A 221,425-nucleotide genomic window follows, 5' to 3' on the forward strand; every position below is an offset into this window, starting at 1 on the left:
GAAAACTTCAATACTTGCGCTGCCACTGGCCAACCGATCGCAACATGCTTGCGTCGCCGGTTGCGCCGCTTCAGGGACTGCCATCCAACCCGGCATCCCATCAATCGGACTTCCCGCCCACGGCGGAGGAATCCACAGACCGTCCGCCGGCAATCGTGCCGGTCATGGCGGCAATGCAATCTGAACCGGGACTGGTGGCGCCCCATCTCCGCACGCACCAGCCCATATTGTTTTCCATCGCCGGGAAGTGGCGTGCTGCGCGCTTTTCGGTTTCGGAAAAGGGGAGAATATGTCAAAGCAACCGGCACGGGCATTCGCCTGGGCAGGACTGACGCTTGCCGCGCTGGCCGCATTGGTGGCATGGATCGGCGTCGATGTGATCCGCCAGTACCAGGAGCGCCTGCTCTACGACGTGGCCGACCACCTGCGCCTGGTGGTGCTGTCCATGACGCTGGCGCTGGCCACCGGCGTCCCGGCCGGCATCGCGCTGAGCCGCCCGTGCATGCGCCGCTGGGCCGACCGCCTGATGCAGGTCTTCAACGTGGGCAATACCGTGCCGTCGCTGGCGGTGCTGGCGCTGGCCCTGGCCGTGCTCGGCATCGGCGAGCGGCCCGCCATCCTGGCGCTGTGGCTGGCCTCGCTGCTGCCGATCGTGCGCAACACCTACGAGGGCCTGCGCAATGTCTCGCCCACGCTGCTGGAAGCGGCGCGTGGCATCGGCATGACGCCGGTGCAGCGCCTGGTGCGCGTGGAACTGCCCAACGCCTTGCCGGTAATGCTGGCGGGCATCCGCATCGCCCTGGTCATCAACGTGGGCACGGTGCCGCTGTCGTTCCTGATCGGCGCCAACAGCCTGGGCGAGCTGATCTTCCCGGGCATCTACCTGAACAACCAGCCGCTGCTGCTGCTGGGCGCGGCCGCCACGGCGCTGCTGGCGCTGGCCCTGGACGCGCTCTTTGCCGCCGCCGGCCAGCTGTACCTGCGCCGCCGCGGCCTGGCACGCTGAACATGGGGACCGAAATGGAAAACCAGATGCAATTCATCCGCCGCCGTGCCCGGCGTGTCGCCCTGGTGGTGGCTGCCGTCACCGCTTTTGCGGCGGGCCTGGCGCTGGCCACGGCGCCTGAGGCGCATGCCGAGGCCACGCCGATCCGCGTGGGCGGCAAGAACTTCACCGAGCAGCTGCTGCTGTCGTCGATGACTTCGAAGTACTTGCGCGCCAAGGGCCTCACCACCGAACTGACCGCCGGCCTGGGCAGCACGCTGATGCGCCAAGCGATGGAGAGCAACCAGCTCGACGTGGTGTGGGACTACACCGGCACCGCGCTGATCGTGTTCAACAAGGTCCAGGAAAAACTGGGCGCCAGGGAAAGCTACGAGCGCGTCAAGCAGATGGACGGCGCGCGCGGGCTGGTGTGGCTCGATGCCTCAAACATCAACAACACCTATGCGCTGGCGATGCCGAAGGAACGCGCGGCCAGCGGCGTGACCACGCTGTCAGGCTTTGCCGAGCAGATGCGCAAGGCCGGCCCTGACACCAGCCATCCGTTCGCGGTCGACATGGAATTCGCTGCGCGCCCGGACGGCCTGGAGCCGCTCAAGGCGCTGTACAAGCTGCCGTTCTCGCGCCGCGACGTGATCCAGCTCGACCCGGGCCTGGTCTATACGGCGCTGAAGAACAACCAGGTGGAACTGGGCCTGGTCTATGCCACCGACGGCCGCGTCAAGGGTTTCGACCTGGTGCTGCTGGAAGACGACCTGCACTTCTTCCCGCCTTACAACGCCGTGCCAGTGGTGCGCAAGCCGGTGCTGGACCAGCACCCGGAGCTCGCGGGCCTGCTCAACGCGCTGGCGGCCAAGCTCGACAACGAGAGCATGACCGACATGAACTACAAGGTGGACATCGGCCAGCAGCCGGTGGACAAGGTCGCGGAGGACTTCCTGCGCAGCCGCGGACTGATCTGAGGAGGGCCGCATGGACTTGTTCTCTTACCTGCAGCACAGCTGGCCCACGCTGCTGAAAATGACCGGCGAGCACCTGGCGCTGGTGGGCTCGGCGGTGGGGCTGGCGATCCTGATCGGGGTGCCGCTGGGCATCGTGATCACGCGCTTCCGAGCGCTGGCCACGCCGCTGCTGGCGCTGGCGACGATCGTGCTGACGCTGCCGTCGATCGCGCTGTTCGGGCTGATGATCCCGATTTTCGCGCGCTTTGGCCATGCGCTGGGCTACGTGCCCGCGGTGACGGCGGTGTTCCTGTACTCGCTGCTGCCGATCATGCGCAACACCTACACCGCGCTGGCCAATGTCGATCCCGGCATCCAGGAAGCGGGGCGCGGCATCGGCATGACCACCTGGCAGCGCATGCGGCTGGTGGACCTGCCGCTGGCGGTGCCGGTGATCCTTGGCGGGGTGCGTACCGCCGTGGTGATGAATATCGGGGTTGCCACCATTGCCGCCATCATCGGCGCGGGTGGCCTTGGGGTGCTGATCCTGCAGGCGATCAGCCAGAGCAACATGAGCAAGCTGGCCGTGGGCGCGGTCCTGGTCAGCCTGCTCGCCATCGTGGCGGACGCCTTCCTGCAGTGGCTGCAGCGCGCGCTGACGCCGAAAGGAATCCGGCTATGATCGAACTCGACCAACTCACCAAGTCCTTCCCGCAGAAAGACGGCACTGAAACGAGCGCCGTCGACGCCGTGTCGCTGACGGTGCCGCGCGGCGAGATCTGCGTCTTCCTTGGCCCCTCGGGCTGCGGCAAGACCACTACGCTGAAGATGATCAACCGGCTGATCGAGCCGACCTCGGGCACGGTGCGCATCGAGGGCGAGGATACGCGCGGCCTTGACGGCGTGACCCTGCGCCGCAAGATCGGCTACGTGATCCAGCAGATCGGCCTGTTCCCCAACATGACCATCGAAGAGAACATCATGGTGGTGCCGCGCCTGCTGGGCTGGGACAAGAAGCAATGCCGCGAGCGCGCGCGCGAGCTGATGGCGATGGTGCAGCTCGACCCCAACCGGCTGCTGACGCGCTATCCGCGCGAGCTCTCCGGCGGCCAGCAGCAGCGCATCGGCGTGATCCGCGCGCTGGCGGCCGACGCGCCGCTGCTGCTGATGGACGAGCCCTTCGGCGCGGTCGACCCGATCAACCGCGAGAGCATCCAGAACGAATTCCTGCAGATGCAGCGCCAGCTCGGCAAGACCGTGATCATGGTTTCGCACGACATCGACGAGGCCATCAAGCTGGCCGACAAGGTGGCGGTGTTCCGCCGCGGCAAGCTGGTGCAGTTCGACCACCCCGACGCACTGCTGGCACATCCGGCCGATGAGTTCGTGCAGGCCTTCGTCGGCCATGACAACACCCTCAAGCGCCTGCTGCTGGTGCGCGCCGGCGACGCCGCCACCATGCCGCCGAGTTGCCGCCCCGACATGCCGCTGGCCGAGGCGCTGGCCGTGATGGACGATGCCGACGTGCGCCACCTGCCGGTGGTGGACGACGCGCAGGTCGCGCTGGGCTACGTCACGCGCCGCGATGCGCGCTCGGGCCAGGGCCAGTGCAGCGACGTGATGCGCCCGTTCGCCGTTACCGCGGCCTTCGACGAGCACCTGCGCATCGTGCTGTCGCGCATGTACCAGCACAACACCAGCTGGCTGCCGGTGATGGGCGCTGACGGTGCCTACCTGGGCGAGGTCACGCAGGAATCGATCGCGGGGTACCTGAGTTCGGGACGTTCGCGCGGGCAGACCGGGGCGCTGGCCGCCTCCGCTCCCGCGCCGCTGCGAGCGGCGGCCTGAGCCAGCAGCAGGGCGGCGGCTTCCGCGCTATGCTAGGTGCATGCTCCGCTATTGCCGCTCGCCCCTGTGCCTGCTCGTCGAAACCCGCTGGCTGGTCCCGCGCGGGTTTGACGGCTTCACGCCCGGTCCGCTGATCCTGCTGCGCCCCGGCGCCAGCCAGGCGCTGATCGAGCATGAGAAGGTGCATGTGCGCCAGTTCTGGCGCAGCTGGGGCCTGATGGGCGTGCTCTACCTGGCCAGCCGGCGCTGGCGCCTGCGCTATGAAGTGGAGGCCTACCGCGCGCAGCTGCGCCACAGCCCGCCGGGCGCGGCGCATGGCCTGGCGCGCGTGCTGGCGTGCAAGTACCGGCTCAGGATTTCAGAAGCCGAGGCGTACCGGCTGCTGACGCAAGACCTGCACGGCGATGCCGAATGAAAACGGCCCGCACCAGTCACTGGCGCGGGCCGTTTCCCTTGTCTGGCGGAAGCGGTGAGATTCGAACTCACGGATGGGTCACCCCATCGGCAGTTTTCAAGACTGCTGCCTTAAACCACTCGGCCACGCTTCCTGGAAAGTGCGGGCATTGTAGCGCGAAAGGGCATGGGCCCCGCGCGCTGCCGCCTGCAGACATGACGGTCAGGCCGCGCATTATACAAGGCCCGCGTGGATCGATGGTGGTCTTGTGCTGCGGCACGCAAGCGCGCGTAAACTTCCTGCCACATCCACTGCCGCGGATGTCGGCGTCTGTCTGACAATACGGAACCTTCACACGCCGGCATCGCTCATATTGTCGTGCCGGGTGGCGCGGTGTGTGCCGCATCCCCGGCTTTCGCCTGGCAACAGAGGAGAACTCAAAATGCGAATCCATAGCAAGAAATGGCTGATCGTTCCGGTGGCTGCAGCGGCTGTGCTGGCCGGTTGTGCAGCGCCGTATGACAGCGGCTACAACACCGGCTACAACGCCCCGCCTCCGGGGTACCAGACTCCCAACACCTCGCAGGCCACGGCTGGCGCGGTGTACTACGGCCGTGTGGAATCGATTGAACCGATCACCAACACGCAAAACAGCTCGGGCCTGCTAGGCACCGTGATCGGCGGTGCGGCCGGCGGCCTGCTGGGCCACCAGATCGGCGGCGGGCGCGGGCAGACCGCGGCGACCATCGGCGGTGCCGTGGTCGGCGCCGTGGCCGGCAACCAGATCGAGAAGCGCGCGGGCAGCAACACGCAGACCGCGTACCGCGTCAACGTGCGCCTGGATGATGGCCGCATGGCCACGGTGACCCAGTCGAACCTGGGCAACCTGCAGGTGGGTATGCGGGCGCGCGTGGCCAACGACATGGCAACGCCGTACTGATATGCCAGCCTGACGTTTGCCAGCATGTAAAAGGCCACGCATTGCGTGGCCTTTTTTTGTTGCCGGTGCACGGCGGCGCTCAGTCCTTCAGGAACATCTCCTGCAGGTCGTTGAGGAAGCGCCGGCCCAGCTCGGTGGGGCGGATGGTGGTCAGGTCCGCTTCCAGCAGCCCTTTCTTTTCCGCCTCGGCCAGCTGCTTGCTGATGGTATGCAGCGGCAGCCCGGTGTAGTCGTGGAAGCTCGATGCCGGCACGCCATCGGTCAGGCGCAGCGCGTTGAGCATGAACTCGAACGGCAATTCGTCGGCGCCGACATCGCGTGCTTCCTGCACGGCATTGCCGGCCAGCGCCCGCTCCATGTAGGTGGCCGGATGCTTGTGCCGCATCTGGCGCAGTATCCGATGCGGGAACGACAGCTTGCCGTGCGCGCCGGCGCCGATGCCGAGGTAGTCGCCGAAGCGCCAGTAGTTCAGGTTGTGGCGCGCCTCGCGATGCGGCTTTGCGTACGCCGAGGTTTCGTAGTGCCGGTAGCCGGCCTCGGCCGTGCGCGCTTCAATCCAGTCCTGCATCTCGTACGCGCTGTCGTCGTCCGGCAGCGCGGGCGGGAACCTGGCGAACAGCGTGTTGGGCTCCAGCGTCAGGTGGTACAGCGACAGGTGCGTGGTGCCGTACGACAGCGCGGTTTCCACATCCTGCCGGCATTCGTCGAGGGTCTGGCCGGGCAGGGCGTACATCAGGTCCAGGTTGATGTTGTCGAAGCTGGCCTGGGCGATGTCGATCGCCTTGCGCGCCTCGGCACTGCCGTGGATGCGGCCGAGCGCCTGCAGGTGCCGGTCGTTGAAGCTCTGGATGCCGATCGACAACCGGTTGATGCCGCTGGCGCGGTAGCTCGCGAACTTGTCGGCCTCGAAGGTGCCGGGGTTGGCCTCCATCGTGATTTCGGCGTCGGCATCCAGCGGCAGCAGCGCGCGGATATCCGACAGCAGCCGGTCCATGCCTGCCGCCGACAGCAGGCTGGGCGTGCCGCCGCCGATAAAGACCGTATGCACCGGCCGGCCCCACACCAGCGGCAGCGATTGCTCCAGGTCCGCGCGCAGCGCGTCCAGGTAGATGTCTTCCGGGATCTCGTGGTTGTCGGCGCCGGGTGCGGCGTGCGAGTTGAAATCGCAATACGGGCACTTGCGCACGCACCACGGGATATGCACGTACAGCGACAGCGGGGGCGAGCCGGGCAGGCTGATCTGCCCGGGCTTGAGCCAGAGCTGCTTGCTGTCCACGGGCATGGACGCGGAGACCGGTACGATCGGGATCATCGGGTGGCGCTTTCCGCGGCATCGGCCTGCAGCCGTGCCACCAGCGCGCGCAGCGCCTGGGCCCGGTGGCTGACCGTGTTCTTCTCTTCGGGCGACAGCTCGGCGGCGGTCTTGCACAGGCGCGGCAGCAGGAAGTGCGGGTCGTAGCCAAAGCCGCCCGCGCCGCGCGGCGCGTCGACGACCTCGCCGTGCCAGAGGCCTTCGGCGATGATCGGGCAGGGGTCTTCGGCGTGGCGCACGAACACCAGCACGCAGTAGTAGTGCGCGTGGCGGTTCAGCTTGCCGGCCAGTTGCGAGACCAGGTGCGCATTGTTGGCCGCATCCGACCTGGCCTGCCCGGCCATCTGCGCATAGCGCGCGGAATAGACACCGGGCGCGCCCTCCAGTGCCTGCACGCAGATGCCGGAATCGTCCGCCAGCGCGGGCAGCCCCGCCAGTCGGCTGGCGTGGCGGGCCTTGGCCAGCGCGTTCTCGACGAAGGTGGCAAACGGTTCTTCGGCCTCGGGAATGCCCAGTTCGCCCTGGGGCACCACGTCAAAGCCAAGCGGAGCCAGCAGCGCGCCGAATTCGCGCAGCTTGCCGGCGTTGTTGGAAGCCAGTACCAGGCGTTGCATCGCGGGTTCCGCTGCTCAGGCCAGGCCGAGCGCTTCGCGCTGGTGCTGCACCAGGCGGGCGATGCCGGCTTCGGCCAGGCGCGTCATGGCGTCCAGGTCGGCGCGGCTGAAGGGCACGCCTTCGGCGGTGCCCTGCACCTCGACAAAGCCGCCGCTGCCGGTCATGACCACGTTCATGTCGGTGTCGCAGTTGCTGTCCTCGGCGTAGTCCAGGTCCAGTACCGGCACGCCGTCGACCATGCCGACCGAGACCGCGGCAACATGGTCGCGGATCGGGCTGGCGGCGATCAGGCCGTCGCGCAGCATGGTCGAAACCGCGTCATGGGCGGCGACGAAGGCGCCGGTAATGGCCGCGGTGCGGGTGCCGCCGTCGGCCTGCAGCACGTCGCAGTCCAGGTGGATGGTGTATTCGCCCAGCGCCGCCAGGTCGAACACCGAGCGCATGGCGCGGCCGATCAGGCGCTGGATTTCCTGGGTGCGGCCGGTCTGCTTGCCGCGCGCGGCCTCGCGGTCCGAGCGGGTGTGCGTGGCGCGCGGCAGCATGCCGTATTCGGCCGTGACCCAGCCCTCGCCGCTGCCTTTCTTGTGCGGCGGCACCTTGGCCAGCACGCTGGCGGTGCAAAGCACCTTGGTGTCGCCAAAGGCACACAGGACGGAGCCTTCGGCGTGGCGGGTGTAGTGGCGGGTAAGGCTGATGGAACGCAGCGCATCGGCTGCGCGGCCGCTGGGTCGCATGGGATGGTTTGTCCGAATCGGGGAGAGACCGCGATTCTAACGCCGCCGGCCCTTGAACGCTGCATAGCGCCCGAGGAGTGCATTACCGCATCAGGTTGCTGGTCTTGTCGATCGCGGCGCGGATCTCGGCGATCGAACGCTCGATCTCCTCTTCGGACAGCAGGTCGCTTTCAGCGCCGGTGCGCTCCAGGATCGAGGTGGTGAAGGCGTTCAGCGGCAGGGTGTCGGTCATGACCGAATCCTGTCCCGCCGCATTGCTGTCCAGTTCCCACATCATGGCGATGCCGGTGGTGTTGTCGGCACCTTCGCCGGCGTTCTGCAGCGCCTGCTCGATCAGCGCCGGCACCGCCTGCACCACCGACAGGCGCGACAGCTTGTCCACCAGCGCAGGCTCTTCCAGCGCGCCCCACAGGCCATCGGAGCAGAGCAGGGCCACGTCGCCCGGCTCCAGCCGCACCGGTCCGCCCAGGTCGATCAGCGGCAGGTTGGGCGAGCCCAGGCAGTTGTAGAGCTTGTTGCGCTCCGGGTGGTTGGCCACGTGCATCGGCAGCACGCGCTCCTGCTGCAGCAGGTTCTCGATCTTGGAGTGGTCGCGCGTGCGCGTCAGCAGCCGGCCCTTGCGCAGCAGGTAATAGCGCGAGTCGCCGGCATGGGCCCAGTAGATCTGGCCCTGCTGCACCAGGCAGCAGACCACCGTGGTGCGCGGCACGTCCGCCATCTGGTTGGCTTCGGCATAGCGGTGGATCTCGCGGTGGGCCAGCATGATGGTGTCCTGCAGGAACTCGGCCGGGTTGCGCACCGTGGGCCGCGCCTGCACCTGGAACTGGCGCGCCAGCGTCTGCAGCGCCTGCTGCGCGGCGACTTCGCCGTGCGCATGGCCGCCCAGGCCGTCGGCCAGCACCATCAGCAGCGCGTCGCGCGTGAAGCAATAGCCCATGCGGTCCTGGTTGACGCGGCGGCCGCCTTTCCTGCTTTCCTGGTAGACAGAGAATCGCATGTTGGCTTTCAGGGAATTCAGTGGACTGGCCGCAACCGGGGCGCCAGATTTGTGATTCAGTCGACGCTCGCGCCAGGGACGGGTTCGTCGCGCCGGCGCAGCAGGGTCAGGAAGCGCGATGTCGCCGCGGGCCGCTCCGCCGGCGCCAGGGCCGGGGCTTGCGTCTGCGGCGCCAGCGTCTGCTCGCCCAGGGCGTTGGTCTGCTCGCGCAACTCCTTCTGCAGCCGGAACACGCTCTGCGGGCGCTCGGCCGGCGTCAGCCGCAGGCACCATTCGACGAGGTCCACCAGCCCGTTGGTGTAGCTGCTGCGCAGCCGCGCCAGGGCTTCGCCCATGCGGTCTTCCTTTTCGCGCAGGTTGGCTTCCTGCGGCGGCATGCCGGCCATGCAAGCATAGAGCGTGGCGCCCAGGCTGTAGACATCGGTCCACGGGCCCAGGTCGGAATGCTTGCCATAGAGCTCGGGCGCGGCAAAGCCGGGGGTGTACATCGGCTGGAAGCGGGCCGCTTCCATCGTCAGGGTCTGCCGCGCGGCGCCGAAATCCAGCAGGATCGGGGATTCGTCCTCGCGCAGGTAGATGTTGCCGGGCTTGATGTCCAGGTGCAGCAGCTTGTGGATATGGACCTCGCGCAGGCCGCTCATCAGGTCGTGGAAGACCTTGCGCATGAAATGCTCGCGCAGCACCTTGGGGCCGCCTTGCTGCCGGGCGGCCAGCACGTGCTCCTGCAGCGTCTTGCCCAGCTCGTAGTTCATCACCATGTAGACGGTGGAATTCTCGCGGAAGAAATTCACCACGCGCACCACGCTGGGATGGGAGATGCGGGCCAGCGAGCGGCCCTCTTCAAAGAAGTATTTCAGGCCCAGCCGGAACGCGGCGGCGTTTTCCTCGGGCACCACGGGGATGAGTTCGCCCGGGTTGCGCCGCGCCAGCGACGCCGGCAGGTATTCCTTGATGGCAACCGGTGCGCCGGTATCGTCGGTGGCCAGGTAGACGAAACTGAACCCCCCGCTGGCCAACTTCTTTACAATACGATAGTTGGACAACAGCGTGCCGACGGGCAGCGGTGCACTCTTCGGTTGTGTCGTGCCCTTTGGCTCTGTCATGGGAATAGGGACCTGATTTGCCTCCGGATTGTCCGGGCTAATCGGTCACTTGTAAAGAACACAAATAAGGGCATTGTTGCCCTCCTTTCAACGTATTGAGAGCGTCCCCGGGATCCCATGCAGGGCGCTCGAGGCGGCGGCCCCGGGCCGCCAGCAGCCCGGGGCCGCCGCCATTCACGAGAACATCCAATGATCCACAGCATGACAGGCTATGGCCTGGCGACGCGCCAGGCGCCATTGACCAACGCGCAAGGCGAGCCCAGCGGGCGCTCCGCGTCCGTTTCGGTGGAATTCCGCACTGTCAATTCGCGTTTCCTCGACCTGTTGTTCCGGGCTCCGGAAGAGTGCCGCGCCTTCGAGCCGGCCCTGCGCGAGATGCTGATGGCGGAGCTGTCGCGCGGCAAGCTGGAATGCCGCATCAACCTGCAGCGCACCGACGCCGGCGGCGCCACCCTGGCCCTCAATGAAGGGCTGCTGGCGCAGATCCGCGCGCTGGAAACCACTGTCGCCGCCACCTTCGCCAGCGCCGGCACCCTGCGCATGGGCGAGATCCTGCGCTGGCCGGGCGTGCTGGTCGAGCCGGAACTGTCGCAGGAGGCACTGCGCGAGGCGGTGCTGGGCGCCGCGCGCGAGGCGCTGGACCAGCTGCTGGAAGCCCGCCGCCGCGAAGGCGACGCGCTCAAGGCGACGCTGGTGGAGCGCATCGACGCCATGCTGGCGATCGTCGAGCGCCTGACGCCGACCATCCCGCAGCTGATCGCCCATCACCAGGACAAGCTGACCGAGCGCCTCCAGGAGGCCTTCAATCTGGCCGCGCCCACCGGCATGCCGTCGATGAGCCGCGACGAGATCGCCGAGCGCATCCGCCAGGAAGCCACCGTCTACGGCATCCGCATCGACATCGCCGAAGAGCTGTCGCGGCTGCAGGCGCACCTGAACGAGACCCGGCATATCCTGAAGAAGGGCGGCCAGGCCGGCAAGCGCCTGGACTTCATGATGCAGGAGCTCAACCGCGAGGCCAACACGCTTGGCTCCAAGGCCGCCGCCAAGGAGCTTGCCGACGCCTCGATGGAGCTCAAGCTGCTGATCGAGCAGATGCGCGAACAGGTCCAGAATCTCGAATAAAGACAGCCCCAGGAATCACCAAAGAATCATCATGAGCCCAACGCCTCAATCCGCGCCTCACACTGCCATCGATACCGTCTACCCCGGCAACCTCTTCATGGTGGTGGCGCCGTCCGGAGCCGGCAAGTCGACGCTGGTCAACAAGCTGCTGTCGCAGGACCCGGCCATCCGCCTGTCGATCTCGCACACCACGCGCGCGCCGCGCCCGGGCGAGCAGGACGGGCGCGAATACCACTTCGTCACGGTCGACGCATTCCGCACTGCGCGCGACCGCGGCGACTTCCTGGAATGGGCCGAGGTCCACGGCAACTACTACGCGACCTCGCGCGTGTGGATCGAGCAGCAGATGGCGCAGGGCAACGACGTGCTGCTCGAGATCGACTGGCAGGGCGCGCAGCAGGTGCACCAGCGCTTTTCCAACGCGGTCGAGATCTTCATCCTGCCGCCCTCGCTGACCGCGCTGGAAGAGCGCCTGAAGAAGCGCGGCCAGGACGAGCCCAATGTGATCGTGCGCCGGCTGCTGGCGGCGGGCAGTGAAATGGCCCACGCCTCGGAGTCGGACTACGTCATCATCAACGAGGTCTTCGACGATGCTTTGGAGCAGTTGCGCAACGTGATCAGCGCCACGCGGCTGCGGTTTTCCTCGCAGAAAGCGCGGCATACGGAGCTGTTTATCGAGCTGGGCATCCACTGAGCCGATGCCTGCCGATGACAGCCGCGCGGGGCGCCGCCGGCGTTTTCCGCCGCGTGCTGTAAAATAGCAACCCAACGTAAGGTTTTGTCCCAAGGTGGATTTGATATGGCGCGTATTACCGTCGAAGATTGTCTGAAACACATTCCGAATCGCTTCGAGCTCGCGCTGGCGGCCACGTATCGTGCCCGTCAGCTGGTGCAGGGCCACACGCCCAAAGTCGAAGCAAAGGACAAGCCGACCGTGGTGGCACTGCGCGAGATCGCGTCGGGCCAGGTCGGCATCGAGATGCTGAAGAAGGTCCCGACCTGATTGGTCAGGCGGCCCATGGCTTATCCTCGCATCGTGCCAGCACGTATCCAGCCGGATTCCAGGGGCCGCCGCCATGCCTTCGCCGCATTCGCCCTCCAAGCCTCCCTCCCAGCCGTCGCCGACTGCCGTGGCGCCGGCGCTTGGCGATGCGGCCCCGCCTACGGCGCGTAAGCGCACCATTCCGGGCCAGCCCTCCGTGAACGCGCGCACTGGCGCTCCCAATCTTCCCGATCCGCTCGGCGGCGATGTCGTCGGCGAGCGTGCCGTCGCGCCCGCGCTGGCGCCGGGCAAGGCCAGGGGCGCGGCGCTGCAGGACGAGCTGGCCGCGATGCAGGATGTGGCGCCGGCGGCTGACAGCCTGTTTATCGACGCAGTGCTGGCGCAGTCATACCGGCACTTCTTCGGCCCGACCTCGCAGCCGGCGGTACCGCCGCGCCAGCAGGTCATCTCCATCACCCGGCTGATGGAGAAACTCGCGTATCTGAAGGTGCCCGACCTGGCGCGCGTGCGTGAGGCCTTCCAGTTTTCCGACGAAGCCCACCTGGGCCAGTACCGCCAGAGCGGTGAGCCCTACATCACCCATCCGGTGGCGGTGGCCGAGTTGTGCGCGGACTGGAAGCTCGATGTGCAGTCCATCATGGCGGCGCTGCTGCACGACGTGATGGAAGACCAGGGCATCACCAAGAGCGAGCTGGCCGAGAAATTCGGCCCCAAGGTCGCTGAACTGGTCGATGGCCTGACCAAGCTGGACAAGCTCGAATTCCAGAGCCGCGAGCAGGCGCAGGCGGAGAGCTTCCGCAAGATGCTGCTGGCGATGGCGCGCGACGTGCGCGTGATCCTGGTGAAGCTGGCCGACCGTACGCACAACATGCGCACGCTCGACTTCGTGCCGCCGGAGAAGCGCCGCCGCATCGCGCTGGAGACCATGGAGATCTATGCGCCGATCGCGCACCGTCTCGGTCTGAACACGATCTACCGCGAGCTGCAGGAGTTGTCCTTCAAGGTCGGCTCGCCGTTCCGCTACGCCACGCTGGAGAAAGCGGTCAAGGCCGCGCGCGGCAACCGCCGCGAGGTGGTCAAGCGTATCCTGGAAGCCGCGCAGAAGGGGCTGGCCGACGCCGGCATCGTGGCCGAACTGTCCGGGCGCGAGAAAACGCTCTACAGCATCTACCGCAAGATGCACGACAAGCAGCTGTCGTTCTCGCAGGTGCTGGACGTATATGGCTTCCGCGTGGTGGTGGAAACACAGATGCACTGCTACATGGCGATGGGCGCGCTGCACGGGCTGTACAAGCCCATGCCCGGCAAGTTCAAGGACTATATCGCCATTCCCAAGATCAACGGCTACCAGTCGCTGCACACCACGCTGGTGGGCCCGTTCGGCACGCCGGTGGAGTTCCAGATCCGCACGCGCGACATGCACCAGATCGCCGAGGCGGGCGTGGCCGCGCACTGGATGTATAAGCACCAGGCCGACCACGCCAACGATATCCAGCAGCAGGCGCACCAGTGGCTGCAGTCGCTGCTGGATATCCAGAGCCAGACCGGCGATTCACAGGAATTCCTCGAGCACGTCAAGATCGACCTGTTCCCGGATGCGGTCTACGTGTTCACGCCCAAGGGCCATATCCGCGCGCTGCCGCGCGGCGCCACCGCGCTGGACTTTGCCTACGCGGTGCACAGCGACCTGGGCAACCAGTGCGTGGCGGTCAAGATCAACAACGAGCTGCTGCCGCTGCGCACCGAGCTCAAGAGCGGCGATATCGTCGAGGTGGTGACGGCGCCGTACTCCAAGCCCAATCCGGCGTGGCTGTCGTTCGTGCGCACCGGCAAGGCGCGCGCAGCGATCCGCCACTACCTGAAGACCACCAAGCTCGACGAAGCCATCCAGCTCGGCGAGCGCCTGCTGGAACAGTCGGCGCGCCAGCTCGGCTTCGAGCTCAAGGCGGTGCCGCAGTCGGTGTGGGACCGCATGGTCCAGTGGACCGGCAACAAGCAGCGCGAAGACATCTTTGCCGACCTGGCACTGGGCCGGCGCGTGCCGGCGGTGGTGGCCAAGCGCATGGAGATCCTGCTGCAGGAGCTGTCCGGCGATGTCGACAGCGCGCTGCTGGCGGCGGTGCAGACCTTTGCTGGCGAAGAAGCGCCCGCGGTGCCGATCACCGGCGACGAAGGCATGTCGATGATCTTCTCGGCATGCTGCCGCCCGATCCCCGGCGATTCGATCGTTGGCTACCTGGGCAAGGGCGAAGGGCTGCAGATCCACGTGCAGGATTGCAAGATCGCCAAGCGCCTGCACAGCAAGGATCCTGAGCACTGGATCGACGTGATGTGGGCCAAGAAGACCACGCGCGCCTTCGATGTATCGATCAAGGTGATGGTGCGCAACGTCAAGGGCATCGTCGCGCGCGTGGCGGCCGACCTGACCGCCGCCGACGCCAACGTCGCGCACGTGGCCATGGAGCAGCAGGACGCCGGCCACCAGGAAGCCACCTATATGCAGTTCATCATCCAGGTGCAGAACCGCCTGCACCTGGCCAACGTGATGCGCGGGCTGCGCCGCAACCCCGACGTCATCCGTATCTTCCGCGACCGCAACGACGGTTAGGAGGCCGTTTCAGGACGGCCCTGGCGTCGTTGTGCGGCCTTGCCGTACTACTTGTACTGTCTGCGGCCGCGCGCCTAGCCAGGGCCGCCCTGAAACGGTCTCCCGGCTATTGTTTCCGCAACGGGTAGCGGACTTCCAGGATATCGATCTGCTCGACCCCGGCCGGCGTGCGCAATGCCACGGTGTCGCCCTCGCGCGCCTTGATCAACGCCTTGGCGATCGGCGAGATCCAGCTCACGTGGTTGCTGTCCAGGTCGACTTCATCCATGCCGACGATGGTGATGGTGGTTTCTTCGCCGGCGCGATTGGCGTAGGTGACGGTGGCGCCGAAGAAGATCTGGTCGTTGTCGCCCTGCAGGGACGCGTCGACCACTTCCGCCTTGTCGAGGCGGCGCGTCAGGAAGCGGATGCGGCGGTCGATCTCGCGCAGCCGCTTCTTGCCATAGAGATAGTCGCCATTCTCCGAGCGGTCGCCATTGGAGGCCGCCCACGACACGATCTGCACCACATCCGGCCGGTCGACGTCGATCAGCTGCATAAGCTCATTGCGCAGGCGGTTGTAGCCTTCGGCGGTGATGTAGTTCTTGGTGCCGGGAGGTAGCGGCGTTGCGCCTTCGGGGAGGTCGTCGTCCTCGTCGCCGGACGATTCTTTGACAAATGCCTTGTTCATGTTCCGGATCACTTCTTGGGTCTGTCATTATAGGAAAACGCCACAGGCGAACCTCGCCGGCGGGCATCTGCTGCGCCCCTTCCAAAGAAAGATCACAAAAAAGTTGCGAAGGGGCTTCCCAAAAATAAAAACTGGGTTATAATCTTTTTCTCGCGTGCGGCTGTAGCTCAGTTGGATAGAGTACTTGGCTACGAACCAAGGGGTCGTGGGTTCGAATCCTGCCAGCCGCGCCACCTATGCAGAAAGAAAAAGGGCTTCCGGAAACGGAAGCCCTTTTTCGTTTCCATCCTCTCGCCGTCGTGCCGTTCGACCTGTGCGCTGAGGCTGCCGTTCCCGCTTTCCACCTGCACCCACGCATCGCCTGCGATGGCTGCGTCACGCCTTGCGGTCGCGCCTGCGGCCTCCTAGTCTCGAATCAGGCACAACCTCGACCCTGGGAGCTGAGCGCATGGAAAACGCAGAGTGGCGCGTTGAAGAGTACCGCGGCATGGATGTCTATGTCCTGGTATCGCCGCAAGGGCAGGACAGCATCGGCCGTTGGGGCTATGAAGTCCGCGTGTCGCAGGAAGGCGCCGACCCGGCCGACGCGGGCGATACCGAGTTGCTTGCCAGCGGCCCGCAGCAGTTCGCCACGCGCCATGCGGCAGAGGTGGCTGCCTTCGGCGCGGGCTATGCCCTGGTGGACCGACTGCTGGGGCCAGCCGAATAAGGGCTGCGCGTCATTGTGGTTGGCGCAACGGCTTATATCATGCCGTGATCTATTGCTATTGACGCGGATCATTTTTGATCCGGCCCGGCACTCCTACGCTGGAAATGAAGCGAGCGAAGTCTCGCTCGCCATTGCAGCAGTAAGGAGTGCCCCCGCCATGCCGGAATATTCAGGCTACAAGATTGTCTATGAAGTGATTGCGCTGCCCAAGAGCAAGTGGGCCATCCTGATCGAGATCATGCGCCGCGCCGACGGCGAGATTCTCGCTGGGCGGCGCAATCCGTTTCCCAGCCAGCCGTTCGACACCAAGCTCGAGGCGCTTGAACACGTCAACCGCTATGTCGAAGCCGTGCTTGCAAGGCATGAACCGGACGGCAAGGCCAGGCGCATTGCATGACGGCGCGCGGCACCAACGAACGATTTCACGCGCACGGCAAAATAGCGCTTGCCATGCGCGGGTGAATCACCCATAATTCGTCTCCTTCAGACGCGGGGTGGAGCAGTTGGCAGCTCGTCGGGCTCATAACCCGAAGGTCGCAGGTTCAAGTCCTGCCCCCGCAACCAACGCCTTATCTCAGTATCCAGCGGCATTCTCCGCAGTCCTTCAAGGCGTTGTTCTCAAGGCCGTCCGGCCTGACTCATTCACTGCTCCGATGTGATTCCGCGAAACGCAAAGGCATGACCTTGCAGCGTTCGTACGCCTGCTTGCTATGTGCGCACCAGTTCCGCCGCACGCCTGAACGTATCGCGCACCAGCGGCTGGTCTTCACGCTCCGCAGCGTCGGCATGCTCACGCAGCCGCGTGGCCAGCACCGTCAGTGTGCCTTGCGCCTGCGGCCCGCCCGCGGCCTGGCATTTGGTTACCGCTTCGCGCATCACCGCATCGAGCTCGCCGCTGACATCGGCACCATCGAAGGCACTCACCGAGAGAGCCGAGATGCGTTCCAGGTAGAGATTGACCAGCGCTTCATCGTGTAGCGGTTCGGACATGTCGGCTCCTTGTCGGTGACGGGGGATACAAGACCCATTGTAGTGAAGCCGGCCGCCTGCACAGGATCAAACGGTAATGATTCTTGTTCTGGTCCTTTCGGCGTTTCCCATACAATGTGCACCCTTTGCCAATCACGTCGACAACGCGATCCGCTACCTGCGCGGCACCAGCTTTCGCATCCGCAGCGACCTGTCGGCGACACTGTTCCTGACCGAGCCGGAGGAATACAACGGCGGCGAACTGGTGATCGAGGACACCTACGGCCAGCAGCGCGTGAAGCTGCCGGCCGGGCATATGGTGCTGTGCCCGGCCACCTGCATCCACCACGTGACGCCGGTCACGCGCGGGGCGCGGGTGTCATCGTTCTTCTGGATCCAGAGCATGGTGCGCGACGATGGCCAGCGCGCGCTGCTGTTCGAGCTGGACGCGCGTATCCGCCAGGTGGCGCAGGAGCTCGGCCAGGCGCATGAATCGGCGATCGGCCTGACCGGGGCCTATCACAACCTGCTGCGGCGCTGGGCGGACGCCTGAACGCCGGCGGCGCCCTCTTGAGGGCGCTGCATCACGTCAGCCAGCAAGCAGGCGCGGCTATTCGTCGCGCCGTCGCTGCATCTGCAACAGTTCGATCGGAGAGGGCTGGATACGCCGCCGCGCCGGACGCAGCGCGCGGTTGGGCCACAGCACGTAGTTGGTGTGCGGATCCAGCGGCTTGCCGAAGTACGAGACCCAGACCTGTACGCCTTGCTCGGTTTCGGCAATGATGGCCGCGACGGCGCGCGCCGCGGCGGAAGGGGACTTGAGCAGTTCTGCCAGGGCTTCGACGCCCTGCACGACATGGTGCTTCACCCCGGCAAACCATGCGTACTGACGCATGGCGGACAACAAACGCTTGGTCATGAACGCGACTCTGGTTGTGTGGAAAGTGCGAATGAGACCCGCACGCTTCCGATTTGTTCACGGCAGTTTGCGAAATACCAGCATGACTGCGGCGCCATCTCGCTGGGATGGCATGCGCGCGGCATGGTCACCTGGTATCGCTCCTGTGCCGCCCGCATCACGTGGCATGCGGCGGCTCAGGTACCAGTGCAGAGAGTACCATTGCCAGCCGGTCCAGGGCAGGATCGATATCCAGCAGGTCGATGGCGCCGAAGCCCAGCAGCAGCCCCGCGCAGGTAGCGGGAGGCGTGGCATAGCAGGGATCGAGCGTGGCAAGTTCCAGGTCGGCCAGGCGCGCCATCGAGACCAGCGCCTCGGACGCCACCGGCACGCGCAGCCGCGCCGCCAGGTGGAAGCCCGCCATCGCCGGCAGCGGCTCCAGCCACGGCGACAGGTCGCCCTGCAGCCGCGCCAGCAGGCGGGCGCGGCGCTGGGCGTGGCGCGCGTGCGAGCGCCGGATATGGCGCAGCAGGTGCCCCTCGGACAGGAAGCGCGCCAGCGCCTGCTGGATCAGCGTCGGTGTGTACCAGTCCATCAGGTGCTTGACCTTGCGCGCGGCCGGCATCAGCCAGGGCGGCACCACCAGGTAGCCGCCGCGCAGGTTTGCCACCAGCGTCTTCGAGAATGTGCCGAGGTAGACCACGCGGCCATGCCGGTCCAGCGTCTGCAGCGCATCCAGCGCCTGGCCGCCGTAGCGGAATTCGCTGTCGTAGTCGTCTTCCAGGATCACCGCATGGCGGCGTGCTGCCCAGTCCAGCAGCGCCTGGCGCCGCGCCAGGCTCATCGGCACGCCCAGCGGCGACTGGTGCGACGGGGTGACATAAACCAGCGTGGCATCGTTCGGCAGCGCCGCCACCACCATCCCTTCGCCATCGACCGGCACTGGCACCACCCGTGCGCCCAGCCCCTGGAACAAGGAACGCGCCATCGGGTAGCCGGGATCCTCCATCGCCACCACGGCGCCGGGCCCGAGCACCAGCCGGGCCAGCAGGTCGATGCCCTGTTGCGCGCCGCCCGTGACCAGGATGTCAGTCGGCATGCTCTGCACGCCGCGCGTGAATGCGATATGGCGGGCAATGGCCTGGCGCAGCACCATCTCGCCGGCCGGATCGGCGGCGCCGGGCGGACGCTGGCGCTCGGCGGCCAGCGCCGCGCGCACGCAGCGCGACCAGGCTTCATGCGGAAAGCGCGTGGTATCGGCCTGCCCCGGCTGGAACGCATAGCGCGCGCCGCCGGCGGAGTCCAGGAAGGGCGTCGGCACCGCCATCCAGCGCTGCACCGCGGGCGGCAGCACCGCCGCCGCCGCCATGCGCACGGCCGGGCGGGCCAGCCCCTCGGCCACATAGGTGCCGTCGCCGACGCGCGCGTGCAGCCAGCCTTCGGCCACCAGCCGTTCATACGCCGTGGTCACCGTCTTGCGCGCCACGCCCAGCTGCGTGCCAAGCAGGCGCGTAGGCGGCATGCGCGCGCCGGCCTCGAGCCGTCCGCCCTGGATCGCGTCGCGGATCTGGTGGACGATCTGCGCGGTCAGGTCGCTGGCTTGGTCCAGCGCGAGATGCAGTTCCATGAGGGTACGCGTCGATCCAAAAAATTGGTCTACTGATTCTGCAGGAAATTGGCAGTGTACGGGGCCAATCGATGCGTCTATCTTTCATCCCAACGGGCGCGACACCAGTGCCCGCCGAATCCAACCTGTCAAATCGGAGATCGATCATGGAAGAACGGATGAACTGGCAAGACGCGGCCCCTGACGCATACAAGGCAATGATCGGCCTGGAGGTCTACCTGGCGCGCTGCTCACTGGAGACCACGCTGAAGGAACTGGTGAAGATCCGCGCCTCGCAGATCAACGGCTGCGCGTTCTGCCTGGACATGCACGTCACCGATGCGCGCAAGCATGGCGAAAGCGAGCGCCGCCTGAACCTGCTGCCGGCCTGGCGTGAAGTGAGCTGGTTCACCCCGCGCGAGCGCGCCGCGCTGGCATGGACCGAGGCGCTGACGCTGCTGCCGCAAAGCCAGGCGCCGGATGCGGACTACCAGGACTTGCGCGAGCAATTCTCGGAAAAGGAAATGGCCGACCTGACGCTGCTGATCTCGGCCATCAATGCATGGAACCGCTTTGGCGTCGGTTTCCGGCGCCAGCCGCCGGCGCTCTGAGCCACGGCGCACATTCGCCTGACCCCAGCCTGACCCTGCCGCGGCCTGCCGATTGACAAGCCGCGGCGCAGTGCATTAGCTTCTGTTGCAGATGCTGCACAAATGGCAACCGCCGGCGGCGCCGGCATTGGGGGCATGGTGGCGATACGTCAGCAGGGCGGGGAAGCCGGGGCCGAGGGTACGGTCGAGGCCCGGCGCGAGCGCGGCAGAGCCGCACGCCAGAGGGTGCCGCGCGGTGCGCATGAAGCCATCGGCAACGTCGACCGCGACCCCGTCGACCTGCTGGAAATCAGCAGCCACGGCCGGGTGGAGCGGCTGGTGCCGCTGCGCTATGGCCGCATGATCCTGTCGCCGTTCGCCTTCTACCGCGGCAGCGCCATCATCCAGGCGCACGACCTGGCCGGCACCGCGGATTCCGGGCTGCATATGCAGATCTGCGGCGACTGCCACCTGGCCAACTTCGGCGGCTTTGCCACGCCCGAGCGCGCGCTGCTGTTCGACCTCAACGATTTCGACGAATCCAGCCCCGGTCCGTGGGAATGGGACCTCAAGCGCCTGTGCGCAAGCTTCGTCGTGGCGGCACGCCACCTGCGGCACAAGGCCGGTGTGGCCGAAGCCGTGGTGCGCGAGGCGGTGGGCAGCTACCAGCGCCGCATGCTTGCCTATGCCGACATGGGCATGCTCGACACCTGGTACGACCGCATCACCTTCGAGCGGCTGCTCGAAGAAGAAACCTTGCCCGAAGTCCAGAAACGCATCCGGCGCGGCATGGAGCGCGCCGCCGACCGCACCCACGAGTCGCTGCTGCCCAAGCTGGCCGAGCGCATCGGCGACCGCTGGTCAATCCTCGATGCGCCGCCGGCCATCTTCCACGTGCGCGGAGAGCGGACGCTGTTCGGGCCGGGCGACGACTGGCTGGCCGCCAGCGACGCGGACCTGGCGCTGGACCAGGCCTACAAGGACTACCTGTCCACGCTGGCCCCCGACCGGCGCCGGCTGCTCGGCCATTTCACGCGCCATGACGTGGCCTTCAAGGTGGTCGGCGTGGGCAGCGTGGGCACGCGCTGCCTGGTGCAGCTGATGGTGGACCAGCATGACAAGCCGCTGTTCCTGCAGGTCAAGGAGGCCACCAGGTCGGTGGTGGCGCGTTACTTCAAGAGCGCGCCGAGCGCGCACGAGGGCCGCCGCGTGGTCGAGGGCCAGCGCCTGATGCAGGCCGCGAGCGACTTGTTCCTCGGCTGGACCAAGGGGCCGTTCGGGCGGCACTTCTATATGCGGCAGCTGCGCGACATGAAGCTGTCGGCACAGATCGAACTGATGGATGGCGACCTGCTCGGCCGCTATGCCTCGCTGTGCGGCTGGGTGCTGGCGCGGGCGCACGCCAAGGCCAGCGGCCTGGCCGCCGAGGTCAGCGGCTACCTGGGCCGCAGCGACCGCATGGCCGACGTGATGGTAGGCTATGCCAATGGCTATGCCGACCAGGTCGAGCGCGACTACGATCAGTTTGTCGCCGCGTGCCGCTCGGGGCGCCTCGAGGCGCGCACCGATGCCGACATGGCTGCTGATTTCCGCGTGTAGTCCACGCATCTTGCCTGGCCAGGAGTCTGCCCATGACAGAAGACACCCTGCTGCAACTGATGACGGAAGTCGAGAAGGAAGACCCCATCGACTACGCCGACCTGCCGTTCGACGACGCCGCGCTGCGCCGGCTGGCGTGCCGGCTGATCGCCGAGCGCTCCAGCGAGATGGAGGCGTCCGGCCTGCCGGTGGAAGCGCTGCTGGCCACGATGTGGGCTTCGACCGCCAAGCTGGTGCTGGAAAACCTGGTGCTCAACGCGCGCCTGCTGACGCTGCAGGGCCTGCCCGACGACGCCCAGGCACTGATCGAGCGCATCGCGCGCCTGTCGCGCGGCGGGGCCTGAACGCGCCAGCCTGACTGCGCGGCCCGCACCCCGGGCCATGTGCCGCAATCGTCTCAAGCTGCGGCGGCTCTGCCATTTCGCTAAAATACGCGTTTTCACCCAGCCGGTCCGCGCTGTGACTGACACGCGGCGGAGGCGGCTGACCAGGGAGGATTTCGGTGATCAAGTGGATAATCGTCGCGGGCTACCTCGGTGCCATCCTGTATGTGCACTTCCGCGGCAAGGTGCGCCTGCGCATCTGGCGCCAGCTGCTGGACCATTCGGCCCTGGTGGCGCCGATCAACTGCTTCATGTACGCGTTTTCCGGCGTGCCCCGCACGCCCTACATCCCGGTCGGCAATTTCCCCGACCTGGAAAAGCTGCGCGCCGCGTGGCCCGAGATCCGCGACGAAGGTCTGGCTCTGGCCGCGATGCGCAAGATCAAGGCTGCGGACAAGAACGACGACGCCGGCTTCAACTCCTTCTTTAAATACGGCTGGAAGCGCTTTTACCTGAAGTGGTACGAGGCCCAGCACCCGTCGGCCGAGCAGTTCTGCCCCAAGACCGTGGCGCTGCTGCGCGAACTGCCCACGGTCAAGGCGGCGATGTTTGCCGAGCTGCCGCCGGGCGGCAAGCTCAATCCGCACCGCGACCCGTTTGCCGGCTCGTTGCGCTATCACCTGGGCCTGGCCACGCCGAACGACGACCGCTGCTTTATCGAAGTCGACGGCGAGCGCCACAGCTGGCGCGATGGCGAGGGCGTGGTGTTCGACGAAACCTACCTGCATTGGGCCGAGAACCGCAGCGACGCCAACCGGCTGATCCTGTTCTGCGATATCGAGCGTCCGATGCGCTATGGCTGGGCGGCCAAGTTCAACCATTGGATGGGCCGCAAGGTCATGACCGCGGCCAGTTCGCCCAATGACGAGCATGACCAGACCGGCATGATCAACCGGCTGTTTCGTTTTGTCTGGCTGGGCGGCCAGTACCGCCGCCGCTTCAAGGCCTGGAACCGCCAGCTTTACTATGTCACCAAGTTTGGCCTGATCGTGCTGGGCGTGGGGCTGATCGTCTTCCTGTAAGCAGCAAGAGAGCCGGCGCAAGCCGGCTCTTTGCCTTGGGCGGGCAGCGACCGCCATTCACATCCCGCTTAGCGACCCGATTCCGGAGATCCCGATGCGCGTCCGCTCCGCACTGTGGCTGGCCGCCGCCCTTGGCGCCGCCGCATGCACCGCGACACCAGCAGAACGTGCCGCCAGCAGCGCCGCTGCCGTCGGCAAGCCCAACCCCGCCTCCGTCAACTGCACGCAGCGCGGCGGCAAGCTGGAGATCGTGTCGACACCCGCCGGCCAGTCCGGCATCTGCACCTTCCCGTCCGGCAAGCAATGCGAGGAGTGGGCGCTGATGCGCGGCCAATGCACGCCGGGCTGAGCCGCTAGGCTTCAATCGCGGCGGCGTTCGCTGGCCAGCGTGGTGTAGTAGTCGCGCTTGGCCTGATACATGCGGCTGTCGGCCAGCTTGACGATCTCATTCAGCCGGTCGTTTTGCAGGCAGGTAGCCTGGCCGATGGAAAGGCTCAGGCGTGCTCCCGGGTAGAACTGGTTGTTCAGCTCCACCACCTTGCCGATCTGCTCGACCACCGTGGCGGCGCCGCGCTCGTCGCGCCCGGGCAGCAGGATCATGAACTCGTCGCCGCCGATGCGCGCCACGCAGGCCTGCTCGCCCACCGCCTTCTTCAACACCTCGCCGGTGCGGCGCAGCAGCCCGTCGCCGTCGGCATGGCCGAACTGGTCGTTGACCACCTTGAGGCCGTTCAGGTCCACCGCCACCACGCTGACCGGCCACGGGCCCTTGCGGCCCAGCCGCGCCAGCTCGTCTTCATAGTAGGCACGGTTGTAGAGCTTGGTCAGCACGTCGTGCTTGCCCAGGAACTCGACATAGGCCTCGGCCTTCTTGCGTGCCGTGATATCGGTCAGCGACACCAGCACCTGGTCCCAGTCCGCTTCCCGCCCGGGGAACACGGACCACTGCATGAAGACGTCCACGGCGCGGCCATCGAGCGCGTAGTTGATGACTTCGCGCTGCTGCCACAGCTTCTCGTGCCAGAGGTCGATCAGCTGCTCGGAGAAATGGATGCGCATGTCGTCGCGGAACACATCGCCCAGCCGCGACAGCAGGACTTGCTTGCTGTCCGCGCCGAACATCTGCAGCGTCTGCTGGTTGACATCGAGCACGCGGATCTCCTGCATGCAGCGCGAGACAAAGTCCGGATGCACGTTGAGGAAGGTGCGGAAGTCGGTAATGCCGGCACCGCGGACCTCATCGAGCAGCACCTTGACCGCGCTGAAGTCCTCCACCCACAGCGACACCGGCGAATGCTCGAACAGTCCCAGCGCATACTGCTCGCTGCGGCGCAGTTCGCGCTCGGTGCGCATGCGCGCGGTGATGTCCTTGATCGACAGCAGCACGCGCTCCCAGCTGCCTTCGTGGCCCGGCATCACCATGGCCTCCAGCTGGATATCGAGCCGCTCGCCATCCAGCGTGTAGTTGACGGTCTGGCTGGCGAAGCGATTGCCGCCGTCCCACAGCTGGCCGAGTTCCTCGACGTGCTGGTCGAGCATGTCGTCGCGGAAGACGGTGTCGAGGTTGGCCACCAGGTCGTCGAGATCGGCCGCGCGGAACAGCTCCAGCGTGCGCCGGTTAACGTCGATCACGCGGATCAGCGCCGAGCACTGCGCCGCCTGCTGCGGGTTCGCGCGCAGGTGGGCGCGCAGGTCGGTGACACCTTCCTTGCGCAGTTGCGCAAAATACTCGCGCACGGCGCTGAAGTCTTCCAGCCACAGCGAGACGGGTGCCAGTTGGAACAGGGTTTGATAATCGTCCAGGTTGTTGCCGGCAGAGGTGCCGGCACCCTTGCCGACGGACGGTGCCGCGGATGCACTGCTCAAGGCTTTTCTCCTTTTTCTTTTTCCCGTGGTGCACGGCGCCCGTGGTCGGTCTTCGCCCCCCGAGACCAGCCGGGCAGCCCCTGCGCACCAGCGCATTAGAACCCATTTCATAATGAAGAAGGGGCGCGAAGGCTGCTGCCGGGCCGCAACAACGCCATGCGGCCCGGCAGCAGCCTTCCCTTCGCGTTCAAGCCAGGCGCGGCGCATGCGTCGTTACGGGCCTTGACCTTGGAATGACCAAGGCCGGCGGCCCGCGCCTAGCCTGCGCCGCGCCTGGCTTGAACGCGTCCCCTTCTTCATTATGAAATGGGTTCTTAGGATAGGCGAGGTGCCGGCAAAAGGGGAGGGATATTGCTGGCAGGCGCCAGGGCTAGCCTGCCAGCCGCTGCACGATGGCGGCCAGCGTGCCCAGCGCCCGCTCGATCTGCGCCGAGCGCGGCGTGCCGCAGTTGACGCGCAGGCAGTGGTCGAAGCGTCCGGCGTTGGAGAACATCACGCCCGGCATCACGCGGATGCCGGCCTGCAGCGCCTGGTCGAATACCGCTTCGGACGATACCTGAGCGGGCAGCTCTACCCACAGGTGCATGCCGCCGCGCGGCGAGCCCAGCCGCGTGCCGGCGGGAAAGCTGGCGGCGATGGCCTGCGCGAACCATTCGCGCTGCGCGCGCAGCCGGGTGCGCAGCCGGCGCAGGTGGCGGTCATGCGCGCCGGAAGCCAGGAAGTCAGCGGCCGCCATCTGCGACAGCATCTCGTTGGGCCGCGACAGGCCGAACTTGAGCATCTCCACCCGCGCCTGCCATTTGCCGGCGGCGATCCAGCCCAGGCGCATGCCGGGCGCCAGCACCTTGTGCAGCGAGGCGCAGTGGATCACGTTGCCGCTGCCATCCCAGGCCTTGGCCGCGGCCGGCGGCGCATCGCTGTCGGCGGTGGCCGAGAAGCAGTCGTCCTCGATCAGCGCGATGCCGCGCGCTTCGCACCACTGCACCAGCCGCGCCTTGTGTGCGTCCGGCATGATGCAGCCGAGCGGGTTCTGCAGGTTGGGCACCACCGCCACCGCGCGGATATTGTCGTAGTGCTGCGCGGCCAGCTCCAGCGCCTCCAGCGAGATGCCGGTCTGGGGGCTGCACGGGATCTCCAGCGCGCGCATGCCCAGGCTTTCCAGAATCTGCAGCAGGCCGTAGTAGGTCGGGGACTCCACCGCGATCACGTCGCCCGGGCCTGCCACCGCGCGCAGCGCGAGGTTGAGCGCCTCGGTGCAGCCGTTGGTGATAACGATTTCTTCCGGCGCGAGCTGCACGCGCGCCCGCAACGCCTGGCGCGCCAGCGCGGCGCGCAGCGGCTGGTAGCCTTCGGGCTCGACCGCTTCGCCGAACAGCATCGGATGCCGGCGCAGCGCACGGGTCGCGGCGCTGCGCAGCGCCTCGGTCGGATACAGTGACGGCGCGCAATAGGCGCCGCCAAGGTTGGTATGCACATGCTGGTGCTGGCCACGCGCCAGCAAGCCGGAAATGCGCTGGTGGATGCCGACATACTGCGCCGGATCAGGCAAGGCCGCGGCCGGCTCGGCCAGCGCCACCAGCGGCGAACGCAGCGGTGCCGCGACGAAATAGCCCGAGCGCGGCCGCGCTTCCAGCAAGCCGTCGCTCTCGAGCTGCCTGCATGCCTGCAGCGCGGTGGACAGGCTCACGCTGTGCAACGCCATCAGCGCGCGCACCGACGGCATGCGGTCGCCGGCGGCGAGCGTGCCGGATTCAATGGCGCGGCGGTAGTGGCTGGCAACCTGGCGGTAGAGCGGGGTGGTGTCCATGGGGGGATCGTGGCGTGGTCGGCCGCATCGGTACAGATACAGAAGCGGGGCCCCTGTATCGTAACAGCCCGAAATCCTGGTTGCTGTTCCGGTCCAGGCAGTACACCGGTGTGCCTGCCGCACGCGCTGGCCGGTCGATAGGCTGGAGTCCTGTGCCTGTTACCGGAGTCCTGTCATGCAAAGCGATCTCAACGACACTTCAACCGTGATGCCGCTGGCGGCCGGCCAGAGCCTGCGCATGCGCGTGGCGGCGGGCACCGTGCTGCATGCCGGCGTGGGGGAACTGGAGGTGGCCGGGCCGCCGCAATGGCTGGCCGATTCCTGCTACGTACCGCGGCGGCGCCTGCGCGCGGGCGACACGTGGATCGTGCCCGCGCGCGGCTGGCTGGCGGTGTCGGCAAGCCGTGCCGGCGCGCTCTCGGTCACGGCCCCGCCGGGGTGGCTGCCCCGGCTGCAAGCCTGGCTGGCGTTGTCCTGGCGCCGCACCGGCCCGGCTCGCCAGCCCGTATCCCGCCCGATTCCCGACTCCGCGCCCGAAAGACTATAAAATTGCGCTCCGGCCGGCCTGGCACATTGGTGTGCCCAACCCCCCGGCCGCAGTTCTCGGGTTCCCCATGCTACGTCTAAGTGAAGTCAAACTCCCGCTCGACCATACCGAAAGCGACCTGGACGCCGCCGTGCGCACCAGCGCCGCGCAGATCGGCGTCAAGGGAGACGGCCTGATCGGCTATACCGTGTTCCGCCGTGCCCACGATGCGCGCAAGCGCTCGGATATCAAGCTGACCTACATCATCGATATCGAGGTGCGGGATGAGGCCGCCGCCATCCAGCGCATGGCCGGCAAGCCGCACTGGAGCGTGACGCCCGACATGGCGTACCACTTCGTAGCGCGCGCCGAGGCGGGCAGCGCGCATCCGCGCCCGGTGGTGATCGGCATGGGCCCGTGCGGCCTGCTGGCCGGGCTGATCCTGGCGCAGTCGGGCTTCCGCCCCATTATCCTGGAGCGCGGCAAGGCAGTGCGCGAGCGCACCAGGGACACCTTCGGCCTGTGGCGCAAGAGCGTGCTCAATCCGGAGTCGAACGTGCAGTTTGGCGAAGGCGGTGCGGGCACGTTCTCGGACGGCAAGTTGTACAGCCAGATCAAGGACCCGAAGCACTATGGCCGCAAGGTGCTCAACGAGTTCGTGCGCGCCGGCGCGCCGGAAGACATCCTGTACAAGGCACGCCCGCATATCGGCACCTTCCGGCTCGTGAGCATGGTCGAGAAGATGCGCGCCGAGATCACCGAGCTGGGTGGCGAGATCCGCTTCGAGACGCGCGTGGACGATATCGACATCGACGGCGGCAAGGTGCGCGGCCTGAAGCTGTCCACCGGCGAATACCTGGAAGCCGACCACGTCATCATGGCGGTGGGCCACAGCGCGCGCGACACCTTCGAGATGCTGCATGAGCGTGGCGTGTTCATGGAGGCCAAGCCGTTCTCGCTGGGTTTCCGCATCGAGCATCCGCAGGGGCTGATCAACCGCAGCCGCTTCGGCAAGTTCGCCGGCAACAAGCTGCTGGGCGCGGCCGACTACAAGGTCGTGCATCACTGCAGCAACGGGCGTTCGGTGTACAGCTTCTGCATGTGCCCGGGCGGCACGGTGGTGGCGGCTGCTTCCGAGCCGGGCCGCGTGGTGACCAATGGCATGAGCCAGTACAAGCGTGCCGAGCGCAACGCCAATGCCGGCATCGTGGTCGGCATCACGCCCGAGGACTACCCCGGCGGCCCGCTCGCCGGCATCGAATTCCAGCGCAAGTGGGAAGCGCGCGCGTTCGAGCTGGGCGGCAGCAACTACTGCGCGCCGGGCCAGCTGGTGGGCGATTTCATCGCGGGCCGGGCATCGACCGCGCTGGGTTCGGTCGAGCCCTCGTACAAGCCCGGCGTGACACCGACCGACCTGAGCACGTCGCTGCCTGACTACGTGATCGCGGCGATCCGCGAGGGCATTCCCGAGATCGACAAGAAGCTGCCTGGCTTTGCCCTGCATGATGCCGTGCTGACCGGGGTGGAGACGCGCACCTCGTCGCCGCTGCGCATCCGCCGCAACAACGATGACTACCAGAGCATCAATGTGAAGGGCCTGTACCCGGCGGGCGAAGGCGCGGGCTATGCCGGCGGCATCTACTCCGCGGCGATCGACGGCATTGAAGTGGCCGAGGCCGTGGCGCTCAGCATCGTCGGCGGCAAGGCCGCCTAAGCCTGCTGCAGGTAAGCCGCGGCCCCAAGCGCCGCGGTGCGCCCGCTGGCAAAGCACGCCGTCAGCAGGTAGCCGCCGGTGGGCGCTTCCCAGTCCAGCATCTCGCCCGCGCAGAACACGCCCGGCAGCGCGCGCAGCATCAACCCTTCATCCATCGCTTCGAAGCGCACGCCGCCAGCGCTGCTGATCACTTCGTCGATGGGCCGCGGGCGCAGCAGGCGCAGCGGCAGCGCCTTGATCGATGCGGCCAGCGTGTCGGCGTCGTGCATCGCTTCCTTCGACAGGCATTCACGCAGCAGCCCGGCCTTGACGCCGGTGAGGCCGAGCCGGCTTTGCAGGTGGCTCGACAGCGAGCGCGCGCCGCGCGGATGTCTTACCTGCGCGCTGACGTGCTCGGCGCTGTGCGCCGGCAGCAGGTCCAGGTGGATGGTGGCGTCGCCATCGGCTTCGATGCGGTCGCGGATTGGTGCGGACAGCGCGTAGACCAGGCTGCCTTCGATGCCGGTTGCGCTGATGACGAACTCGCCCTGGCGATAGTGCGCGTGTTCATCGCGGTCGGCCAGGGCGATGGCGACGGGCTTGACCGGCTCACCGGCAAAGCGCTCGGCAAATGCCTCGCTCCACGCTACATCGAAGCCGCAGTTGGCGGGCCGCAGCGGCGCAATCTCGACGCCGCGCTCGGCCAGCCGCGGCACCCATGTGCCATCCGATCCCAGTCTTGCCCAGCTGGCGCCGCCCAGCGCCAGCACCACTGCGCGTGCCTGCACGACCGTTTCACCGTGCGGCGTGGCAAAGCGCAGCGCATGCGGCACGCCCTCGTCCCAACCCAGCCAGCGGTGACGCATATGGAACTGCACGCCGGACTCGCGCAGGCGGTGCAGCCACGCGCGCAGCATCGGCGCGGCCTTCATGTCGGTCGGGAAGACGCGGCCGGAACTGCCGATGAAGGTTTCGATGCCAAGCCCGTGCACCCAGTCGCGCAGGGCCTGCGGGCCGAAGCCCGCCAGCATTGGTGCAATCTGCGCCGTGCGGGCGCCATAGCGACCCAGGAAGGCCGGCTCCGGCTCCGCATGGGTCAGGTTCATGCCGCCCTTGCCGGCCATCAGGAACTTGCGCCCGACCGACGGCATGGCGTCGTAGACGGCCACGCTGGCCCCCTGCGCCGCCAGCACTTCGGCCGCCATCAGCCCGGCCGGACCGCCGCCGATGACGGCAACGTCTAGGCTGGCTTGAGAAGGGGAGGAAGTGGCGGAAGAGGGCATCAGGAGGCTCGGCAGGGGGCGGGGTGTTTCCGCCGCGGATTATAGAGCCTGCGGCAGCGCTAGAATGACGGTTTGCCGCGCCTTGCCATCATGACCTCCGCCACTCACTCCGCAGACTCCGTCATCGCCGCCACCCGCCACTGGCTGGAGCGCGCCGTGATCGGGCTCAACCTGTGCCCGTTCGCCAAGAGCGTGTATGTGAAGGAGCAGGTGCGCTACGTGGTCAGCACCGTCACCGAGGCGCCGGACGTGATGGACGAGCTGGAGCGCGAACTGCGCCTGCTGGCAGACGCCGACCCCGATCAGATCGACACCACGCTGCTGATCCTGCCCGATACGGTGGCGGACTTCCTCGACTTCAACGACCTGCTGTACTTCGCCGAGCGCCTGCTCGGCAGCCTCGGGCTGGAAGGCACGCTGCAGATCGCCAGCTTCCATCCGCAGTACCAGTTTGCCGGGACCGAGCCGGACGATATCGAGAACTACACCAACCGCGCGCCGTATCCGATCCTGCACCTGCTGCGCGAGGATTCCATCGCCCGCGCGGCGGCGGCGTTTCCGGATGCGGCCGACATCTACGAGCGCAACCAGGCCACCATGCGCCGTCTGGGCCACGAGGGCTGGCGGCGCTGGATGGCGGGCGAGGACGAGCCCGAGAAAGGCTGATTACGCAGCCGGCACCGGCGCGGTAAAGAAGCGTTCGCGCATCTCTTCCAGCCCCAGCCTTTCCAGCACCTCTTCCAGCCGCTCGGCCGGGCGGCGGCGCGGCAGGTCCTTGTACTGCGCGATGATCAGCTCGTTCTTCATCGAGTGTTCCCAGCCCACCAGTTCGGTCACGCTGACCTGGTAGCCGTGCGCCTCCAGCTGCAGGCAACGCAGCACATTGGTCACCTGGCTGCCGAACTCGCGCGTGTGCAGCGGATGGCGCCAGATCTCCGTCAGCGGATTGCCCGCCAGCAGCTTGCCCTTGTGCTTGCGCAGCACGCTGGCCACCTCGGCCTGGCAGCAGGGCACCAGCACGATATGGCGGGCCTGCTTGGCCAGCGCAAAGCGGATCGCGTCGTCGGTCGCGGTATTGCACGCATGCAGCGCGGTGACGACGTCGACGGTGGGCGGCAGCTGCGGCGACGTGATCGAATCCGCCACCGACAGGTTCAGGAACGACATCCCCGGAAAACCCAGCCGCGCGGCCAGCGCCTGCGAGGTCTTCACCAGTTCTTCACGGGTTTCGATGCCGAAGATGTGCGAATCGTCCTGCAGCGCCTTGAAGAACAGGTCGTACAGGATAAAGCCCAGGTACGACTTGCCGGCACCGTGGTCCACCAGCGTGACGCGGCCGTGCTCGGCCTTGACCTCTTGCAGCAGCGGTTCGATGAACTGAAACAGGTGGTAGACCTGCTTGAGCTTGCGCCGGCTGTCCTGGTTCATCTTGCCGTCGCGCGTCAGGATATGGAGTTCCTTGAGCAGTTCGATGGACTGGCCGGGGCGAATTTCGTGGGTATTTGACATGAGGGGGACTGCACAGGCTGCGGGACGCGGCGCGTCCCGGAATGGCGACAGTTTACCGAAAAGTTCTGAAGGGCCCCTGAGTGACGTGGACCTCACCGGCTCGGGCGTGGTGCGGCGGGGTCGTCGGCGCCGCCAGCACAGGCGGGCTTGAGCGAGATTGGGAGCCGGCGCCGGATTAAATGGTAAAAATATTAAAAATGCTTGATTGCTGCCCATTCCGGAATGATTGCGTTCCACCAGCCCTCCGGCCGCTGGGCTTCGGCCAAAAAGGTGGCAAAAAGCAGTAATCGATTGCATTTCCCGTCAGCGGCCGTGTGTTGCACATGGGCCAAGGCTGATTTCCGAACTCTGCAATGATCCCGAAACAACATAATTGACACGATTTGTGTCATGAGCTCGTAACGCGCAAATTTGGCAGAGGCGGATGGCGGGCTGACGTGCCGGGTTGGATGCGGTGACGCGGTGGAGCGGTACGCCCGGCGCCGCGCCGCCGGGACGTTGCCCTTACTGCAAGGAAGCGCATTTCCCGCCGAGAAATGCGAGGACTGAGGAAATGCCTTCGGAGGTGGCGGAGTAAATCATAAACCGGCCTTGCTGCCGGCTTTTAACCAATCCCGTCCTGACCAGTTCCTTCAAATGGAATGTTACGGAGGATGGGGTTAAATCGGAGGACGCGGAGATAATACCCGCCGGTATTCCTGCCGGTCCCGAATCGGCGAGCAGCAAAAATATCCTGAGCCGATTTTCCTGCGCTAACGCCCCGAGTATTTCCACTGCGTTCTTTATATCCAGTTCTGCCATTTTTTTGCTTCTTTATTTTATGCCGCGGGCAGCTGGCAGGGGCGGTATGACTGCCCCGGTTCGCCTTGAAGTCCAGCAGGCAGGCCGCATGCGGCCTGCCGCCCGTGGCGCGGCTTGTCATCCGTAAATCAACACTCAATAGCACCCCATTGCTGGCAATGTGCCGGTTCCGAGAATAGTTCTTAGCATGCTGGCCGCGGCGTTCAGGTCCTTCTTTCAGGCGTACAGCTTTTCCCTGTCACTTCCCTGACGCATTGCCACCGGGCGGCGTCTGGCCACTGCAAGCACATTCATGCTGAAGAAAATCAAGATTCGTTCAATCATCGGGAATCCCTGGGTCGTCCTTGTCATCGCCGTGCTGGTCGCCGGCCTGCTGACACTGTGGATCTACCGCTTCCTGAGCGGGCGCGAAGCGGTGCTGAAAGAGCAGTTGGCCGCGCAGCTGAACGAGGGCCGCCGCGTGGCCGTCATGGTGCCGGTGCGCAACGCCGCGCCGGGCACGATGATCGACGGCAATGGCTTCGCGGCGCGGGAGATTCCGGCCGACCTGGTCTACGAAGACATGATCCTGGCGAGCAGCTTCGACAAGGTGGCGAACCTGCGCCTGGTGCGCCAGGTGCGGCAGGGCCAGCCGGTGCGGCGCGCGGACGTGGAAGCGCTGCAGTCGCGCGATTTCTCCGACCTGCTCAAGCCCGGCAAGCGCGCCTTCACCATCGAGGTCGACATGGTCAACTCGACGGCCAAGATGCTCAAGCCGGGCAACCATGTCGACCTGTTCCTGATCAGCTCTACCTCGCCCACCGCGGCTGGCACCGACAAGCAGACCGCGCGCCTGCTGATGTCGGACATGCTGGTGCTGGCCACCGGCCAGGACGTGCGCCCGCGCGACTATGGCGAAGCCATGGCGGCGCAGGCCGCGGAGGGCGGGGAAGGCATGGAGACCAACCCTGACTACGACAGCCTCACGCTGATGGTGTCGCCCGAACAGGCGGCGCGGCTGGCGCTGGCGCAGAAGGTCGGCAGCCTGCGCGCGGTGCTGCGCAATGCGGCCGACAAGACCGCGACCCCGCAGATCGCGGTCAGCGAGCACGCGCTCTTTGCCGGTGGCGACGAAGCGGCCATCGAATACATCGTCGGTGGCCGTTCCGCGGGCGCCAACATGATCTCCAAGCTGCCCACCGCGCAGGACATCGGCAACGCCATTTCTTCGGCGCTGGCCAATGGGGGCTCCATGGGCGGCTCCGCGGGCGGCATCGCCCAGGCCCAGCAGGGCGCGGTTGCCAACGCCGCCAACGCCATGGCGGGCCGGCCGGCCTCGCGTTGAGCGTGGCCGCAGCACGACATCAAATTATCCAGAACACCAACTGACGGAACACGCAATGGATGGGTCTTTCGCGCAGCCCGGCGGCAACGCCGCGTGCCTGCAGGCGGTCACGGTACACAGAGCACCGGACGGGAAAACGGGTAAGGGGGCGTGCCGCGCGGCGCGCGAGGGGATGGCTGCACTGGTGGCAGCCGCGTTGGCCTCGGGGGCCTGGGCCGCCGAGCTCGTGACCACCGCGGCCCGCACTGGCGCGCAGCCGCCGTCGTACGAGGTGCCGGCGCGCTTTGGCGCGATCGAGCTGTTCAAGGGCGAGGTGCGCGCGCTCGAGGTGCCGGGCACCATCAAGCGCGTGGCCATCGGCAACGGCGCGCTGGTCAGCAGCACGGTGGTCGACGGCCGCCTGCTGCTGCTGGCCGAGGAAATCGGCACCACCGGCCTGATTGTCTGGAACGAGCGCGGCGTGGCGCTGCAGGGCAAGCTGCGCGTGGCGCCGGCCGATACCGCCGACGTGGCCCAGCGCCTGCGGGCGTCGCTGGGCAGCGTGCGCGGCCTGAAGGTCGAGGTGGTGGGTCCCAGCGTGGTGCTGTCGGGCATCGTCGATCCGCAGATGGTGCCGCTGATCAAGACCGCCACCTCGGGCCTGGACAGCGTGGTCAACCTGGTGCGCGCCGACGAGGGCGATGCCCTGAAGAAGACCGTGCACTTCAAGGTGCACATCATGGAGATCACCCGGCGCGGCATGGAGAAGCTGGGCATCGCCTGGCAGCAGAGCTTCAACGGGCCGCAGATTGCGTTCGCGGGCAATCCTGTGCACACCGGGCGCTATCGGACGCTGCCGTCCACCGATGCGGCCACCTTCACCGATACCCCGAGCCAGGTGGCCGGCGCCGCCAGCGGTTTCTATCTCGGCATTGCCACGACCATCTTCTCGCGCATCAACCTGGCCATCTCCGACGGCGATGCCTACGTGCTCGCCGCGCCGGAGCTCAACAGCAAGAGCGGCGGGCTGGCCACCTTCCTGGCCGGCGGCGAAGTGCCGATTCCCAAGGCCGGCGCGTTCGGCACCACCGACGTGGACTACAAGCCGTACGGCATCAAGCTCAACATCCGCCCGGCGGTGAACGTCGACAACGTCATCTCCACCACGCTGGAAACCGAGATCAGCCAGATCGATCCGTCGGTGTCGTTCGGCGGCTTCCCGGCCTTCCTGACGCGCCGCACCACCTCCGAGACTTCGATCCGCGCGGGCGAAACGCTGGCGATCTCGGGGCTGGTCAATGCCGATGCATCCAAGGCCGTCGACAAGGTGCCGCTGCTGGGCAGCATCCCCATCCTCGGGCGATTGTTCCGTTCCGACGAATTCCGCAACAACAAGAGCGACCTGGTCATCTTTGTCACCCCCGTGGTCTATGACCCGGCCAGCCCGGAAAACGCCGCGCTGCTGCAGCGTGGTGCGGATGTCGATGCCAACTACCGCCACCGCTTCGGCGAGCCGAGCCCGCTGCCTGCGGCGAATGCCGTGCGCGAGCAGGAAGTGATGGAGCAGAAGCGGCCGCCGCTGCCGCCGCCCGGCGTCGACCCGATGAACGGGGGCTGACCCAGCCATGCTCAATATCCGCCTGCAGCAGCGCAATGGCAGCGCCGAGGTGATCCATGTCAAGGGGCCTGGCTGCACCATCGGCAAGGATCCCGGCTGCGACATCGTCCTCAAGGGCCTGCTGATCGGCAAGGTCCACGCCCGCATCGAAGGACACAACGGCGGCTGGTATATCGAGGATCAGGGCGGCATTGCCTCGACGCTGATCAACGGCAACCCGATCACGCGCTATGGCCCGCTGGCGGCGGCCGACCAGATCGAGATCGGCGGGTTCGTGCTGTCGGTCGTAGCCGAGCCGGGGCGTGCGGGAACGGGCGCGGCGGCGCAGCCATCGCCGCCGCAGCAGAACCACACTCAACCGCAGCAGGATGCTCCGGCGCCTCAGGCGGCGGTGTCGGTGCCCATGCCTGTGCCGCCTCCGTCGCCGCCACGGGAGGCGGTGACCCTGGCGCCATCGCCCCAGGCAAGCGTGCCGGTGCTGCGCGACGCCGTGCCCGCACCCAGGCCGCCGGCGCCTGCGCCGATACCAGCGCCGGTGGCCGCCAGACCTGCGCTGGTGCCGCCGGCCGACGAGGCATTGCGCGCGCCCATCAACTCGCTGCGCGGCGTGGAACTGCGCAAGCAGGCGCACCAGCGCCTGATCGCGGCACTCGACCTGCGCCGCGTGAATGTCGCGCGCATGGACGAGGACGAACTGCGCGAACTGGTGGGCTCGCTGCTGGATGACATCCTGAAGGAGAGCGTGTTCCGCAGCCAGGAGATCCCGCTGGACGCGCTCAAGCAGAGCGTCTTCGACGAAGTGATCGGGCTGGGTCCGCTCGAAGAGCTGCTGGACGATGACGCAGTCTCGGAAATCATGGTCAACTGCCATGACGAGATCTTTGTCGAGCGCGCCGGCAGGCTGACGCGTTCACCAGTGATCTTTACCGACGACCGCGCCGTGCTGGGCGCCATCGAGCGCATCGTCGCGCCGCTGGGCCGGCGCATCGATGAAAGCTCGCCGATGGTCGATGCGCGCCTGCCCGATGGCTCGCGCGTGAACGCGGTGATCCCGCCGCTCGCCCTCAAGGGACCGAACATCACCATCCGGAAGTTCTCGCGCAAGAAGCTCAGGGGCGAAGACCTGGTCGCCTTCGGCTCGCTGTCGCCCGAGATGCTGGAGTTCCTGCGCACCGCCGTGGAGCGGCGCGCGAATATCGTGATCTCCGGCGGCACGGGCTCGGGCAAGACCACGCTGCTGAACGTGCTGTCGAGCTTTATCCCGGACGACGAACGCATCGTCACGGTCGAGGATGCGGCCGAGCTGCAGCTGTCGCAGCCCAACCTGGTGTCGCTGGAGGCGCGGCCCCCCAATATGGAAGGCAAGGGCGCGGTGACAATCCGCGACCTGGTCAAGAACTGCCTGCGCATGCGCCCGGACCGCATCGTCGTCGGCGAATGCCGGGGCGGGGAAGCGCTGGACATGCTGCAGGCCATGAACACCGGCCATGACGGCTCGCTGACCACGGCCCACGCCAACTCGCCGCGGGACTGCCTGTCGCGTCTTGAAGTGATGACGCTGATGGCGGGCCTGGACCTGCCGGTGCAGGCCATTCGCGAGCAGGTCTGCTCGGCGGTCGACGTGATCGTGCAGCAGACCCGCTTTTCCTGCGGCTCGCGGCGCGTGACGCATATCACCGAGGTCAGCGGCATGGAAACGGGCGTGGTGCAGCTGCAGGACGTGTTCATGTTCCGCGAGGAAGGCTACGGTGCCGACGGCAAGGTCAAGGGGCGCTATGTCGCCACCTCGTACATCCCGGATTTCTACCAGGACCTGATCCGCCGCGGCATCCAGGTCAATACGGGCATCTTCACCGCCCGCGACGAGTAAGGAGGCGATATGAACCTTGCCCTGGTGCTGTGCGGCGCCTTCCTGATGACCGTGCTGATTGCGTGGGCCGTGCTGTCGCAGGGCAAGCGCTGGTTCGTGCGGCACACGCAGACGCTGGCGACCGAGGTCGAGGCCTCGCTGGCCGATCTCTTTATCTTCATCAATATGCGGCAGGTGGCCGGCATCTCGGTGGTGGCGGTTTTCGCGCTGCCGCTGCTGACCTGGCTGGTTTCGCAGAACGTGTTCTTCGCGGTGCTCAGCATTCCGGTGAGCCTGCTGCTGCCGCGCGCGCTGGTGAAGAAGATGCAGCGCAAGCGCCTGATGGCCGTCGAAGACCAGATGCCCGATGCGCTGCTGATGATGTCGAGCGCGCTGCGCGCCGGCGCCAGCTTCCCGATGGCGCTGGAAAGCGTGGTGGCCGAGTCGCGGCCGCCGATCTCGCAGGAGTTCGACCTGCTGATGCGCGAAGTCCGGCTTGGCGTGGACCTGATGGACGCGCTGCGCAATATGGAAAAGCGCATCCCGGTGCCCGACTTCCTGATGGTGACCGCAGCCATCACGATCTCGCGCGAGGTGGGCGGCAACCTGGCCGAGACGCTGGAGTCGGTGGCGCGCACGCTGCGCGAGAAGCACCAGATGGAAGGCAAGATCCGCGCGCTGACCGCGCAGGGCAAGATGCAGGGCCTGGTGATGACGGGCTTGCCGCTGTTCCTGATCGTGGTGCTGAACCACATGGAGCCGGTGGCGATGGCGCCGCTGTTCAATTCGCCGATCGGCTGGGGCACGCTGTCCGTGATCGCGGTGATGGAGCTGCTTGGCTACAAGGCGATCAGCAAGATCACCCATATCGATGTCTGACCGGGGCCGACCATGATGCTCGTTGTTGCCTTCGCCCTTGCCGCCGGCCTGGTCGGCGTGCTGGCCGCCACCACCATGGCCATGCGCCGCCTCACCGTGGCCGTGCCCGACGAGGCGCGCGACTATCTCGACCCGCTGCCGCCGTCGCTGCGCGCGGTCTGGCCGGTGGTGCGCTTCTTCGACCACCATTTCGTCTGGATCACGCCGAAGTCGCTGCGCGCCGCGGTGGACGAGCAGCTGCGCCTGACGGGCATGTCGTTCCTGATGACGGCGCGCCAGTTTCTGTCACTGTCGATCGTTTCGGCGCTGGCGTTCTGCCTGCTGGCGGGCATTGCCATGCTGGGGCTGGGCGCGTTCTCGCCGCTGCTGCTGCTTGCCGCCGGTGCGCTGGGCTTCTTCTATCCACGCATCTGGCTGCGCGACGTGCGCAAGCGCAACCTGCTGCAGATCACGCGCCACCTGCCGGTGTTTCTGGATTTCCTGACACTGAGCGTGGAGGCGGGCCTGAACATCAACGGCGCCCTGCTGCAGGCGGTTGAGAAGGGGCCGGAGGGCCCGCTGCGGCGCGAGTTCGAGCACGTGCTGCGCGACCTGAAGTCCGGCCTGAGCCGCGCCGATGCGCTGCGCCGCATGGATGACCGCCTGCGCGTGAAGGAGGTCACCAATTTCGTCGGTGCCGTGATCCAGGCGGAACGCATGGGCTCGGGGCTGGCCGCCACGCTGCGCTTCCAGTCGGAGCAGCGGCGCACCGAGCGCTTCCAGCGCGCCGAGAAGCAGGCCATGGAAGCGCCGGTCAAGCTGATCTTTCCGCTGGTGGTGTTCATCTTCCCGGTCACCTTCATCGTGCTCGGCTTCCCGATCGTGATGAAGTTCATGCAGGAAGGGCTGCTGTGAGGCAGGCGCGCCTCTACCTGCGGGCCAGCCACGGAACGCTCGACACCGGCGTGCGCGTCTCGGTGGCCGCCACCGCGCGCGAGCGCATGGCGGGACTGCTCGGCCGCGAATCCGTGGCGCCGGATGAGGCCCTGTTGCTGTCCCCGTGTGGCGCGGTACACACCTTTGGCATGCGCATGTCGATCGACGTGGTCTTTCTCGACAAGCGGCAGCGCGTGCTGGCGGTGCACCCATGGGTCGGGCGCCAGCGTGTGCGCGCCCACTGGCGCGCGCGCCACACGCTCGAGCTTGGCGCGGGGCGCGCGGCGGCGCTGGGGATTGCGCCGGGCCAGACCCTGGAGATGCGGGAGGAGGGACCATGATCCACAAGCCGATGCATGCGGCGCGGCGCGGGGCACGGGGACAGTCCGCGGTGGAATTCCTGATCATCGCGCCGGCGCTGCTGTTGCTGTGCCTGGGCGTGATCCAGTTCGGGCTGCTGTACCAGGCCAAGGCCACGCTCGACCACGCCGCCTTGCAAGCCGCGCGGGAAGGCGCCGTCGACCACGGGCGGCTGGCGAGCATGCGCAAGGGGCTGGCACTGGGGCTGACGCCGCTGTTCGTGCGCTCCGCCGACCGTACCGCGCATGCCACCGGCTATGCCAAGGCCCAGTTCGAAGCCCGCACCCAGGCCAAGATCGACGTGCTGAACCCGACGCCGGCGGCGCTGCAGGATTTCGGACGAAGCGGCTATTACGCCGGCAAGACCACGCGGGAGATCCCCAACGACAGCCTGATGTACCGCGCCACCAGCGCGGGGCCGTCCTCGGGCCTCAATATCCAGGACGCCAACCTGCTGAAGATCCGGGTCACGTACTGCTATGAAATGTTCGTGCCATTTGCCGACCGCACCATCTACTCGCTGGTCAACGGTATCCGCAATTTCGTTGCAACCGGTTCGTACGGTGGCATGGAGGTCCCGACCACGCCCAATTTCTGCACCGGACGGGCCACGCTGGCGTCGGAATGGCGCATCCCGCTCGAGTCCGAGGCGATCGTGCGGATGCAATCGCCGTATCGCGGCAACTGACGGATCCGCAGCCGCCATTTTTGTAAGTATTTGTGAAAATTTGCCGGGATAAGCCCGAAGACACCGATGCCAGAATCGACAAGGTCGACAAAATTGCCGAAGCGGGGTTGTTTGGCGTTGCTGTTGTTGTGTAACCTCGGGTTCGTGCCGCAGCAGGCGCTGGCGGCGATGGAGGTGTCGCGCTCCGAAGGCGTGCAGATCATCACCACGCGGCGAGCGCAGCCGGCCGCAGGCAGCGCCGTGCCGGCGTCCGCGCCGCAGGCGTCGGCGCCGTCCGGACGCGGTAACGCGCCGGACCTGGCGCAGGCCGCCGTTGCGGGCGCCGCGCAAGCGGCGATTCCGAGCGTGGCGGCCAGCGATGAGCGCGAGCTGGTCAAGCGTGCGCTGGCCGAAGAGCAGCGCGGCATGAACGAGGCGATCGCAAACTACGCGCGCGCCAGCAAGGCCGGCGCCAGCCCGGAAACGCTGGCGCCGCTGGAGCGCGAAGTCCGCGCGCGGCTGCAGAAGATCGACATGCTGATGCGCGCCCCGCATTGAGGCGCGCACCGTACAGGCCGGCATTACAAAAAGAAGAAGGGGAAGTACCTTGAAGGGAATGACGTTTGGACTGACGACCCGCAAGGCCGCCATCGGCCTGGGCGTCGTGGCCTTGCTGGCCATGGCCGGCTGCAAGAAGAAGCCCGAGGACAGCGCCGCTGCGCAAGGCGACGCGCAGTCCGCGCCTGCGGCGGCATCGGCCCAGCCCGCGGCATCGGCGCCGGCAACGCCTGCGCAAACCAATGTTGCCGGCCTGTGGTCCGGCGCGTTCGTGGTCAACCGCGACAAGGAAGACCGCTCGTGGTATCCGCTGCTCAATGAGATTCCGGACCATGCCGGCTTTATGCGCAACGGCAGCCGGCAGGAGCTGGTGATTGCGCTGGCGCAGGCCTCCTCCGTCGACGTGCTGCGCTTCCGCGGCCTGTCCGATGCCGGGGCGCGCAGCAATGCGCGCCATGCCCGCGTCGAAGCCTCCACCGGCGGCACGCAAGGCCCCTGGACCGTGATCTACGATGCGGACCTGCCGGGGCAGGACGGCTACGATACCCGCGTGCCGCTGGCCCAGCCCGTCAAGGCCGGGGCCCTGCGCCTGACGCTTACCGGCAACCGCTGGTCGGGCGACCAGGACGAGGGCCAGATCGGCCTGCAGCAGTTCATGGCCTACGGCAAGCCCGAGGCCGCGGCCGACAAGGTGCGCCAGGTGGGCGGCATCTACCAGTTCCCGGTGGAGTTCGGTTCGTCCGGCTACGTGCTGCTTCACCAGGACGGCGCGGCGGTGGAAGGTTGCTATGTGGAAGGCGACTACAGCAACAAGCAGATGAAGATCACGCAGGTGCTGGGAACGATTTCCGGCGGGCTGGAAAACGGAGCCCTGCTGGCCTTCCGGCGCACCACCGAGGGCGCGCCGGAGAAGGGCGCCATGGCATTCAGCCCGGACGGCAGCCATGCCTACGCCGCGCTGGTGAAGGGCGATGCCCGCACCTTCGACAGCGTGCGCGAAGCCGGCGGCTGGCGCCTGGCGGACCAGGCGCCGCCGTGCTTCCCGAAGGCCGAGGCCACCCCTGATCCCATCGGCCAGGCGCTGGAAGGCGCGGGCCGCGTGCAACTCTACGGCGTCAACTTCGAAACCGATTCCGACGTGCTGAGCGCGGCGGCCCGGCCCCTGCTGGACCGTGCCGCCAAGGCGGTGCTGGCGCATCCGGACTGGCGCCTGCGCGTCGAGGGGCATACCGACAGCACCGGTGGCGACGCGCGCAACCATCCGCTGTCCGAACGCCGCGCCACCGCCGTCAGGCGCTACCTGGAAAGCGCCGGCGTTCCCGCCGACCGGCTCGATGCCAAGGGCTATGGCGCCACCCATCCGCTGATGCCCAACGACACGCCGTTCGGCCGCGCGCAGAACCGCCGCGTGGAGCTGGCCAAGCAGTGATGCCAGCGCTTGTGGCCGCGCCGGCGCGCGGTGTGGTGGCGGCAATGCTGCTGGCGGGCGCGGTGCCGGCCGGCGCCGAGATCGTCATGCATGCCGACCGCGGCAGCGGCGTGACCTTCCTTACGTCGCGCAGCGCCGGGACGGCAGAAGTGGCGCCTGCTGCGGCGCTCGCCGCGTTGCCGGCCCGGGCGTTTATCGGGCTGCCAACGCAGCCGGTGGCAAAGGCTGCGGTCGTCACGGCCAAGTCCCCACCCTCTGAGCTGGTTGCCCTCGCGCACAGCGCTGCGCAGGCCGCGGCAGTGGACCCACATCTGCTGATGGCCATGGTGGAGGTGGAGTCAGGCTGGAACCCGCAAGCCACCTCCGTCAAGGGTGCCATCGGCCTGACGCAGCTGATGCCGGCCACGGCACGCATGCTGGGCGTGACCGATGCCTATGATCCGGCCCAGAACCTGCAGGCCGGTGCGTCCTACCTTGGCGGCCTGCTGTCGCGCTTCAACGGCGACACCAGCCTGGCCCTGGCGGCCTACAACGCGGGCGAAGCCGCGGTGCTGCGCCACGGGTCGCGCATCCCTCCGTTTGCCGAGACCCAGGCCTACGTGCCACAGGTGCTGGGCCGCTACGCGCGCTTGCGCGGCGGCCAGGACGACAGCGCCGCGGCGCCCTTGCGCCAGCCGGCGGTGCCGGTGCAGCGAGGCGGCCTGGTCATTGTCTCGTTCCAGAAAACCCCCGCCTCCGTGGTGAAGAAAAAGGAGAAGTCATGAAGTCGTACTGCATTCCGCGTGCCTGCCTGCCGGTCATGCTGGCGCTGGCCGTTGCCGGCTGTGGCAAGGAAGACGGGCGCTCCGCCGCCGCCAGCGATGCCTTGCCGAAAGCCTGCCAGGAAGCCGAAGCCGCGCAACGCGCCTGCACCGAGAACATGGCGGCCAAGCTCGAGAAGTCGGGGCAGGCCGCGGCCGCCCAGACCCTGCGCGACGGGCTGCCCGGCGAGCTGGAATCTATCCGCACGCGCTGGGCCGGCGTTTCCGACAAGGATGGCCTGGCGCAGTCCTGTGCGACGGTGCGCGACAGCTTCCGCGACATGCCGCAATGCAAGGACTGACGCCGGCCCGCCGCAACGACAGCGTGACGGTGCTTTGCTGAACTGACTAATGGAGAGGCGACAGATGCCGAAGAATTCCGACCGCGCCACCGCGCGTCAATCCCTGGACCGCCGCACGGCGCTTGGCGCAAGCCTGGCCCTGGCTGCCCTGCTGCTGCCGGCAGCCGCTGCGGCCGGCGTCTGCGATGCGCCGTGGATGCATGACGGCGGCGAGATCCGCATGACCATGCAGGGCGGTGCGCCGGGCACGGCGACCATGTCCGTGTCCGGCGTGCGCAAGTCGGGCAAGGGCCAGTGCAATGCCAATATCAGCGTGGTGTCGAATGTGGCCGCGGCCGGCTCGGCCAACGAGACGCGGCTGGACTACACCATGGCGGTGATCGAAGACCGCCTGAGCATCTCGCGCGGCGGCGCGCCGGGCAAGGTCGAGGGCAAGAGCGCCGCCGGCACGGTATCGGGCATGCTCGACAGCAGCGCGGTCGGCACTCTGGCCTACGGCGGCGTCATTGAAGCGGAAGGGCAGCGGCTGCCGGGCGAGTCGCAGACCGTGCGCATGGACCTGCAGATGACCGCCGCCGGCCAGAGCGCCGGCCAGGCCAAGATCCCGTCCGCCAAGGTCACCATCGGCGGCAAGGTCGTCGGCAAGCGCGCGACCATCCCCACCCGCCTTGGCCAGAAATCCTGCTGGCCGGTCCGCTACGAGCGCAGCACGGCCATGGCGCCGGTCACGGTGGCGGGCCACACCGTGTCGGTGCCGCCGGCGACCGCCAGCGTCACGGACTGGTACTGCCCCGACATGGGCCTGGTCATGAAGCAGGAGGTTGTGCAGAACGGCCAGACCGGCACCATCGAGGTGGTTTCGGTCAGATAACCCGGGCATCGTCCGGATCGTCCCCCAGGCTTGTCCGCGAAGGCGATGGCAGCCCCACCGACGCGGGGTGCTGTGCGCTAAAGTTCTCCGCGCGGCTGCCGTTGGTTATGGATCGATAACAAGCGGAGCGCCGGCACCCGCCGCGCGGCTCCACAAGACGATTCAGGGGACGCATGACGCATGAGTCGGGTTTGCGCCTGGAACTGGCCGAGCCAGGCGAGCAGGTGCATGCGCGCTACACGCCGCAGCCAGGCAGGCTGCCGCCGGACCAGGCCAGCCTGCGCCAATGCCTGGACAGCCTGGGCTGGGCCGGGGCGCGGCTGGATGCGCGCGCGGTGGCGCAGTTCCTGGCGCAATGCCAGCGGGCCGAGCATGAGATCGATGCCACCATCGGTGCGCTGATCGACGGCGCCTTCGAGCTCGACATCACCGCCGACGGCCTGGCCGTGCGGCTGACGCTGCTGCCAGCCGAAGGCGGCCGCCCGGTCAGCGCGGAGGACATCCGCCGCGCCGTGGCCGAACGCGGCGTGGTGGCGCCGATCCAGACCCTGGCACTGGACGCCGCGCTGGCCGAAGGCAGTTGCGAGCTGCGCACCATTGCCGCCGGCGCCGCGCCGCGCCAGGGTGAGCCGGCGCGCTTCATCAACCTGCTCGAACCGCGCAAGCCGGCGCAGCCTGATGACGAGGCCGGCAAGGTCGACCTGCGCGACCTGGGCAACCTGCTCCTGGTCAGCCCCGGCACGCCGCTGATGCGGCGCGTCCCGGCGGTGCATGGCAATGATGGCATCGACGTATTCGGCAAGCCCGTCGCCGCCGATCCGGTCGATGATCCGCTCTTTGCCGAAGGCCTGACCGGCGCTGCCGCCGATGCCGACGATCCGGAGCTGCTGCGCGCGGTGATTGCAGGATCGCCGGTGGTTGGCGTGCACGGCATCTCGGTCAGCCCCGTGGTGCAGGTGGAATCGGTCGACCTGCACTCAGGCAACGTGGCGTTCGACGGCACGCTGCGCGTGTCGGGCGATATCCGCACCGGCATGTCGGTCAACGTCAGCGGCGACGTGGTGGTCGAGGGCACCATCGAAGCCGCCAGTGTCGAGGCCGGCGGCAATGTCATCGTCAAGGGCGGCATCATCGGCAAGGCCGACACCGGCCGTGCCGAAGGCGGCATCAGCCGCGCCAGCGTGCGCTGCAAGGGCGCGGTGAAGGCGCGCTTTATCGAGAACGCCGTGGTCGAGGCCGGCACCGACGTCAACGTCGAAAGCGGCATCCGGCAGAGCGACGTTGCTGCCGGCGAGCGCATCGTGGTGGGCGGCACGGGCGCGCAGGGCAGCATCAGCGGCGGCCGCAGCCGTGCCTTGCTGGCGGTGCGCGCCGCGGTGCTGGGCGCACCGGCCGGCACCGCCACCAGCATCCAGGTCGGCCTGAATCCTTTTGCCGACGCACAGCGCGCCGCGCTGGAAGCCGAGCGCCGCCGCATGCTGGCAGAGCAGAACAAGGTCAAGCAGCTGGTGGACTTCTTTGCCAAGCATCCCGAGAAAGCCGTGGGCGACCTGCGCGAGAAGGCGCGCGCGACACTGTTCAAGCTGTCGCGCGATCTGTTCGAGCTGGAGGCACGCCTGACCGAGCTGGGGCAGCAGATGCAGCCGGCCGCCGATGCCGTGATCGACGCCGCGCGCCGCATCCATGGCGGCGTCACGCTGCAGGTAGGCAGCCGCGTGCTCAAAGTGATGGAAGACAAGCCTGGCGGCCAGATCCGCCTGGTCGACGACCGCATTGTCGTCAGCTGAGCGCGCGCTGTTATCCGCGGGGATTTGTACTATGCTGCAGTTATGTCCTGGGGTGCCGCAGGATGGGCGAGAGAGCTAGAGTCGGGCAGTGAATGAAGAAGCGGATCAGCACTCTGCGGAAGCGTTACACGGAACCAACTCACGTGGCACTGGAATAACCGGAAGGCCAGCCATCAAGGCTGGCCTTTCTGCTTTCTGTGACGGCTGCCAGGCGAACTACACTGAAGGTGCAACCATTACCCAAAGGAGGTTGCTATGGCTGCCACCTTGATTACCGCGCTGGTCCTGATCGCCCTTGTTGCGTGCGCCGCATTTGTCATCTGGATGTTGCGGGAAAAGAATCCGACGCTGCTGCAGCAGCAGGAGCAGTCGGTGCGTACATGGTTTGACCACATGATCCATCGCCACTGACGCCTGGCGAATCGCTTTCATGCAGCCCGCCGCAACGGCGGGCGTTTTTTTGTGGACTGGGGCTCATGCCGCCCACAAACGCAGTTCATGCAAGCCGCTGCGCTCCACCCGGGTGCCGAGTGCCCGTCCCTCGTCTTCAAACATGGCCTGCAGCCACGCCATATCCACTTCGCGCGCATAGGCCAGCCGGAAATGGCTGCGCCGCAACGGCACCAGCCGCAGGTCGGCACTGCCGCCGGCATCGAAGCTGACGAAGGCCATCAGCGCCAGGTCCGGCCGGTAAGCGTCGTAGCCACCGATGCCTTCGTAGTCGTTGATGAAATCGCCGCAGCCATACAGGATCGGCTTGCCGGCATGCAGCTCAATTCCCAGCGGATGATGCGAGGAATGCCCGTGCACGATGTCGATTTCGCCGCTTTCCACCAACGCGCGGGCGAAGGCGCGTTGCGCGGGGTCGATGTGGTAGCCCCAGTTCGGGCCCCAGTGGATCGATACCACCACGACGTCGCCGGCACGCCTGAATTTGCGCACCTGTGCGGCAATGCGTTCGCGCGAGGCAACGGACCAGTCTTCCAGCAGGTTCACGCCGGAATGCCCGGCGCTGGCACGCCAGGCCGCCGGGGTGCCGGCATTTTCCATGGCGAGGGCCAGCACCACCACGCGGCCGCCGCCGGGCAGCGGCAGCAGTGCGGCGTGCGCTGCGCTCGCCTCGTCGGGGCCGGCGCCGGCATGCGCGATATGCGCGCCGTCGAGCGCTGCCAGCGTATCCGTCAGGCCCGCGCGGCCCCAGTCCATCACATGGTTGTTGGCCAGCACCGCGCAGTCGATGCCGGCGGCCTGCAGGCAGGCGACATTGCCCGGATGCATGCGATAGTGCACCGCCTTGCCGGGCCAGGCGTCGTCGCTGGTGGTGACGGCGGTTTCCAGGTTGACGATGCGCGGCCGCGCAGCGCGGCTTTCCAGTTCCGCCAGGGCATCGCCCCAGGGATATTCCGGCGCGGCGGGGCGCGCGATCGGGCCGGCCTTGTGCTCGGCCAGGCGCACGTAGTCGAGCGCGGAATGCACATACGATTCATGCAGCAGCGGCTGGCTGGGATGCGCGAGGATCTGGTCGATGCCGCGCCCGGTCATCACGTCGCCGCACAGGAACAGGGGAGGGTGGCTGGCTGTGTTCATGGCGCAGACGGACGGCGCGAGGGCGCCGTGCGCTGTTCATTCATGATAGGCCGGCAGGGTGGCGGGGCGGCATGATCGCGTCGCGGCACTTGCCAGGGAGATTGTGCGCGTGGGGCCAGAGCCCCATTTACATTCGGGTGGTGCCTGCCTTAAATGATGTAGTCATCGGTCCTCGTGGCCATTTCCCTGCACCCAGACGCCGCGCGCCGTCCGATGTTTCCAACCCATCGGGAGGCACACTATGGCCCAGCCATCGCAGGAACACATTGAGGCACTCAAGGCGCAGTTGCGCGGGCGCCTGCTGCAGCCGGACGACAGCGACTACGACGAAGCGCGCCGCATCTGGAACGCGATGATCGACCGCCGTCCGCCACTGATCGTGCAGGCCGCGGGCGCTGCCGACGTGATCGCCGCGGTCAACTTCGCGCGCGACCATGGCGTGCTGCTGTCGATACGCGGCGGCGGCCACAATATCGGCGGGCTGGCGATCTGCGAGGACGGCATGGTGCTGGACCTGTCGCAGATGAAATCCGTGCGGATCGATCCCCGCGCGCAACGTGGCTTCGTGGAGCCTGGCGCCACGCTGCGCGATTTCGACCATGAGGCGCAGGCCTTTGGCCTCGCCACGCCGCTGGGCATCAACTCCACCACCGGCGTGGCCGGGCTGACGCTCGGCGGCGGCTTCGGCTGGCTCAGCCGCAAGTTCGGCACCACCGTTGACAACCTGGTGTCGGCACAGGTAGTGACTGCCGACGGCAAGCTGGTGCGCGCCAGCGCCGACGAGAACGCCGACCTGTTCTGGGCGCTGCGCGGCGGCGGCGGCAACTTCGGCGTGGTGACGATGTTCGAGTTCCGGCTGCACCCGGTCGGCCCCGAGGTCTATGGCGGGCTGATCGTCTATCCGCTGGAGCAGGCCGCCGCGGTGCTGCCGGCCTACCGTGAACTGTTCAAGTCGATGCCGGACGAGCTGACCGTCTGGGTGGTGCTGCGCCAGGCGCCGCCGCTGCCGTTCCTGCCGCCCGAGGCGCACGGCAAGCCGATCGCGGCACTGGCGATCTGCTATATCGGCCCGCCTGACAAAGGCCCCGAACTGGTCGAGCCGTTGCGCAAGCTCGGCACGCCCTATGGCGAGCATGTCGGTCCCATGCCGCTTACGGCATGGCAGCAGGCGTTCGATCCATTGCTGACGCCGGGCGCTCGCAACTACTGGAAATCGCACAACTTCGCCGGCCTGGACGATGGCCTGATCACGATGCTGATCGAGCAGATCGGCAAGCTGCCCTCGCCCCAATGCGAGGTCTTTATCGGCGCCATGGGCGGGCAGACCAACCGCGTCGCGCCCGATGCCACCGCCTACGCCAGCCGCGATGCCAACTTCATCATGAACCTGCACGGGCGCTGGGACGCGCCCGCTGACGACGACAAGTGCATCAGCTGGGCCCGTGAAGTGTTCCGCGCGGCAGCGCCCTTCGCGCTGGGCAGCGTCTATGTGAACTTCCTGACGCAGGAAGAAACCGACCGCATTGGCGCGGCCTACGGGCCCAACTACGACCGGCTGGTCGAGGTGAAGCGGCGCTACGATCCGGGCAACCTGTTCCGCCACAACCACAACATCAATCCAGCGGCGTAACTGGCGTAACCTGCAGGGACAGTCAGGAAAACGGGGCAGGGCGGGTGGCCTGCCCCGTTTTCACGCGGCTGCAATGCTGGCATGCGAGTATCGCCGCGACCGCGTTGTATCCACAGGGAGAGCAGATCAGATGAGACCGGGCGAAGCAGAATTGGTGCGGCGCATCCACAACGAGGTGGCCGACTACTACGACGAAGAGATCGAACTGGAACTGGACGACCGCGAAGCCAGCGAGGCCTTCGGCGATCCGGTGCACCTGGACGACGAGGCCGGGCAGGACAGCCGCCGGCACTATTTCCGCGAGCTGTTCCGCCTGCAGGGCGAACTGGTGCGGCTGCAGAGCTGGGTGGCCGCCACCGGGCACAAGATCGTCATCATCTTCGAAGGACGCGACGCCGCTGGCAAGGGCGGCGTGATCAAGCGCATCACGCAGCGCCTGAACCCGCGCGTCTGCCGCGTGGCGGCGCTGCCCGCGCCCAACGACCGCGAACGCACCCAGTGGTACTTCCAGCGCTACGTGGCGCACTTGCCCGCCGCCGGCGAGATCGTGCTGTTCGACCGCAGCTGGTACAACCGCGCCGGCGTCGAGCGCGTGATGGGCTTCTGCTCCGACGACCAGTACGAAGAGTTCTTCCGCTCCGTGCCCGAGTTCGAAAAGATGCTGGTGCGCTCCGGCATCCAGGTGATCAAGTACTGGTTCTCGATCACGCACGACGAACAGCGTCTGCGCTTCCTGAGCCGCATCCACGATCCGCTCAAGCAGTGGAAGCTGAGCCCGATGGACCTGGAATCGCAGCGCCGCTGGGAGGACTACACCAAGGCCAAGGAAATCATGCTCGAGCGCACGCATATTGCCGAGGCGCCATGGTGGGTGGTGCAGGCCGACGATAAGAAGCGTGCGCGGCTGAACTGCATCCATCACCTGCTGAGCCAGGTCCCGTATGCGGAGGTGGAGGTGCCCAGCGTGGTGCTGCCGGGGCGCGAACGGCATGAGGACTATGTGCGGCAACCGGTGCCGAAGGAGATGATCGTGCCGGATGTGTATTGAGGGAACAGACCCTAGGGTTTGCACGGGGTGCGCCATCGTCCCCCTGCGGTAGACGGCTACCTATAATGAAAACAGCCACCTGTAAATCCAAGGGTGGCCGTTATCGTGGAACTGTTAGTTTTTTGGGCGGCCATGCTTGCTGCCTACCTCCTGATGAAGCGTGCCGGCTGCTTCAGCCAGCCGGTGCTTTATCCCGACTTCGATCATCCCTTCCGCTACTGGTGGGCGCAACGGTTGGGGCGCCCGCTGCCACCGCCGGCTTTGCCGGATCACAGACAACAAAAAACCCGGAGAGCGTGACGCTGTCCGGGTTTGTTTGTGTGGGCGATGCCCTGGAATTCTAAGAGGGGAATTGGAAACAAGCTGTAGAAGCGCATGATGTGGCAATTTTCGGCTGGCTGACGCCGATTCATACGCCCACTCATACCCCAAAATTCTCACGTGCCCCATTTTTCCACAGGCAGGGTGTCGTCGCACCAGCCGCAGGCCGGCGAAGAAAAGCCCCTGGCCGGGGTGGTCAGAGGCCTGAGCCTGAAGTTGTAGAGGCTGGCTCGCGGTTCCACCCAGTCGCAGTATTGGCCACGGTCCAGCGGCGCACATCCCTGCTATCGGAGGGCGGGCGGCCCGCCCCCCATCGCGATCCCTACGGCAAGTGCCCTGCAATCCAGCGCGCCACAAAGAACACGCATCCACCGAACAGCGCGAAGCCAATGCCGTAGGAGGCGAAGATGCGCCAGCGGGCAGCGGATCGCCGAACAATCGCCACGATCACCAGGACCAGCCCAGTCAGCAGCAGTAAGGCGGCCAAAAGAAGCGCCACGGCGGCATAGACAACGATGGCCCCCGTGGTCACCTGCTGGCGGGTTATCGGTGTCAGCATGGTAGCGACGGCAAAGGCGAGCCCATCCAGAGCGAGAAGCACGGTTAGGCCGTCAACGATCCGCACCAGTGTGCTTGTGCGCGCCGTCATCGAAGCCCTTCCCCCGCGACATGCTCGGCGAGGGTGACCCATCGCTTCGGGCTGTCTCGCGCCACGTGGGCATAGTAGAAATGCCCCTCCCCCTTTCCTGCAAGCATTTGCCGTCCCAGTAACGGCGCCGACTCCACCAGCTCACGCCAGGGCATTCCCGCGTAAATCGGTTCTCCGAACTGCGTCAGGTTGATGACAATGGTATTTCGGATGTTCTTGTGCCCGCGCAGGTCGGTGAGGAATGCCGCCTCAATGGGCGAGCCCACCATTACCAGGTGGTCGATTACATGGCCAGCGCGCGCATATGACCAGGCGGTTTGCGCTGCCAGCAGCGAGCCGTAGCTATAGCCGATCAGATTGAACTGTGGCGCCTCCGCTGCCATGCCGCTTGCGATCGTCCATTCACTACCGGAACTCTGCTCGATGCCATCCGCTCCGGAATGCTCGTCCGCTCGCGCGATGTTTGGCCCTGGCGGGCAAAGCATCCAATGTCAGTTCAACTATCAGGCGGGGGCTGCGCTCGGAGAGTGCATCCGGGACAACGGCATCAAATATATGCTGACGACCAACCCGCCGGCGCAACCAACGGAAAAGAAATGATGCGCGCTATCTTGCTGGCGGTAGCCGCTGCCGTATTGAGCGGCTGCGCGATTGTTGACTATGAGAAGTTCGAGGGGGCCAACCAGGCGCAGGTAGGGAGCGGCGGAACCAAGACGGTTGTCGAGGGCGTCGATATATGGAACTACGGCGCACCGCCCCGCCCGTACCGCATCCTCGGGATGGCTACCGCGACGATTGCCAACGGCCCAGCCGGCCCCAGCATGATTAGGTCCAGCATTGCCAACAAGGTCAAGGAAGCCGGCGGCAATGCGGCTATCAACGTTGACAACATCGACTCCGGTGGTGGCGCAGCTATCGGCCAATCCTTCGGCGCTGGTGGCGGATATGCAACGAGCACGGCAGTCTTGATTGGACGAATAACAGCCCGATACCTCATTGTTAGGTACGAAGACTGACCACCGCACCATGTCACCAGCCCGCCCTTCGCGGTGCCCCAATTCTGAATAACAATGGAGGTTGAAATGCGGGCTCTTGCGTGTGCAGCGTTGATACTTTGCGTATGTTCGCTCCCAACTCAAGCAGCCGAGAATTTTGGCGATAGGGTTGCACGATGCCTAGCGGGGAAAGGCGTTGCGCCCAACACATCGGCATTTGATGGGGCGGTCTCCGCCTGTGAAAAGGAAGTTCGCAGCGACGAACTGGCTAATGCATGGGTGCGTTGCCTCATTCGTGACATTTCCGCGATAGATGATGGCGTGTCCCCCGCATCCGACATTGCTACTGCATTTCAGTTTTCTTGCCAAGCGGAGCAGGCTGCGATGTCCCGAATAGCAGGCAGTGGGTACGAGGACAAGCAGAAAGTCACTCGTGAGGTGGCGATGCGAATAGTGCTCGAATTGCGAGCAGCAAGAAACAACTCAAGAAAGTCGAACAGTAAGTAAGGCCGTCGCAGCAATCGCCAAGCCCACCCTTCGCCGTGATTCAAGTACGCCTGTCCCAAAGGCTGAGCGAAATCAGTCCTCGTGCCCGTGCCGCCCGTGCCGCCTGTGCTCGCGGTGGTCGTGCCTGCGCCATCGCCGCTCGCCTTGGTCGTCGTCATCGTCATAGTCCCGCCCACGCCAACGAGGCGCATAAACGGGCGCGGGAGCCACGACAACCGGGCGAGGGACATACACTGGTTGCGGCGCTACATAGACCGGCTGGGGCGCAACGTAGACGGGCGCAGGTTCGGCGTAGACGACGCCGGGAATTCCGATGCCAATGTCAACATTTACGTGCGCCTGGGCGGCGGGGGCCATTGCGAGCAGTGCGCCGCTGAGCCCTGCAATGAATGCGAAATGCTTCATTTCTTCCTCAACTCTGAACGGCAGTAACTGTACTGGTTCACAGCGGGCACCTTGAAGCTAATTCTGTAATGATTGGTAACCATTGCGCTCGCACGCCGAGTATGGACGTGCTGTGGCACTGGCCTGCTGTTGACGCAATCCGCTTACAAGGCGGTTACATGGAAGCCAGAAAGCAAAAAGCCCAGTACGTTGACTGGGCTAAGTGCTTGATTCTTTTGGTGCCGAAGAGAGGAATCGAACCCCCGACCTTCTCATTACGAATGAGCTGCTCTACCGACTGAGCTACTTCGGCAACATGTTCCGGTGAACTGGAACAGCCCGCAATAGTAGCAGCGTTTTTCCGCCTTGTGAACCCCTTTTGTGTCGCCCGTGCCATCCGGCCGGGGCCAAAAGGAAACGGGGCGCCACCTGGGCGCCCCGTCTTATTGCCGCACGGCCGGAATCAGGCCTTGCCTTCGGCTTCCAGGTGGTAGCGGGTGACGCGTTCCACTTCGTTCTTGGAGCCCAGGATCACGGAGACGCGCTGGTGCAGTTTTTCGGGCTGCACGTCCATGATGCGCTGGTGGCCGTTGGTGGCGGAGCCGCCGGCCTGTTCGACCAGCATGGCCATCGGGTTGGCTTCGTACATCAGGCGCAGCTTGCCGGGTTTTTCCGGCTCGCGCTTGTCCCACGGGTACATGAAGACGCCGCCGCGGGTCAGGATGCGGTGCACGTCGGCGACCATCGAGGCGACCCAGCGCATGTTGAAGTTCTTGCCGCGCGGGCCTTCTTCGCCGGCCAGGCATTCGTCGATATAGCGGCGCACGGGCGGGGCCCAGTGGCGCATGTTCGACATGTTGATGGCGAATTCCTTGGTGTCGTCCGGGATCGTCACGTTGGAGTGCGTCAGCACGAAGCTGCCGGCCTCGCGGTCCAGCGTGAACATGTGCACGCCGTTGCCGACGGTCAGCACCAGGGTGGTCTGCGGGCCGTAGACGGCGTAGCCGGCGGCGACCTGGTGGGTGCCAGGCTGCATGAAGTCGGCCTCGGTCACGGTCTGGCCCGGCTTGGGCATGTGCAGCACCGAGAAGATGGTGCCGATCGAGACGTTGACGTCAATGTTCGACGAGCCGTCCAGCGGGTCGAACATCAGCAGGTATTCGCCCTTCGGGTAGCGGTTGGGAATCTCGTAGAACGATTCCATTTCTTCCGACGCCATGGCGGCGAGGTGGCCGCCCCATTCGTTGGCGTCGAGCAGCACTTCATTGGCGATCACGTCCAGCTTCTGCTGGGTTTCGCCCTGGACGTTGCCGGTGCCGGCCGAGCCCAGCACGCCGGCGAGCGCGCCCTTGCTGACGGCGTTGGAAATGGCCTTGCAGGCGCGCGCGACCACTTCGATCAGCAGCCGCAGTTCGGGCTGGATCGTGTTGTGCTTGCGCTGCTCCTCGACCAGGTAGCGGGTGAGGCTGATGCGAGTCATGGTTGGTTCTCCTTGGATGGCCGCAATTCTACATGCCCGGCCGCGCTTGGCCGGGCAAAGGGGGCGTTGGCGGGCCTCCTTGTGTCGTTCCAGCCGCTCAGGCGGCCAGCGCCTTGCCGACGATCTCGCGCACGTCGCGCGACAGCGTGCTGCTGGCGGCGACGCGTTCCAGTTCGGCGCGCATGCGGTCGCGCAGCGCCAGTTCGTACTTCTGCCAGCGGTCCATCACCCGCGCCAGGCGCGCCGCCACCTGCGGGTTGATGGCGTCGAGCGCCAGCACCTGGTCGGCCCAGAAGCGGTAGCCCGAGCCGTCCTGGGCGTGGAACTGCGCCGGGTTGCCGGAGCAGAAGCTGAAGATCAGCGAACGCGCGCGGTTGGGGTTGCGCAGGTTGAAGGCGGGGTGCTCCATCAGCGCGCGCACGGTGTCGATGGTGCGCTTGCCGGCGTGCGGGCCGACTTCACCGCGCTGCATGCCTTGCAGCGAGAACCATTTGTCGATCACCAGCGGGTCGTCCTCGAAGCGCTCGTAGAAGTCCGCCAGCGCATGCTCGCGCCCGGGGGCGAAGCTGTTGACCAGCGCCGACAGCGCGGCGAAGCGGTCGGTCATGTTGTCGGCGTTCTGGTACTGCTGCTCGGCCAGCGCCTGCATCGCGGCATCGCCGCTGTCGGCCAGGTAGCTGAGCGCCAGGTTGCGCAGTGCGCGCCTGGCGGCGGATGTGGCATCGGGCGAGTAGTTGCCCGGCGTGGCGTTGCCCTCGTAGGCGGCGAGCCAGTCAGCCTGCAGTGCGCGGGCCAGGCCTTCGCGCATGAACTGGCGGGCGCGGTGGATGGCGGCGGGATCGGCCACGCCCATGCGCTCGGCCAGATAGGCCTCGGCGGGCAGCACCAGCGCCTGTTCGCGGAAGGCGGGGTTGAGCGTGTCGTCGGTCAGCACGGCGCGCATGGCCTGCACCAGCGCGGGCTCGAGCTTGAGCTCGCGCCCGGCCTGGACGTCGGCCACCATCTGCAGCAGCGCGCGCGTGGCCAGGCGCTGGCCGGCTTCCCAGCGGTTGAAGGCATCGCTGTCGTGCGACAGCTGGAAGGTCAGCTGCGCGTCGGTGTACTCGGCATCGACGATCACCGGCGCTGAGAAGTTGCGCAGCAGCGAGGGCAGCGGGGCACTGGCGCCGCGCGGCAGGTTGATGAAGCGGAAGCGCTGCTCGGCCTGCGTGAAGTCGAGCACGCGGGTGGTCGCTCCCGGAGTGCTTTCACCTTCGAGCTGCAGCGGCAGGTCCTTGCCGTCGGCGCCAAGCAGGCCGAGCGCGAACGGGATATGGAAGGGCTGTTTCTCGGGCGTGCCGGCGCGGGTCTCGATGCCGACCTTGGGGCAGCGCTGCGACAGCGTCAGCGTCAGGCTGCCGTCGTCGCCGTTCCAGTCCGTGCGCGCCGTCACCACCGGGGTGCCGGCCTGGCTGTACCACAGGCCGAACTGGCTCAGGTCGCGGCCGTTGGCATCGGCCATCGCCGTGCGGAAGTCGTCGCAGGTGACGGCCTGGCCGTCATGGCGCTGGAAGTACAGGTCCATGCCCTTGCGGAAGCCGTCGCGGCCGAGCAGGGTCTGGTACATGCGCACGACTTCGGCGCCTTTCTCGTACACGGTGACCGTGTAGAAGTTGTTGATCTCTTCGTAGCTGTCGGGGCGCACCGGGTGCGCCATCGGGCCGGCGTCCTCGGGGAACTGCACCTGGCGCAGCACGCGCACGTCCTCGATACGCTTGACCGCGCGGCCGGATTCCGAGCCCATCATGTCGGCCGAGAACTCCTGGTCGCGGAACACCGTCAGGCCTTCCTTGAGCGAAAGCTGGAACCAGTCGCGGCAGGTCACGCGGTTGCCGGTCCAGTTGTGGAAGTACTCATGGCCGACCACCGCCTCGATATTGGCGAAGTCCGTGTCGGTGGCGGTCTGCGCATTGGCCAGCACGTACTTGGTGTTGAAGATGTTCAGGCCCTTGTTCTCCATCGCGCCCATGTTGAAGTCGCCCACGGCAACGATCATGAAGCGGTCCAGGTCCAGTTCCAGCCCGAAGCGGCGCTCGTCCCAGCGGATCGAATGGATCAGCGAATCGATGGCGTGGCGGGTCTTGTCGAGGTCGCGCGCCTCGACCCAGACCTGCAGCAGCTTGTCCTTGCCGGAGGCGGACTGGATCCGTTCCTCGATGCATTCGAGCTTGCCCGCGACCAGAGCGAACAGGTAGGCCGGCTTGCGGAACGGGTCTTCCCACACGGCTTCGTGGCGGCCGTCGGGCAGTTCGCGCTGGCCCACCAGGTTGCCGTTGGACAGCAGCACCGGGTAGGCGGCTCGGTCGGCGCGCAGCGTGACGCGGTAGGTCGCCATCACGTCGGGGCGATCCAGGAAGTAGGTGATGCGGCGAAAGCCCTCGGCTTCGCACTGGGTGAAGAAGTTGCCGTTGGACACGTACAGGCCCGACAGCGTGGTATTGGCCGCGGGCTGGCACGCGGTGGTGATCTCCAGCGTGCCCTGCGCCGGCAGGCCGGGGATGGTCAGCGTGCCGGAATCCTGGGTCGCGTTGGCGACCGGCTTGCCGTCCAGGCTGACGCCGATCAGTTCGAGTTCCTCGCCGGCCAGCACCAGCGCTGCATCGGGCGTGCCGGCCTGGCGCGCGAAGCGCAGCGTGCTGGTGACCACGGTGCGCTGGGGATCGAGGTCCAGCACCAGCTCGGCGTGGTCGATGGCGAACGGCGGCGGAGTATAGTCCTTGCGATAGACGGTAACGGGCGTGTCGGTGCGCAGCATGGAAAGATCCTGTCTTCGGAAGACCGTTAGGAAAGGGGGCGGGCCATGCGCGCGGCAGCGAAGCATGGCGCTGAAGTCCTCATTGTAGCCAAGGGGTCGGGGCGCGGCCCGGCACTGCACGGCATCGGCATGCTGCGGGGAATTCCGCGCCGGCGGCGTGGTCTCAGAGACACGTGGATATTCAGAGGAAAGCGAGGTAGCACTATGTGGCAGCGCGCTGGCGGTGTCGGCAATGCAGGAGCGGCGGGGCCGCGCAGGTGGTGGGGGGCGATGGCGTTGCTGGCTGCGCTGGCGGCGCTGTTGCTGTCAGGGTGCGCCAGCACGGTGGTGACCGATGTCACGGCGTTCCGCCAGCCCGGCTGGCAGAACGATGCGCCGCGCACCTACAGCTTCGAGCGCAGCGCCGAGCAGGCGGCGCAGCTGGACCGCCAGACCTATGAGCAGTGGCTGGCCGCGGCGCTGGCGGGGATCGGCTTCGAGCAGGTGCCGGCGAAACAGGCGCGCTATCGCGTCAGCATGGACTTCGATGCCGCGCCCGGCATCGTGCGCGTGGCCGAGACCGTCTACCCGGACCCGTGGTACGGCCCGTGGGGCCCGTACTGGGGGCCTGGCTACTACCGCCCGTACGGGCCCTGGGGTCCGTGGGGCCCATGGGGGCCGGGCTACTGGCCGCCGCAGACCGTGGTGCGTGACGTGCCGGTGACGTTCTCCAGCCTGCGGGTGTATTTCAGGGATGCGGCCAGCGGCAAGCGGATTTACCAGGTCACCGCGCAGAACCAGACCGAGAACGGCAGCCTGCCGGCGGTCATGCCCTACCTGATCCGCAGCGCCTTTACCGACTTCCCGGCCGAGAGCGGCCGTCCGCGCCGGGTGACGCTGGAGGTCGAGAAAAACGCAAAATAGGGCGGCCGGGGCCTGGCCGCGCCGTCCCGGCCAGGCGATGCGTGCGAATGCATGCAGGGGCATGCGTCTGCACCTGCATTGCATACGCAATGGTAAAAGCTGTTTAACTGGAATAATCCACTCAAAAAATGGCCTGCAGGCGGGCTCTGGTGGTACTTTGCGCGGACACGTGGGCTAGAATGGTTGCTCGATTTTTCCGGCCTGTCTGCCGGAATCGCCAGTTTCGCTGCCAGGCGTTGTCCTTCGCTGCCGGCCCGTATCCTGAGATTTCTCGATCGGGGCCGAGCCGGATCTTGGCGGGAGAGGGGCGCTTCCGGTCCGGGCCATTTTCCGGACGAGCCAATGAGCAGCAAGAACAGCGGTGATGCACCGCAACATGCCCCGAACAGTCCTGAAGCGCAACTGCGCCTCGCTGCGCTGGAATACCACCGCAGCCCCACCAAGGGAAAGATCCAGGTAACCGCGACCAAGGCGCTGTCCAACCAGCGCGACCTGTCGCTGGCCTACTCGCCGGGCGTGGCCTATGCCTGCGAGGAAATCGCCAAGGATCCCGCCACCGCCGCCGAGTACACCTCGCGCGCCAACCTGGTGGCTGTCGTCACCAACGGCACTGCCGTGCTGGGCCTGGGCGATATCGGCCCGCTGGCCGGCAAGCCGGTGATGGAGGGCAAGGGCTGCCTGTTCAAGAAGTTCGCCGGCATCGACGTGTTCGACATCGAGCTCGACGCGCGCGACCCGGACAAGATCGTAGAGATCGTTGCCGCGCTCGAGCCCACGCTGGGCGGCGTGAACCTGGAAGACATCAAGGCGCCGGAATGCTTCTACATCGAGCAGAAGCTGCGCGAGCGCATGAACATCCCCGTCTTCCACGACGACCAGCACGGCACCGCCATTATTTCGACCGCGGCGCTGCTCAATGGCCTGAAGGTGGTCGGCAAGGACGTCGGCAAGGTGAAGCTGGCCGTGTCCGGCGCCGGCGCGGCTGCCATTGCCTGCCTGGACACCATGGTCAGCCTCGGCGTGAAGCGCGAGAACATCTCGGTGGTGGACTCCAAGGGCGTGATCTACGTTGGCCGCGACGCCAACATGGAAGCCAACAAGGCGCGCTACGCACAGGACACCTCGGCGCGCACGCTGGCTGACATCGTCAAGGACGCCGACGTCTTCCTGGGTTGCTCGACCGCCGGCGTGCTGACCGCCGAGATGGTCAAGACCATGGCCGACAAGCCCATCATCCTGGCGCTGGCCAACCCCGAGCCGGAAATCCGCCCGGAAGTGGCCAAGGCCGCGCGCCCGGACTGCATCATCGCCACCGGCCGTTCGGACTACCCGAACCAGGTCAACAACGTGCTGTGCTTCCCGTACATCTTCCGCGGCGCACTGGATTGCGGCGCGACCAAGATCACGGAAGCGATGAAGCTGGCCTGCGTCAAGGCCATCGCCGAGCTGGCCGAGGCCGAGCTGAACGACGCCGTTGCCGCCGCCTACGGCGGCCGTGAGCTGAAGTTCGGCCCGGACTACATCATCCCGACACCGTTCGACCAGCGCCTGATCGAGAAGATCGCGCCGGCGGTGGCCAAGGCCGCGGAGGAATCCGGCGTGGCCACGCGCCCGATCAAGGACCTCGAAGCGTATCGCCAGCAGCTGTCCACCTATGTCTATCACACCGGCCTGATCATGAAGCCGGTGTTCTCGGCCGCCAAGGCCGCGCCCAAGCGCGTGGCCTACGCCGAGGGCGAGGAAGAGCGCGTGCTGCGTGCCGTCCAGACCGTGGTGGACGAAGGTCTGGCCCGTCCCACCTTGATCGGCCGCCCGCACGTGATCCAGATGCGCATCGAGAAGGCCGGCCTGCGCCTCAAGGCCGGGGTGGACTTCGATCTGGTCAATCCGGAAGAAGACCCGCGCTATCGCGCCTACCACGAGGCCTACCAGGCCCTGCGCGGCCGCGACGGCGTGACGCCGGACATGGCCAAGGTGGCACTGCGCCGCTCCAACACGCTGATCGGCACGATGCTGATGCACATGGGCGATGCCGATGCGCTGCTGTGCGGCACGGTGGGCCGCTTCGAGGCACACCTCGAGCACGTGCGCGACGTGATCGGCCTGGCGCCGGGCGCCAAGGTATTCGCCGCGATGAATGCGCTGATGCTGGAAAAGCATACGCTGTTCATCACCGACACCTTCGTCAATGATGATCCCACCGCCGACGAACTGGCCGCGATCACGCAGCTGGCCGCTGAGGAAATCGCGCGTTTCGGCCTCGTTCCCAAGGTCGCGCTGATGTCGCACTCGATGTTCGGCTCCTCTACCCGTCCGTCGGCGCGCAAGATGCGCGAGGCAGCGGGGATCCTGGCCAAGCTGGCACCGCACCTGGAAGTGGAAGGCGAGATGCAGGGCGACGCTGCCCTGGACGAAGACGTGCGCCGCCACTTCCTGCCGTCGACCAAGCTGGCCGGCAGCGCCAACCTGCTGGTGATGCCGACGCTGGACGCCGCCAATATCGCCTTCAACCTGCTCAAGATCACGGGCGGGCAGGGCGTCACGGTGGGCCCGATCCTGCTGGGAGCGGCCAAGCCGGTGCATATCCTGAACCCGCAGGCCACTACGCGCCGGATCGTCAACATGACGGCCGTGGCGGTGGCGGAGAGCAACGCGGTGCGCTGATGCGCTGACAGGTGTGCGCCAATGTAAAAAGCCGGGTCTGATGATCCGGCTTTTTCTTTGATGCTGCCCCGCGGCAAGCGCGCAGGGCACGCTGTGGGTTCGGTGGCTATTGCAGCACGTTGTACTGCTCGCGCATCACGACAATGATCGACTTGGCCGCGGCGAGATGCGTGCCCAGGTTGTCGACGGATTCTTGGGGGAAATCGACCTCGGCGCTCCAGTTGCATCCGGTATGGTCAGGCTGGTGCATTCGCACCGCGTGCAGTTCGCATTCGCCGCACTCGGGGTTGTTGTCGAGGCACTGGTTCAGGATGGCCATCAGTTCGGAACGGGTCTTGGGGTATCGCCGCATGAATCACCTCTCTCAGTCGTTTTTGAGGTCCGGATCACCAATCTAGGAAGCGTGAAGGAGGGCTTCCAATTGAATCCACCTATGAAATAGCGGCTTTCGATCCGTATTGCCTGACGGCATGCGATGGCGCGGCGCAGCATTGCGGCGGCAGATTTCCGCGCGATGTGATGCGAACGCGGCAATGAAAAAGCCCGCCGGAAGGGCGGGCTCAAGGACTGCCGGTGAGGCGGTTACGTCATCAGAACTTGTGACGCACGCCCACGCCGAAGGTATCGCCGTGCTCGATGCCGGTGATCTTGTCGTAGTAGTAGGCAGCGTAGACGTCGGTGCGCTTGGACAGGTTGTAGTCGTAGGCGACGGCAAACGTGTTGCGCTTGAAGTCACCGATCGCGTTCTCGGTCTTGCCATAGGCGTAGGACGCCAGCACGTTGCCGGCACCGATCGGCACCGAGGCGCCGACCTGACCGTTGGTGTGCTTGATGTCGCCGCTGGCGGCCGTGCTGGCCTTGGTCTTGATGTACTGGCCCTGGGCGAACAGCTTGACCACCTTGAAGTCGTACGTGATGCCGCCCAGGACGGCGTCCTGGCGGCTGAAGCCCGCGCTCGACAGGTCGTCGGGAACCGCGTTGAAGCGGACCTGCTGGTACGCGACGGTCGCGGCGAACGGCCCGTTGAAGTACATCAGGTTGCCGCCCCACTTGTTCTGGCCCGCGGCACCTGCCTTCTCGCCTGCCGAGTAGATCAGGTTCGCGCTCAGGCCGCCGAAGTTCGGGGTGGAGTACAGCACCGAGTTGTTCCAGCCCGAGTCGCCGATGATGCCCGGATCCACCACGCCATTGCTGGCGGCACCGAAGTAGGTGTGGAAGATGGTCGGCGAGAACACGTACGAGTCGACCAGCGGGTTGAACAGGATGGTCGAGATGAAGTACGGGGTCGTGTTGCGGCCCAGCTTCAACGTACCCAGCTTGTCATTCTGCAGGCCGACGTACGCATTGCGGCTGAACATCGAGTCGCCGTTGAAGCGGCCGCTGTTGCCGCTGTCCGTGCGGAAGAACCCGTTCAGGTCGAAGATGGCCTTGGTGCCGCCGCCCAGGTCTTCGGTGCCCTTGATGCCCCAGTAGGACGTCTGCATACCGCCCGAGTTGGCCACCCATGCGCGCTCGCCCGAACCCGGGCTCTTGACGCCGCCGACGAACATGTCAGCCTGACCGTACAGCGTGACGCTGGACTGGGCCATGGCCGCGCCGGAAAAAAGGGTAGCCGCTACCGCCGCCAGCTTTAGTGCCGGCTTGTACTGCTTCTGCATTGTTAGACCTCCGTGGTTTGATCGATCCTGCTTGGAACGTTGTGTACTGGGTCCCTGTCGGGTTCTTCTAATGTCTTGGTGCTTTTATTCGTGCCGCCTGGCCTGGCTCGGTGATGGGTGGTGCATGGGGTGCCGGCGGCATCGGGTACAGCGTTTTTTGTTATACAGGTGACGCTTTTTTGCTCAGGCGGATACTAAGTCGTCAAGCCGAAACTGCGCAATGCGATGGATCTGGTTGATGCAAGTTTGCAACTCTTGCTGCGGCGTGTTTTCCAGGCGGCGCGCGAACTCCGCGATGATCCCGTGGCGGTCGTAGCCGCGCACGGCCAGGATGAACGGGAAGCCGAATTTCTGGTTGTAGGCCGCGTTGAGCGACTGCAGGCGGTCGAACTCATCGGGTGTGCACAGGTTCAGGCCGGCGCCGCTTTGCTCGCGCGTGGATTCGGCGGTCAGCTCGCCGCGCACGGAGGCTTTGCCGGCCAGTTCCGGGTGGGCGCGCACCAGCTTGAGCTGGGCCGCCTCGCCGGCTTCATCGACGGCCTTGCGCAGTGCCTGCGCCAGCGCGGCGCCGTCGGCGAAGGGCCGTTGCGCGGCAGCGGTCTCGGCAAACCACGGCGAATGTTCGTAGATGCCGCCCAGCACCTGCACGAACTCCGCGACAGGCATGGTGTTGAGTTGGGCGATGGTGTAGGTCTGGCTCATGCTTGGTTCCGGGGGGTGTAGGGGTGGGTATCGGCCCAATGCCGGGCGATGTCGACACGGCGGCAGATCCACACCTTGTCGTGTCCCTGCACATAGTCGAGGAAGCGCTGCAGCGCGCGGAAGCGGCCCGGGCGGCCGAGCAGGCGGCAGTGCATGCCGATCGACAGCATCTTGGGGCTGTCCTGTCCGCTCGGGTCGCCTTCCTCGTACAGCACGTCGAACGCGTCCTTCAGGTACTGGAAGAACTGTTCGCCGGTATTGAAGCCCTGCGGCGTGGCAAAGCGCATGTCGTTGGAGTCGAGCGTGTACGGCACCACCAGGTGCGGCTTCTTCTCGCCGCCGGTGACTTCGACTTCGGTCCAGAAGGGCAGGTCGTCGCCGTAGTAGTCCGAGTCGTACAGCAAGCCGCCGTGCTCCACCACCAGGCGGCGCGTGTTGGGGCTGTCGCGGCCGGTGTACCAGCCCAGCGGCAACTCGCCGGTCAGGTCCTTGATGATCTGCATGCCGATGCGCATGTGCTCGCGCTCGGTGGCTTCGTCGATGCCCTGGTAGTGGATCCAGCGCCAGCCGTGGCAGGCGATCTCATGGCCCAGCTCGACAAAGGCGCGCGTTAGTTCCGGGTGGCGCTGCAGCGCCATCGATACGCCGAAGATGGTCAGCGGCAGGCCGCGCTTCTCGAACTCGCGCAGCAGGCGCCAGACCCCGGCACGCGAGCCGTATTCGTAGATGCCCTCCATGCTCATGTGGCGGTCGGGGTAGGCCGCGGCGCCGACGATCTCGGAGAGGAACTGCTCGGAGGCGGCGTCGCCGTGCAGCACGCAGTTTTCGCCGCCTTCTTCGTAGTTGAGGACGAACTGCAGCGCAACGCGCGCGCCGCCCGGCCAGCGGGCGTGCGGCGGCCGGGCACCGTAACCGATGAGATCGCGTGGATAGTTATCGTTTGTCATGTGTCTTTGCTTGCTTCAGGAAAACTTCCGGCACCGCCGCGCCGCCCGCAAGCGCCGACCATCACGCAACGAACGTGCCAGTCGTGCCGGCGGCGGTGCCGGATACTTCGATACCGTTGCTTCGGTTACTCGGTGCCGTGCGAGTTGGCGGCGGCGTTGCGCATGGCCTCTTCGCGCGACTGGATGCCGTTGTAGAACAGATTCAGCGCCACGGCCACGATCGTGCCCAGCACGATGCCGCTGTGGGTGAACGGACCGGTCCACTTCGGCAGGTACTGGAAGAAGGTCGGTGCCAGCGTCGGGATCATGCCGGCGCCGATCGAGATGGCGACGATGAACAGGTTGTGGCGGTTGCGGTTGAAATCGCACGAGCCCAGGATGCGGATGCCGGTGGCGGCCACCATGCCGAACATCACGATGCCGGCGCCGCCCAGCACGAACTGCGGCACCGAGGCCACCACGTGGGCCATCTTGGGGAACAGGCCGAAGGCGACCAGGATGATGCCGCCGGCCGCCGCCACATAGCGCGAGCGCACGCCGGTCACGGTCACCAGGCCCACGTTCTGCGAGAACGAGGTGTACGGGAAGGTGTTGAAGACGCCGCCGATCACGGTGCCCAGGCCGTCGGCGCGCAGGCCGCGGGTCAGGTCCTCGTTGCTCAGCTTCTTGCCGGTGATGTCCGACAGCGCCAGGAACATGCCGGTGGATTCCACCAGCGTGATCAGCATGACGATGCACATCGACAGGATGGCGGTCACTTCGAAGGTCGGGATGCCGAAGTGCAGCGGCGTGATGACAGCGACGAAGCTGGCTTCATCCAGGCCTTCGAACGACACCTTGCCCATGGCCATCGCCACCAGCGTGCCGGCGATGATGCCCAGCAGCACTGCGCAGTTGGCCACCAGGCCGCGGCCGTACTTGGTCAGCAGCAGGATGATCAGCAGCGTCAGGCCGGCAATGCCGAGGTTGGCCAGGTCGCCGTAGGCGAGGTTGGGCACCTCCTTGACCACGCCGTCGATCACGGCGCGGGTGGTGGGCTGGCCGCCGGCCGCCCAGTTGATGCCCACACGCATCAGCGACACGCCGATCAGCGTGATCACCGTGCCGGTCACCACCGGCGGGAACAGCCCCAGCATGCGCCCCATCATCGGCGCGATCAGGATGCCGAATATCCCCGACGCGATCACCGCGCCATAGATGCCGAGCAGGCCGACATTGGGATCGGTGCCGATGGCGATCATCGGCGCCACCGAGGCGAAGGTCACGCCCATCATCACCGGCAGGCGGATGCCGAACTTCCAGAAACCAAAGGCCTGGATCAGCGTGGCCAGGCCCGCGGCGAACAGGTCGGCGTTGATCAGGAACGCCAGCTGGTCCTTGGGCAGCTTGAGCGCGCCACCTACGATCAGGGGCACGGCAACCGTGCCGGCGTACATCACCAGAACGTGCTGCAACCCGAGCGCGAGCAGGCGCCCGGAAGGCAAACGCTCGTTGGTGAGGTCCGTCGGGACCGTGGTGCTTGCGGAATTCATTGGTGCGTCTCCTCTCCTTTGGTTTGATGGGAACACCACTGCCATGGCCCTGGTCCTGGATGCAGGAAGGTCTCCGGACCGTTATCTGCCGGTCGTCTCAGCACTCTCGTCGGTGAGCTGGGTGCTGTTTGCCGACCGGGTCTGGCCTTGTATTTGGGGGGCAGGGGCGGGAACACCGTGCTAGGTGGAGCGGCCTAGCACGCTGCGAAGATCAAAGTTGCCTGGCTCGTCCGGCTGCACGCGGTCGGCGCAGGCGCCAAGGTGGTGCGCCATGCGCGACTGGGCCAGCGCGGCATTGCCCTGTTCGAGTGCGTCGAGGATCTCTTCGTGTTCATCGAACGAGCAGGCGTTGTTGCCCGGGGCTTCCACGCTGGCGATCATCAGCGTGGTGCGCGACACCAGCCGGCGCATCATGTTGACCAGCAGCGCGTTGCCCGACAGTTCCGCCAGCGCCGTATGGAACTCGGCGGACAGGCGGATCCATTTGGGCCGGTCATGCGTGAGGAAGGCCTGGCGCTCGCTGGCCACCATCTGGCGCAGCGGCGCGATCACGGTCTTGACGTCGGGCATGCCGGCAAGCTTTTCCAGCACCGCGCGTTCCAGCATCTGGCGCAGCTCGAACATGTCGTGCGCTTCGTCGGTGGAGGGGCTGGCGATAAAGGCGCCGCGGTTGGGTTCGAGATCGACCATGCCGTCGGCGGCCAGGTGCGACAGCACCTTGCGCACCGTGTGCCGCGCGGTGGCATAGATCTCGCAAAGGGAATGCTCGGTCAGCTTGGTGCGCGGCGGCAGCCGGTGCTCCATGATCGCGTCGTAGATCTCGTGATACATGCGCTCTTCGACCGAGCCCTTGCGTGCGGGCTTGGCGGGCTTGCCCGCCTGGATTTCGGTCAACTCGGCGTCGGCCTTGGTTTCGGCGTTGGCGGCAATCAGCTTCAGGCTCTTGGACATCGTGGCACCAGCAGTCAGACGGGGCACCGCAAATCCTGGACATCAGGCAGCGGTGATCCAAAAATTGTTGACAATTATTCGTTTACTGCTTCAATATTGTCAACAAAACCGACTCAGGTTTTCGACAACTCAGGGAAATCCCTGAATTGCCAACCGGGTAGTGCAGGCGCAATGTCGCCACGCACCACCCAGCGCCGGGATGCGTTACCAGACGTACCGAGCGGGCACCATTCCCACAAATGGTGCTAGTGAAGGCAGCGGCGCCCCTCACAACCCAATCGCCTAAGGAAAAACACGATGGGACGCTTGACCACACACGTACTCGACACCGCTGCCGGCACGCCCGGCAAGGGCATGTCGGTTACTCTTCATAAGATTGTCGACAATCGTCGCGAAACCCTGAAGACAGTCGTGACGAACCACGACGGCCGTTGCGACCAGCCGCTGCTGGAAGGCGCGGACTTCGCCGTTGGCGTGTATGAGCTGGAATTCGCTGCGGGCGACTACTTCCGCGCGCAAGGCACGCAGCTGCCCGAGCCGGCTTTCCTGGACGTGGTGCCCCTGCGCTTCGGTATTGCCGATGTCAACGCGCACTACCACGTGCCCCTCCTGGTTTCGCCCTGGTCGTACTCGACCTACCGCGGCAGCTGAAGCGGTGGCATAGGGAAACAGGAGACAAGACATGGAAGGCTACATTCTCGACTGGGCCAATCTGCTGCTGCGCTGGGTGCACGTCATCACGGCGATCGCGTGGATCGGCTCCTCGTTCTATTTCGTCTGGCTCGATAACAGCCTGACCCGTCCCACCGATCCTGATCTGCAGGAGAAGGGTGTCGGCGGCGAGCTGTGGGCCGTGCACGGCGGCGGTTTCTACAACCCGCAGAAATACCTGACCGCGCCCAAGACGCTGCCTGAGAACCTGCACTGGTTCTACTGGGAGTCGTATTCCACGTGGATGACCGGCTTCGGCCTGCTGGTGGTGCTGTACCTGTTCAACGCCAGCACGTTCCTGATCGACAAGAACGTCTACGACATGTCGCCCGGCGCGGCGGTCGGCCTAGCGCTGTCCTACCTGGCCGCGGGCTGGGTGGTCTATGACGTGATCTGCCGCGTGTTCGGCAAGAGCGACAAGACCGTGGGCGTGCTGGTGGCGATCTACGTGGCCGTGGCTGCCTACGTGGCGTGCCACCTGTTCTCGGGCCGTGCGGCGTTCCTGCTGACCGGTGCGATGATCGCCACCATCATGAGCGCGAACGTGCTGGTGTGGATCATCCCGGGCCAGCGCAAGGTGGTTGCCGCGCTGCGGGCAGGCCAGCCGGTCGATCCGGTCCATGGCAAGAACGCCAAGCAGCGCAGCGTGCACAACACGTACTTCACGCTGCCGGTGCTGTTCGCGATGCTGTCGAACCACTACAGCATGACCTACAGCTACAAGTACAACTGGGCCGCGCTGATCCTGATCATGCTGGCCGGTGTGCTGATCCGCCAGTTCTTCATCCTGAAGCACAAGGGCAAGATCAACGTGGCCTGGCCCGCAGCCGGCGTTGCCGTGCTGGCCGTGGTCGCCGTGCTGATCGCGCCGCAACCGCGCACGGCCGTGGCCAAGGCAGAAGGCGGTGACGCCGCCGCCGCCGTCAGCTTTGCCAAGGTGCAGGAAGTGATGAACGCCCGCTGCGTGCAGTGCCACGCCGCGCAGCCGAAGATGATGCCGACCGCAGCCAAGGGCATCAAGCTCGACACCGCGGAAGACATCAAGGCCCACGCCCAGCTGATCTACCAGCAGGCCGTGCAGCAGAAGGCGATGCCGCTGGGCAACGTGACGCAGATCACCGACGACGAACGCGCCCTGCTGGGGCAGTGGTTCGAAGGCGGTGCCAAGACTACCAACTAGTCCGCTGAATCATTGACATGGCAGGCACCGACCAATTTCAGTGATTCAGTGGACCAGGGGTGGCTTGATCTGAAAAGCATCAGGGCCGGCGCGTGCAGATGGCCCGCGAAATCCGAGCATCGGTGATCGACGGTCCGGAGGGTTGTGCGGTTGGCAACCGTCAGTACCGGACCGGCGAGGGTTTGAACGGGGCCTTGTGCCCCGTTTTTTTTGGGCGACTTATCCGCCGATATTCAGCAACGCGAGCACCCCCAGCACCAGGAAGATCCCCGCCGCGATCTTGTGCACCAGCCCGATCGGCATCTTGTTGGCAAACTTGTCGCCAAGCAGGACCGCCGGTGCATTGGCGACCATCATGCCGAAGGTGGTGCCGGCCACCACGGGAATCACCGCATCGCTGAAGCGCGCGGCCAGCGCCACGGTGGCGATCTGGGTCTTGTCGCCCATCTCGGCAAAAAAAAAGGCCACGATGGTGGTGCCGAGGATGCCGAGGGCGCCCTTGACTGGCTTGGCCTGTTCGGCGTCGTCGAGTTTGTCGGGGATCAGCATCCATCCCGCCATCGCGATAAAGCCCAGGCCCAGGATCCAGCGCAGCAGGCTTTCGCCCAGCACATGCGTGATCCAGCCGCCGAGCGCGCCGGCGAAGCCATGGTTGAACAGCGTGGCGATCAGGATGCCAAGGATGATGGGAACGGGCTTGCGGTAGCGCGCGGCCAGCACCAGCGACAGCAATTGCGTCTTGTCGCCCATTTCAGCGAGGGCGACGATGCCTGTGGAGACGAGGAAGGCTTCCATATTGGTCTTGTGGGGTAACCGGGCCGCAATGCATCGCGAGATGCCAATGACGCACACCTTTCCCGGCCCGGCCAGAAAGGTATGGTCATCGGTCTCGCCAGGCTGGACGCTGCCGGTCCGTATCAGTACACGGCCGGGCGGGTCCGGAGCTGCGCACGCCATAACCGCAAGCGGTCAAGTCTGTTGACGTACGCCCCTGTCTCCTGGAATCCGCATTGCGCGGCGCGGTGAGAGCAGGGCGGCTACTCCCCAATGGAAGCAATAATTATAACGGCAGCGGGGGCAGGCGTCCACCTGCCCCCGCCACGTGGCCTGCACTCTCAGGCGGGTACAGGCGCGTTGTCGCTGGTCTGGCGGCCGCGGAAATCAGTCCAGCACAGGGCCTTGAAGTCATAGAGCTTGCAGCGGCGCGCGGTGTCGAAATACCAGCGCCAGGAGAAGTTCTCGACAATGATGCGGCCCGGCAGCGCGTGCTCAAGCAGTGCCTGGGCGCGCTTGAGGCGGTACAGCGGCACGCTCATGTCGACGTGGTGCGCGGTGTGTTCCATGATGTGGTGCAGCGCCGCGCCGATGCCGTGGCGGAAGCGCAGGTGCACGGTGGTCGAGACAAAGGGCTGCGCCTTGGCCCACATGGCCTTGGTGTCGTACCAGGCGACGCTGGTGTGGGTGTGGTGCACATACAGCACGAAGCCGACGGTGACGTTCCAAACCAGGAAGGGCAGCACGAAGCCGGCACCGATGAGCATCCAGACGGTCTGGTCCGTGGCCAGTGCCAGGCCAGCCAGCGCGCCGATCCAGGCCAGCCCGAAGGCGGCTACCAGCACACAGTCGCCGGTGAAGATCGGGCGGCGCGTGGCCATCTGGCGCTTGCTGGGGAAGAACATCTTGCACCACCAGATTTCCACCAGGTAGTACAGGCCCGGGCCGAAGCCGGTGCGGTAGATGCGCTCCATCACGCGGCGCCAGCGCGGCAGCGCGTTGAATTCTTCCAGCGAGAAGGGCGCCCAGACGAAGTCGAAGCCCTTCAGGTTGGTGTAGCCGTGGTGCACCACGTTGTGGCCGACTTCCCACAGGCTGTACGGCGTCAGTGAGGGCAGGAAGGTGAGCCGGCCCAGCCACTTGTTCAGGCCGCGGCGCGGGGTCAGGCTCTGGTGGCAGGCATCGTGGCCGATGATAAACAGGCGCGCGATGATCAGGCCGGCCAGCACGCCCAGCGCCAGCTTGGCGGCCCAGTGCTGCGCCAGCACCACGCCGGCCAGCACGGCGCCGAACAGCAGGTAGTCGAAGCCGAACAGCAGCAGTGCGCGCGGGGTGCTGCGCTGGCCCAGCGGGATCAGCCAGCCGCGGATGATCTTGCGCGAGGGCAGCGGGGCGTCCGGTGCGATTGGCTCCGGCAGCGGGGCATGGCTGGGCGCGCCCTTGCGCGCGGCATGGGGCACGTCATGCGGGCCATGGGCGCGCTCAGGGGCGTGAGCGGCGGATTGGGAAGCGGTCATGCAGAACCTTCTGATTGCGGTCGGATGGGTATGGGCGCACGGCACGCAGAACGCCGCGGCGGAACCGCAAGGTTAGAAGGCTTTGTCGAAGACGGTCTTGACGGTCGTCAAGCCGGAGGCAGGGGCGAAGCGGTAAAAGCGCGCCCGCCGCATGGCGGCGGGCGGCTGCTGGCCAGGTGACGGATCAGGCGGTCGGCACGTGGGCGGCCTCGCCCATCACATAGACGCTGTCGATGACGCGGTCGTCGCCCAGCATGGCAAAGGCGAACAGTTCTTCTTCCAGCGTTTCCGAGCGGTTGCTGCGGCGGGCGATCAGCGGCGTGGCCTTGGGGTCCAGCACGATGAAGTCGGCCTCGCAGCCTTCGCTGAAGCTGCCGACGCGGTCGGTCCAGCCCAGTGCCTCGGCTGCGGCGCGGGTGGCCAGGTAGAACATGCGCAGCGCGGTCAGGTAGTAGCCGCCCATGCGTGCCACCTTGTGTGCGGCGTTCATGGTGCGGAACATCGAGAACGAGGTGCCGCCGCCGACGTCGGTGGCCAGCGTCACATTCAGGCGGTTGGCGTCGGACTGGTGGAAGTCATAGAAGCCGCTGCCCAGGAACAGGTTGGAGGTGGGGCAATGCGCCACCGCGGCGCCGCTGTCGGCCAGGCGCCGGCGGTCGTCCTGGTCCAGGTAGATGGCGTGGCCGTACATCGCGCCCGGGCGCAGCAGGCCGTAGCGGTCGTACACGTCCAGGTAGCTGCGCGCGTCCGGGAACAGCTCGGCCACCCATTTGACCTCGTCGCGGTTCTCGGCCACGTGGGTCTGGATAAAGGCGTCCGGGTAGGCGCGCGCCAGTTCGCCGCAGGCGGCCAGCTGCGCCTCGGTCGAGGTCGGGGCAAAGCGCGGCGTGATGGCGTAGGCCAGGCGTCCCTTGTTATGCCAGCGCGACAGCAGGTCGGCGGAGTCCTGCGCGCCGGTCTCGGCCGTATCGCGCAGGAATTCCGGGCAGTTGCGGTCCATCATCACCTTGCCCGTGACCATGCGCAGGTTGCGCGCCTCGCTTTCGGCAAAGAGGGCTTCGGCCGAGGCCTTGTGCACCGTGCTCCAGACCACCGCGCTGGTGGTGCCGTTGCGCAGCAGTTCCTCGGTGAAGAAGCCGGCCACGCTGCGCGCGTAGTCGGGGTCGGCAAAGCGGCGCTCTTCGGGGAAGGTGTAGGTCTCGAGCCAGTGCAGCAGGCCCGGCGACGGCGACGCGATCATGTCGGTCTGCGGGTAGTGCACGTGGGTGTCGATAAAGCCGGGCACGATCAGCTTGCCGCGGTGGTCGACGATCTCGGCGTCGGCCGGAATGCGCGCGGCCAGCTGCGTGTAGTCGCCGGCGGCGGCGATGCGCCCGTTGGTGACGATCAGCACCCCGTCGTCCCAATACTGATACGCGTCCTCATGGAATTGCGGATCGCGCAGGAAATGCAGCACGCGGCCGCGAATGGCACGGGTGAGGGAGTCAGTCTTGGGGTTGGTCGTCATGGTTTGTCTCTTGTGGCCGGCCCGCGCGGAAGCGCATGGTTCAAGCAGCGGGCCGGGCTATTGGCATGCGCCGCGCTCAGGCCGCTGGGGCCGTTGCGGGCGGGGACTTGGGCGGGCTCGACCAGAAGTGGTCGACTTCCGCCAGGAATTCGGCCTTCTGCATGGCAGGCAGGAAGGCCGCTTCAAAACTGTTGCGGGCAAGCTTGTGGGCATCGGCCGCGTCCAGCGGCAGCGCGTCGAAGGTGGCTTCCCAGTTGGCGTTCATATAGCCGCCGAAGTAGGCCGGATCGTCCGAATGCAGCGTGATCACCACGCCGGCATCGAGCATGCGCTTGAGCGGGTGGTCGCGCAGGTCCGGGTATACCTTGAGCTTGACGTTCGACAGCGGGCACACGGTCAGCGCCACGCGCTCGCGCGCCAGGCGTGCCACCAGCGCCGGATCGTCGATGGCGCGCACGCCGTGGTCGATGCGCTGCGCCTTGAGGATGTCGAGGGCGTCGGTGACGTATTGCGCCGGACCTTCCTCGCCCGCGTGGGCCACCAGGTGCAGGCCCAGCTCGCGCGCCTTGGCGAATACGCGCGCGAACTTCTCGGGCGGGTTGCCTTGCTCGGACGAATCCAGGCCCACGCCGACAAAGCGGTCGCGGTAGGGCAGCGCCGCTTCCAGCGTGGCGAAGGCGTCTTCCTCCGGCAGATGGCGCAGGAAGCACAGGATCAGGCTGCTGGAGAAGTCATATTCGGTGCGCGCCTGGGCCAGGGCATCGGCGATGCCGTCGATCACCACGCCGATGGGCACGCCGCGCGCGGTATGGGTCTGTGGATCGAAAAAGATCTCGGCGTGGCGGACGTTGTCGGCGACTGCGCGCTTGACATAGTCCATGGTCATGTCGAAGAAATCTTCCTCGGTCAGCAGCACGCTGGCGCCGGCGTAGTAGATGTCCAGGAACGACTGCAGGTCGGTGAAGGCGTAGGCGGCGCGCAGCGCCTCGACGCTGGGGTAGGGCAGCGCAACCTGGTTGCGCTGCGCCAGCCGGAAGATCAGTTCCGGCTCAAGCGTGCCTTCAATATGCACATGCAGTTCGGCCTTGGGAGTGCGGCGGATCTGTTCCGCGAGCGCGGCATCGATGGTCATGGGGGCCTCGTTTCTGGGCATTTCTGTGCCTGCCGGCGGGGCCGGGGCGGCACGGGTTCAGGGATGCACCGCCTCCGGGCGGCCCAGACGCAGCGCGGCAAGGCGCTGTTCGCGGACCTGGAGCAGCTGGGCGACGATGGCTACCGCAATCATAGCCGGAGCCTTGTCGGTAATCCCGGGAACCCCCATGGGGCATGTCATTTCCGCAAACCGGGCCGGGTCGATGCCGTGCTCGGCCATGCGGTGTTCAAAGCGCGCGCGCTTGGTCTTGGAACCGATCAGCCCGAAGTAGGCGAAGTCGGTGCGCTTGAGGATTTCCTCGCACAGGGTCTGGTCCAGCGCATGGCTGTGCGTCATGACCAGAAAGTAGCTGCCCGCGGGCGCCTGCGCCACTACCGCCTCGGGCGTGTCGCTGGCCTCGGCCTCGACATTGTCCGGCAGCCCGCCGGGAAAGAGCGTGTCGCGCTCGTCGACCCAGTGCACGCGGCACGGCAGCGTGGCCAGCACCTTGACCAGCGCATGGCCGACATGGCCGGCGCCGAACAGCACTACGTGCATGGTGTCGGGCACCAGCGTGTCGGTCCAGCTGCCGTCGGCGTGCAGCGTTACGCCGGGGATCACGGCATGGCTGTCGCCATGGGTGATGGGGCCGCTGGCCGGCACTTGCCGCTGCAGTGCCTTGCCGGCGGTGAAATTGCGTTCGACCGCGTCAAGCCAGTGCAGGTCGGTTTTGCCAAGGACCTCGAACGCCAGCTGCACCACGCCGCCGCAGCACTGGCCCAGCGCCGGCCCGAGCGGAATGCGCTCGATCCGGCGTTGTTCACCACACGCCAGCATCGCGCGCGCGATATCCATGCCGCGCCACTCCAGGTGGCCGCCGCCGATGGTGCCGACCAGGTCGTCGGCGCTGACCAGCATGCGGATGCCGGCCTCGCGCGGGGCCGAGCCCTTGACCTCGACGATGGTGACCATCGCCACCGGCACGCCGGCGCGCACCATGCGGGCGGCGTCGGCGAAGCGGAAGGGTTTGAGCGGTGCGTCCTGCATGTCGGGGGCCTTGTCGGTGTTGCCTGGTTGTTGCTTGATGCTGTGGTGCTGCCTGCGCCATGTCACCGCAAGGGTGGCGCGCGCCTGCTTCTTCCACCGGCCCCTTGCCCGTCAACGCGGCCAAGGGGGGAAAGTCCGGGGGCGCCCGCAGGCGCGCGCTTCCTGCGATCGTTCAGCCAGTTCAGGCTGGCTGTGCTGCGGCTTCGCGCACGGCGTCGACGGCGTCCAGGATCGCCTCGCTGGTGGCCGGGGCCTTCAGCGGCGGGTTGATGCGGTAGTCGCCAACGGCAGCCACGGCGTCGCGGATCGCGAAGAACACCGAGAACGGCAGCAGCAGCGGCGGCTCGCCCACGGCCTTGGAACGGTGGATGCTGTCCTCGACGTTGCGGTTCTGGAACAGGCGCACGTTGAATTCCTCGGGGCAGTCGTTGACCGTCGGGATCTTGTACGTGGACGGGGCATGCGTCATCAGCTTGCCGTCCTTGTTCCACCACAGTTCCTCGGTGGTCAGCCAGCCCATGCCCTGGATAAAGGCGCCTTCGACCTGGCCGATGTCGATCGCCGGGTTCAGCGAGCGGCCGGCGTCGTGCAGCGCGTCGGCGCGCAGCAGTTTCCATTCGCCGGTAAGCGTGTCGACCAGCACCTCGGAGCACGCGGCACCGTAGGCGAAGTAGTAGAACGGGCGACCCTGCAGCTTGCTCTGGTCCCAGTGCAGCTTGGGCGTGGTGTAGAAGCCGTCGGACCACAGCTGCACGCGCGCCACGTAGGCTTCGCGCGCCAGCTCGCCGAACGACAGGCGCAGTTCGCCGGCGCTGACCAGGTCATCGTTGAAGCGCACCTCGGACGGCTCCACGCCGGCCTTGCGCGCGGCAAACACGGCCAGGCGCTCGCGGATCTGGCGCGCGGCGTCCTGCGCGGCCTTGCCGTTCAGGTCGGCACCGGTGGAAGCGGCGGTGGCCGAGGTATTGGCCACCTTGCTGGTATCGGTCGCGGTCACGCGCACGCGTTCCATGCGGATGCCCAGCTCATGCGCCACCACCATCGCCACCTTGGTGTTCAGGCCCTGGCCCATCTCGGTGCCACCGTGGTTCACCAGCACCGAGCCGTCGTTGTAGACGTGCACCAGCGCGCCGGCCTGGTTGAAGTGGGCCACGTTGAACGAGATGCCGAACTTCACCGGGGTGATGGCGATGCCCTTCTTCAGCACCGGGCTGGCGGCGTTGAAGGCGCGCGTGGCCTCGCGGCGGGCGCGGTATTCGCTGCTGGCCACCAGTTCGTCGATCAGCTCGTGGATGACATTGTCTTCCACGGTCTGGCCGTAGGGCGTGACGTTGTTCTCGGTCTTGCCGTAGAAGTTGGCGCGGCGCACGTCCAGCGAATCCTTGCCGACCGCGCGGGCAACGTTGTCCAGGATGTATTCGACCGCGAACGCGCCCTGCGGGCCGCCGAAGCCGCGGAAGGCGGTATTGCTCTGCGTGTTGGTCTTGCCGCAGTAGCCGTCGATCTGCACGTTCGGCAGCCAGTAGGCATTGTCGAAGTGGCAGATGGCGCGGGTCATCACCGGGCCCGACAGGTCGGCCGAGAAGCCGGCGCGCGACACCATCTCGACCTTCACGCCCTCGATGTGGCCTTCGTCGTCGTGGCCCACGGTGTAGTCGAACACGAAGTCATGGCGCTTGCCGGTGATCATCATGTCGTCGTCGCGGTCCGGGCGCAGCTTGACCGGGCACATCAGCTTCCAGGCAGCCAGCGCGGCGCAGCAGGCGAACAGCGCCGACTGCGATTCCTTGCCGCCGAAGCCGCCGCCCATGCGGCGGCATTCGACCAGCACTTGGTGCGCTTGCCAGCCGAGCATATGGCACACCGCGTGCTGCATCTCGGTCGGATGCTGGGTCGAGCACCACACTTGCATGCCGTCGTTCTCGCGCGGTGCGGCGTACGAGATCTGGCCTTCCAGGTAGAACTGCTCCTGGCCGCCCAGGTGGATCTTGCCGCTGTCCTGGTGGGCCGCGCCGGCAATGCGCGCGGCGGGCTCGCCGCGCGTCAGGTGCATCGGCGGCAGCACATAGCTGCCGGCCTCATGCGCGGCCTGCGGCGACAGCACCGGGGGCAGGTCTTCGTAGTCAATCGTGCCCAGGCGGGCGGCGCGGCGGGCGGCGTCATGCGAGGTCGCCACCACGATAAAGATCGGCTGGCCGATGAACTGGACCACGTCGCGCGCCAGGATCGGGTCGTCGTGGATGATCGGGCCGCAGTCGTTGGTGCCGGGGATGTCGTCCACCGTCAGCACGTCGACCACGCCGGGCGCGGCGCGCACCTTGTCGAGCGAGACCGACTTGATGCGGGCGTGTGCGCGGGTGCTCATGCCGAGCGCGGCGTGCAGCGTGCCGGCCAGCTCGGGGATGTCATCCGTGTAGGTGGCGGTGCCGGCCACGTGCAGGTGGGCGGATTCATGCGGACGCGAGATGCCGACCTGCGGGACCTGTTCGGCGGTGGCGTCGAGCAGGAAGGGTTCGGTTTGCTTGTTCATGCCGATGCTTTCCTTTTTCTCTGGCTCAGGCCGTGGCGGTTTCAGTGGCGCCGGCGCCGATGGCGCGGACGTTGACGGCTGCCGCGGGCAGCGCTTCGGCGCGGGTCTCCAGCCAGAAGCGGTACAGCAGGTTGGCGGCACCGCGGCTGCGGTACGACGCGGTCGCGCGCATGTCGGACAGCGGCGTGTAGTCCTGCCCCAGCGCGGCCATGCCGGCGCGGGCGGTGGCTTCATTCCACGGCTGGCCAGTCAGGGCCGCCTCGGTGGCGGCCGCGCGCTTGGGCGTGGCGGCCATCCCGCCGAAGGCGATGCGGGCCTGCGTCACGATGCCGTCCTGCACGGTGATGCCGAATGCAGCACACACGGCGGAAATGTCCTCATCAAAGCGTTTGGACAGCTTGTAGGTGCGGAAGTGCTGCGGGCCGGCCACCGGCACGCGCAGCGCGGCGACGAATTCGCCCGACTGCATCGCGGTCTTCTGGTAGGCCAGGTACAGGTCTTCCAGCGGCAGCGTGCGGCGCGTCTCGCCGTGCTGCAGCACCACTTCCGTACCCAGCGCGATCAGCGCCGGCATCGAGTCGCCGATCGGCGAACCGTTGGCGATATTGCCGCCCAGCGTGCCGGCATTGCGGATTGGCAGCGAGGCAAAGCGCTTCCACATCTCTTCCAGCTCGGGGTGAGCGGTGTTGAGTGCGGCGTAGGCCTTTTCCAGCGTCACGGCGGCGCCGATCTCGACCATGCCGTCGCGCTCCTCAATGTGGTTCAGGTCTTCCACCTGGCCCACGTAGAGCAGGTTGCCCAACTCGCGGAACTGCTTGGTGACCCACAGGCCCACGTCGGTGCTGCCGGCCAGGATGCGGATATCGGGCTGTGCCGCCTTGATCGCGCCGAACTCGGCCGCGGTGCGTGGGGCGAAGAACTCCTGGCCTTGGGCGCGGTAGCGGAAGGTCTCGCCGCGCTTGAGGTTGCGCAGGGTGTCGGCGATCTGCTTCGGGTTGAGCTTGTCCGCGGTGGGGGCGGGCAGGGCCATCATGCGCTCGCCGGCGTCGATAATCGGGCGGTAGCCGGTGCAGCGGCACAGGTTGCCGGTCAGCGTGTCGCAGATGGTCTGGCGCGAGGGGGCTTCGCCGCCCGGGGTGTGCTGCTGGTACAGCGCCCACAGTGACATCACGAAGCCGGGGGTGCAGAAGCCGCACTGCGAGCCGTGGCACTCGACCATGGCTTCCTGCACCGGGTGCAGGTTGCCGTCGGCCTGGCGCAGATCCTCGACCGTGATCAGGGCCTTGCCGTCGAGCGTGGGCAGGAACTGGATGCAGGCGTTGACCGCCTTGAATTCGACATCGCCGCCGTCCTGCAGCTCGCCGACCACGACGGTGCAGGCGCCACAGTCGCCTTCGGCGCAGCCTTCCTTGGTGCCGGTGCAGCGCGCGTCTTCACGCAGGTACTGCAGCACGGTGCGGGTAATGGGGGCGTCGGATACTTCCTTGACCTGGCCGCGGTGGAAAAAGCGGATGGTTTGCGTCTCCATGGTCTTCTCTCTTTTGGTGATGGCGGAAACATAGCACCCTGGGCTTTCATGCAATATTCGGCCCAGGTGATATGCCCCATCAGCGCGCGGCCCCGATTGGTGCCCCGCCGCACCGGCGGGCGCCCCCTGGAGGAGGTGATTTGACCGTTTGTGGGGCGCCTGTCATACACTATGCGCCGTTCCCATCCCCCACGCCACCCATCCGGCCCCCGCCGGAGGGCCGCCATCGCCATGCACGGACGCGACCATCTCGATACATATTTGCTGCGGGTGCTTCACACCCTGCTGACCGAGCAGAGCGTGACCCGCACGGCCGTGCGCCTGGGCCAGTCCCAGCCCGCCATCAGCAATACCCTGAAGCGCCTGCGGGAGATCACCGGCGATGCCATTTTGGTGCGGGGCAAAAACGGCATGGTGCCGACCGAGCGCGGCCGCGAACTGCTGGCGCTGGCCGAGCAGAGCCTGGCGGCGATGGACCGCATCGCGCGCCCGCCGCAGCAGTTCGATCCGGCCACCACCACGCGCACCTTCCACCTGGGCGCGCCGGACTACCTGGATGCCTTCTTCCTGCCCAATATCGTCGAGCGCGTGCGCCGGCTGGCGCCGGGCGCCAAGCTGTTCGTGCATCCGATGACGTCGTCGTCGGACTTCCTGGACGACCTGGAACAGGGGCAGCTGGATATCGTGGTCGGCAACTGGCTGTCGCCGCCGGAGCACCTGCATATCTCGCCGCTGTTCGACGACGAGGTGGTGTGCATGCTGGGTGCCCAGCATCCGCTGGCGCGCAAGGGGCTGACGCTCAAGCACTACCTGGAGATGCCGCACCTGGCCCCGGCGCCCTATGCGTCGATGCAGCGCAGCATGATCGACCAGGCGCTGGCCGAGCAGGGCTACAAGCGCAATATCCAGGTCACGCTGCCGTATTTCGGCCTGGTGCCATATGTGCTGATGAAGACCGATATGGTCTTTACCACCGGCCGCCAGTTTGCCGCGCACTACGCGCAGTACCTGCCGATCCGCATGGTGCCCTCGCCGGTGTCCTTTCCGCGCATGCGCTTCTACCAGCTGTGGCACGAGCGCTGCCACGCGGCGCCGGATGTGATGTGGATCCGGCGGATGATCGCCGAGGTGGCGGCGGATCTGCCGCAGCTGCCGCGGCTGGAGGCCGAGGGGGGCTGAGCAGGCGCTGCAGAGGGGGAGGGGCTTACCTGGCCTTGTAGTCCGGGAAGAACAGCTGTTCCCCTTCCACCTTGTATCCCGCAATCGCATCCTGTCCTTCCTTGGACGTGATCCACTCCACCAGCTTCATCGCATCCGTATGGTTGATGCCCGGATGCCTGGCGGGATTGACCGCGATGATCCCATACGGGTTGAACATCTTCGGATCGCCTTCGATGGCGATGGTCAGGCCGGTCTTGGCGCGATAGGCGCCGTAAGTGGCGCGGTCCGACAGTGTATAGGCCGGCATCTGCGCGGCCATGGTCAGCACCTCGCCCATGCCCAGGCCGGCGTTGACGTACCACGGCTGGCCCTTGGGCTCGATGCCCAGCTGCTTCCAGTAGTCCTTCTCCATCACATCGGTGCCGGAGTTGTCGCCGCGCGAAATGAACTTGCTGCCGCTGCCGGCAAGCTTGCGGAACCCCGCCAGCACGTCCTTGCCGCCTTTGACACCTGCCGGGTCGCTGGCCGGGCCGACCACGATGAAGTCGTTGTACATCACGTCGCGGCGGTTCACGCCGTAGCCGGCCGCGACAAAGGCGTCTTCCATCTTGCGCGCGTGCACCAGCAGCACGTCGACGTCGCCCATCTCGCCCATCTTCATGGCCTTGCCCGAGCCGACAGCGATCACCTTCACGGTGACGCCCGCCTTTTGCTCGAAGCGCGGCAGCAGGTACTTCAGCAGGCCGGAGTTCTCGGTGCTGGTGGTGGTGGCCAGCTTCAGTTCCCCGGCATGGGCCGCCGACAGCAGGCCTACGCAGGCAATCGCGACGAGATGGCGCACAGGGCGGCGCAGGCGTTGGGCAAGGCGAGGCGACATGCGGTGGGCTCCTTTGTATTATGTTCTGGCGGACATAATTGCTTTTGCCTTTGGATCTCATGGAGAATGCGGCAAAAGAACATAAGAATGGGGTATTCATTGTGGTCCAGCCGAGATCGACAAGTAAATATGCTGCGGAGGACATATGACCTTCCGCTTTGACGTGTTTCCGGTGATTGCGCCAGACGACAATCCGCGCGCGAATGGCAAGGTGTTCCAGCTGCTCAAGGCCGTGCGCGAAACCGGGTCGCTGCACCGCGCCGCGCGCGAGATCGGCTTGTCGTACCGCCATGCCTGGGGCGTGATGCGGACCTGGGAGGAAATGCTCGGGCGCAGCATGCTCGATATGGAGCGCGGCCGCGGTGCCTCGCTGACGCGCTTTGGCGAACGCCTGCTGCGCGCCGAACTGCGCCTGCGCGAATCGGTCGACCCGGTGGTGCAGAAGGCCATGGCCGACTTCATTGCCGAGCTGGACGATGCCCAGCAGCCGCAGTCGCAAGTGCATTTCACCGGCAGCCATGACCCCGCGGTGGAGGTGCTGGCCGCCGTGCTGGGCGTGGCAAGAACCCCGCTGCAGCTCGATACGGTGTTCTGCGGCAGCGTGGAGGGGCTGATCTGCCTGCAGGAGCGGCAGTCGGAACTGGCCGGCTTCTATGTCTCGCCGGTGCAGACCGCGGGCTCGGTCGCGCATGTGACGCTGCGCAAGTGGCTGCGGCCGGCCGCGGTGCGGCTGCTGCGGCTGGCCTGGCGCGAGCAGGGGCTGATCCTGGCGCCGGAGGTGGCGCGCGAGGTGCATGACCTGCGCGACTTGGCGCGCACCCAGGCACGCTTCGTCAACCGGCAGCGCAGTTCGGGCACGCGCATGCTGTTCGACCAACTGCTGGCCGCGCAGGGCCTGTACCCGGACCAGATCGCCGGCTACGACGAGACCGAGTTCAGCAACGAGAAGGTGGCCGAGGCCGTGCACGGCGGCCGCGCGCAGGTGGGCTTCGGGCTGCGCATGAATGCCGAAGCGCACGGGCTGGCCTTTGTGCCGCTGACGCGCGAGGCCTATTACCTGGCGCTGCGCAAGAACGACCAGACCGCCGGCTGGATGGCAGCCCTGCTGGCCCTGCTGGCCGACCCGGCCTTTGCCCGGCGGATCGAGGCGCTGCCCGGCTACACCATGGCCGAGCCGGCCGGCATCCTGACGCCGCAGGAGGCGTTGCCGTGGTTCGGGCCGGACGGCAAGGAAGACAACTGAGGGCGAGCCGGGCGGCATGACGCCGACGGGCGCGCGGCTGCGCGGCCCGGTCCGTATTACACTCCCTGCCAGGCGCGCCGTGGTTTGCATCGGCCTGCGCCGGACCCTTGCAAGGAGCGCCATGCTGGAAACCGCCGCGCTGGCCGCGGGCATGTCCTGGGCCAGTGGATTTCGCCTCTACCTTGCGGTGCTGGCCGCCGGCGTACTGGCGCGCCTGGGCTGGCTGGACCTGCCGCCCGGGCTGCAGCCGCTGGAATCCTGGTGGGTCATCGGCGTGGCCGCCGTGCTGGCCGTGGCCGAATTCGTCGCCGACAAGGTGCCCGCGTTCGATACCGTCTGGGACGGCATCCATACCTTCATCCGCATCCCCGCCGGCGCAATCCTGGCCGCCGCCGCCTTCGGCCAGCTGGATCCGCAGTGGATGGTGGCGGCAGGGCTGATCGGCGGCACGCTGGCCGGCACCGCGCATGCGGTCAAGGCTGGCACGCGCGCGCTGATCAATATCTCGCCGGAACCGTTCTCCAACTGGACGGCCTCATTCACGGAAGACGTGACCGCGACCGGCAGCCTGCTGCTGGCGTTTTTCCTGCCGGTGGTGTTCCTGGTGCTGCTAGTGGTCTTCCTGCTGGTGTCGGTGTGGCTGCTGCCGAAATTGTGGCGCGGCGTGCGCCGGCTGCATGAAAGCCTGCGCGGCAGGACTGAGCGGCCTGGCACACCCCGCTAGCTTCCCGGCCATTCCCGCTATTTCTTCGACTGACCCGAGGCGCGCTGTCGCCAGAAACCAAGAACCAAACCAACCGATGCCTCCCGAGTCCGCCATCGAAGCCCCGGCCACGGCCGCCAGCCCCGCCGGCACGCGCCCCGCGCATGGCGGCCGCTTCTCCGCCTGGCGCCAGGCGTTGCGCATGGCGCGGCGCGACTGGCTGGCCGGCGAGCTCTACCTGCTGCTGTTTGCGCTGGTGCTGGCCGTGGCCGCGCTGACCAGCGTGGGCTTCATGGCCGACCGCATGCGGCTGGGCCTGGAGCGCGACGCGCGCCAGATGATCGCGTCCGACGTGCTGCTGGTGGCTGACCAGCCCTTCGATACCGCCTTCGCGCAGCGTGCGCAAGCGGCCGGGCTGGCCGTGGCGCAGACCGTCACCTTCCCGAGCATGGCTACCGCCAATGGCAAGGCGCCGGCCCGCGGTGATGCCCCCAGCCAGCTGGCCGCGCTCAAGGCCGTGACCGACGGCTACCCGCTGCGGGGCAAGCTCAAGGTGGCCAGTGCGGCGGGAGCGCCGGATGCGCCCGCCGAGGGCATTCCCGCGCCGGGCACCGTATGGGTCGACGAGGCGCTGCTGGGCGCCCTGGGCGTTGCCGTGGGCGACACCCTGCAACTGGGCAGCCGCAGCTTCCGCATCGACCGCATCATCACGCAGGAGCTTGATCGCGGCACCGGCTTCATGAACTTCGCGCCGCGCGTGCTGATGCCGCTGTCGGACCTGGACAGCACCGGGCTGATCGGCTGGGGCAGCCGCGTGACCTACCGGCTGCTGGTGGCCGGCCCCGACGCCGCCGGCGCTGCCTTCCAGAAATGGGCGCAGGACGAGATCGGACGCCGCAAGCTGCGCAATACCCGGGTCGAGTCGCTGGAATCGGGCCAGCCGCAGATGCGCGCCACGCTGGACCGCGCCGAGCGCTTCCTGTCGCTGGTGGCGGTGCTGTCTTCGATGATCGCCGCAGTGGCCATTGCCATGTCGGCGCGCCGCTATATGCAGCGCCACACCGATGCCTGCGCGGTCTACAAGTGCCTGGGGCTGTCGCGCGGGCAGATCCTGCGCACCTTCGGCCTGGAGTTCCTGGTGGTGGGGGCGGCGGGCGCGCTCGCCGGGGTGCTGCTCGGGTACCTGGCGCACTATGGCCTGCTGCTGTCGCTGGGCGGGCTGCTACGGGTGTCGCTGCCGCAGCCGTCACTGCTGCCGGCACTGGTGGGCGTGCTGGCCGGGCTGGTGCTGCTGGCCGGGTTTGCGCTGCCGCCGCTGCTGGCGCTGACACGGGTGGCGCCGCTGCGGGTGCTGCGCCGCGATATCGGGCCACCGCCGGTGTCGGCCTGGGTGGCCTATGCGCTCGGCCTGGGCGCTTTTGTCGCGCTGCTGCTGGTGGCGGCGCGCGACCTGCGGCTGGGGCTGACCACGGCGGGCGGCTTTGTCGCAGCGGGCGTGGTCTTCGCGGTGCTGGCGCTGGGGCTGCTGACGCTGCTGTCGCGCCTGCTGCGGGGGCGCCTGCGCGGGCGCGCGGCGATGGGCTGGCGCTTTGCGCTGGCGGTGCTGGAACGCCGCCGCGCGGTCACGGTGCTGCAGACCGTGGCGCTGGCGGTGGGGCTGATGGCGCTGCTGCTGCTCGGCATGACCCGTAACGACCTGGTCGATTCGTGGCGCAAAGCCACGCCGGCCGACGCGCCCAACCGCTTCATCATCAACATCCAGCCGGACCAGCGCGAACCGCTGCGCCAGATGCTGGCCGGCGCCGGCATCAACGACTTGCTCTACCCGATGGTGCGCGGGCGCCTGACCCATATCGGCGAGCGCGCCATCCGCGGCGACAGCTTCGAGGACGGGCGCGCGCGCAACCTGGTCGAGCGCGAATTCAACCTGTCATATACCGATGCGCTGCCCGAGGGCAACCGCGTGATTGCCGGACGCTGGTCCAACGGCTCGGACGCCGGCGCCTCGGTGGAAGAGGGCATCGCCAAGACGCTGGGCATCCGGCTTGGCGACACGCTGCGCTTTGACGTGGCCGGCCAGGCGGTGCAGGCCCGCGTGACCTCGCTGCGCAAGCTGGACTGGGGTTCGATGCGCGTCAATTTCTTCGTGATCCTGCCGCCGCAGGCGATGCAGGGGCTGCCCGAGACCTATATCACGTCGTTCCACCTGCCGCCCGCCAGCGCGGCGCTGGGCAACCGGCTGATCGCGGCCTTCCCCAACATCACCGTGGTCAATACCGACCTGATCCTGCGCCAGATCCAGGACATCCTGGACCAGGTGATCGCGGCGGTGGAGTTCCTCTTTGTGTTCACGCTGGCCGCCGGCGTGACCGTGCTGTACGCGGCGCTGTCCGGCGCGCGCGACGAGCGCATGCGCGACGCGGGCCTGCTCAAGGCGCTGGGTGCCTCGGCCGCGCTGGTGCGCCAGACCCAGTACGCCGAGTTCCTGGTGGTGGGCGGCCTGGCCGGATTCCTGGCCAGCCTGGGCGCGATCGCGGTGGGCTGGGGCCTGTCGCAGTTCGTCTTCGATTTCCCGTACAGCTTCAATGGCTGGATCGTGCCGGTGGGCGTGGTTTCTGGCATGCTGTGCGCTTTTGCCGGCGGCTGGCTGGGCCTGCGCGAAGTGCTGCGCCAGCCCGCGCTGGCGACCTTGCGTGATGCCTGAGGCAGGTACCTGTCCCTGGCGGCGCGGACCGAGTGTGTGATGAGTACTGAATCCAACGACAAGCCCGGCACGGCCGAGGTGACTGCATTTGAACTGGTGGGCGGCGAAGCGCGCGTGCGCGAGCTGGTCGACCGCTTCTACGACCTGATGGACCTTGAGACCCAGTTCGCCGGGCTGCGCGCGCTGCACCCGCCCTCGCTGGAGGGCTCGCGCGACAAGCTGTTCTGGTTCCTGTGCGGCTGGCTGGGCGGCCCCAACCACTTTATCGAGCGCTTCGGCCATCCGCGCCTGCGCGCGCGCCATATGCCGTTCGAGATCGGCGTGAGCGAGCGCGACCAGTGGATGCGCTGCATGGCGCTGGCGATGCAGGATATCGGCCTGTCCGAAGACCTGCAGCTGCGCCTGATGCAGGCCTTCTTCCAGACCGCCGACTGGATGCGCAACGTGGCGCGCTGAGGTGCCACCGCTCCCTTCCTTCCACCGAAAGGTTTCCCAGCCCATGACAGACCAACTGCCTGAAGGCGCCCTGCGTCTGGTCGATTTCTGGTTCGGCCAGCCCGGTTCGGCCGCCTGGAATACCGAGCGCCCGCAATGGTTCACCAAGTCGGACGCCTTCGATGCGCAGATCCGCACGAACTTCCTGTCCGACTGGCAGGTCGCCTGCGACGGGGCCCCTGACGACTGGTCGGTCACGCCCGAGGGCGCCTGCGCGCGCGTGGTGCTTCTGGACCAGTTCCCGCGCAACATGTTCCGCAACGACCCGCGCAGCTTTGGCAGCGATGCGCAGGCGCTGCCACTGGCCAGGCGCATCGTCGCCACCGGCATGGACCGCAAGCTGCCGACGGACTACCACCGCATGTTCTGCTACATGCCGTTCGAGCATTCGGAGGCGCTGGAGGACCAGGACGAGGCGGTGCGCCTGATGACGCAGCTGCGCGAGTCCAGCGGCGGGGTGGTGGATGTGGTGGAGTGGGCCGAGAAGCACCGCGCGATCATCACGCGCTTTGGCCGCTTCCCGCACCGCAATGCGGTGCTGGGCAGGCAGAGCACTGAGCAGGAACTGGCGTTCCTGCGGCAGCCGGGCTCGTCGTTCTGAACCAAGCCGGCAGCAGGGGCGCGCTCAGGTCTTGTCGCGCGCCTCTTGCCACTTGTCGACGCGCACGCGCGGCGCGGCCGCCAGCTGGCCCAGCAGGCCGGCGGGCGTGTCTGCCACATGCAGCAGGTCGGCATGCACCTGCTTCATGAAGCCTTCCTGCACCGCGTGCCTGAGGAAACCCAGCAGGCCGTCGTAGAACCCGGCGACATTCAGCAGGCCCACCGGCTTGTCGTGGTAGCCCAGCTGCAGCCAGGTGAAGGTCTCGAACAGCTCTTCGAAGGTGCCCACGCCGCCCGGCATGGCGATAAAGGCATCGGCGCGGTCGGCCATCATCTGCTTGCGCTCGTGCATGTTGCGCACCACGTGCAGCTCGGTCAGGCCGCGGTGGCCGACTTCCTTCTGCATCAGCGCGTCGGGGATGATGCCGATGGCGCTGCCGCCATGTTCCATCACGGCGTCGGCGACGATGCCCATCAGGCCCACCTTGCCACCGCCGTACACCAGCGCCAGGCCGCTTTCGGCCAGGGTGCGGCCGAGCAGGCGCGCGCCTTCGGCGTATTCAGGACGGTTGCCGGGGCTGGACCCGCAATACACGCAGACGGATTTCACTTTGCTTCCTTTGCCGCGTCGGCTGCGGCCTTGGCTGCCGCGTAGTCGCGCGCCAGCTGGTCGAATGCATCCCGGGCCCGGCCGCGCAGGTAGGGCGCCAGGATCGAGAAGATGTGGTAGCTCGATCCGTGCAGGTAGCCGCGGATCTGCTCGGGGTCGTTGTACTGGCGCGGATGCTGCACGAACTGGAACGACAGCCAGTAGGTGGCGATCACCACCATGTTGGTGCAGATGGCTTCGACCTGCTCGGGCGTGGCTTCCATCTCGCCGTCTTCCAGGAACTGCCGGCAGATCTCGTGCGCGAAGCGCTGCTTCTGCTCGACGATGCGCTTGAAGTTGGTTTCCAGCATCCGGTTGCGCGCCAGCAGGTCGTTGATGTCGCGATACAGGAAGCGGTAGTTCCACAGGAACTCGGACATGTACTGCAGGTAGCCCCAGCTTTCGTCCAGGGTCGCCTTGTGATCGTCCGGCATCTTCAGGCGGCGCTCCATCTCCTGCTCGAAGCGCACGAAGATGGAGTTGATGATGTCGTCCTTGTTGCGGAAGTGGTAGTAGAGATTGCCGGGGCTGATCTCCATCGCTTCCGCGATCGTCGTGGTGGTGACGTTCGGTTCGCCGACTTCGTTGAACAGGCGCAGCGAGACGTCGAGGATGCGGTCCCTGGTGCGGCGGGGGCCGGTTTGCGGTTTCGGTTCCATGGGCGTCCGGGCGATCGGTGCGATCAGTGAGTCGGGGGGCAGGGTTGCGATTATAAGCAATCGGCCCGGCCACCCCATCCGGCATCCCCGGCGACTGACGGATCAGCCCGCCAGCGTCCGCACCCAGCGCACCACGTGCGGCCCGGCGATGGCGACCCAGGTGCCGCCGCACAGCACCAGCGCCAGCATCACCGCGGCGCTGCCGAAATCCTTGGCACGCTTGGACAGGCTGTGCCGCTCCAGCGAAATGCGGTCGATCGCCGCCTCGACGCTGGAGTTGAGCAGCTCCACGATCAGCACCACCAGCAGCGTGGCCAGCAACAGGATGCGCTCGACCACTCCCACCGGCAGCAGGAACGCCCACGGCGCCAGGATTGCCACCAGCGTCAGCTCCTGGCGGAATGCGCTTTCCTCGAGCACCGCATAGCGCAGGCCCGACAGCGAGTTGATGGCCGCATGCCAGGCGCGCGTCAGGCCGCGATTTCCCTTGTGGGGATTCTGTTCGATCGAATATTCAGCGCTCTGGACTGCCTGCGGCGGCCTCTGCAGAGGCGGGTCGGACGGCTGTTCCGGATGGGGTTTGGACATGGTTTTGCGGGGCGGGTTGGGCCGCTGCGCTGTCCCGGCCTGGATTGCCGGGAGCGAACGGCCGAAGATGGGCCAGGAACTGCTCGGAGGCGGCGCGCCAGGAGAACCGCTCGGCGTGGGCACGGGCCGTGGCGCGGTCGATGCGCAGCGCTTCCAGGCAGGCTTCGCGCAGGTCTTCGTGCATCACGCCGGCGGGGCTGTCGCCCAGCACATCGATCGGGCCGGTGACCGGATAGGCTGCCACGGGCAGCCCGCTGGCCAGCGCTTCCAGCAGCACCAGCCCGAAGGTGTCGGTGCGGCTCGGGAACACGAACACATCAGCCGAAGCATACACCCGGGCCAGCTCGGGCTGGCTCAGCACGCCCAGGTAGTTGGCGCCCGGATAGCGCGCGCGCAGCCCCGACAGCGCCGGGCCGTCGCCGACCACCCACTTGGAGCCGGGCAGGTCCAGCGCCAGGAAGGCCTCGACGTTCTTTTCCACCGCCACGCGGCCCACGTAAAGGAAGATCGGGTGGGCGGTGTTGAGCACATTGGGACGCTGCAGCGTGAACACGTCCAGGTCCACGCCGCGCGTCCACAGCACGGCGTTGGTGATGCCATAGTGCCGCAGGTCGTCCAGCACCACCGGGGTGGGCGCCATCACCGCCCGGGCCGGGCCGTGGAACCAGCGCAGGAAGCGGTACGTCCATGCCAGCGGGATGCCGAAGCGTGCCTGCACGTATTCCGGAAAGCGCGTGTGGTAGGCCGTGGTGAAGGGCAGCCGGCGGCGGATCGCGTGGCGCCGCGCGGCCAGGCCCAGCGGCCCTTCGGTGGCGATATGCAGGGCGTCCGGAGCGAAGGCCTCGATGCGGCGCTGCACGCGCGCCGCCGGGAACAGCGACAGGCGGATCTCGGGGTAGGTCGGGCACGGCACGGTGCGGAATTCCAGCGGCGTGATCATGTCGACCGTGTGGCCCATGGCCTCCAGTTCGCGGCGGGTGGACTTGAGCGTGCGCACCACGCCGTTGACCTGCGGTTCCCAGGCATCGGTGACGATCAGGATCTTCATGCAGCCTCCTCGGGCGCGGTGGAAGGGCAATGCGGATGGGGCAAAGGGTGGCAGGCCGGGATCAGCCCGCCACGGCGGCGCGGCGACGGCGGCGCGTGGCCGGGGCCGGCGCGTCCAGCAGCGTGGTCCAGTAGACGATCTTCAGTTCGCCTTCGATGGTCTCGACCAGCGCTGACAGGCTTTCGACCCAGTCGCCGTCGTTGCAGTAGAGCTGGCCGTTGACCTCGCGGATCTCGGCCTTGTGGATATGGCCGCAGACCACGCCGTCGCAGCCGCGGCGGCGCGCCTCATCGACCATCGCGCTCTCGAAGGCGCCGATGTAGTTGACCGCGTTCTTGACCTGGTGCTTGAGGAACTGCGACAGCGACCAGTACGGGAAGCCCAGGCGCGCGCGCAGCCGGTTGAAGTGGCGGTTCAGCGCCAGGATCACCGTGTACAGCGAATCGCCCAGGTAGGCCAGCCAGCGCGCGTGCTGCACCACGCCGTCGAACAGGTCGCCGTGCACCACCCACAGCCGGCGTCCGGTGGCGGTGACGTGCACGGCCTCTTCGCGCACGGTGATGTCGCCGAAGGCCATACCGTCGAACTGGCGCGCGGCCTCGTCGTGGTTGCCGGGCACGTAGATCACTTCAGTGCCCTTGCGCGCCTTGCGCAGCAGCTTCTGCACCACGTCATTGTGGCTTTGCGGCCAGTACCAGCCGCGGCGCAGCTGCCAGCCGTCGATGATGTCGCCGACCAGGTAGAGCTGCTCGGACTCGTTGTGCTTGAGGAAGTCCAGCAGGTAGTTGGCCTGGCAGCCGGGCGTGCCCAGGTGGATGTCCGACAGCCAGATGGCGCGGTAGCGCTGGATCGGGTGCGGCTCGGGCGGGTGGGTCTCCTGCTGTTCGCGCTGGGGCGCCAGCGCTGCGGCATCCAGGGCCGGCGCCATGAAGGCGGTCAGCGGCGCGGCGCTGCCGGGGCCGCTGGCCCAGTTGCTCTCAGGGCTGCGGCGCAGCCATTGCGTCAGTTGCGCGGCCTTCGACAGATACCCGCGGGCAGATCGGATTGCTTGCACCATGGCAGTCCCGGTTGCGGCGATGGCTGCATTCAGCCAGCCCGCGATGACGGTGCCGTGACGGAAACATGACTGACATATGAATCGTGGCGGAAGTGGAACAGCCCGGGCTGGCGCAGGTGTCAGTGCCCGCGGGCGGACAGCTCTGCGAGGGCGTCTAGTACCGCACGCACGGCGGCGGGATGGCGCAGCAGCGTGACGTGGCCGATGCCGGCCAGCGGGATATGCCCGGCGCCGTCGAGCCAGCCGGTGCAGGGCGGCCCGGCGATCGAGTCATGCCAGCTGAAGATCGAGATCATGCGCGCGCGGCGGCGCGGGGTTTCCGCGGCGGCCAGCGCGCGCAGCCAGGGGCTGCCGCAACGCATCTGGCGCGCATTGGGGCCGCCGCCAAAGCGCGCCAGCGCGCTGCCGTGGTGGGGGCTGCCCAGCGTCACCACGCCGGCGCAGGCGTCTTCGTCGCCTGCCAGCTGCAGCGCGGCGCGCGCGGCCAGGCCGCCCATGCTGTGGCAGACCAGCAGCGGCGGGCGCCCGGCTTCGGCTGTGATGCGCCGCATGGCGGCCAGCAGTGCGTGCGCGTAGTCGTCGATGTCGCCGAACACCGGCTTGAGTTCGATCCCTTCGCAGTGGTAGCCGGCGGCGGCCAGCGCCGGCTGCATGTCGAGCCAGATGGCCTGCCCGCAGGCGTAGCCATGCACTAGCAGCACCGGCGGGGCGTCGCGGCCGGGCAGGGCGTCAAGCGGTGCGGCGAAAGGCGCGTGCGCGCGGAATGGCTGCAGCCAGTCGAACATGCGCAGCACGGCCACGCACTCGGCCGCAAAGCAGCGCAACGCCTCAGGCGGGCGCAGCGGCCGGCGCGTGGCGGCGAGTTCAACGGGTGGTGCGGGCGGGTGATTGCCGCGCCCGACCCACAGGCCGCGCCCGCTCAGGGCGAAAGCGAAGGCAATGCCGCTGGCGAAGCTGCCGAGGATGGTCGCCACGCCCGCGGCGACCGCGCCGGGCCATGGCCAGCCGCCCAGCCGCACCAGCCCGGCGGCGATGCCGAGCGCCGCGGCCGCCTGCAAGGTCACCGCAAGGCGGCGGATGCCGGCAGCCGACAGGCTCATGGCTTGGGCGGGCGCAGGTCGGTCAGCCGCGTGCCGGCCAGGCGGTCGTGCAGGAACTGGCGGCGCGGATCCAGCCACGCTAGCAGGACCCAGATCAGCAGGCCGGCGCACAGCACCCCTACGAACGGCCCCTTGACCAGCCCCAGCATATGGCCGACCGCCGCCGATGGCGGCAACCACAGCCATGCCAGCACGTAGCGCAGCGCCGCCTGCGGCCAGCGCGGCGGCACGCCGGCGGCGTTCTCGACGCGCATGCGCCAGGTCTGCATGGCCAGGGTCTGGCCGTTGCGTTGCCAGAACCAGGTGAAATACAGGCCCATCACCAGGAAGCTCCACACCTGGATCACGAACGGCCCGTCCACGCCAAGCTTCTGCAGCAGCGGCCGCACCAGCAGGTAGGCCGCGGTCGAGGCGCTCAGCACGCCGAACAGCAGCACGCCTTCATAGAGCATGCAGGCGATGCGGCGGCGCAAGGGCGGGGCGGCGGGGCGGGTGGCTGCGGCGGGCTTGGGATCGAGGGTGGCAACGGGCATGGAAGGCGAAGAAAGCTATGCCGGCGCGCGGGGGGCATGTTGGTGCCGGCGCGGGTCAGTCGGGGCCGGCCTTGCTTCGGTGGCCGGCGTGAGACGGCCATTATGCCAAATGACTTGGGGATTACTGGCGCACGGTGGGGTCAGAAGCCGCGGCCGCGGCTTCGGTGGCGACCTCGGCCGCGGAGGCCGGCACGCCGAGCGCTGCAGGCGCCGAGGCGGCCGGCGCTGGGGTGGCGGTCACGGCAGCGGGCGCAGAGGCAGGTTGAGCCTGGGCTTCGCTGGCAGGCTTGCCGGCAGTGTGGCCACTGTGGCCCGCTGCGGCGCTGGCCGTTTTCGGCTCGCGGTGGAGCTGGCGGCTGGTGTCGCCGGGCAGGCGCTTGCCGCTGGGCAGCGCGCTGACAGCGCCGGGTCGGCGCGGCACGTGGTCGGTGGCGGCCAGCTTCTTTTTCTGCTCTTCAGGCAGCTGCTGATACTTGTCCCAGGCCTCGGCCTTTTTCTCGGCCGGCAGCGAGCGGGTGATCTGGTAGTTCTCGCGCGCCAGCCGGCGTTGCTGCGGGGTCATCTTGACCCATTCCGCCATGCGCGCTTGCAGCCGGGCCTGCTCGGCCGGGGAGAACTTCGGGTAGCGCTCGGCGATGCGCAGCCATTTGTGGCGGTTCAGTTCCGGCAGGCTGTCCCACAGCGGCTGCAGCGGGGCCAGGATGCGCTGGTTGACCGGACTCAGGTCGGCCCAGGCCGGCCGGGCATTGGTTGCCTGCGCGGCAGCAGGCGCTGTCACCGCGGAAGCCCCTTGCGCATGCGCCGCGGGCGGCAGCAGGCCCCAGCAGGCGGCTGCGCCGGCGCCGGCCAGCAGCGCGGCCAACCGGCGGCGCAAGGCGTCGGGGTGGAACATTGCGCGCGCCATGCTATTGCCCGCGCTTCAGGAATACGTGGAAGCCCTCGTCGGCGTAGGCCGTGGGCGGCAGGTCGTCGAGCAGCATGGCGGCGTCTATATCGGCCAGTTCCTCGATGCGCTTCTGCTCCTGCCAGTGATAGATGCCCATCAGGCCGGCGGCCAGCGCCACCAGCGTCCAGATCAGGCCAAGGCGGCGCAGCCAGGCGCCGGCACGGTGCAGCGGCGAGCTGTCTTCATCAAACAGCGGGGCATGCATGCCAGGCATGGCCAGCTGCGGGACCAGCACGGGTGCCTCGGCCTTCTTGCGGGCGACCGCCATCCGGCGCGCAGCGGCGAGCCGTTCGGTGATGTCGGCAGGCAGGTCATCGGTGCCGGCATCAAGTGCCGCCCGAATCGCATGGGCAAACCGGCGTTCGTGGATTTCTTTGTCGTTTCTGCTCATAGTCGGACCCCCCGTGCGCGCAGGGCCTGCGCAAGGGTATGCGTGGCACGGGAACAGTGCGTCTTGACGCTGCCTTCGGAGCAGCCCATTACGGCGGCGGTTTCGGCGACGTCCATATCTTCCCAGTAACGCATCAGGAACGCCTCGCGTTGACGCGTCGGCAGGCGCTGGATTTCCTGCTCGATGATGTGCATGACCTGGGCGCGCTCGACCTTGTCGGCGCTGCTTTCGGCCGATTCAGAGCCGGCCTGTGCCTCCAGCGTCTCCAGCAGGTCATTGTCGTCGCCGTCGCGGTCGGTGCGCAGGCTGGAAAACAGCGAGACCCAGGTGTTGCGCACCTTCTGGCGGCGGAACCAGTCGTGGATGGTGTTCTGCAGGATGCGCTGGAACAGCGGCGCCAGCTCGGCGGCGCCTTTGTCGCCGTACTTCTCGGCCAGCTTGATCATGGCGTCCTGGACAATATCCAGCGCGGCCTCGTCGTCGCGGACCGCAAATACGGCCTGCTTGAAGGCGCGGCGCTCGACGCTGGTAAGAAAATCGGACAGTTCCTGGTCGGTGGCCATGCAGGCGGTTGCGGCTCGTTGCTGCGGGACAAATGCCCGGTCTGGTGAATGTGCTGCGTACGGCCCGTGGCACATTCAAGGTGCTGCGATGCTAGCAAAAAAACGATCCCCTGTACCACTTTGTATTGCTGCAAATACATTGAGGCGCACAAAAGACCCGCCGCAACTCCGGAAAATCCCTTACGCTCAGGTCAAAAACAACCGTAGACCGCGCTGGTGCATTGCAGTATCATCGCCGGTTCACACGACATCAGTGGTTGTCTCATCCGGCCGCTTATGAGGCGGTCTTCCATGCAGACGCGCAACGCTTGAACCCGTGCCACAAGCCCGGCAGAGAGCATCCAAACAATTTTTTGCCGAAAATTGCAAAGGACTGAAATGAACATGCCCAGCGCGGAATTCTCCCACGCAGACAGCAATTCATCTGCCGCACCCGAAATGATCGGGGCGGAGATTCTCGTTCACGCACTTGCCGAAGAAGGCGTCGAGTACGTCTGGGGCTACCCCGGCGGCGCAGTGCTGTATATCTACGACGAGCTCCACAAGCAAACCAAGTTCGAGCACATCCTGGTGCGCCACGAGCAGGCCGCGGTCCATGCCGCAGACGGCTATGCACGGGCAACCGGCAAGGTGGGCGTGGCGCTGGTGACCTCCGGTCCCGGCGTGACCAATGCCGTCACCGGCATTGCCACCGCGTACCTTGACTCGATCCCGATGGTGGTGATCACCGGCAACGTGCCGACCCACGCCATTGGCCAGGACGCCTTCCAGGAGTGCGACACCGTCGGCATTACCCGCCCGATCGTCAAGCACAACTTCCTGGTGAAGGACGTGCGCGATCTCGCAGCGACCATCAAGAAGGCGTTCTTCATTGCCTCGACCGGCCGACCGGGCCCGGTGGTGGTGGACATCCCCAAGGATGTCTCGCGCAATGCTTGCAAGTACGAGTACCCCAAGTCGATCGACATGCGCTCGTACAACCCGGTGAACAAGGGTCACTCGGGCCAGATCCGCAAGGCCGTGGCGCTGCTGCAGGGCGCCGAGCGTCCGTACATCTACAGCGGCGGCGGCGTGGTGCTGGCCAATGCCAGCGACGAGCTGCGCCAGCTGGCGGCGCTGACCGGCCACCCGGTGACCAACACGCTGATGGGCCTGGGCGCGTTCCCCGGCACCAGCAAGCAGTTCGTCGGCATGCTCGGCATGCACGGCACGTATGAAGCCAACATGGCCATGCAGAACTGCGATGTGCTGATCGCCATCGGTGCCCGCTTCGACGACCGCGTGATCGGCAACCCGGCGCACTTCACCTCGCAGGCGCGCAAGATCATCCATATCGACATCGATCCGTCGTCGATTTCCAAGCGCGTCAAGGTCGACATCCCCATCGTCGGCAACGTCAAGGACGTGCTGCAGGAACTGATCGCCCAGATCAAGGCCAGCGACATCAAGCCCAAGCGCGAGGCGCTCGCCAAGTGGTGGGAACAGATCGAGCAATGGCGTTCGGTGGACTGCCTGAAGTACGACCGCAGCTCCGAGATCATCAAGCCGCAGTACGTGGTGGAAAAGATCTGGGAACTGACCCACGGCGATGCCTTCATCTGCTCCGACGTCGGCCAGCACCAGATGTGGGCCGCGCAGTTCTACAAGTTCGACGAGCCGCGCCGCTGGATCAACTCCGGTGGCCTGGGCACGATGGGCGTGGGCCTGCCGTACGCAATGGGCATCAAGAAGGCGTTCCCGGAGAAGGAAGTCGTCACCATCACCGGTGAAGGCTCGATCCAGATGTGCATCCAGGAACTGTCGACCTGCCTGCAGTACGACACCCCGGTGAAGATCTGCTCGCTGAACAATGGCTACCTGGGCATGGTGCGCCAGTGGCAGGAGATCGAGTACGACAACCGCTACTCGCACTCCTACATGGACGCGCTGCCCGATTTCGTCAAGCTGGCCGAGGCCTACGGGCACATCGGCATGCGCGTCGAGAAGACGTCGGACGTCGAGCCGGCGCTGCGCGAGGCGTTCCGCCTGAAGGACCGTACCGTGTTCCTGGACTTCCAGACCGATCCCACCGAAAACGTCTGGCCGATGGTCCAGGCGGGCAAGGGCATTTCTGAAATGCTGCTTGGCGCGGAGGACCTGTAATGCGACACATCATTTCGGTCCTGCTGGAAAACGAACCGGGCGCGCTGTCGCGCGTGGTGGGCCTGTTCTCGGCCCGCGGCTATAACATCGAGACGCTGACCGTCGCGCCGACGGAGGATTCCTCGCTGTCGCGCATGACGATTGTCACGACCGGTTCGGATGACATCATCGAACAGATCACCAAGCACCTGAACCGCCTGGTGGAAGTGGTCAAGGTGGTCGACCTGACCGAAGGCGCGCACATCGAGCGCGAGCTGATGCTCGTCAAGGTGCGCGCGGTCGGCAAGGAGCGCGAGGAAATGAAGCGCACCGCCGACATCTTTCGCGGCCGCATCATCGATGTCACCGAGAAGACCTACACCATCGAGCTGACCGGCAACGGCGTGAAGCTCGATGCGTTCCTGGACGCGATCGACCGTACCGCCATCCTGGAGACCGTCCGTACCGGCGGCTCGGGCATTGGCCGCGGCGAGCGCATCCTGAAGGTCTGACCGGGCCCCGGCTCACCCACACGGCTTCACGCAGTATCCCCGGGGCGGCGCGATCCGGGCGCACACGATGCGTCCGAGGATGCCGCCCCCCTCATACAAAAGACAGAGATTGAAGGAATCATCATGAAAGTGTTTTACGACAAGGACGCCGACCTCTCCCTGATCAAGGGCAAGAACGTCACCATCATCGGCTATGGCTCGCAGGGCCATGCCCACGCGCTGAACCTGAAGGATTCGGGCGTCAATGTGACGGTCGGCCTGCGCAAGAGCGGCGCGTCGTGGAACAAGGCCGCCAACGCCGGCCTGCAAGTCAAGGAAGTGGCCGAAGCCGTCAAGGGCGCCGACGTGGTCATGATCCTGCTGCCGGACGAGCAGATCGCAGACGTGTACAAGAACGAAGTGCACGCCAACATCAAGGAAGGCGCCGCGCTGGCCTTCGCCCACGGCTTCAACGTGCACTACGGTGCCGTGATCCCGCGCGCCGACCTGGACGTGATCATGATCGCGCCGAAGGCCCCGGGCCACACCGTGCGCGCCACGTACACGCAAGGTGGCGGCGTGCCGCACCTGATCGCCGTGCACCAGAACAAGTCCGGCGCCGCCCGTGACATCGCCCTGTCGTACGCCACCGCCAACGGCGGCGGCCGTGCCGGCATCATCGAGACCAACTTCCGCGAAGAAACCGAAACCGACCTGTTCGGCGAGCAGGCCGTGCTGTGCGGCGGTACCGTCGAGCTGATCAAGGCTGGCTTCGAGACCCTGGTGGAAGCCGGCTACGCGCCGGAAATGGCCTACTTCGAGTGCCTGCACGAACTGAAGCTGATCGTCGACCTGATCTACGAAGGCGGCATCGCCAACATGAACTACTCGATCTCCAACAACGCGGAATATGGTGAATACGTCACCGGCCCGCGCGTGGTGACCGAAGAGACCAAGAAGGCGATGAAGCAGTGCCTGACCGACATTCAGACCGGCGAGTACGCCAAGAGCTTCCTGCTGGAGAACAAGGCCGGCGCCCCGACGCTGATCTCGCGCCGCCGCCTGACGGCCGAGCACCAGATCGAGGAAGTGGGTGCCAAGCTGCGCGCGATGATGCCGTGGATCGCCAAGAACAAGATGGTCGACCAGTCGAAGAACTAAGCTGCATCGCTGTCTGATGGCCCGCGCCGCACGGCGGCGGGCCGAAGCCGTTCAGCGTTCCGTGCCACGCCCTTCTATCATCAGAGGGGAGTCGCGGGACCTGAACGGCTTTTTGTTATGCTTGTCAGCCTTTGGGCAAGGCGTGCATTATCCTGCTCCGCGACCACGGGGCGCCGCCCGATGGTGGCTATCGCCGCCGTGCGCCGCCTTGCCATGGTCTTGTATCCACCGACACCTGTACTGCATGAACTATCCTCATCCGCTGATCGCCCGTGAAGGCTGGCCGTTCCTGGCCGGCGCCTTTGTCATCTCGCTGCTGGTGCACGCCAGCGCGGGCTTCTGGTGGGCGTTGCCGTTGTGGATCATCACGGTATTCGTGCTCCAGTTCTTCCGCGATCCGCCGCGCCCGATCCCGTCGCAGCCCAACGCGGTGCTGGCCCCCGCAGACGGCCGCATCGTCGTGGTCGAGAAGACCCAGGATCCGTACGCCGGCCGCGAGGCGCTGAAGATCAGCGTCTTCATGAACGTCTTCAACGTGCACTCGAACCGTGTCTCGGTCGATGGCGCGGTCGAGAAGGTCGAATACTTTCCCGGCAAGTTCGTCAACGCCGACCTGGACAAGGCCTCGGTCGAGAACGAGCGCAACGCCGTGCTGATCCGGCGCGCTGCGGACGGCCAGCTGGTGACGCTGGTGCAGGTGGCCGGCCTGGTGGCCCGCCGCATCCTGTGCTACACCAAGGTGGGCGACAACCTCTCGCGCGGCCAGCGCTACGGCTTTATCCGCTTCGGCTCGCGCGTGGACGTCTACCTGCCGCTCGATGCGCGCCCGCGCGTGACCATCGGCGAGAAGGTATCGGCCTCGTCGACCATCCTCGCCGAACTCGACGTGAAGTGAGCGACAGCCTGACCGGAGGACTGTGATGGTTGCCTTCCATCGACGTAACAAGCGCAGCAGCAACGGCAACGTGACCAACCTGCGGCCGTTCCGCCATAACCAGCTGCGCGGCGCCGACGACGACTTCGACGACGAAGCCGCCGACGACCACGACATCGTCTACCAGCGTCCGCGCCGGCGCGGCATCTACCTGCTGCCCAACGCGTTCACCACCGCGGCGCTGTTCGCGGGTTTCTTCGCCATCGTCCAGGCCATGAACATGCGCTTCGATGCGGCGGCCATCGCCATCTTCGCGGCGATGGTGCTGGACGGCATGGACGGGCGCGTGGCGCGTATTACCAATACGCAGAGTGCGTTTGGCGAGCAGTATGACTCGCTCTCTGACATGACCTCGTTTGGCGTTGCGCCGGCGCTGGTGATGTATGAGTGGATCCTGCATGACCTGGGCAAGTGGGGCTGGATAGCAGCCTTTGTCTACTGCACCTGCGCGGCGCTGCGCCTGGCGCGCTTCAACGCCAATATCGGCGTGGTAGACAAACGCTTCTTCCAGGGCCTGCCCAGCCCGGCCGCCGCCGCGTTGGTCGCAGGCTTCGTCTGGCTGGTGATCGACAACAAGCTGCCGGTCAAGGAGTTGTGGATGCCATGGGTGGCGTTCGGGATTACGCTGTACGCCGGCCTGTCGATGGTGTCCAACGCGCCGTTCTACAGCGGCAAGGCGCTGGACGTGCGCTACCGCGTGCCGTTCGGCATGATGGTGCTGGTCCTGGTGCTGTTCGTGGTGGTGTCCACCGATCCGCCGGTGGCGCTGTTCGGGCTGTTCGTGGCCTATGCGATCTCGGGCTATGTGCTATGGGCCTGGCGGGCGATGCACGGCAAGCCGGCCATCGAGAAGAAGCAGCGCGAGAACGGCGGCAAGGCTTCGTAGACGTTTCAGGCAGAAGGGCGCTCAGGCGCCCTTCATGCTTTTCCGGATTCACAATTGTTTTCATGCCGCGGCCATCAAGCCGTGGCACTCTGCAGTGTTTTCCACTCACCGTCAGGAGGATGTCATGGGCATGTTCGACTTCATCAAGGAAGCGGGAGAAAAGCTGTTCGGCACTGGCGAGGCCAAGGCCGCGCAAGAGGCCGCCGCGGCGGATGCGTCGGCGGAGAAGGTCGATGCCGCCAATCGCGCCGCGGGCGATGCGATCGAGGGCTACATCAGGAAGATGGGCCTGGATGCCACCGGCCTGATGGTGCAGGTGGACGGCTCGCAGGGGCTGGTCACGGTGTTCGGCGTGGCGCCGGACCAGGCCACGCGCGAGAAGATCATCCTGTGCGCCGGCAACGTCGAGGGCGTGGACAAGGTCGAGGACAAGATGTCCGTCAACGTCGAGTCCGCGGAATCGAGCTGGCATACCGTGGTCAAGGGCGACACGCTGTGGGCGATCTCCCAGGCTGCTTATGGCAACGGCGCCGAATACAACAAGATCTTCGAGGCCAACAAGCCGATGCTGAGCCACCCGGACAAGATCTACCCGGGCCAGAAGCTGCGCATTCCGCCCAAGGGCTGAATTGCCGCTGGCGCGTCCGGGCAAAATGGGCTAAACCCTGTATTGCATGGGCGCGCCAACTCGGCTATAGTCGGTGCCATGATTTCGCGCCAAGTCCTAATCGCCAGCACCACCCTAGGTGGCCTACTAGGCCATCAGGTCGGGACGCGCGCGCGCTAAGGACGGACTCACCCCTTAGCGCGAAATCCGCAAGGAATTTTTCCAACGCCCCGGCCTGCTCCATGCACGCCGGGGCGTTTTGCATTCCACAGCCGTGGAGCGCGGAACAGGCGGTAGGCCCCGAACGCAGCATGCCGGGGACAGCACACGATAAGCAATCAGGAGCTCCACAAAATGTCTGACAAACTCATCATTTTCGACACCACCTTGCGTGACGGCGAGCAGTCGCCCGGCGCCTCGATGACCCGCGAGGAAAAGATCCGCATCGCGCGCCAGCTGGAACGCCTGAAGGTCGATGTGATCGAGGCCGGTTTCGCGGCGAGCTCCAACGGCGACTTCGAGGCGATCCGCTCGATCGCGCAGGTGGTCAAGGACTCGACCATCTGCTCGCTGGCTCGTGCCAATGACAAGGACATTGCCCGCGCCGCCGAGGCGCTCAAGCCCGCCAATTCGTTCCGCATCCACACCTTCATCGCCACGTCCGCGCTGCACATGGAGAAGAAGCTGCGCATGACGCCGGACGAGGTGTATCAGCAGGCCCGCCTGGCGGTGCGCTTTGCGCGCCAGTTCACCGACGATATCGAGTTCTCGCCGGAAGACGGCAGCCGCTCGGACATGGACTTCCTGTGCCGCGTGCTGGAAGGCGTGATTGCCGAGGGTGCGACCACCATCAACCTGCCGGATACCGTGGGCTATGCGGTGCCGGAAGGCTACGCCGCGCTGATCCGCTCGGTGCGCGAGCGCATTCCCAACTCGGACAAGGCGATCTGGTCGGTGCACTGCCACAACGACCTGGGCATGGCCGTGGCCAACTCGCTCGCCGCCGTCAAGATGGCCGGCGCGCGCCAGATCGAATGCACCATCAATGGCCTGGGCGAGCGCGCCGGCAACACCAGCCTGGAAGAAGTGGTGATGGCGGTGAAGACCCGCCGCGACTATTTCGACCTGGATGTCGGCGTGGATACCACCCAGATCGTGCCGGCCTCGAAGCTGGTGTCGCAGATCACCGGTTTCGTGGTGCAGCCGAACAAGGCCGTGGTGGGCGCCAACGCCTTCGCACATGCCTCGGGCATCCACCAGGATGGCGTGCTCAAGGCGCGCGACACCTACGAGATCATGCGTGCGGAAGATGTGGGCTGGAGCGCCAACAAGATCGTGCTGGGCAAGCTGTCGGGCCGCAATGCCTTCAAGCAGCGCCTGCAGGAACTGGGCATCGAGCTCGAGAGCGAGACCGAAGTCAATGCCGCCTTCACCCGCTTCAAGGAGCTGGCGGACCAGAAGGCCGAGATCTTTGACGAGGACATCGTCGCCATCGTCTCGAACGAAGCCCAGCACGATGCCAACGAGCACTTCCGCTTTATCTCGCTGTCGCAGCGCTCCGAGACCGGCGAGCGCCCGCACGCGCGCGTGGTGTTCAGCATGGACGGCCAGGAGCAGAGCGGCGAGGGCGAGGGCAACGGCCCGGTCGACGCCACCCTGCATGCGATTGAATCGCGCGTGTCCAGCGGCGCCGAGATGGTGCTCTATTCGGTGAACGCCATCACCGGCGGCACCGAGGCCCAGGGCGAAGTCACCGTGCGCCTGTCCAAGGCCGGCCGCATCGTCAACGGCGTGGGCACCGACCCGGATATCGTCGCCGCGTCGGCCAAGGCCTACCTGGCCGCGCTGAACAAGCTGCACGACAAGGCCGTGCAAAAGATCAATCCGCAGATCTGACCCAGGCCTCTGCGTAGACGGCGGAAGGCTTACCCGGCCTGAGCGTACGGACCAAGCCCGCCACTCCCGACCCGGGGATGGCGGGCTTTTTCATGGCTCAGCGGCGGCGATCGTCGGGATCGTACATCGGGTCGGGCGTGATCTGGGTCTGGCGCAGGATGCCGGCGTCGTCGAAATAGAAGTTGTACAGCGATGGCCACACGTCTTCATGGCGGAAGCGGTAGGACCAGACCTCGCGCCGCATCCGCGGGTAGTACTCGACCGGCAGGCGCGTCCTGCCGAAATGCTCGGCCACATCCTGCCTGGTCCAGGTGCCGACCTGCGCCTTGTACAGTTCCGGCGTAGACAGCACATTGCTGAAGCGGGTCAGGTTGCCGTTGCGGTCGAAGTCGGCGCCATAGGCATACTGGCCCAGCGGCTGCTGGGTGTAGATCCAGCGCGAGGTCCCGTCGCGCAGCTGGAACACATCGGTGGGCGGACCGAACGCGGCCTGCACCGCGGCCTGCGGCTGCCCCACCAGCTTGGTGCCTTCCTGTACCGGCCTCAGCGTGGTGCAGGCAGACAGCATGGCGACGCCCAGCGCCAGCATGAGCCGGCGCGCGCCGTTGGCGATGACGGAATTCATGGCAAACCTCGGTCGATGCGTGGATAGTGGATACCGCAAGTTTAGTGCGGCCTCCTGTCTTGTGTGCGCCGGGCGCTGCTTATTGACGGGTCTTCCCGCAACCTGGCGGTTTCCTCGCGGAACTGGCGGCCAATGATCGTGCCCCGGTGGCATTTGCCCGCAACCGGTCGCTGCCGTACTATCCAGCGCTTTCCGGGGAGAGAACATGAAGGTTGCGGCACGGTGGCGTGGATGGCTGGGCGGGTTGTTGCTGGCGGCAGCGGCGGGCGCGTCGGCACAAGAGCCGATCCGGCTGGGCATGATCGACGGGCTGTCCGGCCCGTTTGCCAACGCGGGCGAAGCCGTGACGCGCAACCTGCGCCTGGCGATCGAGCGCATCAACGCGCGCGGCGGCGTGAAGACCGCAGAGGGCGCACGGCCCATGGAGCTGGTGACCTTCGACAGCAAGGGCAATGTCGACGAGAGCCTGATCCAGTTGCGGGCCCTGACCGACAAGCACATTCCCTTTGTCCTGCAGGGCAACAGTTCGGCCGTGGCCGGCGCGCTGGTGTCGGCCATCAACCGCCACAACGCGCGCCAGCCCGGCGCGCGCGTGCTGTTCCTGAACTACTCGGCGGTCGATCCCAGCCTGACCAACGAGAACTGCAGCTTCTGGCATTTCCGCTTCGACGCCAGCGCCGACATGCGCATGCAGGCGCTGACCGAGGTGATCCGTCAGGACCAGGCCGTGCGCCGCGTCTACCTGATCGACCAGGACTACAGCTTCGGCCACCAGGTGTCGCGCTCGGCGCGCGAGATGCTGGCGGCGCGCCGGCCGGATATCCAGATCGTGGGCGACGAGTTCCACCCGATCGGCAAGATCAAGGACTTTGCGCCCTATATCGCCAAGATCAAGGCGAGCGGGGCGGACGCGGTCATCACCGGCAATTGGGGCAACGACCTGACGCTGATGGTCAAGGCCGCGCGCGAAGGCGGGCTGCAGGCCAAGTTCTACACCTTCTACGGCAATGGCCTGGGCGCGCCCGCGGCGATGGGCGATGCCGGCGTGGGCCGCGTGCTGGCGGTGGCCGAGTGGCACCCGAACGTGGGCGGGGCGGCATCGGACGCCTTCTACCAGCAGTTCCGCGCGCGCTATCCGGAGCCGAAGGACGACTACGTGCACCTGCGCATGCAGATGATGGTGGAAATGCTGGCGCGCGCGATCGAGCAGGCCGGTTCCACCGATGCGGTCAAGGTGGCGCGCGCGCTGGAGAACATGCGCTACGTCAACCAGTTCCATGAGGCCACCGTACGTGCCGACGACCACCAGGTGCTGCAGCCGCTGTACGTGTCGGTGATGGAGCGCCAGGGCGGGGCAGTGCGCTTCGACAACGAGGGCTCGGGTTATGGCTTCCGCACCGTGCGCAGGCTCAAGGCCGCGCAGACCGCGCTGCCGACCACGTGCCGGATGGAGCGCCCCTGAGCGCCAGCGCGCTCGCTCAGGCCCCGCGGTACTCCTGCTGCAGCTTTTCGGCTATAATCCGCGGCTGTCGTTGCCTGGCCGTTGGCCGGGCGGCGGCAGTAGCCAGTCAAAACATGGCACGACGCATGCGGCGCATCCCGCGCTGTAGCGTTCGCAAGTGAAAGGAAATCATCATGGCAGTTGCCGATATCAACAAGTCCGAAGTCATCAAGCAGTTCGCACGTGGCGCCAACGATACTGGCAGCCCCGAAGTGCAAGTGGCCCTGCTGACCACCCGCATCAACGAACTGACCCCGCACTTCAAGGCCAACATGAAGGATCACCACAGCCGCCGCGGTCTGCTGCGCATGGTGAGCCGCCGTCGTCGCCTGCTGGACTACCTCAAGTCCAACGACGCCGACCGTTACCGCGCCCTGATCGAAAAGCTGGGCCTGCGCAAGTAAGATTGCGCCCGATGGCAGCGCGATTCCAGGGTTTGCACGGTTTCGCGTGAGGCCTCGATGCCTGCTTCAGCAATGCTGGGGCAGGCATTTTGCATTTCTGGCGGGGTGAATCCGCCTTGCCCAGGGATGCAGGCAGTTGATGGAGTGATTTTCGCTTCACGCCGCCCGGCGGGCATTCTGATTCCCCGGGCGCCCGTTGCAGCAAGCTGCGCAACGGAGTAAGTTGTTCTTTTTTCTGTTTTCAATACCCCGGACCGGCCAAGGAAACAGGGCTTTGTGTCATTCCAGCGCGGCATCGGCAACGCCAGTGCCGCGCTGGAATGGCATAGCACTTCCCTGCGACTGCGACCGGCAACCCGGCAGTTTGCCTGCGGCTGAGAACGCAGGCGTCGCAGGCCGTGCGCGTGTTATTGCGTGATTGCGCGGCCTGCACGCAAGCCAAGGAATGCACATGTCCATGTTCAACAAGATCGTCAAGGAATTCCAGTGGGGCCAGCACACGGTCCGCATGGAAACCGGCGAAATCGCCCGCCAGGCCGGCGGTGCCGTGCTGGTCGATGTGGAAGACACCGTGGTGCTGGCGACCGTGGTCGCCGCCAAGAGCCCGAAGCCGGGCCAGGATTTCTTCCCGCTGACCGTCGACTACATCGAGAAGACCTACGCGGCCGGCAAGATCCCCGGCGGCTTCTTCAAGCGTGAAGGCCGTCCGTCGGAAAACGAGACCCTGACCTCGCGCCTGATCGACCGTCCGCTGCGCCCGCTGTTCCCGGAAGGCTTCTACAACGACGTCCAGGTGGTGATCCACGTGGTGTCGCTGAACCCGGAAGTGCCCGCTGACATTCCCGCGCTGATCGGCGCGTCGGCCGCGCTGGCCGTGTCGGGCATCCCGTTCAACGGTCCGGTTGGCGCCGCGCGCGTGGGCTACAAGGACGGCCAGTACCTGCTGAACCCGACCCGCTCGCAGCTCGCCACCTCGGATCTGGACCTGGTGGTCGCCGGCACCGAACGCGCCGTGCTGATGGTGGAATCGGAAGCCAACCAGCTGTCCGAAGACGTGATGCTGGGCGCCGTGGTCTATGGCCACGAGCAAATGCAGATCGCGATCAACGCCATCCATGAACTGGTGCGCGAAGGCGGCAAGCCCGAGTGGGACTGGGCTCCGGCCGCCAAGAACGAGCCGCTGATCGCCAAGGTCACCGAAGTGGCACTGCCGCTGCTGCAGGAAGCGTACCAGCTGCGCCAGAAGTCGGCCCGCAGCCAGAAGCTGAAGGAAGTGAACGCCAACGTGGCGGCCGCACTGGCAGCCGCCGGCGTGGAAGCCGACAAGGTGGAAGTCGGCAACATCATGTTCGACCTGGAAGCCAAGATCGTGCGCGGCCAGGTGCTGGCTGGCGAGCCGCGTATCGACGGCCGCGACACCCGCACGGTGCGCCCGATCGAGATCCGTTCGTCGGTGCTGCCGCGCGCGCACGGCTCGGCGCTGTTCACCCGTGGTGAAACGCAGGCGCTGGTGGTGGCTACGCTCGGCACCAAGAGCGACGAGCAGATCATCGACGCGCTGGCCGGCGAATACCGCGACCGCTTCATGCTCCACTACAACATGCCCCCGTTCGCCACCGGTGAAACCGGCCGCGTGGGCAGCCCGAAGCGCCGCGAAATCGGCCACGGCCGCCTGGCCAAGCGCGCACTGATCCCGGTGCTGCCGAAGGACGATGAATTCGCCTACACCATCCGCCTGGTTTCGGAAATCACCGAGTCCAACGGCTCGTCGTCGATGGCTTCGGTCTGCGGCGGCTGCCTGGCACTGATGGACGCCGGCGTTCCGGTCAAGGCGCACGTGGCCGGCGTGGCCATGGGCCTGATCCTGGAAGGCAACAAGTTCGCCGTGCTGACCGACATCCTGGGCGATGAAGATCACCTGGGCGACATGGACTTCAAGGTGGCGGGTACCGACAACGGCATCACCGCGCTGCAGATGGACATCAAGGTCCAGGGCATCACCAAGGAGATCATGCAGGTCGCGCTGGCGCAGGCCCGTGAAGGCCGCCTGCACATCCTGCACAAGATGCAGGAAGCGATGGGCCACGCCCGCACCGAGCTGTCGGCGCACGCACCGCGCATGATCACCATGAAGATCCATCCGGACAAGATCCGCGAAGTGATCGGCAAGGGCGGCTCGACCATTCAGGCGCTGACCAAGGAAACCGGCACCACCATCGACATCCAGGAAGACGGCACGATCACGATCGCGTCGACCTCGACCGACGGCATGGCCGAAGCCAAGCGCCGCATCGAGGGCATCACCGCGGAAGCCGAAGTGGGCAAGATCTACGCCGGTACCGTGCTGAAGCTGCTGGACTTCGGCGCCATCGTCAACATCCTGCCGGGCAAGGATGGCCTGCTGCACATCTCGGAAATCGTCAACGAGCGTGTCAAGGACATCAAGGACTGGCTGAAGGAAGGCCAGCATGTCCGCGTCAAGCTGATCCAGGCTGACGAGAAGGGCCGCCTGCGCCTGTCGCTGAAGGCCGCGCTGGCCGAAGAGGGCGGCAGCATCAGCCCGATCAACGCTGGCGAAGCCGCCGCGCCGGCAGCTCCGGCCGAAGGCTCGGAACAGCAGTAAAGTCAGCGGGGCAGGGTTGCCCGCAGGTGCCGCCGCAAGGTGGCGCCGCCGAAAAAACGGCTGGACGATGTCCAGCCGTTTTTTTGTTTACACTGCCGGCAACCCTATCGAGCCACGGCTCACACCGACCCTGGCGCGACGCATCGTCGAGCCGCGCCAAGACAAGTACAAGGAGCAGAGCAGCATGCAAGCCATCGAGATCCGCGAATATGGTGCCCCCGAAGTCCTCCAACTGACCGAGCGCCCCGACCCGGTGGCGGGTGCGGGCGAGGTCCTGATCCGCGTGGCTGCCGCCGGCGTCAACCGTCCGGACGTCTTCCAGCGCACCGGCAACTACCCGGTGCCGCCGGGCGCTTCGGACCTGCCCGGCCTGGAAGTGGCGGGCGTGGTGGTGGGCGGCGACCTGTCGCATGCCGACAACCGCTTCGGCCTGAAGGTGGGCGACCGCGTCTGCGCGCTGGTGCAGGGTGGCGGCTACGCACAGCTGTGCACGGCGCCGCTGGCGCAGGTCCTGCCCGCGCCGCATGGCCTGAGCGATATCGAGGCCGCCGCGCTGCCGGAGACCTTCTTCACCGTCTGGAGCAATGTGTTCGACCGCGGCTACCTGGGCCAGGGCCCGCGCGGCAAGGATGAGACCCTGCTGATCCAGGGCGGCTCCAGCGGCATCGGCACGACCGCGATCCAGATCGCCAAGGCGCTCGGCTACAAGGTGTTCGTCACCGCCGGCACCGATGAGAAATGCAAGGCCTGCGAAGACCTGGGCGCCGATCGCGCGATCAACTACAAGACGCAGGACTTCGTCGCCGAGGTGGCCGCGCTGACCGGCGGCAAGGGTGTCGACGTGATTCTCGACATGGTTGCCGGCCCGTACCTGGCGCGCGAGCTGAAGTGCATCGCCGACGATGGCCGGATCGTCATCATTGCGCTGCTGGGCGGCGCCAAGGCCGAGATCCCGCTGGGCGATATCCTGCGCCGGCGCATCACCGTGACCGGTTCCACGCTGCGTCCGCGCCCGGCATCGTTCAAGGGCAAGATCGCCGCGGCACTGCATGAGCAGGTGTGGCCGCTGCTGGCCGCCGGCAAGATCAAGCCGGTAATCCATGAGGTGTTCCCGGCCGCGCAGGCGGCCGATGCGCATCGCCTGATGGAGTCGAGCGAGCATATCGGCAAGATCGTGCTGACCTGGTAAGGCACATCGACCGTTGCATGTGGCCAATGCTGCCGCCCCCCGCCATCGGGCGGCGGTAGCGCCGTGCCCCCGCCACAAGCTACAATAGCGGGTTTGATTTGGGAGGGGCACTTCGTGAGACAAAAGCTCGTCATCGGCAATTGGAAGATGCACGGCAGCCTGGCCGCAAACGCGGCGCTGCTGGAGGGCATCAAGGCTGGCGCGGCCAAGGCGACGCTGGCGGTCTGCGCGCCGTTCCCCTATCTTGCACAATGCCAGGCGTTGCTGGATGGCTCGCAGGTGGCCTGGGGTGCACAAGATGTGTCGGCGGAGGCGCGCGGCGCCTTCACCGGTGAAGTCGCGGCATCGATGGTGGGTGAGTTTTGCTGCACTTACGTGCTGGTCGGCCACTCGGAGCGCCGCACCTATCATGGCGAAACCGACCAGACTGTCGCGGCCAAGGCGCTGCGCGCGCTGGAATTCGGCATCGTCCCGGTGGTCTGCGTGGGTGAAACACTGGCCCAGCGCGAGGCGGGCGAAACCGAGGCGGTGGTCGGCAGGCAACTGCAGGCCGTGCTGGACGCGCTGACGGTGGAGCAGCTGAGCCGCGTGGTGCTGGCCTATGAGCCGGTCTGGGCGATCGGCACCGGCAAGACCGCCACCAGCGAACAGGCGCAGGCGGTGCACGCGTTCCTGCGCGGCCAGGTTGTTGCGCGCGATGCGGGCGTGGCCGAGCGCATGGCCATCCTGTACGGCGGCAGCGTCAAGCCGGACAATGCGGCCGAACTGTTTTCCATGACCGATATCGACGGGGGCCTGATTGGCGGCGCCTCGCTGAAGTCGGAAGATTTTCTCGCGATCGGCAACGCCTGAATGCCGGCCGTTCCGATCGACCGATCAGGCAAGTAACCAGCCAGTAAGGCTTATTTAAATCAAATGGCAATCTTCAAGACTTTGTTGGTGGTGCTGCAGGTGTTGTCGGCGCTGGGCGTGATTGGCCTGGTGCTGATCCAGCATGGCAAGGGCGCCGATGTCGGCGCGGCATTCGGTTCGGGCGCCTCGGGCAGCCTGTTCGGTGCCACTGGCTCGGCAAACTTCCTGTCGCGCACCACCGCCGTGCTGGCCACGCTGTTCTTCGTCTGCACGCTGGCACTGACGCTGCTGGGCAACTACAAGCCGGCTGCGTCGCTGGGCGTGATGGGCGCGGCGCCGGCTTCGGCGCCCGCAGTGGCAGGTGCTTCGGCTCCCGCTGCAGCCGCGGCCGCTGACGCGTCGGCGCCGGCAGCCCCCGCTGTTCCGAAATAATCCGTAAGCCTTGCGGCGGATTCCTGAGTTTTTTTGCAGTTGTGCGTTGAACAAAGCAAGAAATCTAGGTTAGAATGCAAGGCTTGAAACGATTCCCCAGCGATGGGTTCCGAGCAAAGACGAAAGCCTCTGCAACGGACCTGAAGGGCCTGAAAACCCGGCGCCAGGCAATATTGTTTCTCCCCCAGCCGACGTGGTGAAATTGGTAGACACGCTATCTTGAGGGGGTAGTGGCGAAAGCTGTGCGAGTTCGAGTCTCGCCGTCGGCACCAAACAACTTGATCGGAGTCCCTGGCCGGGCAATGCACCCGAGCGTGGGGCTCCGGCAGTCCGCAAGGCGGCGCGCCATGAGGCTTATGGCTTAGCGCCTGGGGTGGGCAACAGGACGCCGCTTCAGCTGGTGCTGTTGACAACATTCCAGATAAGGCTGGCCGTACCTTGAATCTCGAAGCCTACTTCCCCGTTCTCATCTTCATCATCTTCGGTGTCGTGCTTGGCGTGGCGCTGATGTCGATCGGTCGGATCCTCGGTCCGAACAAGCCCGATCCCGCGAAGCTGTCGCCGTACGAGTGCGGCTTCGAAGCGTTCGAGGACGCGCGCATGAAGTTCGATGTGCGCTACTACCTCATCGCCATCCTGTTTATCCTGTTCGATCTCGAAACCGCCTTCCTGTTTCCGTGGGGTGTCGCCCTGCGGGATATCGGCTGGCCGGGGTTCATCGCCATGGGCGTGTTTCTGCTGGAATTCATCGTGGGCTTCGTCTACATCTGGAAAAAGGGCGCGCTCGATTGGGAGTGATGTGAAATGGCAATCGAAGGCGTTCTCAATGAAGGCTTCGTCACGACTACCGCTGACAAGCTGATCAACTGGACCCGCACCGGGTCGCTGTGGCCGATGACTTTCGGCCTGGCCTGCTGTGCCGTGGAAATGATGCATGCCGGCGCCGCGCGCTACGACATGGACCGCTTCGGCGTGATTTTCCGCCCGTCGCCGCGCCAGTCGGACGTGATGATCGTGGCCGGCACGCTGTGCAACAAGATGGCCCCCGCGCTGCGCAAGGTCTACGACCAGATGGCGGAACCGCGCTGGGTGATCTCGATGGGCTCGTGCGCCAATGGCGGCGGCTACTACCACTACTCGTATTCGGTGGTGCGTGGCTGCGACCGCATCGTGCCGGTGGATATCTACGTGCCGGGCTGCCCGCCGACGGCCGAAGCGCTGATCTACGGCGTGATCCAGCTGCAGAACAAGATCAAGCGTACCAACACCATCGCGCGCAAGGGCTGAAATGGCGAAGCTCGACATCCTCAAGGCCGCGCTCGAGAAAGCTCTCGGCAAGCGCGTGCAGAACCTGATCGAGGCGACCGGCGAACTGACGCTGATCGTCAAGGCCGACGACTACCTCGAAGTTGCCCGCATCCTGCGCGACGATCCGTCGCTGCGCTTCGAGCAGCTGATCGACCTGTGCGGCGTGGACTATTCCGAGTACGGCGACGGTGCCTGGGACGGCCTGCGCTTTGCCGCGGTTTCGCAACTGCTGTCGATTACCCACAACTGGCGCCTGCGCGTGCGCGTGTTCGCCCCGGACGATGATTTCCCGGTGCTGCCGTCGGTGATCGACGTGTGGAACGGCGTCAACTGGTTCGAGCGCGAAGCCTTCGACTTCTACGGCATCGTCTTCGACGGCCATCCGGACCTGCGCCGCATCCTGACCGACTACGGTTTCGTCGGCCATCCGTTCCGCAAGGATTTCCCGGTTTCGGGCTTCGTCGAGATGCGCTATGACCCGGAACAGAAGCGGGTCATCTACCAGCCGGTCACGATCGAGCCGCGCGAAATCACCCCGCGCGTGATCCGCGAGGACAACTACGGCGGCTTGCACTGATAACGCGCCATGGCAGACATCAAGAACTACACCCTGAACTTCGGCCCGCAACACCCGGCAGCGCACGGCGTGCTGCGTCTGGTGCTGGAGCTGGACGGCGAAGTCATCCAGCGCGCCGACCCCCATATCGGCCTGCTGCACCGTGCCACTGAAAAGCTGGCCGAGCAGAAGACCTGGATCCAGAACGTGCCGTACATGGACCGCCTCGACTATGTGTCGATGATGGTCAACGAGCACGCCTACGTGATGGCAATCGAGCGCCTGCTGGGCCTGGAAGTGCCGGTGCGCGCGCAGTACATCCGCGTGATGTTCGACGAGATCACCCGCCTGCTGAACCACCTGATGTGGATCGGCTCGCACGCGCTGGACGTTGGCGCGATGGCGGTGTTCCTGTACGCCTTCCGCGAGCGCGAGGACATGTTCGACATGTACGAGGCGGTGTCGGGCGCGCGCATGCACGCAGCCTACTATCGTCCGGGCGGCGTGTATCGCGACCTGCCTGACACGATGCCGCAATATCGTGCGTCCAAGGTACACAACGAGCGCGCCATCAAGGCCATGAACGAGGCGCGTTCGGGCTCGCTGCTGGACTTCATCGAGGACTTTACCAACCGCTTCCCGAAGCACGTCGACGAATACGAGACGCTGCTGACCGACAACCGGATCTGGAAGCAGCGGCTGGTGGACATCGGCGTGGTCAGCCCGGAACGTGCGCTGCAGATGGGCTTTACCGGCCCGATGCTGCGCGGCTCCGGCATCGAGTGGGACCTGCGCAAAAAGCAGCCGTACGAGGTGTACGACAAGCTGGACTTCGACATCCCGGTGGGCGTGGGCGGCGACTGCTACGCGCGCTACCTGGTGCGCGTGGAAGAGATGCGCCAGTCCAACCGCATCATCAGGCAGTGCGTGGAATGGCTGCGCCGCAACCCGGGCCCGGTGATCACCGAGAACCACAAGGTGGCGCCGCCCTCGCGCGTGGACATGAAGTCCAACATGGAAGAACTGATCCACCACTTCAAGCTCTTCACCGAAGGCATCCACGTGCCCGAAGGCGAAGCGTATGCAGCGGTGGAACACCCGAAGGGCGAGTTCGGCATCTACGCGATCTCGGACGGCGCGAACAAGCCGTACCGCCTGAAGATCCGTGCACCTGGCTTCCCCCACCTGGCCGCGCTCGACGAAATGGCCAAGGGACACATGATTGCTGACGCGGTAACGATCATCGGCACGCAAGACATCGTCTTCGGCGAGATCGACCGTTAATCACGGACCGCCGGCCCGGACGACGATCCGGGCGCTTTCCGCGGTGCTCCCCAGGGGAGCGGGCGGAAGACCCGCGGCGGACCGGTAGGGCCTCAGGCCTGCCGGCGGAACGGGCAGCGACGGCTGCAAACCTGCGGAAGGGAACGCCAAGTGGCGCTGCCTGACGCCGTTTTACTGCAATGACCATGCTATCAGCAGAAGCTCTCAAGGAAATCGATCGCGCGATCGCGAAGTATCCGGCCGACCAGAAGCAGTCGGCCGTGATGGCGGCGCTTGCCGTGGCGCAGGGCGAGGTGGGCTGGGTTTCACCCGAAGTCATGCAGTTCGTCGCCAATTACCTCGAGATGCCGCCCGTGTGGGTGGAAGAGGTGGCGACCTTCTACAACATGTATGACACCAAGCCGGTGGGCAAATTCAAGCTCGCCGTCTGCACCAACCTGCCGTGCGCCCTGTCGGGCGGCGAGCGGGCCGGCGACTACCTGAAGCGCAAGCTCGGGATCGACTACAACGAGACCACCGCTGACGGCTGCTTCACCCTGAAAGAGGGCGAGTGCATGGGCGCCTGCGGCGACGCGCCGGTGATGATCGTCAACAACACCCGCATGTGCAGCTTCATGAGCGACGACAAGCTCGACGCGCTCGTGGACGAGCTGAAAGCCGAAGCTGCCAAGGGGGGCAAGTAACATGACCAGTCTGCACGACCGCCATATCCAGCCGCTGATCCTGGCCGGCCTGGACGGCAAGAATTGGCACCTGGAAGACTACGTCAAGCGTGGCGGCTACCAGCAACTCAAGCGCATCCTGACCGAGAAGATCCCGCCCGAGCAGGTGATCGCCGACGTCAAGGCCTCCGGCCTGCGCGGCCGTGGCGGTGCGGGCTTCCCGACCGGCCTGAAGTGGAGCTTCATGCCGCGCACGTTCCCGGGTCAGAAATACCTGGTCTGCAACACCGATGAAGGCGAGCCCGGCACGTTCAAGGACCGCGACATCATCCGCTACAACCCGCATTCGCTGATCGAGGGCATGGCCATCGGTGCGTATGCGATGGGCATCACCGTGGGCTACAACTACATCCACGGCGAGATCTGGAACGAATACAAGATCTTCGAGGAAGCCCTCGAAGAGGCACGTGCTGCCGGCTTCCTGGGTGACAACATCCTGGGTTCGGGCTTTGATTTCCAGCTGCACGCCCACCACGGCTACGGCGCCTACATCTGCGGCGAGGAAACCGCGCTGCTCGAATCGCTGGAAGGCAAGAAAGGCCAGCCGCGCTTCAAGCCGCCGTTCCCGGCCAGCTTCGGCCTGTACGGCAAGCCGACCACCATCAACAACACCGAGACCTTCGCCGCGGTGCCGTTCCTGCTGGCCGTCGGCCCCGAGAACTACCTGAAGCTGGGCAAGCCGAACAACGGCGGCACCAAGATCTTCTCGATCTCGGGCGACGTCGAGCGTCCCGGCAACTACGAGATCCCGCTGGGCACGCCGTTCGCCAAGCTGCTGGAGCTCGCCGGCGGCATGCGCGGCGGCAAGCGCATCAAGGCGGTGATCCCGGGCGGCTCGTCCGCGCCGGTGGTGCCGGGCGACCTGATGATGGCGTCCGACATGGACTACGACTCGATCGCCAAGGCCGGCTCGATGCTGGGCTCGGGCGCGGTGATCGTGATGGACGAGACGCGCTGCATGGTCCGCTCGCTGCTGCGCCTGTCGTACTTCTATTTTGAGGAATCGTGCGGCCAGTGCACGCCGTGCCGCGAAGGCACCGGCTGGCTCTACCGCATGGTCAATCGCATCGAACACGGAGAGGGGCGCCAGGAAGACCTGGACCTGCTCAACAACGTCGCGGAAAACATCATGGGCCGCACCATCTGCGCGCTCGGCGATGCCGCGGCGATGCCGGTCCGCGGCATGCTCAAGCACTACTGGAAAGAGTTCGAATATCACGTCGAACACAAGCAGTGCATGGTTCCGGCCTACATCTAAGCGTGGCAGAACATGGTTGAACTAGAGATCGACGGCAAGAAGGTTGAGGTTGCTGAAGGCAGCCTGGTGATGGAAGCAGCCCGCAAGCTGGGCACCTACATCCCGCACTTCTGCTACCACCGCAAACTGTCCATCGCGGCCAACTGCCGCATGTGCCTGGTCGAGGTCGAGAAGGCGCCCAAGGCGCTGCCCGCCTGCGCCACGCCGGTGACCCCTGGCATGAAGGTCTTCACCAATTCGGAGAAGGCGGTCAAGGCGCAGAAGTCCGTGATGGAATTCCTGCTGATCAACCACCCGCTCGACTGCCCGATCTGCGATCAGGGCGGCGAATGCCAGCTGCAGGATCTGGCCGTGGGCTACGGTGCCTCGGAGTCGCGCTACAAGGAAGAGAAGCGCGTGGTGTTCCACAAGAACGTGGGCCCGCTGATCTCCATGGAGGAGATGACCCGCTGCATCCATTGCACCCGCTGCGTGCGCTTCGGCCAGGAAGTGGCCGGCGTGATGGAGCTGGGCATGCTGGGCCGCGGCGAGCATTCGGAAATCACCACCTTCGTCGGCAAGACCGTCGATTCGGAACTGTCGGGCAACATGATCGACCTGTGCCCGGTCGGCGCGCTGACCAGCAAGCCGTTCCGCTACTCGGCCCGTACCTGGGAACTAGCCCGCCGCAAGTCGGTGTCGCCGCACGACGGCCTGGGCGCGAACCTGGTGGTGCAGACCAAGAACCAGCGCGTGATGCGCGTGCTGCCGCTGGAAAACGAAGACATCAACGAGTGCTGGATCTCCGACAAGGACCGCTTCTCGTATGAAGGCCTGAACAGCGCCGACCGCCTGACCCGCCCGCTGCTGAAGCAGGGCGGCGAATGGATGGAAACCGACTGGCAGACCGCGCTGGAATACGTGGCCAACGGCCTCGCCAGCATCAAGCGCGATCATGGCGCCGACCAGATCGCCGCGCTGGCCAGCCCGCACAGCACGCTGGAAGAGCTGTTCCTGCTGGGCAAGCTGATGCGCGGCCTGGGCAGCGACAACGTCGACTTCCGCCTGCGCCAGACCGATTTCTCGGCCGCACTGAAGGGCGCGCCGTGGCTGGGCATGCCGGTGGCCGACGTGACCACGCTGCAACGCGTGCTGGTGATCGGCTCGTCGCTGCGCAAGGATCATCCGCTGCTGGCCTCGCGCCTGCGCCAGGCCACCAAGAAGGGGGCCCGCGTGGCCGTGCTGGGTGCCGGCGGTGAAGACCTGCTGATGCCGCTGGCCGCCCGCATCGACGTGGCGCCGTCCGGCTGGACCGCGGCGCTCGCCGGCGTGGCTCGTGCCGTGGCTGCCGCCAAGGGCGTTGCTGCCCCGGCCGGCACTGAAGGATTCGATGGCGGCGAAGCCGCTGGCAAGGTGGCCGAAGCGCTGCTGTCGGGCGAGCGCCGTGCGGTGTTCCTCGGCAACGAGGCGGTGCGCCATCCGCAGTTCTCGGCGCTGCACGCGCTGGCACAGTGGATCGCCACCGAAACCGGTGCGACGCTGGGCTTCCTGACCGAAGCCGCCAACACCGTCGGCGGTTATGTCGCCGGCGCGCTGCCCAAGCAGGGCGGCGCCAATGCGCAGGCGATGCTGGACACGCCGCGCAAGGCCTACATCCTGCTGAACACCGAACCCGAGTTCGACGCCGCCGACCCGCGCAAGGCGCTGGCCGCGCTGGCCCAGGCCGGCACGGTGGTGGTGCTGTCGCCGTTCCGTTCGGAAGCGGCCATGCAGTACGCCGACGTGATCCTGCCGGTGACGCCGTTCACGGAAACCTCTGGCACCTTCGTCAACTGCGAAGGCAAGCCGCAGACCTTCAATGGCGTGGTGCGCGCGCTGGGCGAATCGCGTCCGGGCTGGAAGGTGCTGCGCGTGCTGGGCAACCTGCTGGAGGTGGCCGGCTTCGACTACGAGACCGCCGAGTCGGTGCGTGTCGAAGTGCTGTCGGCCCCGGTCGACGCGCAGCTGGACAACGCCACCGATGCGCCGATCCGCGTGGCCGCCGCTGCCGCCAACGGCATCGAACGCATTGCCGATGTGCCGATCTACCACGCCGACCCGATCGTGCGCCGCGCCGAGTCGCTGCAGCTGAGCGCTGCCGCGCGCCGCGCCATGCAGATCGCGCTGCCGGCCGACCTGTTCGCCAGCCTTGGCATCCAGTCCGGCGATCCGGTGCGTGTCACGCAAGGGCAGGGCAGCGTGGTGCTGCCGGCCGTGCTCGAAGCCACGCTCCCGGCCAACACCGTGCGCGTGCCGGCGGCAACGCCGGCGGCCATGAGCCTGGGCGCGATGTTCGGCACGGTCACCGTAGAGAAGGCCATTGACTTGGCGCCGGCCACCGGCACCGTGGCCACGGCGTAAGAACAACAGCGAGAACAAGACATGATTGACTGGATTACCTCGCAAGGACAGGGCCTGCTGGGTGCCTACTGGACACCGCTGTGGATCCTGATTCGCGCCGTGATCATCGTGGTGCCGCTGCTGCTGTGCGTGGCTTACCTGATCCTGTGGGAGCGCAAGCTGATCGGCTGGATGCACGTCCGTATCGGCCCGAACCGCGTGGGCCCGCTGGGCCTGCTGCAGCCGATCGCCGACGTGCTGAAGCTGCTGCTCAAGGAAGTCATGATGCCCACGCAGGTCAGCCGGGGCATGTACCTGATTGCCCCGCTGATGGTGCTGATGCCCGCCGTGGCGGTCTGGGCCGTGATTCCGTTCCAGGCCGAAGTGGTGCTGGCGGATGTGAACGCCGGCCTGCTGTACGTGATGGCGATCAGCTCGGTTGGCGTGTACGGCGTGATCCTGGCCGGCTGGGCCTCGAACTCCAAGTACGCCTTCATCGGCGCCATGCGTGCCGCGGCCCAGATGGTGTCGTATGAAATCGCCATGGGTTTTGCGCTGGTGACGGTGCTGATGGTTGCCGGCAGCCTGAACCTGTCGGCCATCGTCAACGGCCAGAACACCGGCTACTTTGCCGACATGGGCATCAACATCCTGTCGTGGAACTGGCTGCCGCTGCTGCCGATGTTTGCCGTCTACTTCATCTCGGGCGTGGCCGAAACCAACCGCCACCCGTTCGACGTGGTGGAAGGCGAGTCGGAGATCGTGGCCGGCCACATGATCGAGTATTCGGGCATGGGCTTCGCGCTGTTCTTCCTGGCCGAGTACATCAACATGATCATCATCTCGACGATGACCGCGCTGATGTTCCTGGGGGGCTGGGCGCCCCCGGTCGATAGCGTGCTGACCAACGCGATCCCGGGCTTCTTCTGGCTGGTGATCAAGGTATTCCTGCTGCTGTCCGTCTTCATCTGGATCCGTGCCTCGTTCCCGCGCTACCGCTATGACCAGATCATGCGCCTGGGCTGGAAGGTGTTCATCCCCCTGACGGTGGCGTGGCTGATCATCGTGGCGATCTGGATCAAGTCGCCCTGGAACATCTGGCACTGAACGGCCAAACGACGGTGCGCGCCGTGGCGCGCACCGTGTGGAAATACTAGGAAGCATCATGCTGCTCGCCATCAAGGACTTCTTCAACAGCCTGCTCCTGAAGGAACTCTTCAAGGGCATGGCCCTGACCGGCCGCTATCTCTTCGCGCGCAAGATCACCGTCCAGTTCCCGGAAGAGAAAACGCCGATCTCGCCGCGCTTCCGTGGCCTGCACGCGCTGCGCCGCTACCCGAACGGGGAAGAGCGCTGCATCGCCTGCAAGCTGTGCGAGGCGGTGTGCCCGGCGCTGGCCATCACGATCGAGTCCGACGCGCGCGCCGACGGCACGCGCCGCACGACCCGCTATGACATCGACCTGACCAAGTGCATCTTCTGCGGTTTCTGCGAAGAGGCCTGCCCGGTCGACGCCATCGTGGAAACGCAGATCCTGGAGTACCACGGCGAGAAGCGCGGCGACCTGTACTTCACCAAGGACATGCTGCTGGCAGTGGGTGACCGCTACGAGCCGCAGATCGCCGCAGCCAAGGCCGCCGACGCGAAGTATCGCTAAGCCGAATCACCGGCCGGAAGTCTCGGCCAGAAGTACCGCCGGTTGGCGGCTGCCGCAAGCAGCAGACCTGGCAGCCGCCGCCACCGAATTTGAATGCGGTCCCTGCAATGCAAGGGGCCAATGCAAGGATGCCGCAGGAGCGGGCCACCCGAGGGGATGGCTTGTGCCGGACGGCCCAGAGAGGATCCGATAGGGACCATGGAACTCACGACCACCATCTTCTACGTCTTTGCGCTGGTGCTGGTGCTCTCCGCACTGAAAGTCATCACTGCGAAGAACCCGGTGCATTCCGCACTGTTCCTCGTGCTGTCGTTCTTCACGGCCGCGGCGATCTGGATGCTGCTCAAGGCGGAATTCCTCGCCATCCTGCTGGTGCTGGTCTATGTCGGCGCGGTGATGGTGCTATTCCTGTTCGTGGTGATGATGATCGATATCGACATCGAGCACCTGCGGCGGGACTTCTGGACCTATGTGCCGATGGCCTCGGTGGTGGGCGCGCTGATCATCGCCGAGATGGCAATCGTGCTGGTGCGCAACTTCATCGGCACCACCACGCCGGTGGTTGCCAGCGGTTCGCAGGATCCGGGCTACTCGAACTCCGCCGCGCTCGGCAAGGTGATCTACACCGATTACATCTACGCCTTTGAAGTGGCCGGCATCATCCTGCTGGTGGCGATCATCGCCGCCGTGGCGCTGACCATGCGCCGCCGCAAGGACGTCAAGGCCCAGAACGTGTCGGCGCAGCTGCGCACCCGCCGCGACGACCGCGTGCGCCTGGTGCCGATGCAGTCCGAAGGCCAGACCCAGCAGACGGAAGCCGCGGCTGCCGCCAATAAGAACTAAAGCCCGGAGAAACGCTGTGCTCTCTCTCGCTCACTACCTCGTCCTCGCTGCGATCCTGTTCGCGATCAGCATCGTCGGCATCTTCCTGAACCGCAAGAACGTGATCGTGCTGCTGATGGCGATCGAACTGATGCTGCTTGCGGTGAACATCAACTTCGTCGCCTTCTCGCATTACCTGGGCGACCTGGCTGGTCAGGTTTTCGTTTTCTTCATCCTCACGGTGGCCGCCGCCGAGTCGGCAATCGGTCTCGCCATCCTGGTTGTGCTGTTCCGCAACCTGGATACGATCAACGTGGACGACATGGATACCCTCAAGGGCTGATCCGTGGCGCACTACGTAGATACCCAAGACTCACCGACCGCACACCACTAAGCGTCCTATGGCAACCACGCTCAACCCCAACCTGCTGCTTGCGATTGCGCTGGCGCCGCTAGTCGGCTCCGCGATCGCCGGCCTGTTCGGTACCAAGTTCTTCGACCTGTTTTCCTCGGAGTCGCGCGGCGGCCGGATGGTGGCGCATACCGCCACGATCCTGGGCGTTGCCATTTCCTTCGTGCTGTCGGTGATGGTGCTGCTCGACGTGATGAACGGCGCTGGCTACAACGGCACCGTCTACGAGTGGATGGCCATCGGCAGCCTGAAGATGGAGGTCGGCTTCCTGGTCGACTCGCTGACCGCGATGATGATGGTCGTGGTGACCTTCGTCTCGCTGATGGTGCACATCTACACCGTCGGCTACATGGACGGGGACCCCGGCTACAACCGCTTCTTCGCCTACATCTCGCTGTTCACCTTCTCGATGCTGATGCTGGTGATGAGCAACAACTTCCTGCAGCTGTTCTTCGGCTGGGAAGCGGTGGGCCTGGTGTCGTACCTGCTGATCGGCTTCTGGTACACCCGCCCGACGGCCATCTTCGCCAACCTGAAGGCGTTCCTGGTCAACCGCGTCGGCGACTTCGGCTTTATCCTGGGCATCGGCCTGCTGCTGGCCTACGCCGGCAGCATGAACTACACCGAAGTGTTCGCCGCGCGCGACCAGCTGGCGACCGTGATCTTCCCGGGCACCGACTGGCTGATGATCACCGTGGCCTGCATCTGCCTGTTCATCGGCGCGATGGGCAAGTCGGCGCAGTTCCCGCTGCACGTCTGGCTGCCTGACTCGATGGAAGGCCCGACCCCGATCTCGGCACTGATCCACGCGGCAACCATGGTGACCGCCGGCATCTTCATGGTCGCGCGCATGTCGCCGCTGTTCGAGCTGTCGGATACGGCACTGTCCTTCGTGCTGGTGATCGGTGCCATCACGGCGCTGTTCATGGGCTTCCTGGGCATCATCCAGAACGACATCAAGCGCGTGGTCGCTTACTCGACCCTGTCGCAGCTGGGCTACATGACCGTGGCGCTGGGCGCTTCGGCCTACTCGGTGGCCGTGTTCCACCTGATGACGCACGCATTCTTCAAGGCACTGCTGTTCCTGGGCGCCGGTTCGGTCATCATCGGCATGCACCACGACCAGGACATCCGCAACATGGGCGGCCTCCGCAAGTACATGCCGATCACCTGGATCACTTCGCTGGTGGGTTCACTGGCGCTGATCGGCACGCCGTTCTTCGCGGGCTTCTACTCCAAGGACTCGATCATCGAGGCTGTGGCCGAATCGCATATCGCCGGTTCGAGCTTTGCCTACTACGCCGTGCTGGCCGGCGTGTTCGTCACCGCGTTCTACTCGTTCCGGATGTACTTCCTGGTCTTCCACGGCAAGGAGCGCTGGGGCCAGAACCATGCCCACCAGCACCATGAGGGCGACCATGAGGACGAGGAAGTCACGCTCGACCACCACCATGGCCTGGCCGCGGGCGAGAAGCCGCATGAGTCGCCGTGGGTGGTGACCCTGCCGCTGGTGCTGCTGGCGATCCCGTCGGTGATCATTGGCGCGCTCGCGATCGAGCCGATGCTGTTCGGCGACTTCTTCAAGCAAGGCATCGCCTTCAAGGACGTGATCTTCGTCGGCGAGAACCACCACGCCATGGCCGAGCTGACGGAAGCCTTCCACGGCTGGGTGCCGATGGCGCTGCACTCGCTGACCACGCCCGTGCTGTGGCTGGCCATCGCCGGTGTCGTGCTGTCGTGGTTCTTCTACATGAAGCGCCCGGACATCCCCGAGGCCATCAAGAACCGCTTCTCGGGCCTGTACACGCTGCTCGACAACAAGTACTACATGGACGCCATCAACCAGGCCGTGTTCGCCCGCGGCGCACGCCTGCTCGGTACCGGCCTGTGGAAGGGCGGCGACCAGAGCCTGATCGACGGCCTGTTCGTCAACGGCGCGGCGCGCGTGGTGGCTTCGTTCGCTTCGGCAAGCCGCTACCTGCAGTCGGGCTATATCTACCACTACGCATTCGCGATGATCGTCGGCATGCTGGTGCTGCTGACGCTGACGGTCACGGGCGTGATCGGCACCAAGTGATAGGCACCAAGTAAGGAAAACATAGAAATGGTTCTGTCTTTCTCAATCTGGCTGCCTATCCTTTTCGGCCTGCTGATCCTCGCCTTCGGCTCGGACCGGAGTCCGGGCTTCGTGCGGTGGATGTCGCTGTTCGGCTCGATCGCAAGCTTCGTCGTCACGCTGCCGCTGGTCTTCCACTTCGACCGCACCACCGCGTCGATGCAGTTCGTCGAGAAGGCGAACTGGATCGAGCGCTTCAATATCAACTACCTGCTTGGGGTTGACGGCATCTCGATGTGGTTCGTGGTGCTGACCGCCTTCATCACGGTGATCGTGGTGATCTCGGCCTGGGAAGTGATCACCGAGCGTGTGGCCGAATACATGGCCTCGTTCCTGATCCTGTCGGGCCTGATGGTCGGCGTGTTCTGCACGTTGGACGGCATGCTGTTCTACGTGTTCTTCGAAGCCACGCTGATCCCGATGTACATCATCATCGGTGTCTGGGGCGGCCCGAACCGCGTCTATGCCGCGTTCAAGTTCTTCCTGTACACGCTGGCGGGCTCGCTGCTGACGCTGATCGCGCTGCTGTACCTGTACAACAAGACCGGTACCTTCGACATCCTGCAATGGCACCAGGCCAAGCTGTCGCTGAACGAGCAGATCGCGCTGTTTATCGCCTTCTTCGTCGCCTTCGCGGTCAAGGTGCCGATGTGGCCGGTGCACACCTGGCTGCCCGATGCCCACGTGGAAGCGCCGACCGGCGGTTCGGTGGTGCTGGCCGCCATCATGCTGAAGCTGGGCGCCTACGGCTTCCTGCGGTTCTCGCTGCCGATCGCGCCTGACGCGAGCCACTACCTGGCCCCGTTCATCATCACGATCTCGCTGATCGCCGTGATCTACATCGGCCTGGTGGCGCTGGTGCAGGCCGACATGAAGAAGCTGGTGGCGTACTCGTCGATCGCCCACATGGGCTTCGTCACGCTGGGTTTCTTCATCTTCAGCGACATCGGCGTGGAAGGCGGCATCGTGCAGATGATCTCGCACGGCTTTATCTCCGGCGCGATGTTCCTGTGCATCGGCGTGCTGTACGACCGCGTGCATTCGCGTCAGATCGCCGACTACGGCGGCGTGGTCAACACCATGCCCAAGTTCGCCGCGCTGGCAGTGTTCTTTGCCATGGCCAACTGCGGCCTGCCGGCCACCTCGGGCTTCGTCGGCGAATTCATGGTGATCCTGGGCGCGGTCAAGTTCGACTTCTGGATCGGCCTGCTGGCCGCCACCGCGCTGATCTTCGGCGCCGCCTACTCGCTGTGGATGGTCAAGCGCGTGATCTTCGGCGACATCGTCCACCAGCACGTGCGCGAGCTGGTCGACCTGAACAAGCGTGAGTTCGTCATGCTCGGCTTGCTGGCCATCATGACGCTGTACATGGGCCTGCACCCGAAGCCCTTTACCGACGTGATGCACGCGTCCGTGGTGAACCTGCTGTCCCACGCGGCACAGTCCAAGCTGTAATCGGGGAGAGAAATCAATATGCAAACGTCCTCGACACTCGGCCCCGTGGCGCCGATTATTTTCCTGGCGATCGCCATCGGCGCGGTCAACTGGATCGACCTTGCGCGTGGCAAGGGCAAGCAAAGCGTGGCCTATCCGCTGTCGCTGCTGGCCACGCTGGTGCTGACCGTCTGGTTTGGCCTGAATGCGGCCGCCGGCGAGACGCACTACGCGTTCGCCAACCTGGTCGTGATCGATCCGATGGCAAACGTGCTGTCCGCGTTCTGCTCTGCCGGCCTGTTCGTGACGCTGGTCTACACGCGCCGCTATCTGGCGGATCGTGACATGTTTGCCGGCGAGTTCTACCAGCTCGCGCTGTTCACGCTGGGCGGCCAGATCGTGATGATCACCGGCAACAACTTCCTGACCCTGTACCTGGGCCTGGAACTGCTGTCGCTGTCGTCGTACGCACTGGTGGCACTGCGCCGCGAATCGCGCGTGACCTCGGAATCGGCGATGAAGTACTTCGTGCTGGGCGCTCTGGCTTCGGGCTTCCTGCTGTACGGCATCTCGATGATGTACGGCGCCACCGGTTCGCTGAACCTGGGCGAAGTGTTCCGCGTGGTCGAGTCGGGCCGCGTCAACACCACCATGCTGGCCTTTGGCGTGGTCTTTATCGTTGCCGGCCTGTCGTTCAAGCTGGGCGCTGCGCCGTTCCATATGTGGATTCCGGACATCTACCAGGGTTCGCCGACCGCGGTGACGCTGCTGATCGCAGGCGGCCCGAAGGTTGCCGCCTTCGCGCTGTTCATCCGCGTACTGGTGGAAGGCCTGCTGCCGTTGGCAAGCGACTGGCAGATGATGCTGGTGGTGCTGTCGATCATCTCGCTGGCCATCGGCAATCTGACCGCCATCGTGCAGAGCAACCTGAAGCGGATGCTGGCGTACTCGACCATCTCGCACATGGGCTTCGTGCTGCTGGGCCTGCTGTCGGGCGTGGTGGCCAACAAGGCTGACGGCGCCGCCGATGCCTACAGCGCGGCGATGTTCTACTCGGTGACCTACCTGCTGACCACGCTGGGCACCTTCGGCATCATCCTGCTGCGCACCAGCAAGGGCTTCGAGGCCGAAACCCTGGAAGACCTGAAGGGCATGTCGCGCCGCAACCCGTGGTTTGCCTTCCTGATGCTGGTGATGATGTTCTCGCTGGCCGGGATTCCGCCGACAGTGGGCTTCTACGCCAAGCTGGCCGTGCTGGATGCGGTGATCAAGGCCGGCATGACCTGGCTGGCGGTGGTGGCTGTGCTGTTCTCGCTGATCGGCGCGTTCTACTACCTGCGCATCGTCAAGCTGATGTACTTCGACCAGCCTGCCGGCGAAGAGCAACTGGAAGCGACTTTCGGCCTGCGCTCGATGCTGAGCGTGAACGGTGCCGCAGTGATCCTGCTGGGTATTTTCCCGGCCGCGCTGATGAACCTGTGCTACCAGGCCATCCGCTCGACCCTGGGTTCCTGATCCGCCACACGCCATGAGCGCATCCGCAAGCGGCTGGTTTGTCATCCTGCTGGCACTGATCAGTGCGAACCTGCCGTTTGTGAACCAGCGCCTGTTCGCGGTGATCCCGCTGCGGCAGGCGCGCAAGCCGCTGTGGCTGCGCCTGCTGGAACTGATCGTATGGTTCGCGGTGGCGGGCGCCGCCGGATTTGCGGTAGAGGCCAGCCTTGGCAATGCCTTCCCGCAGGGCTGGCAGTTCTACGCCATCACCGCCTGCATGATGCTGGTGTTTGCCTTCCCGGGCTTCACCTGGCAATACCTCGTCAAACACCGCACGGCCTGAAGCCGGTCTTGTCGGCGCCGGGCCCTGCCTGATCCGGAGCGTCCATGACCGACAAGATCCAACGCGGCACCCCGCCTACCGATAAACCCACCGGGAACGACGACGCACTGAAGGAAGTATGCGTCGCCTCGGCCACGGTCCATCGCGGCAAGTTCCTTACCCTCAAGCAAGATATCGTCAGGCTGCCGGACGGCAAGCAGACCGGGCGCGAGTACGTGGTCCATCCGGGCGCGGTGATGATGATCCCGCTGTTCAATGACGGCACCGTGCTGATGGAGCGCCAGTTCCGCTATCCGATCGGCGAAGTGATGCTTGAATTCCCCGCCGGCAAGCTCGATCCGGAAGAGGGCGCGCAGCGCTGCGGCGAGCGCGAGCTGCTGGAGGAGACCGGCTACAGCGCGGCGCGCTGGGACTACCTGACGCGCATCCACCCGGTCATCTCGTATTCCACCGAGTTCATCGACGTCTTCCTGGCGCGCGACCTGACGCACGGCGAGGCGAAGCTCGATGACGGCGAGTTCCTGGAAACCTTCATCACGCCGGTGGGGCAGGTGATCGACTGGGTCCGCAGCGGCCGCATCACCGACGTAAAAACCATCATCGGCGCGTTCTGGCTGGAAAAAGTGATCTCGGGTGCCTGGCAACCGGGCGAACAGCCACTGCCGCATTACGCCGTATAGTGGGTAGTGAGCCGCGTGGATTCTGCGCCATGCGGTTGCTCCCGAACGGTCGTTCTAAAAAATTTAGCACGACCGTTCACAAAATTTCGATTCGCGGATAATATAGCTTTTGACGGGCTGGAAAGATCATGAAGGTGCTCGACCTGCGCTGCGCGCATGACCATGGTTTCGAGGGCTGGTTTGCCTCGGAGGAAGATGCGCAGTCGCAAATCTCGCGTGACCTCGTCCAATGCCCGGTCTGTGGCGACCATGCCGTGACGCGGCTGCCCAGCGCGCCGCGCCTGAACCTGTCGGGCGCGACCGCGCGCGAAGGCAGCGCCAGGCCGGCGCAGCCGGCTGCCGCACCGGTGACACTGCAAGCGCTCTATATGAAGGCAGTGAAGCAGGTGCTGGCACAGACCGAGGACGTTGGCGAGCGCTTTGCCGAAGAGGCAAGGCGCATGCACTATGACGAGGCGCCGGAACGCGGCATTCGCGGTTCGGCCTCGGCGGAGGAGGTGCAGGCGCTGGCCGAAGAGGGCATCGAGACTTTCCCGCTCGTGGTGCCGGATGCGCTGAAGCAGACGGCTCACTGAATTGCGTCTTGTGCCCGTTGCTGTCGGCGCTTGACGTGCAGGCAGAACAACCGCCGGCGGCCCCACGCCAAACCGGCACCACTGGAGACGGGCATGGATCTCAACTACTCGGCGTCCGACAACGCCTTCCGCGAGGAAGTGCGTAGCTGGCTCGAAGCCAACTTGCCGGCGGACATCCGCAGCAAGATTCTCAACCACCGCCGTCCGAGCCGCGACGACCTGGTGCGCTGGCACAAGACCCTGGCCGGCAAGGGCTGGTCGGCACCGCACTGGCCCGTCCAGTATGGCGGCACCGGCTGGAACGCCACCCAGCGCCATATCTGGGATGAAGAGAATGCCCGCGTCGGCGCGCCCGGCGTGCTGCCGTTCGGCGTGGCGATGGTCGCGCCGGTGATCATGAAGTACGGCAGCGAGGCGCAAAAGTCGTACTACCTGCCGCGCATCCTGGACTGCACCGACTGGTGGTGCCAGGGCTATTCGGAGCCGGGCTCGGGTTCGGACCTGGCCTCGGTGAAGACCCGTGCCGAGCTGACTTCGGACGGCAAGCACTACATCGTCAACGGCCAGAAGACCTGGACCACGCTCGGCCAGCACGCCGACATGATCTTCTGCCTGGTGCGCACCGATCCCGAAGCCAAGAAGCAAGAGGGCATTTCGTTCCTGCTGATCGACATGAAGACCCCGGGCATCACCGTGCGCCCGATCATCATGCTCGACGAAGAACATGAAGTGAACGAAGTCTTCTTCGACAACGTCAAGGTGCCGGTCGAGAACCGCGTCGGCGACGAGAACCGCGGCTGGACCTACGCCAAGTACCTGCTGGGCCACGAGCGCACCGGCATTGCCCGCGTGGGCAACTCCAAGCGCGAGCTGGGCTTCCTCAAGCGCGTGGCGCGCCAGCAGCAGAAGAACGGCAAACCGCTGCTGGAAGACCCGGTGTTCGGCGCCAAGGTGGCCGCGCTGGAAATCGAACTGATGGCGCTGGAGATCACCGTGCTGCGCGTGGTCTCGAGCGAAGCCGCCGGCAAGGGCCCCGGCCCCGAGGCGTCGATGCTCAAGATCAAGGGCACCGAGATCCAGCAGCTGCTGACCGAGCTGATGGTCGAGGCCGTCGGCCCGTACGCCCAGCCGTTCGACACCGCCTACCTGGAGTGCGAGACCGAGCACGCCGTCACCGGCTACGACGACGCCGCGCCGCTGGCCGCGTACTACTTCAACTATCGCAAGACCTCCATCTATGGCGGGTCCAACGAAATTCAGAAGAACATCATCAGCCAGATGATTCTGGGGCTGTGAGGAGACACGCATCATGAACTTCAATCTCAGCGACGAACAGAAGCAGCTGGCCGACGCCGTCCGCCGTTTCATCGACAAGGACTACGGCTTCGAGTCCCGCAAGAAGAACTACGAAAGCGCTGCCGGCTACAGCGACGCCGCCTGGGGCTCGCTGGCCGAGCTCGGCCTGACCGCGCTGCCGGTGCCGGAAGCGCAGGGCGGGTTCGCGGGCAAGGCCCTGGACATGATGGTGGTGCAGCAGGAACTGGGGCGCGGCCTGATCGTGGAGCCGTACCTGGCCACGGTGGTCGGCGCCTACGCCCTAGGCCTGGCCGGTGGCCAGGACGCACTGCTGGAACAGGTCGCCGGCGGCGAGCTGAAGCTGGCCGTGGCCTTCAACGAGCCGCAGGCGCGCTATGAGCTGAACAACGTGCGCGTCACCGCCCGCGACGGCAAGCTCAGCGGCCGCAAGGTCGTGGTGGTGCATGGCGGCCAGGCCGACAAGCTGATCGTGTCGGCCCGCAGCAGCGGTGCCGAAGCCGAGCGGGACGGCATCTCGCTGTTCCTGGTGGATGCCAGGGGCGCCGGCGTCAGCATCAAGGACTACCGCACCATCGACAACCTGCGCGCGGCCGACATCACCTTCCAGGATGCCCCCGCGCAACTGCTGGGCGAAGCCGGCAAGGCCTTCCCGGTGATCGAGCAAGTGGCCGACTACGCTGCCGTGCTGCTGTGCGCCGAGGCCGTGGGCGTGATGGATACGCTCAACGCCGCCACGCTGGAATACGCCAAGACGCGCCAGCAGTTCGGCCAGCCGATCGCGCGCTTCCAGGCGCTGCAGCACCGAATGGTCGAGATGTTCATCCATGCCGAGCAGTCGCGCTCGATCACGCTGCTGGCCGCTGCCCGCTTCGAGGAAGCGTCGCCGGAAGAGCGCCGCCGCTATGTCTCCGCCGCCAAGGCGCGCGTGGGGCAGGCAGCGCGCACGGTCGGCCAGGAGGCAGTGCAGATCCACGGCGGCATGGGCGTGACCAACGAACTGCCGGCCGCGCACATGTTCAAGCGGCTGACGCTGATCAACACCACCTTCGGTGACGTGGATCACCACCTGGGCAGGTTTGCTGCCCAGCCCGGGTTCCAGGAAGCTGCCTGATCCTGCCCGTCCAGTCAAAACCGCGCTGTAGTCCAGGCGCGGTTTTTTTCTTTGGAGACCGTTAGGGGCGGGTTCGGCAAATACGGACGCCAGCCCCCGGCGGCCATGCGATCATTGCCTGGACAGACCTGGTGCCCTGGCGCCAATCACTACAGAGAGACAACCGATGCTGTATTTCGAGGACTTTGAAGTCGGCAGCCGCCGCGAACTGGGTTCGTACCTCGTCACCGAGGAAGAGATCCTGGCTTTTGCGCGCCAGTACGATCCGCAGCCGTTCCATATCGACAAGGAGGCCGCTGCCAAGAGCATCTATGGCGGCGTGATCTCGAGCGGCTGGATGACGTGCTCGATCATGATGCGGCTGCTGGTGCTGAGCAGCACCGGCAAGTCAGCCAGCATGGGCTCGCCTGGCGTGGATGAGATCCGCTGGCTCAAGCCCGTCTATGCCGGCGACACGCTCAGCGTCGTGCTGAATGTGCTCGATAGCCGCCCGTCGCAGTCCAAGCCGGACCGCGGCGTGATCCACACCCAGTGGGAAGCCACCAACCAGCGCGGCGAACTGGTCTGCACCGTCAAGGGCATGGGCATGTACGGCCGCCGGCCCGCCTGAGAACACTCAACCCACCATCGAGGAGACAACCGACATGCGCACCATCGCATCGCTTGAAGAACTGGAAAGCCTGCAGGGCCAGGAGGTCGCGGTCAGCGACTGGATCGAGGTGACCCAGCAGCAGGTCAACCAGTTTGCCGATGCCACCGGCGACCACCAGTGGATCCACATCGACGTGGAGCGCGCGAAGAAGGAGTCGCCCTATGGCGGCCCGATCGCCCACGGCTTCCTGACGCTGTCGCTGCTGCCCAAGTTCATGCACAACGCGCTGCACATGCCGTCGAAGATCGGCGTCAACTACGGTCTGAACCGCGTGCGCTTCACGGCGCCTGTGCCGGTAGGCAGCAAACTGCGGGCACGAATCAAGCTGCTCAAGGTCGATCGGCTCGATCCGCTGCCGAAGTCTCCTGAACTGGTGGGCGCTCAATCCACCTGGGAAGTGACGATCGAGCGCGAGGGCAGCGACCGTCCGGTGTGCGTGGCGGAGTCGATTTCGCGCCGATATGGATGAACTGCGGCTTGGTCCGCGCCAAGGGTTCTGACGCAGTGCGACAATATGCCACATAGTGTTGTCGCACCCCGAAAAGCCGCGCATGCGCGGCTTTCTGCATATTCATGGCCGAATTTGTGCGCTTGACGCCGGTCAATGCACGGAAAGCCATTTTCGAGGTCGATTGTCCGATAAAACGGACACTGTGTTTTGTGGCGTTGGGTTTACCCCTAATGTTGCATTGCGGTACAGTCGCGCCCACGATGTTTTACGTGTTGCGCTCCCCGGCCGAAAACCGCGCTTGCCCTCAGGGCCAGTCCGTCGGGAAGTGCAAAAACCTCGTATTCCAACGCTACCCGGCCGCTGTACTGAGCCGGGACCGTTCGCGGTTTCGGCCACCAGGTGCCGCAGCGCCGGCAAGGTCCCACAGGGCCTGCAGCGCGCGCAGTCAGTTGTCCTTCCGTGTTCACGGCGTTGCAAGGCCGCATGGTCCTCCGGCGTTAGATCCGCCGCCAGACCGCAACGCCAGCTAAGGACACGTCCTTCCGGTTTTCCCTCAGCCCCACGCCTCTTGCGCGAGCATCAGGCGGTTTAGCCACGCTTTTGCCCGAAGCGCGGTGTAACCAAACCAGTCGTGACATGAAGAAACCCATACTGCCGCGTTGGACGCGGTTCCTGCCTTGCCTTGGCCTGCTCCTGCTCGCCGGCTGCAACATGACGCTGCTCGACCCGAAAGGGCAGGTCGGCGTCGACATCAAGAACATCATCCTGATCGCTACGTGGCTCATGCTGCTGGTGGTGCTGCCGGTGATCGTGCTCACGCTGGTGTTCGCCTGGAAGTACCGCGCGTCCAATACCTCGGCGCGCTATGAGCCGGACTGGTCGCACTCCACCGCGATCGAAGTGGTGGTATGGCTGATCCCCTGCCTGATCATCATTGCGCTGGGCATCATCACCTGGAAGTCCTCGCACGACCTGGACCCGTACAAGCCGCTTGAATCCAGCAAGAAGCCGGTCACCGTCGAGGTGGTGGCGCTGAACTGGAAGTGGCTGTTCATCTATCCGGAACTGAAGATCGCCACGGTCAACCAGATCGCCTTCCCGGTCGACACCCCGGTGAACTTCAAGATCACCTCGGATTCGATCATGAATTCGTTCTTCATCCCGCAACTGGGCAGCCAGGTGTACGCCATGGCAGGGATGGAAACCAAGCTCCACCTGATTGCCAACGAAGCCGGCTCCTATGACGGCGTGTCCGCCAACTACAGCGGCGGCGGCTTTTCGGGCATGAAGTTCAAGGCGATGGCCATGTCGAACTACGAGTTCGACCAGTGGGTCGCCAAGGTTCGCGCCTCGTCCACCGAACTGGGCGTTGAAGGCTACAAGACGCTGGCACAACCCAGCGAGAAGGAGCCGGTCACGTACTACGGCAAGGTGGAAGACCAGCTCTTCCGCAACATCCTGCACAAGTACATGGACCACAGCGGCACGGCTGTCGCCGCCGACGGGTTCAAGGGCGGCCCGATCTGCACGTCGCGCAACACCCTCGGTGAAGAGCAGCTGTCGATGACCACGCCGGCCAAGCTGGCGCTGGGCGCGCAATCCTAGGAGCAATGATGTTTGGCAAGTTGAGTTTGTCGGCGATTCCGTTTCATGAGCCGATCATCATGGTCGTTCTGGCCGGCGTCGCCGTGGGCGGGGCCGCGCTGCTAGGCGCGATCACCTATTTCAAGAAGTGGGGCTACCTCTGGAACGAGTGGTTCACCTCGGTAGACCACAAGAAGATCGGCGTGATGTACTGCCTGGTCGCCCTGATCATGCTGCTGCGCGGCTTTTCCGACGCGATCATGATGCGCGCCCAGCTGGCGCTCGCCACCAATGGCGCGACCGGCGTGCTGCCGCCTGAGCACTACGACCAGATCTTCACCGCCCACGGCGTGATCATGATCTTCTTCGTGGCCATGCCGCTCATGACCGGCCTGATGAACCTGGTCGTGCCGCTGCAGATCGGCGCGCGCGACGTGGCCTTCCCGTTCCTGAACACGCTCTCGTTCTGGCTGTTCGTGGCGGGCGCCATGCTGGTCAATATCTCGCTGGGCGTCGGTGAATTCGCCAAGACCGGCTGGCTGGCCTACCCGCCGCTGTCGGGGCTGGACTACAGCCCGGGGGTAGGGGTGGACTATTACCTCTGGAGCTTGCAGATCTCGGGCCTGGGCACCTTGCTCACCGGCGTGAACTTCCTGGTGACGATCCTGCGCATGCGCGCGCCGGGCATGACGCTGATGCGCATGCCGGTGTTCACCTGGACCGCGCTGTGCACCAACGTGCTGATCGTGGCCGCCTTCCCGGTGCTGACCGTGACCCTGGCGCTGCTGGGCCTGGACCGCTACGTCGGTACGCACTTCTTCACCAACGACGGTGGCGGCAACGCCATGATGTATGTGAACCTGATCTGGATCTGGGGTCACCCCGAGGTGTACATCCTGATCCTGCCGGCGTTCGGCATCTTCTCTGAAGTGATCGCCACGTTCTCGGGCAAGAAGCTGTTCGGCTACAAGGGCATGGTGTACGCGACCGCCGCCATCATGGTGCTGTCGTTCATCGTGTGGCTGCACCACTTCTTCACGATGGGTTCGGGCGCCAACGTCAACGCGTTCTTCGGCATCACCACCATGATCATCTCCATCCCGACCGGGGTGAAGATCTTCAACTGGCTGTTCACCATGTACCGCGGCCGGGTTCAGATGACTACGCCGGTGCTGTGGACGCTGGGCTTCATGATCACCTTCGTGATCGGCGGCATGACCGGCGTGCTGATGGCTGTGCCGGCTGCTGACTTCGTGCTGCACAACAGCCTGTTCCTGATCGCCCACTTCCACAACGTGATCATCGGCGGCGTGCTGTTCGGCTACCTGGCCGGCATCACCTACTGGTGGCCGAAGGCGTTCGGCTTCAAGCTGAACGAGCGCCTGGGCAAGTACGCCTTCTGGTGCTGGCTGGTGGGCTTCTACTTCGCCTTCATGCCGCTGTACGTGCTGGGCCTGATGGGCATGACCCGCCGCCTGAACCACACCGACAACCCGGCCTGGACGCCGTGGCTGTACCTGGCCGTGGTCGGCGTGGTGTTCGTGGCGCTGGGCATCTTCTTCCAGGTGCTGCAGATCGTGGTGTCGATCCGCGACCGCAAGAAGCTGGCCGACGTGACCGGCGACCCGTGGGGCGGCCGCACCCTGGAGTGGGCCACCTCGTCGCCGCCGCCGTTCTACAACTTCGCGCACACCCCGGTGGTGCGTGACCTGGACGCGTTCGCCGACATGAAGGCCCGCGGCGAGACCCTGCCGACCGAAGGCTACGAGAAGATCCACATGCCCAAGAACACGGGCGCGGGCTTCATCATCGGCGCCTTCAGCCTGGTGTTCGGCTTTGCCCTGACCTGGCATATCTGGTGGATGGCCGCGGTTGGCCTGGTGGGCATGATCTGGGCGTTCATCCACCGCAGCAACGACGACCACATCGACTACTACGTGCCGGCCACCGAGGTCGAGCAGATCGAAACGCGCCAACTGCAGCGCATTGCTTCGCAAGCCTGAGAACCATGTCGACTCAAGTCCTAGACCGCATCCCCGCGCAGGCAGGCGCCTCGGCTCACGCCGACGCGCACGGCCATGACCATGCGCACCACGATACCAGTGCCAATACGGTGTATGGCTTCTGGATCTACCTGATGAGCGACTGCATCATCTTCGCCGGACTGTTCGCGGCTTTCGCCGTGCTGCGCGGCGAACTGGCAGGCGGCCCGTCGGCGAAGGAGCTGTTCGAGCTCAATTACGTGCTGGTGGAGACCTTCATCCTGCTGTTCTCCTCGATCACGTACGGCATGGCGATGATCTCGCTGCAGAACCGCAGCCTGAGCCGCGTGCAGGTGTGGCTCGGCGTCACGTTCCTGCTGGGCCTGGCCTTCATGGCGATGGAAATCAACGAGTTCCATCACCTGATCGCCGAAGGCGCCGGCCCGGGCCGCAGCGCGTTCCTGTCGTCGTTCTTCACCCTGGTCGGCACCCACGGCCTGCACGTTGCCAGCGGCATGCTGTGGATGATCGTGCTGATGTGGCAACTGTCGAAGAAGGGCATCACCCCGACCCTGACCAAGCGCCTGACCTGCCTGTCGCTGTTCTGGCACTTCCTGGACGTGGTCTGGATCGGCGTGTTTACCGTGGTCTACCTGATGGGACATCTGTGATGGCACAACACAACGCACCGGCGGCGCACGGCGCCCACGACTCGCACGATTCACACGCGGGCCACGACACCCACGCCAGCTTCAAGTCGTACGCGATCGGCTTCATCCTGGCCGTGATCCTGACCGTGATCCCGTTCAAGCTCGTGATGGACGGCAGCATGGACAAGGGCGCCATCCTCTGGATCATCCTCGGCATGGCCGTGGTCCAGATGCTGGTCCACCTGAAGTACTTCCTGCACCTGGACACGTCCTCCGGGCAGCGCAGCAACGTGATCGCGCTGCTGTTCACGGCGCTGATCCTGGTGATCGTGGTGGCGGGTTCGCTGTGGATCATGCACAACCTGAATGCCAACATGATGGTGATGTAAGGACCCAGCGTCCTGGTATCGAAAACGGGGCCCCGCGAGGGGCCCCGTTTTCATTGGTGCGTTGGACTATCGGGTCAGGGCCTGAACGTCTCCCCCCAGCACCACCCCTTCGCGACGCGGATCCGCGCCGCCCACCAACGCCGTCGAGCCCCCGACGGTAGTGCGGATGATCGCGGCCAGGCCGCTTGACTGCGCCACGGGGTTCACCGTGTGGCCCAGCTTGCGCAGGCCCTTGATCAGCGGGTCGTTGTTGCCCTGCATTCAATGTACGGATTTACAGACATCCGAATCGCCGTTAAGCGTTTGCTTACCAAAAGGATCGATTCTGGCGCACGCCCGCATCCCTGACGTCTGATAGCGGGCGCGATGCACCACCACTGCGCTGGTTGGAGTCAGCGCACTGTCTCGGTGCCCGGCAGGCATGCACGGCCATGGTGCTCATGCGGACCACTGGCCCGGTTTGCCCATGCAGGCCGCTTGTGGCCGGGCGGTGGCTGGTCCGACCCTATGGCACGCTAGTTGCAAAAGCATCACCCGGGGAGCGTAGTCCCTGACCAACACGACAAACGGGAGCTGCAAAATGCAACGACGTGACATGCTGAAGCTGTCGGCGGTAGCCGCGGCGATGATCGGTACCAGCCCGCTGGCGCTGGCGCAGTCCAAGGAGCCGATCAAGGTCGGCATCCTGCATTCGCTGTCCGGCACCATGGCCATTTCGGAGACGTCGCTGAAGGACGTGGCCCTGATGACCATCGACGAGATCAACAAGAGCGGCGGCGTGCTGGGACGCAAGCTGGAGCCGGTGGTGGTGGACCCGGCGTCGAACTGGCCGCTGTTTGCCGAAAAGGCGCGCCAACTGGTCACCAAGGACAAGGTGGCGGTGACCTTCGGCTGCTGGACCTCGGTGTCGCGCAAGTCGGTGCTCCCGGTCTATGAGGAACTGAACTCGCTGCTGTTCTATCCGGTGCAGTACGAAGGCGAAGAGATGTCCAAGAACGTCTTCTACACCGGCGCGGCGCCCAACCAGCAGGCGATCCCGGCGGTGGAATACCTGATGAGCAAGGAAGGCGGCGGCGCCAAGCGTTTCTTCCTGCTGGGCACGGACTACGTCTACCCGCGCACCACCAACAAGATCCTGCGCGCTTTCCTGAAGAGCAAGGGCGTGGCCGACAAGGACATCGAAGAGGTCTACACCCCGTTTGGCCACAGCGACTACCAGACCATCGTCGCCAATATCAAGAAGTTCTCGCAGGGCGGCAAGACCGCGGTGATCTCGACCATCAACGGCGACTCCAACGTGCCGTTCTACAAGGAGCTGGGCAACGCCGGGCTGAAGGCCAAGGACGTGCCGGTGGTGGCGTTCTCGGTGGGTGAGGAAGAGCTGCGCGGCATCGATACCAAGCCGCTGGTGGGCCACCTGGCCGCGTGGAACTACTTCATGTCGGTCAAGAACCCCGAGAACGACGCCTTCCGCAAGCAGTGGGCGGCATGGGTCAAGGCCAACAACCTGCCCGGCGGCGACAAGCGCGTGACCAACGACCCGATGGAAGCCACCTACGTGGGCATCCACATGTGGGCGCAGGCCGTGAAGAAGGCCGGCACCACCGATACCAACAAGGTGCGCGCCGCCATGTACGGCCAGACCTTCAAGGCACCGGACGGCTTCACGCTGACCATGGGCGAGAACCACCACCTGTACAAGCCGGTGATGATCGGCGAAGTCAAGGGCGATGGCCAGTTCTCGGTGGTATGGAAGACGCCGAAGGCGGTGCGTGCGCAGCCGTGGAGCCCGTTCATCGCGGGTAACGAAGGCAAGCCGGACAAGGTGATGTAAGCGGACGCCAGTCCGGCTCCGTGACGATGGCTTCCCTCTCCCGCAAGGCGGGGGAGGGGGGCGCATCGCCCCCTTTCGCACACCAGAACAACAAGGCGCTGAAGCGCCGCCACTGCGCCAGCCACTATGCCCAAACTACTTCCGACAATGGCCATGCCATGGCTGCGCGCCCTGCTGGCGGCGTTGCTGCTGGCGGCTGCGCCGTGGGCCGCGGCGCTGACGCAGGCCGACCTGAAGCCGCTGGCCGAAGACGATTTCGATGCCAAGACCGCCGCGCTGGCCGCACTGGCCAAGGCGCCCCCGGCGGAAGCCGGCCCGATCCTGAAGGCCCTGCAGGATGACGCGCTCCAATACGCAGCGTCGGTCGGCATGGTGCGCCAGGACGGCGACAAGACCGTCGATGCCATTACCGGCAAGCCGGTCGCGGTGAAAGCCGACGAACTGGAGTCCCTGACCCTGAACAACAGCCTGCGTGCGCTGGTCGACAGCGCCGCCAGCAGCCTGCTGCTGCAGTCACCCGACATCGCGGTGCGTGCGCAGGCGGTCGCCACGCTGCGCGCCCAGCCGGAAAGCGCCTCGCGCGCCGCGGTCGAAGCCGCGCGCAAGAACGAGGCCGATGCCGGCCTGCGCACCAGCCTGGACGTGATCTGGGCCAACCTGGTGCTGGCCGAGCCGGCTGACCCCGCAGCGCATGACGCGCGGCTTGAAGCCATCCGCATCCTCGGCAGCGACAGCAACCCGCAGAGCCGCCAAAAGCTGGCGCCGCTGGTGGAGCGCGACAGCGCCGGCAACTACCGCGAGCCCGATGCCGACGTGCGCCTGGCCGCGCAGCAGGCGCTGGACACGCTGCGCAGCGATCAGCGCCGCGCCGAGCTTATCGGCAACCTGTTCGCCGGGCTGAGCCTGGGCAGCGTGCTGTTGCTGGCCGCGCTGGGGCTGGCGATTACCTATGGACTGATCGGCGTCATCAACATGGCGCACGGTGAATTCCTGATGATCGGCGCCTATGCCACCTACGTGGTGCAGTCGCTGTTCCGCGCCTACGCGCCGGGTGCGTTCGACTGGTACCTTCCGGCGGCGCTGCCGGCCTCGTTCCTGGCCGCCGCGGTGGTGGGCTTCGTGCTGGAGCGGCTGGTGCTGCGCCACCTGTACGGCCGCCCGCTGGAAACGCTGCTGGCCACCTTCGGCGTGAGCCTGCTGCTGATGCAGGCAGTGCGCACGCTGTTCGGCGCGCAGAACGTGGAAGTGGCCAACCCGGCCTGGATGAGCGGCGGCATCGAGTGGATGCCGGGCCTGGTGATTCCCTACAACCGTATCGTCATCATCCTGTTCGCGCTGGCGGTAGTGGCGGTGGCGTGGGCGGTGCTGAACCGCACGCGGCTGGGGCTGTTCGTGCGCGCCACCACGCAGAACCGCACCATGGCGGCCTGCGTCGGGGTGCGCACCTGGAAGGTCGACAGCTACGCCTTTGCCTTTGGCGCCGGCATTGCCGGACTGGGCGGCTGCGCGCTGTCGCAGATCGGCAATGTCGGTCCCGACCTGGGCCAGGCCTACATCATCGATTCCTTCATGGTGGTGGTGCTGGGCGGGGTGGGGCAGCTGGCGGGCACCATCGTCGGCGCCTTCGGGCTGGGCATCATCAACAAGTTCATCGAGCCGTTCTATGGCGCGGTGCTGGCCAAGATCTTTGTCCTGGTGCTGATCGTGCTGTTTATCCAGAAGCGGCCGCAGGGACTTTTCGCGCTCAAGGGGCGCAGCGCGGAGGCATGATGCAGCGAGTCCAATCGAATTCTTCCGCCACCCCGTTCCGGCTTGCCGTGCCTGAGCGCCAGGCGCTGTTCTCGCGGCGCGGCTGGATGGCGCTGGCGGCGCTGGCGGTGATCGTCGGCATCGGCGTGCCAGTGTGCGCGCTGGTGTTGCCGGAGGGGCATCCGCTGCACCTGTCGGCCTATGCGCTGACGCTGGTCGGCAAGATCATGTGCTTTGCGCTGGCGGCGATCGCGCTGGACCTGGTGTGGGGCTACTGCGGCATCCTGAGCCTGGGCCACGGGCTGTTCTTCGCGCTGGGCGGCTACGCCATGGGCATGTACCTGATGCGGGCGATCGGGCGCGAGGGCGTGTACAAGAGCGACCTGCCGGACTTCATGGTGTTTCTCGACTGGAAGGAGCTGCCATGGTTCTGGCAGGGCACCGAGCACCTCGGCTATGCGCTGCTGCTGGTGGTGCTGGTACCCGGTGTGCTGGCGTGGCTGTTCGGCTTCTTTGCCTTCCGCTCGCGCATCAAGGGCGTGTACCTGTCGATCATCACGCAGGCGATGACGTATGCGGCGATGCTGCTGTTCTTCCGCAACGAGACCGGCTTCGGCGGCAACAACGGCTTTACGGACTTCAAGCGCATTGCCGGCTTTGCGATCGCGGCGCCGCAGACGCGCACGGCGCTGTTCGTGCTGACCTTCCTGGCGCTGCTGGCGGGCTTCATCGCCTGCCGCTATATCGTCACGTCCAAGCTCGGGCACGTGGTCACCGCGGTGCGCGATGCCGAGATGCGCGTGATGTTCTCCGGCTACAACCCGCTGGGCTACAAGCTGTTCGTGTGGACTTTTTCGGCGGTGCTGTGCGGCATAGCGGGCGCGCTGTATGTTCCTCAGGTGGGCATCATCAACCCCGGCGAGATGTCGCCCGGCAACTCGATCGAGATGGCGGTGTGGGTTGCCGTGGGCGGGCGCGGCACGCTGATCGGGCCGGTGATCGGCGCGTTCCTGGTCAATGGTGCCAAGACCCTGTTCACCGCCCACTTTGCCGAGTACTGGCTGTTCCTGCTGGGCGCGATGTTCGTGCTGGTGACCTTGTACCTGCCCGATGGCGTGACCGGGTTGTGGAACCGGCTGCGCGAGCGGCGCGCGGCCGCACCGCCAGCCGCTGCAGACCCTGTCTCCGCGCCTGCCGTGGCAGGCCGCACGGGAGGTGAAGCATGAATGCCGCACTCCAGCACGGCCAGGCCGAAAGCGGCGATGCCACCGGCCTGGGCCGCATCGTCGAGCCCGGCACCATCGATGTCTCGCACGGGCCGATCCTGTACCTGGAAGACCTGACGGTGCAGTTCGACGGCTTCCGCGCGCTGAACAAGCTGACGCTGTCGATCGACCATGGCGAGCTGCGCTGCGTGATCGGCCCCAACGGCGCCGGCAAGACCACGATGATGGATGTAATCACCGGCAAGACCGGCCCGCGCAATGCCAATGTCAGCGGGCGCGTGTTCCTGGGCCAGACCATCGACCTGATGCGGATGACCGAGCCGCGCATCGCGCAGGTGGGCATCGGCCGCAAGTTCCAGAAGCCGACGGTGTTCGAGCAGCACGCGGTGTGGGAGAACCTGGAACTGGCGATGAAGGCCGACAAGCGCTGGTGGTCGTCGCTGCGCGCGCGGCTGACGGCAGAGGGGCATCGCCGCATCGAGGAAACGCTGGCGCTGACCGGACTGGAGGCCGAGGCCTACCGGCCCGCCGGGCTGCTGTCGCACGGGCAGAAGCAGCGCCTGGAGATCGGCATGCTGCTGATGCAGCAGCCGCAGCTGCTGTTGCTGGACGAGCCGGTGGCCGGCATGACCGATGAAGAGACCATGCAGCTGGCGGCGCTGCTCAACGGCCTGCGCGGCAGCTGCTCGATGATGGTGGTCGAGCACGACATGGAATTCGTCGCCGCGCTCGCGGGCGATGCCGGCCAGGTCACGGTGCTGGCCGAGGGCAGCGTGCTGGCCGAAGGCACGCTCGACAGCGTCAAGCGCGACGAGCGCGTGATCGAATCCTACCTGGGAAGATAAGCATGCTGCAGGTCAATGCACTGAACCAGTTCTACGGCGGCAGCCACATCCTGCGCAATGTCAGCTTCGACGTGCCCGCCGGCAAGCTGACCACGCTGCTGGGCCGCAACGGCGTGGGCAAGAGCACGCTGCTCAAGTGCCTGATGGGCGTGGTGCCCACGCGCAGCGGCAGCATCCAATGGGAAGGGCAGGCGCTGGAGAAGAAAGCGCCGTATGAACGCGTGTCTGCCGGGCTGGCCTATGTGCCGCAGGGCCGGGAGATCTTCCCGCGGCTGACGGTGGAAGAAAACCTGCTGATCGGCGCCGCCAGCCGGGCGCGGCCGTCCGGCGTACCGGACCGGATCTACCAGTTGTTCCCGGTGCTGCGCACCATGCGGCTGCGCCGCGGCGGCGACCTGTCCGGCGGCCAGCAGCAGCAACTGGCGATCGGGCGCGCGCTGATGAGCGAGCCGGGCCTGCTGATCCTGGACGAGCCCACCGAGGGCATCCAGCCTTCCATCATCCAGGACATCGGCCGGGCGCTGCGGCTGCTGGTCGACGAGTTCGGCATGACGGTGCTGCTGGTCGAGCAGTACTACGAGTTCGCGCGGCATATTGCCGACCACTATGTCGTGATGAGCCGCGGCGAAGTGGTGGCGCGGGGTGCCGGCGCCAGCATGGAGCAGGACGGCGTGCGGGAGCTGATCGCCGTGTAGGGCGGATGCGCGGCAGCGCCGGGATTTGTGGGCCATACGCTGCTTCCGCCAAGGCGGGCGGCGCGCTATGATTGCTTGCAACTCCCGCCATAGCGCGCGTCCCCACCGCCGGCTGTCCTTGCCATGCGCCATCCCGATTTTCCTTCCGCCCTCGCCGTGCCCGCCGCATGGCAGGCTACCCTGCGGCTGCGCTTTGCGCAGCGCGGCGAACGCACTGCGCTGACCGAGCGGCGCCACCAGGGGCCGCTGCTGGTGCAGAAGCCGCTGTACCCGGAAGGAGGCATCTGCCATGCGGTGATCCTGCATCCGCCAGCGGGCGTCGCAGGCGGCGACAGCCTGGACATCGACGTGACGCTCGAGGCTGGCGCGCACGCCGTGCTGGCCACGCCGGGCGCCACCAAGTGGTACAAGTCGCTCGGCCGCGAGGCGGCGCAGCATGTGCGCCTGACGGTGGGCGCAGGCGCGCGGCTGGACTGGCTGCCGCAGGAGAACATCGTCTTCGACGACGCCCGTGCGCGGATTTCGACCGCGCTCGACGTCGCGCCCGGCGGCAGCGCAATCGGCTGGGATGCGGTGGTGCTGGGCCGGCAGGCATCTGGCGAGCAGTGGGGCAGCGGCGCGCTGTGGCTGGATACCCGCATCGGTGCCGGCGAACGCGCGCTGTGGATCGAACAATCGCATCTTGAGGCCGCGTCGCCGCTGCGCACCGCGGTGGCCGGGCTCGACGGACTCAATGTGCTGGGCACGCTGTGGGCGGTAGGCGAGGGCGCGACGCAGGAACTGGCCGAAGCGCTGGCCGAACAGCTGCCCTATGGGCCGGAGCTGCGCGCCGGCGTGACCTGCCTGGCCGCCAACGGCCAGTCGATGCTGCTGCTGCGCGTGCTGGGCCGGCAGATGGAAGCCGTGCGCCACGTCATGGTCGACAGCTGGCAGGCGCTGCGCATGCCGATCCACGGTGTCGCGGCGCGGCCGCTGCGGCTGTGGGCCACGTAGGCGGCCTACAGAGACAACCGAACCCAAGAAACCAGGAACAAGAGATGGAACTGACGCCGCGAGAGAAAGACAAGCTGCTGATCTTCACCGCCGCGCTGCTGGCCGAGCGGCGCAAGGCACGCGGGCTGAAGCTGAACTACCCGGAAGCGGTGGCGCTGATCACCGCCGCCATCATGGAAGGCGCGCGCGATGGCCGCACCGTGGCCGAGCTGATGCATGAGGGCACCACCGTGCTGAGCCGCGAGGACGTGATGGACGGCGTGGCCGAGATGATCCCCGAGATCCAGGTGGAGGCCACCTTTCCGGACGGCACCAAGCTGGTGACCGTCCACCATCCCATTGTCTGAACATGACCTATCCCCGATTTTGACCACGATAACAAGACCAACCCGAGAGCCGACATGAACCGTACCGCCTGCCTGCGTCTTGCCCTGGGCACTTCCCTGACCGTTGTCGCCGGCGCCGCCCTGGCACATCCCGGCCACGATGCCGCTACCGTCAGCGCCAGCCTGTGGGCCGGCCTGGCGCACCCTTTCACCGGTGCTGACCATTTGCTGGCGATGGCGGCGGTAGGCGTGTGGAGCGCCTTGATTGCCCGCTCGGCCGCCGATACGCTGCGCCTGCCGCTGGCCTTCGTGGCGCTGATGCTGGTGGGGGCTGCAATCGGCCTGTCCGGTGTGGCGCTGCCCGCAGTCGAACCGATGATCGCGGCCTCATTGCTGGTGATCGGGCTGCTGCTGGCGCTGCGCGCGAAGCTGCCGGCGTGGGCCGGTACGCTGCTGGTCGGCGGCTTTGCCATCTTCCACGGATATGCCCACGGGACCGAACTGCCCACCACCGCGGGCGCGCTGCCTGCGGTACTCGCATACGTAGGCGGATTTGCCGCCGCCACCATGGCGCTGCACCTGCTGGGCATTGGCGCCGGCACGCTGCTGCGCCGCCATGCCGGCTGGCTGGCCCGCGCGGCCGGTGCCGGCGTGGCGCTGTACGGCGCCAGCCTGCTGGTGGCCTGAGGAGAATGGCCATGATCCCCGGTGAACTGATGCCGGCCGACGGCGAGATTGAACTGAATGCCGGCCGCGCCACGGTCAGCGTGACGGTGGCCAATACTGGCGACCGGCCGATCCAGGTCGGCTCGCACTTCCATTTCTACGAGACCAACACCGCGCTCGCGTTCGACCGCGAAGCCGCGCGCGGCTTCCGGCTGAATATTGCCGCCGGCACCGCGGTGCGCTTCGAGCCCGGCCAGACGCGCACCGTTGAACTGGTGGCGCTGGACGGCGACCGCATCGTCTACGGCTTCAACGGCAAGATCATGGGAGCGCTGTGATGGCAAAGATCTCCAGGCAAGCCTATGCCGAGATGTTCGGCCCGACCACCGGCGACCGCCTGCGGCTGGCCGATACCGGGCTCATCATCGAAGTCGAGAAAGACTTCACCATCTATGGCGAGGAAGTGAAGTTCGGCGGCGGCAAGGTGATCCGCGACGGCATGGGGCAGAGCCAGCGCATGGCCAGGGATTGCGTCGACACCGTCATCACCAATGCGCTGATCGTTGACCACTGGGGCATCGTCAAGGCCGATATCGGCCTGAAGGGCGGGCGCATCGCGGCGATCGGCAAGGCCGGCAACCCGGATATCCAGCCGGGCGTGACCATCGTGGTCGGGCCGGGCACCGAAGTGATCGCGGGCGAGGGCATGATCGTCACCGCCGGCGGCATCGACAGCCATATCCACTTTATCTGCCCGCAGCAGATCGAAGAGGCGCTGATGAGCGGCGTCACCACCATGATCGGCGGCGGCACCGGGCCGGCCACTGGCACCTTCGCCACCACCGTGACGCCGGGGCCGTGGTACATGGAACGCATGCTGCAGGCGGCCGATGCCTACCCGATGAATATCGGCCTGCTGGGCAAGGGCAACGCCAGCCAGCAGGGGCCGCTCCTGGAGCAGGTGGACGCGGGCGCCATCGGCCTGAAGCTGCACGAGGACTGGGGCACCACGCCGGCGGCAATCGACACCTGCCTGTCGGTGGCGGACGCGACCGACACCCAGGTGGCGATCCACACCGACACGCTCAACGAAGCCGGCTTTGTCGAGGCGACCATCGCCGCGTTCAAGGGCCGAACCATCCATACGTACCACACCGAAGGCGCGGGCGGCGGCCATGCGCCCGACATCATCAAGGTGTGCGGCGAGGCCAACGTGCTGCCGTCGTCGACCAACCCGACGCGCCCGTACACAGTCAATACGCTGGACGAGCACCTCGACATGCTGATGGTGTGCCACCACCTGGACCCGTCGATTGCCGAGGACATCGCCTTTGCTGAAAGCCGCATCCGCCGCGAGACCATCGCCGCCGAAGACATCTTGCACGACCTGGGCGCGTTCTCGATGATCTCCAGCGACTCGCAGGCCATGGGGCGCGTCGGCGAGGTCATCATCCGCACCTGGCAGACCGCGCACAAGATGGCGCTGCAGCGCGGCAAGCTGCCGGGCGACCCCAACGATGCGCGCGGCGGGCACGACAACTTCCGCGTCAGGCGCTATATCGCCAAGTACACCATCAACCCGGCGCTGACGCACGGCATTGCCCATGAAGTGGGCTCGGTCGAAGTAGGCAAGTGGGCCGACCTGGTGTTGTGGCGTCCGGCGTTCTTCGGCGTCAAGCCCAGCCTGATCCTGAAGGGCGGCATGATTGCCGCGGCCGCGATGGGCGATCCCAATGCGTCGATCCCGACGCCGCAGCCGGTGCACTACCGGCCGATGTTCGCCTCGGCCGGCGGGGCGCTGCACCGTTCGTCGCTGACCTTTGTGTCGCAGGCGGCGCTGGCGGCCGGCATCGGCGAGCGCTACGGGCTGGCCAAGACGCTGTCGGCGGTGCGCGGCACGCGCACGGTAAGCAAGCGCGACATGGTGCACAATGACTGGCAGCCGCATGTCACGGTCGATCCGGAGACCTACCAGGTCGTTGCCGACGGCCAGTTGCTGACCTGCGAGCCCGCCACCGAGCTGCCCATGGCGCAGCGCTATTTCCTGTTCTGACTGGCCGGGGCCCGCGCCCCGCATCGCCCATGCTGAAGATCGACAAACTCCTGAGCGCCCCGCACGGCATCGCGCCCGTGCTGGTGCGCCGCGCGCCCAAGCTGGTCCTGCCCTTCGCCGAACGCAGCAAGAGTCGCCTGCGCGCGGTGCTCGACAACGGTGACGAAGCCGCGCTGTTCCTGCCGCGCGGCACCGTGCTGCGCGGCGGCGACTTGCTGGTGGCCGAAGACGGCAGCTTCGTGCAAGTGCAGGCCGCTACCGAGGCGGTGCTGGAAGTGCGCGCGGAAGACCCGCATGCGCTGATGCGTGCGGCCTATCACCTCGGCAACCGCCATACGCCGGTGGAGATCGGTTGCGACTACCTGCGGCTGGAATACGACCCGGTGCTGGCCGACATGCTGCAGCGTCTGGGCGTGCGCGCCGAGCGTGCCGAGCTGCCGTTCGAGCCGGAGGCGGGGGCATATGGCGGCGGGCACAAGCATGGGCACGATGCGACGTTTGCGGAGGACTATGCGGCCGCGCAGGCGGTGTTTCATGAGCATCATGGGCACTCGCATGCGCACGACCACGATCACATGCATGACGAGCAGTGTGGGCATAAGCACTGAATTTTGCGCTGCAAAGGGATGGGTGCCGGACCATGCCAACCGATGAAGAACTGAACTCGCCGATACTCCCCTCTCCCGCTTGCGGGAGAGGGGCAGGGGGAGAGGGCAGGCGCCTGCCAGCGCCAACGTTCGTCCGTATGCTGCGGTCCAATCAGACGGAAGCTGAATGGCGCCTTTGGTATCACTTCCGAGCTCACCGATTTCTAGGTCTGAAGTTCAAGCGCCAATTTCAGCTCGGTCCCTACGTTGTGGATTTCGTTTGCATGGAGCTAAAGCTAATGATTGAAGCGGATGGTGGCCAGCATAACGGTCCATTAGACGCCAAACGTGACGCTCGGCTTGGACGAGAGGGATTTCGTGTACTCCGGTTCTGGAATCACGAGGTATTGCATCAAACTGAGTCGGTGCTGGAGCGGGTTCGTCAGGTTGTGATGGATCGTAACTATTCAGCGGGCATGGGCGAAAGCACGTTGCCGGTGAACGCGTGAGCCAAGGCTTCAAAGAGAGGTCGGGACTGCTTGCGCAGGGTGGCGAGGTAGGAGCGGATGGTGCAGAACGCGTCGAGACCGTTTTGGCTGCGGAAGCAGCCAGAGACTTTCTGCTTGAGCTTGGGCATGCGGATGTCGCGCTCGGCCAGATTATTCGTAAATGGCACCCGATGATCGGCAATAAAGCGCCAGACCTGGTCGGCATGACGTTCCAGACGCGCCAGCAGATTGAACGCAGGGCTTTGCTTGATCTTGCCTCGCTGCTTTGCCTGCGAGGGGGCACGCTGCTGCTGCGGATTGAGTCTACGGCCTTCGGCAATCAACTTGCTCGAACGCTGCCGGTAGTAACTTTGACGCTGTTTGGGCAGGCTCTGCGCACCCTGGTCGATACTGCGGCCGACCTCGCCGCACGCTTGGCGCAGCAGCTCAATCAGCTTTGCGGCCCAGGGCTGCTGTGTGGTTTCCGAGATGAAAATCAGCTCGCGCAGGTGATGGGCGTTGCACAACGCGTGCTCGCATTCATAGTGCGCATAGGGGGCCCAGCCGTCATGCACGGCAACGCCCGTGAACGCCGGGAGAATGCCGTGACTGTCCATGGCCTCTTTGCCCCGCTTCTGATGCGCGCCCAGCCAGCTGAGCATCGCCGTCGATACGCTATGCAGCCAGTGAAGCTTGCCTGCCACGTGCACCCCCGATTCGTCGAAGTGTGCCACGGTCGCCTCCTGCAACGCCTGCCTGATCTGTGCAACGGCAGGCTTGAGCGCAAAGGCGGCTTCGTTGATGCAGTTCTGGACTGTACCTGTGCTCAGCCGCACACCGAACAGATCGGCCAGCGCCTGGGTCGTACGGTCCACCGGCAGCTGCTGATATTGCGTCAGGTACACGACTGCCGCCTTGATCTGCGATCCGTACTGCGCCGCCTGACTCACGCCTGCGGGGAACGCTGCGCGATGCACCTTCCCGCATCCGCACTGTGCCCGCTCGACGCGATGCTCGGTCACTTCAAAGCGGATTGGCGGCAGGTCAATGACCTGCCGCGATTCGGCCAATACCGACACGTCCTCGCGGGCAATCGGCTGACCACAAGCGTCGCACAACGGCGCAACCGAATGGATTTCAACGTGATCAGGCTGCTCAACGCGCTTGAGCGTGTTGCCCTTGTGGCCGGGCTGACCACCGGCCTTTGCTTTGCCACGCTCGCGCAGAGACTTCGGCTTGCGGCGCAAGCCATCCGACGATGGCGGCTTGCTCGAGTTGTGACTGTCCTTCCCGAGCCTTGCCTCCAACTCATCCACCCGCTTCAGAAGCGTATTGACCATTGCGACCAGTTCGATGATGAACGCATCTTTCTGCTCGTGCGTCATCGACTTCAAATCGGGAACCGGCAACTCGGGGGTCTTATTCGACATCCCGACACTATGCCGGGTTCAGCCAATGTTTACAACACCCGCTGAATAGTTACGATGGATCTTGGGTACTTGGAAGCGCCGGCCCTCTCCCCCAACCCCTCTCCCGCAAGCGGGAGAGGGGAGCAAACCACCGCTCGATCGGATGGGCTGCCATGACGCAAATCAATCAGCTCATCTCACTGCTGCACCTCGCATCGCCATCCCTGCCGATCGGCGGCTTCAGCTATTCGCAAGGCCTGGAAGCTGCGATCGATTGTGGCAGCGTGCACGATGCGCCCAGCGCCGAACGATGGATCCGCGACAACCTGCTGCATGTGCAGGCGCAATGCGAAGCGCCGCTGTGGCTGCTGCTGCATCGCCACTGGCTGGCAGGCGACGCTGGGCAAGTACGGACGTGGAACGACTGGTTCCACGCCACGCGCGAAACTTCCGAATTGCGGCTTGAGACAGAGCAAATGGGCTGGTCGCTGTCCAGGCTGATTGCGCAGATGGAGTGGGGCACGCCCGTGCTGCGCGAGACGCTGGCGTCGCTGTCGCCGGTCTGCCTGCCGACGGCGTTCACTGCGGCATGCGTGGCGCTTCAGGTCGAGGCGCGCGATGGCCTCGCCGCCTATTGCTTCAACTGGGCCGAGAACCAGGTCGCCGCGGCGATCAAGGCGGTGCCGCTGGGCCAGGTGGCGGGGCAGCACATGCTGCGGCGCCTGCACGGCGCGGTGCTCGACACGGTCGATGAAGCCGCGCGCCGCGCTGAAGCCACGCCGCCGCAACTCTCCACCTTTTCCCCGATGCTGGGCCTGCTTTCCGCGCGCCACGAAACGCAGTACTCCCGGCTGTTCCGATCCTGAATCCATACCGCACCATGACCCAGGCCCGTACCAAGAAGAACCCTCCGCTGCGCGTCGGCGTCGGCGGCCCGGTTGGCTCCGGCAAGACCACGCTGCTGGAAATGCTGTGCAAGGCGATGCGCGACCGCTACGACCTGGTCGCCATCACCAACGACATCTACACCAAGGAAGACCAGCGCCTCTTGACGATCTCTGGCGCGCTGCCGGCGGAACGCATCATGGGCGTGGAAACGGGCGGCTGTCCGCACACCGCGATCCGCGAAGACGCCTCGATCAACCTGGAGGCGGTGGACCGCATGCTGGCGCGCTTCCCGGATGCGGACGTGGTCTTCATCGAGTCCGGCGGCGACAACCTCGCCGCCACCTTCAGCCCAGAACTTTCTGATTTGACGATCTACGTTATCGACGTAGCCGGCGGTGAGAAGATTCCGAGAAAGGGTGGGCCGGGCATCACCAAGTCCGACTTGCTGGTGATCAACAAGACGGACCTGGCGCCATACGTCGGGGCATCGCTGGAAGTGATGGAGAGCGATGCGCGCAAGATGCGCGGCGCCCGGCCGTTCGTGATGGGCAGCGTCAAGTCCGGGCAGGGCCTGGACGAGGTGATCCGCTTTATCGAACGGCAGGGCATGCTGGGCGTCTAGTCTCCGTTGTCGCCCTTGGCGGTGTTAGGGGCGTGAGTCAGCGACGGGCGGAAGCTGCCCTTGCCCGCCAGCGCCCGTGCCACCGCGGCCACCAGGTTCAGCTCGGGCTCGGTCAGCTCCGCCATATGGCGTACGGTGGCCTCGATCGCCGCGCGCTGGCGGTTGCCGAAGGGCGCACGGGATTGCTCCACCTGCAGCTGGCTGGCGTCATGGCGGCTGAAGTCGAGCATCTCCGGGGTCGGCACGGCGAGCGTCTCGGCCAGCCTGCAGATGTTGGCGAGCGCCAGGTTGCGCTTGCCGCTTTCGATGCCGCTCAGGTATGAGCGCGACAGTCCGCTTTCAAGCGACAGGGTCTCCTGGGACCAGCCCCGCTGCTTGCGTAGCCAGGCAAGATGCAATCCGAATAGTCTGAGATTTCGAGAAGTCATGGGGTCATGAAAGGTTCGGAGTGGTCTGAGGCTAAGGGTTTGACCTTGAGGCCACGACAACTTATCCTCCTCCTCACTATCGGTGTCCGATCCGCAAATTGAGGGGTGCGCCAGGCAAAATGGCGCGACACGATGGCATCAACCGGACGGCCTGCATGGCCGAGCCAAACGGGCCACTGCGCAATGCCGCGCGCATCGCTGTCATGCGTGCGCCGCGCTGCGCGGACAGCCGCCTTGCGGCCTGTCGCCCTGCAGGGGGATTGCCATGCAGATCTTCACGCTGTTCGAGGCGCGGATGCGCGCCCTCCATGCCGACCGCCACGTGCCGTCGGACTTCATTCCCGGGTTCCAGTCACGCTTGCTTGCCGCTGCTGCCGGCCTCGGCAGCACCTGCGACTACGTCTTTCTCTGCGCCGGCGAGACCCAGGCTGAATTTGCCGCGGAACGCCATGAATGGTGGGGCTGCCTGCGCGGGGGCCTGCGGCTGTGGTCGCCCGGGCGCGGCTGCCTGCTGATGGGCGGCGGCGAGCTGTTTGCACCGGCGCCAGGCGTGCCGATGCAGGTGCAGGCGATGGTCGACACCATCCTGGTGCGCACCGTGCCGCGAGGGCCGGCCGATGCCTCGCGGCCGGTGGTGCTGCCTGCAGGCGGATGGCGTTGCGCGCTGGGTGGCATTGCCGCGGTCGAGGCCAATGGCGCAGACGGGATGGCGGGCATGCACGTATTGCCGGCCGAGGTGGTGCGGGCAGAGGGCCCGCAGCCGGAGCAGGGCATGCGGCCGGAGTTTATCCAGCTCGACCAGTCCGGCGAAGACTGGGCGCAGCGGCTGCAGGCGCGCGGGCTGCGCTGGGCGCTGTGCTATCGCGGCGCCATCGGCCTGCACTGGCATGGCGCGCTGGTGCGGGCCGGCGGGGACATGGCCTTCCTGCAGCCAGGCACGCTCTACGCGCCGGACCCGCACGAATCATGCCGGCTCGATGTGCTGTTGCCGGGCACCGGCCTGCTGTGCTGCTTCGGGCCGGGCGATGACGCGGACCTTGGCGTTGCGGCCCGCGGCGGCCGGCGCGCGGACGGGTATGCCGTTGCGTGCCACGCGCTGGCGCCGTCCTGATGCCAGCCGGGGCAGCCGGGGCCAGGGTCCCGGCTGCTGCAGTCCCAGGCTCAGTGCCGCTTGTATTGCGTGGCGCCGAACAGGACCTCGCGTGCCTTGTCGTCCTGCAGCGCCTTGCGCGCGCTGGCCAGCACCTCCACGCCGCGCTTGACCGCGGGGCGCTCGGCGATCTCGTTGAACCAGCGCTTCAGGTTCGGGTAGTCGTCCAGGTCCACGCCCTGGTTCTGCCAGCTGCGCAGCCACGGGAAGGTGGCAATGTCGGCGATGGTGTACTGCTCGCCGGCCAGGTAGGCGTGCTTGGACAACTGCGTGTCGATCACGCCATACAGGCGCTTGGCCTCGTTGGTGTAGCGGTTGACCGCGTACTCGATCTTCTCGGGCGCGTACATGCGGAAGTGGTGCGCCTGGCCCAGCATCGGGCCCACGCCGCCCATCTGGAACATCAGCCACTGCAGCGTCTCGTACTTGCCGCGCACGTCCTCGGGCAGGAACTTGCCGGTCTTGCCGGCCAGGTAGAGCAGGATGGCGCCCGATTCGAACAGCGAGATCGGCTTGCCGTCCGGGCCGTCGGGGTCGACGATGGCGGGGATCTTGTTGTTGGGGCTGATCTTCAGGAAGTCCTCGCCGAACTGGTCGCCGGCGCCGATGTTGATCGGATGGACCTTGTACTCCAGGCCGCATTCTTCCAGCATGATGTGGACTTTGTGGCCGTTGGGCGTGGCCCAGGTGTAGACGTCGATCATCGCAAAAGATCTCCTGGCTGCGATCGTTGGGGATGGCCACATCAACCACTGACGTGGCGAACCGGGCGATTTAAGCACAGAAGAAAAAAACGCGCAGACTGGCTGCGCGTTTTCCATACTGCCGGCAGGGCCGAAGCCCCGCGGCGTTGCCAGGCGGTCAGAACCCGCGTGCCACCGGCATCCTGATGTCGTCCGGGTTCAGGTTCATGTGCTTGGCCAGCTCCAGCTTGGCGATGGCGTTGCGGTGCACCTCGTCCGGACCATCGGCCAGGCGCAGCGTGCGCTGGTGCGCCCACCAGTTGGCCAGCGGGAAGTCGCTGGAGACGCCGGCGGCGCCATGGACCTGGATGGCCCAGTCGATCACCTTCAGCGCCACGTTCGGGGCGATCACCTTGATCATGGCGATCTCGGCCTTGGCCACCTTGTTGCCCACCGTGTCCATCATGTACGCGGCCTTGAGCGTCAACAGGCGCGCCATCTCGATCTCGCAGCGGGCTTCGGCGATGCGTTCCTGCGTCACGCCCTGGCTGGACACCGGCTTGCCGAAGGCCACGCGCGACAGCGCGCGCTTGCACATCAGTTCCAGCGCGCGCTCGGCCACGCCGATGCTGCGCATGCAGTGGTGGATGCGGCCCGGGCCTAGGCGGCCCTGCGCGATCTCGAAGCCGCGGCCTTCGCCCAGCAGGATGTTCGAAGCCGGCACGCGCACGTTCTTCAGCTCGATCTCCATATGGCCGTGCGGCGCGTCGTCGTAGCCGAACACCGGCAGGAAGCGCTTGATGGTGATGCCCGGGGTATCGGCTGGCACCACGATCATCGACTGCTGCTCATGGCGGCCGGCGTCGGGATTGGTCTTGCCCATCACGATGTAGACCTTGCAGCGGGGGTCGCCCGCGCCCGACGACCACCACTTGGTGCCGTTGATCACGTAGTGGTCACCGTCGCGCTCGATGCGGCATTCGATATTGGTCGCGTCCGACGAGGCCACGGCCGGCTCGGTCATCAGGAAGGCCGAGCGGATCTCGCCGGCCAGCAGCGGCTCGAGCCACTTGTCCTTCAGCTCCTCGGAGGCATAGCGCTCCAGCGTCTCCATGTTGCCGGTGTCGGGAGCCGCGCAGTTGAAGACCTCGGCCGACCAGGGCACCCGGCCCATGATCTCGCACAGCGTGGCGTATTCCAGGTTCGACAGGCCCTGAGGGGCGCGCGGCGAGCGCGGCAGGAACAGGTTCCACAGGCCGGCCGCGCGTGCCAGCGGCTTCAGTTCCTCGATCACCTTGGTCGGCACCCAGGCGTTGCCGGCGCGGCGGTTGGCGTCGATCTCTGCGGCGAAGCGCTTTTCGTTCGGGTAGATGTGCTGGTCGAAGAAGGCCAGCAGCTTGGCCTGCATTTCCTTGACCTTCGGGCTGTATTCGAAATCCATGTGGTCTCCTCGCTACGGAATCAGTGGACGCCGGGGTGGGCGGCGGCGCCTCGTTGGCCTCGGCAGGCCTCGGCATCAGTGCGGCATGGGCCGATGGAATGCACTCTATCTGAAAGCTGGTAATAAGAAAAATGAATTTTCTGGATTTGCCAGTATCAATTCCCTGCATTCCGTGCCAGAATCCTCGGCATGCAGCTCTCCCGCATCGACCTGAATCTCTTCGTGGTGTTCGACGCCATCTACAGCGAAGGCAGCATCACCGCGGCCGCGCGCCAGCTCAACCTGACGCAGCCCGCGGTCAGCCATGCGCTGGGCCGGATGCGCACGCTGTTCGACGACCCGCTGTTCGAGCGGCGCGGGCAGGGCATGGCGCCCACGCCGCTGGCGCGCTCGCTGGCCGCCGAGGTGCGCAGCGCGCTGCAATCGTTCGCGCGCACGCTGCAGGATACGCCGCACTTCGATCCCACCAATACCGTGCGGCGTTTCACCATCGGCATGCGCGACGCGCTGGAATCCACGCTGCTGCCGCCGCTGATGGCGCGTGTCACGGCAATGGCGCCGCAGGTGGAGATCGCCGCGATCCGCTTCGACCGCCGCGAGATGGAGTCCGAGCTGCTCGCCGGCACGCTGGACGCCGCGCTGGACATCCTGCTGCCGGTCTCGCCCGCCATCCACCACGCGCCGTTCATGGCCGATCCGATGGTGGTGCTGGCGCGGCGCGACCATCCGCTGGTGAAGAAGGAACTGACGCTTGAGCGCTACCTGGCGGCCGAGCATGTGCATGTGTCGTCGCGCCGTCGCGGCGCCGGGCTGGAAGACCAGGCGCTGCACCGCATGGGCCTGACGCGGCGCGTGCGCCTGCGTTGCCAGCACTACGCGGCCGCGTGCCGCGTGGTCAGCTGCACCGACCTGCTGGCTACGCTGCCGCTGCGCTATGCGCGCATCGCCAATGAGCCCTATGCCAACCGCGTGCTCTCGCTGCCGTTCAAGGTGCCGTCGCTGGAACTGCACCTGTACTGGCATGCGGGTGGCGAAAACGACGGTGCCAACCGCTGGCTGCGCGAGCAGCTGATGGCGGTGATGGCCGCGCTCGGCACCGGCATGGCCGACGTGGCCGCCGCCGGCTAAGTGCGCCCGCGCCCGCATGGCTGGCACCGCAAGGGCCCCGCGCGGCGCCCCGGTGCGGCGCGCGCGGGTCACACGTAAGGAATTGTTCATGGGCTAGACCCTGCCGGTCCGCGCCCATACCATCGTCCGGTCTTTCTGCCCCCGGCGCCGCTGCCGCGAGCCCGTGTCCACACGGTGCTGGCGATGGTTGCCGCGCCGGCTGTCCGCGCCTGCGGATCCCCCGGGGCAGGTTCCTTCCTCCGATGACCACGACGATTCAGAACGATGACCGGGAAACGCTTGCTTGCTGATCACCAACCCATGCTGCCGCGACGCACGCGGCGCACCACGCTCGCCCTGACCACGCTTTGCGCCGCTGCGGCGCTGGCACTGTCCGCATGTGGCGGCGGTGGTGGCGATGGCGGCGGCGGCGGTACTTCGTCGGGCGCATCGCAAGCGAACGGGCAGGCCAGCGCGCCGTCCGGCTCGGGCTCGACCATGCCATCCACCGCAGGTGCCTGCTATACCGTCAGCGGCACGGCGCCGGCACCCGCGGCGGGCGGCGGCATCTCGCTGCTGCCGGCGCGCGGCAGTGCGGTCAGCAATTACCGCGTGCTGGACGAGCCGCGCACCGCCGGCCTGTGCTACGCCAACTATCGGCGCGAGCAGGTGGGCCTGCCGCCGCTGGCGGCACGCGATCCGCTCAATACCGTGGCGCAGAACCACACTGCCTACATGCTGGCCAACGCCACGCTGACGCACGACGAGACCAGCGGCAAGCCGGGCTATACCGGCGCCACGCCCAACGAGCGCATCCAGGCCGCCTATCCGACCAATGCCACCGCGGAAGTCGTGGCCGGGGCCAACCGCTGGACCTCGGTTGCCAATGCGCAGCTGTCGATGTCGCCCAAGGACGCGCTGGTGTCGGACCTGGTCAACGCGCCGTTCCACCGCGCCGCGCTGCTGGGCAGCTACGGCTCGGCCGGCAGCGGCTTTGCCGAGCGCGTGGGCCCGGACGGCAGCGGCACCTCGGCCAGCTACTACCAGACCATTGACCTGGCCGATGCATCGAAGGGCGGCAGCGACAACCAGATGGTGGCCTACCCGTACAACGACCAGGCCGACGTGCCGGCCAGCTGGGTCAACTCGGAAAGCCCCAACCCGGCGCCGGGCTACGAGGGCAAGACCGTGGGCTATCCGGTATCGCTGCAGGCCATCAACACCTCGCTGCAGTTCGACGCCGACAACTTCGTCATCACCGACGCGCAAGGCAACAATGTCAGCTGCCTCAAGGTCGACAGCCGTTCGTCGGGCCTCTCCAGCGCGGCACGCGGCCTGGCGATCTGCACGCCGGTGGCGCCGCTGGCCAGCCAGCAGCGCTACAGCGTGCGGGTCACCGGCCGGCTGGGTTCGCAGCCGGTGGACCTGAGCTGGTCGTTCACCACGCGCTGACCAGCACTCGCCAACGCACCGGCGCGCTCATTGCGGCGCGCCGTGCCGCAGTTCGATGCGCACCTGGCCCGGGGCCAGCGTGCGGTCGGCCTGCACGGCAAATGGCACCGGCGGGCGTTGCGCCGCCGGCATCGACTGCCAGAGCCGTCCTGCCCATTCCCTGATTGCCTCACTGTCCGGTTCGGCCGCCAGCAGCGTGACCGATGCCGCCGCCGGCACGCGCGCAGCCGTGGCGGCGGGGTCGTCCTGGATCGACACGACCATGCTGGATGCGGTGTGCGCGGCGGGGGCGCGTGCGGCCGTCATCGGTGGCGCGGCCTTGCGGGCGAAGTCTGCACGCGGCGCGGTCGCCGGCGGTGCCGTGGGTGCCGGCATTGCCGGCTGCGGGACTGCCTCTGCCATGGCCGGATAAGCGGGAGCGGCTGGTGCGGCGGCCACGGCCGGCGCCTGGGCGGACAAGCTTTCAGTCGCCTGCGGCCGTGGTGGCGTGGCGGCCTCGCGTGGCGCCGTGCCCCCGGCCGTTGCCGGCGCGCGGCTGCGCTGCCCGGCGTGCGCCGGGGCAGGCCGCTCTTCCCGCCGCGGGGCCGGGGCAGCCTTCGCGGCTGGCGGCGGGTTTGCCGGCGTGGCCGTTCCGGGTTCCGCCGCAGCTTGCGGTGCGGGCGCTGCTGCCATCTCTGCGGCGGGTGCCGCGGCCGGGGCGGACACCTGTTCAGGCGCCGATACCGGCAGCAGTGCGCCATCATCGATCTGCCGCAGCACGATGCTGGTGGTCAGCCCGGCCACCGCCGCGACGCTGGCCACGAGTCCCAGCGAGCGCCACCACCGCCGCGCGCGCGCGGCGCGCGCTGCCATGGATTGCGCTGCGGTCCGTGTTGCCTGTGGCGGTGTTGCCGCCTCAGCCGCCTGTGTCTGCAGCCACGCGCTGGCAGCGGCACCGACCGGGGCACCCAGAATCTCCGCCGCGGGCTCGCCTGACGCCACGCGCGCAAGCAGCGCATCGCGTCGCGCGGCCTGCGCCGCCTGCAGGCGCGCGGCTTCTTCCAGCACCGCCGTGGCCAGCGTTGGCGGCGCGGCGAAGGGCAGCGCCGCCGCGCCGGCCCGCTGGCGATCCGCTTCCTGTTGTGCCGCGCGTGCGGCCGCGTGCACCGACTCCGCCAGCGCAGCGGACGGCGCGTAAGCGGGCAGCTCCCGCAGCAGTGCCGAAAGCCGGTCCTTGCCGTCGATAAAGCGGTCGGCCGCGTTCACGACGGCGTCTCCTGCGAGCCCGGCACACTGCCGGCCAGCTCTGCGCGCAGGCGCGCGAACGCATAGCGCATCCGGCTCTTCACGGTCTCGAACTTCTCGCCGAGCATCTGCGCAATCTCTTCGACGCTCATGTCGCTGAAGAAGCGCAGCACCACCACCTCGCGCTGGGAGACGGGCAGCTGCAGCAGCGCGCGATGCACGTGGTGCGCGTGCTGGCGCAACTGCAGCTCTGCTTCCGGCGACAGGTCGTCGGCCGGCATCTCCGCTGGCTGGTCGTCCAGGGCTTCGCGCTGGCGCGCATCGGCGCTGCGCACCCGGTCGAGCCAGGTATTGCGCGCGATCTGGAACAGGAAGGTGCGGAACGCCGCGTCAGGCTGGTAGTCGCCGCAGCGGGTCATCAGCTTGACCCAGGTCTTCTGCGCGATGTCTTCCGCTTCGCCGCGGTTGCCCTGGCACAGCCAGGCCACGTAGTTGTAGAGGCCGGCGTTATGGCGGCGGAACAGCTCGGTGACGGGCTGCTCGATGATGCCGCCCGCCACCAGCAGCATCAGGTCATGGTCGGGCAGCGCGGACAGCGCGGCGCCGGGCGTAGCGGCTGTGGGCGCAGCGGAAGGGGCGGGGGCGGGTGCCTGCATGCGCCCGAGTATAGGAGAGCGCAAGGCGGCGCGACAGTCTGTCGCACCGCCTTGCGCCGGCTCGCGGCCCGGGCTGGTGTCAGCGTGCCGCACGCTCGGCCGGCCCGCCGCTGGTGGCACCGGCCGGACTGGCCGTGGCCAGGCTCTGTGCCAGGTCCACCAGCTTGAGGAACTCGCCCCGATAGCCAAAGCGGTCGGTGCCGCGGGCGCCCTGGGCCAGCGCGCGGGCATCGGCGTAGCGCCAGTCGCCGGTGAACTTGCCGCCGCGCAGCACCTGGCCGAAACCGGCCACCGCCGCGGCAAAGCGGAAGTCGTCATCGCCTTGCGCCAGCGGGCGGATGGCCTGGCGCGCGACGGTGATGTCCATCAACTGGCTGGTGCTGGCGGCGGGCAGCTTGTAGCGCAGCTTGACGTGCGCGAGCTCGCCGTCGCGCCCCAGAGCGGGTGCGGCCGGCTGGTAGCGCAGCGGATCGACCAGCCCGGCCTGGCCGGCCAGCGTCAGTTCATACAGCGCCGTCACGGTGTGGCCCGCGCCGATATCGCCGGCATCGACCTTGTCGTTGTTGAAGTCCTCGCGCGCCAGCATGCGGTTCTCGTAGCCGATCAGGCGATACTCCTTCACCGTGGCCGGATTGAATTCCACCTGGATCTTCACGTCGCGCGCGATGGTGGCCAGCGTCGAGCTGATCTCGCTGACCAGCACCTTGTTGCCTTCCATCAGGTTGTCGATATACGAATAGGCGCCGTCGCCGGCATCGGCCAGCTGCTCCATCAACTGCTCGTTGTAGTTGCCGGTGCCGAAGCCGAGCGTGGACAGCGACACACCGGACTTGCGCTTCTCTTCCACCATGCTCCTGAGCTGCCGGAAGTCGGTCACGCCCACGTTGAAGTCGCCGTCGGTGGCCAGCAGCACGCGGTTGATGCCGCCGGCGATATAGCTCTGCTGCGCGGCCTGGTAGGCCAGCGCGATGCCACTGGCGCCGGCGGTGCTGCCCCCGGCCACGAGCTGGTCGATGGCGGCGCTGATGGCGGTCTTGTCGCTGCCCGGCGTGGGCGGCAGCGCCACGCGCGTGCCGCTGGCATAGGTGACCAGCGTGATGCGGTCCTGCGGGCGCAGCTTGTTCACCAGCAGCTTCAGCGAAGACTTCAGCAGCGGCAGCTTGTCCGGCGAGTTCATCGAACCCGATACATCCACCAGGAATACCAGGTTGGCGGGCGGCAGCGCGCCGCTGGCCATGTCCTTGCCCTTGATGCCGATGCGCAGCAGCACATTGGCCGGGTGCCAGGGCGCGGGTGCCAGCGCGGCATGCACGGCGAACGGGCGGCCGTCGGCGGGCTGGGCATAGTCATAGGGGAAGTAGTTCAGCAGCTCTTCCACGCGCACCGCATCGGCCGGCGGCACGCGCCCGGCATTGAGCATGCGGCGCATATTGCTGTAGCTGCCGGTATCGACATCGATGCTGAAGGTGGATACCGGCGCCTGCGCCACCAGCCTGACGCCGGTTTCCTCGATGGCGCCGTAGCGTTCGCGCTCGGCTGGCGCCGGCGGCGGCAGGTGGTAGGGGTGTGGCATGGCCAGCGTGGCGCGCGGGGCGAGCGCGTGCATTTCCATGGCGGGCGCCGCCTGGCCTGCCTTGGCGGCCTGGTCGTAAGCGGGCGCCGGGGCCGGGGCAACTGCCGGTGGCACCGGCTCGGATGTCTGCTGGGGAAGGGACGGCGTATGGCCGCCGCAGGCCGTCAGTGCCAGCGCCAGGGCGGCGGCAATGCCGGAAAAAAGGACCGGTGCGTGACGTTGCATGTTGTTCTCCTGGGAGGCCGAGGGCGGAGCGCCGGCATGGGGGCCTGTGGATGAAACGGGCCAGGCGTGATGGCGGGGTCAAAGCAAGTGAAATATTTTTCGGGACCGGGCTGGCTGGCCCCGATGTGTAGACAATTCGACTTTCGCGTTTCCCGGATGCGCCGATCGCCACTACAATCGTCTGATCCTTCCCCCAGGAGATATCGCATGGCTCACCCTGACCTCTCTTCGATGGCGTGGCGCGGCGCGCTGGCCCTTGCCCTGACGGCGCTGCTCGGTGCCTGTGGTACCCAGGGCGGAGGGACCGCCACGCCGGCCGCGCCTGCCGCGCCGACCGCGACCACGCCACCGGCCGCCATGCCGCCGGCACCGGAAGTGTCGTCCGGCTATCGCCCCGGCATGTCCACGGCCTACGCGCAGCGCCATATGGCGGCCGCGGCCAACCCGCTCGCGAGCGAGGCCGGGCGCGCCATCCTGCGCCAGGGCGGCTCCGCCATCGATGCCGCCATCGCGATGCAGGCCGTGCTGACGCTGGTCGAGCCGCAGGCCACCGGCATCGGCGGCGGCGCCTTCATCATGTACTGGGACGGCAAGAATGTTCAGGCCTTCGACGGCCGCGAGACCGCCCCTGCCGGCGCCACCGAAAACCTGTTCCTGCGCTCCGACGGCAAGCCCATGGAGTTCAGCGAGGCCCAGATCGGCGGCCGCTCCGTCGGCACGCCCGGCGTGATGCGCGCGCTGGAAATGGCGCACCAGAAGCACGGCCGCCTGCCATGGGCCAAGCTGTTCCAGCCCGCCATCGACCTGGCGGAGAAGGGCTTCCCGATCTCGGAGCGGCTGTACACGCAGGTGGCGGCCGACAAATTCCTGGGCAATTCGCCGGAGATGGCCGCGTACTTCCTGGATGCACAGGGCAAGCCCAAGCCGGCCGGCACGGTGCTGAAGAACCCGAAGCTGGCGCAGACCCTGCGCGATGTCGCCCGGCGCGGTGCCGGCGTGCTCTACAGCGGGCCGATCGCGCGCGATATCGTCGCCAAGGTCAACGGTGGCAGCAATGCCGGCTCGTTGTCGCTGGCTGACCTGGGCAGCTACCGGGCCAAGCAGCGCGTGCCGGTCTGCACCGACTACAAGCGCTGGAAGATCTGCGGCATGCCGCCGCCGTCGTCGGGCGGCATCGCCATCGCGCAGATCCTGGGCACGCTGCAGGCGCTCGAAACCAAGAATCCCAAGTACGCGCTGGCCGCGCTCAAGCCGCAGGGCGTGAACACGCCGGCGGTGATGGAGGCCAATCCCGACGCGGTCCACGCGATCTCCGAAGCCGACCGCCTGGCCTACGCCGACCGTGGCCTGTACGTGGCCGATGCCGACTTCGTGCCGGTCAACGTGGCCGGCCTGGTCAACCCATCCTACCTTTCCACGCGCGCGGAGCTGATCGGCGACAAGAGCATGGGCAAGGCCCAGCCGGGGGTGCCGCCGGGCACGGCGATGGCTTACGCGCCCGACCGTTCGCCGCCGCGCGTTTCCACCTCGCAGATCGTTGCCGTCGATGACCGCGGCGGGGCGATTTCGATGACCACCACGATCGAGTCGTACTTCGGCTCGCATCTGATGGTGCGCGGCTTCATGCTGAACAACCAGCTGACCGACTTCTCCTTCGTGCCGAGCGAGAATGGCAAGCCGGTGGCCAACCGCGTAGAGCCGGGCAAGCGCCCGCGTTCGTCGATGGCGCCGACGCTGGTGTTCGACCGCGAGAGCGGCCAACTGGTCGCCACGGTCGGTTCGCCGGGCGGCTCGCAGATCATCGAGTACGTGTCCAAGACCCTGGTCGGCATGCTGGACTGGAACATGGACGTGCAGGCCGCCATCGGCATGGGCAACTTCGGCAGCCGCAACGGCCCGACCGAGGTGGAGAAGGGGCTGGTGTCGCCGGGCCTGGTGCAGGCACTGCAGCAGCGCGGCCACCAGGTGGCCGAGATCGAGATGACCAGCGGCACGCAGGCCATCATGCGCAAGCAGGGGCCTGACGGCAAGGCGGTGTGGGCGGGTGGTGCGGACCCGCGGCGGGAAGGGGTGGCGCTGGGGGATTGAGCGCCGCGCGACGCGGATGAAAAACGGGCGCCACGGCGCCCGTTTTCTTTGGCTGCAGCCGTTGCCGCTCAGCCCTTGGCCTTCTGCGCGTACTGCCACCCCATCTCCGCCATCGGCCGCGCGCGCTTGCCCGCGTCCAGCGCCTGCGCCGACGATGCGGTGCCATCCACCACGCGCTTCATGATCCCCTGCAGGATGCCGGCGATGCGGAACATGCTGAAGGCCAGGTAGAAGTTCCAGTCGCCGGTGATCGGGCGGCCGGTGCGCTGCTCGTAGAGGCGGCGGTAGCTGGCTTCGTCCGGGATGCCCAGCGCGGCGAAGTCCACGCCTGCAATGCCGCGGAACTGGCCTGGGGCGATATGCCAGCTCATGCAGTGGTAGCTGAAGTCGGCCATCGGGTGGCCCAGCGTGGACAGTTCCCAGTCCAGCACCGCCAGCACGCGCGGCTCGGTCGGGTGGAACATCAGGTTGTCCAGCCGGTAGTCGCCATGCACGATCGAGGTCAGGTCGGCGTCTTCCAGCGGGATATGCTGCGGCAGCCAGTCCATCAGCGCGTCCATCGACGGGATCGATTCGGTCTCGGACAGCTTGTACTGCTTGGTCCAGCGCTCGATCTGGCGCTGGAAGTAGTTGCCGGGCTTGCCGTAGTCGCCCAGGCCGATGGCGTTGTAGTCGACCGTGTGCAGCGCGGCGATGACGCGGTTCATCTCGTCGTAGATGGCACTGCGCTCGGCGGTGCTCATGCCCGGCAGCGACTGGTCCCACAGCACGCGGCCGGCGACGAACTCCATGATGTAGAAGGCGCGGCCGATCACGGACTCGTCCTCGCACAGCGCGTACATGCGCGCCACCGGCACGTCGCTGCCGGCCAGCGCGGCCATCACGCGGTATTCGCGCTCGATCGCGTGCGCCGACGGCAGCAGCTTGCTCTTGGGGCCGGGCTTGGCGCGCATCACGTAGGTCTGGCCCGGCGTGACCAGCTTGAAGGTTGGGTTGGACTGGCCGCCCTTGAACTGCTCCACGGTCAGCGGGCCGGCAAAGCCCTCCACGTGCTGGCGCATCCAGGCTTCCAGCGCGTCAGTGTCGAAGCGCTGCTGGTCCGCCACCGGGCGCGTGCCCTCGAAGTGCGATACGTTGCTCGTCATGCTGTCTCCGTTGGTTTTCTGTTCGGTATCGGTTGGGATTCGATCAAGTCCGCGGCGCACTCAGCCCTGCAGCTGGCGTCCGCGCAAATACTGGTGCAGCAGCACTTCCATGGTGGTGTGGCGCGTGCCGCTGTGAACGGGCGTGGGCGGCGAGTAGTTGGTCATGCGCACCACCCAGTCGAGCGGGCCGTCGCCCATGTCGAGCACATTGATGCAGCCCGCGGTCTGCAGCAGCGAGCCGAAGAACACGCGCCGCCCGCAGGTGATGGCCTGCGACAGGATGGCGCGGTTGGTGCCGCCGTGCAGCACCATCAGCGCGGTGTCCCAGTCAGGATCGGCGCGCAGGCGCTCCAGCGCGGGCAGCACGCGGTCGAGGAACTGGCCGATGGTCTCGCCGTTGAGGAAGCGCTTGTCTTCCGGGACTTCGCCTTCGAAGGCGCCGACGAAGGCGTCGCGCAGGTCCTGGTCGGCGATGGCGGACAGGTCGCCGCCGCGGATTTCCTGCAGCGCGGGCCAGACTTCCGGCACCACGTCGTCCATCCCGGGCAGTTCGGCCAGCACACGCTCAGCCGTCTCGACGGTGCGCGGCAGCCCGCTGACGATGACGCGGTCGAAGCGGATCTGTTCGGCGGAAAAGGCGCGCCCGGCGGCGGTGGCCTGCATGCGGCCGGTCTCGTTGAGGGGCACCATCTCGGGCAGGGCGGGGCGCCCGGCTTCATCGAAGTACGAAACGGCACCATGCCGCATCAGGTAGATGCGGCGACGCGAGGACGGCGGCAATTCCATGCGTTGTCTCCTTGCATTGTGCCGGCATGCCCGTCTGCCGCGGGCTCGCCGTTCGGGTAAAGCCAGGCGTCCGGCGCCCGGCTTCAGCGGTACTGCGGCTTGCGTTTTTCCAGGAAGGCGCTGATGCCTTCGCCGCCGTCGGGGTGATGCAGCGCGGCGACGAAGCTGTCGCGCTCGGCCAGCAGGTGTTCGGCGCGCGATGCGGTGGCCGCGTGGTTGATCAGGTCCTTGATGCGGCCCACGGCGTGTGGAGACTGGCGGGCAAGGCCAGCGGCCAGGCGCAGGGCCTCGTCCAGGGCCTGGCCCGGCTCGGTGACGCGGTTGACCAGCCCGAACTGCGCCAGCCGCGCCGCGTCCACCGGCTTGCCTTCCATCATCAGCTCGCTGGCCAGCGGGCGCGGCAGCGCGCGTGCGATCTCATACGAGCCGCCGCCGTCGGGCGTGAGCCCCACGGAAACATAGGCCATCACGAACTTGGCATTGCTGGCCGCCACCACGAAGTCGCACGCCAGCACCACCGAGAAGCCCGCGCCCGCGGCAGCGCCTTCCACTGCCGCGATGATCGGCTTGGGAAAGGCGTGCAGCGACTCGACCCAGCCATTCAGCAGGGCAATGCTGGCGGCCTGCACCTCCCGCGGCTGGCTGCGGTTGCCGAGCAGCCGGTTCAGGTTGCCGCCGGCGCAGAAAATGCCGTCGGCGCCGGTGATGATGACCGCGCGCACCGAGTCATCGGCCGCGGCCTGATCCAGCGCCTGCTGCGAGGCCGCGTAGATGTCCGGGTGCAGCGCATTGCGTGCCTCGGGGTTCGAGATGGTTAGCACCAGCGTCGAATCGACGCGGTGGGAAAGCAACTGTGCGGGCATGGGCGTGGCTCGGTCGGTGGGGCGGTGGCGGGTTTACTGCTCTTCGGCCAGCAGCGACAGGCCCAGGCCGGCACGGCGCCACAGCCACGGGCTCGGGCGGTAGCGCATGTCGCCGGTGAGCGCTTCCATGTTGCGCAGCGTCTCCAGCACCAGTTGCGGGCCGACCGCATCGCCCAGCGCCAGCGGGCCCTTGGGATAGCCCAGGCCCAGGTTGACGGCGAGGTCGATGTCCGACGGCGTGGCGATGCGTTGCTGCGCGATATCGCTGGCGATATTGATGATGCAGCAGAGCACGCGCTGCGCGACAAAGCCGGCCGAATCACGGATCACCGTGACCGGCACGCCGTCGCTGCCAAACAGGCCGTGCGCGGCGTCACGGGCGGCGGCGCTGGTGGCCGGCGTGGTCATCAGCGTGCGGCGTTTGGTGGCCTCGAACGGCAGCAGCGTGTCGATGGCGACGGTGCGGGCCGGGTCCAGGCCCTGTTGCAGCGCGCTGGTGGTGGCATCCAGGCCCAGCGGGGTGACGATGATCAGCGCATCGGCCGACGGCTTGTTGCCGCCTTCCGGGGTCACGCCCAGCGCGCCCAGCAGCTTGCTCACCATGGCGTGGCCGCGCTCGCTTTCATGGCTGACCCAAACGCTCGACGGGCGCGCGGACGGTACCACGGCAGCCGCCGGCACCTGCTTCTGCCCATCGGCGTAGGAATAGAACCCGGCGCCGGCCTTGCGGCCGATCAGCCCGCCGACCGCGCGGATCGCGGTGATCGGCGAGGGGCGGTAGCGCGGTTCCTGGTAGAACTGGTTGTAGATCGATTCCATCACCGGGTGCGACACGTCCAGCCCGGTCAGGTCCATCAGCTCGAACGGGCCCATGCGGAAGCCGGCCTGCTCGCGCATGATGTTGTCGATGTCGGCGAACCCGGCCACGCCTTCCTGCGCAACCTTCAGGCCTTCGATATTCATGCCGCGGCCGGCATGGTTGACGATAAAGCCCGGCATGTCCTTGCAGCGCACCGGCGTATGGCCCATGCGGCGCGACAGCGCCATCAGCGCGTCGCCCACCGCGGGGTTGCCCGACAGGCCGTCGATGACCTCGACCACCTTCATCAGCGGCACCGGGTTGAAGAAGTGGTAGCCGGCGATGCGGCCCGGGTGCTTCGCACCCACGGCGATCGCGGTGATCGACAGCGACGACGTGTTGGAGGCAATGACGGCGTCTTCACGCAAGACCGCTTCGAGCTTGGCGATCAGGTCGCGCTTGACTTCCAGCTTCTCGACGATGGCTTCCAGCACCATGTCGCAGCCGGCGAGGTCTTCCAGCGTGCCGCAGGGCTTGACGCGGGCCAGCGTGGCCTCGGCGTCGGCGGCGCTGATCTTGCCCTTGTCGGCGAGCTTGGCCAGCGTGTCCTGCAGGTACTGGCGCGCGGCGGCCACCGCTTGCGGGTTGGCGTCGTACAGGTTGACGGTCAGGCCCGCCTGCGCGGCGATCTGCGCGATGCCCCGGCCCATGGCGCCGGTGCCGACGATACCCAGCGTATCGATGGTGAAAGTGCTCATCATTCGTCCCAAAAGTTGTGGTTAAATTAGCACGATCGTACGTTTTTTGCACCTTCCGCAACAGTCCGGCGGGGCAGGCGGCGTGCGCTGATCGGCCAGCCGGTACACTGCAGACCCCGGATGGTCCACAATCACCCGACATCCGCACCGTGCGATGCGGGGATCATTCCAATAACGGAGAGAGACGACATGCTGAAGCTCTGCGGTTTTGCCGCCAGCAACTACTACAACAAAGTGAAGCTGGCGCTGCTGGAAAAGAACGTGCCGTTCGAAGAGGTGCTGGCCTGGATCGGCCAGACCGATCCGGCGGCCACGCCCGCGGGCAAGGTGCCCTACATCATCACCGAATCCGGCCCGCTGTGCGAGTCCGAAGCCATCGTCGACTACGTAGAGGCGGCCTATCCGCAGACGCCGCTGCTGCCGGGCGACCCGTTCCAGGCCGCCAAGGTGCGCGAGATCGTCGTCTTCATGGAACTGTACCTGGAGCTGACCGCGCGCGAGCTGTACCCCGAGGCATTCTTCGGCGGCAAGGTCAGCGACGGCGTCAAGGACCGCCAGCACAAGCTGCTGACACGCTATGTCCCCGCCTTCGCCAGGCTGGCGAAGTTCTCGCCGTATATCGCCGGCGACACCTTCACGCTGGCCGACTGCGCCGCCGCGGCGCACCTGCCGCTGGTGTCGTCGTGCACCAAGATCATCTACGGCACCGACCTGCTGGCCGACCTGCCGGTCAAGGACTACCTGAAGACGCTGTCGGCGCGTGAATCGGTGCAGAAGGTCAATGCCGACCGCAAGGCCAATCTTGAGCTGATGGCGAGCCGCAGCAACAAGTAACCGGCCACAAACCGGCCGCACAAGGTAAAACGCCCGCGATTGGTTTCGCGGGCGTTTTTCGTTGGCGCGGTGGCCAGGCCTGCGCCTACAGCTTGCCCAGCCGCTCCAGCGCCAGCGCCAGCGTCTCTTCCTTCTTGGCAAAGCAGAAACGCACCACGCCCGATTCTCGCGGCTGCGTGTAGAAGGCCGAGACCGGGATCGCGGCCACGCCGATCTCGCGCGTCAGCCACATGGCGAAGTCGGCCTCGCTCAGGTCGGAAATGGCCGAGTAGTCGACGCACTGGAAGTAGGTGCCGTCCGACGGCAGCAGCTTGAAGCGGCTGTTGGCCAGGCCGGCGCGGAAAAAGTCGCGCTTGGCCTGGTAGAACGCCGACAGCTGCAGGTAGGGCGCGGGATCGGCCATGTAGTCGGCCAGGCCGTGCTGCACCGGCGTGTTCACGGTGAACACGTTGAACTGGTGCACCTTGCGGAACTCGGCCATCAGCGCGGCCGGCGCGGCCACGTAGCCGACCTTCCAGCCGGTCACGTGATAGGTCTTGCCGAAGCTCGAGATCACGAAGCTGCGGCGCGCAAGCTCAGGATGGCGCGAGACCGAGGCGTGCTGCTGGCCGTCGTAGACCATGTGCTCGTAGACCTCGTCCGAGAGCAGCAGGATGTCGGTGCCGGCCAGGATCTGCGCCAGCTGGTCCATGTCGGCCGCGCGCAAGATCGTGCCGGTGGGGTTGTGCGGCGTGTTGATCAGGATCATGCGCGTGCGCGGCGTGATCGCGGCGGCCAGCTTGTCGAAGGGCACGCGGAATTCCGGCGCTTCCAGCGTGACCGGCACGGCGGTGGCGCCGGCCAGCTCGATCGCGGGCAGGTAGCTGTCGTAGCACGGCTCCAGCACGATCACCTCGTCGCCCGGATGCACCGCGCACAGGATCGCGGTCAGGATGCCCTGGGTGGCGCCGGCGGTGACGGTGATCTCGGTGTCCCAGCTGTACTGGTGGCCATAGAGGCTGGCGATCTTGCCGGCGATGGCCTGGCGCAGGCGCGGCACGCCCGCCATCGGCGGGTACTGGTTATGGCCGGCGCGCATGGCGGCGGTCACGGCATCGACGATCCTGGGGTCGCAGTCGAAGTCCGGGAAGCCCTGGCCCAGGTTGACGGCGTTCTTCTCGGTGGCCAGCGCCGACATCACGGTGAAGATGGTGGTGCCGACGGCGGGCAGGCGCGAGGGCGGCGGGGTCAGCGGCGTCAACTGGGTGTGGGTGGTGTCTGCGGACATGATGCGAACGTGTCGGTGCGGTGGGGACGGGATGCGATCAGGCGTGCGGCGCCACCGGGGAGGCGGCGCCGGGAGCCGACATTCTAAAGCGGATCGGCGGCGCTGGCGGCGCCAAGCGCGGCCAGCCAGGCGCCGAAGGCCGGTGGCGTCATCACTTCCACGCCGCTGCTGCGGCGCAGGCGGGTGCGCAGCTTGAGCACGGCCTTGTCCTTCGATACCAGGCAGGCGGCGCCGGCAAAGTGGGCCAGCTCAACGAACTTCTGGTCGTCGGTGTCCTTGCAGCGCGGCAGGCTGATGGCGTCGTAGTCGGCCTGCGGCGGCGCGGCTTCCAGGCTGGCGAGGCGGTCGACGGTGGCCAGCGCGGCATCGATATCGACGTCAAAGCGGGCAAATTGCGGATAGGCCAGCACCCGGCGCAGTTCCTCGCGGCAGTCGGCGCGGATCACCGGGGCGATGGTGCCGGCCTCCAGCGCCGTGCGGATCGGCTCCACATGCGGGTCGCGGAAGACCAGCAGATCCACCCAGATATTGGAGTCGAGCACCACGCGGGGCGCAGATGTGACGCCGGCGGGGCTGGCGAAGAGGGTGTTTCCGGTGGTGTCGAGGCGCATTCGCTACAATCTTGGCTTGTTTGTCCTTGGCTACTGCCGCGATTTTGCCATGCTCATCGTTTTGTCTCCCGCCAAGTCGCTGGACTACGAGACTCCCCCGCGCCTCAAGACCCATACGCTGCCGCGCTTTATCGACCGTTCCGCCACGCTGATCGAGCGCCTGCGCAAGCTGGCGCCGCAGGATGTGGGCGCGCTGATGGACATTTCCGACAAGCTCGCGTTGCTCAATGTGACGCGCTACGGCGACTGGTCGCCGGAGTTCACCGCGGCCAACAGCAAGCAGGCGGTGCTGGCCTTCAATGGCGACGTCTACGACGGCCTGGATGCGAAGACGCTGTCGGCCGACGAACTCGGCTTTGCGCAGAAGCACATCCGCATCCTGTCCGGCCTGTACGGCGTGCTGCGCCCGCTGGACTGGATGCAGCCCTACCGGCTGGAGATGGGGACGCGCCTCGACAACGTTGCCGGCAAGGACCTGTACGCGTTCTGGGGCGACGATGTCACGCAGATGATCAACGCTGACATGGCCGCGCTCAAGCAGGAAGGCGCGCCGGTGCTGGTCAACCTGGCCTCGGAAGAGTATTTCAAGGTGGTGCGGCCCAAGGTGCTGCAGGCGCGCATCGTCACGCCGGTGTTCGAGGACTGGAAGGGCGGCCGCTACAAGATCATTTCGTTCCACGCCAAGCGCGCGCGAGGCACCATGGCGCGCTACGCGGTGACGCAGCGCGTGACCGAGCCGGAAAAGCTCAAGCGCTTTGCCGAAGACGGCTACGCCTTCGACGCCGCGGCCTCGGATGCCACCCGCTGGGTCTTCCGCCGCCGCCTGGAAGACTGAAACCCTTCGCCACGAGACTGCCAGCCATGCCTGCCGCCATGCATATCTCTTCGCAATTCGACTCCGGCGCCATCGAGGTCGAGGCGCTCGACCGCGCCGACGATATCCGCCTGCGCATCCGCGCCGACTCGCACGCCGACTTCCGCCAGTGGTTCCATTTCCGCCTGCAGGGCGCGGCGGGGCAGGCGTGCCGGATGCACTTCCTGAACGCCGGCGACTGCACCTATCCGGACGGATGGCGCGACTACCGCGCGGTGGCCTCGTACGACCGCGCCAACTGGTTCCGCGTGCCGACGCGCTTCGACGGCCAGGTGATGACGGTGGAGTTCACGCCCGAGCACGACAGCATCTGGTTTGCGTATTTCGAGCCGTATCCGGATGAGCGCCACCTGTCGCTGCTGGCCAGCTGCCAACGCTCGCCGCTGGCGCGGCTGTCGCACCTGGGCAGCACCGTGGACGGGCGCGACATGACCCGCGTCACGCTGGGCCAGCCCGGCCCCGGCAAGAAGACCGTCTGGATGATCGCGCGCCAGCACCCGGGCGAGAGCATGGCCGAATGGTTTGTCGAAGGCGTGCTGCAGCGCCTGACCGGCACCGGCATGTGGGCGGGCGACCCGGTTGCGCGCAAGCTGCTGGAGCGCGCGGTCTTCCATATCGTGCCGAACATGAACCCGGACGGCTCGGCGCGCGGCAACCTGCGCACCAACGCCGCCGGCGCCAACCTGAACCGCGAGTGGATGGCGCCGAGCCCGGATACCAGCCCCGAGGTCTACCATGTGCGCCGCGCCATCGAGGCCACCGGCTGCGACATGTTCTTCGACATCCATGGCGACGAGGGACTGCCGTACAACTTCGTCGCCGGCAGCGAGATGCTGCCGGGCTTTACCGAGGCGCGCCGGCGCGAGCAGCAGCGCTTTATCGAGGCCTTCAAGCGGGTCTCGCCGGATTTCCAGGATGCGCACGGCTACGCGGCCAGCAAGTACAACGCGGATGCGCTCAAGCTGGCGTCCAAGTACATCGGGCATACCTTCGGTTGCCTGGCGCTGACGCTGGAGATGCCGTTCAAGGACAATGCCGATCTGCCGGATCCGGCGGTCGGCTGGAACGGCGCGCGCAGTGCGCTGCTGGGGACGGCGATGCTGCAGGCAATTCTGGACTACCTGGGCTGAGCCAGCGCAAACGGCCCAACCGGACGAAACCGGGTGGGCCGGAACGGCCTTGGCGCGGACGCGGTGCGCCCGCTTTGCGCCTATTGCTTCTTCTTGGTCTTGCTGGTCGTCTTGGCCGGGCCGGAGGTGGACTTGGCGGTCGTTGACTTCGATGACTTGGACGCCGACGCCTTGCCCGACTTCGAAGCCGTGCTCTTGCCCTTGGCCCCCTTGCGGCTCTTGCTTGCCGAAGTTTGCGTAGCAGCCGGCACGGCCGGCTCGGCAGCCGGTTCGCTGATGGTGGCGCCGCCGCTGTCCAGCAGCTCATACGCCAGCATCATGCCGTCGTCATAACCGCAACGCACTTTCACCGGCTGCCAGTCGTCACTGCCGCGGCGCTTGTGCGCGGTGGCGGCGAAGGTGACCACCGAGCTGACCGGCACGGCCTGCTTGCCGGGCGAGAAGCGTCCGCTCCATGGCTCGGTCGTGGCCTGTCCCGCGGCGAGCGCGCCGGTGGGGATCTTCAATGCATCGTAGCTGGCCGAGCGCGGCACCACCCAGCTGGCGTGGGCGGCGCAGTCCGCCGCGTCGCTGGTGGCGTTCTCGGTCTTTATCAGTTGTTCGCGCATGCGGGTCCGGTACTCGGACAGGCTGACGCGGCCACGGTCGGGCAGGGTGACGGTCTTGGTGGGCGGAGTAGAAGTGGCGGGTGCCGGGGCGGCGGCAGGTCGGGCGGGTGCCGGGGCAGGGCCGGCGCTGGCATCATCGGCCGGCATATTGGCGCAGCCTGCCAGCGCGATCGCACCGGCCACTGCGGCAGCCACCATGCGGAGCCGGCTGCCGAGCAGTTCGGAGATTCGTCGGATCACGGTGTGAGCGGTGTGTGCGTTCTTGGGTTTTGCCCGCAGGGCCGCAGGGGCCGGCAGGCAAGATGGGTTCGCAAAGGAATGCCATGATAGAGGAAACCTATCTGACAAAGTTCCTAAATCTTGTTACCCATTCTTCCAACGCTTGCTGTCGCGCCGCAAGTGACTGGTGCGCTAGCAGGAATCCCCTATCTCGCACAACTGCGGTGAACCCGCGGCGTATGCGGGGCTGCGTGGCGCAGCCCCGGCCCGGCGTCAGGCCACGCGCGACGGCATCGAGCGCGTAAAGCGCAGCAACTCGTCGAGCAGCAGGTTCAGGTCATGGCGCAGCCTGGCAAAGCCCGCGGTATGCGTCAGGCCCACCTCGTCCATATAGAGCTTGCGGTTGACCTCCAGCTGCAGGCTGTGGCAGCCGGCCTGGGGCTGCCCCACCACGCGCACGATCTCCACGCCCTTGTACGGGTGGTTGCGCCAGACGTCGTAGCCCATCTCCTTGAGCACGCCCTCGACCCGGTCGGTGAAGCGCTTGTCGCAGGTGGTGCCGTCGCGGTCGCCCACCACGAAGTCTGGATGCTCCAGCCCCGGGAACTCGGTGGCGAATGGCGCGGCGTGGCTCGGCATCGAGTGGCAGTTGATATGCCAGGCGCTGCCGTGGCTGGCGACGGCGCGGTCGGCCAGCTTCTGCAACTGCGCGTAATAGGGCAGGTAGCAGCGGTTGATGCGCGCCTGCACTTCTTCCACGCTCAGCTTGCGGTCGTAGATGGCCTCGCCGGTGTCCAGCACGCGCCAGACCAGGCCCTTGCCCAGCCGGGTCTTGGAGGTCTCCTGCCTGGCGCCGGGCCAGGGTGTTTCGAGCAGGGCTTCGTCGATTTCCTCCAGCGCGCGGTTGGCGTCCAGGTAGCTGCGCGGGAAGCCCGCGCACAGCAGCGGGATGCCGCGCGCCGGGGCGCCGGCGTAGAGCTCGTCGACAAAGGTGTCTTCGGCCTGGCGCAGCAGCGGCAGCGGCAGCGCGGGGTCGGGGCGGAAGTCCGTCGGGTAGATCGTCGCGCTGTGCGGCGAGTCCAGGAACAGCGCCGCGGGCTCGCCCTCGGGCTGGTACAGGTAGAACGGACTGTCCGCGGTGGTTCGGTCGGTGTCGGTCATGGTGTTGCTGTGGAATCAGTCGAGCGAGATCTTGGCGGCGGCGGCCACGCGCTTGTTCTTGGCCACTTCGCTCTTGATCTGGGCGGCAAAGTGCGCCGGCGTATCGCCCACCGGGGTCGCGCCCAGCTTCTCGAGCTTGGCCTTCACTTCCGGCAGTGCCAGCACCTTGACCGCGGCGGTGTGGAGCCTGGTCTGGATATCCGCCGGCAGGTTGGCCGGCGCGATCAGGCCGAACCAGGCGGCGTCGTTGACTTCGCCCAGGCCCAGCTCGGCAAAGGTCGGCACGTTGGGCAGCGCGGCCACGCGCTTGGGCGCTGCCACGGCGAGCGCACGCAGCTTGCCGCCTTCGATGAACGGCAGCGACGACGGCAGGTTGTCGAACAGCACCTGCACCTGGCCGGCCAGCGCGTCGTTCAGCGCCGGGCCCACGCCCTTGTAGGGCACGTGCAGCAGTTCGGTCTTGCTGCTCATCTTGAACAGTTCCCCCATCATGTGCGAGACGCTGCCGTTGCCCGCCGAGCCATAGGCCAGCTTGTTGGGCTGCGACTGCGCCAGCGCGATGAAGGACTTCATGTCGGTGGCCTTGACCGCCGGGTTGATGCTCATCACGTTGGGCACCGAGGCCAGGTTGGTGATGGTGGTGAAGTCCTTGGTTGCATCGTAGGACAGGCGCGGGTAGACCGCCGGATTGATGCCATGGGTCGAGGCCGTGGCAATGCCCAGCGTGTACCCGTCCGGAGCCGCCTTGGACAGGAAAGTGGTGCCGATGCTGCCGCCGGCGCCGCCGCGGTTGTCCACTACCACGGCCTGGCCCAGTTGCTGCCCGAGCTTGTCGGCGACGATGCGCGCGACGATGTCGGTGGTGCCGCCGGCGGGAAAGGGCACCACCAGCGTGATCGGCTTGGTCGGGTAGCCGGCCTGGGCCAAGGCGCTGAAGGAGATGCCGGCAGCGGCTGCGGCCGAAGCGGCGGCCAGGAGTCGGAGAAGATGGCGACGTTGCATGACGGGGGCCAGGGGAAGGGGAGGAATAAAGTGGATTTCACGATTCTGCGCGCCCGGGCAAGCGTGCCGCAAACGAAATAAAATCCTTAGCTCATTCCATTTGGTCGTAAAGTAGAGGTGATTTATGCGGCGCCTATGTCCGTCGCTGACCGAGTTGCAGGCCTTCGAGGCTGCCGCGCGCCATAACAGTTTTACCGTAGCCGCGCGTGAACTGCATGTCACGCAAGGCGCGGTCAGCAAGCAGGTGCGCAGCCTGGAGGCTTACCTGGGCGTGGAGCTGTTCCAGCGCGTGCGCCAGCGCCTGATGCTGACCACGGCGGGCGAGCGCTACCTGGAGCGCATCGGCCCCAGCCTGAACGAGCTGGAGGCCGCCACCGTCGAGCTGATGGCGCGCCAGGGGCGGGGCGGCGTGCTGCATATCGCCAGCATGCCGACGCTGGGCGCCAAGTGGCTGATCCCGCGCCTGCCGCAGTTTTTCGCGCGCCATCCGGAGGTGACGCTGGAATTCATGCCGCACGCGCAGGGCTACGATTTTTCCGAGCCGGACCTGGACGCCGCGATCCGCTTCGGCGATGGCGTCTGGCCCGGCAGCCTGGCCGACTACATGACCGGGCGCGAGGTGCTGCCGGTGTGCCGCCCGGGCCTGCTTGCGTCCGAGCCCGGCGGCGTGGCGCCCACGCCCGCTGCCTTGCTGCGCTATCCGCTGCTGCACCACACCACCGTGCCCGAAGCCTGGCCCGACTGGTTCGCCACGCTGGGCGTGCCGACCCGCGAGGCCTGGAGCGGCGCACGCTTCGACCAGTTTTCGCTGCTCACGCAGGCCGCGCTGTCGGGTCTGGGCATTGCGCTGATCCCGCGCTGCCTGATCGAGGAAGAACTGGCCACCGGGGCGCTGGTGGTGGCGCATCCGGCCCAGGTGCTGGCCAAGAAGGGCTATTACCTGTGCTATCCGGAGCAGAAGCAGCACCTGCCGGCGCTGCGCACGTTCCGCGCGTGGGTGATGGAAGGGGCCGACCTGGCGCGGCCCGCCTGACGTTCAGCCCACGTCCGATGTCAACTGGCGCAACTGCTCCAGCAGCTTCGCTGCCGGCGCCGGCAGGATGCCCTGGCGGCGCCGGTACACCGCCAGCCGGCGCGGCGCCTGGGCGCCTTCAATGGGCAGCGGCTGGATCATGCCGGCCTTTTGCTCGGCCTCGTACATCGGCGCAGCCATCCAGCTGAGGAAGCCCGCGCGTGCCACCAGCGCCTTGAGCGCAATGATCGAGCGGGTTTCGGCGACGATGTCCGGCGGCGGCAGCCCGGCCCGTGCAAACAGCCGCTGCAGTTCGTCGAACGGCGCCGTGCCGCGCGGCGGCATGACCCAGCGGCAGCCGACCGTATCCGCCAGCCGCAGCGCCGGCCGGCTCGTCAGCGGATGCCCGGCGGCGGCGACCACGAAGCTGCTGTCGCTCCAGCCCACATCCGCCACGGCGCAGATTTCCTCGTTCTCCGGCAGAGCGATGCCGATGGCCAGGTCGATCTCGCGGCGCAGCAGCGCATCGGCCAGGAAATCTCCCACCCCTTCGACGATGCGCACGCGCAGCCCGGGCCAGCGTGCCAGCACCGCCTCGATCGCCTCCGGCAGCACCACGCTGGCCACGCTGGCGACGGTGCCCACGCGGATGGTGCCGGCGGCCAGCCCGCGCAGCGCGCGCACCGCCTCGGTGGCGTGCTCGGCCTCGTGGCGCAAAAGGTTGGCGTGCGGCAGCAGGGCCTCGCCGCAGGCGGTCAGCACCATGCCGGTGGCATAGCGTTCGAACAGCGGCGCGTCCAGCTGGGCTTCCAGCCGCTGGATGGTGCGGCTCAGTGCCGGCTGGGTCACGTTCAGCTGTGCGGCCGCGCGGCCCAGGCTGCCGTGTTCGCACACCGCGAGGAAGGCAAGAAGCTGGCGCAGATCGAGGGTCATGCCGAATCGCAATGACTTTGCCCCGAAACGGCAATTTCCGGGCAAGGCCTGATTGTCCATACTGGCCGGCAAGCTTTGTCTCTGATTCCGCACTGGAGCTTCCTCGACCATGGCCAGTTCTGCCTCGCCTGCCGCCTCCGCCACTCCCACCACCGTGCGCACCGCGGTGCTGGACCTGCTGCGCGCGTTCGGCATGACCACCATCTTCGGCAATCCCGGCTCGACCGAGCTGCCGCTGTTCCTCGATTTCCCCGACGACTTCCGCTACATCCTCGGCCTGCAGGAATCCGTGGTGGTGGGCATGGCCGATGGCTATGCCCAGGCCACCCGCAATGCGGCCTTCGTCAACCTGCACTCGGCGGCCGGGGTCGGCCATGCCATGGGCAGCATCTTCACCGCCCACAAGAACCGCACCCCGATGGTGATCACGGCCGGACAGCAGGCGCGCTCGATCCTGCCGTTCGAGCCCTTCCTGTTCTCGGCCCAGGCCACCGAGCTGCCCAAGCCCTACGTGAAGTGGAGTTGCGAGCCGGCGCGGGCCGAAGACGTGCCGCTGGCGATTGCGCGCGGCTACTACATCGCCATGCAGCCGCCGCGCGGGCCGGTGCTGATCTCGATTCCCGCCGATGACTGGGCCCGGCCGTGCGAGCCGCTGCTGCCGCGCACGGTCAGCACTGAAAGCCGCGTGCAGCCGGCACTGCTGGCGCAGATCGGCGACGCTCTCGATGCCAGCCACCGGCCGGCGTTCGTGGTGGGCGCGGCCGTGGACCGCGATGGCGCCTGGGACGATGTGGTGCGCCTGGCCGAACGGCACCAGGCGGCGGTGTGGGTGGCGCCGATGTCGGGGCGCTGCGGCTTTCCGGAAGACCATCCGCTGTTTGCCGGCTTTCTGCCGGCGATGCGCGAGAAGATCGTCGGGCTGCTCACGGGCCACGACCTTGTGTTCGCGCTGGGCGCCGCGGCCTTCACCTATCACGTCGAGGGCGTTGGCCCCCATGCGCCGCCCGGGGCGCAGGTGGTGCAGCTGATCGACGATCCGAATATCGCCGCATGGGCGCCGGTGGGCACTGCCGCAGTCGGCAGCATCCGCCAGGGCGTGGCCGACCTGCTGGCGCGCCCGGCGCCGCCGCGGCGCGAAGCCCCGCGCCCGCGCGTGCCGGCACCGCGCGCCGAGCCGGCATGCCGATGAGCGTTGCCTATGTCCTGCAGACGCTGGCGGAGCTGCGCGACCCCGATTCCATCGTGGTCGAGGAAGCGCCCAGCGCGCGCCCGGTGATGCATCGCCACCTGCCCATCCTGCGCAGCGAGACCTTCTATACGATGTGCAGCGGCGGGCTTGGCTACGGCCTGCCCGCGGCAGTAGGCGTCGCGCTGGGCAAGCCGGGGCGCAAGGTGATCGGCCTGGTCGGCGACGGCTCCAGCATGTATTCGATCCAGGCGCTGTGGAGCGCCGCGCAACTGGGCCTGCCGATCACGTTCATCGTGCTCAACAACCGGCGCTACGCCGCCCTGCAGGAGTTTGCGCCGACCTTCGGCTTTGGCGGCGATGATCCGCTGGTCGGCACGGCCTTGCCCGACCTGGATTTCGTGTCGATAGCGCTCGGGCATGGTTGCGAGGCAGCGCGGGTGACTCATCCTGCTGCATTGCGCGAAGCGCTGGCGACAGCCCTGCGGATGCGTGTGCCGACCGTGGTGGAGATCGAGGTGGCCTGAGCCGCATTGCCAGACGACAGACGAAGTACCCCTTCCAGGAGACTCCAGGATGCAAAACATCACCATGCTGATCAACGGCGAGCGCACGCAGGCCGCCAACGGTGCCACCTTCGAGCGCCGCAACCCGCTTGATCACAGCGTGGCCACGCGGGCGCCGGCAGCCACGAGCGCCGACGCGCTGGCCGCTGCCGACGCTGCCGCGCGCGCCTTCCCGGCCTGGCGCGACACCGGTCCGGGCGAACGGCGCGCCTTGCTCATGCGCGCGGCGCAGGCACTCGAAGGCAAGGCCGGGGCACTCACCGCCGCGATGGCGGCAGAGACCGGTGCGTCGGCGATGTGGGCCGGCTTCAATGTGCATCTTGCCGTTGGCATGCTGCAGGAGGCCGCCGCGCTGACCACGCAGATCAATGGCGAGGTGATCCCCTCCGACGTGCCGGGCAGCCTGGCCATGGCGGTGCGGCAGGGCGCGGGCGTGGTGCTGGGCATCGCGCCGTGGAACGCACCGGTGATCCTGGGCGTGCGCGCCGTGGCCACGGCGCTGGCGTGCGGCAATACGGTCATCCTGAAGGGTTCGGAGATCTGTCCGGCCACGCATGGCCTGATTGTCGATGCGCTGGCGGAGGCGGGCTTTCCGGCGGGAGTGGTCAACTTTGTCACCAACGCCCCGGCCGATGCCGCCGCGGTGGTCGAGACCATCATCGCCCACCCGGCCGTGCGCCGCATCAACTTCACCGGCTCCACGCGCGTGGGGCGGCTGATCGCACAGACCTGCGCGCGCCACCTGAAGCCCGCGGTGCTGGAGCTGGGCGGCAAGGCGCCGCTGGTGGTGCTCGACGATGCGGACCTGGACGCCGCGGTGGACGGTGCCATCTTCGGCGCCTTTGCCAACTCGGGCCAGATCTGCATGTCCACCGAGCGCATCGTGGTGGATGCCAGCATCGCGGACGCCTTCGTGGCACGCTTTGCCGCGCGCGCCGGCGCCTTGCCGCTGGCGGATCCGCGCACCGGCCCGGCGGTGCTGGGCTCGGTGGTCGACATGAGCACCGTCGAGCGCTGCAACGCGATGATCGACGACGCGCTGGCCAAGGGCGCGCGGCTGGTCTGCGGCGGCAAGGCGACCGACACGCTGATGCGGGCCACGGTGCTGGATCACGTGACCGCGGACATGGAGATCTATCGCGAGGAATCGTTCGGGCCGGTCAAGGCCGTGGTGCGCGTGGATGGCGTGGAAGCGGCCATTGCCTGCGCCAATGATTCCGCCTATGGGCTGTCGGCGGCGGTGTTCGGCGGCGATGTGGCGCGCGCGATGCGGGTGGCCGGCCGCATCGAATCGGGCATCTGCCACGTCAATGGCCCGACCGTGCACGACGAGGCGCAGATGCCGTTCGGCGGCGTCAAGGCGAGTGGTTATGGCCGCTTCGGCGGCAAGGCCGGGATCGATGCCTTCACCGAGCTGCGCTGGATCACGGTGCAGACCACGCCACGGCAATATCCGTTCTGAGTGGCGCCCCAGAGCGCTCCGGCAGGCAGTACCAGCACATAAGACAGGAGACAACCATCATGCGATTCCCCCACCGTATCGCGCGCGCCTTTTGCGCCGCACTGTGCGCGCCGGGCCTGCTGGCTGGCGTGAGCGCGCCGGCCGCCGCGCAGCCGTGGCCGGACAAGCCGATCCGGCTGGTCGTCAACTTCCCGGCCGGCGGGGCCGCGGATACGCTGGCGCGCGGCATCTCGCCCGGTCTGTCCGAGGCGCTGAAGCGTCCGGTGGTGATCGACAACCGCCCGGGCGCCAACGGCATCGTTGGCGGCGATGCCGTGGCCAAGGCGCCGGCTGATGGCTATACCTTCCTGTTGACCTCGGGCGGCGCGGTGGCCATCGATCCCTTCCTCTACAAGAAGATGCCGTACGACCCGCTCAAGGATCTGACCCCGGTCGCGTCGGTGGCGCTGGTGCGGGTCTACCTGCTGGTGCATCCGTCGGTGCCGGCGAAGACGCTGGACGCGTTCATCGCCTATGTGCGCGAGCATCCGGGTAAGCTCAGCTACGGCTCGGCCGGCAACGGCAGCACGCCGCATATCGCTGCCGAGATGTTCAAGCGCGCCGGCAAGCTGGACGCCGTGCACGTGCCGTACAAGGGCGCGGCCCCGGCCCTGAGCGACCTGCTGGCAGGGCAGGTGCAGTTCATGTTCGATCCCGGCCCCGGCCTGCAACACGTGGCCAGCGGCAAGCTCAGGCTGCTGGCGGTGGCCAGCGCCAAGCGCGCGGCGCAATACCCGGACGTGCCGACGCTGGCCGAGGCCGGCCTGCAGGACGTGGACGGCGACTCGACCTTCGGCGTCTATGCGCCCGCAGGCACGCCGCCGGCCATCGTCGAGCGCATGAACCGCGAGATCAACCGCACGCTCGCCGGCGCGCAGCTGCAGGACAACGTCAACAAGCTGGGCGGTGCGGTGGCGCCGCTGAGCATCCAGGCGTTTGCCGAGCGGCAGAACGTGGATCGCGCGCGCTATGGCAGGTTCATCCGGCAGGCGGGCATCACCGTGGACTGACCCAAAAAAATGGGCGGCATGTCGATGCCGCCCTTTGCACGCTTCAGCAGCGAGCGCCGCCTTACTTCGACAGCACCTTCATCGCCTGTTCCAGCCCGGCCAGCGTCACCGGATACATCCGTCCCTTCATCAGCTGGTTGATGACCGTGATCGACTGCCGGTACTGCCACAGCCCTTCCGGCTCCGGGTTGAGCCAGACGAAGTGCGGGAACTGCTCGGTCATCCGGTTCAGCCACACCGCGCCGGCCTCGGCGTTGTTGTACTCCACCGATCCTCCCGGCTGCAGGATCTCATACGGGCTCATGGTGGCGTCGCCGACGAAGATGATCTTGTAGTCGGGCGTGTACTTGTGCAGCAGGTCCCACGTGGCCAGCTTCTCGGCGTGGCGGCGGCGGTTGTTTTTCCACACGTAGTCGTACAGGCAGTTGTGGAAGTAGTAGTACTCCAGGTGCTTGAACTCGGTCTTGGTGGCCGAGAACAGCTCCTCCACGCGCTTGATGTGGTCGTCCATTGAGCCGCCCACGTCCATCAGCATCAGCACCTTGACCTTGTTGTGGCGCTCGGGCCGCAGCTTGATGTCGAGCAGGCCGGCGTTGGCCGCGGTGGAGTGGATGGTGTCATCCAGGTCCAGCTCGGTGTCGGCACCTTCGCGGGCAAAGCGGCGCAGCCGGCGCAGCGCCACCTTGATATTGCGCGTGCCCAGTTCGACCTGGTCGTCATAGTCCTTGTAGGCGCGCGCCTCCCACACCTTGATGGCGGTGCGGTTGCCCTTGGACGGGCCGCCGATGCGGATGCCCTCGGGGTTGTAGCCGCCGTGGCCGAAGGGCGAGGTGCCGCCGGTGCCGATCCACTTGTTGCCGCCCTCGTGCTTTTCCTTCTGCTCTTCCAGCAGCTGCTTGAGGCGCTCCATCAGCTTGTCGAGGCCGCCCATGGCCTCGATCTTGGCCTTTTCCTCGGGCGACAGCTCGCGCTCCAGCGTCTTCTGCAGCCAGTCGAGCGGGATGTCGGACTTCCAGTCGACCAGGCTCTCGACCCCCTTGAAGTAGGCGGCGAAGGTCTGGTCGAACTTGTCGAAGTGCTTCTCGTCCTTGACCAGCGTCATGCGCGATAGGTAGTAGAACTCGTCGATCGACGGAGAGATGACCTGCGCCTTGAGCGCTTCCAGCATGGTCAGGTATTCCTTGACCGAGACCGGCAGCTTGGCGTGGCGCAGCGAGAAGAAGAAATCGATCAGCATGATGCCTCGCTTTCAGTCGGCGGCCGCTTCAGCGCGGACGGTCGAGCTGGAATTGCAGGTGTTGACGCACCGCCGGCCATTCACTGGCGATGATCGAGAACACCACGGTGTCGCGCAACGAGCCGTCAGGCATGCGCTGGTGGTTGCGCAGCACGCCGTCCTGCTTGGCGCCCAGGCGCGCGATCGCGGCGCGGCTCTGCTGGTTCATCCAGTGCGTGCGGAACTCGACGGCGATGCATTCGAGATGGTCGAAGGCGTGGCCCAGCAGCATCAGCTTGCATTCGGTGTTCAGCGGCGTGCGCTGGACCCGACGGGCATACCAGGTCGAACCGATCTCGACGCGCCGGTTGGCGGCGTCGATATTCATGAAGGTGGTCATGCCCGCCAGCTCGCCCGCGGCATCGCGCACCGCGAACGGCAGCATCGAGCCTTGCTCCTGCAGGCCCAGGCGCCGCGCGATCTCGGCTTCCATGCACTCGGGCGCGGGCACGCTGGTGTACCAGAGCTTCCACAGCTCGCCGTCGGCACTGGCTGCGCGCAGGCCCTCGGCGTGTTCGGGGCGCAGCGGCTCCAGCGTGGCGTGGCGGCCGGCCAGCGTGACGGGTTTGGCGAACGCGGTCATGACGGGCAGCACCTCAGCGGTTGGCGCGGTTCATGAATACCAGGCGCTCGAACAGGTGCACGTCCTGTTCGTTCTTCAGCAGCGCGCCATGCAGCGGCGGGATCGCGGCCTTCTTGTCCGGACTCTTCAGCGCCTCGGGCGGGATGTCCTCGGCCATCAGCAGCTTGAGCCAGTCGATCAGTTCGGAGGTCGACGGCTTCTTCTTCAGGCCGGGCAGGTTGCGCATCTCGTAGAACGATTCCAGCGCGGCCGCCACCAGCTCGCGCTTGATGCCGGGGTAGTGCACGTCGACGATCTGCTGCATCGTCTCGGCATCGGGGAACTTGATGTAGTGGAAGAAGCAGCGGCGCAGGAGGGCGTCGGGCAGCTCCTTCTCGTTGTTCGAGGTGATGATCACCAGCGGGCGATGCTTCGCCTTGACCAGTTCGCGCGTCTCGTAGACGTAGAACTCCATGCGGTCGAGTTCGCGCAGCAGGTCGTTGGGGAATTCGATGTCGGCCTTGTCGATCTCGTCGATCAGCAGCACGACCTGCTCGTCGGCGTCAAAGGCCTGCCACAGCACGCCCTTGACGATGTAGTTGCGGATGTCGTGGACGCGGTCATCGCCCAGCTGCGAGTCGCGCAGGCGCGACACGGCGTCGTATTCGTACAGGCCCTGCTGCGCCTTGGTGGTCGACTTGATATGCCACTGCAGCAGCGGCATGCCCAGCGCGGCGGCGACTTCCTCGGCCAGCATGGTCTTGCCGGTGCCGGGCTCGCCCTTGATCAGCAGCGGGCGCTGCAGCGTGCGCGCGGCATTGACGGCCAGCTTGAGGTCGTCGGTGGCAACGTACTGGTCGCTGCCCTCGAAACGGACCTGCTGGGCGATGGAGGCTTGGGCGGAAGCGTTGGCGGTGTTTGACATGAGGCAACCTGAGGTGACGGCCTCGGATCGAGGGCCGGGTTGGCGTGCTTGGCGCGGTCTCTTCGCGCTGTCATGCGCGCTTTCATTATGGAAACAGGGTCCGGTGCAGGGCGCCCGCGCGCTGCTGGCGGCAGCATTCGCGAACGGTCGTGCGGATTCCCGGGATCAGCCAGTATAAAAGACCTTTGCGGTTCGTGTTGGGGCGCGCTGACAGCCCGCCGGCGGCCGGGGCCGGTTGCTGGACTGGCAGGTGCCGGCTGCGGTACAATGCGGCGGTTTGACGCGCCCCCACGTCCAGTTCTCCAGCATCCGGCAGTCCGCGTTCAGAAGTCCCAGCGGCCCCTCCGGGTCGCGGCGATTGCGAGAGGTGGTTCCAGAATGGTGTTCCACATCCCGGCAACTAACCGGATGCGACATGTCTGGCGGGTTGCACCTCGGCAATCCGTCCGGCTGCCCTGGTTTTCCCCGCAGAAGCATTCTGAAACCGTCTCCGCCCGGCAGGGCAGGTCACACGGTTTAACTTCCAATCCGCAAAGACAATGAAAAAGCTCCTCACGATGGTGGTGCTGGGCGCGGCTGCAACGGCCGCGCAGGCGCAGGAAGTCAAGGGCAATGGAGACGCTGCCAAGGACAAGGTTGCAATGTGCATCGGATGCCACGGCATTCCGGGCTACCGTGCGTCATTCCCTGAAGTCTATGAAGTGCCGCTGCTGGGCGGCCAGAGCGCCAAGTACATCGAGAACGCGCTCAAGGCCTACCAGAAGGGCGAGCGCAAGCACCCGACCATGCGCAGCATCGCCGCGACGCTGACCGAGCAGGACATCGCCAACGTGGCGGCCTACTACTCGCAGCAGAAGGCCGGTACGCAGAACAATTCCCTCAAGTAAGAGACCCTCATGAATACGCTCAAGACGCTTTCGTTCGCGCTCGGCGCACTCGTGCTGGGTGCTGCCGCGATGCCGGCCTCGGCCGCCGACCTTGCCGCCGGCAAGGCGCTGGTGGAAAAGGGCGCCTGCGTGGCCTGCCATGGCGCGGGCCTGAACGCCCCGATCTCGCCGGACTACCCCAAGCTGGCGGGCCAGCACGCCGACTACCTGTACCACGCGCTGGCGTCGTACCAGGTGTCGGGCAACGCGCTGGTGGGCCGCTCCAACGCCATCATGGCCGGCCAGGTCAACGCCAATCCGGCCGTGACCGACAAGGACGGCAAGCCGCGCCCGTTCACCCGCAAGGAGCTGAAGGACATCGCCGCCTACATCGAGTCGCTGCCTGGCGACCTGGTGCTGAAGAAGTAAGAACGCGTGGCGCTGCCGCGCCGATGCCAAAAAGCCGCTTCCCTGGAAGCGGCTTTTTGTTGTGTGCGGGAGTGCGGGGCCAGGGCCCCGCGGCGGCATCAGTTGCCGCTGCCCGGCACCAGCCGGCGCTGGCGCACCGACTCGGCCAGGCCCTCGAGCACCTTGACCGAGTCGTCCCAGCCGATGCAGGCATCGGTCACGGACTGGCCGTAGGTCAGTTCCTCGATCGGCTGGCCCTGCACGTGGTCCTGGCGGCCCGCCACCAGGTGCGATTCCACCATCACGCCGATGATGCGCTGGTCGCCGCCGGCGATCTGGCGGCCGATGTCCTCGCACACCGGGATCTGGTTCTCATGTCGCTTGCTGCTATTGGCGTGCGAGGCATCGACCATCAGGCGCGAGGCCAGGCCGGCCTTGGCGATGGCGTCGCACGCTTCCTCCACGCTGGCCGCGTCGTAGTTGGGCGCCTTGCCGCCGCGCAAAATCACGTGGCAGTCCTCGTTGCCCGAGGTTGACACGATCGCCGAGTGGCCGCCCTTGGTCACCGACAGGAAATGGTGCGGCTGCGACGCGGCCTTGATCGCATCGACCGCGATCTTGACGTTGCCGTCGGTGCCGTTCTTGAAGCCCACCGGGCACGAGAGGCCGGAAGCCAGCTCGCGGTGCACCTGCGACTCGGTGGTGCGCGCGCCGATCGCGCCCCAGCTGACCAGGTCGGCGATGTATTGCGGGCTGATCATGTCGAGGTACTCGGTGCCGGTGGGCACGCCCATCTCGCTGATGTTCAGCAGCAGTTCGCGCGCGGTGCGCAGGCCATCGTTGATCTTGAAGCTGCCATCCATGTGCGGATCGTTGATCAGCCCCTTCCAGCCCACCGTGGTGCGCGGCTTCTCGAAGTACACGCGCATCACCACCTCCAGCTCTCCGGCGAAGCGGTCGCGCTGGACCTTGAGCAGCTTGGCGTAGTCCAGCGCGGCGCGGGTATCGTGGATCGAGCACGGGCCGATGATGACGATCAGGCGGTCATCCATGCCGTGCAGGATGCGGTGCATGGCCTGGCGCGCGCCGTAGATCACGTCCGAAGCCTGTTCGGAGCAGCCGAACTCGCGGATCAGGTGCGCGGGCGGCAGCAGTTCCTTGAGTTCGCGAATGCGCAGGTCGTCGGTGTTCTTCAGCATGATGGCTCCAGGATTCTTGTGAGGTCGTGAGTGTGTGGGGTAACAAACGGGTATAAAAAAACCGCCAGGGTTGCTGGCGGTCTTTTTTGTATTCGGGGCGCTGCTTACAGCCGTCCCTCCCTATCCGCCAGCGGTGTGAGATCGCTAAAAAAGTAAAAGTAAAACTTGGCGGACATGGCGGAAAAAGGCGTTGGCTTGGGTCAGCTTGAATCGATTATCGTCGTGGGCGCCGAATTTATGCTGCACTGCGTAGCAGAAAGGCAGGAAATTGCGCGCCGGTCGGTCAATTTTCGGCGTGCGTCCGTTGCTTATCGCGCGGCGAAGCATCTTTATAGCGCCTTTTGCCAGGGTTGGCAAGTGTCGACGAGGCCATGCGGTGCGCTGGCGCACCGATCTCCGGCGGCTTGCAGCCTTGCCGCGCAAGCCTTGTCCCGCCGCTGCTTTGCGGCTTTTCCCAACATAACCGGGGGCTATATTGGAACCGGGGAGCGGTGAGCACGGGGAGGTGCATCATGAGCGTCGATGAAGCGAGGCTGAATGCCTTCATGGAAAAATTCATCAACGATATCGGCGCGGTGATGCATGCCGCGACCGTGGTCGTGGGCGATGAACTCGGCCTGTACAAGGCGATGGCGGAAAAAGCCATGACCGCCGAAGTGCTGGCGGCAAAAACCCATACCGACGTGCGCTACCTGCGCGAATGGCTGTCGGCCCAGGCGGCCAGCGGCTACGTCGACTATGACCCGGCAACCGGGCAGTTCAGCCTGAACGAAGAGCAGGCCTATGCGCTGGCGCAGGAGGGCAGCCTCGCATTCATCCCGGGCGCGTTCCAGATCGCGGTGGCGCAGTTCCGCGCCATCCCGAAGATGATCGATATCTTCCGCAACGGCCGCGGGCTGGGCTGGCACGAGCACGATCCCGCGCTGTTCCACGGCACTGAGCGCTTCTTCCGGCCCGGCTACGCGGCGCACCTGGTCTCCGAATGGATTCCCGCGCTGGACGGCATGGAGGCGCGGCTCAAGGCGGGCGCGTCGGTGGCGGACGTGGGCTGCGGCCACGGCGCGTCGACCATCATCATGGCGCAGGCGTATCCGGCCTCGCGCTTTGTCGGTTTCGACTACCACGAGCCTTCGGTGCGCCATGCCGCCGAAGCCGCGCGCCGCGCCGGCGTGGCCGAGCGCGTGCGCTTCGAAGTGGCCACCGCCAAGGACTACGGCGGCAAGGACTATGACCTGGTGGCGGTGTTCGACTGCCTGCACGACATGGGCGATCCGGTGGGCGCGGCGCGCCACGTGCGCGAGACCTTGCGCGCCGATGGCGCCTGGATGATCGTGGAGCCGTTTGCCAACGACACGCTGGAGCAGAACCTCAACCCGGTCGGCCGGGTGTTCTATTCCGCGTCCACCTTCATCTGCACGCCGGCCTCGCGCGCGCAGGAAGTCGGCCTGTGCCTGGGCGCGCAGGCGGGCGAGGCGCGCATGCGCGCAGTGGTTGAGCAGGCCGGCTTCCGCAGTTTCCGCCGCGCGGCGCAGACGCCGTTCAATCTGGTGTATGAAGTGCGGCCGTAAGGCTGGGACGATCCCATGAAAAACGGGACCCCGCGGGGTCCCGTCTTCGTTGTAGCCGGACCGGTCAGGCGGTGCCGCCCACCGTCATGTTCTCGATGCGCAGCGTCGGCTGGCCCACGCCCACCGGCACGCTCTGGCCTTCCTTGCCGCAGACGCCGACGCCCGAGTCCAGGCGCATGTCGTTGCCGATCATGGTGACGTCCTTCAGCGATTCCGGGCCGTTGCCGACCAGCGTCGCGCCCTTGACCGGGTAGGTGATCTTGCCATCCTCGATCATGTAGGCCTCGCTGGCCGAGAACACGAACTTGCCGTTGGTGATGTCCACCTGGCCGCCGCCGAAGTTGACCGCATACAGGCCGCGCTTGACGCTGGCGAGGATCTCCTGCGGATCCCTGTCGCCGTTGAGCATGTAGGTGTTGGTCATGCGCGGCATCGGCAGCGCGGCATAGCTTTCGCGGCGCGCGTTGCCGGTGACCGGCATCTTCATCAGGCGCGCGTTGAGCGTGTCCTGGATATAGCCGCGCAGGATGCCGTCCTCGATCAGCGTGGTGCACTGCGTCGGGTTGCCCTCGTCGTCCAGGTTGAGCGAGCCGCGGCGGTTGGCCAGCGTGCCGTCGTCGACCACGGTCACGCCCTTGGCCGCGACGCGTTCGCCCATGCGGCCGGCAAACGCCGACGAGCCCTTGCGGTTGAAGTCGCCCTCCAGGCCGTGGCCGACGGCTTCATGCAGCAGCACGCCGGGCCAGCCCGGGCCCAGCACCACGGTCATCGCGCCGGCCGGGGCCGGGCGCGCGTCCAGGTTGACCAGGGCCGAAGAGACGGCCTCGTCCACATACTTCTGCAGCAGCTCGTCGGTGAAGTAGCCATAGGCATAGCGGCCGCCGCCGCCGGAAGAGCCGACCTCGCGGCGCCCGCCGTGTTCGGCGATCACCGTGACCGAGACCCGCACCAGCGGACGCACGTCGGCGGCGATCACGCCGTCGCTGCGCGCCACCAGCACCACGTCGTATTCGCCAGCCAGGCCTGCCATCACTTGCACCACGCGCGGATCCTTGGCGCGCGCCATGCGCTCGACGCGCTCCAGCAGGGCCACCTTCTCGGCCGCGCTCATCGAATCGAGCGGGTCGTTGGGCGCGTACAGGTTGCGCCCGGCGTGCGTGGCCAGCTCGCCGGCCACCTTGACGCGGCCGTTGCCGGCACGGCCGATGGTGCGCGTGGCCGCCGCGGCCTGCGACAGCGCCGCCAGGCTGATGTCGTCCGAATAGGCAAAGGCGGTGCGGTCGCCCGAGACCGCGCGCACGCCCACGCCCTGGTCGATGCTGAAGCTGCCCGACTTGACGATGCCTTCTTCAAGGCTCCAGGCCTCGTTGCGGGTGTACTGGAAGTACAGGTCGGCATAGTCGACCTTGTGCGTGAAGATATCGGCCAGCACGCGCTGGAGCTTGGCCTCGTCCAGGCCGTACGGTGCCAGCAGCAGTTGCTGCGCGGTGGCCAGGTTGCGGATTCCGAGATCGCCGGCGTTCATGAGATGTCCTTTCTTCCTGGGGACGCGCCGGCTTGCGGCCGGCGCGGCAAAAAATTCTCTGGGCGGGCGCCGGTGGCGGCCCCCGCGGTTGCGTACATGCTACAGCACCCGGTGTCGCAGTGCCGGCAGGTTCTGCCGGACCTCTGCAAGGCGCGCGGGGTCGATCACGCCGCCGACGACGCCTTCGCCTTCAGGCAGCGTTGCCAGGACCTCGCCCCACGGATCGACCAGCATCGAATGGCCCCAGGTGCGCCGGCCGTTCTCATGCTTGCCGCCCTGTGCCGCGGCCAGCACATAGCATTGGTTTTCAATGGCGCGGGCGCGCAGCAGGATCTCCCAGTGCGCCTGCCCCGTGGTGTAGGTGAAGGCGGCCGGCATCAGAATCAAGCTGGTGCCGTCGCCGGCGGCCAGTCCGCGGTAAAGCTCGGGGAAGCGCAGGTCGTAGCACACCGACATCGCCACCCGGCCGCAGGGTGCGTCGAAGCTGACCGGCGTGCGCCCGGCCAGGATGGTGCGCGACTCGTCGTAGCTTTCAGTGCCGCGGGTAAAGCCGAACAGGTGGATCTTGTCATAGCGCGCCACGCGCTCGCCGCGCGGGTTGAAGGCGAGCGAGGTGTTGTACACGCGCGCCGGGTCGTCGCACCACATCGGCAGCGTGCCGCCGACCAGCCAGATGCCGTGGCGGCGTGCCGCATCGGCCAGGAATTGCTGCACCGGGCCGTCGCCGTCATGCTCGCGCACCGCCACCTTGTCCGATTCGGAGCGGCCCATCATGCAGAAGTATTCGGGCAGCAGCACCAGCGCGGCGCCGCCGGCGGCGGCCTCGGCGATCAGCGCGCTGGCGCGCGCCAGGTTGGCATCGAGCGAGGTGCCGGTCACGGTCTGGATGGCGGCAACGCGGAACGGGACGGGGGCGGCGGGTGCAGTCATAGGCGGGGCGGGCGTTGTTTTCCTCAGCGCGAGAAGGCGGGGTCCGCGCGGTTCTGGAAGGTCGGGGCTTGCGCCTTATTGTCCTCCAGTTTGCCGATCTGCGGGTTGGCCCAGCTGCCGCTGATGCGGTAGTGCTGGGTGAACACCTTGGAGAACTCGTCGGCAAACAGCAGTTGCGCGGCCAGCGTGCCGATGCCCAGCACCGGGTTGATAAAGGCGGCCGCGATCGAGGTCGAGGTGGCGTTGATGCGCGGCACCACCTCCACGCGCAGGTCCTGGGTCTCGCGCAGCAGGTTGGCGGTGCCGCTCATGCTGGCGATGATCTGCGGGCCCCTGAGCTCGAAGTCCTGGATCGTGCCGACGCCGCTCTCGATCGTGCCGGCGCCGGCAATGCGGTCGAACACCAGCCCGCGGCCCGACAGGGTGCGGAAGTCCAGCGTGGCAAAGCGCAGCAGGCCCTGCAGGCTGAGCACGCCCAGCAGCCGCGCCGCGCCGGGGTCCACGCTCAGGATCTGTCCATTCTCCAGGTCCAGTGACAGCTTGCCCGACAGCGTCGGGTAGTCGATCGACAGCGGCGAGCCGCGCCAGGCCACGCGGCCTTCGAGCTTGCCCTTGCCGTCGCTCAGCGTGTGTGCCAGCCCCAGGCGGTCCAGCGTGGCGCCGGCATCGCGCAGGTCGATGGTGAAGGACAACAGGGTGCGGCGCTCGGCATTGGCGTCGGCGCGCAGCCGGCGCGGCACGCGCCAGCTGCCGCTGCCGGTCAGGGTGGCACCGGGCTGCTCGATCTGCAGCTTGTCCAGGGTCCAGACCGGGTCGGCAGCGCTGGTGCTGGTATGGGCCTTGACTTCAAGCTTGCCGAAGTCATGCCCGCGCAGCATGAACTGGTCGGCCACCAGGTCGATCGCGGGCAGCTCGTCGATGCTGCTGGCGAGCGCGTCCACCACGTTGTTCTCGTCGCTGGCATCGGGCACGTTCAGGCGCGCCAGGCGCAGTTGCAGCGACCCGGTGGTCGAGGGCCCGGCCGGACGCCACTGCACCGCGCCGGCCACCTGGCGCGAGTCGATCTTCGCGTTCCAGCCGGCGGCCTCGCGGTTGGCGTCGAGCACCACTTCATCCAGCGTGCGGCCCATGGCGTGCAGCGCGCGCGCGCGCAGCGCAATGCGGCCAGGCAGGAAGGGCGAGGGAGCCTCGGCGGGGCCCGCGGTGCCGGCACCGCCGCCGAAGGCCGCGCGCCACGCATCGATATCGAGCTGGTCGAAGGTGGCCGCGGCGCTGACGCCGGCCGCGGGCAGCGGCGCCGCCTGCTGCACGCCGATGCCGCCGGCGAGCACGTCGATGCCGCCGCCCTGGTCGCGGCGCAGCAGGTAGCGCGCGTTCAGCCCATGGCCCAGCTGCAGCACCAGCTCGCTGGTGCCGGCGCGGCCCGGGGCGCTGGCCGGGCGCAGGTCCACGCGCAGCGCCAGGTCTTGCGCCGCGGCCTTGGCCAGGGGCGCGGGCAGGCCGATCGCCATGCCATTCAGTTCGGAACTCAGCTGCACCTGCAGCTGGCGCTCGCGCGTGGCGATCACGGCGCTGTAGCTGGTGCTGCCGTCGAGCCGCGCGGCCACCGGCGCCAGCGCCGAGCCCGCGGCGGCCTCGCGCAGCCCGGCGGCCGAGACGCTGCCGCTGGCGGTGACGTGCGTGGCGCCGTCCGGCTGGGTGCCGCCGCCGAGCCGGATCTCGCCACCGAGGAAGCGGGCGCGCATGTTCTCCAGCCCGAAACCGTGTTCATTGAACGTGATGGTGCCGTTGGCATGGCCCAGTTGCGGCAACTGCGGGCTGAGCACGACATCGTTGCCGGGGAAGCGGAAGCGGCCGTCCACCTTGGCGGCATTGGCGTGTTCCAGCGGCATGTCGAGCTTGAGCCTGAGCTCGCCGTTGCCGTTGGCCTGCGCCGCATCGGCCACGTGCGCGGTCCATTCGCGCACCGGCGAAGCGTTGATGTAGCGCAGGAAGCCCTGCACCGGTCCGCTGGCGCCGCCGTCGATCACCAGCTTGCCGTGCGGGCCAAGGTCGTCGATGCGCCCCTTGACGTCCTGCAGCGTGACGCCGGGGATCTCGTGGACGGTGGCCCGGCTCGCCAGGAACGTCATGCCGCCGCGGTCGAACACGACCCGCCCGGCAATGTCGGTGAACGTGGGCCACGCCTGTACGCCGGCGGTGGTGCCGCTTGCGGTCTCGTGCGGTGCGATCTGGTAGCTGACGTGTTCGATCGGCACCTCGACGCGGAACTCGCCGGCCTTCTCGTGCGGGGCATGGAACGGGAAATGCGCCAGGTCGCCGCGCAGCACGAAGCTCACGCCGGCCGCTTCGCCGCCCGCCAGCGCACCGGCCAGGTAGTGCCGGGTGCCGGCCGGAATGCTCAGCGGCAGGTAACGCGGCACGCGCGCCACCTGGGCGCGGGTCATGTCACCGGTCAGGTCGGCGATGCCGGACACACCGTCGCCGCCTGCGCGCCAGGTGCCGCGCACTGTGCCGGCCGCATCGGCATTGGCAAAGCGCACGCCGTCCAGCGTGACCGCGAGCTTGCCGCCGGTGTGGGTCCAGCGCACTTCGCCGCCGATCTGGTCGAACGGCAGCCGCGGCTCCTCGAACAGGCCAGGCAGCACCAGTGCCGCGCCATTGCCGTCGAAGCGGGCATTGCCCTGCTGGTCATCGAAGGAGAAGGTGCCGGACAGGTGCGAGAAGCCGGGCGTGCCCAGCCGCGGGTGACCGCTGGCGTCCACCGCGGGCACGGCCGGCTGGCCGTTGACCGAGACGTCGCGCAGCGTGCCCTGCACGCTGTAGAGCGGCTTGCCGCCGCCGCGCTCGAGCATGCCGGCGCGCTCGCGGCTCCAGGTCACGTTGAGGTTGTCGATGTGGCCCGCCGGCTGCAGCGCGCGCAGCCGGCGCAGCACCGCGGTGTCCAGCGGCATCGAGCTGGACACCGCGCGTACCGTGTTCAGGTCCAGCGTGGGCGCCTTTAGCGAGAACTTGCGCAGGGTGCCGTCATTGGCGGTGGCCCAGCCGAGGGTGACCTTGCGCATGCCTTCGCGCCAGGTGCTGTCGGCGGGGGTGCCCTCGTCGTCGCTGGCGGGCTGGGGTTGCCAGAGCAGGGTGTCGACGGTCAGCAGGTTGCTGCCGTCACGCTCGGTCCGGTGCAGCAGGAAGGCCTGCGCATTGGCCAGGCGCAGCGGGGCGGAGGCGCCGGCCAGCTGCAGGTCGACGCCGCTGGCGCGCAGCCGGGTCTGGCTGCGCACGATGCGGCCCTGGCGGAATTCAATGCTGCCGTCGGTGCTGAAGGTGCCGCTGGCGACGCGCTCGAACATCACCAGGTAGCGCTGCAGCACCGGCAGCTGCAGCTGGCCGAGATCCCAGCTGGCCTGCCCGGTCCAGTAGCGCCAGTTGCCGGCGCTGTGCAGGTAGTCGTTGCGGAAGGTGGACTGCACCACCAGCGGACTCGGCCCCAGCGCCGGCGAGCGCGCTTCCAGTTCCAGCGTGTGGCGCACGCCATCGCGGCGGGTATCGAGGCGGATCTCGCCGATATCGAGCTGCGGCAGGCCTGCCTTTTCGTCCAGCCAGCGCAGCTTGCCGTCGGACAGCGCCACGCGCCCCTGCGACATCAGCCAGCCCAGGAAGCGGTCGTCGTCCTGCTGGCCACCGGTCGCGTCCACCACCATGCCGCCCACCAGCAGCCGGCCCTCGGGCGTGCGCCGCACCAGGATGTCGGTGCCGGTCGCGCCCAGGCTGACGAACTGCAGGTTCATGCTGAACAGCGAGCGCCACGCCAGCTTGCCGTCGAGCGTGGCGGCCGCAAGCAGCACGCGCTGCTCGGGGTCCACGGCGCGCAGGCCGCGGGCGCGGAAGGCCGGGTGCCAGCCGTCCCAGTAGGTATCGAGCGCGCCGATGCTGACCTTGGCCGAGAGTGCCACCGAGCCGCGCTCTTCCAGCCACTGGCGCGCGGTGGAGGCCTGTGGCCACAGCACGAAGCGGATCAGCAGGCCCGCCACCAGCGCCAGCCCGGCCAGCACCAGCGCCAGGCGCACCAGCGCGCGGCCCAGCCCGCGCCAGAACGGGTGGCGCACGGCTGCCGCCACGCCGCGCGTGCAGGCGCGCAGGAACGCGCCCGCGCGCGCGCGGGCGGAACCGCTGCGCCGGGCGCTGGCGGCATCGTTGGCCGGGGGATTCACGGGGTGTGGCGGGGCCAGGGTGGAGGCGGCCTCCTGCCCGCCCGCGCCGCCATCGGGGGGGGAACCATCAGCGGGTTGTGGGGCGCGGCTGGACATGCGCAGATTATCCGACAATACTAGCCGCTCTCCAATCTGGTGCCCGGCCGGCTGAAACAAGAACGCGCAAGCTGCGCGCACCCAAAGCGACAATAGCGACGATGGCACGCCCGCTGCGCGGACAACAAGACGCGAGCATCGGGTGAGCCGCGGGGCGAACCACGGGCCGCACCTTTTCTCGCATTTCAAATACTGGAATGACTGCCTCTGAACCGACGAGTTCCGCCGCTGGCGACGCTGCTGACCGACATGGCGCGCGCGCCACACCGGATCCGGCCAATCCAGCGAATGCGCAACCAGGGCCGGGCCCCGGCACCATGGCTGCCGGCGCCTTTGCCATCACCGCGGCGCAGGCGCTGCAGCCGGCTGACGGGGTTGGCCAAGCAGGCGGCCACGTATTGTACTCGGCTGCGTATTCGCACTACGCGCGCCGCGTGCTGCAGGCCCGGCCGGATTTGCCGGCCGTCCTGGCCGCCGCGGCCGCCCAGCCGCTGACGCGCGCCTGGATGCAGGCGCGGCTGCAGGCGCTGCACGAGCCCTCGGCCGATGCCGAGGAATCCGCCAAGCGCACCCTGCGCCGTCTGCGCGCCGAAGTGATGTGCGCGGTGATCGAGCGCGATTTGCGCGGCCTGGCCACGCTGGGCGAGGTCACCGGCGCCATGACCGACCTGGCCGAGCTGGCGATCCAGCATGGCCTGGCGATGCTGGGCGACGACATGGCCGCCACCTTCGGCCGCCCGGTCGGCGCCCACAGCGGCGAGGTGCAGGAGCTGGTGGTGGTGGGCATGGGCAAGCTGGGCGGGCGCGAGCTCAATGTCTCGTCCGACATCGACCTGATCTTCCTCTATGACGAGGACGGCGAGACCCAGGGCGGCTCGCGCAGCCTGTCCAACCACGAGTACTTCATCAGGCTGGGACGCCGGCTGATCAACCTGCTGGCCGAGGTGACCGCCGATGGCTATGTGTTCCGCGTCGACATGCGGCTGCGCCCCAACGGCGATGCCGGCCCGCTCGCGTGCAGCCTGGGCATGCTGGAGGAATACCTGGTGGTGCAGGGGCGCGAGTGGGAGCGCTATGCCTGGATCAAGGGCCGCGTGGTGTCGGCGCTCGACACGCAGCACGCGCAGCGCACCGCCAGCCTGCTGTCGCGGCTGACCACGCCCTTCGTGTTCCGCCGCTACCTGGACTATGGCGTGATCGCCGCCATCCGCTCGCTGCACGCGCAGATCCGCAGCGAGGCCGCCAAGCGCAGCGGCGGGCTGGCGGGGCACGGCGTCAACCAGCGTTCGTTCAATATCAAGCTGGGCCGCGGCGGCATCCGCGAGATCGAATTCATGGCGCAGGTGTTCCAGCTGATCCGCGGCGGCCAGGACCCGGTGCTGCGCGTGCGGCCGACGCTGGAAGTGCTGGCGGTGGCGGTCGAGCGCGGGCTGTTGCCCGCCGGCCAGGCCGAGCAGCTTGGCGATGCCTACCGCTTCCTGCGCCAGCTCGAACACCGGCTGCAGTACCGCGACGACGCCCAGACCCACCACCTTCCTACTTCGCCCGAAGAACAACTGGCGGTGGCGCGGATGATGGGCTGCGCCGACTGGCAGGAACTGCTGGCGCGCCTGGCGGCGCTGCAGGAGCCGGTGGCGCAGCAGTTCGAAGCCACCTTCTCGGATCCCGATGCCGCCCCGTGCGAAGCGTTGTGGCCGGGCATCGTGTTCGACGATAACGCCGCGCAAGCGCAGGACAACCCGGAACAGAAGCAGGACGACGCGGCCTGCGACGATGACGCCGCGCCCTGCCAGCGCCTGCAGGCCGCCGGCTTTACCGATTGCACCGGGCTGCTGGACCGGCTGCGCGCGATCGCTTCGTCGCTGCGCTACCGCGCGCTGTCCGAGTCCAGCCGCGCGCGCTTCGACCAGTTGGTGAACCGCGCGCTTGACCTGGCCGCGCGCCAGGACGATGCCGACAGCACCATCACGCGCTTTATCGACTTCCTCGAGGCGATCAGCCGCCGCGCCTCCTACCTGTCGTTGCTGTCCGAGTATCCGCAGGCGATGGACCGCGTCGCGCAGACGCTGCATGCCTCGCGCTGGGCCGCGGCCTACCTGACGCGGCACCCGCAGCTGCTTGACGAACTGCTCGACAGCGATGCGCTGGCCGGCGCGCCCGACTGGGCCGCCTTCCGCAAGCGCCTGCATGAGCGGCTGCTGGCCGCCGAAGGCCAGGTCGAGCAGCAGATGGACATCCTGCGGCGCGAGCATCATGTCGAGACCTTCCGCGTGCTGCTGCAGGACCTGCAGGGCATGCTGACGGTGGAGCAGGTGGCCGACCGCCTGTCCGACCTGGCCGATGCCATGCTCGAGGCCACGCTGGCAACGGTCTGGCGCCAGCTGGCCACGCGCCACCGCGACACGCCGCGCTTCGCAGTGATCGCCTACGGCCGGCTGGGCGGCAAGGAACTGGGCTATGCCTCGGACCTGGACATCATCTTCCTGTACGACGATGACCAAGAGCGCGCGCCCGACGTCTACGCCGCCTATGCGCGCCGGCTGATCACCTGGCTGACCAGCCATACCGCGGCCGGTGCGCTGTTCGATGTCGACACCCGGCTGCGCCCCAACGGCGCGGCCGGCCTGCTGGTGACCAGTTTCGAGGCGTTCCGCCGCTACCAGCTGCGCGAAGGCGACAACACCGCCTGGGTGTGGGAACACCAGGCGCTGACGCGCGCGCGCTTCTGCGCCGGCGACGCCGCCATCGGCGACCGCTTCGAGGCGCTGCGCGGCGAGGTGCTGTGCCAGGACCGCGATGCCGCAGCGCTGCGCGATGAGATCGTGCAGATGCGCCGCAAGGTCGCCGAAGGCCATCCCAACCCGACCGACCTGTTCGACCTGAAGCACGATCGCGGCGGCATGGTCGATATCGAATTCACGGTGCAGTACCTGGTGCTGCTGCACAGCCGGGCGCACCCGCAGCTGACGCGCAACGCGGGCAATATCGCGCTGCTGCGCGAAGCGGGCGAGCTGGGCCTGATCGACGCTACGCTGGCACTGGCGGTGGGCGATGCCTACCGGCTGTTCCGCGCGCGCCAGCACCAGCTGCGGCTCGACGGGCAGGCGCACGCGCGCGTCGCGCCCGCGTCGGTGGCGCAGCAGACCGGACAGGTGCGCGCGCTGTGGCAGGCCGTGTTCGGTGAGGCCTGACGCGGCAGTTCCGCCGGCACCCGCCGGGGCATCTTGGCCGGGGCTGCTGGCGGCGATCGCGCTGGTATGGGCGCTGTCGGCCTGGTTCACCTTCATGCCATGGTGGCATGCGCACGGCCTCTACCTGCGCGATGCGGTGCGGCTGGACGGCCAGTGGTGGCGCCTGGCTACGGCCATGTGGGTGCACCTGGACGGACACCACTGGCTGGCCGACGCGCTGGCCGCCACCGGCGTGCTGGCCATCGCCGCGCGCGTGGCGCGTGCGCGCACCCTGTTGCTGGTGCTGGTTGCCTGCGGCATCGCCGTGCAGGTGGTGCTGCTGCGCGTGCCGGCGATTGCATGGTATGGCGGGCTCTCGGGCGCCTTGCACGGGCTGGCCTTGTGGGGCGCGCTCGCGCTGTTGCGGGCATCGGGCCTGGCGCGCGTCACCGGCGTGCTGCTGTGCCTGGGCGTGCTGGCCAAGGTCTGGGTGGAACAATCGTGGCTGGCGCCGGTGGTGTTCGAACCGGCCTGGGGATTTGGCGTGGTGCGCATCGCGCACGCGGCCGGCGCCGTGGCCGGCCTGCTGTGCTGGGTCTTGCAGGAGTGGTGGCTGGCGCGGCGCCCGGCCCGCGGCGACGACGCCTGAGCCGGCCGGGCGCCGGGGTTACAGGCGACGCCGCAGCGCGAAGGCCAGCAGGCCGGACAGCGCCAGCAGCAGCGCGGTCCAGGGCGCAACGGCGCCGCCGCCGCCACCGTTGCCCGAGGCCGGTGCCGGCGCAGGCTGCGCCGGTGGCGTGCCGGCCGCGGCCGCCAGCGCACCGTCGGCATCGAGCAGGCCGGCGCCGCAGACGCCCGGATTGGTGGTGCAATAGGTGCCGGACGGATGCGGGCGTGCCGAAGCCTTCAGCGCCGCGGTGACCTGGGCCGGGGTCAGCGAACCATTGACCGCGAACATCATGGCCACCACGCCCGAAACCATCGGCGCGGCGAAGCTGGTGCCCGCGGATGACGTCACGACATAGGCGCCAACGCTGGTCTTGCCGTCGTTGTTCAAGGTGCGAATGACCGAGGGCGTGGTCGTGCACTGCCCATTGACTACCTGCGAGTTGCCGCACCCGCCGCCCGGCGCGCTGATCGCGACCTGCGGGCCGACGTTGGCATAGCTGGCATTCTCGCCGTCGTTGGCATGCGCCGTGACCGCGACCACGCCGCTGCAGTCGCCCGGCGCTTCCACCGCGCCGCGCTCGTTGCCGGCGGCGGCCACCACCACCACGCCGCGCGCGTTCAGGTCGTTGACGGCCTGTTGCTCAATGCTGCTGCAGGTGCCGCCGCCGAGGCTGATATTGACCACGCGCGCCGGCGTCGCATTGGCCGGCACGTTGGGTACGGACAAGCCGCCGGCCCAGCGCATGGCGTCGACGGTATCGGACAGCAGCGCGCCGCAGCGGCCCGAGACGCGCACGGGCAGGATGCGCGCGTTCCAGTCGACGCCCGCGATGTCCTGCGCATTGTTGGTCTGCGCGCCCAGCACGCTCGCCACGCGCGTGCCATGCCAGCTGTTGTTGGTCGCTGTCTGCGTGGGCGTTGAACTGCCCGGGCAGGTGAAGTCGGCGGGGACATTGTCACCGGCATCGGTGGCATCGGCGTCGCGGCCATCGCCGTCATTGGAAATGGTGCTGCTGCTGATGAAGTCGTAGCCAGGCAACACGCGCGCCGCCAGGTCGGGGTGCGGAAGGATGCCGGTGTCCACCACCGCGATCACCACGCCGCTGCTGCCGCGGCTGCGGTCCCACGCGCGCGGCAGGTTGACGCCGCCCACCGCCGTGCCGGTACCCATCAGGTAAGGCTGGCGCGAGATGAACTCGGGATCGTTGGGCAGGGTGTCGTGCAGCTTCAGCCAGCGGTCGGGCACGGCATCGGCGATGCGCGGGTCCTGGCGCAGCCGGGCCGCAGCGGCTTCCGGGTCGGCAGCCAGTGCGTCGGGCACCTGCAGCAGGTGCAGGTTGCCGCCCATGGCGCGGCGCGCCGTGAGGGCAATCCCGGTGCGCTCGCTCAGCTGCTTGAGCGCATCCGTCGCGGCTGCAGGCGTCTTGCTGCCATCGCTGGCTGTGCCATTGGCGCCGTCACGCCAGCGCACGATGATCTGGCCGGTGTAGGCGGGTGCGGCATGGGCGCCGGCAGCCAGTGCCGCGCTGGCCGGCATCGCGCCGCACACAGCGGCGGCGGCGAAGACGCTGGCCCGCCAGCGCCGGGTCACGGGGCTGCTACGGAAGTCGGACTGCGCGGGTTGCGGCATGTATTCCTCCTGGGGCGTAGCGCGCGAGGGGCTTGTTATGTAGCGAATACGATCCAGCGTGGTTGCGCAAGGGCAACCGAAGGCTTAAGTCCGGTCCTGCATCCGGGCTCAGCTCTGCGGCATGTCGCGGCTGGTGGGAATGTTGCGGTTGGGCTTGAGCACGCGGTCGGGCTCGGCGGTCTCGATGCGGGGCGTGGCGCGCAGGGTTTCGACCGCCTGGTCGATGGTGGCGTCCGCCGACGGCGAGATCGCGGTCACCAGCCAGACGCCGCCGGACATCGGGCGCTTGACCACGTAGCGGATCGGGCCCTTGATCTCGGCCAGCAGCTTGCCGGCATCCTCCGACAGGTCCACCGCGGGCGGCTTGAAGCGCACCATGATGTCGCCAAGGGAACGGTCATCGCTGATGCTGCCCGGCGGCGGGGCCGAGGACTTGGGCTGGGCCTGGCAGGCGGACAGCGCCAGCAGTGCGGCCGATGCGGCGGTGGCGATGGCCAGCACGGCGCGCAGCGATGCGCGCGGGGGTTGCCGGAGGCCGGCGTGCGCTTGGCGGGTCATGGTGAAGCTCCTGTCAGTGTATGGATTGGCGCACGTGCGGGGGCGGCCTTCAGCCGGCGGCGCGGCGGCTGCGCCGGCCATCCTTGCCGCCCGCGCCGCGTGCGGGCTGGCTGCCCTGGCCGCCGGCCATGCCTTGCGCCAGCATTTCTTCCGCATGTTGCAGCGTGGTGGCGGTGACGGTGGCGCCGCCCAGCATGCGGGCGGTCTCGACCACGCGCCCGGCGGGGTCCAGCACCCGGATGCGCGAGCGCGTGACCGAGCCGTCGCCCGCATCGGTGGTTTCCTTGCTGACCAGCAGGTGGGTGCCGGCCTGCGCCGCCACTTGCGGCAGGTGCGTCACGCACAGCACCTGGCGCGCGCCGCCGAGCTCCTGCAGGCGCCGGCCGACCACTTCGGCCACGGCGCCGCCGATGCCGGTATCGACCTCGTCGAAGATCAGCGTGGGCGTGGGCGAGGCTTCGCTGGTGATCACCGAGATCGCCAGGCTGATGCGCGCCAGTTCGCCGCCGGAGGCCACCCGGGCCAGTGGCCGCGGGCTCACGCCGGCATGGCCGGCAACCAGGAATTCGACCTGCTCCAGTCCATGGCTCTGGCCTTCGTCAAGCGCATTGAGTGCGGCGACAAAGCTGCCGCCGGCCATCGACAGGCCCTGCATGGCGTCGGTGACCGCGGCGGACAGCGCCTGCGCGGCCTGCTTGCGGGCGTGGCTGAGATGCTGCGCCAGGGTCAGGTAGGCGGCCTTGGCCGCAGCCTCGCGCGCCATCACCTTGTTCAGGTCCTGCGCGGCCTGCAGGTCGTCCAGCTGCTGGCGGCGGGCCACCAGCTCGTCGGGCAGCTGCTCGGGCGGCAGGCGGTACTTGCGCGCGGTGGCGTGCAGCGCCTGCATGCGTTCGTCCACGGCCTGCAGCCGCTCGGGATCGAGTTCGAGCCGGTCGACATAGCGCGTGAGCGAGTGCGCGGCTTCCTCGGCCTGCATCTGCGCGGGCTCGAGCGCGGCCAGCACGTCGCGCAGCGCGGGATCGACATCGGCCAGTTGCTGCAGCTTGTGCACGATGGTATTCAGCGCCGACAGCACCGAGCCGTCGGCCTCGGACAGTGCGTCGAGCGCGGCGCGGCTGCCGTCGATCAGGCCGGCGGCATGCGACAGCCGGTTGTACTCGGACTGGATCTCTTCCCATTCGCCCGGCTGCGGGTTGAGCTTGTCCAGTTCGCCGACCTGCCATTCCAGCCGTTCGCGTTCGAGCTGCATCTCGCGCGACTGGTGTTCCACCGCCTCGCGCTGGCGCACGCAGGCACGCCAGGCGCGCCAGGCCTCGGCCACCGCGCCGGCCTGCTGGGTGAGGCCGGCGTGGGCGTCGAACAGCAGCCGCTGCGCATCGGGGCGCAGCAGCAGCTGGTGCGCGTGCTGGCCGTGGATGTCGACCAGCTGGTCGCCGACTTCGCGCAGTTGCGCCAGGGTGGCGGCGGCGCCGTTGATAAAGGCCTTGCTGCGGCCCCCGGCATCGACCGTGCGGCGCAGCAGCACGGTCGCCACGCCGTCTTCCGCTTCACTGTTGAGCTCGCGCTCGGCCAGCCAGGCATCCAGTGCCGGGTGGGTCGAGAAGGTGGCGCTGACGCTGGCGCGCGGGGCGCCTTCGCGCACCACGCCGGCATCGGCGCGTTCGCCCAGCACCAGCGCCAGGGCATCGATCAGGATGGATTTGCCGGCGCCGGTCTCGCCGGTGAAGACGGTGAAGCCAGTGGTGAAGTCCAGGTCGAGCGTATCGACGATGACGAAATCGCGGATGGACAGGCTGCGCAGCATCGTGGCGTGGAAGGTAGTCGGTCCGATGGGTTCGGGATCAGGCTCAAGGGGCGGCTTGATACTGGCTCAGAGGCGATTGTCTTCGGAAGGATACTCGTGCCAGTGCAGCTTCTTGCGCAGCGTGGCGTAGTAGTTGTAGCCGACCGGGTGCAGCAGGTTGATGGTCTTTTCGGAGCGCCGCACCACGATGCGGTCGCCCGGCAGCAGCGAGGTCAGCGACTGCATGTCGAAGTTGACGCTGGCGTCGCGCGCGCTTGCCACCTCGATGGTGACCTCGGCGTCGTGCGGCAGCACGATCGGGCGGTTGGACAGCGCGTGCGGGGCGATCGGCACCAGCACCACGCCCGACAGCGTCGGGTGCAGGATCGGGCCGCCGGCGGACAGCGCGTAGGCGGTGGACCCGGTGGTGGTCGACACGATCAGGCCGTCCGAGCGCTGGTTGTACATGAAGTGGCCGTCCACCGACACCGCCAGTTCGACCATGCCGGAGATGCCCGAGCGGTTCACCACCACGTCGTTCAGGGCCAGCGCGGAAAAGATGTTCATGTCGTCGCGCACCACGCGCGATTCCAGCAGCAGGCGGGTCTCGGCCTCATACCGGCCGTCGAGCATGTCGGGCAGCACGGTGTGCGCGTCTTCCAGCGCGATGTCGGTCATGAAGCCCAGCCGCCCGTGGTTGACGCCGATCAATGGCACGTCATAGCCGGCGAGCTGGCGGGCGATGCCCAGCAGCGTGCCGTCGCCGCCCAGCACCACGGCCACGTCGGCCTGCCGGCCGATCTCCTCGGCGGACAGGGCGGGGTAGGCGGTCAGCCCGGTGGCGAGCGAGGTTTCGCGCTCGAACACCACGTCCTGCCCGTTGCGCAGGATATAAGAGGCAATCTCCTCCAGCGGCCCTTCGATGCCGGCAGTGGAGTACCGGCCCACCAGGGCGACGGTCTTGAACGAAGTGCGCACGGCGCTGGCTTTCGGGGGGGCGGACATGCGTGGATTAGACCATACCGCCATGACGGTTGTCAGCAGCCGCGGGCGGGCGGCCCAGACCGGCCGCCAGAAGGTCCAAAACTTGCGTAAAATCGGGGCATCATGGATGAACGCTCCAAAACGCTGCTCAAGACCCTGATCGAGCGCTATATTGCCGAAGGGCAGCCGGTCGGTTCCCGCACCCTGTCGAAGTACTCGGGGCTGGACCTGTCGCCTGCGACGATTCGCAATGTGATGTCCGATCTGGAGGAAATGGGCTTTATTGCCAGCCCGCACACCTCGGCCGGCCGTATCCCGACCCCGCGCGGCTACCGGCTGTTCGTCGATTCGATGCTGACGGCCAAGCCGCTGGAGCGCAACGCCGACCTGGCCGAGCTGACCGGCCAGATCCAGGACCAGCTCGGCGGCCAGCAACTGGGGCCGCAGCGCATGATCACGGCGGCGGCGCGCACGCTGTCCAACCTGTCGCACTTCGCCGGCGTGGTGATGACGCCGCGCCGCGCGCAGGCGTTCCGGCAGATCGAATTCATGCGGCTGTCGGACAAGCGCATCCTGCTGATCATCGTCAGCCCCGAGGGCGACGTGCAGAACCGCATCATCCAGACCGAGCTGTCATACACGCCGGCCCAGCTGATCGAGGCGGCCAACTTCTTCAATTCGCACTATGCCGGCATGAGCTTCGACACGGTGCGCGGCCACCTGCGGGTGGAGCTGCAGGACCTGCGCCGCGACATGTCGCAGCTGATGCAGGCCGCGGTCGAGGCCGGCAGCGTCGCCGAGGACGAGGACGACGACCACGTCTTTATCAGTGGCGAGCGCAAGCTGCTGGAAGTGGAAGACCTGGCCTCCAGCATGGACAAGCTGCGGCGCCTCTTCGACGTGTTCGAGCACAAGACCAGCCTGCTGCAGCTGCTGGACGTGTCCAGCCATGCGCAGGGCGTGCAGATCTTTATCGGCGGCGAAAGCCGGCTGGTGCCGATCGAAGACATGGCGGTCATCACCGCCCCGTACGAGGTCGACGGCCAGATCGTCGGCACGCTCGGCGTGATCGGCCCCACGCGCATGGCGTATGAGCGCGTGATTCCCATCGTCGACATCACCGCGCGCTTGCTGTCCAGCGCCCTGAGCCAGAACTAGTGCAAAGACTGGCTGGTCTGACAAGCGGCTCCATTCCTACCGAGCGCGGCAATCGCCGGTGCGCCGCACCGGCGCCATCCCGGCACCGTGCCAACCCGGAAGCGACATGACGTTTTCTCCCGAACCGGCCTACCAGCACGGCCACGCGCCGCGCACGGCAATCCTGCTGGTCAACCTGGGCACCCCGGACGCACCCACGCCCAAGGCGGTGGGGCGCTACCTGAAGGAATTCCTGTCCGACCCGCGCGTGGTCGAGATCCCGCGCGCGGCCTGGCTGCCGTTGCTGCATGGGGTGATCCTGCCGCTGCGTTCGCGCGCCTCGGCGCTGAAGTACGAATCGATCTGGCTGCGCGAGGCCCATATGACAGGCTCGCCGCTGCTGGTCTACAGCGAGCGCCAGGCCCATGCGCTGCAGCGGCTGCTGAACCAGCACGGCCATGAAGTGACGGTCGCGTGCGCAATGCGCTACGGCAATCCGTCGATTGCCTCGGTGCTGGAGGCGCTGCGCCGGCAGGGCTGCGAGCAGGTGCTGGTGCTGCCGATGTATCCGCAGTACTCGGGCACCACCACGGCCACGGCCTTCGACGAGGTGTTCCGGGTGCTGGGCCAGTGGCGCAACCAGCCAGAGCTGCGGCTGGTCAAGCATTTCCATGACCACCCGGCCTATATCTCGGCGCTGCACCAGCAGGTCGGCGCCTATTGGGCACGGCACGGCATGCCGGACTTTGCCCGCGGCGACAAGCTGATCCTGTCGTTCCACGGCGTGCCGCGGCGCACGCTGGAGCTGGGCGACCCCTATCACTGCGAATGCCTGAAGACCGGCCGGCTGCTGGGCGAGGCGCTGGGCCTGCAGCCGGGCCAGTATCAGGTGACGTTCCAGTCCCGTTTTGGCAAGGCGGAATGGCTGCAGCCGTACACCGCGCCGACGCTGGCCGAGCTGGGCAAGGTCGGCGCGGGCCGGGTCGACGTCTTCTGCCCGGGCTTTCCGGCCGACTGCATCGAGACCCTGGAGGAAATCGCCATGGAAGGGCAGACCGAGTTCAAGGTCGCGGGCGGCAAGGATTTCCACTTCATCCCGTGCCTGAATGATGCCGATCCGTGGGTCGCGGCCATGGCCGAGATCGCGCTGCAGCACCTGCAGGGCTGGCCGCTGGCCACGCCGCATCCGCACGAACTGGAAGCACGGCGCACGCGCGCCCAGACCCGGGGAGCGGCGGCATGAATGTCGACTTTGAGCCGGATGCGCGCCAGCGCATCGACAAATGGCTGTGGTGCGCGCGCTTCTTCAAGACGCGCTCGCTGGCGGCCGAAGCGGTGGAGCGCGGCAAGGTGACCGTCAACGGCCAGCCATGCAAAAACTCGCGCGAGGTGAAGCCCGGCGACATGGTGGTGCTGGAAGCGCACCAGCAGCGCTGGGAACTGGTGGTGAAAGGCATTGCCCTGGCGCGCGGGCCGGCGCCGGTGGCCCAGACGCTGTATGAGGAAAGTGCCGAAAGCCAGTCCCGCCGGCTGGCCGATGCCGAACGCCGGCGCCTGCAGCCGGAGCCGTCCGCGCAGATCCAGGGGCGCCCGACCAAGCGGGACCGGCGCCGCATCGACCACCTGAAGAGCTGAAATGACAACGCGGCGGCACCGGGAAGCTCCGGTGCCGCCGCGCAGTGGGCACAGGGTCAGGTGGCGCTTATTCCTGCGTGACTTCCTGACTGACGATAGGGACGATGTAGTGCTTGAACACCGCCTTGCCGCTGCCATACTCCGTATCGCGCGGGGTGAATGCGCCGGAAAGGCAGATAAAGACGGTCATGACCGCCAAGGCGGCCACAAGGCAGAGCGTCACGACTGGCAGCTTATGCATGGCCAACCTTTCGGAAGAGGCACAAAGTTGAACCATCTCCAGGACCCCCGACATTTTTGTCATTTTTCTTACTGAGAATCTTAGTGAGTGCGATGCAGCAAAGCAATAATGCGCCGATTGCATATGGGTGGCCTTTGTAACCGTGTGTTTCCGCGTCACGCCAGCGCCACTCTTGAAAACCTGCGCCTTGCCACCACCTGCACGGAACACGCGCCGATATACCACCCGCGGCCAGGCCCACGGCGGGCCGCGACAATGCATTGATACGGATCGACATGGAAGAACAGAAGCAGACGCCAACCACCCAGACGCCTACGCCCGCGGGCGATGAGGCGGCCAACGCCAGCCAGGAAACCGGTGCGCCGGAAACCGCTGCCGTGGATGATGTGGCGGCCCAGCTGGCCGCCCTGGAAGCCAAGGCGCGCGAGCATTACGACCTGTATATGCGCGCCGTTGCCGAAGGCGAGAACATCCGCCGCCGGGCGCAGGACGATGTCGCCAAGGCGCACAAGTTCGCCATCGAGAACTTCGCCGACAACCTGCTGCCCGTGATGGACAGCCTGCAGGCCGCGCTGGCCGACGGCTCGGGCGATATCGCCAAGCTGCGCGAAGGCGTCGAGCTGACCGCGCGCCAGCTGGCGGCCGCCTTTGAGCGCGGCAAGATCGTTGAACTCAACCCGGTGGGCGAGAAATTCGACCCGCACCGCCACCAGGCCATCTCGATGGTGCCGGCGGACCAGGAACCCAATACCGTGGTGACCGTGCTCCAGCGCGGCTACACCATTGCCGAGCGCGTGCTGCGGCCGGCGCTGGTGACGGTGGCGGCACCGAAGTAAGGCGGCCCGGGACGGCGGCGTGCCATCCTGGATTGCGACCTGACGCCCGGTGCCGGCTGGCCCGGGCGTTTGTCATTCTGGAGCGAGCATGACCACTGAACCAGGCGCCGGCTCGGCGCAGTCGTCCCCGGCCCCCCACCTCGACCACCGCGCCTTCGAGGCGTTCGGCATGCGCGAGGTCGATGACGGCAGCATCGACGCCGCCATGGCCGGGGCCGGCGACGCGCTGGTGTGCGTGTTCTTCTGGGGGGTGGACTGCTTCAACTGCGAGGTGGCCAAGAAGGCCATGCTGGCCAACCCCGAACCGATCCGCGCGCTGGAACTGCACTGGCTGCATGCCAACGTCTACGCGCATCCCGGGCTGGGCCGGCGCTTTGGCCTGCATGGCATCCCGGTGTTCTTGTTCTTCCAGAACGGCAAGAAGCTGGGCCGCGCCACCGGCTGGCATGGCCACGGCCAGTTTGCCGCCGCGGTGGCCAATGCGCGGCTCAAGGCCGGCGGCAAGCCGCTGGCCGGCTGAGCGGTCTGGCCGTTCAGCGGGTTCAGCGGGACAGCGCGTAGCCGATGCGGAACTGCCACGGCAGCTTGTGGTTGTAGTCCAGCAGGCTCTCGCCATAGCCGACGAAGTAGCCGGCCATCAGGTAGCCCGCGGTGCCGGGGATCAGCCTCGCCATCGGGTAGGTCAGCTGGGCGTCGACGCTGCCGTACCACTTGCGCGTGCCCTTGCGCAGCGTGGCGGAGAACTCCCATGAGTCCGGGCGCCCGTAGGCAATGCCCAGGTCCATGAAGCCGCGGTAGTGGGCGATGTCGGGGTTGTCGCCCTTTTCCACATAGGCGTAGAGCTTGGGCGCGACGCGCCAGTGCCAGTCGTTCTGGTCGCCGAAGTAGAAGGTCGGCTTGACGAAGACCGTATTGATGCTGCGCGATTCGTCGCCGCTGCGGCCATTGGATTCATGCTCCAGGCCGGTCGCCAGCGACAGCCGGCTGATGACGTTGTTGCGCACGCCGGTATCCGACAGGTAATAGAACAGGCTGGGCCGGTAGTTGGTGTCGCGGAACGGCTTGGACTGCTCGGACAGGTCCCACAGCGAAAACTGCGTGTAGCCCACGTACAGGTTGTCGAACAGGCGCTTCGACGCCGGGTCCTCGCCCTGGAACAGGCGGTACTTGAAACTCAGCTGGAACTTGGCGTTGGCGCCGTCATGCGCGCCGACCATGAAATACATCGGGTCATGGAACGACAGCCGGGCGCTGTCGCGCAGGTCGGCCGGCGCGGGTGCGGCGGCGCCCGCCTTGGTGACCGGGGAGACCGGCACGGCTGCGGTAGCGGTCGCCGGCTCTGCGGCGTCGGTGGCCGGCTCGGTGCCGTTCGCTGCCGGCGTCTTGCTGGCAACCGGCGGCGCGGCGGCGGCGGGTTCACCGGGCCGCGGCAGGCGGTTCAGCGTCACTAGTACCGGCGCGGCGTCGATGCCGGTCGCATCCAGCCGCACCTGGCCGCGCAGGGCCGGGGGCAGCGTCACCGTGTAGCGGATCGCGCGGTGCTCGCCGCGGCGCAGGTTGACCACGGCCGGGCCTGAGACTTCGCGCCACAGCACCAGCCGCACCGGCGCCTGCAGGTCGCCCGAGGCGGTCACTTCGAGCGTGTCGGGAATACGGTAGCGGCGCGTGGCGTCGTCGGCGCTGACCACCAGCGTCAGCGTCAGCGGCTGGTTGCCGTCGATCACGCGCGGCGGCTGCAGCAGCGCCACCCCGGCGTGGCCGGCCAGGGGCCAGGCCAGCATCAGCGACAGGCAGAGCGGAGCGGCGACACGGCTGGCAGGCGCCATCGGGCGCCGGCGCGGCAGGGCAATTCGGGACATGGCTTGAGGCACCGCACCGCCGCGGGGCGGCAGCGCGGGTTTGGGAATTCTGAACGCGCAAAGCCTACCATGCGGCCGCAAGCGGGTTGTGACGAATTGTACGCAGCCGGGAAGGAAGCCCGCCGATGGCGGAATTTCAGCGGTTGGCGCGGCGCTTCACGCAATCGACGTAGTGGTCGCCGTCGGGCGGTTGGCCGGTGCGCTGTGCCTGCCACAGCATCTCGCCCAGGCATTCCATCACCTGGTGCTGCGCTTCATGCGGCGAGTCCAGCCTGCGCGCCAGCGCCTCGTAAGCGTGGCGGATGCCGCGCGGCTGGTCGACCGAGACCTGCTCGGAGATCGACAGGTGCATCGACAGGTGCAGGAAGGGGTTGGTCTGGCCTTGCTCGGGAGTGTAGTCCTGCGACAGCGCACCTTCGGTGTCGCGCAGCAGGCCGTGGTACTCGGGGTGCTCGCCGATCCAGTCGACGGCGATGGCTTCCAACGGGGTCAGCACGCCGCCTGTGAGCTGCTTCTGCCAGGCATCGCAGAAGAACCGGCGGACTTCTTCTCGGGAGGGATTAAACATGGTGGCGACATTGTAAACGAGGGCCGCGGCCCGCGCTGGCGGCCCCGCTTGTTGCCAGCGGCGCCAAGTAGAATGCGGGATCGCCGACTTCCCGCCCGCCCGATGACCGCTTCCGCCCAAACCGCCCCGGACCACGCCCGCGACAAGCTGGCCGGCGTGCTGCTGATCGCGCTGTCGGCCAGCGCCTTTGGCGCCATGGCGATCTTCGCGCGCTTTGCCTATGCGGCCGGCGCGGATGTCTACGGGCTGCTGCTGGTGCGCTTCATGCTGGCGGCCGCGGCGCTGGCGTGGGTGATGCGCACGCGCGGCATTGCCTTGCCGCCTTGGCGCCGCGTGCTGGCGCTGGCGGCGATGGGCGGCATCGGCTATGTCGGCCAGTCGTTCTGTTTCTTCAGCGCGCTCAACCATGCGCAGGCCAGCCTGGTGGCGCTGCTGCTGTACCTCTATCCGCTGTTCGTGACGATCCTGGCGGCGGTCTTCCTGAAGGAGCGGCTGACCACCGCCGCGGTGATCGCGCTGGTGCTGTGCTCGGTGGGCGCAGGACTGACCGTAGGCGGCGGCGAGGGCTCGCCGCTGGGGATCGCGCTGGGGCTGGCGGCGGCGGTGATCTATTCGGTCTATATCATCGTCGGCGCGCGCGTGACCGCCGGCGTCAACCCGATCGCCACCACCACGGTGATCTGCACCGCGGCGGCGCTGGTCTACGGTGCCGTCGGCCTGCTGCGGATGGGGGCGGGCGCGCCGCCGCAGTTCCCGGTCACTGCCGGCGGCTGGCTGGCGCTGGCGGGCATCGCGCTGCTGTCGACGGTGCTGGCGATCCTGACCTTCTTCGCCGGCCTGCAGCGGCTGGGCGCGGCGCAGGCGTCAATGCTGTCGACGCTGGAGCCGGTGGTCACGGTGCTGCTGGCGGCGCTGCTGCTGGGCGAGCATATCGGCACGGCGCAGGCCGTGGGCGGCGTGCTGATCCTGGCCGGCGTGCTGTGGCTGACCCGCCGGGGCGGTGCGCCGGCGCCGGCCCGCGCCGATATGCAAGGGAATTGAACGGGTTGCTCAAAGGCGCTGTCGTGGGGCGCACAAAGGGTTGGGTACAATCGCGCCTTCTCTCAAATCTCGTACAGGAAAGAAGCGCATGTCCCAGATCGACAACGCCGCGCTGGCGCAGCTGTTCACCGAAGCCCGCACGCACAACGTGTGGCAGGACCGCCACGTGGACGACGCCGTGCTGCACCAGATCTATGATGCGATGAAGTTCGGCCCGACCGCTGCCAACAGCAGCCCGGCGCGCATCGTGTTCGTCAAGAGCGCTGCCGAGAAGGCGCGCCTGGTGGACTGCGTGTCGGCCGGCAACGCCGACAAGACCCGTTCGGCGCCGGTGACCGCCATCATCGCCTTCGACACCGCCTTCCACGACCAGCTGCCCAAGCTGTTCCCGCATGCCGACGCCCGTTCCTGGTATGCCGGCAACGCCGAGAAGATCGCCCGCGACGCGCTGATGAACAGCTCGCTGCAAGGCGGCTACTTCATCCTGGCGGCGCGCGCGCTGGGCCTGGACTGCGGTCCGATGGGCGGCTTCGATGCCGACAAGGTCAACGCGGCCTTCTTCCCCGATGGCAAGTGGCAGGTCAACTTCCTGTGCAACCTGGGCTACGGTGAGGCCGACAAGCTGTTCCCGCGCGGACCGCGCCTGTCGTTCGACGAAGCCTGCCGCATCGTCTGAACGCGCTGCGCACCAACGGTGCCAGAACAAAAAAAGCGACCCGCCGTGGTCGCTTTTTTTTGCCTGGCACGCGGCGGCTTCAGGCCGTCCATTCCTGCACGGGATTGCAGGCCAGGTAGCGCCGGGGTTCGGCAATGCCAAGCCGCGTGCGGGCCGCGTCGATGGGTTCGTGCAGCAGCTTCTCGTAGTCCTCGCCCAACAGCCATTGGGCGCGGCGGCCCAGCCGGTAGCCCTCCAGCACGGCCCGCGCAAAGGCCAGGCTGCCGCTCACGCGCAGGCTCTTCAGCGACGCGGCGATGGCGATGAAGGCCCAGCCCTTGCCGCTGGTCTGCGCATAGCTGAATGCCACCAGTGCGGCTTCGCCAAGGCTTTCATCGGCCCGGTAGCCGGTGAGCACATGCCAGATGTCGTGGATGTCGCGGGTACGCCGGCCGAACCACAGGTAGGCGTCCTCGACCAACGGTTCCTGGTCCAGGTTCGAGACCTTGGCCAGCCCGTCAGCGCTGTAGCCGGTCTGTTCCAGGAACGCGCGATAGGCCGCGCCCACCGTGCCCGGTGCGAACCTGGCCACGTAGGCGGGATCGGACAGACGTTCCGCCAGCTCGATGCGCTGATAGACCATGCGCCGCCCGTCGGGCGTGCTCAGCAGGCGGTTGAAGTTGCGGGGCATGGACGGCCCGTTGAGCGCGCGCATGATGCGGAACACCTGCTCCGTGTCGTTGCCATTCGCCATCAGCTTGCGAACGGCCTGGAACGCGGTGAAGACATCCTGCTTGTAGGGGTTGGAACCGGTGGTGGTGGCCATGGGCGGGGCTCCGTAGGTCAGGCGACCTGCGCCTGGGCAGGCGCGGGTATATGCAGCCGGGCGGCGGCGTCGCGGACGAAATCGACGCTGGTATCGATGGCGGTCACCGGCAGCATATGCCCGCCGCTGACCAATGTCAGCGTGGCGCCCGGGACCTTGGCGACAAACGCTTCGCCATGCTCGGCAAAGTCCAGGATGCGGTCTTCGCGGCCGTAGAGGACACTGACCGGCACGCGCAGCGTGCCGTAGCGGTGCAGCAGCGCCGGCAGGCTATGCGCGGCACCGATCAGGTCTTCGGACGCGGCCAGGAAGTGGCAGGGCCGCAGCGCCAGCAGGCCGCCTCCGCGCGTCGGGAAGTCGTCCGGCACCGGGTCCGGGCCGAATACGATGTCCATCACGGCTTCGCGGCGCCGTATCGACATCGGCACCACCAGCGTCCATGCCATCAGCCGGCGCAGCCACGCGCTGGGCACGGTCATGGCCTGGAAGACCGGCGAGATCGCCTTGGGCGGGTGCGTGAGCGGCGCGATCAGTGCCAGCCCGCCCACGCGCTCGGGGTGGTGGATGGCCAGCGCCAGCGCAATCGCACCGCCCAGCGAATGGCCCACCACCAGCGGACGCTCCAGGCCAAGCTTGTCGCACAGCGCGGCGAGCGCCGCGGCCTGTGCCGGCAGGTCCGCGGCGCTGCCCGGCGTGCGTGTGGAGTGGCCCGCGCCGGGGCGGTCGACGGCGATCACGCGGAAGTGCTCGGCAAGCGGCCCGATCATGCCGTAGCCAAAATTCTCAAGCTGGCCGGACAGGCCATGCACCAGCAGCACCGCCGGGCCCTGGCCGCGCTCCACAACATGCAGGCGCGCGCCGGGCACGTCGACAAAGCGGCCGGGCGGCGGCATGGCGGCTTCGATGCGCCGGGCGGTGCGCCACGTGAACAGAGACAGCGACGCGCCCAGCACCAGGATCAGCCCGATCAGCACCGCGAAGACGGTCAGGAAGATGGTCATGATTGCACCTCGCTGGCGGCAACCGCCGGCACCGTGTTGTTGTCCGTGGTGTCCTGGCTGTCCCGGTGCGCCCGGTGTGCCAGGGGAGAGGGCGGCGGGACATCGAACTGCAACATGCCGTCCGCGATGCGCCCGTGCCGGATCGTCAGCAGGTCTTTCAGGTAGTTCTGATGCACGCGCCATGGCTTGCGATGACCTTGCCGGGGCAGCACGGTGGCGGCACGCTGCACGTAGCCGGAGGTGAAATCCAGGAACGGGGTCGGCTCTACGTCAGCGGGGGCGCGCGGCACGGCAATGCGGTGGGCGTGGCGATCCATGTGACGCAGCAGGCGGCAGACGTACTCGGCCGTGAGGTCGGCCTTGAGCGTCCACGAGGCATTGGTGTACCCGAAGGCCAGCACTAGGTTGGGCACATCGCTCAGCATCATCCCCTTGTAGGCCAGGCATTCTGCGGGGCGGCGCGGCTGGCCGTCCACGGTGAGCGCAATGTCGCCCAGCATGTTCAGCTTGAGGCCGGTGGCCACCACCACGACATCCGCGGCCAGCGTCTTGCCGCTGGCCAGCACGATGCGGTCTTCGGTGAACCGGTCGATGGTGTCGGTCACCACCGATGCGCGCCCGTCGCGGATCGCGCGGAACAGGTCGCCGTCGGGCACCAGGCACAGGCGCTGGTCCCACGGCCTGTAGCGGGGCGTGAAGTGGGTGCCGACGTCATAGCCTGGTGCCAGTTGCGCTGCCGCCATGCCGATCAGGCGCTGCCTGACGCGGTCCGGCCGGCGCCGCGCCAGCTGGAAGAACATCATGCCCAGCAGCACGTTCTTCCAGCGCGTGGCGGCGTAGGCCAGCCGCTCCGGCAGCACGCGGCGCAGCTTGTGGGCGATGGCGTCCTCGCCGGGGCGCGTCACGATATAGGTGGGGGAGCGCTGCAGCATCGTCACGTGCGCGGCGCTGTTCGCCATGGCCGGCACCAGCGTGACCGCCGTGGCGCCGCTGCCGATCACCACCACGCGCTTGCCGGCGTAGTCGAGCGATTCGTCCCAGAACTGCGGATGCACCATGCTGCCGCGGAATTGTTCTTCGCCTGCAAATTCGGGCCGGTGGCCCTCGGCATAGCTGTAATAGCCTGCGCACACATAGAGAAAGCGTGCGCGCAGGCGCAGCCGGCTGTGGTCCGCCGTGCGTTCGGCTTCGACCGTCCAGCAGGCTTCGGCGCTGTCCCATGCCGCGCTGACGACCCGATGGCCAAAGCGGATATGCGACGTGATGCCGGCCTCTTCGGCGGTTTCGCGGATGTAGGCGCGAATCGACGGCCCGTCGGCGATGGCCTTGGCGCCGCGCCAGGGCTTGAAGCGGTAGCCCAGCGTGTACATGTCCGAATCCGAGCGGATGCCGGGGTAGCGGAACAGGTCCCAGGTGCCGCCCATGGCCTCGCGCGCCTCCAGGATGGCATAGCGCTTGCCGGGGCAGCGCATTTGCAGCTGGCGCGCGGCGCCGATGCCGGACAGGCCGGCGCCTACGATCAGGACATCGAGGACTGCGTCATCGGAACTTGGGGCGGTCATGGCGGATCCGGACGAGTGGCACTTCTGACAACATAGATTGTCAGAAGCGATCCGGCAAGTAATCTGACAATAGGGAATGTCATAATGGCGCGCATGACGACCGAGCTCACCCCCGCGCGCCGCTACCGCGGCGCCGAAGCCGAAGAACGACGTGCCCAACGCCGCGTGCAGCTGATTGCCGCGGCCGTGCAGGTCTACGGCGAGCGCGGCTACCAGAACGCCACCGTCAAGGCCGTGTGCGAGGCCGCGGGCCTGACCGAACGGTATTTCTATGAATCGTTCGCCAACAGCGAGGCCTTGCTGCTGGCATCGTTTCAAACAGTGACCCACCGCTTGCTGCACACCCTCGCCCTGGCGGGCGAGGGGGCCGGAGGCGACGGCCAGCAACGCGCGCTGGCCATGCTGCGCGCCTATTTCGGGGCGCTGCAGCGTGAGCCGCGTTCAGCGCGGGTGTTCCTGGTGGAAATCCGCGGCGTCAGCAAGCTGGTCGACGGGGCGCTGGCGGATTCGCTGGATGAATTCGGCGGGCTGCTGGCGCATGCGCTGCTGCCGCCGGGACGCAAGCTGGATCCGTTGCTGACGGCGGGGGTGGCGGGCGGGGTGGTCCACATCGCCCTGCGCTGGATCACGCACGGCTACGCGCCCGATGTGGAGGTGGTCGCGCTCACGGCGCTACAGCTGGCCCTGGTGCTGGCGCACGAGCCGGACTAGGCCTGGTTACAGCTGCGGCGCCGGCGTCTTTTCCCTGAATTCGCATAGCGGCTCGATCACGCAGTGCCAGCACTCGGGCTTGCGCGCCTTGCAGACGTAGCGGCCGTGCAGGATCAGCCAGTGGTGGGCATCGTGCAGGAACTCATGCGGCACGCACTTGAGCAGCTTCTGCTCGACGATCTGCACGGTCTTGCCCGGCGCCAGCCCGGTGCGGTTCGATACCCGGAAGATATGCGTGTCCACCGCGATGGTGGGCTCGCCGAACGCGGTGTTGAGCACCACGTTGGCGGTCTTGCGGCCCACGCCCGGCAGGGCCTCCAGCGCTTCGCGCTCGGGCGGGACCTTGCCGCCGTGGCGCTCGACCAGGATGCGGCAGGTTTCGATCACGTGCTTCGCCTTGGTCTTGTACAGCCCGATGGTCTTGATGTACTCGCTGAGGCCGGCTTCGCCCAGGTCCAGCATCTGCCGCGGGGTATGCGCCACCGGGAACAGCCGCCGCGTGGCCTTGTTGACGCCGACGTCGGTCGCCTGTGCCGACAGCAGCACGGCGATCAGCAGTTCGAACGGCGAGCTGTATTCCAGTTCGGTGGTCGGGGCAGGGTTGGTTTCGCGCAGCGTCTCAAAGATGGCACGGCACTTGGCGGCGTTCATTGTTTTTCTTCTGGGTCGGTATTGGCGTTCTGGTCGGATCCAGGCTGGGCAAGCCCCGCACGCGCGCGCCGTGCTTCGGCGGCGTCGATCTGGGCCTGCACCGCAGCCGAGACGTTCTCCGTATTGCGCGGCTGCGCGGCCTGCTGCTTCTGCCGGGCACGTTCGATCGCGGCCTGGATGATGGCGCGCTTGCGTTCCTGCGCGGCGCGCTCGGCATCGTTTTCCGGCGCTTCGGCCTGCACCGCGGCCAGCTTGGCGGCGGCCTTGGCGGCCAGGCGCGCGTCGTTTTCCTCGCGCTCGCGCACCAGCCGCGCATTGCGCGCCAGGTAGCGCGCGTGCGCGGCATCGGCCTGCGCCTGCGACCACGCGGCCCAGCCGGTGCGTTCGCCGGTGACCGGGACCATGTCGATGCAGTCGACCGGGCAGGGCGCCACGCACAGGTCGCAGCCGGTGCACCAGTCAGGGATCACCGTATGCATCTGCTTGGCGGCGCCGGCAATCGCATCGACCGGGCAGGCCTGGATGCAAAGCGTGCAGCCGATGCAAAGGCTCTCGTCGATGCGGGCCACCGCGCGCGGCTGTTCGCTGCCGCGTTCCGGGTCCAGCGGCAGCGGTACGGTGCCCAGCACCGCGGCCAGGCGCACGATTCCTTCCGCGCCGCCGGGCGGGCAGCGGTTGCAGGCGGCTTCGCCGCTGGCCATGGCTTCAGCGTAGGGGCGGCAGCCGTTGAAGCCGCATTTGGTGCACTGGGTCTGGGGCAGCAGCGCTTCGATGCGGTCGGCAAGGGACTTGACGGCGGGATTCACGACTAAGGGCAGGAAAAATCAGGGGACAAAACAGGGACCAAGGCCGGATCAGAACGGTCAAGACACGAAATTTGCGGGGCACTGTGAGGGTTTGGCGACATAACAGCCGAACCCTGCGGCGGACAATAGGCCAGCGACCCTGCGGCACCGGGATCTCTGTGGACCCCTGCGAGCCATCGCACCGCAAGGATTATCCCCGATTTCGCCGGCGGGCAGAAACAGCGATGATGCGCGCACCGCCGGATTGCCGCATTCCGGCCTATGCCATAATCCGCGCAACGATCGACCAGCCACCCCATGTCAACTGAGCCCAAGACCAAACGCGACCCGGAAGGGACGCGCCGACGCATCCTCGCTGCGGCCACCGAGGAATTCGCCAAGGGGGGTCTGGCCGGCGCCCGCGTCGACCAGATTGCCCGGCGCGCGGAAACCAACGAACGCATGCTGTATTACTACTACGGCAGCAAGGAAGGCCTCTTCCTGGCGGTGCTCGAGAAGCAATACGCCAATTTCCGCGCCGACGAGGAGCAGCTGCACCTCGTCGACGAAGACCCGGTCCAGGGCGTGCGCACGCTGGCGCGCTTCGTCTGGGACTGGTATTACGAGCATCCGGAGTTCATCCGCCTGGTCAACAGCGAGAACCTGCATGAGGCCCGGCACCTGAAGAAGTCGGCGCAGCTGCAGCAGCTGATCAACCCGGTGGTGGATGTGCTGGCCGACGTGATCCGGCGCGGGCAGGAACAAGGCGTGTTCCGCGACAATATCGACGTGCCGCAGTTCTACCTGACGATTTCCGCGCTGGGCTACTACGTGCTGTCCAACCGGTACACCATCAGTGCCGTGATCGGGCGCGACGTGGCCTCGCAGCAGGAGCATGAGCGCTTTGCCGAGCTGCATTCGGAAATGCTGCTCAGCTACCTGAAGAAGCACTGAACCTCCCGGCCCGATCCCGCAAGAAGAAACGCCCGCGATCGCGGGCGTTTTTTTACTTGGTGGCCGAGGCCTGGTGGTACTTGCGGATAAAGTCGCGCAGCTGCGGGTAGATCTCTTCGCGCCAGCGCCGGCCCGAGAAGATGCCGTAGTGGCCGCAGTGTTCCGCATTCAGGTGCTGCTTGCGGGCTTTCGGGATGCCGGCGCACAGGTCGTGTGCCGCGGCGGTCTGGCCCGCGCCGGAGATGTCGTCAAGCTCGCCTTCGACGGTCATCAGCGCGGTGCTCTTGATGTCCTGCGGCCGCACCGGATTGCCGTCGATGGCCCAGGTGCCATTGGCCAGGCGGAACTCCTGGAACACCTCGCGGATGGTGTCGAGGTAGTACTCGGCGGCCATGTCGAGCACCGCGTTGTATTCGTCGTAGAAGCGCACGTGGGCGTCGGCGTCGTCCGCATCGCCCTCGACCAGGCTCAGGTAGAAATCATAGTGCGAGGAAAGGTGCCGGTCCGGGTTCATCGCCACGAAACCGGCATGCTGCAAAAAGCCCGGGTAGACGCGGCGCCCGTGGCCGGGGTAGTTGGCCGGCACGGTGTAGATGACGTTGTTCTCGAACCACTCGAACGACTTGTTGGTCGCCAGCGAGTTGACCGCGGTGGGGCTCTTGCGGGCGTCGATCGGGCCGCCCATCATCGTCATGGTGCGCGGCGTCTTCTCGCCGGCCGAGGCCATCAGCGAGATCGCGGCCAGCACCGGTACCGTGGGCTGGCACACCGAGATCACATGCAGGTTCTCGGCGCCGATGTGGCGGATGAATTCCTGGATGTAATAGATGTAGTCGGACAGGTGGAACGTGCCATCCTCCACCGGCACCATGCGTGCGTCGATCCAGTCGGTCACGTAGACCTTGTGGTCCTGCAGCAGCGTGCGCACCGTGTCGCGCAGCAGCGTCGCATGGTGGCCCGACAGCGGCGCGGCCACCAGCACCACGGGCTCATCCTTGAGCAGCTTGATGGTGTCCGGGTCGTCGGCATAGCGCTTGAAGCGCACCAGCTTGCAGAAGGGCTTCTCGAGCACGGTCTGCTCGACGATGGGGATGTCGCGCCCGTTGGAGCGCACCGACTTGATGTCGAATGCCGGTTTTTCGTATTCCTTGCCGAGCCGGTACAGCAGTTCATAGCCGGCAGCCAGGCGGGGTGCGCCGGGAACCAGCGAGAGCGGGCTGAGGGGGTTGGTGAAGGTCTTGGCCGTCGCCTGGGCCCACGCGGTCAGCGGGTGCAGGATCGAACGCTGGAACTCATGCAATTGGTAGAGCATGCCTTTTCTGCCTGGGGTCTAGCTATGAGGTACGTACTACCAGGTACTAATGTACTGACAATACACCGTGGATCGTGGCGCCGATTATGCCCTTAACCGAACGACCGTGCTAACGATCTTGCTCTGCAGCATATACCTTAAGGTACATCCATTGCTGCGGAAAACAATAAGGTAAAAGGCTGATTTCTTGATGACATTGGGCTGATAAATCGCAAACAAATGCAAAAAGCGGCCGAAGCCGCTTTTTGTGCATTGCTTTGTGACGCTTGCGCCAGTCGCCACCTGTTGCGGTGTGGCGACTTCAAAAGGCTTTTACATCACAGCTGCGATCGCATCGACGACGGCGTCGATGTTGCGGCTGTTCAGCGCGGCCACGCAGATGCGGCCGGTGCCGACGGCGTAGATGCCGTGCTCATTGCGCAGGCGATCCACCTGGGCCGAGGTCAGGCCCGAGTACGAGAACATACCGCGCTGCGCCTTGACGAAGGAGAAGTCCCCCGGCACGCCCTTGGCGGCCAGCTTGTCCACCAGCGCATGGCGCATCAGCTTGATGCGGTCGCGCATCTCGGCCAGTTCTTCTTCCCACATGGCGCGCAGTTCCGGGCTGTTCAGCACGGTGGCAACCACGGTGCCGCCGTGCGTCGGCGGGTTGGAATAGTTGGTGCGGATCACGCGCTTGACCTGCGACATCACGCGCTGCGCTTCTTCCTTGCTGGTGGTGACGATCGACAGCGCGCCCACGCGCTCGCCGTACAGCGAGAAGCTCTTCGAGAACGAGCTCGACACGAAGAAGGGCAGGCCGGAGTCCGCGAACAGGCGCACGGCGGCGCCGTCCGGGTCGATGCCGTCGGCAAAGCCCTGGTAGGCCATGTCCAGGAACGGGATCAGGTTGCGTTCCTTGACCAGTTCCACCACCTGCTTCCACTGCTCGGGCGACAGGTCCACGCCGGTCGGGTTGTGGCAGCAGGCGTGCAGCACGACGATGGTGTTGGCCGGGAACGACTTCAGCGATTCCACCATGCCGGCAAAGTTCAGGCCGTGGCTGGGGGCGTCGTAGTAGGCATAGTTGACCACCGGGAAGCCGGCGGATTCGAACAGTGCGCGGTGGTTTTCCCAGCTCGGGTCGCTGATGGCGACCTTGGCGTCCGGGTACAGGCGCTTCAGGAAGTCGGCGCCGATCTTCAGCGCACCGGTGCCGCCGAGTGCCTGTGCCGTCACTACGCGGCCTTCGGTGATCAGCGGCGATTCCTTGCCGAACAGCAGCGTCTGCACGGCCTGATCATAGGCGGCGATACCTTCGATCGGCAGGTAGCCGCGCGGGGTGGCGGTAGTCAGACGGGCCTTTTCGGCCTCCTGGACGGCGCGCAGCAGGGGGATTTTCCCTTCGTCGGTGAAGTACACGCCAACGCCCAGGTTGACCTTGGTCGGGCGGGTATCGGCATTGAAGGCTTCGTTGAGGCCCAGGATCGGGTCGCGCGGGGCCATCTCGACGGCAGAAAACAAACTCATTTGGAATCTCGTGGTCGGCAATGAATGAAAACGGGAAGGCGTAGAATGCTTCGGACTGCGCTGGCGGCTGGCAGGCCCCGTTCCCTTCCGGCGGGAAGTGGCTTGAAGCGGGGGCCGTCAACCCCAAGATTCTAGCGTATCCGCCCGTTTTCCTGAGGTTTTTCCCTAATCTCGCCGCGCCTTCTTTCGTTATTTCTTTCCTTACTCGTACCGCTACCTCTCCAGCCACTTACGCCCCTTATGTCGAACCTTGCCGAAGCCGCGCCGGCCCTGGACGAAGACAAATTCGTCACATTTCCCGGCTCCCCGTTCCAGCTGTACCAGCCGTTCCCGCCCGCCGGCGACCAGCCGGAGGCCATCCGGCAACTGGTGGAGGGGGTGGATGACGGCCTGTCGTTCCAGACGCTGCTGGGCGTGACGGGCTCGGGCAAGACCTTCACCATGGCGAACGTGATCGCCCGCATGGGGCGGCCGGCCATCGTGTTTGCCCCGAACAAGACGCTGGCGGCGCAGCTCTACGCGGAATTCCGTGAATTCTTCCCGCGCAACGCCGTCGAGTACTTCGTCAGCTACTACGACTACTACCAGCCCGAGGCCTACGTCCCGCAGCGCGACCTGTTTATCGAGAAGGACTCATCGATCAACGAGCATATCGAGCAGATGCGGCTGTCGGCGACCAAGAGCCTGCTGGAGCGCCGCGACACCATCATCGTGGCAACCGTCTCGGCGATCTATGGTATCGGCAACCCGACCGAATACCACCAGATGATTCTCACCTTGCGGGCCGGCGACAAGATCAGCCAGCGCGACGTGATCGCGCGGCTGATCGCGATGCAGTACACCCGCAACGAGACCGATTTCCAGCGCGGCACCTTCCGCGTGCGCGGCGACACCATCGATATTTTCCCGGCCGAACATGCCGAGATGGCGGTGCGGCTGGAGATGTTCGACGACGAAGTCGAGTCGCTGCATTTCTTCGATCCGCTCACGGGCCGCGTGCGCCAGAAGATCCCACGCTTCACGGTCTACCCGTCGAGCCACTATGTGACCCCGCGCGAGACCGTGCTGCGCGCGATCGAGGCGATCAAGTCGGAGCTGCGCGAGCGGCTGGAGTTTTTCCACAAGGAAAACCGGCTGGTGGAGGCACAGCGGCTGGAGCAGCGCACCCGCTTCGACCTGGAAATGCTGTCCGAGCTGGGCTTCTGCAAGGGCATCGAGAACTATTCGCGGCACCTGTCCGGTGCACGCCCCGGCGATCCGCCGCCGACGCTGGTCGACTACCTGCCGCCGGATGCGCTGATGTTCCTGGACGAGTCGCACGTGCTGATCGGCCAGCTCAACGGCATGTACAACGGCGACCGCGCGCGCAAGACCACGCTGGTGGAGTACGGCTTCCGGCTGCCCTCGGCGCTGGACAACCGGCCGCTGAAGTTCGACGAATTCGAGCGCAAGATGCGCCAGGTGATGTTTGTCTCGGCCACGCCGGCGCAGTTCGAGCAGGAGAATGCCGGGCAGGTGGTGGAGCAGGTGGTGCGTCCGACCGGGCTGGTCGATCCCATCATCCTGGTGCGCCCGGCGACCACGCAGGTGGACGACCTGGTGTCCGAGATCCACGCCCGCGTCGAGGCCGGCGAACGCGTGCTGGTGACCACGCTGACCAAGCGCATGGCCGAGCAGCTGACCGAGTTCCTCTCCGAGAACGGGAACAAGGTGCGCTACCTGCACTCGGACATCGACACCGTCGAGCGCGTGGAGATCATCCGCGACCTGCGCCTGGGCACCTTCGACGTGCTGGTGGGCATCAACCTGCTGCGCGAAGGCCTGGATATTCCCGAGGTGTCGCTGGTGGCGATCCTCGATGCGGACAAGGAGGGCTTCCTGCGCGCCGAGCGCTCGCTGATCCAGACCATCGGCCGCGCCGCGCGCAACGTCAACGGTACCGCCATCCTGTACGCGGACCGCATGACCGAGTCGATGAAGAAGGCCATTGGCGAGACCGAGCGGCGCCGCGCCAAGCAGATCGCCTTCAACGAGGCCAACGGCATCACGCCGCGCGGCGTGGTCAAGCGCATCAAGGACATCATCGACGGCGTCTATAGCGTCAGCGATGCCAAGGCCGAGCTGCTGGCGGCGCAGGAGCAGGCCCGCTACGAGGACATGAGCGAAAAGCAGGTCTCCAAGGAAATCAAGCGCCTGGAGAAGCTTATGCTGGACCATGCCCGCAACCTGGAATTCGAGCAGGCGGCGCAGGTGCGCGACCAGCTGGCCAAGCTCAAGGCGCAGGTGTTCGGCGCCAGCGGAGATGGCGCGCTGCCCCCCGCCTGATACGCGTGGTGCCGGCTCCGGCT

The 221,425-nt window shown here is 66.8% G+C and carries 208 protein-coding genes, 5 tRNA genes, 3 pseudogenes and 1 riboswitch; of the genes and pseudogenes, 129 read left to right on the forward strand and 87 right to left on the reverse strand.

Annotated features, from left to right (window positions below):
- Nucleotides 1-289: 289 nt before the first annotated feature.
- Genes RS901_RS10800 through RS901_RS10820 form a run of 5 tightly spaced genes read left to right on the forward strand, consistent with a single transcriptional unit; the run spans nt 290 to nt 4,207 of the window.
- Nucleotides 290-1,006 carry an ABC transporter permease gene (locus tag RS901_RS10800; RefSeq protein ID WP_316148765.1) on the forward strand — a complete coding sequence of 239 codons (717 nt, stop codon included), beginning with the start codon at nt 290-292 and terminating at the stop codon, nt 1,004-1,006.
- 26 nt (nt 1,007-1,032) lie between these two features.
- The gene (locus tag RS901_RS10805; RefSeq protein WP_316148766.1) at nt 1,033-1,965 is read left to right on the forward strand and encodes a glycine betaine ABC transporter substrate-binding protein; all 933 of its coding nucleotides are present in this window, start codon (nt 1,033-1,035) and stop codon (nt 1,963-1,965) included.
- A 10-nt stretch (nt 1,966-1,975) separates the two neighbouring features.
- Nucleotides 1,976-2,626, forward strand: a complete 651-nt coding sequence (locus tag RS901_RS10810; protein WP_316148767.1) for an ABC transporter permease — start codon at nt 1,976-1,978, stop codon at nt 2,624-2,626.
- Entirely contained in the window at nt 2,623-3,792 is a 1,170-nt protein-coding gene (locus RS901_RS10815) for an ABC transporter ATP-binding protein (RefSeq protein WP_316148768.1), read from the forward strand. Before RS901_RS10810 ends, RS901_RS10815 begins: the two co-directional genes overlap by 4 nt.
- Nucleotides 3,793-3,832: 40 nt before the next feature.
- Complete coding sequence (locus tag RS901_RS10820) at nt 3,833-4,207, forward strand: hypothetical protein (protein ID WP_316148769.1); 375 nt, start codon at nt 3,833-3,835, stop codon at nt 4,205-4,207.
- 43 nt (nt 4,208-4,250) lie between these two features.
- On the opposite strand, the gene RS901_RS10825 is transcribed toward RS901_RS10820, so the two are convergent.
- Nucleotides 4,251-4,340 (reverse strand) — tRNA-Ser (locus RS901_RS10825).
- Nucleotides 4,341-4,628: 288 nt separating this feature from the next.
- Between RS901_RS10825 and RS901_RS10830 the strand changes: the two genes are divergently transcribed.
- Nucleotides 4,629-5,126 (forward strand): glycine zipper 2TM domain-containing protein, encoded by a 498-nt coding sequence (locus RS901_RS10830; protein WP_316148770.1) that lies wholly within the window; start codon nt 4,629-4,631, stop codon nt 5,124-5,126.
- Nucleotides 5,127-5,205: 79 nt separating this feature from the next.
- Here the strand turns inward: RS901_RS10830 and hemW are convergent, their stop codons facing one another.
- The 5 genes from hemW to RS901_RS10855 form a co-directional block, all read right to left on the reverse strand.
- The gene (gene hemW, locus RS901_RS10835) at nt 5,206-6,438 is read right to left on the reverse strand and encodes a radical SAM family heme chaperone HemW (RefSeq protein ID WP_316148771.1); all 1,233 of its coding nucleotides are present in this window, start codon (nt 6,436-6,438) and stop codon (nt 5,206-5,208) included.
- Nucleotides 6,435-7,052 (reverse strand): RdgB/HAM1 family non-canonical purine NTP pyrophosphatase, encoded by a 618-nt coding sequence (gene rdgB / locus RS901_RS10840; protein ID WP_316148772.1) that lies wholly within the window; start codon nt 7,050-7,052, stop codon nt 6,435-6,437. The genes hemW and rdgB overlap by 4 nt, the downstream gene beginning before the upstream one ends.
- A gap of 15 nt (nt 7,053-7,067) precedes the next feature.
- Nucleotides 7,068-7,787, reverse strand: coding sequence for a ribonuclease PH (rph, locus tag RS901_RS10845; protein ID WP_316148773.1), 720 nt, complete (start codon nt 7,785-7,787; stop codon nt 7,068-7,070).
- A gap of 82 nt (nt 7,788-7,869) precedes the next feature.
- Nucleotides 7,870-8,784, reverse strand: coding sequence for a PP2C family serine/threonine-protein phosphatase (locus RS901_RS10850; RefSeq protein ID WP_316148774.1), 915 nt, complete (start codon nt 8,782-8,784; stop codon nt 7,870-7,872).
- 56 nt (nt 8,785-8,840) lie between these two features.
- Nucleotides 8,841-9,887, reverse strand: a complete 1,047-nt coding sequence (locus RS901_RS10855; RefSeq protein WP_316148775.1) for a serine/threonine-protein kinase — start codon at nt 9,885-9,887, stop codon at nt 8,841-8,843.
- A 189-nt stretch (nt 9,888-10,076) separates the two neighbouring features.
- Here RS901_RS10855 and RS901_RS10860 point away from each other — a divergent pair, with 189 nt between their 5' ends.
- The 4 genes from RS901_RS10860 to RS901_RS10875 all read left to right on the forward strand — a co-directional run bounded on the left by RS901_RS10860 (nt 10,077) and on the right by RS901_RS10875 (nt 14,623).
- A complete protein-coding gene (locus tag RS901_RS10860; RefSeq protein WP_018312355.1) occupies nt 10,077-11,012 on the forward strand; it encodes a YicC/YloC family endoribonuclease in 936 nt (311 codons plus the stop codon).
- A gap of 31 nt (nt 11,013-11,043) precedes the next feature.
- Complete coding sequence (gmk, locus tag RS901_RS10865) at nt 11,044-11,706, forward strand: guanylate kinase (RefSeq protein WP_114131394.1); 663 nt, start codon at nt 11,044-11,046, stop codon at nt 11,704-11,706.
- A 105-nt stretch (nt 11,707-11,811) separates the two neighbouring features.
- Nucleotides 11,812-12,015: a DNA-directed RNA polymerase subunit omega gene (gene rpoZ, locus RS901_RS10870; RefSeq protein WP_006578656.1), complete on the forward strand. Its 204-nt coding sequence runs from the start codon at nt 11,812-11,814 to the stop codon at nt 12,013-12,015.
- A gap of 196 nt (nt 12,016-12,211) precedes the next feature.
- Nucleotides 12,212-14,623 carry a RelA/SpoT family protein gene (locus RS901_RS10875; protein WP_035819638.1) on the forward strand — a complete coding sequence of 804 codons (2,412 nt, stop codon included), beginning with the start codon at nt 12,212-12,214 and terminating at the stop codon, nt 14,621-14,623.
- Nucleotides 14,624-14,729: 106 nt separating this feature from the next.
- On the opposite strand, the gene greB is transcribed toward RS901_RS10875, so the two are convergent.
- Complete coding sequence (greB, locus tag RS901_RS10880) at nt 14,730-15,293, reverse strand: transcription elongation factor GreB (protein WP_316148793.1); 564 nt, start codon at nt 15,291-15,293, stop codon at nt 14,730-14,732.
- Between the two features lie 156 nt (nt 15,294-15,449).
- Between greB and RS901_RS10885 the strand changes: the two genes are divergently transcribed.
- From RS901_RS10885 to RS901_RS10900, 4 genes are all read left to right on the forward strand, one after another.
- Nucleotides 15,450-15,526 (forward strand) — tRNA-Arg (locus RS901_RS10885).
- Nucleotides 15,527-15,741: 215 nt separating this feature from the next.
- Nucleotides 15,742-16,002: a hypothetical protein gene (locus tag RS901_RS10890; protein WP_013955938.1), complete on the forward strand. Its 261-nt coding sequence runs from the start codon at nt 15,742-15,744 to the stop codon at nt 16,000-16,002.
- Nucleotides 16,003-16,159: 157 nt separating this feature from the next.
- Nucleotides 16,160-16,399 carry a hypothetical protein gene (locus tag RS901_RS10895; protein WP_316148795.1) on the forward strand — a complete coding sequence of 80 codons (240 nt, stop codon included), beginning with the start codon at nt 16,160-16,162 and terminating at the stop codon, nt 16,397-16,399.
- A gap of 91 nt (nt 16,400-16,490) precedes the next feature.
- Nucleotides 16,491-16,566: transfer RNA gene (locus RS901_RS10900), tRNA-Met, on the forward strand.
- A 144-nt stretch (nt 16,567-16,710) separates the two neighbouring features.
- Here the strand turns inward: RS901_RS10900 and RS901_RS10905 are convergent.
- Nucleotides 16,711-16,992: a hypothetical protein gene (locus RS901_RS10905; RefSeq protein WP_035819589.1), complete on the reverse strand. Its 282-nt coding sequence runs from the start codon at nt 16,990-16,992 to the stop codon at nt 16,711-16,713.
- 124 nt (nt 16,993-17,116) lie between these two features.
- Between RS901_RS10905 and RS901_RS10910 the strand changes: the two are divergent.
- Nucleotides 17,117-17,524, forward strand: a pseudogene (locus RS901_RS10910) (Fe2+-dependent dioxygenase); the annotation flags it as partial.
- Nucleotides 17,525-17,581: 57 nt separating this feature from the next.
- Here RS901_RS10910 and RS901_RS10915 read toward each other — a convergent pair.
- Together RS901_RS10915 and RS901_RS10920 are read right to left on the reverse strand one after the other, a co-directional pair.
- Complete coding sequence (locus RS901_RS10915; protein ID WP_013955942.1) at nt 17,582-17,890, reverse strand: hypothetical protein; 309 nt, start codon at nt 17,888-17,890, stop codon at nt 17,582-17,584.
- Nucleotides 17,891-18,047: 157 nt separating this feature from the next.
- A complete protein-coding gene (locus RS901_RS10920; RefSeq protein ID WP_316148797.1) occupies nt 18,048-19,496 on the reverse strand; it encodes a PLP-dependent aminotransferase family protein in 1,449 nt (482 codons plus the stop codon).
- A gap of 146 nt (nt 19,497-19,642) precedes the next feature.
- Here RS901_RS10920 and RS901_RS10925 point away from each other — a divergent pair, with 146 nt between their 5' ends.
- The 5 genes from RS901_RS10925 to RS901_RS10945 all read left to right on the forward strand — a co-directional run bounded on the left by RS901_RS10925 (nt 19,643) and on the right by RS901_RS10945 (nt 23,418).
- Complete coding sequence (locus RS901_RS10925) at nt 19,643-20,086, forward strand: carboxymuconolactone decarboxylase family protein (RefSeq protein WP_316148798.1); 444 nt, start codon at nt 19,643-19,645, stop codon at nt 20,084-20,086.
- 135 nt (nt 20,087-20,221) lie between these two features.
- Nucleotides 20,222-21,664 (forward strand): DUF2252 domain-containing protein, encoded by a 1,443-nt coding sequence (locus tag RS901_RS10930; RefSeq protein ID WP_316153469.1) that lies wholly within the window; start codon nt 20,222-20,224, stop codon nt 21,662-21,664.
- Nucleotides 21,665-21,696: 32 nt separating this feature from the next.
- Nucleotides 21,697-22,008 (forward strand): hypothetical protein, encoded by a 312-nt coding sequence (locus RS901_RS10935; protein WP_316148799.1) that lies wholly within the window; start codon nt 21,697-21,699, stop codon nt 22,006-22,008.
- A 158-nt stretch (nt 22,009-22,166) separates the two neighbouring features.
- On the forward strand, nt 22,167-23,069 hold the full coding sequence (gene lpxO / locus RS901_RS10940; protein WP_316148800.1) for a lipid A hydroxylase LpxO: 903 nt from the start codon (nt 22,167-22,169) through the stop codon (nt 23,067-23,069).
- A 94-nt stretch (nt 23,070-23,163) separates the two neighbouring features.
- Complete coding sequence (locus RS901_RS10945) at nt 23,164-23,418, forward strand: DUF333 domain-containing protein (RefSeq protein WP_316148801.1); 255 nt, start codon at nt 23,164-23,166, stop codon at nt 23,416-23,418.
- An 11-nt stretch (nt 23,419-23,429) separates the two neighbouring features.
- Here the strand turns inward: RS901_RS10945 and RS901_RS10950 are convergent, their stop codons facing one another.
- Nucleotides 23,430-24,935: a sensor domain-containing diguanylate cyclase gene (locus RS901_RS10950; protein ID WP_316148802.1), complete on the reverse strand. Its 1,506-nt coding sequence runs from the start codon at nt 24,933-24,935 to the stop codon at nt 23,430-23,432.
- Nucleotides 24,936-25,305: 370 nt separating this feature from the next.
- Entirely contained in the window at nt 25,306-26,742 is a 1,437-nt protein-coding gene (locus tag RS901_RS10955; RefSeq protein ID WP_316148803.1) for a PLP-dependent aminotransferase family protein, read from the reverse strand.
- 175 nt (nt 26,743-26,917) lie between these two features.
- Here RS901_RS10955 and RS901_RS10960 point away from each other — a divergent pair, with 175 nt between their 5' ends.
- Nucleotides 26,918-27,289 carry a hypothetical protein gene (locus RS901_RS10960; protein ID WP_316148804.1) on the forward strand — a complete coding sequence of 124 codons (372 nt, stop codon included), beginning with the start codon at nt 26,918-26,920 and terminating at the stop codon, nt 27,287-27,289.
- Nucleotides 27,290-27,356: 67 nt separating this feature from the next.
- Nucleotides 27,357-28,982, forward strand: coding sequence for an NAD(P)/FAD-dependent oxidoreductase (locus RS901_RS10965; protein WP_316148805.1), 1,626 nt, complete (start codon nt 27,357-27,359; stop codon nt 28,980-28,982).
- On the opposite strand, the gene RS901_RS10970 is transcribed toward RS901_RS10965, so the two are convergent.
- Complete coding sequence (locus RS901_RS10970; protein WP_316148806.1) at nt 28,979-30,244, reverse strand: TIGR03862 family flavoprotein; 1,266 nt, start codon at nt 30,242-30,244, stop codon at nt 28,979-28,981. The genes RS901_RS10965 and RS901_RS10970 overlap by 4 nt on opposite strands.
- Nucleotides 30,245-30,334: 90 nt before the next feature.
- On the opposite strand from RS901_RS10970, the gene RS901_RS10975 reads away from it, so the two are divergent.
- Nucleotides 30,335-30,910 (forward strand): DUF1415 domain-containing protein, encoded by a 576-nt coding sequence (locus RS901_RS10975; protein ID WP_316148807.1) that lies wholly within the window; start codon nt 30,335-30,337, stop codon nt 30,908-30,910.
- On the opposite strand, the gene RS901_RS10980 is transcribed toward RS901_RS10975, so the two are convergent.
- Nucleotides 30,911-31,753, reverse strand: a complete 843-nt coding sequence (locus RS901_RS10980) for an SAM-dependent methyltransferase (protein WP_316148808.1) — start codon at nt 31,751-31,753, stop codon at nt 30,911-30,913.
- 504 nt (nt 31,754-32,257) lie between these two features.
- Nucleotides 32,258-32,554, reverse strand: a complete 297-nt coding sequence (locus RS901_RS10985; protein WP_316148809.1) for a metalloregulator ArsR/SmtB family transcription factor — start codon at nt 32,552-32,554, stop codon at nt 32,258-32,260.
- Between the two features lie 292 nt (nt 32,555-32,846).
- On the opposite strand from RS901_RS10985, the gene cpaB reads away from it, so the two are divergent.
- The 14 genes from cpaB (at nt 32,847) to RS901_RS11055 (ending at nt 46,303) form a co-directional block, all read left to right on the forward strand.
- A complete protein-coding gene (gene cpaB / locus RS901_RS10990) occupies nt 32,847-33,878 on the forward strand; it encodes a Flp pilus assembly protein CpaB (protein WP_316148810.1) in 1,032 nt (343 codons plus the stop codon).
- A 55-nt stretch (nt 33,879-33,933) separates the two neighbouring features.
- Entirely contained in the window at nt 33,934-35,475 is a 1,542-nt protein-coding gene (locus RS901_RS10995) for a type II and III secretion system protein family protein (RefSeq protein WP_316148811.1), read from the forward strand.
- Between the two features lie 7 nt (nt 35,476-35,482).
- Nucleotides 35,483-37,345 carry an ATPase, T2SS/T4P/T4SS family gene (locus tag RS901_RS11000; protein WP_316148812.1) on the forward strand — a complete coding sequence of 621 codons (1,863 nt, stop codon included), beginning with the start codon at nt 35,483-35,485 and terminating at the stop codon, nt 37,343-37,345.
- Between the two features lie 9 nt (nt 37,346-37,354).
- On the forward strand, nt 37,355-38,203 hold the full coding sequence (locus RS901_RS11005) for a type II secretion system F family protein (RefSeq protein WP_316148813.1): 849 nt from the start codon (nt 37,355-37,357) through the stop codon (nt 38,201-38,203).
- Between the two features lie 12 nt (nt 38,204-38,215).
- Nucleotides 38,216-39,097, forward strand: coding sequence for a type II secretion system F family protein (locus tag RS901_RS11010; RefSeq protein WP_316148814.1), 882 nt, complete (start codon nt 38,216-38,218; stop codon nt 39,095-39,097).
- Complete coding sequence (locus RS901_RS11015) at nt 39,094-39,459, forward strand: DUF192 domain-containing protein (protein ID WP_316148815.1); 366 nt, start codon at nt 39,094-39,096, stop codon at nt 39,457-39,459. Before RS901_RS11010 ends, RS901_RS11015 begins: the two co-directional genes overlap by 4 nt.
- Complete coding sequence (locus tag RS901_RS11020; RefSeq protein ID WP_316148816.1) at nt 39,456-40,166, forward strand: pilus assembly protein; 711 nt, start codon at nt 39,456-39,458, stop codon at nt 40,164-40,166. The genes RS901_RS11015 and RS901_RS11020 overlap by 4 nt, the downstream gene beginning before the upstream one ends.
- Nucleotides 40,167-40,289: 123 nt before the next feature.
- On the forward strand, nt 40,290-40,703 hold the full coding sequence (locus RS901_RS11025) for a hypothetical protein (RefSeq protein WP_316148817.1): 414 nt from the start codon (nt 40,290-40,292) through the stop codon (nt 40,701-40,703).
- Nucleotides 40,704-40,761: 58 nt separating this feature from the next.
- Complete coding sequence (locus RS901_RS11030) at nt 40,762-42,132, forward strand: OmpA family protein (RefSeq protein WP_316153471.1); 1,371 nt, start codon at nt 40,762-40,764, stop codon at nt 42,130-42,132.
- Nucleotides 42,132-42,896: a lytic transglycosylase domain-containing protein gene (locus tag RS901_RS11035; protein ID WP_316148818.1), complete on the forward strand. Its 765-nt coding sequence runs from the start codon at nt 42,132-42,134 to the stop codon at nt 42,894-42,896. The genes RS901_RS11030 and RS901_RS11035 overlap by 1 nt, the downstream gene beginning before the upstream one ends.
- Nucleotides 42,893-43,234, forward strand: coding sequence for a hypothetical protein (locus RS901_RS11040; protein WP_316148819.1), 342 nt, complete (start codon nt 42,893-42,895; stop codon nt 43,232-43,234). Before RS901_RS11035 ends, RS901_RS11040 begins: the two co-directional genes overlap by 4 nt.
- Nucleotides 43,235-43,298: 64 nt before the next feature.
- Nucleotides 43,299-44,105 carry a hypothetical protein gene (locus RS901_RS11045; RefSeq protein WP_316148820.1) on the forward strand — a complete coding sequence of 269 codons (807 nt, stop codon included), beginning with the start codon at nt 43,299-43,301 and terminating at the stop codon, nt 44,103-44,105.
- A gap of 173 nt (nt 44,106-44,278) precedes the next feature.
- Complete coding sequence (locus tag RS901_RS11050; RefSeq protein WP_316148821.1) at nt 44,279-45,892, forward strand: FapA family protein; 1,614 nt, start codon at nt 44,279-44,281, stop codon at nt 45,890-45,892.
- Between the two features lie 255 nt (nt 45,893-46,147).
- Entirely contained in the window at nt 46,148-46,303 is a 156-nt protein-coding gene (locus RS901_RS11055) for a hypothetical protein (protein WP_316148822.1), read from the forward strand.
- A gap of 63 nt (nt 46,304-46,366) precedes the next feature.
- Here the strand turns inward: RS901_RS11055 and RS901_RS11060 are convergent, their stop codons facing one another.
- Complete coding sequence (locus RS901_RS11060) at nt 46,367-47,479, reverse strand: CapA family protein (RefSeq protein ID WP_316148823.1); 1,113 nt, start codon at nt 47,477-47,479, stop codon at nt 46,367-46,369.
- Nucleotides 47,480-47,720: 241 nt separating this feature from the next.
- On the opposite strand from RS901_RS11060, the gene RS901_RS11065 reads away from it, so the two are divergent.
- Complete coding sequence (locus tag RS901_RS11065; RefSeq protein ID WP_316148824.1) at nt 47,721-49,109, forward strand: FAD-binding oxidoreductase; 1,389 nt, start codon at nt 47,721-47,723, stop codon at nt 49,107-49,109.
- Between the two features lie 130 nt (nt 49,110-49,239).
- Nucleotides 49,240-50,157, forward strand: coding sequence for a polyphosphate kinase 2 (ppk2, locus tag RS901_RS11070; RefSeq protein WP_316148826.1), 918 nt, complete (start codon nt 49,240-49,242; stop codon nt 50,155-50,157).
- 643 nt (nt 50,158-50,800) lie between these two features.
- On the opposite strand, the gene RS901_RS11075 is transcribed toward ppk2, so the two are convergent.
- Complete coding sequence (locus RS901_RS11075) at nt 50,801-51,127, reverse strand: hypothetical protein (protein ID WP_316148827.1); 327 nt, start codon at nt 51,125-51,127, stop codon at nt 50,801-50,803.
- Complete coding sequence (locus RS901_RS11080; protein ID WP_316148828.1) at nt 51,124-51,612, reverse strand: thioesterase domain-containing protein; 489 nt, start codon at nt 51,610-51,612, stop codon at nt 51,124-51,126. Before RS901_RS11080 ends, RS901_RS11075 begins: the two co-directional genes overlap by 4 nt.
- A 111-nt stretch (nt 51,613-51,723) precedes the next feature.
- Between RS901_RS11080 and RS901_RS11085 the strand changes: the two genes are divergently transcribed.
- Entirely contained in the window at nt 51,724-52,143 is a 420-nt protein-coding gene (locus tag RS901_RS11085; protein WP_316148829.1) for a hypothetical protein, read from the forward strand.
- 558 nt (nt 52,144-52,701) lie between these two features.
- On the opposite strand, the gene RS901_RS11090 is transcribed toward RS901_RS11085, so the two are convergent.
- From RS901_RS11090 to pepN, 4 genes are all read right to left on the reverse strand, one after another.
- A complete protein-coding gene (locus tag RS901_RS11090; RefSeq protein ID WP_316148830.1) occupies nt 52,702-53,034 on the reverse strand; it encodes a hypothetical protein in 333 nt (110 codons plus the stop codon).
- A gap of 216 nt (nt 53,035-53,250) precedes the next feature.
- Nucleotides 53,251-53,326, reverse strand: a tRNA-Thr gene (locus tag RS901_RS11095).
- Between the two features lie 150 nt (nt 53,327-53,476).
- Nucleotides 53,477-54,493 carry a class 1 fructose-bisphosphatase gene (locus tag RS901_RS11100; RefSeq protein ID WP_316148832.1) on the reverse strand — a complete coding sequence of 339 codons (1,017 nt, stop codon included), beginning with the start codon at nt 54,491-54,493 and terminating at the stop codon, nt 53,477-53,479.
- A gap of 97 nt (nt 54,494-54,590) precedes the next feature.
- A complete protein-coding gene (gene pepN, locus RS901_RS11105; RefSeq protein WP_316148833.1) occupies nt 54,591-57,287 on the reverse strand; it encodes an aminopeptidase N in 2,697 nt (898 codons plus the stop codon).
- 270 nt (nt 57,288-57,557) lie between these two features.
- On the opposite strand from pepN, the gene RS901_RS11110 reads away from it, so the two are divergent.
- Complete coding sequence (locus RS901_RS11110) at nt 57,558-58,190, forward strand: DUF4136 domain-containing protein (RefSeq protein ID WP_316148834.1); 633 nt, start codon at nt 57,558-57,560, stop codon at nt 58,188-58,190.
- A gap of 342 nt (nt 58,191-58,532) precedes the next feature.
- Nucleotides 58,533-60,854 carry an NADP-dependent malic enzyme gene (locus RS901_RS11115; RefSeq protein WP_316148835.1) on the forward strand — a complete coding sequence of 774 codons (2,322 nt, stop codon included), beginning with the start codon at nt 58,533-58,535 and terminating at the stop codon, nt 60,852-60,854.
- Between the two features lie 106 nt (nt 60,855-60,960).
- Here RS901_RS11115 and RS901_RS11120 read toward each other — a convergent pair whose 3' ends face one another.
- The 6 genes from RS901_RS11120 to RS901_RS11145 all read right to left on the reverse strand — a co-directional run bounded on the left by RS901_RS11120 (nt 60,961) and on the right by RS901_RS11145 (nt 66,644).
- A complete protein-coding gene (locus RS901_RS11120) occupies nt 60,961-61,206 on the reverse strand; it encodes a hypothetical protein (protein ID WP_316148836.1) in 246 nt (81 codons plus the stop codon).
- 238 nt (nt 61,207-61,444) lie between these two features.
- On the reverse strand, nt 61,445-62,512 hold the full coding sequence (locus RS901_RS11125; protein ID WP_316148838.1) for a porin: 1,068 nt from the start codon (nt 62,510-62,512) through the stop codon (nt 61,445-61,447).
- 183 nt (nt 62,513-62,695) lie between these two features.
- Nucleotides 62,696-63,214, reverse strand: coding sequence for a 2-oxo-4-hydroxy-4-carboxy-5-ureidoimidazoline decarboxylase (gene uraD, locus RS901_RS11130; protein ID WP_316148839.1), 519 nt, complete (start codon nt 63,212-63,214; stop codon nt 62,696-62,698).
- Nucleotides 63,211-64,161, reverse strand: coding sequence for an allantoinase PuuE (gene puuE / locus RS901_RS11135; RefSeq protein ID WP_114131418.1), 951 nt, complete (start codon nt 64,159-64,161; stop codon nt 63,211-63,213). Before puuE ends, uraD begins: the two co-directional genes overlap by 4 nt.
- 125 nt (nt 64,162-64,286) lie before the next feature.
- Nucleotides 64,287-65,693, reverse strand: coding sequence for a nucleobase:cation symporter-2 family protein (locus RS901_RS11140; protein WP_035819891.1), 1,407 nt, complete (start codon nt 65,691-65,693; stop codon nt 64,287-64,289).
- A gap of 180 nt (nt 65,694-65,873) precedes the next feature.
- Nucleotides 65,874-66,644 (reverse strand): GntR family transcriptional regulator, encoded by a 771-nt coding sequence (locus RS901_RS11145; protein ID WP_114131420.1) that lies wholly within the window; start codon nt 66,642-66,644, stop codon nt 65,874-65,876.
- A gap of 297 nt (nt 66,645-66,941) precedes the next feature.
- Between RS901_RS11145 and uraH the strand changes: the two genes are divergently transcribed.
- Entirely contained in the window at nt 66,942-67,295 is a 354-nt protein-coding gene (gene uraH, locus RS901_RS11150; protein WP_010809171.1) for a hydroxyisourate hydrolase, read from the forward strand.
- Nucleotides 67,296-67,326: 31 nt separating this feature from the next.
- Entirely contained in the window at nt 67,327-68,535 is a 1,209-nt protein-coding gene (locus RS901_RS11155; RefSeq protein ID WP_316148845.1) for a urate hydroxylase PuuD, read from the forward strand.
- 219 nt (nt 68,536-68,754) lie between these two features.
- Here the strand turns inward: RS901_RS11155 and RS901_RS11160 are convergent, their stop codons facing one another.
- The 7 genes from RS901_RS11160 to xdhA all read right to left on the reverse strand — a co-directional run bounded on the left by RS901_RS11160 (nt 68,755) and on the right by xdhA (nt 78,570).
- Nucleotides 68,755-69,330 carry a TMEM165/GDT1 family protein gene (locus tag RS901_RS11160; RefSeq protein ID WP_018313161.1) on the reverse strand — a complete coding sequence of 192 codons (576 nt, stop codon included), beginning with the start codon at nt 69,328-69,330 and terminating at the stop codon, nt 68,755-68,757.
- 64 nt (nt 69,331-69,394) lie between these two features.
- Nucleotides 69,395-69,593, reverse strand: a riboswitch (yybP-ykoY riboswitch).
- Nucleotides 69,594-69,650: 57 nt separating this feature from the next.
- Entirely contained in the window at nt 69,651-70,826 is a 1,176-nt protein-coding gene (locus RS901_RS11165) for a fatty acid desaturase (protein WP_316148847.1), read from the reverse strand.
- 184 nt (nt 70,827-71,010) lie between these two features.
- Nucleotides 71,011-72,333 carry a guanine deaminase gene (guaD, locus tag RS901_RS11170; RefSeq protein ID WP_316148848.1) on the reverse strand — a complete coding sequence of 441 codons (1,323 nt, stop codon included), beginning with the start codon at nt 72,331-72,333 and terminating at the stop codon, nt 71,011-71,013.
- A 76-nt stretch (nt 72,334-72,409) separates the two neighbouring features.
- Nucleotides 72,410-73,465 (reverse strand): adenosine deaminase, encoded by a 1,056-nt coding sequence (locus RS901_RS11175; protein ID WP_316148849.1) that lies wholly within the window; start codon nt 73,463-73,465, stop codon nt 72,410-72,412.
- A 57-nt stretch (nt 73,466-73,522) separates the two neighbouring features.
- Complete coding sequence (gene xdhC, locus RS901_RS11180; protein WP_316148850.1) at nt 73,523-74,512, reverse strand: xanthine dehydrogenase accessory protein XdhC; 990 nt, start codon at nt 74,510-74,512, stop codon at nt 73,523-73,525.
- Between the two features lie 181 nt (nt 74,513-74,693).
- The gene (gene xdhB, locus RS901_RS11185) at nt 74,694-77,042 is read right to left on the reverse strand and encodes a xanthine dehydrogenase molybdopterin binding subunit (RefSeq protein WP_316148851.1); all 2,349 of its coding nucleotides are present in this window, start codon (nt 77,040-77,042) and stop codon (nt 74,694-74,696) included.
- A gap of 25 nt (nt 77,043-77,067) precedes the next feature.
- Nucleotides 77,068-78,570, reverse strand: a complete 1,503-nt coding sequence (xdhA, locus tag RS901_RS11190) for a xanthine dehydrogenase small subunit (protein WP_316148852.1) — start codon at nt 78,568-78,570, stop codon at nt 77,068-77,070.
- A gap of 231 nt (nt 78,571-78,801) precedes the next feature.
- Between xdhA and RS901_RS11195 the strand changes: the two genes are divergently transcribed.
- Nucleotides 78,802-79,749 carry a LysR substrate-binding domain-containing protein gene (locus tag RS901_RS11195; protein ID WP_018313168.1) on the forward strand — a complete coding sequence of 316 codons (948 nt, stop codon included), beginning with the start codon at nt 78,802-78,804 and terminating at the stop codon, nt 79,747-79,749.
- A 25-nt stretch (nt 79,750-79,774) separates the two neighbouring features.
- Here RS901_RS11195 and RS901_RS11200 read toward each other — a convergent pair whose 3' ends face one another.
- Entirely contained in the window at nt 79,775-80,608 is an 834-nt protein-coding gene (locus RS901_RS11200; protein ID WP_316148853.1) for a substrate-binding domain-containing protein, read from the reverse strand.
- A gap of 145 nt (nt 80,609-80,753) precedes the next feature.
- Between RS901_RS11200 and RS901_RS11205 the strand changes: the two genes are divergently transcribed.
- The 5 genes from RS901_RS11205 to RS901_RS11225 all read left to right on the forward strand — a co-directional run bounded on the left by RS901_RS11205 (nt 80,754) and on the right by RS901_RS11225 (nt 86,354).
- Nucleotides 80,754-81,851, forward strand: coding sequence for a substrate-binding domain-containing protein (locus RS901_RS11205; RefSeq protein ID WP_316148854.1), 1,098 nt, complete (start codon nt 80,754-80,756; stop codon nt 81,849-81,851).
- Between the two features lie 121 nt (nt 81,852-81,972).
- The gene (locus RS901_RS11210) at nt 81,973-82,575 is read left to right on the forward strand and encodes a DUF4126 domain-containing protein (protein ID WP_316148855.1); all 603 of its coding nucleotides are present in this window, start codon (nt 81,973-81,975) and stop codon (nt 82,573-82,575) included.
- A gap of 76 nt (nt 82,576-82,651) precedes the next feature.
- Nucleotides 82,652-85,258: an ABC transporter permease gene (locus tag RS901_RS11215; protein ID WP_316148856.1), complete on the forward strand. Its 2,607-nt coding sequence runs from the start codon at nt 82,652-82,654 to the stop codon at nt 85,256-85,258.
- Between the two features lie 39 nt (nt 85,259-85,297).
- Nucleotides 85,298-85,714 carry a group II truncated hemoglobin gene (locus RS901_RS11220; RefSeq protein WP_010809157.1) on the forward strand — a complete coding sequence of 139 codons (417 nt, stop codon included), beginning with the start codon at nt 85,298-85,300 and terminating at the stop codon, nt 85,712-85,714.
- Nucleotides 85,715-85,757: 43 nt separating this feature from the next.
- Nucleotides 85,758-86,354, forward strand: a complete 597-nt coding sequence (locus tag RS901_RS11225) for a DUF924 family protein (protein ID WP_316148857.1) — start codon at nt 85,758-85,760, stop codon at nt 86,352-86,354.
- A gap of 24 nt (nt 86,355-86,378) precedes the next feature.
- Here the strand turns inward: RS901_RS11225 and RS901_RS11230 are convergent, their stop codons facing one another.
- The 10 genes from RS901_RS11230 to RS901_RS11275 form a co-directional block, all read right to left on the reverse strand.
- Complete coding sequence (locus tag RS901_RS11230; RefSeq protein ID WP_316148859.1) at nt 86,379-86,963, reverse strand: TIGR00730 family Rossman fold protein; 585 nt, start codon at nt 86,961-86,963, stop codon at nt 86,379-86,381.
- On the reverse strand, nt 86,960-87,661 hold the full coding sequence (locus RS901_RS11235; protein ID WP_316148860.1) for a TetR/AcrR family transcriptional regulator: 702 nt from the start codon (nt 87,659-87,661) through the stop codon (nt 86,960-86,962). The genes RS901_RS11230 and RS901_RS11235 overlap by 4 nt, the downstream gene beginning before the upstream one ends.
- Nucleotides 87,662-87,763: 102 nt before the next feature.
- Complete coding sequence (locus tag RS901_RS11240) at nt 87,764-88,249, reverse strand: diacylglycerol kinase (protein WP_316148861.1); 486 nt, start codon at nt 88,247-88,249, stop codon at nt 87,764-87,766.
- Nucleotides 88,176-89,297 (reverse strand): glycosyltransferase family 1 protein, encoded by a 1,122-nt coding sequence (locus RS901_RS11245; RefSeq protein WP_316148863.1) that lies wholly within the window; start codon nt 89,295-89,297, stop codon nt 88,176-88,178. The genes RS901_RS11240 and RS901_RS11245 overlap by 74 nt, the downstream gene beginning before the upstream one ends.
- 61 nt (nt 89,298-89,358) lie before the next feature.
- The gene (locus RS901_RS11250) at nt 89,359-90,354 is read right to left on the reverse strand and encodes a UDP-2,3-diacylglucosamine diphosphatase (RefSeq protein ID WP_316148864.1); all 996 of its coding nucleotides are present in this window, start codon (nt 90,352-90,354) and stop codon (nt 89,359-89,361) included.
- A 119-nt stretch (nt 90,355-90,473) separates the two neighbouring features.
- The gene (locus tag RS901_RS11255; protein WP_316148865.1) at nt 90,474-91,454 is read right to left on the reverse strand and encodes an esterase/lipase family protein; all 981 of its coding nucleotides are present in this window, start codon (nt 91,452-91,454) and stop codon (nt 90,474-90,476) included.
- Nucleotides 91,451-91,987: an RDD family protein gene (locus RS901_RS11260; protein ID WP_316148866.1), complete on the reverse strand. Its 537-nt coding sequence runs from the start codon at nt 91,985-91,987 to the stop codon at nt 91,451-91,453. The genes RS901_RS11255 and RS901_RS11260 overlap by 4 nt, the downstream gene beginning before the upstream one ends.
- 121 nt (nt 91,988-92,108) lie before the next feature.
- Entirely contained in the window at nt 92,109-92,891 is a 783-nt protein-coding gene (locus tag RS901_RS11265) for a DUF3106 domain-containing protein (protein ID WP_316148867.1), read from the reverse strand.
- Between the two features lies 1 nt (nt 92,892).
- Nucleotides 92,893-93,324 (reverse strand): DUF3619 family protein, encoded by a 432-nt coding sequence (locus RS901_RS11270; RefSeq protein ID WP_316148868.1) that lies wholly within the window; start codon nt 93,322-93,324, stop codon nt 92,893-92,895.
- Nucleotides 93,321-93,962 carry an RNA polymerase sigma factor gene (locus RS901_RS11275; RefSeq protein ID WP_316148869.1) on the reverse strand — a complete coding sequence of 214 codons (642 nt, stop codon included), beginning with the start codon at nt 93,960-93,962 and terminating at the stop codon, nt 93,321-93,323. Before RS901_RS11275 ends, RS901_RS11270 begins: the two co-directional genes overlap by 4 nt.
- 303 nt (nt 93,963-94,265) lie before the next feature.
- Here RS901_RS11275 and RS901_RS11280 point away from each other — a divergent pair, with 303 nt between their 5' ends.
- The 7 genes from RS901_RS11280 (at nt 94,266) to RS901_RS11310 (ending at nt 101,983) form a co-directional block, all read left to right on the forward strand.
- Nucleotides 94,266-96,029, forward strand: a complete 1,764-nt coding sequence (locus tag RS901_RS11280) for an acetolactate synthase 3 catalytic subunit (RefSeq protein ID WP_316148870.1) — start codon at nt 94,266-94,268, stop codon at nt 96,027-96,029.
- Complete coding sequence (ilvN, locus tag RS901_RS11285; RefSeq protein WP_316148871.1) at nt 96,029-96,520, forward strand: acetolactate synthase small subunit; 492 nt, start codon at nt 96,029-96,031, stop codon at nt 96,518-96,520. The genes RS901_RS11280 and ilvN overlap by 1 nt, the downstream gene beginning before the upstream one ends.
- A 123-nt stretch (nt 96,521-96,643) precedes the next feature.
- The gene (gene ilvC / locus RS901_RS11290; protein WP_316148873.1) at nt 96,644-97,660 is read left to right on the forward strand and encodes a ketol-acid reductoisomerase; all 1,017 of its coding nucleotides are present in this window, start codon (nt 96,644-96,646) and stop codon (nt 97,658-97,660) included.
- Between the two features lie 244 nt (nt 97,661-97,904).
- Entirely contained in the window at nt 97,905-98,555 is a 651-nt protein-coding gene (locus tag RS901_RS11295; protein WP_153955093.1) for a phosphatidylserine decarboxylase, read from the forward strand.
- A 25-nt stretch (nt 98,556-98,580) separates the two neighbouring features.
- Entirely contained in the window at nt 98,581-99,480 is a 900-nt protein-coding gene (pssA, locus tag RS901_RS11300) for a CDP-diacylglycerol--serine O-phosphatidyltransferase (protein WP_316148874.1), read from the forward strand.
- A gap of 124 nt (nt 99,481-99,604) precedes the next feature.
- Complete coding sequence (gene lysM / locus RS901_RS11305) at nt 99,605-100,108, forward strand: peptidoglycan-binding protein LysM (protein WP_010809140.1); 504 nt, start codon at nt 99,605-99,607, stop codon at nt 100,106-100,108.
- Between the two features lie 333 nt (nt 100,109-100,441).
- Entirely contained in the window at nt 100,442-101,983 is a 1,542-nt protein-coding gene (locus RS901_RS11310) for a 2-isopropylmalate synthase (protein ID WP_013956006.1), read from the forward strand.
- Between the two features lie 97 nt (nt 101,984-102,080).
- Here the strand turns inward: RS901_RS11310 and RS901_RS11315 are convergent, their stop codons facing one another.
- Nucleotides 102,081-102,608 (reverse strand): hypothetical protein, encoded by a 528-nt coding sequence (locus RS901_RS11315; protein WP_316148875.1) that lies wholly within the window; start codon nt 102,606-102,608, stop codon nt 102,081-102,083.
- A gap of 205 nt (nt 102,609-102,813) precedes the next feature.
- Here RS901_RS11315 and RS901_RS11320 point away from each other — a divergent pair, with 205 nt between their 5' ends.
- The 32 genes from RS901_RS11320 to cyoD all read left to right on the forward strand — a co-directional run bounded on the left by RS901_RS11320 (nt 102,814) and on the right by cyoD (nt 134,764).
- Nucleotides 102,814-104,070 carry a branched-chain amino acid ABC transporter substrate-binding protein gene (locus RS901_RS11320; RefSeq protein WP_316148876.1) on the forward strand — a complete coding sequence of 419 codons (1,257 nt, stop codon included), beginning with the start codon at nt 102,814-102,816 and terminating at the stop codon, nt 104,068-104,070.
- A 173-nt stretch (nt 104,071-104,243) separates the two neighbouring features.
- Nucleotides 104,244-104,513 (forward strand): 30S ribosomal protein S15, encoded by a 270-nt coding sequence (gene rpsO, locus RS901_RS11325; protein ID WP_010809136.1) that lies wholly within the window; start codon nt 104,244-104,246, stop codon nt 104,511-104,513.
- A gap of 451 nt (nt 104,514-104,964) precedes the next feature.
- Nucleotides 104,965-107,136 (forward strand): polyribonucleotide nucleotidyltransferase, encoded by a 2,172-nt coding sequence (pnp, locus tag RS901_RS11330; RefSeq protein WP_114134046.1) that lies wholly within the window; start codon nt 104,965-104,967, stop codon nt 107,134-107,136.
- A 184-nt stretch (nt 107,137-107,320) separates the two neighbouring features.
- Nucleotides 107,321-108,325 (forward strand): NAD(P)H-quinone oxidoreductase, encoded by a 1,005-nt coding sequence (locus tag RS901_RS11335; protein WP_316148889.1) that lies wholly within the window; start codon nt 107,321-107,323, stop codon nt 108,323-108,325.
- A 114-nt stretch (nt 108,326-108,439) separates the two neighbouring features.
- Complete coding sequence (tpiA, locus tag RS901_RS11340; RefSeq protein WP_316148890.1) at nt 108,440-109,177, forward strand: triose-phosphate isomerase; 738 nt, start codon at nt 108,440-108,442, stop codon at nt 109,175-109,177.
- Nucleotides 109,178-109,240: 63 nt separating this feature from the next.
- Nucleotides 109,241-109,609, forward strand: coding sequence for a preprotein translocase subunit SecG (secG, locus tag RS901_RS11345; RefSeq protein WP_013956012.1), 369 nt, complete (start codon nt 109,241-109,243; stop codon nt 109,607-109,609).
- A 187-nt stretch (nt 109,610-109,796) separates the two neighbouring features.
- Nucleotides 109,797-109,881, forward strand: a tRNA-Leu gene (locus RS901_RS11350).
- 166 nt (nt 109,882-110,047) lie between these two features.
- A complete protein-coding gene (locus RS901_RS11355) occupies nt 110,048-110,407 on the forward strand; it encodes an NADH-quinone oxidoreductase subunit A (RefSeq protein ID WP_010809131.1) in 360 nt (119 codons plus the stop codon).
- Between the two features lie 6 nt (nt 110,408-110,413).
- Nucleotides 110,414-110,896, forward strand: a complete 483-nt coding sequence (locus RS901_RS11360; protein WP_008643342.1) for a NuoB/complex I 20 kDa subunit family protein — start codon at nt 110,414-110,416, stop codon at nt 110,894-110,896.
- A 1-nt stretch (nt 110,897) separates the two neighbouring features.
- Nucleotides 110,898-111,494: an NADH-quinone oxidoreductase subunit C gene (locus RS901_RS11365; protein WP_013956013.1), complete on the forward strand. Its 597-nt coding sequence runs from the start codon at nt 110,898-110,900 to the stop codon at nt 111,492-111,494.
- Between the two features lie 9 nt (nt 111,495-111,503).
- Entirely contained in the window at nt 111,504-112,757 is a 1,254-nt protein-coding gene (locus RS901_RS11370; RefSeq protein WP_316148893.1) for an NADH-quinone oxidoreductase subunit D, read from the forward strand.
- Nucleotides 112,758-112,942: 185 nt separating this feature from the next.
- Complete coding sequence (nuoE, locus tag RS901_RS11375) at nt 112,943-113,440, forward strand: NADH-quinone oxidoreductase subunit NuoE (RefSeq protein WP_316148894.1); 498 nt, start codon at nt 112,943-112,945, stop codon at nt 113,438-113,440.
- A gap of 1 nt (nt 113,441) precedes the next feature.
- Entirely contained in the window at nt 113,442-114,737 is a 1,296-nt protein-coding gene (gene nuoF, locus RS901_RS11380) for an NADH-quinone oxidoreductase subunit NuoF (protein WP_010809127.1), read from the forward strand.
- Between the two features lie 12 nt (nt 114,738-114,749).
- Nucleotides 114,750-117,116, forward strand: a complete 2,367-nt coding sequence (gene nuoG, locus RS901_RS11385) for an NADH-quinone oxidoreductase subunit NuoG (protein ID WP_316148896.1) — start codon at nt 114,750-114,752, stop codon at nt 117,114-117,116.
- A 21-nt stretch (nt 117,117-117,137) separates the two neighbouring features.
- Nucleotides 117,138-118,202 carry an NADH-quinone oxidoreductase subunit NuoH gene (gene nuoH, locus RS901_RS11390; protein WP_013956018.1) on the forward strand — a complete coding sequence of 355 codons (1,065 nt, stop codon included), beginning with the start codon at nt 117,138-117,140 and terminating at the stop codon, nt 118,200-118,202.
- 58 nt (nt 118,203-118,260) lie between these two features.
- Nucleotides 118,261-118,752 (forward strand): NADH-quinone oxidoreductase subunit NuoI, encoded by a 492-nt coding sequence (gene nuoI, locus RS901_RS11395; protein ID WP_010809124.1) that lies wholly within the window; start codon nt 118,261-118,263, stop codon nt 118,750-118,752.
- Between the two features lie 198 nt (nt 118,753-118,950).
- A complete protein-coding gene (locus tag RS901_RS11400; RefSeq protein ID WP_316148897.1) occupies nt 118,951-119,595 on the forward strand; it encodes an NADH-quinone oxidoreductase subunit J in 645 nt (214 codons plus the stop codon).
- Nucleotides 119,596-119,611: 16 nt separating this feature from the next.
- Nucleotides 119,612-119,917 carry an NADH-quinone oxidoreductase subunit NuoK gene (nuoK, locus tag RS901_RS11405; RefSeq protein WP_013956021.1) on the forward strand — a complete coding sequence of 102 codons (306 nt, stop codon included), beginning with the start codon at nt 119,612-119,614 and terminating at the stop codon, nt 119,915-119,917.
- Nucleotides 119,918-119,975: 58 nt separating this feature from the next.
- Nucleotides 119,976-122,063: an NADH-quinone oxidoreductase subunit L gene (nuoL, locus tag RS901_RS11410; protein ID WP_316148898.1), complete on the forward strand. Its 2,088-nt coding sequence runs from the start codon at nt 119,976-119,978 to the stop codon at nt 122,061-122,063.
- Nucleotides 122,064-122,090: 27 nt separating this feature from the next.
- Nucleotides 122,091-123,557, forward strand: a complete 1,467-nt coding sequence (locus RS901_RS11415; protein ID WP_316148899.1) for an NADH-quinone oxidoreductase subunit M — start codon at nt 122,091-122,093, stop codon at nt 123,555-123,557.
- Nucleotides 123,558-123,575: 18 nt separating this feature from the next.
- Nucleotides 123,576-125,051 (forward strand): NADH-quinone oxidoreductase subunit NuoN, encoded by a 1,476-nt coding sequence (gene nuoN / locus RS901_RS11420; RefSeq protein ID WP_316148900.1) that lies wholly within the window; start codon nt 123,576-123,578, stop codon nt 125,049-125,051.
- Nucleotides 125,052-125,064: 13 nt separating this feature from the next.
- Nucleotides 125,065-125,373, forward strand: a complete 309-nt coding sequence (locus RS901_RS11425; protein ID WP_316148901.1) for a DUF2818 family protein — start codon at nt 125,065-125,067, stop codon at nt 125,371-125,373.
- Between the two features lie 44 nt (nt 125,374-125,417).
- Nucleotides 125,418-126,053 carry an NUDIX hydrolase gene (locus RS901_RS11430; protein WP_316148902.1) on the forward strand — a complete coding sequence of 212 codons (636 nt, stop codon included), beginning with the start codon at nt 125,418-125,420 and terminating at the stop codon, nt 126,051-126,053.
- A 128-nt stretch (nt 126,054-126,181) separates the two neighbouring features.
- Nucleotides 126,182-126,628, forward strand: a complete 447-nt coding sequence (locus tag RS901_RS11435) for a DUF1178 family protein (RefSeq protein WP_035819968.1) — start codon at nt 126,182-126,184, stop codon at nt 126,626-126,628.
- A gap of 93 nt (nt 126,629-126,721) precedes the next feature.
- Nucleotides 126,722-127,924 (forward strand): acyl-CoA dehydrogenase family protein, encoded by a 1,203-nt coding sequence (locus tag RS901_RS11440; RefSeq protein WP_316148903.1) that lies wholly within the window; start codon nt 126,722-126,724, stop codon nt 127,922-127,924.
- Nucleotides 127,925-127,937: 13 nt separating this feature from the next.
- A complete protein-coding gene (locus tag RS901_RS11445; RefSeq protein WP_316148904.1) occupies nt 127,938-129,056 on the forward strand; it encodes an acyl-CoA dehydrogenase in 1,119 nt (372 codons plus the stop codon).
- Nucleotides 129,057-129,222: 166 nt separating this feature from the next.
- Nucleotides 129,223-129,666: a MaoC family dehydratase gene (locus RS901_RS11450; protein WP_316148905.1), complete on the forward strand. Its 444-nt coding sequence runs from the start codon at nt 129,223-129,225 to the stop codon at nt 129,664-129,666.
- A 34-nt stretch (nt 129,667-129,700) separates the two neighbouring features.
- The gene (locus RS901_RS11455) at nt 129,701-130,177 is read left to right on the forward strand and encodes a MaoC family dehydratase (RefSeq protein ID WP_316148906.1); all 477 of its coding nucleotides are present in this window, start codon (nt 129,701-129,703) and stop codon (nt 130,175-130,177) included.
- Between the two features lie 618 nt (nt 130,178-130,795).
- Nucleotides 130,796-131,764, forward strand: coding sequence for a ubiquinol oxidase subunit II (cyoA, locus tag RS901_RS11460; protein WP_013956032.1), 969 nt, complete (start codon nt 130,796-130,798; stop codon nt 131,762-131,764).
- Nucleotides 131,765-131,772: 8 nt separating this feature from the next.
- Entirely contained in the window at nt 131,773-133,746 is a 1,974-nt protein-coding gene (gene cyoB / locus RS901_RS11465; protein WP_316153473.1) for a cytochrome o ubiquinol oxidase subunit I, read from the forward strand.
- 5 nt (nt 133,747-133,751) lie between these two features.
- Complete coding sequence (cyoC, locus tag RS901_RS11470) at nt 133,752-134,396, forward strand: cytochrome o ubiquinol oxidase subunit III (protein ID WP_013956034.1); 645 nt, start codon at nt 133,752-133,754, stop codon at nt 134,394-134,396.
- Nucleotides 134,396-134,764, forward strand: coding sequence for a cytochrome o ubiquinol oxidase subunit IV (cyoD, locus tag RS901_RS11475; protein WP_316148907.1), 369 nt, complete (start codon nt 134,396-134,398; stop codon nt 134,762-134,764). Before cyoC ends, cyoD begins: the two co-directional genes overlap by 1 nt.
- A gap of 74 nt (nt 134,765-134,838) precedes the next feature.
- Here cyoD and RS901_RS11480 read toward each other — a convergent pair.
- A pseudogene (locus RS901_RS11480) lies at nt 134,839-135,019 on the reverse strand (hypothetical protein); the annotation flags it as partial.
- 325 nt (nt 135,020-135,344) lie between these two features.
- On the opposite strand from RS901_RS11480, the gene urtA reads away from it, so the two are divergent.
- The 12 genes from urtA to RS901_RS11540 all read left to right on the forward strand — a co-directional run bounded on the left by urtA (nt 135,345) and on the right by RS901_RS11540 (nt 146,247).
- The gene (gene urtA, locus RS901_RS11485) at nt 135,345-136,598 is read left to right on the forward strand and encodes an urea ABC transporter substrate-binding protein (protein WP_316148908.1); all 1,254 of its coding nucleotides are present in this window, start codon (nt 135,345-135,347) and stop codon (nt 136,596-136,598) included.
- Between the two features lie 147 nt (nt 136,599-136,745).
- Nucleotides 136,746-138,368 carry an urea ABC transporter permease subunit UrtB gene (gene urtB, locus RS901_RS11490; RefSeq protein ID WP_316153474.1) on the forward strand — a complete coding sequence of 541 codons (1,623 nt, stop codon included), beginning with the start codon at nt 136,746-136,748 and terminating at the stop codon, nt 138,366-138,368.
- Entirely contained in the window at nt 138,368-139,573 is a 1,206-nt protein-coding gene (gene urtC, locus RS901_RS11495) for an urea ABC transporter permease subunit UrtC (RefSeq protein WP_316153475.1), read from the forward strand. The genes urtB and urtC overlap by 1 nt, the downstream gene beginning before the upstream one ends.
- Nucleotides 139,570-140,418, forward strand: coding sequence for an urea ABC transporter ATP-binding protein UrtD (urtD, locus tag RS901_RS11500; protein WP_010809104.1), 849 nt, complete (start codon nt 139,570-139,572; stop codon nt 140,416-140,418). Before urtC ends, urtD begins: the two co-directional genes overlap by 4 nt.
- Nucleotides 140,419-140,420: 2 nt before the next feature.
- Nucleotides 140,421-141,113 (forward strand): urea ABC transporter ATP-binding subunit UrtE, encoded by a 693-nt coding sequence (gene urtE, locus RS901_RS11505; protein WP_013956039.1) that lies wholly within the window; start codon nt 140,421-140,423, stop codon nt 141,111-141,113.
- A 123-nt stretch (nt 141,114-141,236) separates the two neighbouring features.
- Nucleotides 141,237-142,106: an urease accessory protein UreD gene (locus tag RS901_RS11510; protein WP_316148909.1), complete on the forward strand. Its 870-nt coding sequence runs from the start codon at nt 141,237-141,239 to the stop codon at nt 142,104-142,106.
- A 44-nt stretch (nt 142,107-142,150) separates the two neighbouring features.
- Nucleotides 142,151-142,453: an urease subunit gamma gene (locus tag RS901_RS11515; protein ID WP_013956041.1), complete on the forward strand. Its 303-nt coding sequence runs from the start codon at nt 142,151-142,153 to the stop codon at nt 142,451-142,453.
- A 54-nt stretch (nt 142,454-142,507) separates the two neighbouring features.
- A complete protein-coding gene (locus RS901_RS11520; RefSeq protein WP_316148910.1) occupies nt 142,508-143,119 on the forward strand; it encodes a HupE/UreJ family protein in 612 nt (203 codons plus the stop codon).
- An 11-nt stretch (nt 143,120-143,130) separates the two neighbouring features.
- On the forward strand, nt 143,131-143,436 hold the full coding sequence (locus RS901_RS11525) for an urease subunit beta (protein ID WP_018313224.1): 306 nt from the start codon (nt 143,131-143,133) through the stop codon (nt 143,434-143,436).
- Nucleotides 143,433-145,151: an urease subunit alpha gene (gene ureC, locus RS901_RS11530; protein ID WP_316148911.1), complete on the forward strand. Its 1,719-nt coding sequence runs from the start codon at nt 143,433-143,435 to the stop codon at nt 145,149-145,151. Before RS901_RS11525 ends, ureC begins: the two co-directional genes overlap by 4 nt.
- Nucleotides 145,152-145,180: 29 nt before the next feature.
- Nucleotides 145,181-145,759: an urease accessory protein UreE gene (ureE, locus tag RS901_RS11535; protein WP_316148912.1), complete on the forward strand. Its 579-nt coding sequence runs from the start codon at nt 145,181-145,183 to the stop codon at nt 145,757-145,759.
- 137 nt (nt 145,760-145,896) lie between these two features.
- A complete protein-coding gene (locus tag RS901_RS11540) occupies nt 145,897-146,247 on the forward strand; it encodes an endonuclease domain-containing protein (protein ID WP_316153476.1) in 351 nt (116 codons plus the stop codon).
- Here RS901_RS11540 and tnpC read toward each other — a convergent pair.
- On the reverse strand, nt 146,202-147,656 hold the full coding sequence (gene tnpC / locus RS901_RS11545) for an IS66 family transposase (protein WP_316148913.1): 1,455 nt from the start codon (nt 147,654-147,656) through the stop codon (nt 146,202-146,204). The genes RS901_RS11540 and tnpC overlap by 46 nt on opposite strands.
- A gap of 152 nt (nt 147,657-147,808) precedes the next feature.
- Between tnpC and RS901_RS11550 the strand changes: the two genes are divergently transcribed.
- Together RS901_RS11550 and ureG are read left to right on the forward strand one after the other, a co-directional pair.
- Nucleotides 147,809-148,501 carry an urease accessory protein UreF gene (locus RS901_RS11550; RefSeq protein ID WP_316148914.1) on the forward strand — a complete coding sequence of 231 codons (693 nt, stop codon included), beginning with the start codon at nt 147,809-147,811 and terminating at the stop codon, nt 148,499-148,501.
- Nucleotides 148,502-148,515: 14 nt separating this feature from the next.
- Nucleotides 148,516-149,145, forward strand: a complete 630-nt coding sequence (ureG, locus tag RS901_RS11555) for an urease accessory protein UreG (RefSeq protein ID WP_013956047.1) — start codon at nt 148,516-148,518, stop codon at nt 149,143-149,145.
- Here ureG and RS901_RS11560 read toward each other — a convergent pair.
- On the reverse strand, nt 149,142-149,573 hold the full coding sequence (locus tag RS901_RS11560) for a helix-turn-helix transcriptional regulator (protein WP_316148915.1): 432 nt from the start codon (nt 149,571-149,573) through the stop codon (nt 149,142-149,144). The genes ureG and RS901_RS11560 overlap by 4 nt on opposite strands.
- A 265-nt stretch (nt 149,574-149,838) precedes the next feature.
- Between RS901_RS11560 and RS901_RS11565 the strand changes: the two genes are divergently transcribed.
- A complete protein-coding gene (locus RS901_RS11565; protein WP_316148916.1) occupies nt 149,839-150,684 on the forward strand; it encodes a hypothetical protein in 846 nt (281 codons plus the stop codon).
- Between the two features lie 50 nt (nt 150,685-150,734).
- On the opposite strand, the gene RS901_RS11570 is transcribed toward RS901_RS11565, so the two are convergent.
- Both RS901_RS11570 and RS901_RS11575 read right to left on the reverse strand, forming a co-directional pair.
- Nucleotides 150,735-151,427 (reverse strand): glutathione binding-like protein, encoded by a 693-nt coding sequence (locus tag RS901_RS11570; RefSeq protein WP_316148917.1) that lies wholly within the window; start codon nt 151,425-151,427, stop codon nt 150,735-150,737.
- A 157-nt stretch (nt 151,428-151,584) separates the two neighbouring features.
- Nucleotides 151,585-152,847 (reverse strand): acyl-CoA dehydrogenase family protein, encoded by a 1,263-nt coding sequence (locus RS901_RS11575; protein ID WP_010809091.1) that lies wholly within the window; start codon nt 152,845-152,847, stop codon nt 151,585-151,587.
- Nucleotides 152,848-153,036: 189 nt separating this feature from the next.
- Here RS901_RS11575 and RS901_RS11580 point away from each other — a divergent pair, with 189 nt between their 5' ends.
- Nucleotides 153,037-153,975: a LysR family transcriptional regulator gene (locus tag RS901_RS11580; protein WP_316148918.1), complete on the forward strand. Its 939-nt coding sequence runs from the start codon at nt 153,037-153,039 to the stop codon at nt 153,973-153,975.
- A 300-nt stretch (nt 153,976-154,275) separates the two neighbouring features.
- Entirely contained in the window at nt 154,276-155,406 is a 1,131-nt protein-coding gene (locus RS901_RS11585; protein WP_316148919.1) for a CAP domain-containing protein, read from the forward strand.
- 27 nt (nt 155,407-155,433) lie between these two features.
- Here RS901_RS11585 and RS901_RS11590 read toward each other — a convergent pair whose 3' ends face one another.
- From RS901_RS11590 to RS901_RS11600, 3 genes are all read right to left on the reverse strand, one after another.
- Nucleotides 155,434-156,651 (reverse strand): hypothetical protein, encoded by a 1,218-nt coding sequence (locus RS901_RS11590; RefSeq protein ID WP_316148920.1) that lies wholly within the window; start codon nt 156,649-156,651, stop codon nt 155,434-155,436.
- Nucleotides 156,648-157,286, reverse strand: a complete 639-nt coding sequence (locus RS901_RS11595; protein WP_316148921.1) for a sigma-70 family RNA polymerase sigma factor — start codon at nt 157,284-157,286, stop codon at nt 156,648-156,650. The genes RS901_RS11590 and RS901_RS11595 overlap by 4 nt, the downstream gene beginning before the upstream one ends.
- 79 nt (nt 157,287-157,365) lie before the next feature.
- Entirely contained in the window at nt 157,366-159,084 is a 1,719-nt protein-coding gene (locus RS901_RS11600; RefSeq protein WP_316148922.1) for a VWA domain-containing protein, read from the reverse strand.
- A gap of 207 nt (nt 159,085-159,291) precedes the next feature.
- Here RS901_RS11600 and ggt point away from each other — a divergent pair, with 207 nt between their 5' ends.
- Complete coding sequence (gene ggt, locus RS901_RS11605) at nt 159,292-161,172, forward strand: gamma-glutamyltransferase (RefSeq protein ID WP_316148923.1); 1,881 nt, start codon at nt 159,292-159,294, stop codon at nt 161,170-161,172.
- 68 nt (nt 161,173-161,240) lie between these two features.
- On the opposite strand, the gene RS901_RS11610 is transcribed toward ggt, so the two are convergent.
- From RS901_RS11610 to RS901_RS11625, 4 genes are all read right to left on the reverse strand, one after another.
- Nucleotides 161,241-162,317, reverse strand: a complete 1,077-nt coding sequence (locus RS901_RS11610; protein ID WP_316148924.1) for a phosphotransferase — start codon at nt 162,315-162,317, stop codon at nt 161,241-161,243.
- Nucleotides 162,318-162,377: 60 nt separating this feature from the next.
- Complete coding sequence (locus RS901_RS11615) at nt 162,378-163,103, reverse strand: histidine phosphatase family protein (RefSeq protein WP_316148925.1); 726 nt, start codon at nt 163,101-163,103, stop codon at nt 162,378-162,380.
- An 83-nt stretch (nt 163,104-163,186) separates the two neighbouring features.
- Entirely contained in the window at nt 163,187-163,966 is a 780-nt protein-coding gene (locus RS901_RS11620; protein ID WP_316148926.1) for an oxepin-CoA hydrolase, alternative type, read from the reverse strand.
- A 33-nt stretch (nt 163,967-163,999) separates the two neighbouring features.
- Complete coding sequence (locus RS901_RS11625; RefSeq protein WP_316153477.1) at nt 164,000-165,523, reverse strand: 3-hydroxyacyl-CoA dehydrogenase; 1,524 nt, start codon at nt 165,521-165,523, stop codon at nt 164,000-164,002.
- A gap of 189 nt (nt 165,524-165,712) precedes the next feature.
- Between RS901_RS11625 and RS901_RS11630 the strand changes: the two genes are divergently transcribed.
- Nucleotides 165,713-166,357 carry a glutathione S-transferase gene (locus tag RS901_RS11630; RefSeq protein WP_316148927.1) on the forward strand — a complete coding sequence of 215 codons (645 nt, stop codon included), beginning with the start codon at nt 165,713-165,715 and terminating at the stop codon, nt 166,355-166,357.
- Nucleotides 166,358-166,442: 85 nt separating this feature from the next.
- Here RS901_RS11630 and RS901_RS11635 read toward each other — a convergent pair whose 3' ends face one another.
- Nucleotides 166,443-167,624 (reverse strand): pyridoxal phosphate-dependent aminotransferase, encoded by a 1,182-nt coding sequence (locus tag RS901_RS11635; protein WP_316148928.1) that lies wholly within the window; start codon nt 167,622-167,624, stop codon nt 166,443-166,445.
- A gap of 83 nt (nt 167,625-167,707) precedes the next feature.
- On the reverse strand, nt 167,708-168,235 hold the full coding sequence (locus RS901_RS11640; RefSeq protein ID WP_316148929.1) for a PIN domain-containing protein: 528 nt from the start codon (nt 168,233-168,235) through the stop codon (nt 167,708-167,710).
- Between the two features lie 49 nt (nt 168,236-168,284).
- On the opposite strand from RS901_RS11640, the gene yaaA reads away from it, so the two are divergent.
- Together yaaA and RS901_RS11650 are read left to right on the forward strand one after the other, a co-directional pair.
- On the forward strand, nt 168,285-169,070 hold the full coding sequence (gene yaaA, locus RS901_RS11645) for a peroxide stress protein YaaA (protein ID WP_316148930.1): 786 nt from the start codon (nt 168,285-168,287) through the stop codon (nt 169,068-169,070).
- A gap of 26 nt (nt 169,071-169,096) precedes the next feature.
- Complete coding sequence (locus RS901_RS11650) at nt 169,097-170,239, forward strand: M14 family metallopeptidase (RefSeq protein ID WP_316148931.1); 1,143 nt, start codon at nt 169,097-169,099, stop codon at nt 170,237-170,239.
- Nucleotides 170,240-170,319: 80 nt separating this feature from the next.
- On the opposite strand, the gene RS901_RS11655 is transcribed toward RS901_RS11650, so the two are convergent.
- From RS901_RS11655 to RS901_RS11665, 3 genes are all read right to left on the reverse strand, one after another.
- Nucleotides 170,320-171,087, reverse strand: a complete 768-nt coding sequence (locus RS901_RS11655) for a BspC domain-containing protein (protein ID WP_410054104.1) — start codon at nt 171,085-171,087, stop codon at nt 170,320-170,322.
- Nucleotides 171,088-171,339: 252 nt separating this feature from the next.
- Nucleotides 171,340-172,227 carry an N-formylglutamate amidohydrolase gene (locus RS901_RS11660; RefSeq protein WP_316148932.1) on the reverse strand — a complete coding sequence of 296 codons (888 nt, stop codon included), beginning with the start codon at nt 172,225-172,227 and terminating at the stop codon, nt 171,340-171,342.
- Nucleotides 172,228-172,242: 15 nt separating this feature from the next.
- Nucleotides 172,243-173,229, reverse strand: a complete 987-nt coding sequence (locus RS901_RS11665) for a tripartite tricarboxylate transporter substrate binding protein BugE (RefSeq protein ID WP_316148933.1) — start codon at nt 173,227-173,229, stop codon at nt 172,243-172,245.
- 124 nt (nt 173,230-173,353) lie between these two features.
- Between RS901_RS11665 and RS901_RS11670 the strand changes: the two genes are divergently transcribed.
- Nucleotides 173,354-174,262: a LysR substrate-binding domain-containing protein gene (locus RS901_RS11670; RefSeq protein WP_316148934.1), complete on the forward strand. Its 909-nt coding sequence runs from the start codon at nt 173,354-173,356 to the stop codon at nt 174,260-174,262.
- 3 nt (nt 174,263-174,265) lie between these two features.
- Here RS901_RS11670 and RS901_RS11675 read toward each other — a convergent pair whose 3' ends face one another.
- Nucleotides 174,266-175,174 (reverse strand): LysR family transcriptional regulator, encoded by a 909-nt coding sequence (locus RS901_RS11675; protein WP_316148935.1) that lies wholly within the window; start codon nt 175,172-175,174, stop codon nt 174,266-174,268.
- Between the two features lie 109 nt (nt 175,175-175,283).
- Here RS901_RS11675 and mdlC point away from each other — a divergent pair.
- From mdlC to RS901_RS11690, 3 genes and pseudogenes are all read left to right on the forward strand, one after another.
- Nucleotides 175,284-176,887 (forward strand): annotated as a pseudogene (gene mdlC / locus RS901_RS11680) (benzoylformate decarboxylase).
- A 49-nt stretch (nt 176,888-176,936) separates the two neighbouring features.
- Complete coding sequence (locus tag RS901_RS11685) at nt 176,937-178,388, forward strand: aldehyde dehydrogenase (protein ID WP_316148936.1); 1,452 nt, start codon at nt 176,937-176,939, stop codon at nt 178,386-178,388.
- Nucleotides 178,389-178,447: 59 nt separating this feature from the next.
- The gene (locus tag RS901_RS11690; protein ID WP_316148937.1) at nt 178,448-179,437 is read left to right on the forward strand and encodes a tripartite tricarboxylate transporter substrate binding protein; all 990 of its coding nucleotides are present in this window, start codon (nt 178,448-178,450) and stop codon (nt 179,435-179,437) included.
- Nucleotides 179,438-179,498: 61 nt separating this feature from the next.
- Here the strand turns inward: RS901_RS11690 and RS901_RS11695 are convergent, their stop codons facing one another.
- Genes RS901_RS11695 through RS901_RS11705 form a run of 3 tightly spaced genes read right to left on the reverse strand, consistent with a single transcriptional unit; the run spans nt 179,499 to nt 182,200 of the window.
- Nucleotides 179,499-180,674 (reverse strand): vWA domain-containing protein, encoded by a 1,176-nt coding sequence (locus tag RS901_RS11695; protein WP_174078576.1) that lies wholly within the window; start codon nt 180,672-180,674, stop codon nt 179,499-179,501.
- Nucleotides 180,675-180,702: 28 nt separating this feature from the next.
- Nucleotides 180,703-181,296, reverse strand: a complete 594-nt coding sequence (locus tag RS901_RS11700) for a GNAT family protein (RefSeq protein WP_316148940.1) — start codon at nt 181,294-181,296, stop codon at nt 180,703-180,705.
- Nucleotides 181,297-181,309: 13 nt separating this feature from the next.
- A complete protein-coding gene (locus tag RS901_RS11705) occupies nt 181,310-182,200 on the reverse strand; it encodes a MoxR family ATPase (protein WP_316148941.1) in 891 nt (296 codons plus the stop codon).
- 539 nt (nt 182,201-182,739) lie between these two features.
- On the opposite strand from RS901_RS11705, the gene RS901_RS11710 reads away from it, so the two are divergent.
- On the forward strand, nt 182,740-183,087 hold the full coding sequence (locus RS901_RS11710) for a c-type cytochrome (RefSeq protein WP_026201109.1): 348 nt from the start codon (nt 182,740-182,742) through the stop codon (nt 183,085-183,087).
- Between the two features lie 9 nt (nt 183,088-183,096).
- Nucleotides 183,097-183,495 carry a c-type cytochrome gene (locus RS901_RS11715; RefSeq protein WP_013956080.1) on the forward strand — a complete coding sequence of 133 codons (399 nt, stop codon included), beginning with the start codon at nt 183,097-183,099 and terminating at the stop codon, nt 183,493-183,495.
- 98 nt (nt 183,496-183,593) lie between these two features.
- Here the strand turns inward: RS901_RS11715 and aroG are convergent, their stop codons facing one another.
- Nucleotides 183,594-184,673, reverse strand: coding sequence for a 3-deoxy-7-phosphoheptulonate synthase AroG (gene aroG, locus RS901_RS11720; RefSeq protein ID WP_410054105.1), 1,080 nt, complete (start codon nt 184,671-184,673; stop codon nt 183,594-183,596).
- Between the two features lie 144 nt (nt 184,674-184,817).
- Complete coding sequence (locus RS901_RS11725; protein ID WP_148271560.1) at nt 184,818-185,063, reverse strand: hypothetical protein; 246 nt, start codon at nt 185,061-185,063, stop codon at nt 184,818-184,820.
- A 122-nt stretch (nt 185,064-185,185) separates the two neighbouring features.
- Between RS901_RS11725 and RS901_RS11730 the strand changes: the two genes are divergently transcribed.
- On the forward strand, nt 185,186-186,241 hold the full coding sequence (locus tag RS901_RS11730) for a class I SAM-dependent methyltransferase (protein ID WP_316148943.1): 1,056 nt from the start codon (nt 185,186-185,188) through the stop codon (nt 186,239-186,241).
- A 64-nt stretch (nt 186,242-186,305) separates the two neighbouring features.
- Here the strand turns inward: RS901_RS11730 and tldD are convergent, their stop codons facing one another.
- The 3 genes from tldD to RS901_RS11745 form a co-directional block, all read right to left on the reverse strand.
- Nucleotides 186,306-187,766, reverse strand: coding sequence for a metalloprotease TldD (gene tldD / locus RS901_RS11735; RefSeq protein WP_316148944.1), 1,461 nt, complete (start codon nt 187,764-187,766; stop codon nt 186,306-186,308).
- Nucleotides 187,767-187,865: 99 nt separating this feature from the next.
- The gene (locus RS901_RS11740) at nt 187,866-188,696 is read right to left on the reverse strand and encodes a carbon-nitrogen hydrolase family protein (protein ID WP_316148945.1); all 831 of its coding nucleotides are present in this window, start codon (nt 188,694-188,696) and stop codon (nt 187,866-187,868) included.
- Between the two features lie 23 nt (nt 188,697-188,719).
- A complete protein-coding gene (locus RS901_RS11745; RefSeq protein ID WP_316148946.1) occupies nt 188,720-193,000 on the reverse strand; it encodes a YhdP family protein in 4,281 nt (1,426 codons plus the stop codon).
- A gap of 197 nt (nt 193,001-193,197) precedes the next feature.
- Between RS901_RS11745 and glnE the strand changes: the two genes are divergently transcribed.
- Both glnE and rrtA read left to right on the forward strand, forming a co-directional pair.
- Nucleotides 193,198-196,191, forward strand: coding sequence for a bifunctional [glutamate--ammonia ligase]-adenylyl-L-tyrosine phosphorylase/[glutamate--ammonia-ligase] adenylyltransferase (gene glnE / locus RS901_RS11750; RefSeq protein ID WP_316148947.1), 2,994 nt, complete (start codon nt 193,198-193,200; stop codon nt 196,189-196,191).
- Entirely contained in the window at nt 196,181-196,819 is a 639-nt protein-coding gene (gene rrtA / locus RS901_RS11755) for a rhombosortase (RefSeq protein ID WP_316148948.1), read from the forward strand. Before glnE ends, rrtA begins: the two co-directional genes overlap by 11 nt.
- Before the next feature lie 18 nt (nt 196,820-196,837).
- Here rrtA and mprA read toward each other — a convergent pair whose 3' ends face one another.
- The 4 genes from mprA to RS901_RS11775 form a co-directional block, all read right to left on the reverse strand.
- Nucleotides 196,838-198,469, reverse strand: coding sequence for an MprA protease, GlyGly-CTERM protein-sorting domain-containing form (gene mprA, locus RS901_RS11760; protein ID WP_316148949.1), 1,632 nt, complete (start codon nt 198,467-198,469; stop codon nt 196,838-196,840).
- Between the two features lie 108 nt (nt 198,470-198,577).
- Entirely contained in the window at nt 198,578-199,027 is a 450-nt protein-coding gene (locus RS901_RS11765; RefSeq protein ID WP_316148950.1) for a hypothetical protein, read from the reverse strand.
- Between the two features lie 49 nt (nt 199,028-199,076).
- Complete coding sequence (gene recN, locus RS901_RS11770) at nt 199,077-200,831, reverse strand: DNA repair protein RecN (RefSeq protein WP_316148951.1); 1,755 nt, start codon at nt 200,829-200,831, stop codon at nt 199,077-199,079.
- Between the two features lie 66 nt (nt 200,832-200,897).
- Nucleotides 200,898-201,815, reverse strand: coding sequence for an NAD kinase (locus tag RS901_RS11775; protein ID WP_011614898.1), 918 nt, complete (start codon nt 201,813-201,815; stop codon nt 200,898-200,900).
- Nucleotides 201,816-201,917: 102 nt separating this feature from the next.
- On the opposite strand from RS901_RS11775, the gene hrcA reads away from it, so the two are divergent.
- From hrcA to RS901_RS11790, 3 genes are all read left to right on the forward strand, one after another.
- A complete protein-coding gene (hrcA, locus tag RS901_RS11780; RefSeq protein ID WP_013956091.1) occupies nt 201,918-202,952 on the forward strand; it encodes a heat-inducible transcriptional repressor HrcA in 1,035 nt (344 codons plus the stop codon).
- Nucleotides 202,953-203,058: 106 nt separating this feature from the next.
- Nucleotides 203,059-204,174, forward strand: a complete 1,116-nt coding sequence (hemH, locus tag RS901_RS11785) for a ferrochelatase (protein ID WP_035822970.1) — start codon at nt 203,059-203,061, stop codon at nt 204,172-204,174.
- Complete coding sequence (locus RS901_RS11790) at nt 204,171-204,566, forward strand: RNA-binding S4 domain-containing protein (RefSeq protein WP_316148952.1); 396 nt, start codon at nt 204,171-204,173, stop codon at nt 204,564-204,566. Before hemH ends, RS901_RS11790 begins: the two co-directional genes overlap by 4 nt.
- A gap of 67 nt (nt 204,567-204,633) precedes the next feature.
- Here RS901_RS11790 and RS901_RS11795 read toward each other — a convergent pair whose 3' ends face one another.
- Complete coding sequence (locus RS901_RS11795; protein ID WP_010809048.1) at nt 204,634-204,807, reverse strand: hypothetical protein; 174 nt, start codon at nt 204,805-204,807, stop codon at nt 204,634-204,636.
- 275 nt (nt 204,808-205,082) lie between these two features.
- On the opposite strand from RS901_RS11795, the gene grpE reads away from it, so the two are divergent.
- The gene (gene grpE, locus RS901_RS11800) at nt 205,083-205,643 is read left to right on the forward strand and encodes a nucleotide exchange factor GrpE (RefSeq protein ID WP_035822965.1); all 561 of its coding nucleotides are present in this window, start codon (nt 205,083-205,085) and stop codon (nt 205,641-205,643) included.
- 88 nt (nt 205,644-205,731) lie between these two features.
- On the forward strand, nt 205,732-206,163 hold the full coding sequence (locus tag RS901_RS11805) for a thioredoxin family protein (RefSeq protein WP_316148953.1): 432 nt from the start codon (nt 205,732-205,734) through the stop codon (nt 206,161-206,163).
- A gap of 22 nt (nt 206,164-206,185) precedes the next feature.
- Here RS901_RS11805 and RS901_RS11810 read toward each other — a convergent pair whose 3' ends face one another.
- Together RS901_RS11810 and RS901_RS11815 are read right to left on the reverse strand one after the other, a co-directional pair.
- Nucleotides 206,186-207,502 carry a phospholipase A gene (locus RS901_RS11810; protein WP_316148954.1) on the reverse strand — a complete coding sequence of 439 codons (1,317 nt, stop codon included), beginning with the start codon at nt 207,500-207,502 and terminating at the stop codon, nt 206,186-206,188.
- Between the two features lie 136 nt (nt 207,503-207,638).
- Nucleotides 207,639-208,070, reverse strand: a complete 432-nt coding sequence (locus RS901_RS11815; protein ID WP_316148955.1) for a DUF1841 family protein — start codon at nt 208,068-208,070, stop codon at nt 207,639-207,641.
- A 102-nt stretch (nt 208,071-208,172) separates the two neighbouring features.
- Between RS901_RS11815 and RS901_RS11820 the strand changes: the two genes are divergently transcribed.
- Entirely contained in the window at nt 208,173-209,111 is a 939-nt protein-coding gene (locus RS901_RS11820; RefSeq protein WP_316148956.1) for a DMT family transporter, read from the forward strand.
- Between the two features lie 88 nt (nt 209,112-209,199).
- A complete protein-coding gene (locus RS901_RS11825; RefSeq protein WP_316148957.1) occupies nt 209,200-209,787 on the forward strand; it encodes a malonic semialdehyde reductase in 588 nt (195 codons plus the stop codon).
- 79 nt (nt 209,788-209,866) lie between these two features.
- On the opposite strand, the gene RS901_RS11830 is transcribed toward RS901_RS11825, so the two are convergent.
- From RS901_RS11830 to RS901_RS11840, 3 genes are read right to left on the reverse strand one after another with little or no spacing between them, the layout of a single operon-like run.
- Nucleotides 209,867-210,592, reverse strand: a complete 726-nt coding sequence (locus RS901_RS11830; protein ID WP_316148958.1) for a Coq4 family protein — start codon at nt 210,590-210,592, stop codon at nt 209,867-209,869.
- A 17-nt stretch (nt 210,593-210,609) separates the two neighbouring features.
- Entirely contained in the window at nt 210,610-211,593 is a 984-nt protein-coding gene (locus tag RS901_RS11835; RefSeq protein ID WP_316148959.1) for an alpha/beta fold hydrolase, read from the reverse strand.
- A complete protein-coding gene (locus RS901_RS11840) occupies nt 211,590-213,155 on the reverse strand; it encodes an NAD(P)/FAD-dependent oxidoreductase (protein ID WP_316148960.1) in 1,566 nt (521 codons plus the stop codon). The genes RS901_RS11835 and RS901_RS11840 overlap by 4 nt, the downstream gene beginning before the upstream one ends.
- A gap of 84 nt (nt 213,156-213,239) precedes the next feature.
- On the opposite strand from RS901_RS11840, the gene RS901_RS11845 reads away from it, so the two are divergent.
- Nucleotides 213,240-213,866 (forward strand): TetR/AcrR family transcriptional regulator, encoded by a 627-nt coding sequence (locus RS901_RS11845; RefSeq protein ID WP_316148961.1) that lies wholly within the window; start codon nt 213,240-213,242, stop codon nt 213,864-213,866.
- Between the two features lie 6 nt (nt 213,867-213,872).
- Here RS901_RS11845 and nth read toward each other — a convergent pair whose 3' ends face one another.
- Nucleotides 213,873-214,517, reverse strand: coding sequence for an endonuclease III (nth, locus tag RS901_RS11850; protein ID WP_316148962.1), 645 nt, complete (start codon nt 214,515-214,517; stop codon nt 213,873-213,875).
- The gene (gene rsxB, locus RS901_RS11855) at nt 214,514-215,323 is read right to left on the reverse strand and encodes an electron transport complex subunit RsxB (RefSeq protein ID WP_316148963.1); all 810 of its coding nucleotides are present in this window, start codon (nt 215,321-215,323) and stop codon (nt 214,514-214,516) included. Before rsxB ends, nth begins: the two co-directional genes overlap by 4 nt.
- Nucleotides 215,324-215,620: 297 nt before the next feature.
- Between rsxB and RS901_RS11860 the strand changes: the two genes are divergently transcribed.
- A complete protein-coding gene (locus RS901_RS11860; protein ID WP_013956107.1) occupies nt 215,621-216,256 on the forward strand; it encodes a TetR/AcrR family transcriptional regulator in 636 nt (211 codons plus the stop codon).
- Nucleotides 216,257-216,308: 52 nt separating this feature from the next.
- Here RS901_RS11860 and RS901_RS11865 read toward each other — a convergent pair whose 3' ends face one another.
- On the reverse strand, nt 216,309-217,568 hold the full coding sequence (locus RS901_RS11865; RefSeq protein WP_013956108.1) for a polyhydroxyalkanoate depolymerase: 1,260 nt from the start codon (nt 217,566-217,568) through the stop codon (nt 216,309-216,311).
- Nucleotides 217,569-217,880: 312 nt separating this feature from the next.
- A complete protein-coding gene (locus RS901_RS11870) occupies nt 217,881-219,077 on the reverse strand; it encodes an amino acid aminotransferase (RefSeq protein ID WP_010809033.1) in 1,197 nt (398 codons plus the stop codon).
- A gap of 240 nt (nt 219,078-219,317) precedes the next feature.
- Here RS901_RS11870 and uvrB point away from each other — a divergent pair, with 240 nt between their 5' ends.
- A complete protein-coding gene (uvrB, locus tag RS901_RS11875) occupies nt 219,318-221,402 on the forward strand; it encodes an excinuclease ABC subunit UvrB (protein ID WP_316148964.1) in 2,085 nt (694 codons plus the stop codon).
- Nucleotides 221,403-221,425: the final 23 nt, after the last annotated feature.

The organism is Cupriavidus sp. BIC8F (assembly GCF_032465815.1).
Classification (GTDB): domain Bacteria; phylum Pseudomonadota; class Gammaproteobacteria; order Burkholderiales; family Burkholderiaceae; genus Cupriavidus; species Cupriavidus necator.

What these genes read in the sequence shown, in the direction of transcription:
- greB (WP_316148793.1), bottom strand. Translation starts at nt 15,293, where the DNA reads ATGAACAAGGCATTTGTCAAAGAATCGTCCGGCGACGAGGACGACGAC.
- RS901_RS10830 (WP_316148770.1), top strand. Translation starts at nt 4,629, where the DNA reads ATGCGAATCCATAGCAAGAAATGGCTGATCGTTCCGGTGGCTGCAGCG.
- RS901_RS10805 (WP_316148766.1), top strand. Translation starts at nt 1,033, where the DNA reads ATGCAATTCATCCGCCGCCGTGCCCGGCGTGTCGCCCTGGTGGTGGCT.
- RS901_RS11005 (WP_316148813.1), top strand. Translation starts at nt 37,355, where the DNA reads ATGAACCTTGCCCTGGTGCTGTGCGGCGCCTTCCTGATGACCGTGCTG.
- RS901_RS11790 (WP_316148952.1), top strand. Translation starts at nt 204,171, where the DNA reads ATGAATGTCGACTTTGAGCCGGATGCGCGCCAGCGCATCGACAAATGG.
- RS901_RS11840 (WP_316148960.1), bottom strand. Translation starts at nt 213,155, where the DNA reads ATGACCGCCCCAAGTTCCGATGACGCAGTCCTCGATGTCCTGATCGTA.
- urtC (WP_316153475.1), top strand. Translation starts at nt 138,368, where the DNA reads ATGCAGCGAGTCCAATCGAATTCTTCCGCCACCCCGTTCCGGCTTGCC.
- RS901_RS11595 (WP_316148921.1), bottom strand. Translation starts at nt 157,286, where the DNA reads ATGCAGGCACCCGCCCCCGCCCCTTCCGCTGCGCCCACAGCCGCTACG.
- RS901_RS11615 (WP_316148925.1), bottom strand. Translation starts at nt 163,103, where the DNA reads ATGGAATTGCCGCCGTCCTCGCGTCGCCGCATCTACCTGATGCGGCAT.
- hemW (WP_316148771.1), bottom strand. Translation starts at nt 6,438, where the DNA reads ATGATCCCGATCGTACCGGTCTCCGCGTCCATGCCCGTGGACAGCAAG.
- nuoI (WP_010809124.1), top strand. Translation starts at nt 118,261, where the DNA reads ATGCTGCTCGCCATCAAGGACTTCTTCAACAGCCTGCTCCTGAAGGAA.
- cyoB (WP_316153473.1), top strand. Translation starts at nt 131,773, where the DNA reads ATGTTTGGCAAGTTGAGTTTGTCGGCGATTCCGTTTCATGAGCCGATC.
- rpoZ (WP_006578656.1), top strand. Translation starts at nt 11,812, where the DNA reads ATGGCGCGTATTACCGTCGAAGATTGTCTGAAACACATTCCGAATCGC.
- RS901_RS11200 (WP_316148853.1), bottom strand. Translation starts at nt 80,608, where the DNA reads ATGTCGCCTCGCCTTGCCCAACGCCTGCGCCGCCCTGTGCGCCATCTC.
- uvrB (WP_316148964.1), top strand. Translation starts at nt 219,318, where the DNA reads ATGTCGAACCTTGCCGAAGCCGCGCCGGCCCTGGACGAAGACAAATTC.
- RS901_RS11265 (WP_316148867.1), bottom strand. Translation starts at nt 92,891, where the DNA reads ATGGCGCGCGCAATGTTCCACCCCGACGCCTTGCGCCGCCGGTTGGCC.
- RS901_RS11830 (WP_316148958.1), bottom strand. Translation starts at nt 210,592, where the DNA reads ATGGCCACCACCACCGGTTCCAACCCCTACAAGCAGGATGTCTTCACC.
- RS901_RS11090 (WP_316148830.1), bottom strand. Translation starts at nt 53,034, where the DNA reads ATGAAGCATTTCGCATTCATTGCAGGGCTCAGCGGCGCACTGCTCGCA.
- RS901_RS11565 (WP_316148916.1), top strand. Translation starts at nt 149,839, where the DNA reads ATGCAGATCTTCACGCTGTTCGAGGCGCGGATGCGCGCCCTCCATGCC.
- RS901_RS10980 (WP_316148808.1), bottom strand. Translation starts at nt 31,753, where the DNA reads ATGTCAAATACCCACGAAATTCGCCCCGGCCAGTCCATCGAACTGCTC.
- RS901_RS11570 (WP_316148917.1), bottom strand. Translation starts at nt 151,427, where the DNA reads ATGATCGACGTCTACACCTGGGCCACGCCCAACGGCCACAAAGTCCAC.
- RS901_RS11000 (WP_316148812.1), top strand. Translation starts at nt 35,483, where the DNA reads ATGCTCAATATCCGCCTGCAGCAGCGCAATGGCAGCGCCGAGGTGATC.
- nth (WP_316148962.1), bottom strand. Translation starts at nt 214,517, where the DNA reads ATGAACGCCGCCAAGTGCCGTGCCATCTTTGAGACGCTGCGCGAAACC.
- urtB (WP_316153474.1), top strand. Translation starts at nt 136,746, where the DNA reads ATGGCCATGCCATGGCTGCGCGCCCTGCTGGCGGCGTTGCTGCTGGCG.
- RS901_RS10960 (WP_316148804.1), top strand. Translation starts at nt 26,918, where the DNA reads ATGCAAAGCGATCTCAACGACACTTCAACCGTGATGCCGCTGGCGGCC.
- RS901_RS11440 (WP_316148903.1), top strand. Translation starts at nt 126,722, where the DNA reads ATGGATCTCAACTACTCGGCGTCCGACAACGCCTTCCGCGAGGAAGTG.
- RS901_RS11815 (WP_316148955.1), bottom strand. Translation starts at nt 208,070, where the DNA reads ATGTTTAATCCCTCCCGAGAAGAAGTCCGCCGGTTCTTCTGCGATGCC.
- RS901_RS11560 (WP_316148915.1), bottom strand. Translation starts at nt 149,573, where the DNA reads ATGACTTCTCGAAATCTCAGACTATTCGGATTGCATCTTGCCTGGCTA.
- uraD (WP_316148839.1), bottom strand. Translation starts at nt 63,214, where the DNA reads ATGAGCCAGACCTACACCATCGCCCAACTCAACACCATGCCTGTCGCG.
- RS901_RS11145 (WP_114131420.1), bottom strand. Translation starts at nt 66,644, where the DNA reads ATGTCCAAGAGCCTGAAGCTGATTGCCGCCAACGCCGAAACCAAGGCC.
- RS901_RS11065 (WP_316148824.1), top strand. Translation starts at nt 47,721, where the DNA reads ATGGCCCAGCCATCGCAGGAACACATTGAGGCACTCAAGGCGCAGTTG.
- rdgB (WP_316148772.1), bottom strand. Translation starts at nt 7,052, where the DNA reads ATGCAACGCCTGGTACTGGCTTCCAACAACGCCGGCAAGCTGCGCGAA.
- RS901_RS10905 (WP_035819589.1), bottom strand. Translation starts at nt 16,992, where the DNA reads ATGTCCGAACCGCTACACGATGAAGCGCTGGTCAATCTCTACCTGGAA.
- recN (WP_316148951.1), bottom strand. Translation starts at nt 200,831, where the DNA reads ATGCTGCGCAGCCTGTCCATCCGCGATTTCGTCATCGTCGATACGCTC.
- pssA (WP_316148874.1), top strand. Translation starts at nt 98,581, where the DNA reads ATGGTTGCCTTCCATCGACGTAACAAGCGCAGCAGCAACGGCAACGTG.
- ppk2 (WP_316148826.1), top strand. Translation starts at nt 49,240, where the DNA reads ATGAGACCGGGCGAAGCAGAATTGGTGCGGCGCATCCACAACGAGGTG.
- RS901_RS11050 (WP_316148821.1), top strand. Translation starts at nt 44,279, where the DNA reads ATGACGCATGAGTCGGGTTTGCGCCTGGAACTGGCCGAGCCAGGCGAG.
- RS901_RS11710 (WP_026201109.1), top strand. Translation starts at nt 182,740, where the DNA reads ATGAAAAAGCTCCTCACGATGGTGGTGCTGGGCGCGGCTGCAACGGCC.
- RS901_RS11215 (WP_316148856.1), top strand. Translation starts at nt 82,652, where the DNA reads ATGCCTCCCGAGTCCGCCATCGAAGCCCCGGCCACGGCCGCCAGCCCC.
- urtA (WP_316148908.1), top strand. Translation starts at nt 135,345, where the DNA reads ATGCAACGACGTGACATGCTGAAGCTGTCGGCGGTAGCCGCGGCGATG.
- RS901_RS11225 (WP_316148857.1), top strand. Translation starts at nt 85,758, where the DNA reads ATGACAGACCAACTGCCTGAAGGCGCCCTGCGTCTGGTCGATTTCTGG.
- RS901_RS11685 (WP_316148936.1), top strand. Translation starts at nt 176,937, where the DNA reads ATGCAAAACATCACCATGCTGATCAACGGCGAGCGCACGCAGGCCGCC.
- glnE (WP_316148947.1), top strand. Translation starts at nt 193,198, where the DNA reads ATGACTGCCTCTGAACCGACGAGTTCCGCCGCTGGCGACGCTGCTGAC.
- nuoH (WP_013956018.1), top strand. Translation starts at nt 117,138, where the DNA reads ATGATTGACTGGATTACCTCGCAAGGACAGGGCCTGCTGGGTGCCTAC.
- rpsO (WP_010809136.1), top strand. Translation starts at nt 104,244, where the DNA reads ATGGCAGTTGCCGATATCAACAAGTCCGAAGTCATCAAGCAGTTCGCA.
- RS901_RS11040 (WP_316148819.1), top strand. Translation starts at nt 42,893, where the DNA reads ATGAAGTCGTACTGCATTCCGCGTGCCTGCCTGCCGGTCATGCTGGCG.
- RS901_RS10820 (WP_316148769.1), top strand. Translation starts at nt 3,833, where the DNA reads ATGCTCCGCTATTGCCGCTCGCCCCTGTGCCTGCTCGTCGAAACCCGC.
- pnp (WP_114134046.1), top strand. Translation starts at nt 104,965, where the DNA reads ATGTCCATGTTCAACAAGATCGTCAAGGAATTCCAGTGGGGCCAGCAC.
- RS901_RS11175 (WP_316148849.1), bottom strand. Translation starts at nt 73,465, where the DNA reads ATGACCATCGATGCCGCGCTCGCGGAACAGATCCGCCGCACTCCCAAG.
- RS901_RS11585 (WP_316148919.1), top strand. Translation starts at nt 154,276, where the DNA reads ATGCTGCCGCGACGCACGCGGCGCACCACGCTCGCCCTGACCACGCTT.
- RS901_RS11435 (WP_035819968.1), top strand. Translation starts at nt 126,182, where the DNA reads ATGAAGGTGCTCGACCTGCGCTGCGCGCATGACCATGGTTTCGAGGGC.
- RS901_RS11600 (WP_316148922.1), bottom strand. Translation starts at nt 159,084, where the DNA reads ATGCAACGTCACGCACCGGTCCTTTTTTCCGGCATTGCCGCCGCCCTG.
- RS901_RS11205 (WP_316148854.1), top strand. Translation starts at nt 80,754, where the DNA reads ATGACCTTCCGCTTTGACGTGTTTCCGGTGATTGCGCCAGACGACAAT.
- lysM (WP_010809140.1), top strand. Translation starts at nt 99,605, where the DNA reads ATGGGCATGTTCGACTTCATCAAGGAAGCGGGAGAAAAGCTGTTCGGC.
- RS901_RS11675 (WP_316148935.1), bottom strand. Translation starts at nt 175,174, where the DNA reads ATGACCCTCGATCTGCGCCAGCTTCTTGCCTTCCTCGCGGTGTGCGAA.
- RS901_RS11610 (WP_316148924.1), bottom strand. Translation starts at nt 162,317, where the DNA reads ATGACGAGCAACGTATCGCACTTCGAGGGCACGCGCCCGGTGGCGGAC.
- RS901_RS10970 (WP_316148806.1), bottom strand. Translation starts at nt 30,244, where the DNA reads ATGCCCTCTTCCGCCACTTCCTCCCCTTCTCAAGCCAGCCTAGACGTT.
- hemH (WP_035822970.1), top strand. Translation starts at nt 203,059, where the DNA reads ATGACGTTTTCTCCCGAACCGGCCTACCAGCACGGCCACGCGCCGCGC.
- RS901_RS11625 (WP_316153477.1), bottom strand. Translation starts at nt 165,523, where the DNA reads ATGAGCACTTTCACCATCGATACGCTGGGTATCGTCGGCACCGGCGCC.
- RS901_RS11270 (WP_316148868.1), bottom strand. Translation starts at nt 93,324, where the DNA reads ATGAGCAGAAACGACAAAGAAATCCACGAACGCCGGTTTGCCCATGCG.
- RS901_RS11650 (WP_316148931.1), top strand. Translation starts at nt 169,097, where the DNA reads ATGCCTGCCGCCATGCATATCTCTTCGCAATTCGACTCCGGCGCCATC.
- RS901_RS11525 (WP_018313224.1), top strand. Translation starts at nt 143,131, where the DNA reads ATGATCCCCGGTGAACTGATGCCGGCCGACGGCGAGATTGAACTGAAT.
- RS901_RS11115 (WP_316148835.1), top strand. Translation starts at nt 58,533, where the DNA reads ATGAGCAGCAAGAACAGCGGTGATGCACCGCAACATGCCCCGAACAGT.
- RS901_RS11640 (WP_316148929.1), bottom strand. Translation starts at nt 168,235, where the DNA reads ATGCGCCTCGACACCACCGGAAACACCCTCTTCGCCAGCCCCGCCGGC.
- RS901_RS11660 (WP_316148932.1), bottom strand. Translation starts at nt 172,227, where the DNA reads ATGACCGACACCGACCGAACCACCGCGGACAGTCCGTTCTACCTGTAC.
- ilvC (WP_316148873.1), top strand. Translation starts at nt 96,644, where the DNA reads ATGAAAGTGTTTTACGACAAGGACGCCGACCTCTCCCTGATCAAGGGC.
- RS901_RS11825 (WP_316148957.1), top strand. Translation starts at nt 209,200, where the DNA reads ATGTCCCAGATCGACAACGCCGCGCTGGCGCAGCTGTTCACCGAAGCC.
- urtD (WP_010809104.1), top strand. Translation starts at nt 139,570, where the DNA reads ATGAATGCCGCACTCCAGCACGGCCAGGCCGAAAGCGGCGATGCCACC.
- RS901_RS11860 (WP_013956107.1), top strand. Translation starts at nt 215,621, where the DNA reads ATGTCAACTGAGCCCAAGACCAAACGCGACCCGGAAGGGACGCGCCGA.
- RS901_RS10945 (WP_316148801.1), top strand. Translation starts at nt 23,164, where the DNA reads ATGCGCGTCCGCTCCGCACTGTGGCTGGCCGCCGCCCTTGGCGCCGCC.
- RS901_RS10985 (WP_316148809.1), bottom strand. Translation starts at nt 32,554, where the DNA reads ATGGCAGAACTGGATATAAAGAACGCAGTGGAAATACTCGGGGCGTTA.
- RS901_RS10860 (WP_018312355.1), top strand. Translation starts at nt 10,077, where the DNA reads ATGATCCACAGCATGACAGGCTATGGCCTGGCGACGCGCCAGGCGCCA.
- ureE (WP_316148912.1), top strand. Translation starts at nt 145,181, where the DNA reads ATGCTGAAGATCGACAAACTCCTGAGCGCCCCGCACGGCATCGCGCCC.
- ilvN (WP_316148871.1), top strand. Translation starts at nt 96,029, where the DNA reads ATGCGACACATCATTTCGGTCCTGCTGGAAAACGAACCGGGCGCGCTG.
- puuE (WP_114131418.1), bottom strand. Translation starts at nt 64,161, where the DNA reads ATGACAAACGATAACTATCCACGCGATCTCATCGGTTACGGTGCCCGG.
- RS901_RS11310 (WP_013956006.1), top strand. Translation starts at nt 100,442, where the DNA reads ATGTCTGACAAACTCATCATTTTCGACACCACCTTGCGTGACGGCGAG.
- RS901_RS11370 (WP_316148893.1), top strand. Translation starts at nt 111,504, where the DNA reads ATGGCAGACATCAAGAACTACACCCTGAACTTCGGCCCGCAACACCCG.
- grpE (WP_035822965.1), top strand. Translation starts at nt 205,083, where the DNA reads ATGGAAGAACAGAAGCAGACGCCAACCACCCAGACGCCTACGCCCGCG.
- RS901_RS11550 (WP_316148914.1), top strand. Translation starts at nt 147,809, where the DNA reads ATGACGCAAATCAATCAGCTCATCTCACTGCTGCACCTCGCATCGCCA.
- RS901_RS11865 (WP_013956108.1), bottom strand. Translation starts at nt 217,568, where the DNA reads ATGCTCTACCAATTGCATGAGTTCCAGCGTTCGATCCTGCACCCGCTG.
- RS901_RS11010 (WP_316148814.1), top strand. Translation starts at nt 38,216, where the DNA reads ATGATGCTCGTTGTTGCCTTCGCCCTTGCCGCCGGCCTGGTCGGCGTG.
- RS901_RS11085 (WP_316148829.1), top strand. Translation starts at nt 51,724, where the DNA reads ATGATGCGCGCTATCTTGCTGGCGGTAGCCGCTGCCGTATTGAGCGGC.
- RS901_RS11320 (WP_316148876.1), top strand. Translation starts at nt 102,814, where the DNA reads ATGAAGGTTGCGGCACGGTGGCGTGGATGGCTGGGCGGGTTGTTGCTG.
- RS901_RS11220 (WP_010809157.1), top strand. Translation starts at nt 85,298, where the DNA reads ATGAGTACTGAATCCAACGACAAGCCCGGCACGGCCGAGGTGACTGCA.
- RS901_RS11195 (WP_018313168.1), top strand. Translation starts at nt 78,802, where the DNA reads ATGCACGGACGCGACCATCTCGATACATATTTGCTGCGGGTGCTTCAC.
- RS901_RS11835 (WP_316148959.1), bottom strand. Translation starts at nt 211,593, where the DNA reads ATGACCATCTTCCTGACCGTCTTCGCGGTGCTGATCGGGCTGATCCTG.
- RS901_RS11510 (WP_316148909.1), top strand. Translation starts at nt 141,237, where the DNA reads ATGCGCCATCCCGATTTTCCTTCCGCCCTCGCCGTGCCCGCCGCATGG.
- RS901_RS11690 (WP_316148937.1), top strand. Translation starts at nt 178,448, where the DNA reads ATGCGATTCCCCCACCGTATCGCGCGCGCCTTTTGCGCCGCACTGTGC.
- RS901_RS11125 (WP_316148838.1), bottom strand. Translation starts at nt 62,512, where the DNA reads ATGCAGAAGCAGTACAAGCCGGCACTAAAGCTGGCGGCGGTAGCGGCT.
- RS901_RS10855 (WP_316148775.1), bottom strand. Translation starts at nt 9,887, where the DNA reads ATGACAGAGCCAAAGGGCACGACACAACCGAAGAGTGCACCGCTGCCC.
- RS901_RS10890 (WP_013955938.1), top strand. Translation starts at nt 15,742, where the DNA reads ATGGAAAACGCAGAGTGGCGCGTTGAAGAGTACCGCGGCATGGATGTC.
- RS901_RS11805 (WP_316148953.1), top strand. Translation starts at nt 205,732, where the DNA reads ATGACCACTGAACCAGGCGCCGGCTCGGCGCAGTCGTCCCCGGCCCCC.
- cyoA (WP_013956032.1), top strand. Translation starts at nt 130,796, where the DNA reads ATGAAGAAACCCATACTGCCGCGTTGGACGCGGTTCCTGCCTTGCCTT.
- RS901_RS11250 (WP_316148864.1), bottom strand. Translation starts at nt 90,354, where the DNA reads ATGGTGCAAGCAATCCGATCTGCCCGCGGGTATCTGTCGAAGGCCGCG.
- RS901_RS11360 (WP_008643342.1), top strand. Translation starts at nt 110,414, where the DNA reads ATGGCAATCGAAGGCGTTCTCAATGAAGGCTTCGTCACGACTACCGCT.
- RS901_RS11635 (WP_316148928.1), bottom strand. Translation starts at nt 167,624, where the DNA reads ATGTCCGCAGACACCACCCACACCCAGTTGACGCCGCTGACCCCGCCG.
- RS901_RS11075 (WP_316148827.1), bottom strand. Translation starts at nt 51,127, where the DNA reads ATGACGGCGCGCACAAGCACACTGGTGCGGATCGTTGACGGCCTAACC.
- RS901_RS11775 (WP_011614898.1), bottom strand. Translation starts at nt 201,815, where the DNA reads ATGTCCGCCCCCCCGAAAGCCAGCGCCGTGCGCACTTCGTTCAAGACC.
- RS901_RS10965 (WP_316148805.1), top strand. Translation starts at nt 27,357, where the DNA reads ATGCTACGTCTAAGTGAAGTCAAACTCCCGCTCGACCATACCGAAAGC.
- RS901_RS11695 (WP_174078576.1), bottom strand. Translation starts at nt 180,674, where the DNA reads ATGCTGATCGATTTCTTCTTCTCGCTGCGCCACGCCAAGCTGCCGGTC.
- RS901_RS10920 (WP_316148797.1), bottom strand. Translation starts at nt 19,496, where the DNA reads ATGGAACTGCATCTCGCGCTGGACCAAGCCAGCGACCTGACCGCGCAG.
- gmk (WP_114131394.1), top strand. Translation starts at nt 11,044, where the DNA reads ATGAGCCCAACGCCTCAATCCGCGCCTCACACTGCCATCGATACCGTC.
- xdhC (WP_316148850.1), bottom strand. Translation starts at nt 74,512, where the DNA reads ATGCAGGACGCACCGCTCAAACCCTTCCGCTTCGCCGACGCCGCCCGC.
- RS901_RS11100 (WP_316148832.1), bottom strand. Translation starts at nt 54,493, where the DNA reads ATGACTCGCATCAGCCTCACCCGCTACCTGGTCGAGGAGCAGCGCAAG.
- RS901_RS11030 (WP_316153471.1), top strand. Translation starts at nt 40,762, where the DNA reads ATGACGTTTGGACTGACGACCCGCAAGGCCGCCATCGGCCTGGGCGTC.
- RS901_RS11245 (WP_316148863.1), bottom strand. Translation starts at nt 89,297, where the DNA reads ATGAAGATCCTGATCGTCACCGATGCCTGGGAACCGCAGGTCAACGGC.
- guaD (WP_316148848.1), bottom strand. Translation starts at nt 72,333, where the DNA reads ATGACGACCAACCCCAAGACTGACTCCCTCACCCGTGCCATTCGCGGC.
- RS901_RS11740 (WP_316148945.1), bottom strand. Translation starts at nt 188,696, where the DNA reads ATGACTGCACCCGCCGCCCCCGTCCCGTTCCGCGTTGCCGCCATCCAG.
- RS901_RS11765 (WP_316148950.1), bottom strand. Translation starts at nt 199,027, where the DNA reads ATGACCCGCCAAGCGCACGCCGGCCTCCGGCAACCCCCGCGCGCATCG.
- nuoN (WP_316148900.1), top strand. Translation starts at nt 123,576, where the DNA reads ATGCAAACGTCCTCGACACTCGGCCCCGTGGCGCCGATTATTTTCCTG.
- cyoC (WP_013956034.1), top strand. Translation starts at nt 133,752, where the DNA reads ATGTCGACTCAAGTCCTAGACCGCATCCCCGCGCAGGCAGGCGCCTCG.
- RS901_RS10915 (WP_013955942.1), bottom strand. Translation starts at nt 17,890, where the DNA reads ATGACCAAGCGTTTGTTGTCCGCCATGCGTCAGTACGCATGGTTTGCC.
- RS901_RS11670 (WP_316148934.1), top strand. Translation starts at nt 173,354, where the DNA reads ATGCGGCGCCTATGTCCGTCGCTGACCGAGTTGCAGGCCTTCGAGGCT.
- RS901_RS11415 (WP_316148899.1), top strand. Translation starts at nt 122,091, where the DNA reads ATGGTTCTGTCTTTCTCAATCTGGCTGCCTATCCTTTTCGGCCTGCTG.
- RS901_RS11425 (WP_316148901.1), top strand. Translation starts at nt 125,065, where the DNA reads ATGAGCGCATCCGCAAGCGGCTGGTTTGTCATCCTGCTGGCACTGATC.
- RS901_RS11870 (WP_010809033.1), bottom strand. Translation starts at nt 219,077, where the DNA reads ATGAGTTTGTTTTCTGCCGTCGAGATGGCCCCGCGCGACCCGATCCTG.
- ggt (WP_316148923.1), top strand. Translation starts at nt 159,292, where the DNA reads ATGGCTCACCCTGACCTCTCTTCGATGGCGTGGCGCGGCGCGCTGGCC.
- xdhB (WP_316148851.1), bottom strand. Translation starts at nt 77,042, where the DNA reads ATGAACAAGCAAACCGAACCCTTCCTGCTCGACGCCACCGCCGAACAG.
- RS901_RS11255 (WP_316148865.1), bottom strand. Translation starts at nt 91,454, where the DNA reads ATGAGCCTGTCGGCTGCCGGCATCCGCCGCCTTGCGGTGACCTTGCAG.
- RS901_RS11060 (WP_316148823.1), bottom strand. Translation starts at nt 47,479, where the DNA reads ATGAACACAGCCAGCCACCCTCCCCTGTTCCTGTGCGGCGACGTGATG.
- RS901_RS10850 (WP_316148774.1), bottom strand. Translation starts at nt 8,784, where the DNA reads ATGCGATTCTCTGTCTACCAGGAAAGCAGGAAAGGCGGCCGCCGCGTC.
- RS901_RS10815 (WP_316148768.1), top strand. Translation starts at nt 2,623, where the DNA reads ATGATCGAACTCGACCAACTCACCAAGTCCTTCCCGCAGAAAGACGGC.
- RS901_RS11295 (WP_153955093.1), top strand. Translation starts at nt 97,905, where the DNA reads ATGAACTATCCTCATCCGCTGATCGCCCGTGAAGGCTGGCCGTTCCTG.
- urtE (WP_013956039.1), top strand. Translation starts at nt 140,421, where the DNA reads ATGCTGCAGGTCAATGCACTGAACCAGTTCTACGGCGGCAGCCACATC.
- RS901_RS11520 (WP_316148910.1), top strand. Translation starts at nt 142,508, where the DNA reads ATGAACCGTACCGCCTGCCTGCGTCTTGCCCTGGGCACTTCCCTGACC.
- RS901_RS11430 (WP_316148902.1), top strand. Translation starts at nt 125,418, where the DNA reads ATGACCGACAAGATCCAACGCGGCACCCCGCCTACCGATAAACCCACC.
- RS901_RS11140 (WP_035819891.1), bottom strand. Translation starts at nt 65,693, where the DNA reads ATGAATTCCGCAAGCACCACGGTCCCGACGGACCTCACCAACGAGCGT.
- RS901_RS11165 (WP_316148847.1), bottom strand. Translation starts at nt 70,826, where the DNA reads ATGACCGCTTCCCAATCCGCCGCTCACGCCCCTGAGCGCGCCCATGGC.
- RS901_RS11450 (WP_316148905.1), top strand. Translation starts at nt 129,223, where the DNA reads ATGCTGTATTTCGAGGACTTTGAAGTCGGCAGCCGCCGCGAACTGGGT.
- secG (WP_013956012.1), top strand. Translation starts at nt 109,241, where the DNA reads ATGGCAATCTTCAAGACTTTGTTGGTGGTGCTGCAGGTGTTGTCGGCG.
- RS901_RS10800 (WP_316148765.1), top strand. Translation starts at nt 290, where the DNA reads ATGTCAAAGCAACCGGCACGGGCATTCGCCTGGGCAGGACTGACGCTT.
- RS901_RS11155 (WP_316148845.1), top strand. Translation starts at nt 67,327, where the DNA reads ATGGAAGGCTACATTCTCGACTGGGCCAATCTGCTGCTGCGCTGGGTG.
- RS901_RS11540 (WP_316153476.1), top strand. Translation starts at nt 145,897, where the DNA reads ATGCTGCGGTCCAATCAGACGGAAGCTGAATGGCGCCTTTGGTATCAC.
- nuoF (WP_010809127.1), top strand. Translation starts at nt 113,442, where the DNA reads ATGACCAGTCTGCACGACCGCCATATCCAGCCGCTGATCCTGGCCGGC.
- RS901_RS10995 (WP_316148811.1), top strand. Translation starts at nt 33,934, where the DNA reads ATGGATGGGTCTTTCGCGCAGCCCGGCGGCAACGCCGCGTGCCTGCAG.
- RS901_RS11335 (WP_316148889.1), top strand. Translation starts at nt 107,321, where the DNA reads ATGCAAGCCATCGAGATCCGCGAATATGGTGCCCCCGAAGTCCTCCAA.
- RS901_RS11110 (WP_316148834.1), top strand. Translation starts at nt 57,558, where the DNA reads ATGGCGTTGCTGGCTGCGCTGGCGGCGCTGTTGCTGTCAGGGTGCGCC.
- RS901_RS11700 (WP_316148940.1), bottom strand. Translation starts at nt 181,296, where the DNA reads ATGACCGCGTTCGCCAAACCCGTCACGCTGGCCGGCCGCCACGCCACG.
- RS901_RS11810 (WP_316148954.1), bottom strand. Translation starts at nt 207,502, where the DNA reads ATGTCCCGAATTGCCCTGCCGCGCCGGCGCCCGATGGCGCCTGCCAGC.
- RS901_RS11280 (WP_316148870.1), top strand. Translation starts at nt 94,266, where the DNA reads ATGAACATGCCCAGCGCGGAATTCTCCCACGCAGACAGCAATTCATCT.
- uraH (WP_010809171.1), top strand. Translation starts at nt 66,942, where the DNA reads ATGGGACGCTTGACCACACACGTACTCGACACCGCTGCCGGCACGCCC.
- nuoL (WP_316148898.1), top strand. Translation starts at nt 119,976, where the DNA reads ATGGCAACCACGCTCAACCCCAACCTGCTGCTTGCGATTGCGCTGGCG.
- RS901_RS11400 (WP_316148897.1), top strand. Translation starts at nt 118,951, where the DNA reads ATGGAACTCACGACCACCATCTTCTACGTCTTTGCGCTGGTGCTGGTG.
- RS901_RS11120 (WP_316148836.1), bottom strand. Translation starts at nt 61,206, where the DNA reads ATGCGGCGATACCCCAAGACCCGTTCCGAACTGATGGCCATCCTGAAC.
- rph (WP_316148773.1), bottom strand. Translation starts at nt 7,787, where the DNA reads ATGCGACCCAGCGGCCGCGCAGCCGATGCGCTGCGTTCCATCAGCCTT.
- RS901_RS11705 (WP_316148941.1), bottom strand. Translation starts at nt 182,200, where the DNA reads ATGTCAAACACCGCCAACGCTTCCGCCCAAGCCTCCATCGCCCAGCAG.
- RS901_RS11730 (WP_316148943.1), top strand. Translation starts at nt 185,186, where the DNA reads ATGAGCGTCGATGAAGCGAGGCTGAATGCCTTCATGGAAAAATTCATC.
- hrcA (WP_013956091.1), top strand. Translation starts at nt 201,918, where the DNA reads ATGGATGAACGCTCCAAAACGCTGCTCAAGACCCTGATCGAGCGCTAT.
- RS901_RS11795 (WP_010809048.1), bottom strand. Translation starts at nt 204,807, where the DNA reads ATGCATAAGCTGCCAGTCGTGACGCTCTGCCTTGTGGCCGCCTTGGCG.
- RS901_RS11515 (WP_013956041.1), top strand. Translation starts at nt 142,151, where the DNA reads ATGGAACTGACGCCGCGAGAGAAAGACAAGCTGCTGATCTTCACCGCC.
- RS901_RS11745 (WP_316148946.1), bottom strand. Translation starts at nt 193,000, where the DNA reads ATGTCCAGCCGCGCCCCACAACCCGCTGATGGTTCCCCCCCCGATGGC.
- RS901_RS11575 (WP_010809091.1), bottom strand. Translation starts at nt 152,847, where the DNA reads ATGGATTTCGAATACAGCCCGAAGGTCAAGGAAATGCAGGCCAAGCTG.
- RS901_RS10955 (WP_316148803.1), bottom strand. Translation starts at nt 26,742, where the DNA reads ATGGACACCACCCCGCTCTACCGCCAGGTTGCCAGCCACTACCGCCGC.
- RS901_RS10930 (WP_316153469.1), top strand. Translation starts at nt 20,222, where the DNA reads ATGGTGGCGATACGTCAGCAGGGCGGGGAAGCCGGGGCCGAGGGTACG.
- RS901_RS11445 (WP_316148904.1), top strand. Translation starts at nt 127,938, where the DNA reads ATGAACTTCAATCTCAGCGACGAACAGAAGCAGCTGGCCGACGCCGTC.
- RS901_RS11820 (WP_316148956.1), top strand. Translation starts at nt 208,173, where the DNA reads ATGACCGCTTCCGCCCAAACCGCCCCGGACCACGCCCGCGACAAGCTG.
- RS901_RS10935 (WP_316148799.1), top strand. Translation starts at nt 21,697, where the DNA reads ATGACAGAAGACACCCTGCTGCAACTGATGACGGAAGTCGAGAAGGAA.
- RS901_RS11275 (WP_316148869.1), bottom strand. Translation starts at nt 93,962, where the DNA reads ATGTGCCACGGGCCGTACGCAGCACATTCACCAGACCGGGCATTTGTC.
- RS901_RS11260 (WP_316148866.1), bottom strand. Translation starts at nt 91,987, where the DNA reads ATGCCCGTTGCCACCCTCGATCCCAAGCCCGCCGCAGCCACCCGCCCC.
- nuoE (WP_316148894.1), top strand. Translation starts at nt 112,943, where the DNA reads ATGCTATCAGCAGAAGCTCTCAAGGAAATCGATCGCGCGATCGCGAAG.
- RS901_RS11665 (WP_316148933.1), bottom strand. Translation starts at nt 173,229, where the DNA reads ATGCAACGTCGCCATCTTCTCCGACTCCTGGCCGCCGCTTCGGCCGCA.
- RS901_RS11580 (WP_316148918.1), top strand. Translation starts at nt 153,037, where the DNA reads ATGCAGCTCTCCCGCATCGACCTGAATCTCTTCGTGGTGTTCGACGCC.
- RS901_RS11160 (WP_018313161.1), bottom strand. Translation starts at nt 69,330, where the DNA reads ATGGAAGCCTTCCTCGTCTCCACAGGCATCGTCGCCCTCGCTGAAATG.
- ureG (WP_013956047.1), top strand. Translation starts at nt 148,516, where the DNA reads ATGACCCAGGCCCGTACCAAGAAGAACCCTCCGCTGCGCGTCGGCGTC.
- RS901_RS10925 (WP_316148798.1), top strand. Translation starts at nt 19,643, where the DNA reads ATGGAAGAACGGATGAACTGGCAAGACGCGGCCCCTGACGCATACAAG.
- cyoD (WP_316148907.1), top strand. Translation starts at nt 134,396, where the DNA reads ATGGCACAACACAACGCACCGGCGGCGCACGGCGCCCACGACTCGCAC.
- RS901_RS11315 (WP_316148875.1), bottom strand. Translation starts at nt 102,608, where the DNA reads ATGAATTCCGTCATCGCCAACGGCGCGCGCCGGCTCATGCTGGCGCTG.
- cpaB (WP_316148810.1), top strand. Translation starts at nt 32,847, where the DNA reads ATGCTGAAGAAAATCAAGATTCGTTCAATCATCGGGAATCCCTGGGTC.
- RS901_RS11045 (WP_316148820.1), top strand. Translation starts at nt 43,299, where the DNA reads ATGCCGAAGAATTCCGACCGCGCCACCGCGCGTCAATCCCTGGACCGC.
- nuoG (WP_316148896.1), top strand. Translation starts at nt 114,750, where the DNA reads ATGGTTGAACTAGAGATCGACGGCAAGAAGGTTGAGGTTGCTGAAGGC.
- RS901_RS11845 (WP_316148961.1), top strand. Translation starts at nt 213,240, where the DNA reads ATGGCGCGCATGACGACCGAGCTCACCCCCGCGCGCCGCTACCGCGGC.
- RS901_RS11020 (WP_316148816.1), top strand. Translation starts at nt 39,456, where the DNA reads ATGATCCACAAGCCGATGCATGCGGCGCGGCGCGGGGCACGGGGACAG.
- RS901_RS11455 (WP_316148906.1), top strand. Translation starts at nt 129,701, where the DNA reads ATGCGCACCATCGCATCGCTTGAAGAACTGGAAAGCCTGCAGGGCCAG.
- RS901_RS10810 (WP_316148767.1), top strand. Translation starts at nt 1,976, where the DNA reads ATGGACTTGTTCTCTTACCTGCAGCACAGCTGGCCCACGCTGCTGAAA.
- RS901_RS11715 (WP_013956080.1), top strand. Translation starts at nt 183,097, where the DNA reads ATGAATACGCTCAAGACGCTTTCGTTCGCGCTCGGCGCACTCGTGCTG.
- tldD (WP_316148944.1), bottom strand. Translation starts at nt 187,766, where the DNA reads ATGAACGCCGGCGATCTCGGAATCCGCAACCTGGCCACCGCGCAGCAA.
- RS901_RS11235 (WP_316148860.1), bottom strand. Translation starts at nt 87,661, where the DNA reads ATGGAACCGAAACCGCAAACCGGCCCCCGCCGCACCAGGGACCGCATC.
- yaaA (WP_316148930.1), top strand. Translation starts at nt 168,285, where the DNA reads ATGCTCATCGTTTTGTCTCCCGCCAAGTCGCTGGACTACGAGACTCCC.
- xdhA (WP_316148852.1), bottom strand. Translation starts at nt 78,570, where the DNA reads ATGGAGACGCAAACCATCCGCTTTTTCCACCGCGGCCAGGTCAAGGAA.
- RS901_RS11210 (WP_316148855.1), top strand. Translation starts at nt 81,973, where the DNA reads ATGCTGGAAACCGCCGCGCTGGCCGCGGGCATGTCCTGGGCCAGTGGA.
- RS901_RS11630 (WP_316148927.1), top strand. Translation starts at nt 165,713, where the DNA reads ATGCTGAAGCTCTGCGGTTTTGCCGCCAGCAACTACTACAACAAAGTG.
- tnpC (WP_316148913.1), bottom strand. Translation starts at nt 147,656, where the DNA reads ATGTCGAATAAGACCCCCGAGTTGCCGGTTCCCGATTTGAAGTCGATG.
- RS901_RS10975 (WP_316148807.1), top strand. Translation starts at nt 30,335, where the DNA reads ATGACCTCCGCCACTCACTCCGCAGACTCCGTCATCGCCGCCACCCGC.
- RS901_RS11365 (WP_013956013.1), top strand. Translation starts at nt 110,898, where the DNA reads ATGGCGAAGCTCGACATCCTCAAGGCCGCGCTCGAGAAAGCTCTCGGC.
- RS901_RS11035 (WP_316148818.1), top strand. Translation starts at nt 42,132, where the DNA reads ATGCCAGCGCTTGTGGCCGCGCCGGCGCGCGGTGTGGTGGCGGCAATG.
- aroG (WP_410054105.1), bottom strand. Translation starts at nt 184,673, where the DNA reads ATGCTGAAGAACACCGACGACCTGCGCATTCGCGAACTCAAGGAACTG.
- RS901_RS10895 (WP_316148795.1), top strand. Translation starts at nt 16,160, where the DNA reads ATGCCGGAATATTCAGGCTACAAGATTGTCTATGAAGTGATTGCGCTG.
- mprA (WP_316148949.1), bottom strand. Translation starts at nt 198,469, where the DNA reads ATGCCGCAACCCGCGCAGTCCGACTTCCGTAGCAGCCCCGTGACCCGG.
- RS901_RS11055 (WP_316148822.1), top strand. Translation starts at nt 46,148, where the DNA reads ATGGCTGCCACCTTGATTACCGCGCTGGTCCTGATCGCCCTTGTTGCG.
- RS901_RS11620 (WP_316148926.1), bottom strand. Translation starts at nt 163,966, where the DNA reads ATGCCCGCACAGTTGCTTTCCCACCGCGTCGATTCGACGCTGGTGCTA.
- RS901_RS11240 (WP_316148861.1), bottom strand. Translation starts at nt 88,249, where the DNA reads ATGTCCAAACCCCATCCGGAACAGCCGTCCGACCCGCCTCTGCAGAGG.
- RS901_RS11080 (WP_316148828.1), bottom strand. Translation starts at nt 51,612, where the DNA reads ATGCTTTGCCCGCCAGGGCCAAACATCGCGCGAGCGGACGAGCATTCC.
- pepN (WP_316148833.1), bottom strand. Translation starts at nt 57,287, where the DNA reads ATGCTGCGCACCGACACGCCCGTTACCGTCTATCGCAAGGACTATACT.